Consider the following 230,686-nt stretch of genomic DNA (forward strand, 5'->3'; position numbering starts at 1 on the left):
AAGACTCCATTATTGCCTGGACAATAAGAACGTATCATTCAAACCGAGAGCGATACTTAGACGACATGCGCAATCCTGATTATCAACACATCCACTTTATTCGGCTTGGTAGCCCGAAAGAGTGCCAAGCTTTTCTGTCGCAAATCACACAGCCTTCTTGCCCCCAATAGCTGATCAAAAAAGCCCGCGACTGTGTCGCGGGCTTTGTCTTATAAAGCTCAAATTACACTGTAAATCGGTCAACCAATTCGTATAGCTCGTTAGCTCTTTGGTTGAGCTCTTGGCTGCCTGCTCGGTTCTCGTTCGCCAGTTCGGCAGACTGGGCACTTTGGTCTGAAATTACCACAATACGCTGTGAAATCTCCTGACCCACTAGGCTTTGCTCTTCGGTTGCCGTTGCGATCAGGGAGTTCATATCCATGATGGTGCCAATCGACTCTTGAATCTGAATCAATGCTCTAGCGGCAGCATTGGCTTCTTCAACAGTACTCGCGCCACGTTTCTGGCTTGATTCCATGGCTTTTACTGCGTCGTCAGAAGCGGCTTTTAACTGCTCGATCATTTTATGGATCTCACCCGTACTGTCTTGAGTGCGGCTCGCGAGTTTACGAACTTCATCGGCAACGACAGCAAAGCCTCGGCCTTGCTCCCCTGCACGCGCTGCCTCGATTGCGGCATTCAGAGCGAGTAGGTTGGTTTGCTCTGCGATATCTTGAATAACCTCTAGGGACGATGAAATGTTTTGTACATCGCCTTCTAAGCGAGAAATAACCCCACTAGCCTGCGAAACTTCCTCTGCTAGCGCTTCCACCGATTGAGCCGCAGAGTTAACAATATTTTGCGCGTCTTTGGCATTATCGTCCGCTTCTTTTGCTGAATCAGCTGCTTGGCTCGCGTTGTTTGAAATCTCGGTGGCCGTGGTGGTCATCTCTGTCATTGCTGTGGCAACTTGCTCTGTTTCTTCACGTTGACCTGATGCGAGCTCATCTACCTTGGCTGCACGTTGAGACATGTTGGTTGTTTCTGACACGACTTGTTGGCCAACATCACTCACGCTACGAATGATGTTTTGCAGGCTGGCAACAAAGGCGTTGAAGTTTTTGCTGAGTTGGGCGAATTCAGGCGCCTTAAAATCTTCCATTCGAGCCGTTAGATCTGCTTCACCACTTGCAAACGAACGGATCGAATCATCAAACATTTCCAACGGTTTAAGGACCGTGCGGTTAACGGTCACAGCGAACATTGCAACACCAACTGCGATGACCAAACAAAAAATAGCGATAGCACTTAAGGTTGATGAAAGGGCACTGTGAGCCGTATCTTCCATTTCTTTTAAGATGACTTCTATATCGTCAGTGTAGAAACCTGTTCCGAGCATCAAGTCCCATTCGGGAATATAAATCGAATAACTGAGCTTAGGAAGGGAAACAGTTTCACCCTGCTTAGGAAAGTAGTAAGTGGTGAACTCACCAGTTTTCGCGTTGCGGATCAGGTCCTGAATGAGATAGTTCCCTTGTGTATCTTGGAGTGTCCAGTAGTTATTACCAATCCCCGGCGCTTTTTGTCCTTGTACCATTCGTGTTCCTTTCGAATCGTACCCGAAAACATAGCCAGTTTTACCATACTCTAGAGTTTTTAATGTTTCATAGGCTTCCTCGAATGAAGCCCCTCTGTCGAGGTAAGGTTGAATCGCTGACTTTGCCATTTGCAGATAGTTTTTCAGCTCAGCTTTTTTCATCGCCATCATGTTTTGGCGAGTAATTTCCACTTGCTGGTCGTTCAGCTCTTTGGTTTTGATATAGGTAAAACTGAGCATGCCCAAAGCAATAACGAGCAGTGGCACAAGCGCTAAAATATAGAGGCGGCTTTTGATTGTAAGACTCATACAAACATCCTGATTCCGTGATGCCTTAACACAGTAATTGTCGTTAAGTGTTGTTAAAGTAGTTGTTGTTATAGATTTAATAGTAGTCAATCTTAAGTTTATCGTGCATAAGATTAGCTAATTTATCGGCAGTCATCTGTGATTCTTGATGATTAATTAGGCATCAGTTATTAGACATTAGTACTAGGTCAGCGGGAACATTGACCGCTGTCACATTTACTCTTTCTTGTCAGCCACTTAGAGACGGTATAGCGGTGGCATTTTTGCTGGTTTACGAGGTGGAGTGGGAAATGACAAAGGGTGCGGTTTCGCACCCACATAAGGTTTATAGGGTAAGAGTTTTTAGGGTCTGTTGATCTTTCGAGCTGATTTTTGCAGCGGTTTGTGGGAAATTTATACAAGGCAGAGGCTTTGAAGTGTAGCTAGCCTACATGAAAAGCCGATAACGCAGTAGAAATGAACCACAAACGCTGCCCGAAGGGTTCGGCTAAAATCGTTTGATGCTTTGTTAAGGGGTATTTACTTAGAATGACTAGGCTACACACCCCTTGCCGCGCCTAAAACGATTTTATCTCGAACAAAATTTAACCGCAAAAGGTCAACAGACCCTAGATAAGAGCCGCTGTTGGTGTTTGGCGTGTAGCGCGAGGAATTGCCATCGGTGTTTTGCTCTCCGGATCTTCAATCACTCTAGCGTCTAAATTAAACACTTCAGAAAGCATCTGCTCTGTGAATACTTTTTTCGGTGAGCCTTGGTCATAAATAGTCTGTTTATGCACGATCACGAGTTGGTCAGCATATCGACATGCCTGATTTAGATCGTGAAGCACGACGATGACGGTTTTTCCATAGCGGTCTACTAAGTCTCTTGCAATGTCTAAAAGTTCATATTGGTGTGACATATCCAAATAGGTAGTGGGTTCATCCAACAAAATGGTTTCAGTGTCTTGTGCGAGCACCATAGCTATCCAAGCGCGTTGTCTTTGGCCCCCGGATAGAGCGGACACCGAGCGATCAGCTAGGTCACTTATATCTGCAAGCATCATCGCTTTGTCGACATGTTCCTTGTCGTCTTCACTGAGTTGACCAAGAAAGTTTAAGTACGGCGCACGTCCGTAGCTGACCAACTGTTTTACCGTTACGCCTTCAGGGGTAATGGGCGTTTGTGGCAGCATAGATATTCTTTTTGCTAACAGTTTGGTGTCTATTTGGTATGTGTTTTGACCATCAGCCAATGTTATCTGGCCAGACTGAGCGCGAATATTGCCATTAATTGTTTTGAGCAGTGTTGATTTTCCACAGCCATTTGCACCAATTAATGCGGTTAGGTGATTGTTTTTAAATGCGCAGCTAACTTGGTCTAACACTAGCTTATCGCTATAACGTACAGTGAGATCTAGGATATTGATTGCGTTCATATCGATTACCAATGTTTGTAGCGGCTTAATAAGAAAATGAAGTATGGACCACCGATCATGGCAGTCATGACGCCAGCAGGCAGCTCGGTAGGGGGCATTAGAATTCGGGCAAACAAATCGGCACTTAACAGTGAGCTGCCGCCTATCAACATGCATACAGGTATCAATGCTATATGCCGGTTCCCCAGAAGAAAACGTGCCGCATGAGGTGCAATTAGGCCAATAAAGCCGATGTTGCCGCAAACGGATACCGCGACACAAGCCAGAGTGATTGCAACGCACAAGGTCAGTAGCCTCACTTTGTCGATGTTCACACCTAACCCCTGTGCTGTTTCATCGCCTAATGCGAACAAATCCAACTTGTAGGCAAGAACAACCGCGATAGGCAGCAATGCTAATAAAAAGCCGATAAGGTAGGGAATGTGCGTCCAGTTACGCCCCCAAACGGACCCCGTTAACCAAATCATTGAAACGTTGATTTCCAAGGGGAAAGCAAGCAAAAGAAAATCGACGCCTGCGCTAAATAGCGCCGCTAGAGCGACCCCGATCAGTGCGAGAGCGGCTGCATGGTTGAGAACGTGCCTGGCGAGGGAAAATAGTACTAACGTTGCGATACCACCGCCCACCATGGCAATGAAGGGAAACAGAGTCGCGGATACATCGGGAAACATCGCATTTACTGCTACGACCGCTAAACTCGCTCCAGTCGTAACGCCAAGAATATCGGGCGATGCGAGAGGGTTTCTGACAATACCTTGTACCAGCAATCCGGATAAAGCTAACGAAGCCCCCACGAGTGTTGCGACTAACATTCGAGGTAGACGGTAGCCCATGACAATGAACTCATTATCATTAGAATTTCCAAGCAGTGTATTGACCACCTCTGTCGCTGATATTTGTACTGCGCCCGCTCCAACATGCCAGATTGCAAATAGAAGCCAGACAACAAAAAGGGACAAGGTTACTTTGATCGCGTTAGGCATATTGCTTTTTAACCTGATTTTTGGCCAGTAGGAGGAAGAAACTCGCGCCAATAAAGTTAGTGAGAATGCCGACTGGACTCTCTGAACCTCGGGCTAGTAGTTGAGTAATTGCGTCTGCGTAGACCAATAAATTGGCACCAAGTAGAGCGCAGACTGGCACGAGTAGGCGAAGATCATGCCCGACTAAGCTGCGCGAAAGATGGGGAATGACCAGACCAATGAAAGCGATGGGCCCCGCTACAGACACAGACGCTGCGATTAGTAAAATGAGCGTTAAACTCGTACCTATGCGTACGAGGGCAAGCTTCCCACCCAAGTTTTTCATCATGGATTCACCCAAGGCAAGCAGGTTAAGTTGGTAGCTTAGGTACAGTGCAGCGGCAAGACCTACAAGCAAACTCCAATAGAGCACCTGCACGTGGCTCCAATCTACATTCGCTATCGTACCTGTTATCCAATGCATAACCCCATAAGCGCTTTCGTCGGCAAGAATAACGGCGGCACGAGTAAGAGATAAGAAAAGGAAGTTCAGAGCAACGCCCGCGAGAACAACGCGCACTGGATTGACTTGATGTTGGTGCAAGCCTGCAAGGAAAAAGACCGCAAGCCCTGCGATCGTTGCGCCGATAAAGGTGACGACCAATATCGGTAGAGCGGAAAACCAGCCGATAAGTCCGGTAGAGGCAAAAGCAAACGCAAAGGAAGCGCCTGCACTCACACCAAAAACAGAGGGGGAAGCGATGGGGTTTCTTGTCAATGCCTGCATCAATAAACCCGCGACAGCCAGACTGGCTCCCACACCAACAGCGCACAACACTCTCGGCAAGCGCACTTCCTTGATGATGTGCTGATGGATTTCGTTACCCGTTGCACCGATTAACCAATGCCAAACGTCAATCCACCCCATTTCGAAATCGGAGCCAACAAACAAAGACCAGCCAAAGCCGAGCACGAGTAGCCCTAAAACGACAGGGATGAAAACAGAAAAACGCCAGCGAGACGCTGGCGCGGAGAGGGCTAATTGAGACATTACTGAACCAGATTTACTACTTGCTCTGCCATGATTTCAGCCGCGATCATCCCACGGTTGAGAGACCATAGACGTGGATCGGTTTCAACATATTTGTCATTTTTGACCGCTGTCATCACCTTCCAAAGACCGTTTTTCTTAAACTCGTCAATCGCTGTTTCATCGCCATACTCACCGACTAAAAAGTAGTCAGGGTTAGCTTTTAATAGGCGTTCCATGGTGATACGTACATAAGCCTTTTCCGTTTCTTCCGGCACTGGGGAATTTAGACCCAATCGATTAATGACGCCACCTGCGTAGGCTTTAGGTGTATGCATAGTGACACCGCGTGAACTTGATACGGCAAAAAGGACTGAGGCATCAGAGTTGATTTTTGTGGCGTATTCATCCATGCGAGCGCTGTGCTCGGCAACCAGCCGTTTCATCTCATCTTCACGATCAAATGCGGCTGCGACTTTCACGACAGCCTTGAGGTTATCCTCGTAAGTCTCCCCGCGGCTTTTGAGGATTAGAGTCGGTGCAATTCGTTTGAGGTCTTCGTAAATAGCTTCATGACGTTCGCGGTCAGCAATGATGAGATCCGGTTTTAGTGATGCAATCACTTCTAAGCTCGGCTGAGAACGTTTGCCAAGTGATGTCCAATCGTCACCAATTCGGGTTCGAATCGGCTCTATTACTCGTGTTTTATCACCATCATCGGCGACGCCAATGGGTTTAACGTCTAAGTTAGCTAGGGCATCAACAAAAGAAAACTCTAGGGCAACAACTCTTTTGGGTACCGATTCTAGAACCAGTTCACCAAGTTCATCTTGAACCGTTATTTTGGCATTAGCGCTAAACGCTAAACATAAAGTGGCTAGCAATGCGATTGATTTATTAAACATAGTATTCCATCCGTTTTGTATACGTGTGGATTATCACAAGAAAACAAACTCATAAAAATACAAATGATAATAAATATCAGTTGTATTTGAATTTAAGTGATGGCAATCACGATAATATGAAACTGTGTGAAATGGAATGGCGAACGTAGGAAGCGAAAATGGGTAAGAGCTAAAGCTACCCTCCTTTAACAATGGTTTGGAGTCGTTGGATGAGAGCCAAAGTTTAAAAGTAGCCGTCGAAGAAAGGCATGCACATCGTCTGGAAATGCATGAGACTTTCTACGACGATTTTAATCTATTCTTTTGAATCCGCCTGCTTTAAGTAGTGGTGCCAGTTCTGGCTAATAGTTTGATATTGATAGATGCAAAAGTCTTTGCGCTCCGTTAGGTAATCTTTTTCGACTACATCTAAAAGTTGTTTGTGCTTTTCTGGATCGCTGCCATACACCAGACACAAAGTAGAGAAGTAACGCTGCAAGTCAAAACTGTGCTCATCAATGTATTCGCCAAATTCGTAATAGTCGGGTTTGTCTCCCGATTCAAAAGCAAATATGTCGGCGGCACTGATCGCAGCGTCATCGCCATTCTCAACATAATCAATCATCAGCAGAGCGGCCAAGTTGTCTACAGCATCTTCTTCTTTTCCGAGAATGGGAATGTTTTGATCCGCGATATAGGCGTGCCCAGCTTCGTGAATGAGGGTATGCAGTATGGTGTCGATTGCACCAAGTTCGGCAGACTTACCATACTTTTCATCGTATTTGTTCTTTTTGAAGTAGCTCCATGCTTCTTGATAGAAGGTGTAAGGCATTTGAACGACATGCTTTTGCGGATCATAGAGTGGACCATCATCACTGCCATACTCAATAACAAGCGGCTTGTTGAACGGCATCAAGCGTTCGGATAAGGCGACCATTGTGTCGTTGACGCCGCTTTGCTGAATCTCTTTGAGTGCCTGTGCTTCTTTTGCATCAAGTGGCTCAAGGTAACGAATGGTGATATTGTCGCTGGCTACGACCGCCTGTGCGCTAAGCAATGTGCCAACAAGCAGCAGAGAACGAGAAAGCATAAAAAGTCCTTATTATTCTAATCAATCGATAGCTTTACTTTATACTGACATAAAAATGGGCTTTTCGCTTACTCCGATACTCAACATTGATACGGTTGGTGAATTGAATGGTCCTCGGGCGATTAAGGCAAGTCGCTTAGATAATTGTTAGGGTGGTGGGGCAGCTTGTGCTACACTCGCCGCCCTTTTCTGTCACAGTGAGATATATACCATGAGCCTAAAGAAAGAACTGCAAAACCTTCATAACCGTCTAGACGCGTGTCAACGTAAGCTGGATGCAGCGAAAGGTCGTGGTGATCAGGAAATGATTTCTAAGTTTACTGATGAGATTGAAAAGCTGACCAAGAAAGCGAGCTCAGTTAAACACAAGCAGCAATATGATATGAACAAGGAGCGTAAGAGCTTGTTGGACATGCCATTTTCGCGCGAAATCACTAAAGTAGAGCAGGCAGATATGGGTAAACTCAAAAAGTCAGTAAAAGGGTTGGTTGTGGTTCACCCAATGACAAAATTAGGCAAAGAGCTTCACCTGAAAGTGATGACAGGTTACGCGCCTAAACCATTTTAATCAGATTCATAAAAAAAGCGCCTTCACGGCGCTTTTTGCTTATTGGATGTCCAGTTTATTCAGTAAGGAAGGATAGCCCCAGCCGTTCTCGTTTACGACCACCTCTTCTCCCGTTAGGTACTGATACAGTGTTGGCGTCAGCGAACCATTCGCCTCACTCTGCAATGGCGTAACGTTTTTGCCAATGGGCTCGCCCCAAAAACCGATAAATGCGTCTTTCTCTAAATAGCTTTCACCTGCATGTCGCCCGGGCACCTTGGTGTTGTAACCGACGCCTTCTGCTGGGAACAAGTTAATGGTGCCTGCTCTATCTTCTGCATATAACTGAGCCAGCTCGACGACAGAGTCTGGGCGAGGTGTGAAGCGAGTCAGTGACTTCCATTCTTCGGCGTTGCACCAAGAGTTCGGGTTGCTGACCTCGGCTTGGTAGAGGCATTTGTCGACCAACTGACCAAATCGTGACAAGGCGGCATCTGTCGGTGCTGGTAGGTATGGGTTCAATATTTGGGTTTGCAATAATCGAGGTTTGTCGTTGAGCCCACGATAGAAGAACCGGTCTCCTTTGCGGATGATTTCCTCATCAACGCGTTGACCCTCTCGAGTTGATACCAAACGAATGTGGCAAGACAGTTCACTGCACTGAGACTCTCGCACTACGAGGTAGTCTAAACTTGTGCCCAAGTAATCCAGTGAGCGTTGAATAATATCAACGGTTTCACCTTGTGGCGCATTGACAGGCGCCCACTGTGTCAACTCATGGTAGACGGGTTGTACATGCCAACCTTGCTGCGAGTTAAACATATCCATCATGAAATTACCGCCAGCTGTCGAGGCGACAACCACATCGATGTTCTTGTTACTTGGATAGCTAAGCGCATTGGTGATCTTAGGACCTTCGCCTTCGTCCGATGAAATTTTGCGGATGATTAGCGGGTAGCCGAGCTGTTTCTCCAGCGGTGGGAAAATGGCTTTTTCAGGGTTAAGCGCATGATAGACCGGCGCTAAACCATGATCGCCTGCCATGCCGAATAAAGTGTTGTGATACACCCCAGCGCGCTTATAGGCTTGCTCAACTGAGGTAATCCAGTAATCGAGTCTATTTAGCTCACCGCTTGGCATGATGATTTCATCACTAAACGGGCCAACAAAATGGGCAAAGTGATCCGGCCAAGGGTTATAGATTAAGGTGAAATCGGGCATCCCTTTGCCATCAAGTTTGGTGTAGTCTTCCAAATCTTGTTCAATTTTCCATTTGCGCGTTAAGCGGGTGTAGAAGTCCCACACTGGGATGTCTTGATAGCCTCGGATGTTATCGATCAGAGATTGACGTTTTTTGGTTAACTCAGCCTCAACCACAGAGCGTTCGTCTAGCTCTCTTAGGCAGCGTTTTTCGCCAAAGTCCCTCAACGCTTCGCCTGCACCCAAGTTGACTAATCCATCATAGCTAGTGTGTGCGTTCCAGTCGTACTGCGCGTTACAGTTAAGAGTTTTCAAGTGCACAAGACGATCAAACATGGTTTGAACCTTGTTGACTTGCATCAGCCTATCGAGTTGCAGTGCATCGTTGCCAAAAAAGTAGTAGGCGCGGTCTTGTTCTCGATCGACAAAATGGAAGTTGGGAATACCAGTCCCTTCTTTTCCAGAGACCTTTGCACCAGTTTTAATGATGGGTAGGTTGCGCACACTGATGGTCGGCGTTGAAGAGATGCCCACCTGAGCGATGGAATCCGAATGGTCTCGGTAAAGGCGTTTGAAGAACGGCAGGTAATGCGGATCTTTGTAGGTTTGCTCAGATAAAATCTCTAAGAATCGAACACTTTGGACATGATCTGGCGTGGCTTGAGCAAAAGCAGGTTGCTTGGCGGTGAGTGTAAGATGCTGTTGATACGCGTGCTTAATGAAGGGCTTTTCAGGGTCGACTAAGCCTTCCATCAAACCTTGCTGTAACCCGTCGACGGTAATCTGAACGGCAAAGCGTCGATTCTGCTGCGATTCTAAGAAAGCAATCACCGACTCTGGGTTGTCATCAAAGTTGGTTTGTAGCCAGTCGTTCAGCTTATGCTGCCTTTCGTCTTGAAACACAAACTGTCGATACGCTTTAAGCACATTGAGTCGCACAAAGTCGATCAAACTAATGGTAATCGCTTGAGCTTTGTTGTTGGTTTTGTCGACGTACTGTGGCAAGCCATCTTGAGCGATGGCCAAAATGGCGTTCTTCATGTCGCCCTCATCCATGCCCTGACCAACTTGATTCAAGATACCGACGACAATGGGTTGAATTTTGGCAACCAGCGCTAAGTCTTCTGGGCGGTTGGATAAATAGGTATAGGTGTCTGGTAGGCGGTCGAGGTCTTGCCATTCGCCAACCTGAACCAACGCATCATAGACCGTCACCATTGACGCCATAAAGTGGCGATCGACTTTTAAGCCTTCTCGGTGTGCTTGGTCTTTATGGTGCTCTTTTTCCGGCTGGGCGCTTTGCTCACTAAGCGTAAACAGTGAGTGCTCAAATCCGGTCAGTACCTCATCGTCGTAGACGGTTTTCAAATATTGCTTAAACGTATCTTCGTTGCCGATGCCGGTATAACGGTCATAAAACTGATAGAGAAAATAACCCAAAGGAATGGCGTAGTTTGGATTGGCAAGCTGAGCCATCACTTTGGCTTTGGTTTTGGCGTCAAGTGGCAGAGTGAGCAGGTAGGCTTCGAGAGTTAATCCGCCCACAGTGAACAGAGTCATGTCTCGGGCAAAGCGCGTCGAATAAGAGAGTGAGTCAGCGATCTGGTTTTTCAGTACCTCGGACGAGTTAAACAACCCTCCGATTAGAGGGGTTTGACCCACTTCGGCATGACCTGTTGTCGGGAGAACCAGTGCTGCACAAACAGCGAGATTGAGCTTATTAGAGCGAAACCAACCCATTGAATTTAATCCTATTACACCGTGACCAATGTGCATTTTGGCAGCTTTGAGAGAGAGTGCAACATGAGGGGCGAATTTGGTGATATGCAGTGAAATGCCAATTAGCGGGAGTTGGTCGTTATTTTCAGTGAACGTTGTGAAAATTATTGTCAACGGACATCAAAGTTTAGATGTGCGCCGCAATTCATATCTGTTCTTGATGGGTTCTTGTTCCCCTTATCATGAAATTCGATATCGGTATTACTTCGACCTAGGTTGAGTTGCTATGTTTGCGACATATTCGCGCTTGTAATGTAACTGAATGATTATATTAAGCATTGGTTATATGTCTCTGCGCTATAAGAATTAGTTCACTCAACGGAGAAATGATATGAACACACAACGTACCGTATTAGCGATGGCTGTGGCAATCGGCTTAACTGCTTGTGGCGGCGGAGGTGGAAGCTCGGATCCGGACCCGACCGCACCGGCAACATCTTCTTTTACCGCAAGGGCGGCAGATGGTTATCTAGAGGGCGCGATAGCGTGTCTGGATCTGAATGCGAACAAGGCATGTGATGCGGATGAGCCATCAGCGGTGACCGATGAAAATGGCGAGTTCACTCTAACAAATCTGACCGCTCAGCAGCGCCAAAACGGCGTGGTTGTGATTGAAGTGGTGCCAGGTCAAACCATCGACCAAGACAACCCCGGCACGCCCCTCACTAAAGCCTATACACTTACCGCGCCTCCGGGCTCAGAATTCGTTAGCCCGTTGACGACACTGGTTCAAAATGAAGTGGAAAAGGGCAAGAGCTTAGAAGATGCAAAAGCGGTCGTGAAAGGGCAACTTGGTAGCTTAGGTGGCAAAGTCGATCTCGAACAAGACTATGTTGCGGCAAAGGCTTCGAGCACCATGACTCAAGAGGAACGCGAAGCGTATATGTCTCTTCACAAGGTTGCACAAGTTGCGGCATCGGTGATGGCCAACGCGACCGACTCTTTGGATGCTTCAAAAGCCGGCATTGAAGACGACGAACTTAAGGAGCTGATCATCGAGCAAGTGATGCAGGTGGTCGATGACGTGTTGTCTCATATCGGGAATGCAGAAGATGACATCGACATTGACGAGATTCTTAAGGAACTTCCGTTAGAACTGGCTCAAGAAAACTTGAAAGACAAACTTGATGAGCTTGATGCGGTTAAAAACAGTGAAGATGTGGACCTGCTTAAGGTTCTAAAATCGGACGGTTTAGTTTGGTTTGACAGCTACGCAGAGGACTACGCTCCACCTGAGTTGGAGTTTGGCGCCATCCGCGTGAACAAAGAGTCTGAAGTGGAAGAGCTTCAATTCTTCTACGACTACCAAACCGGTGACTTCGAGCAACATCACCAAGAGCCGGGCTCTGATGATGGTCAAATGCTCCTAAGCGCAGAAGGTTGGGTTGCAGCGGATGATACGGTTGTTGAAGTGGTGAGTCGTGAAGACGGCAGCGTACTTGTCAAAACAGCGCTGTCTGAACTGGATCAGGAAATCTCCGCGGATCGTGTCAATATCAGCAACTTGAATGTGCGTGAAATCCTAGAAGATGCGGATGACTCTGAATATTGGCTTGACCACATTGATAGCGATCTCGTTTTCCCAGTCAATAGTGTGGCCTATAAAGTTGAATCAAGCATGGTTGAAGAGGGGTACTACGGTTTCAACAAAGGAGATTGGTGTGAGAAGTCCGATCCGGATCGTTACCAAGCGCTAGGAAACATGTGTAACGGTATTAGTGCTGGCGGCGTATGGTTGAAGACCCTTGCATCAACGATTGCGGTGAATGACTCTGACCGCAGCGGAACACATGATACCGCCGACTTGATCCCATTGGCTGGAACGAGTCACGGTATTTTATACGCGCAGCTAACAACGGTGGGTGACGTTGTTTATTACGCCTATCAAGGTGAGGAAGCTTTGACCAAATTTGCGGTGCAAGGAAGTTGGCAAGATATCGAACATAAAGGCCAGACCTTGCGTGAAATCACGCTCCCTGAAGCATTTGAAGATGACCTAACTTGGAGCGATTTCAACAGAGAGGATAACAAGCTTTACCTCGCTGTTTATAACGATTTCGTACGCGTGACTTGGTATGTTGATGGTGATGAGGCAGAAGGGGATGAGTATCTATTTGGTTCAACCGCTGCTGAATTTATTGTCTCGAGTTACCAACCTTTCACTCTTCAAGCTTGTCTAGACTCATTGTCTGATGCCGACTATGAAAAACAAGTAGGCGATACTTGGGTTCAAAATGTAACGCGTAATATGTCTTGGGTGGGTCATACTCAGCATTGGACGTATCACTTAGAGCATATGGGAGATAACTTCTCTTGGCTTGCAGATTCCAATGTCACTGATTTACCTGCGCAGTATGCGTCTGGAGCGCTAACTCAAACACGAGTGAAAGGCTATGATGAAGCCAATAGCGTGGTGTTTGTGGAAGCGCAGTATGAAGACCAAGATCATTACTACGGTCAAATTGGTCGTGATGAAAGTGGCAACAGCTGGGGTAATGTCAAAGTGGTTCTACCAACCCCTGTCGCGAAGTCTGAACTGCTGTTGGGCAAAACGGTTGAGCATGAAGATGCAGCAGTCGCGAGCTTAACTCAAGTGACTGAGGCAGCGGAAGGTACCTTGGTTGAGCAGCTTCAATCGGAATACTTTACCTATACTCAGCAGTTCTTAGGCAAACGCTCGATTGAAGTGGCGGCGGGTGAGTTTGATGTTTGTCATATGGTCAGTTACACCCACTGGGGAGCTGGCGCTGCTAACCCTGTAACAGACAAGAACGTTGTTTGGCTAAACAATCGTGGTGTTGTGAAGCAAGAGCGTGATGACCCATCATGGGGTGCACAGTTAGACATTGAAGTGGCGAGTTTGCCAGAGATCGATGATTAACTTCTACTTTTATGGGTGAGAAAAGCGCAGCGGTATCGCTGCGCTTTTTGTTTCTATTTGAGCTAGTAGCCCATCAATTGAAGCAAGTTTTCAGCGGTTTTGATGGCTTCTTTGCGGTTGGCGATATTGAGTTTTTGGTACAAGTTACGAATGTGAGTTTTAATGGTTGTCCCTGCAACATCCAACTCTTGGGCGATTTGTTCATTGCTAAACCCTGAGTAAATCAGACCCAGCACTTGCCACTCTCGTTGTGTGAGTGGGCTAGTACGAACAAGTTCTGGGATGTTTGGGTGATTAACCAACTTCTCGACGAACTCTCCATCGAAATGTACCGAGCGGCTACGCTGAGTGGTGGAAATGTCCTTCAGCAGTTGCTGAGCTCTGTGACGTTCCAAATCCCCTAGTTCATTCTTGTTATTGAGTTTCTCCAGAATATGGCCAATCTTCGCGCCATCAACCAAGAAGTTGCCCAACATACCCGTCTGATTGGTCAGCGCCAACGCCTGCTTAAGTCTATCTCGGGCTTTCTCTTCGTCCTTGAGAGAAATAGCCAGAACCGCTTCCACAATCAAGTTGCGGTTGGTGTCGGTCAGCAATTCGTTATTGTTTGCTTGTTCCTGTAAGAACGCTAAGGTTTGCTCCGCTTGCTCGAACTCTTCCAGTGCAATCTGCGCGCGGGCAATGTTACGCCATTGCAGTTGAGTAAAGTGGTTACACGCTTGCTCTGGCTTGACGGTGGTGTCCAACCATTGACGAATGGCCTCCAGATCGCCGCGCGCTTGCCAGAATAAAATCAATGACAGTGAGGCGTTCGCTGTCCAATCGACGTGGTAGGTTGACTGTTTCTGCAGATGCACAATTTGGTCGATGAACTTACCCGCTTTGTCGAGTTCCCCTCGGCCAATGGCAATACGCGCCAACATTGAGTAGCTATGTAAGTGCTTACTTGGACTGTGATTCCCTAGGATATCAAGCCCTTTGTATGCGCACTCTTCTGCTTCATCTAATCGGTTCCAGCACCAGAGGATTTGCGCTCGAACACGAAGCAAAAACTCATGCAGGGGAACTTGTTGTAACTGCTGCTCTTCTATCAGTTTGAAGGCATTGTCTTGCACTTCGTACGCGGCTTGAACGTAACCTTGAGCGATCAAGATTTCGCTTTGTTGCAGCATGGCCCATAAGGCTTGGTGGTAGACTTGGTATTGTCTTGCCAGCTTTTCGGTTTGTTGCATCATTGGCAGTGCACGGCTTAAGTGGCCTAATACGTGGTTAACTTCGCCCACAACAGAGGTCGCAACGATACGACTACGATAGACGGTACTGTCGAGTTGGCTCAGTGACAATTCCGCTAGCTCAAGGGCTTTTTCAGGCTCATTCTGGTTAATTGCAACTTGGGCACGTAGTGCGTTGAACTCGCCTTGCTCTTTGGGGCTTAAAACCACGTTAAAGGCTTTCATTTGCGCATCGGCTTTAGAGAGCAAATCGCCAACATCATTGTATCTGTGCTGGCTTTGCGCTAGCCAAGCCTGAAGCATGCACAGTTTCGGTTCGCTGTAGAGTTGCTCAGGGCTGAGCGTCTCAATGGCCTTTTCGACACTTTGCAGCTCGCCGCCATTGAACATTTTCCACCCATATTGCAGCAAGATGTCGGCAATTAACTGGCTATTTTTTGCTTTTTGCGCATGGTAAAGCGCTTGATGAGGAGAAGAGAGCTTCAGCCACGCTTTCGCTGCGGTTTGGTGTAGCTCGGTTTCCTGCTGGGGAATACGCGCAGAGCGTTCGTGCGTTAAGAACTCCGCAAACAGATTGTGGAAGCGATACCAGTTTTGTTCGCCTTCCAGCGGGTGAATGAACAGACCAAAGCGGTTTAACGATTCAATCATGCTCAGCGCATCATCACGCTGGGTGAGGGCAGACACCAACTCATCATTGAAGTGATCAAGGATAGAACACTGGAGTAGGAATAAGCGAGTTTCTGCATCCAGTAAATCAAACACCTCTTCGACAAGGTAATCCCATAGATGAGCATGGTTAAATTCAGAAAATGACTCGGCGGACTGGGCTAAGGTTTTATGCTGATGCTGCGCTTGCAACGCGATAAGTTGCAATGCGGAAGGCCACCCCTCAACGTACGCTCGTAGGTTGTTTGCGGTAATGTCATCAATGCCATCAGCCACACGCTGATTAAAGAATCTTGTGGTCTCTTCGGTATCAAACGCCAACAGCTCGTTGCCAATTTCAATCATCAAGTCACGAACGCGTAAGTTTGCGGTGCCCAATGGAGGCGCGGCGCGACTCGTGACGACAAGCGTTAGGTTGTCTGGCATGTGCTTGAGGAAGAAACGCATGGCTTCGTGGATTTCTTCATCACTGATCAGGTGATAATCATCGAGCACGAGGTAGCACTCTTGATGGAACGCCGACATTTCAGAGAAGACTTCGCCAAACAGAGAATGAAGAGAGGAGAACTGGCGTTTCTCGGCGAGTTTTTGCGCGTTAGGGCAAGCGTTGTTGGTTGCTTTGTTCAATGCTTGTAATAGGTAGTTCATAAAACGGAAAGAGTCGTTGTCACTTTCGTCTATGCTGTACCAACCGACGTTAACTTTGTCCGATAGCCATTGAGCCGCCATCGTGGTTTTGCCATACCCCGCCGGAGAGCGGAAAAGGACCAGTTTGTAGCAAGGGGCTTGTTGCAACAAATCTAAAACTCGCGGACGAACGATAGCATTATGTAATCGACCCGGTCGGGTTAACTTAGAAGGAATCCACATCTTCTTTTCCCTGCTCAATACCCCTAATTGTTGTTATTCACTCTGCTAGGGGTGGTGAATAAATAGCCAATAGGCCTTGTTGACAGCGATGTTACTTGAGAACGAACCCCACAGTTATTGATCAACCACGAGATTTTTGTGTAATTCACACTTTGTTGTTATCTACGCCCCTAAATTGTGACTCTTGTCACCTTTATTGCGAGTTGTGAGTGCGACTTCTATCCTTTGTTGCACCGAAAATGATGAAAACTGAGTAACAGATGAAAACTTAATGTGATCAAGTATACATATCCATCAATTGGTTGTTTTTCTGAACCAACAAGTTTCATAAACAGGATGTAGGGTTAATTCGTTGATGGTGTGATCTCAATCACCAGGGTCTGCGCTCAGGAATAGTGAACTGAGAGTCAGATCACTCTGCTTTGAGGTGTCCTCCCTCTACGCCCTGAGCCCTCCTCCTAATAAGCCGTTTTGGAGGAGGATGTTTTGCTAGCCGTGCCCATGCACGATATGCCTCAGATGAATTAGAACCAATAAGTGAGATTTCTCTAATGAAACCTACGCAACAGACAAGCTTTGATAAAGCGACTTTCCAACATGACGTGAAAATGCACCTTTCAGCAACGTATGCAAAGACCGAAGAGACAGCAACGGCACGTGAATGGTACCTAGCAATGGGTAAGGCGTTAGCAGAGATAACGACACTCGATCTGCTAAAAACGGAACAAGATCCTAAAATCCAAAACGCAAAAAGCGTTAACTACCTATCACTTGAATTCCTCATTGGCCGCTTGACGGGTAACAACCTCATCAGCATGGGCCTTTACGAGCAAATCACTGAAGCGATGGCTGAGCTAGGCCAAAACCTGACGGACCTACTTGAAGAAGAGCGTGACCCTTCGCTAGGTAATGGTGGTTTAGGTCGTCTTGCGGCGTGTTTCATGGATTCATGTGCGGCTCAAGAATTCCCAACTGTGGGCTACGGTTTGCACTACGAGTACGGTTTGTTTAAGCAATCTTTCGAAGAAGGCCGTCAAAAAGAAGCGCCAGACGCATGGCGTGGTGTTGAAGGCTACCCTTGGGAAGTGGCTCGTCCAGAACTGGCACAAGAGATTGGCTTCTACGGTCACGTTGACGTTGAATATGTGAATGGCAAAGAAGTCCGTAAATGGGTACCAGGCATGACGGTAAAAGCGATGCCTTGGGACTTACCAATCGTGGGTTACGAATCAGACACGGTGTACCCACTGCGTCTTTGGGAATGTCAGGCGATTGCTCCATTCTCACTTGCGAGCTTTAACAACGGTGATTACTTTGAAGCGCAGCACTCACTTATCGATGCAGGCAACATCACCAAAGTTCTGTACCCGAACGACAACCACGAGAAAGGCAAAACTCTGCGTCTAATGCAGCAGTACTTCCACTCAGCAGCATCAGTACGCGACATTCTACGTCGTCATGAAGCGGCAGGTTTTGCACTCGCGGATCTTCCAAAGCAAGAAACGATTCAGCTAAACGATACGCACCCAACGATTGCGATTCCTGAATTGATGCGCATCCTTGTCGATGAGAAAGGTCTGTCTTGGGATAAAGCGTGGGAAATCAGCGCGAATACTTTTGCGTACACCAACCACACGCTACTACCAGAAGCATTAGAGACATGGCCAGAGTCGTTGATTCAACGTCTACTTCCACGTCATATGGAAATCATCTTTGAAATCAACCACCGCTTCCTACAAGAAGTTCGATCGATGTGGCCTGGTGATGGTGAGAAGCAAGCGAAGCTTTCTATCATCCAAGAAGGTTTCAACCGTATGGTTCGCATGGCAAACCTATGTGTGATTGGCTCGTACAAAGTGAATGGCGTTGCAGCGCTGCACTCACAACTGGTTAAAAAAGACCTGTTCCCTGAGTTCAATGAGATCTTCCCAGGTAAACTGACAAACGTAACCAATGGTATTACACCACGTCGTTGGTTGAAGTTCTGTAACCCAGGTTTGTCTAACCTCATCTCAGAGAAAATCGGCACAGAATGGCCTGCAAAACTAGAGCTACTTGAAGGCATTGCTCAATACGCGACGGATGCGAAATTCCAAAAAGCATTTATGGCCGTTAAGAAGCAAAACAAACAGCGTTTGGCGGATTGGGTTCAAGAAAACATGGGCATCGAGCTTGATACTAACGCGATCTTCGACGTTCAAATTAAACGTCTGCACGAGTACAAGCGTCAACACCTAGACTTGCTACACATCTTGTCGCTTTACCACCGCATCATTAATGATCCTAGCTTTGAATGTACGCCACGCGTGTGTTTCTTCGCTGCGAAAGCTGCCCCGGGTTACCACCTAGCGAAAGAGATCATTTTTGCGGTCAACAAGGTTGCTGAGAAGATCAACAACGACCCACGTATTGGCAACAAGCTAAAAGTGGTCTTCATTCCTGACTACCGCGTGAGCATGGCAGAGATCATCATCCCAGCGGCAGATGTTTCTCAACAAATCTCGCTAGCGGGTAAAGAAGCATCAGGTACCGGTAACATGAAGATGGCGCTAAACGGTGCGCTAACGATTGGTACGATGGATGGTGCAAACGTAGAGATTCGTGAAGAAGTTGGCGATGAAAACATCTACATCTTCGGTCTAGACGTTGAGGGTGTACAAGCGCTGAAAGCACAAGGTTACAACCCTTACGACTACTACCACGCGGATCCACTGCTGAAAGCGTCGCTTGATTTGCTAACGGGTGATGAGTTCACTCCAGGTCAACCTGGCTTGCTACGAGCAACATTCGATAGCCTGCTTGATGGTGGAGACCCATACCTATGTTTGGCTGACTTCGCATCGTACGTTCAAGCGCACGAAGAGATGGGCAAACAATACCAAGACCAAGCAGGTTGGGCGAAGAAAGCCATTCTCAACACCGCCTTGGTTGGCAAGTTCACATCAGACCGCTCAATTCGAGACTATGTGAACAACATTTGGAAATTAGAGTCAGTAAAACGCTAATTTACTCATAAAGCCAAGACCTTCGGGTCTTGGCTCACTCTTTTAATCTATTAAATACCCTACATTTTGAAGGTATACGCAGTCCTTCGGAGAGAGCGATGAAAGAACAAAACGCATTAAAACAAGTCGCTGAAATGGCAAGAATTGCCGACAGCTACGTAAGCGCGTGGGGAGATGAAGCAAAAGTTGAGGACGAAACGATCCGTCACTTACTTGCGTCTTTAGGCTACGACGTAACCAATGATGAAACTCTTCTACAATCGGCAGAGAAAAAGCATAAGAAAGATGTGCTTGAACCAGTATTAGTAATTCGTGATGGCGAGCCTGTAGAGGTGGCATTGAACTTGGGTGCAAGTGCCCGAGAAAGCGAGTTTAGCTGGCAGCTGGCGACTGAGCAAGGAGAGGTACTTGAAGGCTATCTTCAGTCTCAGATCGTGCGTGATGAGCGCAAAGAGGGTGGCCCTTTAGTGTTTGCACTACCAAGTGATTTGCCTTGGGGTTACCACAAATTGACCGTGACACGTAAGCGTCGCAAGTCGCCATATGAGATGACGCTGATCGTGACGCCAAAAGCGTGTTTCAAGCAAGCAGACATCGAAAACGGCAAAAAAATGTGGGGCCCAAGTGTCCAACTTTATACACTTCGCACTCAGCACAACTGGGGGATGGGGGACTTTGGCGACCTAAAACAGCTGGTTGCGGATATCGCCTCTCGCGGTGGTGATTTTGTTGGCTTAAACCCAATTCACTCACTCTTTCCTGCCAACCCAGAAGGGGCGAGCCCATATAGCCCGTCTTCTCGTCGTTGGTTAAACATCCTATACATCGACGTGAGCTCAGTGCCTGAGTTTTCATTGAGCATTGAAGCGCAGCAAATGGTGGGCAGTGCGGAGTTCCAGCAACGCCTACAAAAAGCGCGTGACTCTCACTGGGTCAACTACACCGAAGTGTCAGAACTGAAAATGAGTGTGCTGCCACTGCTGTTCAATGAGTTTAAGAAACGTCACCTCGACAAAAACAGCGAGCGCGCTCAAGCATTCTTGGCCTTTGTTGAACAAGGTGGCGACAGCCTAGTCCACCAAGCGGCATTTGATGCGCTGCACGCGACGTTGCATGCTGAAGATAACAACGTTTGGGGTTGGCCTGTATTCCCTGAAGAACTGCGTCAATTTGATAATGCCGCAGTGCAGAAGTTTATCACTCAGAACCAAGATAAAGTGCATCTTTACATGTACTTGCAGTGGGTTGCAGACTCTCAAATCAAAGAAGCGCAAGCACTGGCTGAAGAGAAAGGCATGTCTGTGGGGCTGTATCGTGACCTAGCGGTTGGCGTGGCGGACTCTGGCGCGGAAACGTGGGCGGATAATGGCAACTTGATCCTTGATGCCAGCATCGGCGCGCCACCAGATATCTTAGGTCCATTGGGTCAAAACTGGGGCTTACCACCACTTAATCCTCAAGTCTTGAAAGCGACAAGCTACGATGCGTACATCCAGCTTCTGCGTGCCAACATGAAACACTGTGGTGCACTTCGCATTGACCACGTACTTGGTTTGCTGCGTCTATGGTGGATTCCAAAAGGTGAAAACGCGACCAAAGGCGCGTACATCTACTACCCAGTTGAAGACATGCTGGCAATCTTGGCGCTTGAATCGCACCGTCACCAATGTAGTGTGATTGGTGAAGATTTAGGAACCGTGCCGGATGAAATCGTTGAAATTCTTCGTGATGCGGGTGTTCACTCCTACAAGGTGTTTTTCTTCGAAACGTCGGAAGATGACGGTGGTTTTATCTCTCCGGCGCATTACGCTGAGCAATCTATGTCTGCGCTATGTACTCACGATATGCCGACATTGAGAGGCTTCTGGCACTGCGATGACCTTAAAATGGGTCAAGAGCTTGGCTTGTATCCAGACGAAGAACAGCTCAAAGGCTTGTTTGAAGGCCGCTTAGAATGTAAGCAAGGCATTCTAGATTCTGTAGCATGGCACGGTTACCTACCAGAAGGCGTGGGCCGTGACGCTCAGTACGTTCCGATGGATTCATATTTAGCCGAAGCGTTGCAGCTGCATGTGGCTGCGGGCGCTTCAACCTTGCTGAGTGTTCAGTTAGAAGATTGGTTGGAAATGGATCAACCTGTTAACATTCCAGGTACGGTCGACGAGTATCCAAACTGGCGTCGTAAGTTGTCGATGAACCTAGATGAAGTGTTTGCGCAGGAAGGCGTGAACCGTATTGCTCACAAGCTGACAGAAGTTCGTGCTAAGGTAAGCAAATAGTCGCTGCTTTCACCTTTTACATAGAAAAATATCGACTTAGTCACTCTATGTAAAAGCGTAATTCAGTACACTTTCAGAACGCTATTTTAAGCCCGCAATCATATGGCGGGCTTTTTTATAAATTAGAACAATAATATCAACTTAGCCTATGTGATGGTTTCTTTTTGCTTGCTAATACCGTGCCCCAACGGTGAGGGATAGGGACAGAATTCACCCATTCACAGTGCCAAGTCGATACATGAAAGTTCGGTTAGGGAGAGATACATTTGAAAACGGCTATTCTGGACAAAAAAACGCAAGCGTATAACCAGCTTTCTCATGCAACGTTTGTTGACCCATTTTCATTCCTTGGTCCATACCTTGATGCTGACGACGGCGCTATCCGAGTATGGATGCCCGGCGCAGACTCGGTCTCGTTGTTGATTGATGGCGAAGACCCGATTGAATTGACGCGCGAAGATGCGTCAGGCTTTATTCTTGCGGACAAACGTGACTTACATTTCACCCACTACCAACTTGCAGTGCAGTGGGGAGAGACAGAGCAAATCGTCGACGACCCTTATCAGTATCACAATATTTATGCGGAATACGATGACCTGCATACGCCAAAAGAGATGTACAAGCACATGGGCGCGCAGTTCATTACCCTTGAACGTGACGGTAAACAGATCAGCGGTACGCGTTTCTTGGTTTATGCTCCTCATGCAAGCGCATGTAGCTTAGTTGGGGATTTCAACCAGTGGGATGGACGCCGCACACCAATGCAGCGTTTAGATTACGGTATTTGGGGTTTGTTTGTGCCTAACCTGCCGGAAGGGACCCAATACAAGTTTGAGTTGAAAGGACCTAATGGTGAGGGTCTACCGCACAAAGCCGATCCGTGGGGCGCACACTCTGAGCAATTCCCATCGTTTGCATCGTTAACCTATGACCACTCTCGTTACGCATGGCAAGACGAAAAGTGGCAAACCCGCCCTGTCACAGAGAAACGCAAAGAAGCCCTCTCGTTTTATGAATTGCATGTCGGTTCATGGAAAAGGGACGACAACGGCGATTTTCTCAATTATCGCGAGCTGGCCGATGAGTTGATTCCTTACTTGGTGGATATGGGCTACACCCATGTTGAGCTTATGCCAGTTTCCGAGCACCCGTTTTACGGCTCTTGGGGCTACCAACCTGTAGGCTTGTTCGCGCCGACCAGCCGTTATGGTTCACCAGATGATTTTAAGTACTTTGTCGACCAGTGCCACCAAGCGGGATTGGGTGTTGTACTTGACTGGGTGCCAGCACACTTCCCGTCCGATGACCACGGCTTAGCGAATTTTGACGGCACGCCGTTGTTCCATGATCCAGACCCACGACGTGGTTGGCATCAAGATTGGAACTCATACATTTACGATTTAGGTCGTGAGCATGTTCGTCGTTTCCTTGTCTCCAACGCGCTCTATTGGTTCGAACAGTTCCATATTGACGGTATTCGCGTGGATGCCGTGGCCTCTATGCTGTACTTGGATTACTCGCGCAGCCATGACCAATGGATTCCCAATGTCGACGGCGGCAACGAGAACTACGATGCCATTGCGACCTTGAAGTGGATGAACGAAGAAGTTTATAAGTATTTCCCAAATGCGATGACGATTGCAGAAGAATCGACCGCTTTCCCTGGCGTTTCTGCGCCAACCTTTATGGGCGGACTTGGTTTTGGGTTCAAGTGGAACATGGGTTGGATGCACGACTCGCTGTCATACATTCAAGAAGATCCAGTTCACCGCAAGTACCATCACAACACGATTACCTTCCCATTGGTTTACGCGCACAGCGAAAACTACGTGCTTTCGCTCTCCCATGATGAAGTGGTGTATGGCAAAGGTTCCATTCACAACAAGATGCCGGGTGATGAGTGGCAGCAAACAGCAAACTTACGTGCTTACTTAGGTTACATGTACGCGCAGCCGGGTAAGAAGCTGAACTTTATGGGCGCGGAGATTGGCCAAACGGCAGAATGGAATCATGATGATCAACTGCAATGGTTCTTGCTTGAGTTTGAACGCCATCAAGGTGTTCAAGCTCTGACTCGAGATCTCAATAAGCTCTATCGTGATGAGAAAGCGATGCATGAGCTTGATTGCGAGCCATCAGGCTTTGAATGGCGCCTGCAAGATGCCGCTGATGCATCGATTCTGGCCCATGAGCGAATCAGTGAGAGCGGCGAACGCATTCTCGTGATCACGAACTTTACCCCGGTACCACACGAATCATTCAGAGTTGGTGTACCAAATGCGGGGCGTTACGAGCTTCTGCTTAATACCGATTCTTCGGAGTATTGCGGAAGTGGTTTTGAGGTATTGGCAGCGGTCGAATCCGATGAAACTGAAAGTGAGGGCTTGGCTCAATCACTAACGCTTCGTCTACCACCGTTAGCGACTGTGTTTTACAAGTTAACTTAACCTTCTCTAGTAATGCACAATTGTTTAAAGGCCTGACAAAATGTCAGGCCTTTCTGTATAAAGCGGGCAATATTCCACTGGATTGATATCAATATCACCAACTAGCCTTTTATCGTCATAACAGTTCACAGTCTTTGTCGAATTATTCGTCTATATTCCTTTTTGAATCTGCGTCTTACTCTATTTTTGTCTTATATTTGAGAATGCTCTTCGCCCAGTTTGAGTTGGGTTGATATCACAGTTTTGAGCTTTAGAATGGCAAAAAAACAGCGTTCATTGGATCGCCTGTTTAGGGAGCTTTGTTATATCCGACATTTCGATCGGTAAGCGGACACGGATTGTTTTGTCTATTTAAGGTACAAACAATGAAAAAGCTATTATTGCTAGGGCTGTGTACGACACCGGTTCTGGCTTCGGAGTTACAGGTTTCCGTCGATCTTCTTGAAGGAACCTATGTTGGTGAATCTAAGTATTATTACGATACAGAGTACAGTGATTTACCGGGTTTCTATCATGAGCAGAACAGTGTTGAATGGGGAATTGGTTTAAAATACATTCACGATTTTGAAGATTGGGATGTGTTCGCTAAGTTCTCTATGGGCGATTCGGAACTGCGCCATTCACACACATGGGAAACGGGTGCACGTTACCGTCTAAATGAGAGTCATTGGTTTAGTGCTTATTGGAAAGGGACCTTTGCCAAAGAAGAGTACCAAATTGAGGATCGTGTGATTGACCCAGAGCACCAGAACTCTATCACTAATGGTGAATGGGCAATGTGGGCGATTGGACGTTATCAGTACAACCTACAATCACAGTTTGATTTACCTTTATACGTGGGTTTTGAGGCTGCAACGGACTTGAACGATCCAGCGCTGATGCAAGACACGTTAGCGGGTTTTGTCGGCGTTCGTTACGATCAATATTTTGCTGAAGTTAGAGCGGGTGAAGACTTGATCTTTGCGACGTTCGGCTTAAGTTTCGATATGTTTAAAGAGCAAGAATAGTCCGGTTTAGCGGTTCACTTTCGAAATGACAAAAAGCTTCCAAGATGGAAGCTTTTTTTGTCTCTTTGCTGCTGGTTAACAGACACCTATGTTTCTCACCGCTATGATAACCAGACTTAGACAAGGAGAATCAGATGGAACCGAGAATCAGCATCATCACATTGGGCGTGGAAGATTTAGAGCGTTCGTATCAGTTTTACCGCCAACTTGGCTTCCCTTCCTCGAGAACGCCAGAAGATGGCATCATTTTTTTCAAAACTGGTGGGGTCTGCCTTGCCTTATACCCGCTCGCGGCACTCGCAGAAGATGTGTCTGCTGATAAGGCGGTTACGCGAAAAGGTTTCAGTGGCGTGACTCTTGCGCATAACACGCGTTCGAGGGAGGAAGTCGATCAAGTCCTCGCGCTTGCTGTTCAAGCGGGCGCAACCTTGGAAAAAGAGGCGCAAGATGTGTTTTGGGGTGGGTACAGTGGTTATTTCTCTGATCCAGATGGTTATCTGTGGGAGGTCGCGTACGGTGATTGCTGGGAGTTCAATGCCGATGGGTCATTAGTGATTGAGTAGGAGCGATACATGACATTACTCGCGATCCACCACGCGGCAATAATTTGCTCTGACTATCCGCTATCCAAGCAGTTTTACACACAAACTCTGAAACTGAGAGTGGTGGCAGAAAATTATCGAGCTGAGCGAGACTCCTACAAGCTGGATCTCGCGCTTCCAGATGGCAGCCAAATTGAGTTGTTTTCTTTTCCCAACCCACCAGTTCGCCCTTCACGACCCGAAGCGCAAGGGCTTAGGCACTTAGCCTTTACTGTAGAATCGGTGCAAGAGTACGCCGAGTACTTGCGTGAGGCTGGTGTGGAGGTAGAACCCATCAGAATCGATGAGTTTACGGGTAAGCCGTTTACCTTTTTTAAAGACCCAGACGGCTTACCCTTGGAACTCTACCAAGCCTAGTCGAGCAGTTGTTCCTTGATGATCGTGAATACGCCTGCCTCTGCATTGCTCGGTGCAGAAAAGCGAGCCGTTTCTTTCACCACGGGGTGGGCGTTTTCCATGGCGTAGGAGTGATAACTGACTTTTAGCATCTCTAGATCGTTGAGGTAATCACCAAAACTCATGGTTTGCTCGTAAGTAAACCCAAGTGATTGCTGTAAATGCTCAATGGCAGCCCCTTTGGACGCCTTGGCATTCATCACATCAAGCCAAATCTTGGCGCTGACCACCACTTGGTGCGTCTTACCAAAGGCTTGATGAAACGCTGGGTAAACCAGCTCTTCTGAGCCGCCAAAATGACAGATGGCCACCTTGATGAAGTCGTCTTCGACGCTAAGCAGATCGGTAACATACTTACAGCGATGGTAGTATTTGGCGAACTCTTCGATTGCTGCTGAGTCCTTTGTTTCGATATACGCAGACTTTTTGCCGCACAACACGATATGAGCGCCTTCAATGCTACGAGCTAACTGGATGATGCTTTTTATCGAAGGTTTGTCGATTTCGCAGCTGTAGAGCTCTTGCCCTTGGTGCATGACTAAGGTGCCATTTTCGGCGACAAACAGCATGTTATCTTTTACTGGCGCAAAGGTGTCGATCAGGCTGTAGTATTGGCGACCCGAAGCGGCTGCGAATAGGATCCCTTTGTTCTCAAGTTGTTGGTAAATATCGAAGAAATCAGGATTGAGTTGGCTGTTTTCATCGAGCAGGGTGCCATCCATATCGGCGGCGACAAATTTAATATCGAGTTGTGACATAGTATAGAGAGTCAGAGGACACTGTTGATTGGACTTCAGACAGTAAGTTACCTGACTTTATGGAATGCTCAAATGATTTAGTTCAATCAAAGTAAAAATGCCTTATCGAAAGTGACAAGGCATGGAAAGGGGTTTTAAATCAGTTAGCACTATTTTCGTGTCATATCGATCTGTGAGTAATCCACCTGGTAACCAATATCGTCCAACACCGCTAGGGTGATTGGTCGTATATCATTACCGTTTGCCATCACTTCCTGAGTCATAGGTGGAACATGGTTCCCTCTAGGTTCATCCTCAGATTGAATGTCATCGTATAAGTGCCCATTGGTCGAGAAGGGTAAACACGTAAACTGGGTGTTGTAGAGTCGGTTGTAGGTGGCCAGTGCTACGCTGTTGTCTTTACAAAAGCCAGAGCCATTGATCTCATCGATGTGATCCACGATAAATGGGTCTGTGGTGGAGCCAATCCCCAAAATGTGGCCAATCTCATGCAAGATGGTGCCTTTGTAACTCGCGACCTCAAAACTGGGCTGATGGGTATTGATGTGCATCCAAATAACGCCGTATGTTGGAATTTCTAGACCGCTGATCGGCACTGACTCTTCTACTAGGGCTAGGCCATCGGATTCGATCGTATCTGTCACCACAACATCAATGTCTAATGTGTGATGCTCTCTTCCCTCAACGGACTTAACGACCTCAAGCCACTCTTTGGCCGCATCAACATATCGTTGTTTATCTAAACCTTGAAACTCATTGAAGCGAAGGTTAATCGTGATCGATTCATTTTGAACCGAGATGGTGTCCGCGATAGCAGAAAATGAAATAAGACTGGCAAAGAAAATTGTTTTCATCATTAGTAACGAAGTGCTCCGCCTACATAGTAGTTAACGTTGTCATCGATTCCAGAATCATTCTTTTTAACCCCCGTACGAATTTCGAAAAAATTAAATTGATGAGACAGCTCTATGCCATAGACAGGGCTGTATCTATCGTTGCTAAATTTATGATAACCCGCTATCGGAGTGACAAAGAAGTTGTTTACCAGTGGGAAGGACGGTTTCACGTTCAATCCGTAAGAATATTCTGACTCATACTTGGTATACACCAACTCATAACCGAAGCGATCACCGTTAGAGTTTGCAAACTGAAATCCATATTGAACAGAGCCCTTTGAGCCGCTTAACAGGCTATCAACGCCTAAGTAAAGGTTAGTTTGTGCTGCGGCGGGCATTGACAGAAATAGGAGTAAAGCGAGTTTTTTCATTGTTACATCAACGGTTTCTAAAATTTCATCAATAATAAGAGCCGATTTCTCTAACCGCTTCTTTTACTTACAAATCTTACCTCTAGCTTGCAAATCTTACGTATTATTCGACGTTGGTGAGGAAGCAAAAAAGCCCTCTTTGGGGCTTTCTTGCTTAGTGACAGAAGTGGGGTGATTAAAGACAGGCGCGGGTTATGGTTTGTACCATCCGTCTAAGCCCGTTTGCAATCGACTGGTCGCATCTTGAGGAGACAAGGTGCCGTTAATTACGCCGACACTGGTTTCCCAAATTTCCAGCTCTAAACTAGGCGTTCCTCGATTAAGGATTTGATAAGAGTTACGAATTGTCGAGTCACAAGTATCACGCCATGCAAGCATTTCTTTTGCTGTTGGATCTTCCACTTCAATGAAGTGGTTTGATAGCGAGAAGAAGCCTGGCAGCGCGTTTGTAAATAGCTCCGCAAACTCTTCACTGGCCATCCACTGAATCAAGGTTTTCGCATCTTCTGGGTTTGAACTCTTGGCATTGATGCCAATACCAATATCGGTATGGTCACTGATGAAACAATCATCGCCTTTATTGGCAACGGTGGGGCGGAAGACACCTAAATCAATCTTGTCTTTGAAGGCTAAAATATCCCAAGACCCAGCAGGATAAACTGCCGCGTTACCACCACCAAACATAGCGATTGCATCGTTATAGGTTCGGGTCTGATAACCGTCACCCATGTATTGTCCCCACATGGCGAGTTGGTTGAAAACATCAACATATTCAGAGTTGGTCAGTTTGCCATCCCCTGACAGCAGCGCGAAACGCCCATCTTCCCCTTGCCAGTAGTTTGGACCAATGTTTTGAAAGCCCATGGTTGCAGCTTCCCACTTATCGTTGGTTCCCATTGCGAGCGGGGTATATTTGCCACTTGCTTTCACTTTGCCCAGAGCGGCATAAAATTCCTCATTGGTGGTCGGCGGTGTGATTCCTAACTCTTTAAAAATCGATTTGTTGTAGAAGAAGCCGTGGATAACGGAGGCCAGTGGCAGACAGAAGGTGACAGAGCCGTCGTCGGTTTGCCAAGCTGACTGAGCGAATGATGGAAAGTTTTCCATGCCATCAATATCGGTGAGGTCGACAAGGTTGTTCTCTTGATAGAGCTTTAAAGAATCATCGAAGGGGCGACAAGTGATAATATCGCCAGCATTGCCCGCTGCAAGTCTTTCATTTAGCGCGGTATTGTAGTCGGTGGCGGGCGTGTGTTTGTAGGTCACGGTAATGCCGGGATGTTTGGCGTTGAACGCTGGGATAATGGTTTCATTCCAGATTTTTCCGTCTTCTCGCCAGCTCTCGATCACGAGATTTCCAGCGCTGACTAAGCTAGGGAAGCAGCACGTAGCTACCAGTAAGGCTATCGGTTTTGCTCTCATATGAAGTTCCTTTATTTTACCGCGAGTTAGACTTTGAATCGCTTCACTAGGGTTCGTTGGTTCTGCGCTAATTGCGCCAGAGCGTCACTGACCGATGCAGCACCCTGTGCTTCGACCTCAGTTTTCGACGCAATCTCTGAAATTTCGTTGATACTTTGAGCAATTTCTTGGCTCACTTTTATTTGTTCTTCAGACGCGTGAGCGACTTGAATGCTCATCTCTTTGATGGTTCCCATTCGTTCGACAACGGTTTGGAGCGTTTTGTCTGTCACTCTATTTTGCTCAACACACTGCTCGGTTTTTTCTTGGCTGGTGTTCATGACGCTAACCACTTCGTCTGAACTTGATTGCAGCCGCTCTATCATGGCTTGAATCTCAACGGTCGATTGTTGGGTGCGATTGGCCAGCGTTCTGACTTCATCAGCGACAACCGCAAATCCTCTGCCGTGTTCGCCCGCTCGAGCCGCTTCTATGGCGGCATTGAGCGCGAGTAAGTTGGTTTGGTCAGCGATGTCACGAATCACATCCAGTATGCTGCCAATGTTGCCGGAGTATTGATCCAACTTCTTGGTAATGTCGGTTGCGGTGTTGATGGAATCTAACAGCTCCTCGACCAGCGTTAGTCCACTTGCCACTTGCTGGCGACTCATCAGGGTACTCTCGTTTGCCTGTTCGACTTCGTTTTGTGATTGCTCCGTTGACCGATGCACTTCAGTCACACTGGTTTCCATTTGTGAAATTGCTGCGGCGACCATGTCGATTTGTTGAACTTGGGACGAAACTCGGCTCATGGTGGAATCACTGATTTGCGAGGCTTTGGTTGCTTGCGTTGCCAAGTCTTTTGAACCTGTGTTGATTTGGCTAAGTAAGTGCTTCATTTCGCCGACCAGTTTGTCGATAGAGTGGGAGAGTTCGCCGAACTCACAGTTAGACTCATAACGGACTTTGTGGGTCATGTCCCCTTCGCGCATCAAACGCAACACGCGGTTGATAAGAGTGAGTGGTGTGTGAATGGCTTTGGCGGTGAGATAGCCAATAAGCATAGCTACAAGCGCAGAGATTACAGTGAGGATCACAATTAAACGCTCAGCAGAATAGACTGACTGCTCAGTGGCGGTTTTGGCGTTGTCAACCGCGGTCAAAGCATTGTCAGCGAGGCGATCGAACGCTTTCTCTAAGGTGCGTGACTTTTGTTGAACTTGTCGAATAAGCGCTCGAATCTCTTCTTGTTGATTTTTTACCGTGAGCATTAAGGGCAGCATGCCTTTTTCTGACACGCCGGCGATTTTTAGTTTTTCAACCACAGTGTCGAACCGTTTGATTAGTCCTGCGCTGAGTTTGACGTTTTGTATCCCTTCCTTCGCTAGGGTGGTGTTGCGATTGAAGTTATCGATCAGCTTGACCAGATCCATATCGGGGTTGGCGGCTCGCAGTGTTCTAAGGTCTCGCTTTATGCCGCTGGTCAGGCGGTCGACTTTGTTGCTCTGCGAGCGGCTTTTACTGAGCTTTGTGAGCAGCTGTTGGGTGACTCTTTGAAAAGCATCTTCAAATTTCACAAACTCTGCCTGAGCGAGATAGAGATTCTGCTGAGCATAAAGTGATTCATTATGCAGGTTCATGATGCGTTGGGCATCTTTATAAAAGGAGGAGGTGAGTGAGGCAATGTTGCCACTGGATGTCGACTGCTCATCGTTGAGTTGTTTGAAAATCGACTCAAACTCCTTTCGCTCGTTGTCAAACGACGCTTTGATGGCTGGGAGCGCGTCAATATCTTCAAAAGTGAGGTACTCGAGTAGCAATCGTTGACTGTTCAAAATAGAGGTACGAAGCTGTGAACTTTTCACCAACTGGGGGGTTGCGATTTGCGTAATCGAGCCGATATTGGCATCGACTTTGGTGAGGTTAACGTAACTGAAAACGCCTAGCGCGGCTAAGAGGATAAACATACCCAAATAACCAAGAATCGTTCTTTGAACAATGTTGAGCGGTATTTTCATCGGTTCATTTACGCCTAGTAAGGAAACTAATAATAAACCTAGACCAAAAGCAGTAAATCTGCTGTTGGTTATCGTCTTTTCGTTTAATTGATAGAGAGGCTAAAGGGTAGCTTTGAGGGTAATTGCTTGTTTTATATTGGGTTTAAAATATTAGCTTTCACTAAAGTTTGCGTTGATAAAAAAGCGAGCCACCCAGTTCTCCCCCGAATAACTGGATGGCTCGCGAAGCTAACTCGTGACGATTATTGAGTTAGAAGTTGGTGTTTTGGAATACACACCTTTATTTTTTTAATCTGATTATCACGCTCAAACAGATGCTGGCTTATCGATTCGCTCAGCAGTAAGCCCTCGATGTTTTCAACCTTCCCATCTGTGAAGAAGCAGGTGATGGTTGCACGGTCTGATAACTCATAAACAAAAGGCACTTGGCAGTAGGTAAATGCCAACTGATTCTCATCAACTTTGTAGCTGCATCGCTCACCCAACACGTTCAAACAATCAAACTGAGTCGCTTGAGAGAGAAACTCTTGTGGAGATAGCAGTGTTGGGTTGATGCCAATTGCCCCATTTTCCACTTCAATCCCCAGTTCTGTGAATCGAGTGATGACCTCTTCTTTTACCTGACCAGTCATCCCCGGCTGCTGAGCGCCCGCTTGTTTTGGCGTATGGGAGTACGGATCGGTTGGGAAGGCGCCGTAGTTATCTGGCGTTTTATTGAACCCAATACCGGCACGAACTTGATAATAGTAGTGCGCTAATTGAGCGGTTTCTTTACTGCTCGGATCGAGATCGCGCGCGGCGAGATAGTTTTCCTGCACCGCCAGAAGCAGTTTTGACACCATATGCCAGTAGATACAGCCCAGACCTTCATAGCCAAACATGGTGCCAGAGCGCCCAGTAAAGGCTTTATGATTGAAGACTTGTTCATAGAGGTTATGAACCGCCTCTTTCGCTTCTTCCGTCAGTGCTTTGTACTGATTGCTATCGATGCTGTTGAGCGCCGCAGCAAGGAACTCGGCATTTTCAAAAGCGGGGTTGAAGTGGACCGCGCCTGTTGCATCTTGATTCACAATGCGTTGGTCTCCCGCTTTGAGCATGGCAGACAACAGTGGTGATTGGGCAATCTGGTCCGCAGTGATTTGGTTTTTCTCCATGAAGCTTGGCAGATCGCGATCTGGGTAGAGCATAAAGCTGCGTTGATCGTCGCGATACATTTCGCTGGCAAAGAGGTTATCCAGCAAATTGACCGCCTCCTTCGGTGAAAGTACGCCTGAGCTGAGCACCGCGACTTGACCTTCAAGCATCGGGTACAGCTCTTCAATATTAAGAGTTTCGCCGCTGTAGGTGACAATGTTGTAGGCGTTGTACAAACCGTCTTGGCGTAAGTTGCTTTGAATGCTGGAGTCGAGCACATCTAGGCTGGTGGCCAGCATGTCGGAAATTGCGCTCACCTCGACTTGAGTCTTACCCGAGAAACCTTTCATGCGGTAGACGCGGCTGCGGTAGAGCTCAAACGCTTTCTCTAGCTGGGTCAGAATGGCTTTGCGCGTTTGGCGAGTTACGGTTTCTTGGCGAATCTCTTTGCTCGCGTCTTGCAGCACTTTATGAATCGAAAGCATCCAGTCGAACACTTCTTTCGACATGGAGATCGAATTCGGTGCCGATTCCAGCAGCGCTTGGGTAAAGGCGACGTAGCGACGCATGTAGTAGAGCGTGACCATGGATAAGCCGTTACCCACGATGGCATTGTTGGCATCGTTCCATTCCGGACGTTGAGTGTTCAGCCAAATACCGCCATCGAGCACGAGGTTGCTGAGTTTTGACAGCAGCGGAACCAAAATCTTTTCCGTCAAGTTGACCATGTAAACCTCATCGCCACCTTCCACGAGCAAGCGACCATCGCTGCCGAGCGCTTCGACACGTTGTTCAATCTCGTGTTGCAGCTCTTGGTCAAATGAGACCGTATCCTTCGGGTTCGCGAAGAGCTGCTCAACAGAACAGAGCTTGTAAGGGACGTTCGCGTAGCTGTAGATGTCGCTCGACAGTTGTTCAGTCAGCTGCGCACCCTGATACTTTTTCGCCAGCTCAAGGAACTTGAGTAGGTAGATGATCTGGTGATCACCCCAGTAGCCGATGTTGCTCCAAGGATCGTCAGGCTCAAGCAGTTCCCAGTCGATGCCATCTTTCGTAATGCGGTAAGGGTTGTAGCCATCAATGGTTGAGGCATTCACAAATTTAGCGATAAAGGATTGAATGAAACCAGGGTAGCTCAAAGCGATGGCTTCCCAGTTCTGGAAAATATCACGCCAGTTACCTTGATATGAAAGTAAGCGCTCACCATTTTCATCTTTGAGTTTGATTTCGTAGTGGTTCCAAGGACGACTCGGGTCACCGTGGCGACGACCAAACGTCAGCGGCAAGTACTCGTAACTGAGGCGGATAAGCTGTGGGTCTTGGCTGTTTTTCGCAGCAGAGATGAGCTCGGCGTGAGTAAAAGAGTCGGGCAGGTCGGCGAAAAAAGCGCTGTGTTTTGCGACTACTTTTCGATTGGCGTTGCGCAGCGTCTTGAGTACATCTTGCTTATCTAAGTCGTAGTTGTTTTCAATCACACCGCCGCGCATGTTGTTAAACAATACGTTCGCATAGTGGTGAACGCTGGTGTTCTCTTCGTTGGTCAATTGCCAAGCGTCCGCGCCCGACATCAACTTAACTAAGTCATTTTGGTTGTCGGCGATGCTTTGCTCAACGTTTAATCGCAGATCCGCAGGTTTGTCTAACAGGCTAATAAGTTCGCTGACCGCTTGATGATTCTTGTCGATGTCAGCAACGATCAACCAGCCTTGTTTTTCACTTGGAGCAAGAGAAAGTGTTTTGTGGATCAGATAGCTGCCGCGTACGCCTTTTGTTAGTGGCTCACTGTTGATTGATTGGCCTTGGCGAAACGCGTTCACTTGTTCGCTGCTCAGTAACAGCTGGTGGTCTCCCTGATCAAGCGCAAAGACGGTGGTCGCAAGGAGAGATTCGGCAGGCTCTGCGCGATCACTCAGTTTGGCGTACATGGTGTAAAGCGCAAGCGAGGACGCTTCAACTTGTTCGTTCCATTTGTAGGCATCGACCAAAGCGCTACGAGTTTGCAATGCCTGCAAAGGCGCCCCAGACGGCAGCAGGTTTTGTACTCCGTCGAGCACATCCATGTCACAAGTTTGGTCACTCAGGTTGGTGAACTCACACTGACGCACAAACCCGAAACGCTCACTCGAACTCCAGCGGTAGCTGAATTTCAGTTGCAGAGAGTGGTTTATCTCTTCAAATACGATCTTGTCCCCGATGGTATTTTTGTAGAGATTACGCTCCGTTTGGTACAGACCATTGTGGTGTGGGTTAAACGGTTCCCAGAGCATAACGCCGTTGTCTTGTTTGACTCGAACGATGGTTTTTGAGCCAGTGTTATCGGCACTCTCATGAATGTGATCGACCGAGCGGTAAGGGAACAACGCATTTTCCGGGCGAATGCGACCTGCCGAAAGCGCCCCCGTTGATGAGATAAACAGCCAGTGATCGCTGGCAGAAACCACACTGATAAAGAAGGGTTTCATCTGGTCAACGTTGCTGATTTTGTAAAATCGCTCACCGTCTAAGTTAACGAATTGACCGCCAACGGCTAAGTGAGATGGAGTAGCAAAAGTCATAATTTTTTCCTTGATACCTACATTTCGCTGATTTTGAGCAATAAGAACCGTAGCCAAGCTGTGAACCCGGTTCTTTAAGCTTAGAGCGAAATGTCTGTTTAAATCTGTTTATCGTTATAGGTGATGGCAGCGCGCGTAATGGTCAGGCCCGACTTGGGTTGGCTCGGGCACGGACTGGGTACATTGCTCGGTCGCTTTTAGGCAGCGACTGGCAAACGGACAGCCGACACTGCTGGGTTTCCACAGTGGGATGCCACCTTTTTTCGCCATCAACTCGCGTTTTCCTGAGTTGCCCACTTCCGGTACAGCAGAAAGAAGTAACTGCGAGTATGGATGCTGTGGATTTTGCGTCACGCTGTCGCTGTTTCCCCATTCCACCATGTGCCCGACGTACATCACGGCGGTCTTTTCCGCGAAGTAACGCGCGGTAGCGATATCGTGGGTGATGTACATAAATGAAATGCCGTGTTTGTCTTTAAGATCTGACATCAAGTTCAAGATGCCGAGTCGAACCGACACATCGAGCATTGAGATTGGTTCATCGGCAAGGATGACCTCAGGGTCGACCGCAATCGCGCGGGCAATCGCGACACGTTGGCGTTGACCGCCACTTAGCTCATGTGGGTACTTTTCTGCCGTCTCTTTTACTGGTGACAGACCAACCAAGTCGAGTAACTCATACACCAGTTGTGGGATCGCTTCTTTGCTCGCACGATTGTGAATCATCAAAGGGCGAGCGATGTGATGATAGATGGTATGAACAGGGTTTAATGAGCCAAATGGGTCTTGGAAGATCATCTGCACTTGGCGTGCGTATTCAAGCTCACCATGCTCTTTGATGTACTCGCTGAGCTCTTGGCCTTTAAACTCAACATTACCTCCAGTTTTATCATAGATACGAGTTAAGACCCGTGCGCCAGTACTTTTTCCTGAGCCAGATTCACCAACAATGGCCAGTGCTTCGCCTTTACGCAGCTCAAACGATACGTCGTTTACGGCGCGCATTAGATTGCTTTTCACTGACTGACCGAGTGGAAAGTCTTTGACCAAGTTTTTCACCGAGAGAATGATCTCAGGATTGGTTGCGTTTTCCATGTTTTCTCTCCTGTTAAACAAGGTGGCAAGAGACTAAGTTGCCGTTGTTGACACGCGCCAATACAGGTTCTGCCTGTTTGCACTGGGCAAAGCAGTCGTTGCATCGTTCTTGGAAGTTACAGCCTTGCGGAATTTGCAGTAAGTTCACTGGGTTACCCGGGATGCCGTACAAGCGCTCTTTTGGTCCGTGAATGGTTGGGAAGGACGAAATCAGCCCTTTGGTATAAGGATGCTGAGGGTCACCAAAGACGTTCTGGGCATCGCCAAGTTCAATCAGGTTGCCTGCGTACATCACGCCAATTCGGTCTGCAATTTCACCCATCAAGCTCAAGTCATGGCTGATGAACAGAATCGAGAAACCAAATTTGCTCTTAAGCTCATACAGCTCGTTAAGGATTTCGCGCTCGACCACCACATCAAGCGCGGTGGTTGGCTCGTCCATAATGATCAGTTTTGGCTCAAGGGCTAACGCGACGGCGATCACCACGCGTTGACGCATCCCGCCACTTAATTGGTGTGGGAAGCTCGCCATACGGTCACCATGAATACCCACCACGTTCAGTAGCTCTACGGCACGGTCATACGCTTGTTTGTATGGAATCTTACGGTGAGCAAGAATGACGTCGGTTAACTGCTCGCCAATGGTAATCACAGGGTTGAGCGAGTTCATCGCACTTTGAAACACCACCGAGACGTCGTTCCAACGGAATTTACGTAGTTGGCGATCATTCATCTTCAACACATCTTGGCCGTTGTAGATGATCTCACCCTCGGAAATTAGCGCGGGCGCTTTGTGCAAACGAGAGATCGCAAACGCGAGGGTGCTCTTGCCGCAGCCAGATTCGCCTGCAATACCTAAGGTTTCACCTGGTGCAATCGACAGGCTGACGTTGTTTACCGCGCGAGCTACGCCATTTGGAGAGACATAGTCAACGCATAGATTATTGATTTCTAGTAACTTGCTCATCTTAGACCTCGGCGTTTATCGGCTTCTTTTTTCAGTTTGTGCCACAGCTTGATGTGCGGGCCGGTACGAAGTTTCGGGTTGCTCACTTGGTCAATCGACATATTGACGAGCGCAAGCGCACCGCCGGTAATTGCCAATGCCATCGCTGGTACCAGCATTTCCCACCACGCTCCGGTGTACAGCGCTGACGAGGTTTGTGCCCAGTAGAGCATGGATCCCCAGCTCACTTCGGTTGCATCACCCAAACCGAGAATGCCTAGCCCCGCTTCTGAGCCCATTGCGTAGATCACCGTACCTAGGAAACCGCCAAACACAATCGAGACAAGGTTCGGTAGGATCTCAACGAGGATGATGCGGATTTTGGATTCGCCCATCACTTCGGCAGAGATGATGAACTCCTTATTACGAATCGCCATGGTTTGCGAGCGTATGACCCGCGCGCCCCACGGCCAGGAGGTGATCCCGAGGAGGATGGTTATCACCAGAGACCCGACTTGACCTAAGAAAGCGGCCAGAACAATCAACAATGGCAATTGAGGGAAGACCAAAAAAACATTGGTTAGAAAGTTCAAACGGTCATCAATTTTTCCACCAAAGTAGCCTGATGACACGCCAATGATCACCGCAAGGCTCATGGCAATGATGCCCGCAGAGATTGCCACGGTTAACGATTTACGTGCGCCATAGAGCACTTGGCTGTAAACGTCGCGTCCGCTACGAGTGGTGCCAAGCACATGCTCTGCGTTGGGGGCGACATGTGGTCTTGCGACCCGTTTTTCTGGGTTATGCGTGGCCAATACTGGAGCAAAAATAGCGCCAGCCAACACAATAGAGAGTAACAGGCCGCCAATGATGGCTGGTGGGTTGCCATAAAAGAAAGCGTACACTTTGCCGAGCGATTTCTTGATTCGTCGCCACGAAAACTTTGATTCACGTTTTGTCAAAGCGTGGGCGGACGATGAAGTCGTGTTAATGAGTTTGTCCATGATGCACCTTAATTCGAAATACGTGGATCGAGCCAAACGTAGAGTAAATCAGCGATGAAATTCGCAGTCAGAACCGCTGACACCAGAATGAGTAGAATGGCTTGAATAAGTGGGTAATCGCGCGCCACAATGCCTTTTAGCAAGATGTTGCCAAGCCCTTGGTAGTTAAATACCACTTCGGTCATGATCGAGCCTGCAAACGAGAAACCAATCGCCATCGCAATGGCTGTTGCGACAGGAAGGATGGCATTGCGTCCAGCATAGCGAGACATGACGCGGTAGCTGCTTAACCCTTTCGCTTCCGCCATGGTGACGTAATCTTCGCCCAAGACGTTGATCATCGCGTTACGCATGTTAAACACCCATGTTGAGATTCCGACGATCACCATCGAACCAACGGGTAATACGGCGTGTTTCGCGACACTGGAGATAAACTCCCACGTAAAGCCGGGGTCGAGTGCTGGGTCATAGGTGTAGGCGAGGGGAAGCATCTCGAGTTTTAAGCCAAAGAAGTAAAACAGCAGCAGCGCAGTAACGATGTAAGGGAAGTTACTGATGAACGCGAGAACCGGTGGTACTACCTGACCAAAAAAGCCTTCGCGTCGGTAAGAGGCATAAGTACCAATACTGACACCGATGATAAGCGCGACAATCAAAGAGCCCAAGGCTAAGAACATGGTCCAAGGTAGGGCATTGGCGATCACTTCAGAGACACTCACAGGGAACATCAGAACGGAAGGGCCAAGATCGAGGGTAAAAACACTTTTTATGTAAGCGATGTATTGCTCGAAGATGTTGCCATCCACAAAGCCATACATTTCGCGCACCGCGTCCATTTGCGCAGGATCCATTCGACCTTGAGCTGCAGCAAACAAGGCATCCACGGGATCTCCGGGCATTAACCTTGGCAACATAAAGTTGAAGGATATGGCGATAAGAAAAGCGGTGAAATAAAAGCCAAATCGGCGAACTAAAAACGACATAACGAACCTTTTAACCTAGGAGCCTAACAACTTAGGCTCCTTATAATTGCTAGTGAGAGAGATTATTTAAGGTGTAAGTTGTTCAAAATAATCACGCGCTTACCGCCGTCGTACCAAACTGGTTGAACGTATGGGTCTTTTTCGTTCGGCCAACCCACCACTTTCTTGGTGCTGTATTGGAACCATGTCGGGTTTGAGAACAGTGGGATAAATGGCATGTTTTGAGCTGTGTATTCTTGCAACTCAGAGATCACCGCTTCTTGTTCTTGGGCATCACCAATCTTGCCGAAACTGTCGATCAGCTTGTCGATCTCTGGTGAGTTAATGCCGTGACCCGCGTGCCATGTTTTACCAATGCGCGACGTTGAGAAGTACTCTTGGTAAGCTAAGATTGGGTTGGTTGCCACCATCGACCAGTTAATCGACATGGTGTAGTTGCTCTCTTTAAGATTCTTGTCATACACTGCCCAGTCGACCGTCTTCACATTGGCTTTAATGCCCACCTCGTCGAAGTATTCGGTGACCATTTGCACAACTTGAATCCAGTCGGTCCAGCCGTTCACCACTTCAATATCAAAAGAAATATCTGAGCCGTCGGCATTGTCGCGGTAGCCATCGCCGTTTTTATCGACCAGTCCTGCTTCATCAAGCAGTGCTTTTGCTTTGTCTGCGTCGTAGCGCGTAAGGTAGCCGTACTTGTCGTTCACGTTTTTATCAATGTGCGTTTTGTACAGCTCTGCGATGCCACCTGGGTTGTAGTTGGCGGTTGGGTAACCGTACGCGGCGATATCAACAATTGCTTCACGGTCTAGCGCCATTGAAAGCGCCTGACGAACACGAAGATCATCAAATGGCTTTTGCTTGGTGTTTACGTAAAGGTGGATCGCGTCGTTTGCTGGGTACCAGAAGTGGTTGTTCGCTTTATCTTGAGCCACGAAGGTCGACTCAACGTCGGCAATAAAGTTGGAGCCCCAGTCAATTTCGCCTTTGATCAAAGCAGGTTGAATTTGTGAGTTGTCGTTGTATGAGCGGAAGTTGACACAATCTAAGTAAGGACGACCTTCAAGGTAGTAATTTGGATTGCGACACAGTTCCATTTGCTGAGGTTTGAGGTATTTCACCACCGTCATTGGACCGCTACCAACAGGGTTAGGGTTGGTAAACGTGGTGAGGTCATCAACTTTTGACCAGATGTGCTTTGGAACAATGTGGTAACGCTCTAGATTCCAAGCGAATGTTGAATCGGCTTTCGCTAGCTCGAAAACCACCGTGGTTGCATCTGTCGCTGTGATGGTTTGCAAGTTCTTACCCGACCAAATCCCCTTTTGGTCAAAGGCAGGCGCCTCTTTCGTAAGCATGAAGCTGTAGACCACGTCTTGCGCAGTTAACGGCGTACCATCAGACCATTTCAAGCCCTTTTTAAGTTTTAGGGTGATCGTTTTTAGATCATCAGAGTAGGCAAAAGACTCGGCTAGGCGGAAGTCTGTTTCGCCTGTCATATTGTTGAAGACCATAAGTGGCTCAAACATGATGCCGTGGTACAGGTCTTTGGTAGTGTATGGGTTGAAGTTTTCCACAAAGCCTGTGTTGATGATTGGAACCGTCAGTGTTCCACCTTGCTTGATGTCTTCCGCTTGAGCCGCCGTTGAAAGCAGCATGCTGGCAGCAATGGTCGCGAGCAGAGTTTTCTTATGCATCACATTGTCCTTATTTCATTATTGGTTTGATTCATCCCCCGGAAGCGTTTTTTCTTAAAAGAAAGCGCTTTCTTTGGGTTGTTTTAGCTTCATGAAGTCATGAATACAAACTTTTGTGTTCAAAATAGACCTTGGATCACAGATCATTGCTTTGTGCCAAGATAATGAAATTAGAATGAGATTTGATTTATTATTCAATACAATCAGTAATTTAAAATGATACTCTGCGTTTTTACTGTTAGTGTCCTTGAGCGTTTTTATGCTAGCTTGTTACAACAGGCAGGGTGAAATAAACGATATTTTTAGATGTCGATCACTCTTTTCTATGTGTTAAATTTGCGGATCTTCACAAATCTCACCAAAATCAAAGAAACCGCTTTCTTTGTCGAGGCAAAAAGGAAATTCTTAGCACTTCTGTTGTGCACTTAGGGGAATCTCGTGATCACTTTTTGGAACGGAAATAAGTCTGCTGCTAGGCAAGAATATGAGTATCAATTATTCGAGCTGTTGGCCGCAGATAGCAAGGAATTAGAGCCAATACATAACGACCTTACCGACTTTCCCGCTGCGGAAGATGAAGGCGCTGTGTTTGACAATGGCGCGGATGCGCTGGTGACGATTGCCGGAAACAAGAAGTTTGCTGGAAAACCCTTGATTGAAGTGAAGATTCCACTTTGTCGAGGGCTGCTTGGTTGGCGTTTAATGGTGGTTGCTCGTGAGCGTATCGACGAGTTTCGAGAGTTAACATTAGCGCAATTGAAATCTAAACGAGTGGGTGTGCCTGCCACTTGGGTCGATGCTGAGCTTTTTCGTGCCAACGGGTTTGATGTTGTTGAGCGCGGCTCGTTGGACGATATGCTGGGTTGGATCGAGCAGGGTGAGGTCGACTTTATGACGCTCGGAGTCAATGAAATTCATGACATTTTGGCTGACCGTAACCAGCAAACGCGTAATTTAGCCATCGAGCCGACACTGGCACTCTATTATCCATTTCCAGTTGTGTTTTATGTGAACAAAAACGGGGCACAGTTAGCTGAGCGCTTAGGGCAACAGTGGCAGGAAAAACAGCAAATGGTGGCGGAGCATTTCTTCGCTCACTATGGGGAAGCAATCGCAAAAGCAGACTTGGCTCATCGTCAGGTGATGACGTTAACCAATCCTATGCTGCCAGAAGGCTATGAGGCGCTTATTGAAGCGGACCTGTATCGGTTGACTGAGCCTCTGTGAGCCAATATGGGCATGTGAGAAAGCGGAGTGTATCCGCTTTTTCTCGACGATAGTTCTAAGTGGACGACGGCTCTGATTGAATCGGTTATCTACCGCTATGACGACCCGATCATTTCCGGGGGTTATAGCGTGCCGACAGAGTCTCGAACAATGAGCTCTGGTTGAAGCTGCTTTTTCATATTCGCTGGGTTGTCTTGCACAATCGCCAGCACACCTCTGGCCGCTTCCCTGCCCATCTCTTCGACTGGGAAGTTAACGGTTGTCAATCTAGGGCGAATGTGGGCGCTGTGGTAATCATTGTCAAAGCCTACCACCGATAAGTCTTTGCCAATGGTGATGTTGCGTTCAGCGGCAACGTCATACACCGCAAGGGCAATATTATCGTTTTGGCAAAAGACCGCGGTGATGTCTGGGGCGCGATCCAAAAGGCGTCGAGTGCGCTCATGGTTGCCATCATGGTCAAATCGCCCTTCAATCACATAGGACGGATTATAGGTGATCCCCGCTTCTGCAAGGGCTAGACGATAGCCTTGCAGTCGGTCTCGGCTATCCCCTTTACTGAGTTGACCCGTAATACAAGCGATTTTCTGATGGCCTTTGTCGAGTAAATGCTTGGTTGCAAGATAGCCGCCCAACTCGTTGTCGATAAAAATGCAGTTATCAGCAATATCTGGGATAAAGCGATTCAAAATGATGGTCGCAGGGGTCTCTTTGACCACCTCTATGAGTTCGTCGTCAGACAGTTTGTCTGAGTGCAAAATGAAGCCATCTACGCGTTTAGAGCGCAAAAATTCAATCGACTCGCGCTCTTTGGTGTGAGACTCCTGACCGCTAGTCACAATCAAGTGATTGTTGTTACGGCGAATGGTGTCTTCCGTGTGGTGCATTAACGGACCATAAAAGGGACCATCTAACGAGCCCACAAGCATGCCGATGCTGTTAGAACGACTGGATGCTAATGCCTGAGCAAATGCATTGGGCTTGTATCCGAGTTGCTCAATCGCAGCAAACACTTTCTTACGGTTCGCTTCTTTCACAGTCGGGTGATTGTTAATTGCACGAGAGACAGTTGCTTGGGAAACTTTGGCCAACTCTGCGACTTCTTTTATTGTAATCAAGGCATTAACTCTTTTAAAAAGGGTGTCGTTATTCGTTTACGAGTGCATGGTGTTTTACTATTTACTCGCTTTTCTTGGAGGACTCTACATTTATCTCCATTTTACCCCATAAATGTGAGCACAAACCAAAGAAAGCGCTTTCAATATGATTTGGATCTCGTAATGTAGGGGTGTTCTGTTGGCAAAATCGCCATATTCCAATGTTATTTCTAAGTCATTGATCAAATTAAGCGCAGTAGTATTGAGCAAAGACAGTCGAATGACAACGGGATATCATCAGGTGAGTGTTTAACAAAATTTACAAGAAAGCGCTTTCCTGTATCAGATGATGAAATAGTGGAACGATATGGAAATGCACCCTATGCAAAAATTCAAACTTAAAAATAGTGCTCTACTGGTCTGTTTGCCTTTATTACTTGCTGGCTGTAACTCAGAACTGTTGGAGGAATCGAGCTCGACACCTGATAACACTGAGCGAGTGACGCTTGCTGCTCAACCTGCCCCTGTTGCCCCTTATCCTAATATCTATGGTTATGACGCTGCCGCGAGTCGTGCTGCGGGCTCTGATTTTCTGCTAGGCAATCCGGATTTTCAGGCTATCTCTTACGGATCATTTCGCAAAGCTGTCCGTGACAGTGGCGACAATGCGCCGTCTGTTGAGGAGATAAAAGAAGATCTGCTGTTAATGGAAGCGATGGGAATCAAGATGATTCGTACCTATCACACGCAAGATTTCATTGATACCGAGCGAGTCCTTGCTGCGATTGATGCTTTCATGAATCCCGCGTCTCCGGACTATCGTGAAGGGTTCAAAATGTTTGTCATGTTGGGGATCTGGGTCGATGCAGTCAATGCTTGGGGGGGTGGTGACATCGATAGAACCCAAGGCAGTGCAACCAGCGAAGCGGAAATGGACAAGGCGATTGAACTGGTCAACCTCTACCCCGAAATCATCAAAGTGCTCGCTGTAGGGAATGAATCTATGGTCCATTGGGCAAACTATCATGTTTCCCCAACTGTGGTAACAGGCTATGTGAATCAACTTCAGGCTCTCAAAACGGCTGACTTTACTAAGGGCTATGACGACTTGGTTGATGAACTTCCTGCGGACGTTTGGATTACCAGTTCGGACAACTTTGCCGTTTGGGCGGGCCAAGGCGATTATGCTGGCGATGACTATAAAGCACTTATTGAAGCGGTCGATTATGTTTCGGTCCATTCGTACCCATTTCATGATACCCACTGGAATGGCGACTTTTGGGCGGTACCGTTGGATGAACAAGACTTGCCAAAGCAACAGCAGCTTGAGGCCGCCATGGAAAGAGCGCAAGCGCATTTCTTAAGTCAGGTCAAAATGGTTCAAGACAATGTGAATGCCATTGATGCAACGAAACAGATTCATATCGGTGAAACCGGTTGGTCAACCGTGTCGAGTGACGGGTTTGGGGCGACAGGAACTAAGGCATCGGACGAATACAAACAGAAACTGTATTACAACGGGTTGAGAGAGTGGTCAAATGAGTTTGGTGCCTCACTGTTTTTCTTTGAAGCTTTTGATGAGCAGTGGAAAGCGGGTTGGGAACACGCCGATGCCAACCATTCTGAAAAGCACTTTGGCATGATCGATATGAATGGCCAAGCGAAGTACCTGCTTTGGGATTTGGTTGATCAGGGAGCCTTTGATGGCTTGACTCGCGGTCAAGATGGTGATGGAAACCCGATTGCGATCAGCAAAACTTACGCAGGCAACCTTGATGCTCTTATGCTCGATGCTCAGCTACCACCTTACGAAGAAGCGCCAGTGAATAGCGACAGTTATTCAGTGATTGATAGCGCATTAGCTGACGGAATCAATCTCTATTGGTGGGGCGGGAATTCGGGAATCTATCTCAGCGAATCAGGCTCATCAATTATGGTGACAGGGGGCGCAGATAACTTCCCTGGCTGGTGGGGGGCGGGAGTTCAGCCTAGCGTTGAAGCCAACCTGACGGGCTTTGAACAAGGCAGCTTACATTTTGATATCAAAGCGACGCAATCTCTAACGGATGTGACGTTCAAGCTGGGTATGCAAACAGCAGGATCTGGCACCGTTAACCACTTCGTTCAAGTGGGCGGGAATACGGCGTACCCAATCTCTACCGAGACACAAAGCTATTCCATTCCTCTGTCACAACTTGCCAATTATGAGCAAATGGACCTTAGCGCCGTAGTGGCATTGATGTTCTTCCTTGGCGAAGTGGACGGAGCGGGAGAAAACTACATTCCAGATGGCGTAACGGTCGAAGTCAGCAACGTCTACTACTCGAAATAACACCCCATGATGTTTTAGGCGATAGGGCTTGGGTCCTATCGCACGTTAGAAAGGATAATTATGTTGGATAAAACACCGATTACTCAGCTTATGCTGACTGCGATTGCGGGCTCGCTCATTGCGGGATGCGCCAGTACGACAGACACCCCAGATGCGTCATTTATCACGGGTAAAAAGCCAGTGGCGTTGAAGCAAGAGACGATAACGCCGAGCGAAAAATGGCAGCTTGCGTGGCAAGATAACTTTGATGGCGAGCGTATTAACCCTCGCTACTGGTCGTTTGAGCAAAATTGCTGGGGCGGCGGTAACAATGAACAACAGTGCTACACAGACCGAGAGCAAAACGCCTTTGTTAAAGACGGTTTTCTTCATATTGTGGCGCGCAAAGAGTCATTTACCGGACCTGATAACCCTGACGGAGTAAAGGGAGGCGCGACGAAAACCTTGCCCTACACATCGGCAAGGCTGAGAACCAAAGGCAAGCGTGACCAAAAATATGGTCGTTTCGAGATTCGCGCCAAACTGCCATCTGGGCAAGGTACGTGGCCTGCGATTTGGATGCTGCCGACACAAAGCAAATATGGCACTTGGGCCGCCTCGGGAGAGATCGACATTCTTGAAGCGGTCAACCTGAACACTCAATCCGATGCGCCAGGCGCGAAACCGGGTGACGGAGAAAACCGAATTCATGCGACACTGCATTACGGTAAAGCGTGGCCAGATAACGTGCACAGTGGGTTGGGCGTTACCTTACCGAATGGGATTAACCCTGCCGACGATTTCCATACTTACGCTATTGAATGGGAAGAGGGCGAAATTCGTTGGTATGTAGACAACATTCACTATGCAACGCAAACTCATGAAGGTTGGTACGCTCAGTATGAACAAGACGGGCAGTTGGTGAATGCCGACACGCTTGCGCCATTCAATGAGAAGTTTCACTTATTGCTCAATGTCGCTGTTGGTGGTTCTTGGGCGGCCAATGCGAATGAAAAAGGCGTTAATAGTGACATTTTCCCGCAAACCATGTTGGTTGATTATGTCAAAGTGTACCGCTGCTCAGTTGACCGCTGGAAAGGGAAGGGCTGCGCGGCCACTTCAGAAAACGCCACCTTGGTAAAAGGAAATCAGCCACCTGCTATTTTGGTTCAAGATGACAGCTATGCGAATGGACCCGAGTTGATAATATTTGAAGACTCACTCAACACCAGCTTAGCTTATGGCAGTTATGACCCGACCGATATTGTGGAACACGCGGAGGTTGATGAGCCGAGTCGAGGCAAGGTGCTGTCTATCTCGAAACTCAATGGTGGAGGCAACCTCTACTTCCGCTCACCAAAGACCGATTTGTCGTCTTGGTTAGAATCTGGGGTACTGAGCTTTGACGTTAAAGTGGAGAGCATCGGTGTTGGTGTGGAGTTGGTCGTGAAGATGGACAGTGGTTGGCCTGCGACCAGTGATATCACGGTTCCTCTCGATGGGACGAGCGATTGGCAAACCATCTCAATCCCTGTTGCCGATATCATTGCAGGGGGCAACCGCTATGTTTCCGGTAGCGCCGATCCCGCCAACATCAATAACTTGCTGGTATTTGAGCCGACCGGAGAAATGAGCATATTGCTGGATAACATCCGAATGACCAAGTAATCGCTGCTTGGCTCTTCAACCAACCCGTAAAATACCGCGCCTGATGCGCGGTATTTTTGTTCCTGAGCTTCTTATCATCAGATTGGAATTTGTGATCGATCTTAAAAGAAAGCGTTTTCTTTGTGATATGAATAACTTTTTGTAGGGGGTGTGGGTGGGTATTCTGTCCTCAATCCAAACATGAATAGCAACTCTGTCTTCATTTGAGTCTATATCGCTCTATTGAATGCCCTACGCTTTTGAATGCTGCTTATTTTTGGATTTTTATATCAAAACAAAAGAAAGCGCTTTCTTTGGCGCGGAATAACATGGAGTTACTATGAAACTGTCTAAGATTACTCTTGCTTGCCTTATCGCGACGACTGGAGTCACCTCACTACCTGCGTTAGCAGAAAAATCCGAAGGATTCGAATTTCACGGTTATTTCCGTGCGGGTGTCCTTTACAGCAAAAATGATGACTTCAAGCGTGCTAAGTTCCCTGCATCGAAAGAGCGTTTAGGTCGATTAGGCGTAGAATCTGATAGCCACTTTGAATTGGCACTGCAAAAGAACTTTGTCAACGATGCGGGCCAGCAGATCCGAATCAAAACCCGCGCTGCTGCGGATAACGCGCAATACGCGACTAACCAGTTAGGCGCAAACGCCGATGCCACCAACAGCGAAATTGGTATGGCGGAAACTTTTGTTGAGTTTGAAGGTGTCTTCGATACCGGCGTTGTATGGGGCGGTAAACGATTCTACGGCAAAGATAACTACATCTTTATGACCGACTTTTTCTACACCGATATGTCGGGTACGGGTGTGGGCATCGAAGGTGTGGAGCTAGGTGGCAACAAATGGGATTTCGCTTACATCGCGAGTGATGACTCTGGCGATACCGGCTTTTGGGGTGATGGCAACAACATCATGCACGCGTTCCACGCTGGCGTGAACTTGGGTAGCGTCGAGCTGCATGCCATGGCGAAGTTTATGCCAGACAACATGATTGATTTAGGTTTTGGCGCGGGTGAAGAGGCCTTTGCGGAAAAAGGTTACGAGATGACAGCCATCGTTCATACCGACTCGGTATTTGGGTTGTCTGATAAAGGCTTTACCAAGTACATCGCACAAGCGGGTAAAGGGTTGGGCTCGGGTAACCTGCTAGGTGGCACGATTACGACATACAATACTTACAAGCCAGGCAGTGATTATCAAAGCTGGCTAACCACAGGATCGGGCTGTGGCACTTCATGTGTTAAAGCGGTTGATGACAACGATACTTCTTTCCGCGCGCTTGCTTGGGGTGGCTATTTCTTCGATAACGGTGTGAACATCTTCCACTCGCTACAAACTCAATACAATGACTTTGATAATGGCGCGAGTGATGGTTGGGTGTCAGCGATGGTACGTCCTACCTTCCCTGTGTCTGACAACTTCTTTATCGCAACAGAAGCAGGCTACATGTTCAACTACGAAGATCGTAATGGCGAAAAAGCCGATTCTTACGATTACAAGTTAACTATCGCACCAACCATGGTCGTCAGCTCAGGCTTTGGTCCTAATCCAGAAATCCGCTTCCTAGCGTCATACCTTGACGGACAAGACCGTGACGGCAATGGCAAAGATGGCGACTTTATTGTGGGTATCCAAGCGGATATGTGGTGGTAACACACTGACGAGCGCAAATGTTGAAGGCGTCTTGTGGCCAAGAACAGGATGCCTTCCTTTTTCATACTATCCTTTTTCGTGTTGCAACTGTTCAGGCAAACACGTTCTGAAGACTTAGGGACTGCTCCTAACGCTCACTTAGCCGCTCATGGTAGCGGCTTTTTTTATTTCTTCACGCGGGGTGAGATGAAAGCGCTGCTTGTAGCATTTTGAGAAGTAGTTGCTGTCATGAAACCCAGATTGTTCGGCAATCTGTTGCACCGAGGTGAGTTTCTCTTCCGTAATCAGCTTATGGGCGTAGGACATTTGCAGTTGGCGGACGTACTGGTTGGGGGAGCTGTTTAAATACTGTTTGAAAAGCCTCTCCAACTGACGCTGGCTGATGAATGCGGCATGAGCAATATGCTCAGGAGAGACCTCCCCAGACGTATAGTGCTGCTCAATATAAACCATTGCGCGGCTCAACGCGTGTGTCGGTTTCGGCGCTGCCTCTTGCTGATCGGCGTAGATCCTTGCCAAGGTGATAATCAATTGCTGCATTAAGCTGTTGATCATCACTTCAAAGCCAGCTTGCCCTGTTTCGTACTCGACTCGGATCGATTCAAGAAGGTGTTTGATATCCGTCAGCTGAGCTTGGGAGAGGGTCAACTTGGCTTGATAGTCAGTTGTTTGCCGCGCCAAAGGCTCAATGTTGAACAGCGCCTGGTATCCCGAAAGAGCACGCATGGAAGGAAGCTCGAAGAAAGGGGCGTTGGCATCAAACATCAAGTTAATCAGCTTGAGATCCTTGACGTCTTTAAAACCGTGTTCTGTTTCGCCCTTTATAACAAATACATCCCCCGCAGTGAGCGGATATTGGTAGTTTGCCACCAAGTGTTTGCCACTTCCCTCAACCACAAGAAAAAGTTCAGAAAAGTCATGTTGATGCAGGGCGAAATCGGACTGATGGTCGCCATCGACAAAGGCAAAACTTAGGTGTTGGTGCCGTTGGTGTGAGCTAAGTCTATATCGGATTGCCATGTCGTTAATTTCCTTATTTGTGTCGCTTTGTTAGGAGATAAGCGAACGCGGTCAGCATACTATGCTTTGTATAAGAAGCACAGTGAGTCACTCACATTGGGTGACTCACAAGGTATTCATCATTCAATCATGTGGTCCATTATGCGAAACAAACAGATTCAATCCGCGCAACAGAACTTAGTTCCTGTCAGTCGTCAGGCGGCGACAGAGGGAATTGTCTTGCTTAAAAATGAACAGCATGCGTTACCGCTTTCTGACAATGATGTGGTGTCGTTGTTTGGTCGCTGCCAAATCGACACCTATCGAAGCGGCACTGGCTCTGGCGGTGCGGTGAATGTGCCGTACGCAATCAGTGCGCTCGACGGGTTAGAGGCACACCCTGCCATCACCCTTAATGCAGAGTTAGCGGCAACGTATCGACGTTGGGTTGACGCGCATCCTTTTGACGACGGCGGTGGCGGTTGGGCGGCAGAGCCTTGGTTTCAAGAAGAGATGCCCGTCACTTCAACTTTAGTGAGCGAGGCGGCACAAAACTCGACTAAGGCGATTGTGTTTATTGGTCGAACGGCGGGCGAAGATCAAGATAATGACGACCAGCCGGGCAGCTATCGATTGACCTCCCAAGAAACTCAGATGCTCGTCGAAGTGTGTCGACATTTTGATTGCGTGATTGTCGTGATGAACGTGACCAACATTATGGATATGTCTTGGCTGGAGACGCTAGAGGGGTATGAGTCTATCAAAGCGGTGATGTTCAGTTGGGCTGCGGGTATGGAAGCTGGAGATGCGCTGGCTGATGTTTTATCCGGTACCGAATCACCCAGTGGTCGATTGACAGATACCATTGCCTACCAGCTTGAGCACTATCCATCTTCCGCTAATTTTGGCGACAAGCGGCGTAATGTCTATCAAGAAGATATCTATGTTGGGTATCGCTACTTTGAAACTTTTGCGCCGCAACACGTCCAATTCGAATTTGGCTTTGGTCTGTCATACAGCGAATTTGCTAAGCGGGTGCTTGATTTCCGTGTTGAGGGGGAGGGGGCAAAAGCAGCGTTACATGTCGATATTGAAGTCACCAATACAGGTGATCGTTTCTCGGCGAAAGAGGTTGTTCAGCTCTATGTAGAGGCGCCTCAAGGCAAGTTGGGTAAACCTGCGCGCGCTTTGATCGCCTTTGATAAAACACTCAAGCTGGCTCCTCACACGTCGCAAGTGCTCCACCTGGTGGTTCCCATTGATCGACTCGCATCGTATGACGATAGTGGGGTAACGGGTCACAAGAGTTGTTATTTGCTCGAAGAAGGCGAGTATCGTTTCTATCTTGGTGGCAGCGTACGCCAAGCGCAGCCCATTGATGAGACTTGGCGTTTGACCACTTTATTGGTGATTGAGCAATTACAGGAAGTCTGTGCGCCTATAGAGCCTATTGAGCGATTAAAACCGGGTCAAATGAATGAGCACGCGGTCTATGAGACTCGCTATGAAGTGGCGCCAAAGCGAACTGTTTGTATGCGAGAGCGCATAGAAGCCAATCAGCCGCGTGAGATCGCGCAAACGGGAGACGTGGGCTTAAAACTGGGTGACGTTAAATCAGGTAAGGCATCGTTAGAGGCGTTTGTTGGTCAATTATCGGCGGAACAAATGGCAATTCTGGTGCGTGGCGAAGGTATGTGCAGTCCTAAGGTGACCCCAGGCACGGCGGCCGCATTTGGTGGCGTGTGTGACAGTCTGTTCGAATTTGGTATTCCTATTGCCGCGGCTGCCGATGGGCCTTCCGGTATCCGCATGGACAGTGGACACAAAGCAACGCAAGTTCCAATCGGGACATTGCTAGGCTGTACATGGAACCGAGAGCTTAACCAACAACTGTTCAATCTCATTGGTCAAGAGTTGCGTGCCAATCAGATTGATACCTTGCTTGGCCCTGGGATCAATATTCATCGCCACCCATTAAATGGTCGCAACTTTGAGTATTTCTCTGAGGATCCATTTTTGACGGGCATGATGGCATCGGCTCAAACGCTAGGTTTACACCAAGCGGGCGTGTCAGGAACGATTAAGCACTATGCGGCGAACGATCAAGAAACGGCTAGGGTAGACGTGGACAGCGTGATGTCTGAGCGAGCCTTGCGTGAAGTTCACGTCAAACCGTTTGAGATGGCGGTGAAACTGGGTAAAGCGTCGACAATCATGACCTCCTATAACCCAGTCAACGGCCATTGGGCTGCCTCAAACTACGACCTTAATACCACCTTGCTACGCGAAGAGTGGGGATTTAGCGGCATTGTGATGACCGACTGGTGGGCGAAGATGAACAATCCAATCTCGGCGGGAGAGGAGTCAAAAACCTACACTTCCTACATGCTGCGTGCGCAAAACGATCTCTATATGGTGGTTGAGAATGATGGGGCGCAGCGCAATGCCATGGAAGATGACACCCTTGCAGCACTGGAGTCGGGAGCCTTAACCCTTGCAGAGTTGCAACGCAGTGCGATGAACATTTGTCGCTTTATCCTGAACGCGCCGGTGATGGAAAGGCCGCTTACCGCTTATGAGCCCATCAAACGCTTTAAAGCCAAAACACAGACGGAGATAACGACCGCGCATCCAGTCGATGTACCGATGGAGCTCGGCGCCTCACAGAATATCGAGTTGGATATTGTGGTCGAACAGGCGGGTATTTACCAATGCCAAGCGGTGATGAAGTACTCGCGAGATGCGTTGGCTCAGTCCTCATGCAGCCTTTACATTGATGATGAGTTCAGTATGAGTTTGGCAATTAATGGCACAGGTGGGGAGTCAGTGTGTGTTGATGGCCTTCAGATTCAACTGGAAAAAGGCCAGTACCATCTGTCGATAGATTTCGTCAAACCGGGGGCAGAAATTGAAACTCTAACTTTCAAACTGTCTTAGCACTGCTTTTGGATCTGGGTGAAGCCTCTACAAGTCTGTGGGGGCTTTTTGAGCCAACTGTTATTAACTCAATGAGCATCTGAGTGTTTACTCAAACTATGCGTGATTCACTATTTGTACCATCAATCAAAAGGCTCGTTGTTGTTAGGGAGTGGTATGAATAGTAAAAACAAAGCGATTGTTGCGGCGGCTGTGTTTGGGTTCGCGCTGTTGATGATGCAGTTAGAGGTGGGCGGTGTCGTGATGTTCATTATTGCAGTGATGGCATTTTTCACCTGTGCGCTGCAGTCAATCATGCATCTGACGGGGTATAAAAATGGTGATGCGTTTGAGGTTTATCAGGACTCGGAAAACATAGAAGCAAGAGCGCTGGCTAACTTAACCAAAGATAAAAAAGAGTGTCAAAAACCGCGAGACTAACAATAAAAAGGCCTGCAATCGCAGGCCTTGTTGATTCTACTACGCGTAGCTTAATTTGTGATGCTGCATTTCAGTTCGCATCCCCATCACTAAGCTGACACACATGACCAATAAGATCACGGTGAACGGTAAGCCCGTCGAGATAGTACCAGCTTGAAGTGCTTGAATCGCTTCGGTACCGCCAACCCACAGTAGTACTGCGGCAATAGCACCTTCGATGGAAGCCCAGAAGATACGCTGTGGTACAGGGGCATCAACTTTACCACCAGAGGTGATGCTATCAACAACCAGTGATGCAGAGTCTGAAGAAGTGATAAAGAACACCATGATCAACACAATCGAAATCACCGATAAGATCTCACTCATTGGCATCGCTTCATACGCGTAGAAGAGTGAAAGGGTGATGTCACTGAGCCCGTTTTCACCGAGTTCGCCCACTTTGCTGATCACCTGTTCAATGGCAATACCGCCAAACGCCGACATCCAAATTAGCGTAATGCTGGTTGGGATTAAGATTACCGCCGTAATGAACTCACGTACGGTACGACCTTTTGACACGCGAGCGATGAACATACCGACACATGGTGACCAAGAGATCCACCAAGCCCAGTAAAATACGGTCCAACCATGCATCCAAGCTTCGTCTTCACGGCCATGAGGGGTACTCAGGGCAATGACATTCTCCGCATAGCCAATCAAGGTATCTGGAATTGAGCCCAGTGCAGCGGCTAAACCTGCCAAAATTACAAACATCAGTAGGGCAAAAGCGACAATCAAGTTGGTGTTGCTGAGGACTTTTACTCCGCCATCGATACCGCGGACCACAGAGACAACCGCCAGTGACGTGACAAACGCAATTACACCTAATTGCAGGCCAAGGCCAGTTTCAAAGCCAAATACATGACCAATACCGCTCGCTGCTTGTTGAGCGCCAAGACCTAGAGAGGTCGCAAGACCAAATAGAGTCGCGAGTACGGCTAGAATATCGATGATATGGCCAAACCAACCCCAAGTACGGTCACCCAGTAGTGGGTAAAACACCGAGCGGATGGAGAGTGGTAAGCCCTTGTTGAAGGCAAAGAATGCCATGGCTAAGGCAACCACTGCGTAGATTGCCCAAGGGTGTAAGCCCCAGTGGAACATGGTCGCGCCCAATGCCACACGTACTGCTTCTTCAGAATATGGCTCGACATTTAACGGCGTTTCATACCAACCAGTAAAGTACGCAACGGGCTCTGCCACGCCCCAAAACATAAGACCGATACCCATGCCAGCGGCGAACAGCATCGCAATCCACGACAAATTGGAGTGCTCCGGTTTGGCTTCTACACCACCGATACGAATTTTGCCGTAGGGAGATAACGCTAAGCCAATACAGAAAATGAGGAACAAGTTCCCAGACCACATGAAGAGGTTGTCAAAACTTCCGATGATTTGCCATTTGATACCATCAAGAGAGGCTTTCGCTGTTGCAGGATCCACAACCAGCAAGGCAATTAAAAAGAGGATGATTAATCCGGCACTGGCACCAAACACAGGGTTGTGAACGTCAAATCCCCATTTCTGGACGTTGTCCTGACCCACAGTGTAATCAGTGTTTTCGATGCTATACCTATCCTTAGTACTACTCATTTATCCTCGCAAATAGTTAGAGTTCGAAACAAAAAATCGCGACAAGGTTAACAGAAATAGCAATTAAACTAAAGTTTGATCACGAAATTGACTCTAATTCATGCCTGTCGTTGCATTGAGTACTAATAAAAAACGCTGGCGAGACCAGCGTTTTTTATCGGGTGTTATGTTTTAAAAATCGGCCTACGAAGCCTTATGGAGCTTTGGGTCGGGGCGATTTTCTCCTTCCACGTTATCGGCAAATATTTCCGCAACAGCACTGCGTTCCAACTCGCCTTGAAGATTTCCTTCATCGTCCACGACGGGGAGCGAATAATCGCTTGAAATACTTTCCATTAAGACTTCTTCAATCGCTGAGTCTGGCGAAATGGCAGGTACTTCTTCGTATATTTCGTCGCCGATCTCTTCTGTAGAGGTTTGCTTGGCAGCATCGAGTAGTCCCTCTTTGGTCAAAACGCCTTGATAGCCTTCGTCGGTCACATGATAGGCGTAATCTTGTTTGATGCCTTTCATCTGCGCGATGGCTTCTTGAATCGTGTTTGCCGTGATTCGTGACGCTGGAGGATTCATCACCGTTTCAACCGTCAATGCACGCGCGCGGTTCACGTCTTTGACGAAAGCTTCAACGTAATCATCCGCTGGGTTAAGCAAGATTTCATCTGGCGTGCCTTGCTGTACGAGTAAGCCATCTTTCAAAATCGCAATTCGGTCTCCAAGGCGTAGCGCCTCATCGAGATCGTGAGTAATGAACACGATGGTTTTGTGCAGCTTTTCTTGCAGCTCGATCAATTGATCCTGCATTTCACTGCGAATAAGGGGATCCAACGCAGAGAAGGCTTCATCCATCAGTAGGATTTCTGCATCGGTACACAGGGCACGCGCTAGGCCAACCCGTTGCTGCTGTCCGCCAGATAGCTGCGAAGGGTATTGGTTTTCATACCCTTTTAGACCCACGGTATCGAGCCACTGAAATGCTTTGTCTGTTCTCTCTTGTTTCGAGAGTCCTTGAATCTCTAGCCCATAGGCGACGTTGTCAACAACGGTTCTGTGCGGGAGAAGACCAAAGCGCTGAAACACCATCGACATCTTTTTGCGACGAAATTGCTCAAGATCTTTTTGGTTGAGCTGCATGACGTCGGTGCCTTCCACCAGAATTTTGCCTTCGGTTGGGTCGATAAGGCGATTGAAGTGGCGAATGAGCGTCGACTTGCCTGAGCCTGAAAGCCCCATGATGACGAAAATTTCACCTTTGTTGATTTTTAAGTCGATCTCTTTGAGACCTACGGTATGGCCAGTATCAGCCAAAACTTGGTCTTTACTGTCACCGCGTTTCACCCGCTCCATGACCGAAGCGGGTTTTGGACCAAACACCTTGTACAGACCACTGATTTCGATAAGAGGCTTAGTCATGTTTTAGATCTCCTAAGTGAGCCTGAGTTCGTTTGGCGTACGCTTGCGACGCGCGGTCAAATAGGATGGCCAATGCAACAATGGCAAAACCATTAAGAAGGCCAAGAGTAAAGTATTGGTTAGTAATGGATTTTAGAACGGGTTGCCCCAGTCCTTTTACGCCTATCATCGACGCAATCACGACCATGGAAAGTGCCATCATGATGGTTTGGTTGATACCTGCCATTATCGTTGGCATGGCAAGCGGCAGCTGGACACCAAACAGTCTCTGCTTGGCGTTGGCACCAAACGCCGTCGATGCCTCTAATACCTCTTTGTCGACTAGACGAATACCCAGATTGGTGAGTCGAATGACGGGCGGGATGGCGTAAATGACGACCGCGATGAGACCGGGAATTTTACCGATACCTAGTAGCATGACCACGGGGATCAGGTAAACAAACGCCGGCATGGTTTGCATAATGTCGAGCATCGGTGTCACCGTCGATTGGACACGGTTGGATCGTGCCATGGCAATGCCAATGGGGATTCCAAGCACAATGGAGAGCATAGTACAGACAGTAATGATGCTTAGCGTGCGCATTGTGTCATCCCACATGCCGAAATAACCAATGAGCAAGAGAGAAACTAGGCAACCGACACCCAGTTTCCATGAGCGACTCGCAAAGTAAACGAGCGCCGTAAACACCGCGAGTGTAATGACCCAAGGTGTCGAAATAAGCAGTTTTTCGAACCAAACTAGGAACGAGAGCAGAGGATCAAAGAAGGATTCGATCATATCGCCATATTCGCGAGAAAAGTCGCGATATGCACCATCGAGTGTTTTGCGGATAGCCCTCAGATCGGAGCGATCCATTTCTGGAAAGCTACTGAACCAGTTTTCGTTAGACATCTATAAATTCCTTTTCTTCTCCTCACCCTGTTGATGAGTAGGGTGAGGAGTACATCTTTAGTTTAGCGTTGAATGGCTAGCAGGATTAAAGAGCTTGTTTGATTTTGTTTGCGACTTCAGGAGAGACCCAAGCTTGCCAAATTTGCGGATAGTCCTCTAGGAAATGGAACATCGCTTCTTCGCCGTCGGCTTGGTTATCTTCCATCCATGCGAGCAGGCGGTTCATGTCTGCGTTGGTAAAGCCACGTTTACTGAAGTAGTCATAGGCTTGTGGCGCGCGCGTTGCGAACTCTTCAGTGGTAATGGTATGAACCGGTGAAGGTGGGTACATGGTTGGTTTTGGATTTGCACACTCGCTTTGAGTGGTACAGTTAACGAATTCTTCTTCATCGACACCGCTGCCAAAGTCAACTTTCACCATGTCGTATTTGCCCAATACAGCAGTAGGTGCCCAGTAATAACCAAACCATGCTTCTCCGCGCTCATTCGCTTTCGCGATAGCGCCTGAAAGACCCGCGCTCGAACCTGGATCGACAATCGCAAATCCGGCTTTGTCTAACTCCATTGCGTTGAACAGGTTACCCGCACTGATTTGACAGTTCCAACCGGCTGGACAGCTGTAAAAAGCGGATTTATCGGGGTCTTCTGGGTGCTCAAACAATTTTGCGTGTTTTTTCACCCCTTCAATGGTGGCAATCTCAGGGTACTTTTCAACCAGTGCTGCTGGAACCCAAAAACCTTCTTCACCACCATCGACCAGAGATTTACCAGCATAGCGTAAGCGCTTATCTGCTACCCCCTTGTCGAGCGCATCTTTTAGGCTATTACTCCACAATTCTGGGGCCACATCAGGTTGGCCTTTTTCAATCATCGAGGTGCCTGTCGGCATAGTATCGCCAGGAATAAGTTCAGCGTCACAGCCGTACCCATGCTCAAGAATAAAGCGGTCAATGTTGGCAATAACCGTCGCTGAGTTCCAGTTCATGTCCGCGATGGTCACTTTGCCACATTCGCTAGCCTGCGCATTTAGAGCGGTTGCGCTCATTACTAACAATGCAGCCGTTGTTACTCTCATCATAATTTCCCTTTTTAATGAATGCCTTATAAAAATAGAGATCTAATGATTAGAGTTCAAATTAAAATTTGTCGATTTTGGGCTTTGGATTCAATAATTTCATGATCTATTTCACAAATAAGCGGTTGAATTTACTTTTATTGCTTAGTGAAAGCTGGGGTTAGATCGGCATGTCAACTTTGTTAGTTCGAGCTCAAATGATTAATCTGCGGACCAGACATTCTTAATGTCAGGCCAGCCCCAGTTAGTGAGTTCTACGTCCTTGAGCACACCATGAAAGCGCAACGTTTGTCGATGATGAAACAGCGGCGTTAGCCAGTATTGATTGATTAAGGCTGAGGCGATGGGCTCAAGAGCGTCTAAGTAGTCTGGCAGAGGTGTTTGTGCTCGCAAATCGCTTAAAGCCTGAGTTAGCCAAACCTTAGATTCATGACCAATACAGCTTTGTAATACCGGATTGTGATACAAGCTGTTGAAGGCGGACGCGTGCCGATTGTCGTCCAGGTTAATGTTGGTCAGAATAAGCGATTCGTTGAGCTTTCCTTCCATAGCCAACTGATTGATTTCACGAAATGAGTAGGTGTTGACGCTAACGTGCGTTCCTTGTTTCTCCAGTATGGATTGAAGTGCTAATGCACAGTTTTTAAGGGCCGTGTAGTCGTATACTGCAATGGAAATATGCTCTGGAAGCGTCACTTTGGGCGCGTCTGGTCTGACGATTTTGTGCCACATGGGCAAGAGGTTAGAGGCAATTTCACAGCCAAACAGCGTATTGGTTTGCTCGAGCTGCTTTAAGATTATTTCGGGACGGATAAAACTGGATAGATACCGACGTTGTTTATCACTCAGCGTCGATGGAGATTGTTGGTTAAAAAGAACAAACAGACAGCCATCTTCCACTCGCGATTGTTGGCTGGCTACTTGCGCTTTTGGCTCCACAGCGTGAGAGAGATAATAGTTACAGCCTTGGTCGCGCGCTTCTGGCTGATTGGTTTCAATCTGCTTGTTGACCATTTCTTTTTCATCCAACTGCCAAATGGTGACTTGGTCGGTCAACGCTCGGCACGCATAGTAGTGATCAAAGGCTTCCAAGCGCAGACGTTCGCCAGAGTGCTCAACCACCGCAAATGCGCCACTGCCAGTGACGAGCTTTGAATCCGTTTTTTCCAACTGCGCGGGTGGCTGGATGCCATACTTCACCCCAGAGATTAGACCGCCAAATCCCTTGTCTTGTATGGCTAACTTAAATACCACCTTGTTGCTAAGTGGCGCGGTTGCCTCGATAAGGTGCGACATTTCACTTTGGTAATGTTCCAATGTTTTAAGCTGGTTGAACAAGGTTGCAATACTGCTCGCGTCAATCGGAGCACCGTTGTGGAAGGTGAGACCAGGTCGCAGATAGAAGGTCCATTCGCGCCTTGCTTGGTCATAATGCCAATGGTGTGCAAGCTCAGGCTGAAGTTCCCCGTCGGCCCCACTGGATACCAAACAGCAATAGATTTGCCTTAGCAAGTAGCGTTCGCTCGAACGTTGCAGATGGTGAGGAACGAGGCGTTCGAAAGGTCGTTTGTAAGTAAGCTGAATATGCAGCTGTCCTTCGCGTACTGTCGCCCCCGAGGTGCTTTGCAGTAGTCGACCAAAGGCTTGTTGGTCGCCGTCTAATAGACTGAGTGCTTTTTCATACTTCCCTTCTTGGATACGCAAGGTCGCAAGTTGGACTTTGAGATCGCTAAGAGAGTAAGCCAAACAAAGCGTGGAACGTTGGTTTCGACCGACCTTTGGAGACCAAGTTAACCATCCGATTTTTTGCATATCTTGCAACAAGTTACGTGCATGACGCGTGCTGGTAAACATGGCATCTGCCACTTCAGGCAAGGACGTTTTGATCTCTTCGTTTATGCCCAATGGCACCAGACGCGTGTAGTAGCGAAGTAGCGTGAGGTCAGACACAATAATCTCCAGATAGGGTGAAGGCGAAAGCATTTGTTTGTTCCTCATATTAGCGCTTTTAAGCCGAGATTTCGCTATTTGGTGGGCATATAGGGCAAAAATAGGAAGGAATTTGTTTTTATTGCTGAGTTTTAGTTGTCCTGTTTTTTCGGCAAACTGGCTCTGTGGTTTGCCACACCTCGGGCACTGGTTGGCAATATGCTCCTGACACCCCCACGACCATATCAACCAGTGCTCTTTTCAACTTACGATGCGCATAAATGTTAAACAATGAGATAGAGCACTCACTCTAGAGCCAAGCAGGCGAGACTTTCAGGGGATTTGTGACTAAGATTATGCCGAGATTATCTACAAGTATTGGCTAAGTTATGGAAAGAGTGGTTGACCTGAATCGTTGGCAAAAAGAGCACATCAAATCGGAGCATGATCTTAAGCTGCTCTTTCACGAAGTGAGTGCATGCTACAACGCTCAACCTTACCCTGATTATCAATCACGAGTTGAACAGCTCAAGTTGCTAAAAAGTGCGCTGTTGGCGAAGCAGCAAGTTTTGGCGGATGCGCTCAGTGAGGATTACGGTTTTCGCAGCCAGTTTGACAGCGTTATCTGCGACATATTGCCAGCGGTTTCGCACATCAACTATACCATTAAGCACCTTAAAAAGTGGATGAAGCCCAGTCGTCGCTCTGCGGGTTTATTGCTAACGCCATCTTCAGTCAGTGTTGAGTACCAACCTCTGGGCGTAGTGGGCGTGATTGTACCGTGGAACTTTCCGATTGTTTTGAGCATTGCGCCGATTGTCACCGCTATTTCGGCAGGAAACCGAGTGATGGTGAAGCTCAGCGAGCATACTCCTCATACAAACCAAGTGCTGAGCGAAATTTTTGGAGAGTTAGATAAGCAGATTTACTCAGTGGAAGGCGAAGCCGATATTGCCAGTCACTTCTCTCAATTGCCTTTTGATCATCTTCTCTTTACGGGTTCGACTCCTGTTGGCCGCCTTGTTGCTCAGGCCGCGGCAAAAAATCTCACCCCTGTCACGCTAGAGCTTGGTGGAAAGTCCCCGACGATTGTCGACGATAAGATCGAGCTTCGCCGCGCCGTCGACGCTGTCATGTTAGGTAAATCGGTCAATGCTGGCCAGATATGCGTCGCACCCGACTATGTGCTAGTGCCAAAGGGGAAAGAGCTTGCGTTCATTCGCCTCTATTTAGAACGGTATAAGTCGCTTTATATAGACAAAAAAGGCGCGGATTCGGTCACTCAGATCATCAATGATGCGCAGTACCAACGGTTAACTCAGCTGCTAGAGGATGCAAAAACCAAAGGGGCGGGCATCCATACCATTGACGGGGTAGAGGTATCTGGGCGGAGAATGTTGCCGCACTTAATCACCGGAACAACGGAAGAGATGCTGGTGATGAATCAAGAGATTTTTGGTCCGATTTTGCCAGTGATTGGCTATCAACATCTTAATGAGGTGTTTGCCTACATCAACTCGAAGCCAAGACCTCTTGCTCTGTATTTGATGTCCGATGATAAAGTGCTCCAACGTCAAGTTATCGAGCATACGCACAGTGGCGGCGTCGCTATCAATGATACCTTGCTGCATGTTGCCGCCGAAGATGCTCCATTTGGTGGAATTGGAGAGTCTGGTCTTGGTCATTATCACGGTATTGAAGGTTTTATGACGTTTTCTAAAGCCAAAACTGTATTGATGACGCCAAGCTGGTTACCAAGAAGCCGCCTGATACTAAAATATCGAAAGCTCGCTCAGAGCGCGTTGGCTAAGTTGTTTATTCGTTAATCTTCCTTTTGCTGCTCTCGCCGTTAGAGAGCAGCATTGTCCTTCATCCTTTCGTTTTGTCTTTGGAAGTACTCTCTTGCAAAGCTAATAAACAATTTGAGCCGCTTGGGTTGGTAGCGGTCTTTGGGATAAATCATAGAGAATTCAACGCTGGGCACGCGCCAATCTTGGAATACTTCTTTGAGTGCCCCCTGCTTCAACTCTTCTTGGCAATAGATAAGAGGAACACGAATAATGCCATGATCTTTTAATGCCCCCTTAACCAGCACCCTGCCATTTTTGCACTTTAGGTGGCCATTAATATTCACATCCATGACTTGCTTTGTGCTCGGGTGTTCAAAGCTCCAACGCGTGACTGACCCTGTTAAACATTGGTGGTGGCGAAGTTGGTTCGGGTGTTCAGGCGGTGGCGAACTTGCTAAGTAGCTCGGGCTTGCTAATGTGCCCATCTCGACGGTCATCAGTTTGCGTGCCACAAATCCTGCATCTTCAAGTTGCCCCATTCGAAACGCGATATCAAATTCATCTTCAATGAGGTCAACGCGATGGCTGCTAAACTCGAGACTGACCGTCACGTTCGGATGGCTGATCATGAACTCTGAAATCAAATCCGCTACAAGCTCTTCACCTAAGTAACCACCAACCGCATTCACTTTTATCATGCCTTGAAGAGTTTCTGTGTCTTCAGTCGCAGCGCTCAAGGCTTGATCAATCGTGCCCAGCGCGTGAGCGCACTGTTGGTAGAAGAGCCTTCCTGCGTCGGTTAGTTTCAGCGTCCGCGTGGTTCTGATGAGCAGGGTAACCCCCATCTGTTTTTCCAGTTGACTGATCTGGCGTGAGACATGAGAGCGAGAGACGTTCAGCGCCTCGGCCGCTTTGGTAAAGTTTCCTAATTGGGCAATAAGGACGAAAGATCGAATATCGGCAAGATTGATTTGGTTGAGCATCACGGCCCTCCTGTACAGGCGTTTATTGTTGCACCATAGCAACAGTGTTTCAACTGTAGGCGTATATATCAACAAACCGGATTTTTTTACTATATCGCCATCGCAGCCAAACTGAGCTGCAATGTTGAACAGGTGAGAGATAGACAATGAAAAAACTTATCGTAATTACAGGCGCGAGTTCGGGTATTGGTGAAGCTATTGCGCGTCGACTCAGCGAGGCTGGACATCCTCTTCTTCTACTTGCTCGTCGTGTTGAGCGTTTGGTTGAACTCAATCTTCCAAATACATTGTGTGAAAAAGTCGATGTGACAGACAAAACTACGTTTGAAGCAGCGATTGCCAAAGCTGAGCAGCAATTTGGTCCGGTCGATGGACTGGTCAATAATGCGGGCGTGATGCTTCTTGGCCAAATCGATAGCCAAGAGGCCAACGAATGGAAACAGATGTTCGACGTTAACGTGATCGGATTGCTCAATGGTATGCAGGCGGTGTTGGCACCTATGATGGCGCGCAATAGTGGTACCATCATTAACATCAGCTCGATTGCGGGTAAAAAAACCTTCCCAAACCATGCGGCTTATTGCGGTACTAAGTTTGCCGTTCATGCGATTTCAGAAAATGTTCGTGAGGAAGTGGCCGCTTCCAATGTCCGTGTTACAACTATTGCACCAGGCGCGGTAGAAACGGAGTTGCTTTCTCATACCACGTCGCAAGACATCAAAGCGGGCTATGACGATTGGAAACAGGAGATGGGAGGTGTGCTTGCGGCGGATGATATTGCGAGAGCCGTTGAGTTTGCCTACAACCAACCTCAAAACGTGTGTGTGCGTGAAATTGCGCTCGCACCGACTAAGCAGCAGCCATAATTGTGCGATGTCATCTATACTCGAAGTAGTGATCGACTATGTGGTCAACACACTGGGAAGGTGAACTATGGAACTACGTAATGAAAAAGGTGAGGTGACCCAAGTTGCCGATAACCTAACCATAAAAGAAGTCTTGGAAATGGGCTACTCTATCGATTTGTGCGATGAGGCGTTTGATCCGAATGAGCATTGGAGTGCGTCGTCTCCTCATCAGGGCAGTTCTGAAATGCCAGAAAGCTGATGCTGAATGCATTCTTCGAGTAAAAATAAAAAATCCGAGCCATAAGGGCTCGGATTTTTAATTCTGGCGTTCTAAGAATTTAGAAACCTTCGATGTTTTTTGCTTCTAGCTCAGTGAAGTACTTAACTGTTTTCACTTTTAGCTCTTGCGTTGCAGGTTCGTCACATACGATGACTGATTTCGGGTGCAGTTGCAGTGCAGAAACCGTCCATAGGTGGTTTACGCTGCCTTCAACCGCTGCTTCAAGAGCAAGCGCTTTGTTGTGACCTGTTACTAGGATCATGATCTCTTCAGAATCAAGCAGAGTACCTACACCGATAGTCAGTGCGTATTTAGGAACTTGGTTGATGTCGCCATCGAAGAAGCGTGAGTTAGCGATGCGAGTATCTTCAGTCAACGTTTTGATACGAGTACGTGAAGACAGAGAAGACGCTGGCTCATTGAACGCAATGTGACCATCGTTGCCTACACCGCCCATAAATAGGTTGATGCGGCCGTAAGATTTGATTTTATCTTCGTAGCGTTTGCACTCAGCTTCGTTGTCGTCAGCGTTGCCATCAAGAAGGTTGATGTTCTCTTCTTGGATATCAATGTGATTGAAGAAGTTGTTGTACATGAAAGAGCGGTAAGACTCTGGGTGATCAGCAGGGATGCCGATGTACTCATCCATGTTAAATGTTACAACGTGTTTGAAGCTTACTTCACCAGCTTTGTGTAGCTCGATAAGTGCTTTGTAAGTTGCAAGAGGAGTACCACCAGTTGGTAGGCCAAGAACGAAAGGACGTTCTGCAGTTGGTTTGAAGTCGTTAATGCGTTTAACGATGTGCGCTGCTGCCCACTTACCTACTTGTGCTGCTTGGTTTAACGGGATAAGTCTCATTTTTTGCCCCTAAGTATTAGAATTTATGATGCTCTGAAACATTAATTCGCATTATAAAATAAGTTTTTGCGATCTTCTATTGTTTTCGGTCAAATTTTCTTGATTAATTTGATTTGCGATTAAGTTTTGCACGGTTAAACGTTGTCGTTATTGAGTTTAGCAGCTTGATTTCGAGGTAGGAGAGCATTAATTCACACCGTTAATTTTTGATGCTTCAATGATGATAAAGGCAATACGACCGCTAAATGTTCGCCAATAGACTAGCTTTAAGTGATATGCATACAAAATAGGGTATGATGTTAGCGCTCAATTTATTGGGCAGACAGCCGATAACCAAATGTTGAAGAAAAACAAAGAAATCTGAATGAATATTATAGGTATTGCGATAGGTATCACGGGGTTGCTATTACTCTGCATGTTCTTGTGGATGCTGGCATTGTCGGTACGCAAAAAGCGTTTAGAACAAGAACGAAAAGAGCGAGAGATCGCTTATCGCAAAGCTATGGAGAAAAATCGCAAACAGGAGCGCGAAGATCGCATTTATAAGGCGGAAGGTGGTCACATTCCGACGATCTTATTTTTGGCGAAAGAAGCTGAGCGAACCAAACCGAAAGAAGCCTTATATTGGTATACCAAAGCGGCAAAGTTGGACAATGTGACAGGCATGTATGGGATTATTCGCTTAAGTGCCAAAATGCAGCAAGACGTCATTCTCAGAGAGCAATCTAAGTTCTGGAAAGTTTGCATAGCGGCATCTGAAGGGAGCTTACAACATAAGTTCGAAATGGGCGTGGCGCTGTTCCATGGTCGAGGCACAGAGCCGGACCAATACAAGGCGATTCAAGTCATGGAAGCGGCTGCCTCTCATAATCATATTGATGCGTTAATCTTTCTCGGCGACTGGCATGTGTCGGACAACAATGGCAACCCAGATCCTGCAATGTCGATAGAGTATTACCGCCGCGCGGCGAAGCTGCGTAGCAATGAAGGGCGCATGAAGCTCGGACTCAGCTATATCAAGGGGATTGGCGTCGAGCCAGATCACGCCAAAGGCTGTTATTGGCTAGAGCGAGCCGCAGAGAAAGGCTACTTAGAAGCGATGTATGCGGCAGGGGAAGTGTGGATGGATTACAAACCCAATGGTAACGCCATCGCATACATATGGCTCTTCTTAGCGAGTCAACTTGGCTACGAGCGAGCCAAATCACTGCGGGACAGAGTCGCGCTCAATATCGGGGTCGATACCGTGGTTGGGCTCCAAGGGCTAAGTAAGCCGATGATGAAAAAAATTCGCGAGAATAAAGTCGGCAAGCACTCAATCATCAAAGCGCTAAACAAACTGTACAAGCGCAACATTCCGTTGTTAGAGCAAACGCCTACAGAAGCAGAGCAAGCGCCAGAGTTATTAAAGGTTGAAGCGCCAACGGGAGAGTGTGTGGAAGCGGTGATTGAAGATAAACCGGCGAGAGTGGATTTCAGCCAGTCTCCAATGGATAAGAATTAGGCCATGGTAAGAAATAAAAATGGCCTCTTAACTAGAGGCCATTTTTTTGATTTATGATTTTGCTTGTTTCTGTTTCGACTTGCATACCGCAGCGGTGAACACCACATCTGTCGAACTGTTGAGCGCGGTTTCTGCTGAGTCTTGAACAACACCGATAATAAAGCCTACCGCAACCACTTGCATCGCAATCTCATTTGGAATGCCAAACAGGCCACATGCCAGCGGGATTAGCAGCAACGAGCCACCTGCCACACCTGAAGCACCACAAGCGGATACAGCTGCAACCAAGCTCAGCAATAGAGCGGTAAGCAGGTCAATCTCAATACCCATAGTGTGTACTGCAGCAAGCGTTAGCGTTGTAATCGTAATTGCCGCGCCCGCCATGTTGATGGTTGCACCTAGCGGAATAGAAACCGAGTACGTGTCTTCATCCAGCTTTAGCTTTTCACACAGCGCCATGTTGACCGGAATGTTTGCTGCACTTGAACGAGTAAAGAAGGCCGTGACGCCACTTTCACGTAGACATTGCAGCACCAATGGGTATGGGTTTTCGCCGGTTTTTACGAACACGATGATTGGGTTAACCACAAGCGCAATGATCGCCATTGAACCTAACAGAACTGCAAGCAGGTGTGCGTAGCCAGCAAGCGCTTCAAAGCCCGTTGTTGCCAGTGTTGATGCAACAAGGCCAAAGATACCGAATGGCGCTAGGCGAATGATGAAACGAACGATTTGTGAAACGCCGTGGCTAAGATCTTCAAACACCGCTTTAGTGGTTGCTGATGCATGATGCAGTGCCAAACCTAGGCCAACTGCCCAAGCAAGGATACCGATGTAGTTCGCACTCATTAGGGCGTTAACTGGGTTATCCACCAACTTGAACAGCAAAGTATGCATCACTTCCGCAATACCTTGTGGTGGTGTTGTACCTTCGGCACCAGAAACAAGCGTTAACGTAGTCGGGAACAAGAAGCTAAGTACGACAGCAGTCAATGCCGCTGTTAGTGTACCGAAAAGGTAAAGAACCACGATTGGGCGCATGTAGGTGTGTTGGTTTTTCTTCTGGTTGGCAATTGAAGCGGCGACCAGAATAAACACAAGAATAGGTGCGACTGCTTTTAGTGCACCGACAAAGAGGCTTCCAAGTAATCCCGCATCTTTCGCTGACTCTGGAGCAATTGTCGCTAGACCAACACCAAGAATGATACCGGCTAGGATTTGCAAAACCAGATTGCCACGAGCGAAACGGGCAATAAGTGAGTTGTGTTGCATAGTTATCCCTGCAATGAATAAATTTATAGATTTATAGTAATTTCAGTTATCTCAAACTGAGCAGGACATACTAGCGTGTTGAAATATTGTGTCTAGATTTAATTGAAAATTAGCAGGAAAAATTAAGATTAACCAGTAAGTGTGAATTTTGTGTTGTGTTATTGTTTTTATGAGTAACAAAAAAGGAGCGCAATGCTCCTTTTGGCTTGGTCACAAAGAAATCAGTTTAATGATGATGCTTCATACCACTCATCACTTTTTTGATAGGGGCATTGAAGGTCTGTTTTTGACCATTGGCGAAAGTGATTTGAACGTCAATCGCTTCCCCTTCCACTAACGGTTGGGTTAGGTCAAACAACATGATGTGTAAGCTGCCGGGTTTCAACTCAACTTTTCCATTTGCAGGAACGGTGATCGACTCAATTTGGCGCATTTTCATCACATCGCCCTCTTTAATCACATCATGCAGTTCCACCTTGCCCGCTGCTTCGGTGGACGCTGAAACAATGACTCTGTCGTTTTCACTGCGGTTCATTATTTCGGCGAACACTGCGCTGGTGGCGGCATTCGGTGGTGTCGCTCTCGCGTAAGCATGATGAGTCATGATATCCATGTTCGCTTGGGCAAGGGGGCTCAGTGCCAAGGTTGCAAGAAGCAGTGATTTCAACTTCATGGCTATTGTCCTTCTAATGTGATGGATTCAAACGCTTCTACCAATGGTGCCGGTGTTAGCGTATGTGGCACTTTTGTTATGAGTGTGCCATCTGGTTTTAGGAAATAAAAATAGGAACTATGATCAAGGGTGTATTTCAATTCTGAGTTTTCTAGCTCGGTCTTTCTAAAAATCACCCCGTATCGGTGAGCCAGTGGTGTGGTTACGTCAAGCGGCGCGGATAGCCCTTCTATCATAGGGTGGAAATACTGCGCGTATTTGTAAGAGTCTGCGGCGGCATCGCGCTCTGGATCCAGCGAAATGAACATCGGACGAAACTTCTGTTTGGTTGCTTCATCGACTTGATTGAGTGCGCCGGCTAGCATCGCCAAAGAGGTAGGGCACACATCAGGGCAGCGAGTGAAACCAAAATAGACCACACGGATACGTGAGTCGCTGGTATCGAAGATGTTGACTTCTTGGTTATTTTCGCCAAAAAGCACGATTTGGCTTGGTTGAGCGTCCGCGTGTTCTGGTTGATTGTCTAGGTAACTTTTTAGTCCAAATCCCAATACAAACGCGGTGATCAATATTAATGTCCAATTTTTACTCATCGTTCCATCCTAATGGCCGTGTTAATTTGCCTCTTTCCATCTGACAACTGGCCAACCCAGGTCATGGCTTCCAAGGTACAGACGGGGAGAAGGATCTCTCCGGTATAGATGTTGTCCTGCTTTTTGTTCAGTTTGAATAGCGTGATGCCCATCTCCATCTCATAACCTTCGAGCGTTAACAGTAGGGAATCACTGTCAGAAGACGACCATTCGACTTGAATTTGGGTTGGAATCAAAGGCTGGCTGACATCTCGATCCAGCGTCACCGTGATATCGTTTTCGCTACACGGTTTGGTTGAAAGCAGGCAGTAGTCGTCTAAAGATGGACGAGTGGCCTCGCTTTTATACCAATGATAGAGATCACCAGCGAAGAACCCCGCGCAGAGGGCCAAGGCGATCAGGGCGAATTTAATGATTGAAGGCACGTTACGCTTCCTTCGTTTATAAAATCGCAATCCTAGCACTTCAGTAATGTAAATACATGAGATAGCGAAGAATTATGTGCGGGTGGTCAAGCCAATCTACTTAGTTATGCTGCTTCTTAATCCCATAAACGGCGTGGTCGAGAATGCGATCGCCCACTTTTTCAGCATTAGTGATAATACCTTCAAGCGTCATTCCGACTCGTTCTGCGACTGCTCGGCTAGCGAGGTTGTCTTTTGCGGCGGATAGCTCGACTTTCTCTAGCTTGAGTTCATTGAATGCAATATCAATAAGCTTGGTGACCACCCGGGTAATAATGCCTTTGCCTTGATGAGGCTGAGACAGCCAGTACCCGACTTCTGCTCGTTTAGTGTCATGGTTAATGGTGTTGAAGCTACAGTTACCCACGATTTCACCTTGGTAGATGATGGCACAGGTCATGGACTTACCATCGGCATAATCATGCAGCATACGCTGGGCAAACAGCTTAAAGTCTTGTTCTGCATGACAAAATTTTGGCCATGCAAGCCATTGGGATAGGTATTCTTTTTGCTCGGATACTAATTCTACATAGCGAGGAGCGAAGGATTCCTGTATGAGTGCAAGTTGCAACTCATTGTCGATCTGGACGGTAAACATAAGATCTCCTAGAGAGTGTGGTTACAACAAGCTAACAGGAACGCACTGGTAAGACCATAACTACTTCAAATAATTGACTTTTTGTGTGGCACGAAATTATTGGGTTACGTTATATAAATCACATAATTGTAAATAGCCGTTATATTGATGTGGTTTTTGCCTGGCACTTTAGTTTACTCTCTCGGCACTAAAATAATAACAACGAAATTTGTTGGTGCGGAATAATATGGAAGTGTCACTTGATCACGTAAGCGTCGATTTACGTCAGGTGTTGTTTGAAATGGCTTGTGCGCTGGATGCGGTTGGCGTGGATGATATCCATCACGGCCATCGAGTGGCTTATATCGCGTATCGCTGTGCCCAAAGAATGGGTTGGAGTGAAGAAAAGGCTCAAATTGCCTTTTCACTGGGTTTGATTCATGACTGTGGCGTTACCGAAGCAACGGAAAGAAGCGCACTGCTAGAAAGCTTGGTGCCCAAAGACACGATTTCTCATTGCGTGAAAGGGTATGAACTCCTTCGTGCTTGCAAACCTTTGGAGTCTTTAGCCGTCCCAATCCTCTATCACCATACATGGTGGTCTGAGCTAGCGCAGACAGAAGGCATTTCCGAGGAGGATAAGCAGTTCGCCGCGCTGCTGTTTATATCCGATAGAGTTGACTATCTGCATGCCAACTATTGTCCTGATAGCTACGGCAATGTGACTCAATCTAGCCGTGAGGTGATTACGCAAGAGTTGTTAGCCAACGCATGGACTATGTTTGATGCCAATCATGTTCAACACATGGTTGAGCTGATCGACAGTGATGACTTTTGGTTCTCCATGGATTCGCGCTACATCGAGAATTTAGCTTATCGTTTTGACGCCGTTCCATTCTTTTCCACCCACCTGACGTTAGAAGAAACCATTTCGGTTGCCGAACTGTTTGCCCAGATTGTAGATGCAAAAAGCTCATTTACGTTTGAGCACTCGCGGAACGTGGCAAAACTGACGGAGTTTCTTGGGCTGCAACTTGGCTACTCACATCGCGTTCAACGAATGTTGTACTTAGCCGGCCTCGTCCATGACATTGGTAAGCTGAAAACGCCAGTCGCGATTTTGCATAAACCGCAAGCCTTGACCGAAGAGGAGTATGTTTGTATCCGTCGACATGCGACCGACACGCGTCATGCTTTGATAAAAATGTTTCATTGCCAAGAAGTGATCGATTGGGCATCCAACCACCATGAACGACTTGACGGCTCTGGATACCCTATGGGTAAGACAGCCGAACAACTCGATCAACCAAGCCGGATTGTGGCAATCGCGGATGTATTTCAGGCGCTGACGCAATCGAGACCTTATCGAAAAGGGTTAATGCTCTCTAAAGCGATGTGTATCCTTAACGAGCTGGTGGAGAAGGGGCAACTGGATGAAAAGGTCTATGGTTGCTTACGACACCATGCGAGGCGCTGTTATAACATCTCTACCGGTCTCGATGAACTAGCAACGGCGCATCAGTGAGCACGCCGTGCATGATCTGTAATCTATTGAGCTAAAAGAAACTGTTTAAAGCGCTGTTGCGTTTCTTTATCGGCTTCTTGATACCAAAAATGGAGCATCTGCTCTGCGGTGTTTTCACCTTTCAAATCATCCATTGAGACATTGGTTGGTATCGGGATCGACTTGTTCAATGAGGCGATGCCGTCATGTCGATTGTACTCGGCGATTTCAAGCTTGAAATTGCGCCCAATTTGCATACCTTCCTTTGCCAGCTGCTCTTGCTGAACGGCAACTACCTGACCGTTTTGGTTCTTAAATTGCCATTCGGCAGATTTAATCTCTGCTTTTGCTTCGCGCACGTTTCGGTAGCTTGGAAAGTCGAACACAAGCTCACTCTCTTTTGCCGCAAACTTGGCAACGATAGGATCACTTTCAACAATGATTCGATCCTTTCCTTGAGTAAAGTAAGGCTTGTATAAGAACAGAATTTGGTTTTCGCCATCAGGTAGGGTCACTGTCTTTTGAGATGAGAAAAGACCGCCATCCAGTTGCGGCTTTTGTTCATTGACCAAAAGGACTTCAACTGTATCTGGAATGGAAATCGTAACATCTGCCAGTGCATTTGTACTTAAACCCAGCGCGGCAAACGCCAATAATGAGGTTTGGACTTTCATAATTTTCGCCGTTAAAACAGAGTGGACTTAACTCTGCCAACCTGAGTAGGCGAATGCAATCAGAACCCTAACAATGAAGGGAATTTTGACCGCAACATGACGGAGAGTGCCCTATTTTTATAAAATGAGTCGCATTTCACGGAAAGGAGCAAATTAAGCGACTATATTGTTGGTCAGTTTGCCATCAACGATAAGGACAACGCTATGAATTGCATTTGGATGCACGACAGCCGATACGTGTTGTCGTCATGGTATAACTTAGACTACTGCCTCTCGCTACAAAGCAAAGAAACAGACTCACTGTAATTTCCTCTCGCGCATTTCGCGCACATTCAAAAAGTTATTTATTTAGCCAGATACAGATTCCTCTGTAGGGCCAGTTATATCTATAGGAAATTATAATGAAACGTATTCCAGAACCTTTTCGCATCAAAATGGTAGAGCCGATCAAAATGACCACTTATCAAGATCGGGTCGAGGCGCTCAACCAAGCCGGTCTCAATCCTTTCTTACTTCGAAGTGATGATGTGTATATCGATCTGCTCACCGATTCGGGCACAGGTGCCATGAGTGACAATCAGTGGGCTGGCATCATGATGGGGGATGAGTCTTATGCGGGTAGCCGAAACTATTACAACTTGTGCGCAGCTGTCGAGCATTTCTTTGGCTACAAGTTAACGGTTCCAGCCCACCAAGGGCGCGGCGCTGAGCAAATTCTATTTCCAGCACTCATTGAACGTATGCGTACGGTTCGCGGTGGCACCGATCCTGTATTTATCTCGAATTATCACTTTGACACCACTGCCGGACATATTGAGTTAAATGGGGGTAAGGCAATCAATGTGGTTGATGAGCATGCCTTTGATACCACCACGCCGTACGACTGGAAGGGTAACTTTGATCTGCAAAAACTGGAAGCGACGATCGAAGAGCATGGGGCGCGAAACATTTGTGCGATTATCACCACCGTGACGTGCAACAGCTCGGGTGGTCAGCCAGTCTCTATGGCAAACATGCGTGCGGTCTACGAGATTGCAGTGAAGAACGACATCCCCGTAGTTATTGATTCCGCGCGTTACTGTGAAAATGCTTACTTCATTAAGCAACGCGAAGAAGGTTACCAAGACAAGTCGATTCTAGAGATCATTCGAGAAATGTACCAATATGGCGACATGCTGACGATGTCAGCGAAGAAAGATCCGATGGTTAATATTGGCGGAATGTGCTGTATTCGTGATCATAAAGAGCTATTTCAAGCAGTGCAGACACGTTGCGTACCGATGGAAGGTTTCGTGACATACGGTGGTATGGCTGGCCGTGACATGGAAGCATTAGCAAGAGGCTTGTACGAAGGGGCGGATGAAGACTATCTGCATTACCGTATCAGCCAAGTGCAATACCTTGGTGAGCGGCTACGCGAAGCTGGGATCCCTATTCAATATCCTACGGGTGGTCATGCCGTGTTTGTTGATGCAGCGAAAATATTGCCCCACATTCCTGCGCACGAGTTTCCCGCACAAGTGTTATGTAATGCACTCTATTTGGAAGCTGGGGTCCGTGCTGTCGAGATTGGCTCCTTGTTGTTAGGTCGCGATCCGGCAACCGGAGAGCAGAAAGCATCAGAATTAGAATTGATGCGCCTGACAATCCCAAGACGTGTTTACACTAACGACCATATGGACTACATCGCAGACGCCATTATCGCGTTGAAAGAGAGTGCGCACGAGCTAAAGGGGCTGACATTTGAGTACGAGCCACCGGTATTGCGCCACTTTACCGCGCGTTTCAAATCGAAATAGTTCCCTTATTTTGATTTAACCGCAAAAGGTCAACAGACCCGAAACACTGCCTCAGCGATTTTCACTGGGGCAGTGTTCTATTTTAATCCCATGTCTTTAGCTAGTGACAGATTCTGCATTTTATTCATAAGCATACGGTTTCTTCTGCAACTCAATGAGTTTATAAATTCTGACTCAGTATCCAATTACTGATGTAACAAAGTGCTAACACGATTATGAATTTTGACTTTGACTCGTAAAGCACTTTTATTTTTTCCAACTAAAAAAAAGTCTCTTAAATACTGAAGTGGATGTTCTTCGTTAGTTGTAGAGGAACAGCTTTAACTCTGACTTTAGAGTGAACTTCAAGGAATGAGAGAAATAGATATGAATCGTATTACTTTGTGTGCAGCTAGCATCGCGATGGTACTTTCTGGGGCCACGCTTGCAGCACCAGCCGCTCCAAGCGTCGACGTATATGGCTCGAACAACCTACAATTTTCTAAAATAGAACTCGCAATGGAAACCACCTCTGGCTACAACCAGATGGTGAAATACAATGAGCAAGCGAACATCACCGTTAAGTTTAATCAGTGGAGTGGTACTACAGGTGACACTTACAAGATCTTATTTGATGGCGTTGAAGTGGCGACTGGCCCGATTACTGGCAGCCAAACCACAGCAAACTTTACCTATGGCCAAGGTGGTCGTTATCAGATGACGATTGAAGCATGTGATGCCACTGGTTGTAGCGCAAGTGCTCCAGCAGAAATTGTGGTCGCGGATACGGATGGTTCGCACTTAAAACCACTGACAATGAATGTTGACCCGAACAATAAAACCTACAATACCGATCCCAATACCGTTGTGGGTACTTACTTTGTTGAGTGGGGTATCTATGGCCGTAAGTACACCGTGGACAACATTCCAGCCGATAACCTAACTCATATTCTTTATGGCTTCATTCCTGTTTGTGGTCCGAACGAGTCGGTGAAATCTGTTGGAGGCAACAGCTTCAACGCGTTGCAAACTGCGTGTCAGGGCGTTGCAGATTACGAAGTGGTCATCCATGACCCTTGGGCTGCTTATCAAAAGAGCTTTCCGCAAGCCGGTCACGAATACAGCTCGCCTATCAAGGGCAACTACGCAATGTTGATGGCGCTGAAACAGCGTAATCCAGATCTGAAAATCATCCCTTCTATCGGTGGTTGGACACTGTCAGACCCATTCTACGACTTTGTAGACAAAGCAAATCGTGACACTTTCATCGCGTCAGTGAAGCGCTTCCTGAAAACGTGGAAATTCTATGATGGTGTCGACATTGACTGGGAATTCCCTGGTGGCGGCGGTGCTGCGGCGGATAAAGGTGATCCAGTAAACGATGGCCCTGCGTACATCGCCTTAATGCGTGAGCTGCGTGTCATGCTTGATGAACTTGAAGCAGAGACTGGCCGTACTTACGAATTGACGTCTGCAATCGGTGTTGGTCACGATAAGATTGAAGACGTGAACTATGGTGAAGCGATTCAATACATGGATTACATCTTCGCGATGACCTACGACTTCTATGGTGGTTGGAACAACGTAGTGGGTCACCAAACAGCGTTGTACTGTGGTTCATTTATGCGCCCTGGTCAGTGTGATGGAACAGGCCTAGATGAAAATGGCGAACCGTACAAAGGCCCTGCTTACACCTCTGACAACGGTATTCAATTGCTACTCGCGCAAGGTGTTCCAGCCAACAAGCTCGTACTGGGCACTGCTATGTATGGTCGTGGTTGGGAAGGCGTGACGCCAGATACATTGTCTGATCCAACCGACCCAATGACAGGTGTTGCAACAGGTAAGCTGAAAGGGTCTACCGAGCAAGGCGTTTGGGAAGATGGCGTTATTGATTACAAAGGCGTGAAAACCTTCATGCTTGGCGATAACAAGCAGGGCGTTAATGGCTTTGAATATGGCTATGACGAGCAAGCAGAAGCGCCTTGGGTGTGGAACCGTTCTACTGGTGAGTTGATCACGTTTGACGATGATCGCTCAGTGAAAGCAAAAGGCGCGTACGTGCGTTCTCTTGGCCTTGCTGGTCTTTTCTCTTGGGAAATTGATGCTGACAATGGCGATATCCTAAATGCGATGCATGAAGGGTTAGCGGGCGGCACAACAACGCCAGTAAACCGCGCACCAGTTGCCAATGCAGGTGCTGATGTTACGGTTGATGGTCCTGCGACTGTTTCTCTTGACGGCAGCGCTTCAAAAGACTCTGACGGTACTATCGCGAGCTACCAGTGGAGCCAAGTGTCCGGCACGCCAGTGACCTTGGTTGGCGCAAGCAGTGCAGCGGCAAGCTTTGAAGTCAATGAAGTCACACAGACACAAACTCTGAGCTTCAAACTGACGGTCACTGACAACGAAGGTGCAACAGCATCAGATACCGTGACGGTTACTGTCAACGCTAAGGATCTACCACCTGTCAACACACCACCAGTGGCAGCGATTGTTGCACCTGCGAATGTCAATGCGGGTGACGTGGTGGTCGTTGACGCTTCTTCTTCAAGTGACGCAGACAACGATCAGCTGACTTACACTTGGGATGTACCAGCAGGTTTAAATGCAACTGTGGATGGTGCAACAGTAAGCTTTGTCGCTGCTGAGTACACGCAAGACACATCACTTGCTTTCACGGTAACGGTAAGCGATGGCAAAGCGACCGCTTCGGCTTCTTCGACTGTCGTTGTGGCGAAGAAAGTTACAGGTGGCGACCTTTGTAGCGACCTCTGGAGTGCATCTGCGGTATACACTGGCGGCAACCAAGTTTCTTGGGCTGGTAAAGTGTGGGAAGCGAAATGGTGGACTAAAGGTGATGATCCAACGAAGTCTGGTCAATGGGGAGTATGGAAAGAAGTTGGCCCAGCAAGTTGTTCCACTAATTAATCGATATTCGAGCTAAAACAAAAAAGCCATTCAGGGTGACCTGAATGGCTTTTTTAGTTCTCGAAATGGTTAGTTGACCGCTCTTACCTTACCTTGTTTGAGGTTGTTTAGTACCTCATGTTTTGGCCCATCAGCAATCACGCAACCTTTTTCCATCACAATCACTCGGTCGACGACATCGAGCATAGAGGTCTTGTGAGTGATCAAAATCAGCGTCTCACTTTGCTTAAGCTGAGCGAGTTGCTGTTTGATGTGCATTTCTGAACGGTTGTCCATGGCACTGGTTGGTTCATCCATAAGAAGTACAGGTGGACGGCCTAGCAGTGCACGCGCAATGGTCACTGCTTGACGTTGTCCTCCGGACAATAGCATGCCGCCTTCACCTACCTGACGCTCCAAACCAGCAGGGTCTTGTTGGGTGAACACGGTAACACCCGCTCGATTCGCTGCGTCCATTACGTCGCGATCATCGGCCAGAGGTCGCCCTAGGGTGATGTTGTCGCGGATAGAGCCGTAAAACAGCTGGCTATCTTGTGGCACACAGCCGATGTTGCGTCGAACATCAATGTGGTGCAATTGCTGGATATCGGTGTCGTCGATACGAACGTGCCCTTCCGTCGGCTGGTATAAACCCATAATTAGGCGTTCTAGGGTGGTTTTCCCTGAACCAATGCGACCGATAATCGCGACTTTCTCTCCGGGCTGGATAGTTAAGCTCAAGTCTCTAACCGACGCGACCGGAGAGTCAGGGTAGTGGAAAGTCACTTTATCCAGTTCAATTTTACCGTGGACGATAGGTCGATGGATGTAGCGTTTCCCTTCTTCTTGTTCATCCGGCATGCTCATGACTTGCTCAATGATCGACATGGAGGATTTCGCTTGGTTATAGCGTGTCGATAACAGAGACAACTGAACCATAGGACCAATGGCACGGCCACTTAGCATGGTGGCAGCAATTAGCCCACCCATGGTTAATTCGCCTTCTGCAATTAGATAAACCCCAAGGATAATCATGCCAACGTTTGAAGCTTGCTGAACAAAGCCCGCAGTATTTTGGATACCGTCAGTAATCCTTTTGCTTTTGACGTTCCAGTTGGCCATATGAGCAACCGCTTCTTCCCAACGGAACTGGAACTGACTTTGCGCGCCAAACAGCTTTACTGTCTCGAGTCCGGCAAGGCTCTCGATCAGGTTAGCGTATTTTTGCGAGGCCAAGCGCGAACCTTCTTCGATGGTATGACGTAATGGTCCTTGGATTAGCAGTGAGTAAATCACCAAAATCAACACGCCGACGATAGGCACGAGGACTAGGTTGCCAGCCATCAGCCAGATCAGTAGCAAGAAGAGTAATGCAAATGGGAGGTCAATCAAGGACCCAATCGTCGCTGAAGTAAAGAACTCGCGAATGGACTCAAATTCTTGTAAGTGACGGGCAAACGCACCGACTGAGGGTGGCCTTGCTTCCATTCGAATCCCCATCACTTTACTAAACAGCTTAGATGAGATCAGTATGTCGGACTTCTTGCCCGCGACATCAATAAAGTAGCTGCGCATCAACTTCAGGCACAGGTCAAACAAGAAAATGACAAAGATACCGCTCGCTAATACCCAAAGTGTTTCAAAAGCGAGGTTTGGCACCACTTTATCGTAGACTAAGCGCGTAAACATCGGCGCCGCGACCGCGAATAAGTTGATCAGAATCGACGCGATTAGTACGTCACGGTAGATGTGCTTCGACTGCCAAATGGTACTCCAGAACCAGTGACCTTTCTTGGTTTCCAATACTTCGGGAGAGCGTTCGTCATAGCGAAACTGTTTTTTGACTAAGAAGTAGCGACCAATGTATTGCTCTTCGAGGTCGCTCCAACTGATAGATACAGGGACTAAGCCTGAATCTCCGGTAACGATTTCAACTTCACTTTTGTCGTCATTGATGCTGTTTAGAACACAAGCATCGCCACTTTTAAGCAGCAACACGACCGGCAAGACCAGTTGTGATATGTCTTTTAGTGGTGCTCTGTTTTCTTTCGCTACCAAGCCCGCACGCTCAGCAGAGCGCGGGAAAAGAAAAGGAGTGAGCTTTCCGTCGGCCAACGGCAAACCATTGATCAATGCCTCCGGAGAATTCGCTAAGCCATAGTAACGGCTTACGTAGATAAGCGAATTTAATAGCGGATCCTGCATGCTATACCTTTTTCCTATTTATCTACAATGAAGCCTTGGAAGACTTCAATAAAGTGCTCAGACAAGAAGTCGAGCTGAGTTTGAGTTTCAACACGAGAAGCGATGGTCTTGATACCTAGGTTGTGAGCCGTGCGTGAAATAGAGGTCAAGGTGAACTTCTGCTTCTCATCATCTAAGTGATGCGTGTAAAGATAATCCAGTTTCACATACGCAGGACGGAACTCATTGATGTAATCGAGTGATTGGAAATTTCGTCCATAGTTGTCGACACCGAAATCCGCACCCGCTGCACGAACCGCATTACAAAATAGTGCAGTGTGATGTGGGGAGTTGATAAAACAGTTTTCAGGAATCTCAAAATGAAGCAGACCCGCACACGCTTTGTTTTTGTTGAGCAGTTGGGTTACCCATCGAATGAAACTTGGTTGAGAGATACTTGTCTGAGCAATGTTGATCGCGACAGGTTCAGAGACTTCCCCTTCCTTGATGCGTTTAACCATGGACTCGATTACGTATTCATCAAACACATGGCTAGCGTTAAGCTGCTCTAGTGCAAACAAGTATTGGTTGGCGCTATAGCGTTCGCCATCTTTTTCAATTGCCGAGAACACTTCGCGGTGGAATGTTTGTCCCCACGAATTATTGGCTGCTTGGAAGCGGAAGGTGAACCAATCGTTGTTGATCGCTTCTTCCACCAAGGTTTTCCATTGCTGTTTGCCCATAAGGTTGTCGTGATTGGCAGCAGAAATGTAGCCGTAAGAAATCTCAGGGTTAGCTTTTGCAGTTGCCAGTGCGTTATCGAGCATAGTCAACACTTCACTGGTATTAACCGAGGTTTCATTGTGGACTACGCCAAGCGCGATGCTCGATGTTGCCATGCCAGTAGGGTCGGAGTTGATGTCTTGAACGTAGGTAACGATACTGTCAGCGATAAGTTTCAGCTCGGTGTTGTCCATGTTCGGAAGGATGAAACCGAACTCCTCCGTAGAGATACGAGCTAAGGTAACATTTGGTGAAGTTAACGACACTTTCAGGTGGTCAGCTAGTTCACGAACCATACCATCACCAAATTCATACCCTTTGTCGTCGTAGAGCTCGCGAATGAAGCTCGCTTCAAGAATAGCAACGCCACCAAATCCGCCTTCGCTTAGCCAAGAGCTTAATTGGCTCATGTAGAAGGCGCGGTTACCCAATCCTGACACTGGATCAACATAGGCTCTTTCGCGAAGCTGTTGCGCTTCTTTTGCTTGCGCTTTAAAGGACTTTTCAAGCTGAGAAGACATACTGTTGATGCCATCAACAACATAGATAAGGTCTTGCGTAGCAGGGCGGGGAAGTGGGTCGCCAAATTGATTGCGCGCCACTTGCTCCATTTTGTTTACGATAAGATTGAGAGGCTTAAGCGCGCGTTTAAGAATAAATGAAATCGAGAACAGGCCAATCAGCATGATAATACAAAACGCAATCACCAATCGTTCGAATGCTTTCCACAGCTGAGCATAGGCTTCTCCGGGATGGCTAACAATTTCAACTTCGGCCAATTGCATCCAGCCACTGGTGACAACACGACGATCGTGGATTTTGTCAAACAGGTGAAGGTCAGTGAACCATTGAGGCACATTGTTGGGTTTGATTGGGTACGAGCGCAGAATCTCTTCCCCAGTATCGAGAAAGATCAGTCGCACGACCGAATAGCTACTGCCGTCAAACAGTGCGTTGATTACCGATTCAACAGCAACGGTGTCTCGCTTTTCTAGGTAGGGAGCGAGAGCCAAACCGACCGTATTAATGGTGTTGTTCACTTCCGACTGTTGTTGCTGTACTAGGTTATCTCGAGTGGTATCAAACTCGATGATAAACACCGAGATCAGTAGCATCAAGATTACAGCAATCATTCCCGCGACAAGCTGTTTATATAACGTCATATTGCCTACTCATCATAATTGACTATGGGTTTGTTTAGTTTTAGCGATTTCTCGCGAGCACGGAGATCATTCCATAAACTCAATCTGGATGATTTCCCTGCTAACTGTCCTTGTTTCGACTTCATTAACCACAGGTTTTTACCGTTAAAACTGTATATCGGTAGCAGGTCACGTCGCTTCGACGCCCGCTTAATTTTTGGATCAATGTTGTCGAGTAGAATCGGTTCTGCGCTTGGCTTGGAGTAATAAGCGAGAACCATATGAAACTGATTTAACTCTATGGCTTTAACGTACACTAAACGGAGTTTCTTGTCTGAGACTCCTAACTCGAGTAAGGAGAAGTACTTCGCAATGGTAAAATCTTCACAATCGCCGGCGTTACTGCCAAGAAATTCGAGAGGCGTTGCCCAGTAGTCGTTTTTGCCCCACAAGCGGTCATCGTTGACAAAGTTGAGCTGATTGAAAAAGCGATTTACCTCGGTAAGCTGCTGTCGTTCAGAGAGAGAGCGGTAAGCTGCCATTTCTTTACGCCATGTTTCTACTCGGCGAGCGGCGCGATCACCATACGTGTTGCGCACAGCCTCAACCCAACGTTGCTCTTGGGTATTAAGAGCAAACGATGTAGTTGAGGCAATCAAAAGCAGGAGTGCTAAATAGAGATATTTCATTTAAGCACTATTGTCGTTTGATTTGGGCATCTGTATTGGCATGAACATAGAATAATGCATCACTCCTTCAAAGCATTGTTTTTGGCACCAAGGATTGGCTTTAGCAGATACTCCATGACCGTGCGTTTACCAGTGATGATATCTACAGATGCGGTCATGCCTGGAATAATTGGCAAAGTTTCATCTTTGTTTAGGCTTGTCTCTTTGGTTCTTACTCGTACTAAGTAGAAACTGTTGCCTTCTTCATCGGTAGTGGTATCGGCACTGATGTGTTCAAGTGTCCCCTCTAGACCACCATATTTGGTGAAATCGTAGGCGCTGAACTTAACAATAGTGGGCAGTTCGGGGCGTAAGAAGGCGATATCTTGAGGTGCAATCTTTGCCTCAACGAGCAGGGTATCTTCACTCGGTACGATTTCGACAATGTCCATACCCGGTTGAATGACCCCACCAACGGTATTGATGTAGAGAGTTTTTACCGTGCCCGTAACTGGAGAGGTAACGATGGTTCTGTTGACTCTATCTTCCAACCCTACAGCGGACTCTGTCATCGCAGAGAGTTTATCTTGAGCTTGGTTGAGCTTTTCTTGTTGCTCTGAACGGAACTTTTGCGCGATATCGATACGGCTAAGCATGGCTTCACGAATGGCCGATCTTAGCACAGGAACTTTGAGTTCACTGGATGTGAGTTCACGTCGGGTATCATTAACTTGCCTTTGCAGCTTGAGCAGCTCAATTTTTGGTACAACCCCTTCATCGGCTAGGGGCTTGGTAATATCGAGCTCCTTTTTGGCGAAATTGTAGCTGTCTCTTAGGTTACGGACGCGTGCTTGGATCTCGATCAGGTCTTGCTGTTTCTGCTTCACCTGCTGATCGACAACAGAGATCTGATTTCTCAACTTGTCGAGATCTTGTCGATACTCTGCACGCTGACGTGCCACGAGTTCAGGCTTGGTTTCAGATAGTTGTGGTGGGAAAGCGAGTTTGTTGAAGTTAATTAGGACGTTGTTTTGCCAGGTGTTGTTGTCGAAGTCTTCGTTGATCGCCACACTGGTAATCGACGCAGAAAGTTGCATAACGCTGGCCGTTAAGTTGGCGACTTGCTGCTCTCGCTCACGGAAATCTGAGCGGAAACGCGTGTCGTCAATAAGCAGCAGTTGTTGTCCTTTTTCGACTTTTTGCCCCTCTTGGACCAAGATGTTTTTGATCAGCCCCCCCTCAAGGTTTTGAACCACTTGGATTTGTGAAGAGGGAACGACCTTGCCTTGTCCAACGGTGACTTTGTCGATTTGAGCCCAAGATGCCCATACACCGGCAAGTACGAAAAAGAGCACCATAATCCAAAGCATGATTCGAGCGCTGTTAGGCGTATTCAATAGCAGTGCCGCTGTTTTGTCGTCGACATACTCTAGCTCGTCAGGAGTAAGCTTATTGTAACCGCTCTTACTCATTGGTGATCCTTGTAAAATTAGGTTATTTTATTGATTTTATTACTGTCTGATGCAAATGTTAAGAATTTGCTGTCATAATCGCCTTTCAGTATGCAATTTCTCTTTCTTACATTGCATGATTAAGTGTAGTGTTTGTATCGAGCTTCATGCTTGAGTTCTCCTAAATTAGAGCTCACAATCAGGCAAAAAATTTCGTCAGGAGATAAGATGGAACTTGAAGATATTCGCCGCGAATACACCAAAGGCGGTCTTAGAAGAAAAGATCTGCTCGCCGATCCTGTTCAGCAGTTTGATTTATGGTTAAAACAAGCCATTGAGGCCAAGCTGACTGACCCGACGGCCATGACAGTGGCAACCGTGGATGAATCTGGACAACCGTTCCAGCGCATCGTCTTGCTCAAACACGTTGATGAGCAGGGGTTTGTCTTTTACACCAACCTAGGCAGTCGTAAGGCTTCTCAAATAGAGGTAAATGCGAAAGTCAGTCTTCATTTCCCATGGCACCCAATGGAGCGTCAGGTTCACATCACAGGCGTTGCCGAGAAGCTATCCGTGGTAGAAAACATGAAATACTTCTCGTCGCGACCAAAAGATAGCCAGTTGGCGGCAATTGCCAGTAAACAAAGCAGCCGTATCTCTGCACGCGGTGTGCTTGAGGGTAAGTTTCTAGAGCTCAAGCAGAAATTTGAAAAAGGCGAGATTCCTGTACCGAGTTTCTGGGGTGGTTTCCGTATAAAACCGACGTCGATAGAGTTTTGGCAAGGAGGCGAACACCGCTTGCATGATCGATTCCTCTTCTCGAAAGAAGCTGAGACTTGGCACATTGACCGTTTAGCACCTTAGTGCATTGAAAATACGCCGCTTATGCGGCGTATTCTGTATTGAGCGCCACCGAAATCTGTTTTCTCAACAAAGTATGCGGTATTTGAGAGCCGAACCCTCTTTCTAAGGCAAGGTCGATTAATTGCGCTTTGGTATGCGCGCCAAACTTTGCTCTTAACCGCGCGACATGACTTTCCAACGTTTTGATCGAAATGTTCATCACTTTTGCAATGTAGTTTGGCTTTTTCCCGTACAGTAGCAAGAACAGTGCTTCTGATTCTCGAGGAGAAAGTTTAAGAGGCAGCTCTGTTTGCGGGCTCTTTAACGACAGCATTGAGTCGTCTGATAATCCCGTTGCACGACATATCCAGTGCCCGACCTCCAAAATTGCCGTGTCTGACAAATCTTGCCCATAAAATATCGACCCTTGCACTTCACCCAGTTCGTTGTACCAAGGCGTTTTGATAAAAATATGAGCTCGCCACCGCCCATCCGGATAAGGATGGATATCGAGCACCTTTAGACTGGTGCGATGTTCCATTACATAGATGTCTTGGCTACGAAAATCTTCCGCACAGCGTGATGTTGGACTGGGGATCTCATGATCGCTTAGACCGATACACTGATCAGGACTTTCCAAACCGACAAGTTGAGCGTAGGCAAGATTTGCGTAAACAAACACGGAGTTCTGGTCTTTGCATCCCCAGTATCCGGGTAACTGATTAAATAAGGAGACTAAATGCGGACTCACTTCTTATATGCACCTCATAGAGCAACCCTGAGATTCTAGCTTAAGGCCCTGTTGCTAAGGAATAAAAAATGCCAGACACAGAGTGACTGGCAAACACAAGATGACTCTTGTCGACGTGTAGAAGAGGTTCTATTACCAATATTAGCTGGAATAGACGTATCAATAGATACCGAGCGACCTAAAAACCGTTTCTGTAATTGGCGGAATATTTCGCTAGCACAGATTTGGCATTAGATTGACTCTATAGACATTTTACTTAGTACGCGGGAACAAAAAAGGGGGGAAATCCCCCCCTTTACTCAAACACGAGTAAGGGGGGAAATCCCCCCCTTACTCGTGTTTGAGTAAAGTGCGTTAGTTTAATTCACGCACAACTCGGAAGCCGAGGTAGTTAGATGCGGTAAATGTTGAAAGAATCAACTGCTGATCGGCGGCGGCCATTTCAGGTGAGAAGTTCCATGCACCACCTTTGGCTATACCACTTGAGCCGTTGGTCCATTGCCATACGTTGCCCACTGCATCGTACATACCCAGTTTGTTTGGCGCGAATGCACTGACTGGTGCAGTACTCACATTAGACCAAGGAGTTCCACTCCAGCCGGTGTTTGCCTTACCGGTTTCGAATGTGTTGCCCCACCAGTATTTGGTTTGGCTTCCGGCTCGAGCTGCAATTTCCCACTCTTGTGCCGTTGGCAGACGATATTTGGCTCCCGTCTGTTTACTTAGCCACTTGGCATAGGATTTCGCGTCATTCTGGCTAACACATACCACCGGTGAGTTCGGGTACTGTTTAAAGCCAGGATTTTTCCAACTGCTTTTTGACAGTGGCGTTACCTCGCCATCAATCAATGCAGTACAGGTGTTTTTCAGCTCCGCATCCGTTTTATAGTTGGTTTGTTCGACAAAAAACTTAAACTGATTAACAGTAACAGGCGTTGCACCGATACCGAAAGCATGATCAAGGTTAACGCGCTCTGCTGCATTTTGACCGACAAGGTATTGGCCTTTCAATACGGTAATCATCTCTGGAGCTTTGGTGTCATTGGCGAGAGAGTCGGCAAACTTGTCTCCCGATCTCGGTTGATTGGTTCTCTCTTTTAGCTCAGCACGAATTGCGAAATCAGAGCCCACTTCAACACTTTTGCTGAATGGGTAGTAACCTTCTTTCTCAACTAAAATTGTATGTTCGCCAATAGGTAGCATGACCTCTACGGGGGTTGAACCGTAGGATACACCATCAATCAAGACGTTATCATCGTACAAGTTTGAGCGAACTGACACGTTCACCCACGCCACTTCCTGTTGTACTGCCGCGTTATTGCCATTGCTTTGCCCTTTAGATAGGCAGTATTGCTTATCAAGATCAAGTAGGCGGCAAGCGGTACTTTTATCTGGACGAGACTCCATTTCGACGTCCATCAAGCTCCTGTAACGCATTCCATCTTGGAAGCCGCTTTCAAGCGTTTGATGATCGAGAACGTGGATGTTGATAGACGCTTTGTGCAGGTTAGCTTTTACAACATTGGTCTCAGAAAGTTTCTCTAATAGTGACAAGCGAAACTCTTTGACGGCTTTTTGCAGCGCCAGTTCTTTGGTTTGGCTTTCACATTGAGCAAATGTCATCGAGTCAGCACAGCGGTTGGTGAAACTGACGGAAATCTTTTTATGTTGGTTTAGCTCTTGCGCCAAGCGTTCTGCACGAGCGCGATATTTGGCGGTTTCAAGGTTTTCAATCAAACGCTTGATGGTTTTGATTTCTGCTTGCTTAGTGACAAGATCCGCTTCGAGCTCAGTAAGACGATGCTGCGCTGATAGCGTTTGATCTTGATTGTCTTTAACACTTTGCCACGCATTTTGGTAGGCGGCTTGAGAAGCGGCAATATCGATGTTGGGATCATTAATCATGCGCTCGTAGTCGCGCTTGAGTTTAACTTTTGCATCCTCGAATTTTGCCGATAGAGTCGCAGCTTCAGCCTTGAGGCGCTTTATTTCACTCTGTTGCTGATTAACGAGCTCTTGTTGTCCATCCCTGAACTGCTCAAAAGTCACTAACTCCGAATGTTTAGTAAAAATCTGGTCATCGATTTCCATCAATGATGTTGGCGTTTCTTGTGCTTGAGCATACGACGCCATCAAGGTCGGAGATAATGCTAGCAAAAGGGTCGAGAAACCGAATCGCATTGTCTTTCTTCTACATCCAAAAAATTAAGTTAATTGGCTCATTCTAAACGAAAACGCCACTTTGGTCTCAAATTATCATTAGATAACTGAGAATCAAAGTGGCGTTTTTACTCATCTTTGTGAATTGTGTTGGTCTTTTACTCAATATTATCCGTTAGGACGCAGTTTCACCCACACAGTATCGTTCGAGTTGATGGTAATGATCCGATTGTAGGATTGGAAACCGTTCTTCGATACAGTCACTTGGTGCTGACCTTTTGGTAGGACGACTTCAACTGGTGTGCTGCCGTAACTGATGCCGTTGATGGTCACAGAATCGTCGTATTGGTCAGAGCGAACAGTCACGTTTACCCAACTCTTGTCGATTTTCTTATCCTTTTTCTTAGCGTTTTTAAGGCAGTATCGAGTAGAGACGTTAAGTAGCTTACACGCTGTGCTCTTGTCCGGGCGAGCGCGCAGCTGAGCTTGGATTTGGGTAAAGTACTGATTCGTGCCTTCAAAGCTTGAACGGATCACTTGAGACTCTTGCACGATGACATTGAGCTGAACATCTTTAGCGTTTTCTTTCGCTGTGTGGGACTCAGTAACACCATCAAGCAGCTGTGATTTGAAAATCTTTACGGCTTTTTGCTTAGTAAGGTATTGACCTTGGTTTGAACACTCACCCAACGTCATGGTCGCCGAACAGGTTGTTGTGTAACTTGTCTCAAGCACACTGCTGTCACGCAGTTCACGATCTAAACGTTTGACACGCGCGTCTACCTTTTGCTCTTTCAAGTATGAAAATTCAGATTTCAAACGGGCGTGTTTTTGATTGATAGAAGCTACGCGCATTTCGCTCTCGACGATCGCTTGTCTATTCTCAAGCTGTGCTTGCTGGGTCTCTTTTACCGCAGCCCATGATTGGCGGTACTCATTTTGGTACGACGCTAAGTCCAAACCTGGGTCTTCAAGCAATCGGGTATATTGCGTATCCAGAGCGGCTTTTGCGCGGTCTCGTTTCACGATCAGCTCTTGCTCTGCACGCTTCAAGCGATTTTTTTCACTTTGTAGCTGTCTTAACTGTTCTGTTTCCGCACTGACTTCATTGGTCACGGAATCAAGTTCAGATTCTTTTTGCTTTATCTTGATTTCTATTGCGGCAACAGGGTCTGACGGGGCAGATTCTTCCGCAAATGTTGAAGTCGAAACCCAAAAAGGGGTTAGCGCTAGTAGAAGCGCTGGGAGGCGACGTTTGTTCATAAGTCCCTGCAACATATAATGTTTAATACACTAATCTCAAAACTCAGTCTGCTTTATGGGGTGTGAATGTTGAATAGACAACCACAGCCAGCGGACAGATAGATGTTTAAGACAAACAATTGACACTCCTTTGCACGTTTGCCTTTCAGAGATATCGATTCGTCCTTTTTAGCACTCTTGGCTAAACTCAGCCTGCGATTCTAACACAAGTTTCTAGAAAATCAGGAAAGTCGTCGAACCATTCTGTGAGTATTAAAGAAATATTCAAGTGGCAAATTCGAATCTGGAAATCAGTTAATGGATAGAAGGCACATTGACCGTAAATTATGTGCACTTGATCATTCTTCCCGTGAGGAAAATTTTGTTGATTTCTCTTCTAAGCCATCGATTTGCAAAGAAAAGAACGGCAAGGCTTTATGCGCCTGATTTGGTATTCGATGATAGGGATTTCGAATCTTCGCGATTTTGTTATACCATTTGCTTACTGACCGTCCTATTTGTGTGGTGTTCTATGCATCTACCTCCTAAACCCCTCATCACGCTCGATGCTGCCAATAAGTTGTCACCTAAACCGGCAGAATTGGTGACTCTCCCTTCTTACATGGAGTGTCATGACCATAGCTACACGCAGATTGTGATAGGGCTAAAGGGACAAGCGGAATTTGAAGTCAATGGGCAGGGTAACTATGTTGGCCCCGGTCAAGGCTGCGTGGTGACTTCCGGATCAGGGCATGCATTTGGCGGGGTTGTCGGTCAATCCGATATCTTGGTTCTCAATATGCCTATAGCGAGTGATGACGACCCATTAATGCTTCAAAAGCTCAATGAACTCAATGATCGTGACACTTACTTTCAACTCGATGGTCAGATTCAAAAGCTCATCCAGATGCTGGTGCTAGAGATGCAGTCCAGTCCTGAGGATCTGCTGCTAAGCCGTGCTTGCAATGACACGGTAATTGCATTGCTGCATCGCCACATGTCTTCATTTGAAACGTTGCGAAAAGAGTCCCGTTTTGATCTCGATGCGATTGACCGCTACATCGAGCAGCATTTGAGCCAGAAAATCAGCGTCGCTCAGTTAGCGGGCAGTGTCTTCCTCGGTGAAAGTCAGTTTCACAATCTGTTCAAAGAACAAATGGGGATTACGCCACATCAGTATGTGTTAAGCAAACGCATTGATATGGCGAAACAGCTTATTGCGCAAGGTAACCTATCACTTGGGCAAGTGGCAGAGCTTACGGGGTTCTCGGGACAAAGTACCTTCACGCACACTTTTTCTCGTCTTCAAGGCATTTCACCTTCAGCCTATAAGAAAAGAATTGGTTAAAACTGCAAGCACAAACCGAATATAATATTGCTTAATTTGGTGTGATTCTGTTTTTGTTTTGTTAAAAAACAGAGTTTTTAGCAAAAAGCTCGGAGTTTTTGACAAGTATTCCTCTCACGCTCAAAATACACTGCATGCCATTGTAGGAAACCTGATCGATTGTCAGGTGTGAGATTGAGGAAAACGCATGTTTACAGCAACTGATGTGTTGAACACTGAGTTTGTCGAGCAGCCGCTTGAGAAGCTTTGGTCACTGATCTCGCCACTTTATATGGTGGACGAATCACAATGGCTAGAACAACTGTTGCCTTTGGCGATGCCAACTGACGCTGAGAAAGCGCAAATTACCCAAAAAACCACTGAGTTGATTGAAGCGATTCGTGCTGATAAAAAGTCGATTCAAATGATCGACGCACTGCTGCTTGAATACAGCCTTGATACTCAGGAAGGCATTTTGTTGATGTGTCTGGCAGAAGCCTTAATGCGTATTCCGGATGCGGCTACGGCGGATGCGTTGATTCGCGACAAGCTGACAGTGGCGGACTGGAAATCTCACCTGAAGAATTCAGATTCGGTCTTTGTGAATGCCTCGACTTGGGGTTTGATGCTAACCGGTAAAGTGGTTGGTCTTTCTGAGGGGGAAGCTCAAAGCCCGGTAAGTGCGGTTAATCGCCTAGTCAACAAAATGTCTGAGCCCGTGATTCGCAAAGCTATGCATCAAGCCATGAAAGTGATGGGACATCAGTTTGTTCTTGGTCGCAGCATTGCAGAAGCGCAGAAAAATGGACGTTCGAATCGCGACCGAGGTTTTACCTACTCATACGACATGCTCGGTGAAGCGGCATTGACGACCGCTGATGCGAATAAGTACTTCAAAGACTACTTAATGGCCATCGAAGCCGTTGGTCGCGACAAGTACGGCCTTGAAACAAGCCCTGCGCCTTCGGTATCAATTAAGCTCTCTGCGCTGCACCCGCGTTATGAAGTCGCGAATGAAGAGCGTGTTCTCACTGAGTTGTACGATACGTTACAACAACTCCTTAGCCGAGCGGTTGAGCTAGATGTCGCAATCACGATTGACGCAGAAGAAGCGGATCGTTTGGAGTTATCTCTTAAACTGTTCGAGAAAGTGTATCGCAGCGAACTGGTCAAAGGCTGGGGTAAGTTTGGCTTGGTGGTTCAAGCGTACTCAAAACGTGCATTACCGGTGTTAGTCTGGTTAAACGGACTGGCGAAAGAGCAGGGCGATCAAATTCCACTTCGTCTAGTGAAAGGTGCCTACTGGGATAGTGAGATCAAATGGTCACAGCAAGCCGGTTACGCAAACTATCCGGTATACACGCGTAAAGAAGCGACCGACGTGGCGTATTTAGCCTGTGCTAAGTTTCTTTTAAGCGACAATGTACGTGGCAATATTTTCCCACAATTTGCTAGCCACAACGCTCAGACAGTAACGTCTATCGCGGTTATGGCTAAACACAAAGATTTTGAGTTCCAACGTTTACACGGTATGGGCGATTCGCTCTACAACCATGCGATGGAAGCTTATCAGCAGTCAGTTCGTATCTATGCACCTGTGGGCAGCCACAAAGATTTACTGCCTTACTTGGTTCGCCGACTGCTAGAAAACGGTGCCAACAGCTCCTTTGTTCATCGTCTTGTGGATGCAAGATGTCCTGTCGAGTCGTTAACGCAACACCCTGTGGATATGCTAAAAGCATTCGATACCCTGAACAATACGCAAATTCCACTGCCCCCTGCAGTTTTCCCTGAGCGCAAGAACTCAATTGGCGTCAACGTTGATATTGAGAGTGAAGCGAAACCGTTTGAAGCGGAAGTCGAGCGCTTCCTAGATAAGCAATGGCAGGCGGCTCCTGTCATCAATGGTCACGATTATGCCGAAAGCATGATCAAGGAAAACATCAATGTAGAGCTTGTCAAAGCACCTTACGATCGCCGAATTGAAGTTGGTCAGGTTGCCTTTGCAAACCTTGATCATGTTTCCGAAGCGATTGAAGGAGCACAAGCTGCATTTGAAGCTTGGCAAACGACGTCGCCGCAACAGCGTGGTGAAAAATTAGATAAGCTGGCGGATTTGCTTGAGGAACATCTCGCGGAGTTGGTGGCACTTTGTCATCAGGAAGCAGGAAAAACCATCCATGACAGCATCGACGAAGTTCGTGAGGCGGTGGATTTCTGTCGCTACTACGCGAAACAGGTCGACGCGTTGGCGGCATTATCTATTACAGGCTTTGATGGTGAAACTCGCCAAGTTTCACGTCAAGGACGCGGTGTGTTTGTCTGCATCAGCCCTTGGAACTTCCCTCTGGCTATTTTCCTTGGCCAAGTGACGGCCGCGTTAGTCGCGGGTAATACTGTCGTTGCCAAGCCTGCGGAACAAACGAGTCTGATTGCCGCTCGCGCTGTGGCGCTAATGCATGAAGCCGGATTCCCTGCGGTCACTGTTCAGCTATTGACGGGCCGCGGTGCTGAAATTGGCTCTGCACTTACTTCTCACCCTGCGATAGCTGGTGTGGCGTTTACTGGCTCAACGGCAACCGCTCAGCGCATTAACCAAACGTTAGCCCAGCGTGATGCGGCGCCAGTTCCGTTTATTGCTGAAACTGGCGGTCAGAACGCGATGATCGTCGACAGTACGGCGCTGCCTGAGCAGGTAGTCCGTGATGTAATTCGCTCTGCGTTTGCATCGGCAGGTCAACGTTGTAGTGCTCTTCGTGTTCTGTATGTTCAAGAGGACATTGCGGATCGCATTATTGCCCTAATCCAAGGTGCGATGCAGGAACTTTCGGTCGGTAAGCCTTACCTTCACTCTACAGATGTGGGCCCTGTGATCGACGCAACGGCCAAAGCGAAGTTGACTAAGCACATCGAACTGATGCTAGCAACGGAAAAGAAAGTCGCTCAGCTAGCGCTTTCAGAAGAGCATGAGCATGGCGATTTTGTCGCGCCGAGTGCCTTTGAAATCCGTGATATCTCTTGCTTGAAAGAAGAGCAATTTGGTCCTATCTTGCACATCGTTCGCTTTAAAGCGAGTGAGCTGACGCAAGTTGTCGAGCAAATCAATCACACTGGATTTGGCTTGACGATGGGTATCCACAGCCGTAACGAGACGACTTATCGCTGGATTGAGAAGCACGCCCGAGTGGGTAACTGCTACATCAACCGTGACCAAGTTGGCGCTGTTGTTGGTGTTCAACCATTCGGCGGCCAAGGGTTGTCAGGAACGGGGCCAAAAGCGGGTGGTCCGCATTACTTGTTCCGTTTCACGCAAGCAACCTTTTCTTAAGTTCAGGCAGGAGAATAATTATGGTTCATCAAGTCACTCGTTTTTCTGATGCTTTTTCTGCTTGGGAAAACTGGAATCTGACCGATTTTGATTCAAAAAGTGAGTGCCTACTTGCTTTTAAGCAATCGCTGCAGCAAAACCAAGCGTTGCTTGGGGCTGTGGTCTCTTTCCACATCGAGCAAGCGTCTACTTTGCTTGCCGAAACTCATCAACTTATTGGCCCGACTGGGGAAACCAACGAGTTGTACACTGCTGGACGTGGTGTCGCTTTGATCATCCAAGGTGATGCGACGCAACCAGCAAAAAACGCAGCGGTTGCGCAAATGACCGCGGCGCTTATTGCGGGCAACAGTGTCATTTTTTGTAGTGATGATGCCGAGCTTTGCAAAGACCTTGAAGCTGCTTACACGCAGTCTTCTTTACCTACCAACCTAGTACAGTTTGCTTCTTTAGATGCCTATCATCAGCTGCTGGAGTCTGACGTACGTAGTGTCGGTTATGTAGGTGATGTTGAAGTTGAACGTAGTATCAACCGTCAACTTGCGAAACGTGAAGGAGCCATCGTTGGCTTAGTTTCTGAAACGGATCTCGATGCAACTCCCGTTGCCCATGATCCACATCTCTCGTTGCGTTTCATTACCGAGCGCACACGCACAATAAATATAACAGCGGTGGGTGGTAACGCGACCTTGCTAGAACTTGGTAGCGACACTCACTAATCCTTTTCCGTGTATAGCCCCAACGACTATTTTGATAATTACAGGTTGGGGCGTTTAGGGAAGGCGATCGTTTAAAAGAGGACAAATCACATGGAAAATAGCTTTGCTATTACGACCACGTTTATTGCGTATCTAATTTTGATGCTGGCAATAGGCGTTATTGCGTATCAACGAACGAAAAACTCATCGGATTATTTCTTGGGTGGACGCTCACTTGGCCCTTGGCCTGCGGCGCTTTCCGCAGGGGCGTCAGACATGAGTGGTTGGCTGCTATTGGGGCTTCCGGGGTATGCGTACGCAGCGGGTATTGAAGCGTTTTGGCTAGCGGGTGGTCTACTCGTAGGTACATGGCTCAACTGGTTGATTAATGCCAAGCGCCTGCGCACGTACTCGATTACAACCGATGCGTTGACCTTGCCAGAGTTCTTGTCGCGCCGCTTCAACGACAAATCAAAGATGATTCAAGTAATTTCTGCTTTCTTCATTCTTCTGTTCTTCCTTTTCTACACAAGTTCTGGCTTGGTAGCTGGTGGTAAGTTGTTTGAAACTGTATTTGGTTTGGATTACACGACGGCGGTTGTGATTGGCACCGTGTGTGTTGTGTCGTACACCTTGTTTGGTGGCTTCCTTGCGGTATCTTGGACGGACTTGGTGCAAGGCCTTTTGATGGCGGCAGCATTAATGATCGTACCGATCGCGGCCATGGAAGGTGGATTTAGCGATCTTGGTGGTCAGCTAGAAAACATCAACCCAGAGCTATTGACACTATGGAATGACTCAAAAGGTGAGCCACTTTCTGCCATTGCGATCATTTCGCTTGTTGCATGGGGTCTTGGTTACTTTGGTCAGCCACACATTCTAGCGCGTTTCAAAGCCACTCGCTCAAATAAAGATTTAACTACGGCTCGTCGTATTGCCGTTATTTGGACTGCGCTGTCTATGCTTGGTGCGATGCTTGTTGGTATTGTTGGTCTAATCTACGTGAACAACTCCGGTGTAACGGTTGATGATGGTGAGAAGATCTTCATGCTTTTGGTTAACTCGCTGTTCCACCCTGTGATTGCCGGCATTCTTCTGGCGGCAATTCTGGCGGCGGTAATGAGTACAGCCGATTCACAACTATTGGTTTCTTCGTCTGCGCTTGCTGAAGACTTCTACAAGCAAGTGTTCAAGCAAAATGCTTCATCTGAAGAGATCGTGATGGTTGGCCGTATTGCGGTAATTGGTATTTCTATTGTTGCTCTTGTGCTAGCAATGACGCCAGATAGCTCAGTTCTTGGCCTTGTGTCTTATGCATGGGCTGGCTTTGGTGCGGCATTCGGCCCTGCGTTAATTCTAAGCTTGTACTGGGCTCGCATGAACCGCAATGGTGCGTTGGCGGGTATTCTGGTTGGTGGTATTACTATCGTAGTATGGAAGCAGCTGAGTGGCGGTTGGTTTGATGTTTACGAAATTGTACCGGGCATTATTTTCTCGACGATTTCCATTGTGGTAGTGAGCTTGCTGACAGGTGAACCTGAAGAATCAGTGAAAGCGCAGCACGCAAAATTTGAGAAACAGCTAGTCGAATTAGACTAATCGTACTGCTCTGTTAAAAGCCCCTGAAACGGAAAAGTTTCAGGGGCTTTTTTATTTGTTGGTCAGGAATTGAACATGCTTCACAAATTGCACACTAAAGTTTGAGCAAAGGGAACCAAGGCCTTACAACTATGTCCACTATCAATAACCACACCAGATACAGGGAGAGTTCCAATGCCACAGGTTTACTGCCATTGCTGCAACAAAATGACAGCGCATAAAATTGTCATGAAGCGTTGTGAGGAAGAGCATCAATCAATGGTAAAAAGTCTGGCTTGTTTTTTTGCAACCGTATTCCAAGGTGCGCACTACATGAAGATGGAGAAGCAGTGCTTTTGTCGAGTATGCAACACGCAAGCAGATGTGGTGAGCTCAGATGGTTTTTCTGGTGTAAAAGCCGCCTAAACTTTGGGGTGAGTGACCTAATCACCAAAATCACGCTTAGATTCTATTTGTCTCTAGGTGTGTAGAGGGCTATTCGCTTATTATTGGTCAGAATAATAACCAATAATAAGAGTGTTACATGGACCTAGATAGAATTGATCGTGAAATTCTACGTACCTTAAACCTCAAAGGCAGGCTACCTATTGTCGAGTTAGCTAAGCAAGTTAACTTAACCACTTCTCCTTGCTCCGACCGCGTAAAACGTCTCGAAAAAGAAGGCTATATTAAAGGCTACCACGCTGAGTTAAATCCTGAAAAGCTCGGTTTAGACGTGCAAGTGTTCATCCATATCCGCCTTGATCAAACCAGTTTTTCTATCTTTGAAAAGTTTGCAGATGTGGTGTCTGACATTCCTGAAATCGAAGAGTGTTACTCGTTGTCTGGAGATTTCGATACCATGATTAAAGTTCGAGTCAAAGACATGAAGGCGTATCAATACTTTATGTCGAAAAAGCTTGGCACTTTACCTGGCGTTATTCAAACGCGCAGTGAAGTTGTAATAGAAGAGCACAAAACCAGCTTTGGTGTGAATGCGGATTTGATCAGTAAGCTTTGATTCACTAAGAATGAAAAGGGAGGCACCAGCCTCCCTTTGTTTTTCTGTGTAGAGTATTATGCGATGAAGGATGACACGACACCAATCGCACCGCCGAATACACCTCCCCAAACCACTAACCAGCCAAGATGTTCTTTGATCATCTTTTGCACCATTTCTTTGACCAATTTTGGCGTTAGTTCATTTAGGCGTTGGTCGATGATGTTTTCAACGTTACCGCGAATTTCTTCCATCATAGCGGGTGCCTCAAACTGCTCCTTTAGCGCTTCTTTAATCGTCTCGCTCTGGCTCATGTCGACGATGGCCTCTTGCATTTTCTCGACAAAAGGTTGCTTTAGAGGTTGGAGTGCTTCGGCGCCGCCAAACATAGCAATCATGCCACCAAATTGAGAGTTGGCGATCACATCCACAAGGGAGTCGAAGGTTGGGTTGAAGTCAATCTTTTCAATGACAGGCTCAAGATTTAACGACTTACCGCCAGCCATTTCTTTGTTCAGAAACTTATCTATATTCTCTTGGGTAAAGAACTGCTCCATCATCAAGTTTTTGATGGCCGCTTTAAACTCTTCAAAGCGCGCAGGAATCACACCCGAACCATATAATCCCGGTACTTTTTCGAACAGCATGTGAATGGCTAACCAGTTAGTAATGGCACCTGAGAAAGCAAAAAGGCCCGCATAAAAGGCGATTTGATTATCAGTTTGATAGCCTCCAGCAAGTAGGGCTAACGCAATAATGTTGGTGAGTAAGCTCTTATTCATTAAACATCTAGTTATGGAGTGGATTTATGGAGCGCAGTATATCTCAAACCGAGTAGAACGCTAAATATCACAGTTTGAGGTTAATTCCTTTAACGTTGCCTATTTGTTAAATAAATGTGATCCACAATAACTTGATAGACAAGGGATTTTACAACTAAGACGACAGGGCGTAAGTTAAAAAATAGTTAACCAATTGGAGGAACTGTGATGGCAGCACTCGATGGTTTTTCTCAAGCCCATGTTGAACGTCGTACTGAATGGACAAGCTCGTTGTTCAGTTTACGACTCGGTGGTGCTTCTGTTCGATTTCAAGCGGGTCAATACGTAAAGTTGGCACTACTAAACCAAGACGAACAACTGGTAGCACGGCCTTACTCGATTGTTAACGCGCCTTTAAACAGCAGTGACATGATGGAGTTTTTGATTGTTGCAAATCCTGAAGGATCTTTATCCCCTTTACTGCAGCAACTGAGAGAAGGAGACACCATTTACGTAAGTAACAAAGCGTATGGCGATTTGACTCTAAGCTCGATTCCAAAAAACACTCAAAACCTATGGCTGCTTGCTACTGGTACGGGTATCGGTCCCTTTCTTTCGCTGCTAGATGATATTAACGTCAGACCGGGTTGCGAGCACATTGTGCTTGTTCATGCCGTCCGCCAAGAAAAAGATTTGGTTTATCGTTACTTAATAGAAACATTGATTGAGCAATATGATGGCCGCTTGCAGTATGTCCCCGTTGTTTCGCGTGAACAGTTGGACAGCGCTTTGTATGGGCGTATACCGCAGTTGCTCTCCAACCAAACACTGCAAAAGGAAGCGGGTGTTATTCTTAGCGCAGAAGAGAGCTTTGTGATGCTGTGCGGCAACCCAGATATGATTAAAGAGTCTGTCGAGGTGTTGAAAAGTTTTGGCCTCGAGAAACATCGGCGAGCCACAGGTGGGCAGATCATTTATGAGCGCTATTGGTAAAAAAAAATCCCTGTCATGTATGACAGGGATTTTCGTTTATTGTGTGCGGTACTGTTTCAATATTTGCGAAAGTGATATGGCTGTGGCAGTTAAGTTCTCTATCCCGTGAGACGATTGCTCTGCCACAGTGCGTAAGGCATTCGACTGAGTTCGGATGTCGGTCAACTCTGCGGCGATATCATTGGCGACTGCGCTTTGTTCTTCCGCTGAGGTTGAGATTTGAATACTCATTTCTGTCAATGACTGCGCCGACTGTGCGATGGATTGAACATCTTCACCAATCGCGGCGATCAAATCGCTGCTTGTTTGCGCCTGAGAGACAGTTTTAGACGTGATCGTCGCAATGTTTTGGCTTTCAGACTGGAGCTTCTCAATCATGGACTGGATTTCAACGGTGGCAGATTGAGTGCGGCTTGCGAGCGTTCTTACCTCATCCGCGACAACGGCAAAGCCACGACCTTGTTCTCCTGCCCGTGCGGCTTCAATGGCTGCATTCAACGCGAGTAGGTTGGTCTGTTCAGAAATGGAGTTGATCGTCGTGATGACTTCATTAATTTGTGTCGTGTTGTCATTTAGGCTCGTTACTGAGTTCTCTGTTTGAGCGATGTACTGAGAGAGCGTATCAATCTCTTTGATGGCTGACAGAACGCGTTTATGGCTACCTTCAATGTGTTTCGAATCATTTTCGGTCTGTTCGGTGGATTGGCGAGATATGTTGGATACTTCTCTTGCAGACGCTGTCATCTCTTCCATTGCGGTAGCAACCGAGTCCAGTGAAGCGTATTGGCTACGGACTTGTTGTTCGCTTTGCTTCATATCTTGTTCGAAAGAGGCAGAGGTGTCTGTCAGCGTTTGAGTGTTTTGGTTGACGTTGTTGACTAAGTCACTGAGTGTGTCCATAGCTTTGTCGAGTGCACAGCCAATGGTACCGAACTCATCCCTTCCTGGATGAAAGCCTAAGCGAGAGGTTAAGTCGCCTTCTCCGATACGTTGAGTTGTCGTGAACAGCACCCATAGTGCGCCGCCAATAAAGGTAGATACCCAGTAACAGAAAAGAGCAAACGGCAAAGTCCATAAATAGCTAAGTAAAAAGGTGGTAAGGGCTTGCGTTTTTGTTTCTGCAACTGCATTGCTGACTTGGCTAGTCAATACATAGTGATTGCCGTCTCGACTGGTTTGATAAACCGAAATGACGCCATTGCTGATACTCGACTCTTGACGCGACGTTGCACGCGAAATATCGGAAACCGTCGTAAGCTGGTTCTGTTCCAACGTCGAAACGAGAGTATCCAACCGAACTTGGGCAGCTAGTACCTCGCTTGTTTCTGCTTGATTGATCGTATCCAAGTACCGTCCTCCCGCTAGGAATGAAACGGTTACGAGAAACAGGCCAAGTATCACCCAGAACTTATCATTGATTGACATCTTGATGAACAGGCGATCTATGGTCCTAAAATCGACTTCTTTCATTGTGTTTTCCTCTCAATTCAGACTCTAGTGGAGTCGAATTTTTATGAGTCATTAAAGTTATTAAAGTTATCGATAAATTCGACAGATTTATGCGACATTATTCAAATAATAATGCAATGAGATATTTGTGTTGTTTTATAAGTGTGACATTTGTTGGATTTTTGATTCTAGTTACGTCGGCGTATTCGTGGTGAATACAAGATTATTTTCACCGAGTGAGAATTACTGGGAACATTTCACTCGCCTTATCTGCTGTTGCTCTCTAATCTGGAATTAATTACGGGTTGATAGGTGGTGCGTTGAGATGAATCTGGTGGTCAATATTCACAAGAACGTTCGTAAACACGGTTTCGAAATGGCGACTCGGCAGGCTTGGAAGTGCGGTTTTAAGGCTAACCTAGTCAAGCGCGTTGTTGGTGTTGCAAAAGGGCAGATCGTCTGCGTTATCGAAGGGGTTCGTCCAGAGTTCTCAACAGAGATCAACAACAGCCTGCACAGCGAAGAAAAGCAAGGTCGATACGTGTTCGTCGGCGGTATTGTTTGGGAGCCAAATGACTTACTCGCCCCTGGCTTTCCTGATTTTATGTTTATGCATCTACGTAATTTGGGCAGTAAGCATAAATACATGTCGGATGATGAACTGTTCAACAACCTAGCATGACACGCCATGGTCTCTTTATTTTTCAAAAGTTTGCTTGGCGCTGGTGCAGTCGTGTTGATTGCGCTGCTGTCAAAAAGTAAGAACTTTTACATCGCAGGTCTTGTGCCTCTATTTCCAACGTTTGCCTTGATCGCCCATTTTATTGTCGGCTCCGAGCGCAATATGGAAGAGCTGAGGTTAACCGCGCTTTTTGGTCTCTACTCGTTGTTGCCTTACGCGAGCTATCTAATCGCCGTATATTACTTGAGTTACCGATGGTCTCTAATTCCCACATTAGGTGGGGCGACACTCGTATGGCTAGTGGCGGCAGCAACATTGATGCTCGTGTGGACGAAAACCGTAATGGCTCCTGCATAAAGTGAAAGGGCCTGACTGCGGTCAGGCCCTTTTATCAGAGTGGATACCAGAAAAGTTCGGTGTCGGTGATTCGTTTCGCAATGGCTGCGACAACGCTTATCCCAATCACGAGTAACCAAGCGATATCTTGCTTCTGGAGTGGGCGGTAGCTGTACCAAGTCCGTTTGTTGTGGCGGCCAAATCCCCTTAACGTCATGGCGTTTGAAATCTCTTCTGCTCGGTCTAAGCTCGAGAAAATTAACGGCCCCAAAATTTTTGATACGTTTTGCAAGCGCTGAAACAAAGGCGTATTTTTCGAAATATCTAGCCCGCGAGCTTGCTGAGCATGCATGATGTTGACGAAGTCGTTTTTCACTTCTGGCAGGTAGCGTAGTGTCAGGCTGACTGCGTAGGCGATTTTGTAAGGTACGCCAATACGATTAAGGCTAGCGGCAAACTCGGTTGGGTGCGTGGTAAACACAAACACCAACGCAATTGGGAACATACTAAAGTACTTCAGAGTGACCGTGATCAGATAGAACAAGGTTTCTTGCGTTAATGAGTAATGGCCAGGCAGTGTCACCAATGGCGTGGTGCTGCCCAGATATTCGGAGCCCTGATTTGGCGCAAGCAAAAACATAAACAGTGCATTGAGCGACAGCACGCTCGCCGTTCCGATTAATAACGGTTTATACACGGTGAGTGGCACTCGAGTCATTTTTAATAACCCTAGTCCAATCAAAATCATGAGGCCAATCAGCCGGAGATCAAAGGTTGTTAATACAACGGTTACCCAAGCGATAAAGAGTGCAAATTTAGTAATGCCATTAAGCGCATGCAGAGGGGATTTGGTATCGACATAGCTGATACCAAATTTCATTTTAGACGTTTTCATGCGACGTGATTCTCAAGTTGTATGAAGTGCTGCATAAACCCATTCTTGTCATCGATGCCTAACTTGTCCGCCAGATCGTACAAGCTCGTGGTGGTCAAGTTCGCTTTATCGAGTAACTCCGGTTGGCTAAACACTTGCGTCATCGGGGCGTCAGCAATCATCTTGCTATCACAAATCACAATGGATCGCTGCGTGTACTCCAAAACGAGATGCATATCATGAGAGATAATGATCACCGTTATCCCGAGCTCTCTATTGAGTTTGTGGATAAAGTTAAGCATCGCGGTGTAGTTGCGATAATCTTGGCCGGCAGTGGGCTCGTCTAGAATCAGAAGCTCTGGCTCTAACGCCAAAATGGATGCAATAGTGACCCGCTTCTTCTGGCCGTAGCTGAGTGCTTCTATTGGCCAGTTACGGTACTTACTTAAGCCGCAGAGCTCGAGAATTGAGAGCACTTTTTCTTTGATTATCTCTTCGCTTAGCCCCTTATTTCTCAGACCAAAAGCGATCTCATCGAAAATCATATGGTGAGAGATCATATGATTAGGGTTTTGCATGACAACACCAATTTTTTGGCTGCGCTCGAAGATAGAGAGTTCTTGCAGCGCTTCACCATTAAATGTAATGGTTCCGTCATCCGGTGCAATCACGCCCATGATCAATTTGGTGATGGTCGACTTACCCGAGCCATTTTTCCCTAAAATAGAGACAAATTCACCGCGTCGAATAGAAAAACTAACCTCTTCCAGTGCGTTTCGTTCGCCATCGTACGAGTAGGTGAGGTTTGAAATTTCAAGTAGTTTGTCGCTCTTGTTATTCTCTGAAACGACGTTACTGCGCCATTGCAGAAACTGAGATTGGCACTGGTCTATGGGGTAGTGGGTTAGACTCGCGGGCTTATCTGTTGCGTGTATGGTGCACCCCGCGCTTTTTAACGCAGATAAGTAAAGAGGTTCACGAATCCCATGCTCAGCTAGCAATGGTGAAGCAAGCATCTCATCAGGCGTGAGATCGGCAATGATTTCCCCTTGTTCCATCAGAATGATTCGGTCAACGGGGCGATGCAGTACGTCTTCCAGTCTGTGCTCGATAATAATGATGGTCTTGCCGGATTCTTGATGAAGCTGGTCGATGATTTCAATTGTTTTTCGACCTGTCTTTGGATCGAGCGCTGCTAGTGGCTCATCAAATAGCAGTGTGTCGACGTCGTCCACCAAAATGCCCGCTAACGAAACTCGCTGTTTTTGCCCTCCGGAGAGGTCTTGCGGCGAGCGGTCAAGCATCGTTTCCAATTCAACCATTTGGGCGGTTGATTTGACAATTGGATACATATCAACATTAGAAACTTGCTGGTTTTCGAGTGCAAATGCAATATCTTCACCGACACTTAATCCAACAAACTGGCTGTCAGTATCTTGCAGGACGGTACCGACCTGTTCGGTGATTTGGTGCAATTGGAGCTTGGCACATTGCTGACCGTGTAAGGTCAATTGCCCCGTTATTTCCCCTTTGATGGCATGGGGGATGAGCCCATTTAGGCATTGGCCAAGGGTAGATTTTCCGCTACCACTTGGACCGATAATGACGATTTTCTCTCCTTTCTCTATCCTTAGATTGATATGTTTAAGCGTCGGTTTGTCCAGCGACTCATATCTAAAAGAGAAGTCAGAAAATTCAATAGTCATTGATGATTAAGCCTCAGTTAGGTTGCGGCTTTGAGCGTTGCGTTTTGCGACTGATTTGAGAATAAAGTAGCCAACAACCGCAATTAACACTGTGTTACCAGCAGCGATAATGGTCAACTGAGTGAAAACTTTGGTGAATGGTTCAGCGTATAGAATGGTGTCAAGGAATGCCGAGCAGCCGTAGCCGATCACGTTGCCAACCAATGCGAGCAAGACAAACAGCGCGAAGTCTTTGTGGTTGAAGTGGCCGTTTTGTAGACGGTGTTTGGTTAGCGCAGGATAGAAACCCAAAATAAGTCCCACGATGCCAGAACCTAACACCCAAGTGATCCAAACGCCCCAGCCGGCAAACAAATCCGTCACCCAGTGACCGATGAAACCCACTAAGAAGCCAACAATTGGACCAAACAGAACAGAGAAAAGTGCCAATACCGCCATTGCCGGTTTAAGTGTTGTATTGGCAAAAACAGGAATACCGAACATCGGTAAGCCGCCAATTCCATACAGCGCAGCGCCAATTGCAATAACGACAACGGTTTTTGCAGAAAGATTCATAGATAACCCTTAGTGTGATGCCTATTTCAGAACAGCGATAGTCTGTGTCTGCTGTTCAAGGAAACAGTGATAAATTCTTTAAAGAACGTAGCTATAGGTGCTTTATTTGATTGATTTTTGTACACCTATGAGCGCAAGGTGCGAATTATACCTGTTGATAAATGACTTGGAAAGCCAACTATCTAGATGGCTAACCGTTGTTGGTCGCTTCGTAGATGAGGATAGAGGTTGAGACAAAAAAACAGGCCTCGATTGAGGCCTGTTTTATGCGCGTATTAATGATCCAAGTAGAGGTAGTTTTGCCAACTCTTCATTCGAATCAATACTTTCCTCATGATAGAAACGTGGGTGAATTTATCGGAATACACCGCCACTTCGACCGCTGTACCCATCGGAAGATTGTACTCTGTTAAGTCATCAGTGATCTTCAGTGTCACAAATACGCGGCCACTGGTGCGCAGAGCTTCTGTTCCAAGAAGTGAGCCACGAGCCTGGAACTGGCTTTCACCAATCGCTGGAAGAACGTCGATTACCTCACCTTTAAACACCTTACCTGGCAGTGCGCGGAATAAAAACTCGGCTTCATAGCCAGGTTTTAATCGTTGCAGCGAGTTTTGTCTGAAGGCGGCTGTGTAAATTTTATCTTCGGTATGAACGAAGGTCATCACAGGCGCGAGCGGTAAAGGTACGGCCATGACACCAGGGCGTAAAGCAAGCTGGGTAGCAAAGCCATCAGTCGGTGCGCGAACCACGGTTTGCTCCAAGTCAAACTCCGCTTGGCGCAGCTCTGCTAATAGACGAGCGACAGTGGTGTTTTCTCCACCAATCTCAGAGTCCAGTGCGAGTTCTGCTTGTTCAACGCCCGCTTGAGCTGACTCAACGGCAGCTTGTGCGGCTTTGAAGGCTTGGCGGCGTGTATCGAGTTGTTGCTCGGTAAATGCACCTTTATCGTAACCTCGTTGGTAACGATCGAATTCACGCTGCGCCTTATCGCGCTCTGCTATCGCTTTCACTTCTGCCGCTTTGGCTGCTTGAAGCTGCGACTCGAGTCCAAGCGCGCCTTGACTCGCCTCTTTAATTTGAGCCTTCTTCTTGGCTACTTCTGCTTCATAAGGGATTGGGTCAATCTTGAATAGAACGTCCCCTTGCTGGAGTGGTTGGTTTGGCTGAACGGGTACTTCGATTACTTTTCCTCTTACGCCAGAAACGATAGGGGTCGAAGAAAAGACTTGATTACCGGTTTGTGTGAACGGATGGTTGTAGTTCATCAATAAAATGAGTGTACCAATAAGGACAACGCCGCCAAGAACTGCGGTAGGGACTGTCCATTTGTTCAGCGGAATGTTAAAGACTTTGAATATGGTGATACACAGAGCGGCGTACGTCAGAATTAAAAGTAAATCCATTACTGCTTCTCCTCTTGACCATCAGTCTGGTTGGAAGGCGCTGTGGTCTGTTTGGATTCGGTTTTTAGTTCGGCGACTTCTTTTTGTAGTTGGTTGACCTGATCAATCAATGCATCGACGCGATGGTGAATGTCATGCTGCTCCGCTTCCAGTTTTTGGAACCCCCAGCCACGCTCTTTTCGCCATAGCGTTGCCCAAATCCAAAGGAATGGCCAGAGAGCGTGCAGGGTAAATAGGCTAACCCAGCCAGCATAGTGAATCGCATCTTGATGAGGGTGCTCGCGATCTTTTGCTATTTCATACGGAATGTCATGAATAACGATGATGCCGTAAAAGATAACCAACGCGACAAAGACCAGAAGGCCCAATGCGAAGTAATCTAAAAACATAGTTACATCCTTGTTTTTTAAATCATGGAAAGTTAAATCGTACGGTGGTTAAGAGATAAAGTATAGAAATAAAAACAACAAATTAGAGATTTTTTGGTTACACTTCTCAATTAACTGTTTTAACAATTATGTGGGGTGATATGGCATACCAAGGAGAGGTAGCAGCGCTCGCCGCAGCGGTGGTATGGGCGTTAGCAACGTGGATCTACAGCCAGTTTAGTCACCGATTTACCGCTCTGCAATTGAACATCCTAAAGGGAACGATCGCGTCAATAATGATGTTGATTGCGCTACCGATTACCTCAGTTAACATCGTAAAGCCTGACATGTCTCATTTGTTGATACTGGCCATTTCCGGCGTGATAGGTATTGCTATTGGTGATAGCGCTTATTTTGCTTCGTTGAAACGAATTGGTGCGAATAAGACGTTGTTATTGGAATCGCTGGCCCCGCCGTTGTCGGGTGTCTTAGCTTTACTTGTATTGGGGTCTGTCTTAACGTTTCAGAGTTGGCTCGGTGTCATTGTTACAACGGTTGCGGTGACATTTGTCATTTTTCAGCCCGAAGAACAGAGTCAATCAATTAGTATGACAGGGGTCATGTTTGGATTACTAGCCAGCGTATGTCAGGCATCAGGTGTTGTTATTTCGCACTATGCCTTGGTTGCTGGGGATCTTCCACCATTGCTTGGCGCCTTGATTCGGTTATCTGTCGGTGTGTTGGCCGTGGTACTGGTCATTGGATTTATTGAAAAGTCGCCATTTGAAGAGACTAAACGTCATTTACGCTCGTTATCACAGCCCGCATTTATCTGGCTTCTCGCGGCTATTTTCGTGGGCACGTTTTTAGCGTTGTGGTTGCAGCAAATAGCACTAAAATATGCCAATCCGGCAGTGGCTCAAACATTAATCGCAACCAGTCCGCTGTTTATGTTGCTTATCTATCTGTTTAAAGGAAGAAGGGTGACCCGCCAAAGCGTTTTCGGCACTCTGGCGGCGATAATCGGAATCTCGCTGTTTTTTGTTCAGTAGCGGTGTTTACTCGGTGCAGACTTGGTTTCGACCGTTGGCTTTTGCTCGGTAGAGCGCTTTGTCTGCACGGTAGAAGGTACGTTGTGTGTTTTCACCTTCGCGATGCAAAGTGATACCAACACTCACGGTTAGCCCGCGCTCACCGAGAATATCTCCCCAGCCAAAATTGAAAATGCGCTCGCGGTAGGTTTCAGCATGCATTTCGGCTTGTTCTAGTGTGCAGCGCTCAATAATGACCAAAAATTCCTCACCACCAAATCGAACACATGAGGCACCGCGGAACTTGAAGTAAGCCGCTAGCTCGGCTGAAACGTTTACGATCGCTTTGTCGCCCACCAAGTGGCTGAGCTCATCGTTGATCGATTTAAAGTGGTCAATGTCTATCACCATCAAAGCAAACGGGACGTCGTGAAGCAGCAAGTCTTTCAGCTTCACGTCAAGCCAGCGTCGGTTATGCAGCTTGGTTAATGGGTCGGTAAACACGTCTTGTTGCAACTGAGCCACGGTGTGCTTCTGGCTTTCTGTTGTCTCTTTGAGTTCGCGATTTTCAATCTCGGACAAGATGAGCTTGAGCTGCAGTTCGAAACGCGAAAGCCTACGTAATTGGCTAGCGCCGAGTTCACCGATCGGGATTTGCTTCATCAAATCACTTTCGATTCGAAATGCTCGTTTTTGATAATCGAGCGCGCGCACGTAGTCGCCTTGTTGCTCGCAAATCTCACCCAGTGAGTTACAAAGCTGAAGGTTTAATATCGGTGACGCGTGTTGTTTGATTCTCTTATGCGCCGCTTCAAGAATCATGTTGGCCCAATGCGATTTTCCTGCTTCATTCAAACAGTAGGCAAGTTCTAAGCGCGTCATGTTGGATAACCACACCGAATGGATGTTGCCCGATGCGTATTGAACATTGGATAGACACGACATCGCGAGATCGGTTCGCTTCTCTTGGCGATATAACTTTGCTTGATAGAGTAAGATTTGCCCTGCCAGCACTTTATCGCTAACGAGGATACTGAGTTCTTCACACTCTTTAATTAAATCTTGTGCCGCTGTGTAGCGGTTAAGCTCAATGTAACAGGCAAGCATGTAGAGCTTGTATCTAAGGCGAAGTGAGCGGCTACTTATCGCATGGTCTATGCTATCAATCTTTTGGTAATAGCGAAGGGCGCGATTATGGTCGCCGTATGCATCACAGAGATTACCCATTCCCAGTACGGCTAGGGCGTATTCATCGATAAAGCTGTTATCTACAGCGATGGTGGAGGCGGTGATGTATTCATGAAGCGCGCCGCTGTAGTCTCCGCCTTCAACGAGGCGATCCGCTAAGCTGTTTTTTACCTCAAGGATCAATTCCGCATCTTGAGGCAATGTAAGCAGGTTAAGCGCTTCTCTCAACTCTTCGATACTGGTGAGAGGTTGTTTTAATTCACTGCGAAACTCAGCGCTTATGATTAAGCACTGGGCTTTTTCTTGAGGCGTCGAGGCGACATGTTGGCGAACGTGGCTCCAGAAAATTAACGCTTCTTCACCAGCCACCGAAGACGCATCTAAACCAGAGTCGGAAATTTTATTCAGTAGTACTTCCATTTTGCTCTTCCTGTCGCTGGTTTTCTTCTAATTGTTCTAGGGTGAATGGGAAGGTGAGTATGTCTTGGAAGACAACTTTTGGCAGAGGCTTGTCGAGTCCTTTACGATGCCAAGGGTAAATTTCGATCATTTTGGCGAGTACATGGAAAACATTCAGCGCTTCATCGCCTTTGTCTGCCAACAAAAGTCCAAGTCTTTCACTGCTCAAGCGTGAGAGCAAGTCTTGTTTGTTACACAGAGAGTGAGCCAGTTCCGCACATACGTCTAAGTATCCAGAGTCAGAGTGTTGAATCATGATGACGGCATGGTTTGAACGCTTTAGCTCAGTCTTGAACAGAACCAGTTGTTCCCACCAATAAATTTCAGACACCATCTGGCTGAGGTGTTTTTCTGGATCGTATTCATGCTGGCCACGAATTCGGTTGATCAGTTTGCGAGCACGTTGCTCAAGTTGACGTTTGGAAGCGCGCGCTTTGTCGTTGCTTACGCGAGCGGTCTGTTCGCGAAGCATATCGGTTGAGTGTTTACGGTATTTTTTGAACGCTTGCAGGGCGATTTTGTGCTCGCCGCACTCTTCCGCCACTCTCGATTGTTGAAAACAGATCTGAGACAACAGTTCTCCGTTATCAAATGATGTTGCAGATTGCTCCGCATTTTTCAATAACTCTGAGGCTTTTTGTGGGTGTTTACGCAATAGCTCTAGGCGAGCACGACTGATGTAAGAGTGCGCTTTCATCCATACTAAATCGTGCTTCACCGCTAGGGAATGCGCTTTATTGGTCGCTTCCTCAGCGTCTTCCAATCGCTCCAAGCCAAGCAGCGCAAGGCCGCGAAAATCCCAAATTTCCGCTTGCCAGGTATTGTCATGGTGATCTTTTAGCGCTTCAGCGGCGCCATCAAGTACCGACAGCATCTCGACATAGTTATTGAGTAGATAGTGGTCCCAAGCAAGCAAGATACGCGCTTTACCCTCCAACCAGCTTATTCGGGCATTGTTCGCGACAGTAACCGCAAGCTCATGGGTGGTCTTGGCCAACTGGTATTCGTTGGTAATACGCCACACGTTGCCAAGGCCAATCAATGCTTCCAGTTGAATCTCTGTTTCGTCGACCAAAGCTGATTGCTCTAGCGCGTTAATCCAATACTGCTGCGCAGAGTAATACTTGGCTTGTCCCCAATAGTGGAGTGCGTGAATGTGAAGAATTTCAGGCAGGAGATCATCGGTGTCTAGAGAGCTAAGCTTGCTGTGCGCTTCCTTGATGTACCGAATCCCTTTTCGGTAGTCCATGGTATTCCATGCGCAGCGAGACATGATCACTAAGCACTGAATTTCGCCTTCAGGGTAGAGGATTTGTGCAGAACGCGCCGCGCACTGTTCCGCGATAGCTCGAACCTTATCAGGCTCGGCTTCGATGCGCGCCTTAAGCTGATCTATCTCTGTCTCTAGTAGTCGTTGGCTTTTATCCAATGAATCAATCCCTTACCGCTTCTATGCTTAAAACGCCATACTTATTATAAGAATAGCAGTTTACTTTACTCTACTAAAAGTACTAAAACTCGGGCGGTTTACGGGGGCGCGTCACATTAATGACAATTATGAAAGCAACTCTCTTAATGTCAGCGGAGACTGTGTTAGCTCAAGATTTTGCGCCGCCGTGTTACCGCACTTATCTTGGTAGCACAAATTGTGCCATGCTCGGAAAATATCCAACATTGGTAGTAGACCACCAGGTCGAAGTTTGCGGCGAGGCTCATTGATAAAACTTTCGAATAGGGTTTGAAAGCGTTGTTGGTAGAACGCCGTTTTTCGAATTGAAGCCTTTTGCAACCAGTATTCAGGTTCGTTTTGTTGACCCGCAAGGTAACAAATGCCTTTTGAGTTGCTACCAACCGAACTGATTGCCCAGCGATCTCGCCACCATCCCATATGGACAATGTCAATCTTGTCGATTGCACTGCCTGTCTGCCACTGGCTGTCTTCCTCTACGTACATCAAGTCGATATTTTGGCGCTGAATTCTTGGCAAGAATACGCTCAACGCTGCCGAGCGAAGGACGGGATCTTGTGGCAAGTAAATGCTGACTCGGCTCTCTTCTTGACACATATCCAGAACGTGCAAAAAGTGAGCGTACGAGGTGTAAGGAGGTCGAATCAATGCGCCTTTTGACGGGTAATTGAATACCGTCAAGTTGCCCATTGGGTCTTCAACATTGCCACGTGCCAGAATGGTTTGATATTGCTGGTCTATACGTTCCTTCAGCACCGGAGAAGGACTGGGTGCTGGCATGTTTGCTTCTGAGGAGTGATCGCGTGAAACAAAACGTGATGGTGTTGAATACGGATCGTGATCGACGCTTCCACTTGGCTCTTCTTGAGCCGAGTAATTGACGTGTTGGCACAATATATAGCCACTGTTGGCTTCGCCCGTTGCCATCCAAAGGACGCCATTGTTGCTTTTAGGCTGCAACTGTACGTAGTGGGAAGCAAACTCATAGGATTGTGCGTGGTTAACCCATCTCGCATCGAACATCGCCAACTTGCGTCGACAACGACTTGCGATATGGTCCAAGTGGTCATAAAACGTTTTTGGATTGATCTCTAATTTGCGGCAAATCTCGCGGACAGAGTAGCCCATAAAGAGCAAGCCAAGCAGGTTTTCTTGGAAATGTAGTTTTTTATTGGCTCCAGACCATTTATCGACGAAGGTTGTCTGACAGCACTTGCAGCGATAGCGTTGGCGGTCACCGCTGTAACCAAACGCATGATAAAGGTGCTTGTGGGTATGGACTGATAAGCCAAAGTTTTCGCAATCATCGTTGCGGCAGGCTGGGAGCCCATCGCTATGAAGATGACGTAAGCGGTGAAGCTCGTTGAGAACTTCTTGATTGTTAAGTAAGGGGGGGAAAGCACCGCACTCCCGACAAACCATCGCAGGTCGTTTAGGGTTCGCATGTTGCACAACGTAACGATATGCATCACTCAATCCAAAGTTGTCACACGCCAATGTTTTACAAAAGTTGAGCTGTAAACCTTCTGCTTCCTGTGGCAGTTTGCCAGTTGTCACTATCTCCCCCTCGGGATTATTCGGGCCACCAAGCAGACACTTGGTGGCAAAGTAAATCGAATTAGATGTTGATTGCTGTCTCTAGCGCCACTTTCATCATGTCATTGAACGATTTTTGACGTTCTTCTGAGCTAAGTTTTTCGCCACGGATGATGTGGTCAGAAACGGTTAGAATCGTTAGTGCTTTTGCACCTAGGTCTGCAGCAACACCGTAGATGCCAGCAGCTTCCATATCTACACCTAGAATGCCTAGTTTTTCCATCTTCTCGAAGATGTCAGCTTCAGGTGTGTAGAAAAGGTCTGCCGAGAATACGTTACCCACTTTTACTGGCACTTCTTGAGCGCGAGCTTGGTTTACCGCTTCTTCTAGTAGGCCGTAATCAGCGATTGCTGCGAAGTCGTGGTTGTTGAAACGGATACGGTTAACTTTAGAGTCAGTAGATGCACCCATACCGATCACAACGTCCATTAGGTTTACGTCGTCACGCACTGCGCCACAGCTACCGACACGGATTACGTTTTTAACGCCGTATTCAGCGATTAGCTCGTGCACGTAGATACAGCATGATGGGATACCCATACCGTGGCCCATTACTGATACTTTCTTACCTTTATAAGTACCTGTAAAACCAAACATGTTACGTACGTCACATACTTGCTTCACGTCTTCTAGGAACGTTTCTGCAATGTATTTAGCGCGTAGCGGGTCACCCGGCATAAGTACTGTTTCTGCAAAATCACCTGGTTGAGCGTTAATGTGTGGGGTTGCCATAGTTGATACTCCAAAGTTATTGATTATTCAGTTTCCTGATTACCAATTTTGTTGATTCTGTTTTATCTGTTGAGGCAATACTAGCTATATAAGCGCTCGAGCCGTGAGATGTATGTCACAAAAGCACCCAAACTCGAAGTGAAAAAGGCCATTGATAACGTTTTGTGTTGAAAGTGGTAATGCAATCGATTCGGAAAAACGATTGCTTATTTAAAGTGAACTTATTGAGGCAATTTATCGTATCGGTCATCTGTGTGTACAAAAATAATTTTTGTATAACATGAGAAAATTGTGCTAATAATTATACAAACAAAAAATTTGTACACCTTTGAGAGGACAGTATGATGAGTAATGTAATCAATATCGGTATCAGTTCATGTGTGCTAGGCGAAAACGTGCGTTTCGACTCAGGGCATAAGATCAGTAAATTCGTCACCAAAGAGTTGGCGCCCTACTTCAACTTTATGCCTGTTTGCCCAGAAGTCGGTATGGGCATGCCGGTTCCAAGACCCACTATTCGCTTGATGTCGAATGAAGAGCGAATCGAACTTGTTGAAACCAAAAATCCCGACAATAAGCATACTGAAGCCATGATCGATTATTCTGAGAAGAAGGTTGCTGAGCTTGTTGATCAAGAGCTTTGTGGTTACATCGTCTGTGCTAAGTCGCCAACGTGTGGCATGGAGCGTGTGAAGGTTTACAGCAAGAACAGTGCTGCGAAAGAAGGCATTGGCTTGTACACCAAAACTTTGATGGAAAAAATGCCGTGGTTACCAGTAGAAGAAGACGGTCGTCTAAATGATCCTGTATTGAAAGAGAACTTCATTACTCGTATATACACACTGCATGACTACTACCAGTCTGTAGGCCATAACCTAACACGTGGAGCGATTGTGGCCTTCCACTCTCGCTATAAGTTAACGCTCATGGCTCATCACCCAGAATCTTATAAGAAACTTGGCCAGCTGGTCGCCAATATTTCTGACTACGATCTTGAGGAATTCTTCAAGTTGTATCGAGAAGGGTTGATGAAAGCGATGGCTCACAGAGCAAGCCGAAAGAACAATACCAATGTTCTAATGCACTTGCAGGGTTATTTCAAGCGAGACCTAGATAAAGAAAAGAAAGCGGAGCTTTGCCAAGTGATCGATGACTATCGTGTTGGTCTGATACCGTTATTGGCACCACTGACGCTTATTAAACACTATTTAGCGACCCATCCGGACAGTTATTTGCAACAACAAAAATATTTTGACCCATATCCGCAGGAGTTACGTTTACGTTATGGATTGTAATGAAAAACAGTATGCCATTAGAGAGGTCTCAGAGTTGACTGGTGTAAAGCCCGTCACTTTGCGAGCGTGGCAGCGTCGATACAACCTGATTAAACCTATAAGAACTGAAAAGGGCCATCGTTTATATAGAGAAGAAGACATCGCTCGTATTCAGTCTATTCAAGTCTGGTTGGACAAGGGTGTCTCTATTGGCAAGGTAAAAGCGTTGTTAGACGCAGAATCCCTAGTCGAGGATCAAGGGGTAGCCATTGACCAACACCTAGAAGAAGTAGATAAGGTCACCGCTGCTCTTGCCATACTCAATAAAAAGCGGGTCGAATCGACCATTAATACGGTGCTAAAAGAGTATCCATTGCCTGCGGTCATTCAACAGTTCGTGAAGCCGATCTACGAATCGCTCTCTTTAGTAAAGCGTAACCAGCAGGTACTACAAACGGCATTGTTTAATGGTCTGCTAATCGCAAAGTTAGAAGCCATTATTGAAGCAGAAAACAAAGCATCGCATCGAGGCAAGTGCCTGTTCATCAACTTTGATCCAAGTCGAGACATCGAGAGTCGTTTGTGGGCGGCAAAATTATCTGATGATGGATGGAACATGACGCTGCTAGATGGCGTTGATGATGTGTCAGGGCTCGTTCGGGCAGAATTTGATACGCAATTTGATTCGATAGCGCTCTATAGCCCACGTCCGCTCACCGAGCAGCAGATTGGTGGTATTGAGAGTGTGAGAGGCGGGTTTTCTGGTCAGCTTCTCTTGTCCGACGTGCTAGCCGCTTACGAGGAATATAGATGAGAATTGTATGGCTGAGGCGCGATTTGCGCACAATCGACAATACGGCACTGAACGCGGCGATTGAGAGCGGAGAACCGGTAATCGCCGCATTTGTGGCAACGCCTGATAGTTGGCGTGAGCATAAAATGGCGCCCATTCAAGCGGATTTAATCAAAAGGCGGCTTGTCGAACTCAAGAGCGAGCTTTCTGAGTTGAACATTCCCCTGATCTATTCCGAAGCTCCAGATTATTCGAGCAGTGTCGATGTGGTGTTAAGTTGGGTTAAGCAATATGGTGTGACCAACGTCCACGTCAATAAAGAGTACGAGCTGAACGAAGTGAGTCGCGACGATAAGGCTGAGAGTAAGCTCTCTGAACTGGGAGTGCCGCTGCATCGCTATGACGACAAGTGCCACTTTGCGCCAGGCAGTGTCGTAAATAAGCAGGGGCATTATTTTAAAGTCTTTACTCCTTATAAACGTGCTTACTTACAGAAACTTGAGCAATACCCTGTGCAGGTTCAGAAAGTAAAAGGCGCGGTTGAGCTTGGTCGAGAACTGCGACCACAAGACATATTGCAACACGATATGACGTTCAGTTACCCGACGGAGTGTAGTGACGTTTATCCCGTAAAAACGACACAGATCCTTGAGTTGTTACGAGCGTTTGTCAATGAACGCAGTGACGATTATCAAGCAGACCGTGATTTCCCCTCTATTGAGGGTACCAGCCGATTGTCTCTTTACTTAGCGATTGGTGCATTGTCTGTCAGGCAATGTATGGCAAGGCTACTTTATGAGCAAATACTTCCCTTGAGTGAAGGACGTCAAACTTGGTTGAGTGAGCTTATTTGGCGAGAGTTTTATCAGCATCTTATCTATTTTGAGCCAAAGCTGAGTCGCGGAGAGAGTTTCCTTCCTTGGGGTAGACACCTCACATGGCAGAATGATGAGAAGCGAATTCAGGCTTGGAAGGAAGGTATGACGGGTTACCCCATTGTCGATGCGGCAATGCGCCAGTTAAACCAAACGGGGTGGATGCACAATCGATTAAGAATGATCGCCGCCAGTTTTCTTATTAAAGATCTGCAAGTGGATTGGCGGATTGGTGAGGATTACTTTATGAGTAAACTGATCGATGGAGAATACTCAGCCAATAACGGAGGGTGGCAGTGGTGTGCATCAACGGGTTGCGATGGCCAGCCCTATTTCCGAATATTCAATCCAACCACACAAGGGGAGCGGTTCGATCCGAAGGGTGACTTTGTTCGCCACTGGGTCCCTGAGCTTAAGAATGTACCTGATAAGTATATTCATCAACCAAGCAAGTGGGCCAATGCAAAAGGCGTGTCATATCCTTCGCCAATAGTTGATCACAAGGCTCAAAGAGAGATAACCTTAGCTAACTATAAAAATGCTAAGGATTTCATGGATGCTACGTAAACTCGTTGCACTGGGTTGTTGTTTTGCCTCGCAAGTCTTCGCGGCTAGCTACCCGCTACCTCCAGAAGGGAGCAACATTGTCGGGCGAACTCAGTACCACCAAGTTGATGAAGGCGAAACCTTGGCGGAAATTGCCAAGCAATATGACGTTGGCTTTCTCTCATTGATGGCGGCAAATAAAGGCGTTGATCCGTTTCTGCCTAAAGCCGGTTACGTATTGACGATTCCGACGCAAATCATTTTGCCGCAAGTTGAACGTGAAGGTGTCGTCATAAATCTAGCTGAGCTAAGGTTGTATTACTTCGAGCCTGACTCTGGTCTGGTGCATATTTTCCCAGTGGGGATTGGGCGAGTCGGGCGCGACACGCCTGAAATGTCGACCACGATCAGCCAGAAGCGTCCTAATCCAACGTGGACGCCACCTGCGTCTATTCGCAAAGAGTACTTAGCGAAAGGAATAGAGCTCCCTGCTGTGGTTCCCGCAGGTCCTGAAAACCCACTCGGTGAATACGCACTTCGTCTCGCTTATGGCGCGGGTGATTATCTGATTCATGGCACCAACAAAGATTTCGGTATTGGCCTGCGCGTAAGCTCGGGTTGTATTCGGATGGAGCCGAAAGATATCGACTGGTTGTTTCCCAAAGTCTCGCTGGGAGAGAAAGTACGGGTGATCAATGAGCCAATTAAGGTTTCGCTCGAACCCGATCGCAGTGTGTTTATTGAAGCCCACGAGCCTCTGACCAGAAGTGATGGTTCCAAAAAGAGCTTAGAAATGCCGCTTGAGCTAGGCTGGTGGTTGGAAGAGTTTGATCATTCAGACGTAAAGGCTAGGGCCGCAATCTTGGCGCAGAATGGTGTGCCTGTAGAGATTGTTGCTCCGACGTTTGTTAATTAGCTTAGTCTCTTCACAGAAAAAAGAAAGGGTCTGCATTTGCAGACCCTTTCTTTAAGAAGACGTTATTACTTAGTGTAAGACTGAGCAATGTTGTCGATACGCTCGTTAGCGCGTGACGCTTCTTCTTGTGCAGACATTGCAGCGTCGCCAGACTTACGAACTTCAGATTGAAGTGCTTGAACGTCTTGGCTTAGTTGGCTAACTTGGTTGCTTAGCTCATCCATCTTAGCGGTTGTTGCTGCATCTGGACCAGAAGCACAACCAGCTAGTAGAAGTACAGAAGACGCTGCAGCTGCGATCAACATTTTGTTCATAATCGAACTCCTTGAAATATATGTATCAATAAAGTCGTCCTATACCTTCTCTTGCGTATAGTGACGTGAATAGTGTAGTGCTAATTTTACGCTTGCTAAAGCAGAATAAAGTCAAAAAAACCCAAGAATTTAAGCAATTATCCAATAAGTTGAGCTGAGTCTCATTGGTGAGAGCTATAATTACGTCGGTTTTTGAGAACGATTCTTATCCATTTTCGACCATCAAGTGATATTTAATGTGATCACTATCTACTTTGGGTAAATCTAGGTATCATAGCCTGTTTTTACTCATTTTCTGTTCCAACTCACTCTTTTTGAGTGATGGAAAATATTGCTGCACCAATGGAGAATACTTTGCATTTTAAAGATTTAGGCTTAGACAACCGCTTGTTAAAAAACTTAAAACATCTCGATTTTAAGAAAGCAACGGAGATCCAGCAAAAAGCAATACCGGTCGCGATTGCTGGTAAAGACTTGTTGGCTTCGTCAAAAACAGGTTCAGGTAAAACGCTTGCCTTTGTTTTGCCTATGCTGCACAAGTCGTTAAAGAGCAAAGCGTTTTCTGCCAAAGATCCTCGTGCCGTGATACTTGCACCAACGCGTGAGCTTGCAAAACAGGTGTACGGAGAGCTGCGCACAATGTTGGCTGGCTTGTCTTATGACGCCACTTTGATCGTTGGTGGTGAAAACTTTAATGACCAAGTAAAAGCCCTACGAAAGTACCCTAAGTTTATTGTCGCGACCCCAGGTCGTTTGGCGGATCACCTAGAGCATCGTTCGCTTTTCTTAGAAGGGTTAGAAACCTTGGTTCTTGATGAGGCAGACCGTATGCTCGACCTTGGTTTTGCACCAGAGTTACGCCGTATTCACAATGCGGCAAAACACCGTCGTCGCCAGACTTTGATGTTCTCTGCGACATTGGATCATGCGGAAGTGAACGATATCGCTTTTGAAATGTTGAATGCACCAAAGCGTATTGCTGTCGGAGTCTCGAATGAAGAGCACAAGGACATCACTCAGAAGTTTTACCTGTGTGATCACCTTGATCACAAAGAGGCGATATTGGAGCGTGTGCTGCAAGAAGCAGAGTACAAGCAGATTATTATCTTTACGGCAACTCGAGCTGACACCGATCGTTTGACCGAAAAACTCAATGAGAAAAAGCTGAAAGCAATCGCGCTAAGTGGCAATCTAAATCAAACTCAGCGCAACACCATCATGAGCCAGTTTGAGCGAGCGGTGTTTAAGATTTTGGTCACGACAGATGTTGCTTCTCGTGGCCTTGATATTGCGAATGTTACCCACGTAATCAACTTTGATATGCCAAAACACACGGAAGAATACGTTCACCGAGTGGGTCGTACTGGTCGTGCTGGCAATAAAGGGGATGCGATCTCATTGGTTGGTCCGAAAGACTGGGACAGCTTTAAACGCGTCGAAGCCTACTTACAGCAAGACCTTAGCTTTTCAGAGCTTGAAGGTTTAAAAGGGAAATTCAAAGGGTTAAAACCGCGTAAGCCAGATTTCCGCAATAAGGGCAAAGTGACTAAGAGTGCTAAACCTCAAGCGAAGAAAGCAGTTAAGAAACCGGTGAAGCGTGATAAGAGCTTCCACCAAAACGTAGCTGTGGGTGATAGTGTGTTCATCCCGAAAAAGAAAGTTGCTCCGAAAGCGGACGACGAATAAACAGGTCAAACAAAACAGAAAGGGGCTGCCAATTGGCAGCCCCTTTTTTGCTTAAATACCGCGGTTAGACTTTGAAGAAACCCAGTTGTTGCTTTTGGTTTTCCGCTAACGTTGATAACTCTTGGCTTGCGGCAGCAGCTTGGGTAATTCCAGTTACATTTTGGCTTACAAGCTCGTAAATGTTGCTCAGGTTGTTGTTTACATCAGAAGTCACTTGCCCTTGCTCTTCAGATGCAACGGCGACTTGAGCGTTTATAGTCGTCAATTCTGAGATTGAGGCGCTAATGTTACCCAAGGACTCTCTAACCTTGCTGGCTTGGTCTTGATTGTGACTCAGTAGCTCTAAACTCGAGTTCATGCTCTCATTCGCGCTTCCTGATTGTCTTTGCAGCTCTTCGATAATGACTTGGATCTCTTTGGTGGACTCTTGCGTGCGTGCTGCAAGCATACGGACTTCATCTGCGACAACGGCAAAACCGCGACCACTCTCGCCTGCTCGAGCCGCTTCGATCGCAGCATTGAGCGCAAGTAAGTTGGTTTGCTCTGAAATGCTTTCGATAACTTCAATGACTTTACCAATTTGCTCAGATTGCTCTTTCAGTGAGTTTACTACTGTTGCGGCTTCTGAAAGTTGATGAGCCATTTTCTCACTTGAACGCGTGTTCTGTTCAAACACGGTAAGGCTCTCACGTGCAAGTTTGTCAGCACGTGTAGAGGCAGAATCGGCTCGATTAGCGTTTTCGGTGACCTCAGAAGCGGTGCTTTCCATTTGGTTTATGGCAGCTGCCACGTGCTCAACTTCGTTCTTCTCTTGATCGGAGTTTGCACTTGACTGCGTCATTACAGCCGCAAGTTCAGTCGAAGCAGAAGCAACATCAACACTGATTCGTACCAGCGCGTCTACGGTTCCTTGTAGCTGCTTAACCGTCGAGTTGAAGTCTTGTGATAGCGCAGTGATTTCGTTGTTACCCTCAACGCTTACTTCCGTTTTGAGGTTGCCTTGAGCAAGCTCTTTCATCGCTTTTTGCAGTAATTTGATTGGGGTAACGATGATACCTGCCAGTAGCCAGCTAATCACTAGAGCGGTACCAAGCACGGCAAGTAAGCCGAGGATCGCGTTAAACATCACATTCGAGTGACTGGTTTGGTTGGCTGCGACTTCGTGAAGTGCAATTTCGTTGAGTTTAGCGGACAAGTCGTCGATCGCTTTTACCATCGCGTTGCCCTTGGTTCGGTAAACGTTTGATGCTTGTTCGTACTGTTGCTCAAACGCCGCAGACAATGATTCGCTAGCGTGTTTGGTCTTTAGCAAGGGCGTCATTGTATCAATAGAGTAGCTCACGTAATCGTCGATGGCATTGCGCATCGCTTTCACCTCTGCCTCGAGGCCTTTAACTTGAGCTAGGGAGTCCAACAAGCGGAAATTGGTTTGTTTTTTGGATTCCAAAGTCGTTGCAAGTTGCGCTACATCATCGGATCTAAAAAGGCTGTAAATGGCTTTAATGCGCATTCCGTAAGTGTTGTCGATGATTTTGGTGAGTTCATCCTTGTGGGTGACCAAGTTTTCGGTAGAGATGGTTACTTGATTGAATACATTTTTCAGATTTGAAGTGCTGTAACTGATACCTGCAACGAGAAGTAACAAAGTAAAAATAACAGGCACAACCACCTGAAGCTTAATAGACAAGCCACTGAGTAGTTGGCGCATGAAAGGTCCTCTTCATAAAAAAGCAATGTAATAGTAAATAAATTATTATTTTTATTAGTTTCGAGAATGATTCTAATTCCCTGCGAGGATAATTCAATACACAAATTTAGAGTTGTGTGCAATTTTTGATAGGACGTTATGCAACTTAATTTATTTAATTTTCAGTGGCTTATGTAACTAATTGCATCAATTATTATAATCCAGCTGACACAGTTTCTCACAATAATTGATTCATAACTCAATGAGTATTGGAGGAGAAAGAGCAAAACTAAGCTGTCATAGAGGCTTCAACTAAGTGAAACACAACTGTCACATAAGGGTCCTAAAGTGAGCATCGTTCAAGTGAAACACAACGGCAATAAAGCCAATTAAGGATATTGTGATGAAAAAGACAGTTATCGGTGCAATCGCACTTCTAGGCGCAATGGCAGTGACTTCAGTTTCTGCTAAAGAAACGATCTCTGCAGTGGGCTCTAGCAGCGTAACTCCACTGATGGAAGTTTTCTCTGAAACATACATGAAGACAAACTCAGATGTATTTATTGAAGTTCAAGGCCCAGGTTCTTCTGCGGGTGTAAAAGCGGCGAAAAACGGCAGTGCTGACCTAGGTATGTCTTCTCGTAACCTAAAAGATTCCGAAAAAGAGCCTGCTCTTAAAGAGCTTACAGTGGCAATGGACGGTATCGCAGTTGTTGTTAACCCGAAAAACGATCTAAGCGGCCTAACGGCTGAGCAAGTCACAGCAATCTACAAAGGTGAAATCACTAACTGGAAAGATGTTGGTGGCGCAGACAAGCCTATCGTTGCAATCACTCGTGATACAGCTTCAGGTACTCGTGGTGCATTCGAAGACATCATGAAATTGAAAAAGAAAATCTCTGGTAAGAAAGTTTCTGCAATTTCTCAGCGCGCTCAAGTTGCTAACGGTAACGGTGCTCTAAAAACAATGGTGGCATCTAACCCTTACGCAATCGGCTATATTTCCCTAGGTACTGTTGACGCTTCTGTTAATGCATTGTCTATCGATGGCACACCTGCGTCTGTTGATAATGTGAAGAACGGCTCTTACAAAGTGGCACGTCCATTCCTAGTTCTATACAAAGAAGGTAAGCCTTCAGCCCAAACTCAGAAGTTCCTAGAGTGGATGGTATCTGACGATGCACAAGCGCTTGTAGACAAGAAAGGTTACATCTCAGTTAACTAATCCCAGTAAATCGACTTAATTGCTCAGCCTAATTTTGGGCTGAGCCTTTTCTGACTCTGAAACGAATCTTTTCGTTCTCCAGGTAAGAATTTTATGACCATCGCAACCAATAGTGAAAAGCTTATGAATACTGAAGCGACTCAAGTTTCTAAGCCAGCATTACGAAAGCGCAAACGCGTTGACTGGAAAGAGCGCATCTTCCACGGCCTGTTTCTCGCGAGTGCCGTAATCGGTATCGTCTCTCTGGCAATTATTGCTTACTTCATTGTTAAAGAATCTATCCCTGCATTCCAAGAAGCGGGAATGTCGGGCATTGTCCTTGGCCAAGATTGGCTACCACCGGCGCTGTACGGCGTTGCAACCATGATTGTTGCTTCTGTTGTTTCCACATTTGGTGCCGTTATAGTGGGTGTACCCGTAGGCGTATTGACCGCAATTTTCATCGCTGAAATCGCGCCGAAACGTGTCGCCGATGTTATTCGTCCGGCGGTTGAGCTTTTGGCGGGTATTCCATCAGTGGTATATGGCTTTTTTGGCTTGGTTATCATCGTTCCCCTAATTCAAAATATCTTCCAAGTGCCAGCAGGCAACACAATTTTGGCGGGTATTATTGTTTTGGGTGTCATGATTCTACCAACAGTGATAACCGTTTCTGAAACGTCTATTCGCGCAGTTCCTCGCACTTACAAAGAAGGCTCGCTAGCGCTTGGAGCATCTAAGATCTACACCATTTTTAAGCTCCTTGTTCCAGCAGCTCGCAGCGGCATTATGACTGGGGTCATCCTCGGTATCGGTCGTGCACTTGGTGAGACTATGGCCATCATCATGGTAATGGGTAACGCACCCGCGATGCCTGAGGGTATATTGGACTCTGCGCGTACACTAACAGCTAATATTGCGATTGAAATGTCCTACGCAAGTGGTGTTCACGCTAATGCACTTTACGCTACAGGTGTCGTATTGCTTGTCTTCATCATGGTGCTCAATGCTGCTCTTCTTTATCTCAATCGCGAAAAAGCGAAATAAGCGATAGGTGACGATTATGGACCGCGCAAAACTAAAACAATCTCGAGAGTTTAAGGACAAGATCCTAAACGGTTTTATCTGGGCCGCTGCTGCTTTAACGGTAGGCTTCCTGTTCTGGATCATCTGGTACATTTTATCGAATGGTCTAAAGCACGTTGATTGGGCATTCATTACTGATAACTACACGGCGACTGGGGAAGAGAAAGGTATTTTCCCGATGATAGTAGCGACTATCTACATGGTTATCGCTTCGATTGCAGTGGCAGCGCCACTGGGCATTATGACGGCCATCTACTTAACGGAGTATGCCAAAGTTGGCAGCAAGCTGGTCAAAGTTATTCGTTTCTGTACCGAGTCATTGGCGGGTATTCCATCGATTATCTTTGGTCTATTTGGTATGACATTCTTCGTCGCGATTCTCGGTCTGGGGTTCTCGATCCTTTCGGGCGCATTGACTTTGAGTATCCTGATTCTGCCTGTCATTATCCGTACGACGGAAGAAGCGTTGATGGCTGTACCACAAACCTATCGTGAGGGCTCTTACGCGCTAGGCTCTTCGAAAATCTATACTATCTGGCGCTTAATCTTACCCAGTGCGACACCAGGTATCTTAACTTCGGTCATTCTTAGTATTGGTCGTGTCATTGGTGAATCGGCCCCTGTTTTCCTAACAGCTGGCATGGTTGCTAGAGTTCCAGACTCTTTGCTCGATTCCGGACGAACGCTGACCGTTCACCTATACAAGCTGACTACCGAGCTGTTCACTATTGAAGAGTGGAACCAAGCTTACGGTACAGCGACAGTGCTGATTGTCGTGGTCTTATTAATCAACATGACGACAAAGCTTATTGCTAGCCGCTTCAACAAAGCGACGTACTAATCGCACACAAACACGAATTAAAGAGATTAAGAAAATGAACAAGTTTGATATTGAAAATCTAGACCTATTTTACGGTGACAACCAAGCACTGAAAGCGATCAATTTACCGATTCCAACTCGCCAAGTAACGGCACTAATCGGCCCATCAGGCTGCGGAAAATCGACCTTGCTACGCTGCCTAAACCGCATGAATGATCTCATTGAAGGTGTGAAAATCACTGGTAAGCTGGATATGGATGGTACCGATATTTACGGCAATATCGATGTAGCGGACCTTCGTATTAAAGTTGGTATGGTGTTCCAAAAGCCAAATCCGTTTCCAATGAGCATTTATGAGAACGTGGCGTATGGTCTACGTGCTCAAGGTGTGAAAGACAAAAAGCACATTGATGAAGTGGTTGAGCGATCTCTACGCGGCGCGGCACTATGGGGCGAAGTAAAAGATCGTCTTAAGTCTCATGCGTTTGGTCTATCTGGTGGCCAGCAGCAGCGTCTATGTATCGCACGCACCATTGCGATGGAGCCGGATGTGATCCTGATGGATGAGCCTACTTCTGCGTTGGATCCTATTGCGACACACAAAATTGAAGAGTTGATGGAAGAGCTGAAAAAGAACTACACCATCGTCATCGTGACGCATTCCATGCAGCAAGCGCGTCGTATCTCTGACCGGACCGCATTCTTTTTAATGGGGGAGTTAGTGGAACACGATGAAACGCAAAATATCTTTAGTTCACCAAAAGATGATCGCACCAAAGGTTATGTCAACGGTGATTTCGGTTAACTTTAAACGCTATTTACTGGCAATATCACTATAACTATAAGCGATGGTACTTTTGCCCCTCTTTATGAGGGGCTTTTTTTGTTTTTTATCTTTCGAATGTAACAAGATTGAAAATAAAAAATGCATAACACAAAGTACTAGAACAAAAGTTTATTAATTGGTTTATTCATAAGATCAAAAGTGCTAGTTGTTGGTCATGTCTACTAATGGATAATTACTGCCTGCGAAAGCTGTTTTTCACATTTATTCGAGTTAAATCGCGTTGAACCTCTCTTTCTCAAAGATAAGAAAATTTGCACTCTCAATAAAAAGAACTCTAGTAATAAGGTATTAAAGGGTGTTTGTTTTTCGGTGAAAAATATTCAGACTATATACGCTTTAAAAATGAGATTCAGAAATTGAATTTCGACAGACAACAATTATTTTTGCTTAAGTACTTTGGGGGCTAAACCTAAGGGCGGTAGCGTTGAACGACAGAGATAGGCCTAACAACTCATATGGAAACTGGATATCCTATAAAGCAGCATGGAGAAGAATCGGTACTGATGTATCGATTTTTCGATATATTTATCATCAGTTTTGTTCTTATTGTCACAACACTTATCTATGTAGAAGAGTTTTCATCTCTTTACAAGGTAATTCTATCTTTCGTTTTAGTGTCTTATTACTTAGCTGCTGAAGTCTCTGGGGTATACCGCACACACAAGCGTGTTTCGTTAAATCAACTTCTAGTAACAGTTCTTATTTCCTGGCTTATTTGTATTGCAATCTCATTAGCAATAGGTTTCTTCCTTAAGGTTTCAGATTCGTATTCTCGTGTCGTACTTGGTGTATGGTTCCTAGTGACACCCGTATCTTTGATGTTATGGCGATGGGCAGTATTTGCATTACCCGAGCGTTTAAGGCCAGATGATTGTTACCGTAATAAATCTATCATTATTGGTGCGACTCGAGCTGGGTTGCTACTAGGAAAAGAATTAGAGAAAAATAAACACAATGGCGAGAAGTTAGTTGGTTTTTACGATGACAGAACGTTAGAAAGGATTGAAGATAGTTTAGGCTCTGTCCAAACCAATCTAAAAATGTTGGGCAACATTGATGACGCCTTATTACTAGCCAAACATGGAAGTGTAAAGAACGTTTATGTCGCTCTTCCAATGGAAGCTGCAAAGCGTATCAAACAAATTCTGAATGCCTTTGCTGACTCTAACGCACATGTGCATATTGTCCCTGACTTTTTCACTTTTGATTTACTGCACTCTAGGTGGAATAGCATAGGCAACGTCGTGACGCTCAGTGTACATGATACTCCTTTTCGAGGCTTTTCATCGGTGATTAAACGGATTGAAGATGTAGTTTTATCCATTCTTATCATTCTAGCAATAGCACCAATCCTTCTATTTGTTGCCGTCGGTGTAAAACTTTCTTCCCCGGGTCCAATTATTTTCAAACAAGATCGCTATGGGTTAGATGGTCGTTCAATAAAAGTTTGGAAATTCCGTTCAATGCGAGCAACAGATAATGGCCCTGTTGTTAAGCAAGCGACTAAGGGAGACCCGAGAGTCACGAAATTTGGCGCTTTTATAAGGCGGACCTCTTTAGATGAACTGCCGCAATTTTTCAACGTGTTGACCGGACAAATGTCGATTGTTGGTCCAAGACCTCATGCCATTGCGCACAACGAAGAGTATAGAGGACTGATAGATAAGTATATGCTTCGTCATCATGTCAAACCCGGAATAACAGGTTGGGCACAGGTAAACGGCTACCGGGGCGAAACTGACACGCTCGATAAAATGCAGAAAAGAGTCGAGTACGACTTAACCTACATTCAAAACTGGACACTGTGGTTAGATATCAAAATAGTCTATCTAACGATTTTCAAAGGTTTCACTGGTAAAACAGCTTACTAAAGGATTATCCATGAAGATATCGAACAAGATACTGCCTGCTCTTGCCTTATCTATTGTCGGGAGTCATGTCCATGCAGCTCTGGAAGGAAATGGATATGTAACGGAATCTGGAATAAAAGTAATTCCGATTTTTAACAGTGCTTATGAATACAATGACAACATAGGTCGATACTCTAAGCAAGAGAACCCCGAGTCTTCATCTTTAATCGTACTTGAGCCAGGTGTCGCTTTGCAGGCTGAGAGAGGGGAGAGCCTGTATCAACTACTCTATCAAGTGTCTTCTGGTACTTACTTCGACAGTAGTGACGATAACTACATTGATCATCGTTTTGTAAGCGAAAACTTCATTTCGATCAACCGCCGCAACTCGTTGTCTATCGACTATGCATTTTTATACCAACATGAAGAGCGTGGTACTGGTATTCTTGCCGGGGATAATTTGTCGACTATTGCGGAAAGTCCGGTAGAGTTTTCCGTTCATAAAGCGAGTATCACTCATGCTTATGGTTCTGACGAAGCAAAGGGGCGAATTGAGTCATCTCTTCGTTTGGAAGACAAAAACTATCAAAATTATAGAAATATCAAAGAACCTCAATTTACCCCATTAAGTACCAAATACAAAGACTACTTTGAGTTTGGTATCGGAATGGCGTTTTACTATCGAGCTTTACCCGCAACTCAGTTATTAGTGGAAGTAGATGTCAATAATCGGGACTATAAATACGATGGAACAGATACAACTACGTCTCAAGATAGCGTAGATAGGTTTCTACTAACCGGCGCAACTTGGGATATTACCGGGAAAACCAAAGGTAGACTGCGATTAGGTTTCCAAAACAAGTCTTATTCTGAAGCAGACAAAGTGGACTTTAATGGCTTTAGTTGGGATTTAGACCTCGAATGGAAGCCGCTATCCTATTCTACGGTGCTTGTCTCTGCAGCCCAGCGTGCAAAAGATCCTGAGCAAGGTTCTAATTACGTGGATGAAAAGAGTTTTGATTCAAACTGGAAGCACTACTGGCGTTCAAACATATTTACGAACCTGTCTTTTTTATATGTAAAAGATGACTATTCAGAGTCAACACGTACCGAAGATTTATATAGACTCGGCCTTGGACTAGGATATGAACTACGCGATGATATCGAGATTGGTGCGGGATGGCGTTTAGAGAATAATGACTCATCTATAGAACAAAATAAATATAAGCAAAATGTTTACTACGTGTCAGCAAATCTTATTTTCTAACGGATAATGTCTTCAATGATTAAATACATATCAATATTTTTAGTTGTGTTTTCTTTGACATTAAAAGCTAATGCTGAAGCGTTTGATGATACCTATAAGATAGGGGCTGGTGATAAGCTTCAAATCTCAGTTTATGGTGAAGAAGACTTGTCAATTTCAGAGCTTTATATAAGTAATGGCGGACGATTTGAGTATCCTTATTTAGGGCAACTCAACGCTCTTAATAAAACACCGGAGCAATTGCGTAACGAAATCGTGAAAGGTTTGAAAGGCGATTACCTGATCGATCCAAAGGTGCGTGTGAGCGTTATCGGTTTTCGCAGTATTTATGTCAATGGTGAAGTAAAGAAGCCGGGAGGCTATGAATATCAACCGGGTTTAACCGTCGATAAAGCAATCGCATTGGCTGGAGGGTTTACTGACCGTGCTGCAAGAGGAAAAGTCTATATTGCAAAATCTGGTTCAGAAGAATCTAAAAGTAAAGTAAAACTCTCAAATAAAGTGATGCCAGGGGACATTATTGTTATTGAGCAAAGTTTTTTCTAATTACGACCGTTTATCTAAAATAACAAGCTATGGACGTCAGCATGCTTAATAACACCCATACAACACAGTCTAGAAACGAGCAATTGATCGACATCGGTTATTATGTACACCTGATCAAATCACGCTGGTTTTCCATTTCGTTTTTTGCACTATTGTGTACTGCTTTAGCCGTCATGGTGGTTTTATCAATAACGCCAACCTATAAAGCAACGGCAACGCTTCTTATTGAATCGAGCACAGCCAAAGCTGTCTCTATTGAGGAGGTGATTGGCATTGATACTAAAGCACAAGAATACTACCTCACTCAATATGAAATTTTGAAATCAAATCAAGTGGCGCAACGTGTGATTGATAAGCTCCGACTATCTGAACTTGAGGAGTTTAATCCGAGCGTAGAGTCTTCAGAAAAAGGCTTATTAGGAAGTCTTAAACAACAGATACTATCGCATCCAATTGTTGAATCTTATTTCCTTCAAAAAGAAATAACAGAGCTTGATCTCAAAAGTGTTGAAGAGTCCGTTAATCGCAAAGTGTTAACAGCTTTTAAAGGTAAGTTGAGTATTTCGCCTATTAGAAAAACGCAACTAGTTAACATCTCGTTTGAATCTACTGACCCAGAATTGGCTGCAAAAATTGCCAACGAAGTCGGTCTCGCGTTTATTGAGAATAACCTTGAATCAAAACTAGTCGCAACAGAGCAAGCTACTGGCTGGATTAACCAACGTTTGGCAGAACTAAAAAGTCAGCTCGATGAGTCTGAGCAAGCATTATTGAGTTTTCTCAAACAGCAAGAGCTGATTGATGATAGCGGTATTATCGCGCTTACTAGTTCAGAGCTTTCAAATCTAACCGACCGAATTGCAAAGGCTACGGATAGGCGGATTGAAACTCAAGCGTTGTACAATGCTCTTAAGAGCAACTCTGCGAAGGATGTCGCTACTCTTGCTTCTATTTCGCAGATATCTAACCACCCACAGATACGAGATATCCGTTTTGCAGAATCAAATGCAGAGAGAGAAGTCAGTGAGCTCGCAAAGCGATACGGTCCAAAGCATGACAAAATGATTCAAGCCAACGCGCAGCTTAAATCTATTCAACAAAGAGCAGCGAAAGTTGTAAAGAAACTAATCAATGGCATTGAAAAAGAGCTAGCTAGTGCAATCAATCAAGAAGAGCTTTTAAAACGAGAGTTACTAAGTAAGAAAGATGAATTTCAATCTCTGAGTGTAATAAAGCGCGAATATGATGCATTGAAGAGAGAAGTTGATACAAACGCAAAGCTGTATGACTTGTTCTTGACTCGCCAAAAAGAAACAACAGCAACTAGTGACTTTAGTGCTGCCAATGCACGCTTTAGTGACTATGCTCTCACACCTCAATATCCAAACAAACCAAACAAAAAGCTGATTGTTGTTCTAGCATTTGTTGCCAGTCTTGGTTTTGCCACTGTGCTGGTTATCTGCTTAGACGCATTCAATAATACAATAGAGTCTGCTCGTGATTTTGAAAACAAACTTGGCCTCTTACCCATTGGCACGCTGCCGATAGTAAAAGATAAGGAATACAGGAAATCACCTATCGACTCGAGAGTATTTACTAATAACAAGTTTGCGGTATTCCAAGAATCAGTCGACTCTATCCGGACATCTTTGTACTTGAACCTGCAGAATTCAGAGAGAAAGATGTTGGCTATTTCGTCATCTGTTCCGGGTGAGGGTAAAACTACGACGTCTGTTAATCTGGCACTATCATTTTCTAAACTTGAAAAAGTCCTTCTCATAGACTGCGATCTGAGAAAACCATCTATTGCAGCGCGATTTGGCTTGTCGGTCAGTCAACCAGGTTTAACTAATATTTTGTTGATGAATACGCCTTTTGAAGAATGTATAGCGACAATTGGAGATTCGAATCTAGATGTATTAGGTGCTGGTATGTTAGCGCCAAACCCTCAAGAGATGCTAAGCAGTAAAGCATTTGAAAAACTCGTGACATACTTAGCAAGTAAATACGACCGAATTATATTTGATACACCTCCTGTGCTACCGGTTAAAGACGCATTTATAATCGGAAAATTAACCCAAGGCATTCTTCTGGTTATAAAAGCAAATAGTACATCTAAATCGGTGTATAAACACACAATGACTCTGTTTACCAAGCATCAAATAACTATTGATGGTGTAGTACTAAATCAGGTTCCTTCACCGAAAAAGGGCTCACACAATTACTCAGAGTATGCGCAATACGCGCAAAATAGTTAAAGGTAACGGAATACAATGAACTCACCAATTAAAATACTTACTGTCTTTGGTACTCGTCCAGAAGCAATCAAAATGGCTCCGTTGGTAAAAGAGCTTGAAGTGGCTGCTGGTATTGAAGCAAAGGTGTGTGTTACAGCACAACACAGAGAAATGTTAGATCAAGTATTGGATCTTTTTGATATTAAGCCTGATTTCGATCTGAATATTATGAAACCGGGCCAATCTCTAAATGATGTGACGACCAAAATTCTTTTAGGTCTCCGCCCCGTATTGCAGGAATTTAAGCCGGACATGGTTTTGGTGCACGGTGATACAGCGACAACTCTTTCGGCTAGCCTTGCCGCATACTATGAACAAATTGCTGTGGGTCATGTGGAAGCAGGGCTGCGGACGGGTAATATTTACTCGCCTTGGCCAGAAGAAGGGAATAGAAAACTAACTGGTGCTTTGAGCACGTTACATTTTGCGCCAACGCAAGGTTCCGCACGCAATTTATACGCTGAGAACGTTGAACAAACGAGTGTATCAATAACAGGGAACACAGTTATTGATGCATTAATGCTAATAAAACATCGCCTCAGAGAAGACGTCGATTTAATCGAAACATTGGAACATGTTTTCCCAATGTTAGATCCTAGTAAAAAGATGATCTTGGTGACTGGCCATCGAAGAGAGAGCTTTGGCGGGGGATTTGAACGTATCTGTGAATCTTTGGCAGAAATAGCGCAAACCAACCCAAATTCACAAATCATTTATCCTGTGCACCTTAATCCGAATGTCCAAGAGCCAGTGAATCGAATTTTGAAAGGTATAGACAATGTCTACCTTATTGAACCTCAGGACTATTTACCGTTTGTTTATTTAATGGATAGATCGTATCTCATTTTAACTGATTCTGGTGGTATTCAAGAAGAAGCCCCTTCACTTGGAAAACCAGTACTCGTTATGCGCGAAACAACAGAGCGCCCTGAAGCTGTAGCAGCAGGGACAGTTAAATTAGTGGGTACAGATAAAGTGTCCATAATTTCAGAAGTCAATCGCCTAATTAATGATGAAGAAGCCTATACAAAAATGAGTAAGGCACACAACCCGTATGGTGACGGTCAAGCGTGCAGTCGCATCATTAATGCTATTCGCAACCATTTTTCGTAATTTTTAATTTTCTGATAGTAGGAATAAATCATGTCGTTCCAAAAAATCTCTGTTATTGGTCTTGGTTATATCGGGTTGCCTACAGCTGCGGTCATTGCATCTCGAGGTATTGAAGTCGTTGGTGTAGATGTCAACCAAAACGCGGTTGATACTATTAACGAAGGTAACATACATATCGTTGAGCCAGATTTAGACATTGTCGTGCGCGGTGTGGTGAGTACAGGTAATTTAAGAGCTACAACAACACCTGAAAAGGCTGATGCTTTTATGGTTGCTGTTCCTACACCTTTTAAAGGAGATAAAGAGCCTGATCTTTCCTATATCGAAGCGGCTTGTGAAGCCATCGCTCCGATGCTTGAGAAAGGTAACTTAGTCATTCTCGAGTCTACTTCACCGGTCGGCGCGACTGAAAAACTTGCTGGATGGTTGGCGGCGGCTAGACCTGATTTGACGTTCCCTCAACAAAAAGGTGATGCTGCTGATATTAAAGTTGCACACTGCCCTGAACGCGTGCTTCCTGGTTACGTTTTACAAGAGCTCGTTTCAAATGATCGAGTTATCGGTGGGCTTTCGAAAGCATGTAGCGATAGAGCGGCAGAACTCTATTCTACCTTCGTTCGTGGCGAATGTATCGTAACCAATGCACGTACAGCGGAAATGGCGAAACTAACGGAGAACTCATTCCGAGATGTCAATATTGCGTTCGCCAATGAGCTATCTGTTATTTGTGACAAGCTAAAAATCAACGTTTGGGAGTTGATCAAATTAGCCAACCGCCATCCACGTGTAAACGTACTTAGCCCAGGTCCTGGCGTTGGTGGACACTGTATTGCTGTTGACCCTTGGTTCATTGTGGATAGCGCGCCAGAAGAGGCAAAAATCATACGTCAAGCGCGTTTAACGAATGACGCAAAACCACACTATGTTATTAATCAGGTAGAGAAAGCTGCAGATGAGTTTAAACGACCGGTCATTGCGTGTTTAGGTTTAGCGTTTAAGGCAGATATCGACGACTTACGCGAAAGCCCTGCTCTACAAATAGTAGAAGAACTCGCGGCAAAAAATATAGGTCAAGTTTTAGCTGTCGAACCAAATGTACACGCTATTCCTGAAAAACTTGTCAACGCAGGTGTCGAGCAAATGGCGTTAGATGCTGCTCTAGAGAGAGCAAACATTATTGTTATTCTTGTTGATCACAAGCAGTTTAAAGCTGCAGACAAGACACAGTTTGCGACTAAGGTAGTGATTGATACTCGCGGGATAGTGTAAGCATGGATAGCGAGAATAAGACGATATTGATATCAATATGTACTTATAAGAGAGCATTGTTACTTGATGAATTACTACAAAGCGTGTTTAAGGCAGAAAAATACTCAAGCTTCAGAGTTTCTATTTTAGTTATTGACAATGATAGTGAAAAAAGTGCTGAAGCGTTATGTCGTGATGGTTACGGTGGTTTTAACTTAACATATGTAAGTGAGCCAAAAAGAAACATATCAGAGGTGCGGAATGTAGGTTTACAGCGTGCAAAAGATATGGGCTTTGATTACATATTGTTTTTAGATGACGATGAATTTGTGTCCGAGAACTATTTCATCCAACTAGAAAATATTGTTAATGACTTACAGCCTGATGTGGTGATTGGTCCGGTTATTACGTTGTATCATCCCGACACGCCGGACTGGGTAATTAAAAGTAAATCATATGAACGAAGCAGAAAGAAAAGCGGAGAAGTAGTAGATACAGGAAATACTGGAAATGCTTTAGTTAAGGTATCCTCCATAATGGACATAGGCCTGTTTAATCCAGTTTTTGGTCGTACTGGTGGTGAAGATTCGGAATTTTTCTATCGTTGTAAATTGCATGGATTGAATATGGTCTGGTGCGATGAAGCGGAGGTTTACGAATACTTAGAATTGCAGAGATGTACTTTGAAGTATTTGCTAACCCGAGCAATAAGAGGTGGACAAACTTATTCAAGAATAAGGGCATCGGACTACAGTTTAGTAGATAAGCTAAAACTCGTGACTACGTCTATTGTTGTCGGACTGCCTTCTCTCGCGTTATCTAGCTTGATCGTATTGTTGACTGCTAAGAAAAAGGGAACATCGCTCATGAAAATCTCGATAGCGAAAGTGGCTCAGATAGGAGGGCTCTTTGGCAAAGTAGTCGAGATGTATGGCAAGTAGAGTTAAACATATTGTATTGAAGTTTGCTGGCGTCATTGATGTTGCTAGTGTAAGTGCTACAAATTTTATCGTTTCACTCTTTATTTTGAGAGAGCTTTCCGATAGTCAGTATGCGATCTACGTCAACTTGTTTTCTGTGCTTATGCTCTTAAGCACGATTCAAAATGCGTTCATCAATACAGCACTATCAGTCCATTGCTCAAAAATAAGCGATAAGTTTGAGAAAGAGAATCACGCGTTTCACTTATGCGTATTGTCTAACTTGGCTCAGGTACTTTGCTTCCTACCGGTTATGCTGTTTGGCTTAAGTTATCCAATTTGGCTAGTGGTATTTGTCTATTTTGCTCACGCCATGTACCTAAATAGGGAGTTATATAGAACGTATAACTTTGTCTTTGGTAACAAGAGCAGAGTTATTCTGTCTTCTATAGTGTTAGTCGTTTCGCTGTCAACGGCACTGTTGATAGGTGTAACGTTTGATATCCAATCATTGGAGTTCATATATGCAGTTCTGGCTATGTCCGGTTTGCTCTCTACTACGATGCTTGTACTTGGCGTATCGCGTAAACAGTTATCGGTTCGTTCTTTAACTAGTGCAAGAACAACAGTTGCTTCTTTTGCAAAGTGGACCTCTCTTGGATCATTTGCTACATGGGCTCAAAACAATAGTTACACATACTTAGCGACGATCATTATCGGACTCGAAGCTACAGCTGCTTTGGCTGCCGCTCGTTTGATTACCATGCCAATTAATGTTGTGGCGTCGGGTATTTACATGGCAGAGAAGCCTAAGTGGGCTAGCCTATATGCTACTGATAAAAAGCGACTAAAAACTGTCAGTAAAAGAGTCACTGAATTTATGTTTGCCTTTGTCGCCATTTTTTCAATGGTCAGCTTTTTTATGATGGATTCGCTGAGCAATCTCTTAGCAACGGATTTAGATGTCGTATTGCTAATGCTTTGGTTTTTATCAGCTGCGATTCAGTGCTTCAAGTTTTCAAATAGCAACATACTAAATGTTTCTGAAGATTTTAAATATTTAGGACTAATGGGCACCAAAGTAGCCATATTGGGTGTGGCGTTTTCTGCTTCTTTAGGTTTCTTATTTGGTGCAAAAGGCATTCTAATCGGGTTCTGCTTAGGGGAGTTTATGCACTTCATAAACACAAGGAAACGTATAAATACGAGTGGGATATTTAGTGGAAATTAAACTAGGTTCTGTATTTATGATTGTTCTGGCGGTGTTTCTTCTAAACTCTGCCGGATTATTCTCCCCGACATTAAGCATGCGAGGTGAAGATTGGGAATTGGCTCGTAGTGTCTCTTCTAACACGATAAATAGATTGGTCATGCTTTCATCCTTTATTTTTGGCATAGGAGTCATATTTAGAACTGAAGTTTATAGATTGCGTTTGGCTATAGTTAAAAGTTGGCCTGTTTGGCTCCTATTTCTATTCGCATTGCTATCTATATTGTGGTCTGACTTACGCAGCGTTTCAGTTGTGAGATTACTCCAGCAATTATTTCTATTTGTATTTTTACTGGCCATTTCCATCACTCTAGATTCAAAGCGGATATATCATGTTTTAATATTTACCGTGTTGGTTTTAGTTGCTGTGGGTTTTTTCTGTTTGGTTATACCTGGAGCATGGCAAGACATAGGCTATCGAAGCATTCATGGACATAAAAATACAGCTGGATATTTGTATGCACTATCTGCAATAATTTTGTTTTACCATGTTCATAGCAATGACTACCGTAATAGGTTTTTCATATTTGCTCTTTTGGTTTCTATCGTTTTACTTGTTTTGACGCGTTCCAAAACTTCGATGATTCTCTCTCTAGTGTCGATACTATCAATAGTGTCGCTAGCTAAGTTTAGTAGCCAGATTTTATATAGAACTGTATTGTTTGTTTGGCTGTTTTCTTGTGTAGCGTTTATCAGTCTATTAGTTGTACCGATTGATACTCTGCACGAGATCGGTCTTAACTTGACCGGAAGGCTTGTCATTTGGGATTTTGCTATTTCTGAGCTTCAGGGACGTGAGTTGTTTGGTGTTGGTTACCGAGCATTTTGGGGGGTAGGAGAAACTGGAATCAGTGTGTTATATGGAAATGAATATGATGGGTTTATTACCCAGCTAAACCAAGCACACAATTCTTATCTTGATATTTGGGTTATGCTAGGTTGGATTGGGGTGCTGGTGTTTTCAATCTTTGTAGTGAATTCTTTTTCAGTCATTTCAAAATTTAACATTCTTTACTTTTCAATTTTGTTGTTTCTAACGATTCATTCATTTCTGGAAACGGACTTTTTCCGAAGTAACAACTATCTCTGGGTTATGTACACACTAATATATTTTTCTTCAATGCGCTTACATGAGGTCGAAAGTGAAAAATAAGCAGATATTATTTGTCTCGAAAGATGCACACTGGCAACGTTATAGAAATGAAGTTTTAGCAGAGCTAACTCGACTTTATGACTGTGAAGTTACAGTCATAACTTGTTTAGATGTAGAAGAATATATCAAGGAAACCTCAGGCCTAAGGTATATAGTTTCCTCAAATTTACTATCTTTTTCTAGTAAACTTAACCTTATTCCTTACGTGTATTTTTACATATTGAAACGTAAGCCGGACGCAGTCCTGGCTCTCCCTAATGTGTCCAATTTTACAGAGTTGACTCTGTCAGTGTTTTGTAAATTGACTAAATCCAATTTAACTTATTGGACGCATGGCTATGATCATTGTAGACGACCAACAGAAGGCATTCGTGGGCAATTAAATAGATTTAGAGTAAAAATAATTGAGACATGTTTGTCTCTCGCTGACAATATCATCGTTTTTTCTCCTAAAGGAAAGGAATACTTAGAAGAAAAGAAAGTTACAAAAAAAGAAATTATTGTTGCTCCCAATACGCTTAATACCAATAAATTGCTAAAGGGTTACCATGATGTTGATTTGAACGATGTTTCAGAGTTCAAGAAAAAACATGGGTTGGAAGATACCACTATATTTCTTTTCAGTGGTAGGCTCCGCGCGGGTAAGCGGTTGGAAAGGTTTATTGAAGCAGCTGGTAGTGCCAAGAATCTGGATAAAATTTCTCTCGTTGTAGTTGGTGATGGAGAGATGAAAGATGAATGGATGTCTATGTGCGAAGATGTTGGTCTTAAAAGTGTGTTTCTCGGAGAAGTATTTGAAGATAAAAGTCTGTCAATAATCTTTAAAAGTTCAGATTGGTTTGTTATGCCCGGCTACGTTGGTTTAGCGATAGTTCATGCTTTTAGTCATGGCTTACCAATCTTGACAGAGAATATTTCATTCCACAGTCCAGAAATATATTATTTGGAAAATGAGAAAAATGGATTTATTTTTGAAGAAGGTGGAGTTAATGAATGGAAGTACTTTATTGAAAACTCTGCTTGTGATCCTTACTTAAAAAATAAAGTGTCTACAAATGCAATTTCAACAGTTAATGCTAAAGCTAGCATTGGAAAACAACTAGCTTCGATGGCAAAAGCTTTAGGAGTGTCGGCTCGTGTATAGCTCAAAGCTCTACTTAATTTCACCAATCATAGCTCAAACTTTATATATCAACGTAAAATCATTAATATATAAATTTATAAGAGAGAACTTTTTATATAGAAAACGCCTCACCGAGCTGATGAGAAATTGTAGTGCATCTCGGAAAGAGATACTAGAGATTCAGGCGCGATCAACTGAGTCTATATTACGAGAAGCAAGCTTGGGGACACAAGCCTATAGAGACGGCGGGACAGATATTAATCACTATAAAGTGACGACCAAGGATGATGTGGCAAATGGCCTAGAAAAGTATGTCAACAACAGGAAAAAGTTGAGCTTTAGTTTCAAGTCATCGACTGGAGGTACAACGGGTAAGCCTCTCAGTTTGCTGTCTAACCTAACCGCCATCATTGAAGATCACGCCCAATCGCACCGTCAGTTAGTCTGGGCAGGATTTGAACCAGGCGACAGACGTGTTTGGTTAAGAGCGGATATGATAGTTCCTCTCTCTCAAAAAACGGCGCCTTATGGAAGAATTAATCTGGTGGACAACATGCTAATGTTGTCTGCTTATCATATTAATAGCGAAACGGTCAGCGACTATGTTTCTGAGTTGAACGTTTATAACCCTAAGATTATTCAAGCTTACCCTTCGGCGATATACTTATTGGCGAAACTGATCGATGAGTCAGGCGCAGATTTAAAAATTTCACTTAAAAGTATCGTGTTGTCATCTGAGTCATATTCTATTGAACAAAAAGCGCTAATAGAGCGAGTGTTTCGTTGCCCCGTATTTAGTTGGTATGGCCTGAGTGAGAGGGTTTCAACAGTAGGTACATGCCGTGAGGGAAAGCTCCATTTAATCGAAGACTACGGGTTGCACGAATTTGATGAAAATGGAGTATTAATTGCTACTGGCTTTCATAACTCAAAGATGCCCTTGATTAGGTACAACACTGGAGACCGATTCTCCGGCGTCGAGAATGAATTTACCTTATGTGGGTGCGGTTTACCGTTTCGTCGAGTTGATAGAATCGAGGGACGTGTAGGTGAGTACCTCATCTCAGACACGGGTGACCGTGTTAGTATTTTTAATCATATTCCTAAGGGTGTTATTGGACTTATTGAACTGCAATTGGTTCAGAGAAAGCATAAGAAAATCGATGCAATTGTGGTAATTAGCGATGCCTTTAATTCCAATTCTATAAGCAAATTGATTAGTAATGTTCAGCGTTACTTAGGGCCTCAGACCGAAGTAAACGTTGTACTAACTGATGAAATTGCTCGAACTCGCTCCGGTAAATTCAGACAAGCAATCTGCTACATTGAGGAAAATTAAAGTGTTTAGTCGACAGATATATATATATAAAGAACAAGCAAATCAAAAGCGGTTAGCGAATTTTTCTCACGTATGTTTTGGTGAGTTGGATATATACTATCACGATTTAAATGACGTGCATTTTTATGAAGAAGCTAATTTTAAGTGTATTGTTATAGGGAAGATATTTCATCCTGATCAACTTTCTTTTGATTTCTCGGCACTGTTAAATAGTGGTGCTATTAATTCTTTCTGTGATGCCAACAAAGCCCTAGAGCACTGTGTGGGAAGGTTTTATTTTATTTATTCTGGTGTCGATGGTGACTTTCTAAGGGCCGATCCTACATCGCTTGCTCAGATTAACTTTCATTGTAGTGAAAAAATCATAGCTACGGATCTTAATCTAGTAAAAGAAATATCTGGCGAGCTATCATTAAATCAACAAGCTCACGATTTTTACTTGCATACATTTCCTTCGAAAGGTAACGGGAATGCTTGGGTGGGTAATGAATCCATCTATACCGATGTAAATAAGATTTTACCTAATTTTGCTCTAGATTTAGTTGAATTTAAGGAAGTGCGTTATTGGCCGTGGGAGCCTTATTGTGAAAACGAGTTTAGCAAATCTGTAGCGCTATTGGCTAAGGAGTTAAAAAAGACACTTAATGTACTTTCCCATGAATCTCCTTTGTCTATTGCCGTAACAGGTGGTAATGATAGTAGAGTTATGCTTGCGGCCTCTAAAGATATTAGAGATAAATGTTATTACTTTATCGACAAGTTACCATCGATGTCTTTAGATCATACTGACATTTCTATTGGGCGCCAGTTGTGTGATATTTTTGGTGTGAAATATAATATTCACGATAGCCTATTAGATGTGAATGAGATACCTGTTGATTTCAAGAATGAATACCTCAATAGTGTATTCTTCGCAATGGAAAAGCGTTTGCCTGAAGTTTATTACTATAGCTGTGATCTTTCTCACTATATAAATATTTGTGGTGTTGGTGAATTTGGTCGCTCTGTATATGGAACACCTGCGTCAAGTAAGAGTACTGGGTTTCTCTGCAATAAATATCTCTGTGGCAATTCAAACTATGGTATTCTTCAGACCAAGAAATGGCGAGATGATTTTGTTAATTCTGAACTAACTCGTAAATACCCTATGAATACCTTATATTACATTGAGCAAAAGTTGGGTAATTGGGGAGCTGTCGGAAATGCTGAGTCTGATATTGCATTTGAAGAAGTTAATCCATTTGCTAGTCACTTCAATATATCATTAATGATTAAATTGAATAAAAAGTACACTACATATAATAACTGTGAGTTGTATGCTTCTTTGATAGATGAATTGGCACCAGAGCTAAATTCTCTACCTATAAATCCAGCGAAGGATGTTAAATCAAAGTTTGTTAAGAAAATCAAATCCAGTATTTTTATTGCTTTGATTGATGAAATGAGAGCGATATATTCAGTTAGTCTCTCCAAAAAAGGCCACTAATTTAGTTGTGGTGTGTGATTTCTATTTGTCACTGCATCTGCGTTTTTTGTAACCAACTTTGATATGTTTTGAGAATCAATTTTTCTGTATATCCATCAGTCAACATTGGTAGATGGTCGATGAGCACCGGAATTGGCATTACAATCAGGTGCCAATTACATGAGTATATGAGCTAGTTTACATTGGAGTGTGTTGTTCCGAGATCTTGTTATCTATAGTCACACTCGTAAATGTGTTAAATACTTGAAGTTAGTAAAGGAAGTCAGTTAGGAGACAATTTGTGAATATTAGTACAGTCCATTCTGCTATTTATCAGAGCTCTATGCTCAACGACTATTCTGGCTATGACCCCTTCGATGGCTTAAATAGCAAACTGTTCGATGTCTTCCAGTTTTTAAAAGACACAACGTTTGGTCTTGCTTGGATACAATTGTTCAAACGGTCTCATATTAATTTCAGGCCTGTACTCGGTGTCCCTCAAAAGCGCAATCCGAAAGGAATTGGTTTGTTTATTTTGGGAATGATTGAAGACTATCAACGTACAGGCGAAGCGTCTTTCCTCCTTGATGCGGTAGATTTGGGCAATTGGTTGTTAACTCAACAATGTGATAAATCCGAGTGGCAACATGCTTGTTGGGGCTATCATTTTGATTGGAAGGCGCGCGCATTCTACGTACCTAAAGGTAAGCCAAACGTCATCACCACGATTTATGTCGCGCAAGCGCTCTACAAGCTATCTAAAGAGATTCAGTCGTCTCAGCCTGAGCAGGCTAAACGGTTTCGAGATGAAGCGTTAGATGCCGCAAATTTTATCGTTAATACGCTTTATACCGAAGCAGATGATCGAGCATTTTTTGCTTATATCCCTGGAGAAACCACTTTTGTTCACAATGCTAGTCTTTGGGCTGCGGCGTGGGTAGCTGTAGTTTCACAGGAAACCTGCAACCAAGAGTATCGTGACCTTGCTATTCGTGTAGCAAAGCAGTCTGTATCCGAGCAGTCCGAAGATGGCTCATGGGTATATGGCTCAAGGCATCACCATCAGTTTATCGATGGTTTTCATACTGGGTACAATCTTGAGGCCCTACATATTATTCGTCAGGCTCTGTCTACCGATGAGTTTGATCAATCAATCGATAAGGGCTTAAAGTATTATCGTGAAAACCTCATTGATAGTGATGGCACCGCTAAGTATTACAACAACAACCCTTATCCTCTTGATCCCCACTCGGTTTCGCAAGCAATAATTACTCTTCTGAAGTTAGGTGACGGTGCTAGTGATTTGAATTTGGTGAAAAAAGTTATTGAACGTGCTTTTGATACACTCTATTTGCCAGATGAGGCTCAGTTCGTGTACCAAAAAAGCAAATCACATACCAATAAAATCAACTATATGCGCTGGACACAGGCATGGATGTATTACGCACTTTCCTATTATTTGAATGCAACAAGTGAAGAACATGGAACGAATTAATTTTTTAGATAGCCCAATGGATTCTGCGACTATGCAAGATACCGTAGCGCAAATTGAAGGTAGAGTGAGGCAAAACCTGTTTACCCAGCATGTCGTCGTCAATGTTGCCAAATTAGTCAACATGCGCAGTGACGATACTCTTGCTTGTAGTATTAAAGAGTGTGACATCATCAATATTGACGGAATGGGTGTTGTCTGGGGAGCAAGGTTTTTAGGGCACAAAATACCTGAGCGTGTGGCCGGGGTCGACTTGTTTCACAATCTTAACGCTATGGCTGAGTCTCAGCAGTTTCCGGTTTTTTATTTGGGCGCCAAACAAGAAGTTGTTGAAGAAACGGCAAGGCGTATGAAAGAAACACACCCAAACCTAAAAATAGTCGGGGTACACCATGGCTATTTCTGGGATGATGAGGAGGCTGTCGTTAATAAAATTCGAGAGTCTGGCGCTAAGCTATTATTCGTTGCGATTACTTCACCCAAGAAAGAAAACTTTATCAATAAGTGGCAAGATAAACTTGGTGTTAACTTTGTGATGGGAGTCGGTGGAACATTTGATGTGGTTGCCGGCAAAGTTAATCGTGCACCGACGTGGATGCAAAATGCGGGGCTTGAGTGGCTTTATAGGGTAATCCAAGAGCCGCGTAGAATGTGGAAACGATACTTAGTGACCAACTCAAAATTTGCTTGGCTACTTATCAAAGAAAAATTGTCTAAAAGATGATGCGTAAGCTTTACTCTTTATTATTTATTTTGCTTTCGTTTGTTTTGCTTACATCGAGTGTTAGGTACTTATTTAATGCACTCAATGTGGGCGCGGCAGAAAAAAGAGTGAATACCCTTCAAGGTAGCTCAGCTGAGAGCCTGGGACACGTAGAGCTAACTTTGAAGCTACCAGAATCAAACGTGCTTATTACTACTGCCCATTCTCTAAACGCTTTTGCTCACTTATTGCGATGGCAAGGTTACGCAAATAATGATTTAGAGAGCACCTCGTTGGCTAATGAACTGTTCGTTTCAAGTTCGTATCTTCGTCCCACTTGGTCGAACACGCATGTAGAGCTGGCCAAAATTGCTATGTCATACGGCGACGAACTAGAATCTGAGTCGCGAATGCAGAAGTCGAACGAATTTGGTCCTCATTTATATACAACGTTATCGTTAAATGTTGACTATGTATATTCCAACTGGTTGTTAGTAGAAGATGCACAGCGAATCGAGGCTACGACTCAACTGCTCACGCTTGCGAAAAGCTGGAGATATCGGACTGAGTTGAACAAGATGATATTTTATTCACCTGGCAAGCAGAGAATTTGTAACATGTTGGCGTTTAACAAGTTAAAGTTTGATGCTTGCCTTTAAAACAGAGCGTTTATTTTTGCTACATTCCAATTAATGAGAACAAATGTAGTGTGTAAACCAAGTATTATATGTCAGTTGGTGCCAAATAATCGGTTTGGTCTTACAGAGTTAAGATAACCCAAGGAAGACTCATGAAAACTCCTATTACTATTTTCAGCTTAACTGCCTTGCTATGGTCATCAGGTGTATTAGCTGAAACAGCTCAACCATTGAAGACAATTGAAGCTCAACTAGGCGAGACGCCAAGCAGCGAAGTTATGCAGTCTGTTTATCAAGAAAACCCAGATTTTGTGCTCAATATTTTAGCGTTGTTGCTAAATAGCGAAAATGTGGATCCTCAAGTCGCGATTGAAGCCGCTTTTGCTGTGGCTCCAGAGCGTGCAGAAGAAATTGCTCAGTTTGCTCGTGACGCTGGTATTAGTAACGAGATAATTACTACTGCGGCGCTTCTATCTGGTATTGACCCGACTCAGATCGCAGAGGCAACAGCAGCAGGTATTGAGACCGCTGCTACGAATGCAGCTGAGACTATCACAACTATTGCTCCTCCTTCAGCACCTGCTGTTGGTAGTAATGGAGGCGGTGGTGAGGGCGTAGTCTCTCCTAACTAGTATTCCATAAAGCCCGGCGCCCGCTGGGCTTTAATTTTTGTCTCACTATTCTTCTACTGCTTTCCACCATTAGTACGTTTCCGGACCCCTTTTAAATGAATAAACTTGAGAAGTTTACTTTTTATTCTCTTATCGCATTGATTGTTTGGCTACCTATCCCCTTAGGCAGTAATCGCGATTGGGCATGGGCTATTGCTGAAATGTGGCTCGCACTACAATCCTTACTATTAATAGTCTCCTACAAAGGAAATTTGCCATTTGAGCATGTCAAACACTACGGGCTTCTAGTGTTTGGCTTAGTCGCTTTTCAATTCTGGGTCTTCCTTCAAACTGTTCCTTTAGATTGGTCAATTCTTAGTTTAGTTTCGCCCAAAAGTTCTGAGATATACCAATTGGTTGAGGCTCCAACAGGCTTCATTTCGTTAGATTCGAGAATGTCACTCGTCTCTTTGTTTAAAGGCCTTACCTATACATTGTTGGTGTTTAATGCCATTTTTTTGGTTAACTCGAGTCGAAGGTTAAAAGCAATTGTTGTTGCTATAGTGATTAGCGGAACCGTACAAGCGTTTTATGCTGCAATGATGGTTTTGCTTGACGTGGTTGAAAGCCCAGTCTTTGGTTATCGCCAAAATGGAATCGCCACAGGCTCGTTTGTATATAAGAATCATCTAGCAAACTATTTGATGATGTCTCTCTGCCTAGGATTAGGGCTGATCATCTCACAGCTTCATACTACTGAATCCGGTTCAAAGTTTGTCTTTGTTAAGCGTCTTATTGAAGGCTTACTTAGCGATAAAATGCTGCTTCGTTTGTGCCTTGTTATAATGGTTATTGCTTTGGTGATGACACGCTCTCGAATGGGAAATACTGCCTTTTTTGCTGCCACGACAATTGGCGGAATGATTGCTTTGCTGTTCTATAAACATAAACCCAAAGCTCTTGTTGCTTTGGTAGGGAGCGTGATTGCTATCGATACAATCGTCGTTGGTGCTTTGTTTGGTTTAGAGAAAGTGAAGCAACGATTGGTAGAAACTTCACTCGATGCTGAGTCTCGAGATCAGGTCGTCATATGGTCACTGGATATTATCCGAGACTTTCCGTTTACCGGAACAGGCATGGCTAGCTTTTATACGATATTTCCAATGTACTCTAGAGCAGATATTGGCTTTTACGATCATGCCCATAATGATTATGTTCAATTTATGGTAGAAGCGGGGATTCCCGCCACTTTGCTTTTGGGTTCAATTGTGCTGTATTCGTTGTGGCGAACTTTCAATACCATCCGAAACAGGCATAGTAAAACGATGAAGGGGGTGGCCCTCGGTTGTATGATGGCAATTATCGGTATGTTGATTCATATAAGTGTTGATTTCAACTTGCAGCCAATGGCAAATGCAGCGACTTTTATTCTCGTTCTTTTCCTCGCCAATGCTACGGCAGTGTTACCCGCGGTTGGCAGTTTGCCTGTGAAAGTGACAGAATCTTCCAAACACACGAAGAAAGTAAAGGTGTCTCCTGATGTTTAAACGAGTGCTTGTTGTCTGTTCGGGGAATATCTGCCGTTCTCCTTTAGCTCAGGTATTGCTCAGTCGCTTATTACCCAACATAGCCATTGATTCAGCTGGCGTGCTTGTGGATCACCATGATTTGTCCGCTCACCCTGCCGTTAACAACTCTCGAATAGTCGCGAAAGAGAACGGATTGGACCTCTCAAATCATAAGGCAAAACAGCTGACAAGTGAGCTTATTGACGACTGCGACCTGATATTGGTGATGACACATGAGCATTTGGAACAGGTAGCCCAAATAGGTCGTGGCGCTCGAGCTAAGGCTTTGCTGTTGGGCCAATGGATTGGTGTCGGCGAGATAGAAGATCCCATCGGTAAGGACATAGACGCATTCAGAAAAAGTTACGAGCTGTTGGAAAAGGCATGTCTAAGTTGGTCTAAACGGTTGAGTAAATAAGCGTTGGTTTGACTAATCATATCGATCTTACAATGCTTGCTTTTCCTCAAATTTCATCCGATACATCTCGCTGTCTGCGATAGAGATCAATTGGTTGATTTGTATCGCGTCTTGTGGATAGGTTGCGATGCCTATACTTGTTGTTAACAACGCATCATTATCGTGGTCAATGGATATTTTCTGCCCAAAACAGCTGTGTATCCGAGCAAGCACAACATCACTCTTCGTACCACTGAAGTCGAGTAAAGCGAACTCATCCCCTCCAATTCGATAGCAAGGTAATCTGAGCTGTCGTAAACGTCCCGCTACTTCCCTTAATACTTTATCTCCCGCTTGATGACCGTGTTTATCGTTGACTTGTTTGAAGCCATTGAGGTCTAACAGATAAATGGTAAAGCGTTTTTGCTCTAATAAATGTTTGTTGAGGTCATTAAACAGCGCGAGCCTATTTCTTATTTTTGTTAACGAATCTGTAAGAGAAAGCGCGCGATGATGCTTAGCCTCTAAATGGATAATGTAACCTGCAAGAGTGGCGGAGATAATCAGCAATATCAGGAGTGCGACTTGAGCATGGTGCAGCATTTCCGCTTGCTTCATTTGTTCTTGATAAAGTGGACTTTGAATCCGGAAGTTTGTGTTGATGTATTGGATCATCGACATGTACAAATTTGAAATACGTTGACCAACCTTGTCTGCGTAGTATGGGTGATCAATCAATTCTAGCTCTGGCTCAAGCTGTTTAAAGTTAGTAAATAGCGTTTCAAAGAAACTTTTTGCTCCTGGTAGGCGAATAAAGCTATCGGCTTCTTTACTGTTGAGGAGTAAATCGAAGCGACTCCAAGTCAGCTCATATTTCAATAAGGTCTGGTTTTGATACTCTGGGCTTTGTGGTGAAAATGGCGTGATTGCACTCAGTTCAGAAAACTCTTTGGTGAGCTGAAACAAAAACCAGGTTGCTTGATTTTGCCTTGCAGAGTACGAATCTGCCAAATGCCGAGTTGCGGTGAGTAGATAGAGATTGGCAACAATCAAAACAACGGATAGTACGAGCAACAAAAACTTGGCTCGAGAAAGTAGGGGAGATATGTGCGTGCTGCTCGGGTTATTGATCATGAGTTCGTCTATGTATCATGATTTCATCGATTTGCCACACCATCTGCGAATGGAAAGAGGCGTTATCAATTTCTGGATGGCGAGATAGGTTGAAGATCAGCCAGTAAGGGCCTTTATTCCTTACTTTCATTTTCTTGCCGTTCATCTCATAGGCAATGATGGGTTCATATTGCAGAATATCTTCAACTCGAGATGAGGCAGCATAGTCATTCAGGGCGATAAACGACAAAGAAAACACATCGGTGATGCGTAGGTAGTCCAACAGCGAAGTGATCTTGAAGCCCGTAAACGACCTACTACCTTCGAACCACGGGAGTTTAGTCTGGAACGTAACCGGCTCAAAATTAGATTCAATTTGCTGATGAGTAAGAGTGACGGGGCTTTTCTCTGGAACGCGAATAACAAGTTGAGAGCCCATAACTTGAAAGCTAGCAATGAGAAAAAATAAGCCAAACAGCTTCGCCATAGTCCCTCCGGGTGAGATTATCCTTAATTAACCGTTATATCATTAAGTATAAGTCGAGTTAATAGTGGTCGCTTCGCTTTTTCTAGTTTGTAGTACAAATCCAATGTTACCTAGACAGAATGAAAACTGTTTTGATTTTGCTACAAAGAGCCCCTCATAAAGAGGGGCTAATCGAAGGTGATTCGCTCATGTTAGAAAATGAGATGGGCGACGCCCGCGATAACTGGGAGAGTAATCAGCGTGCGGAGAATAAAGATCGCAAACAGTTCGAAAATGTTCACTGGGATCTTACTGCCCAGAAGCAGTGCACCCACTTCAGACATGTAAATTAACTGGGTAACAGACATTGCCGCAATTACGAAGCGTGTCATCTCGTTGTCGATAGAGGCTGCCAAAATAGCAGGGATAAACATATCCGCAAAACCGACTACAATCGTTTCAGACGCAGCTGCGGCTTCCGGGATTTGTAACAGCTCTAAGAACGGAACAAATGGTTGGCCTAAGAAAGCGAATACGGATGTGTATTCGGCAATGACAAGTGCAATAGTACCCAAACCCATCACGACTGGAAGCACGCCAAACACCATGTCAACGGCATTACGCACACCCTCGCCGAAAACACTTTTCACGGATGTTACTTGGCTAGATTTTTTCAGCGCGAGTTCCATGCCCCAAGAAAATGTCGAGTGACCTTCAGGAATCGCATCTGCTTCAGCGTTGGGTTTAGTACCATCAATAAATGTATCTTTCTTGCGGCTCAGTGGCGGCAGCCTTGGGATAATTACAGCTGCAACAAAACCCGCCAAACAAATAGCGCCGTAAAACGGTAAGAATAGGTGTTCCAGTTCTACCTGCGCGATCACAACCAAGCTAAATGTAATTGATACGGCAGAGAAAGTCGTACCCACAACAGCGGCTTCACGTTGTGTGTAAAACTTGCCTTCATATTGCTTACTGGTAAGTAGGATACCCACTGAACCATCGCCCAACCAAGAAGCCATACAGTCAATTGCGCTACGTCCTGGCAAGTTGAAAAGTGGTCGCATTACCTTGCTGAGGAGCGTGCCAAACAGCTCCAGTAGACCGAAGTTGAGTAACAGAGGAAGCAATAGGCCAGCGAAAATAAAGACTGAAAATAACGTTGGAAGGAGACCCTCTAACACCAAGCCACCAGTGTTTTCTTCCCAAATGGCTTTAGGACCAAACTGGAAGTAAGTCATTGCAACTGCTAGGCCACCAATCACTCGAACCGCTAGCCAAAGTGGAGATGGGTTAAACAAGCCGTTTAAAAATGTGTTGTTAGCGATGAATGATGGATTTTTGATGCGGCATAGCAAGGATGCCGTTGCCATGAAGACGATGATGCTTGTGATCATCCCAACAAGGTAGTCTCCAAATAGGGCTTGAATGCTCTTTGCCAATACTGCGACCGGGATAGTGATATCCCCTTGGTAGCTAATAGGCGCCATGAACAGGAACAAGCCAATGATTGAAGGGATGAAAAACATCCAAAAGTTGCCTTTAGGTTTAGGCTGATTAATGGTTTGAGTATTATCTGACATTACATTTCTCGAGTTACTACTAGTCAATAGTATAGCCAGTCAATCTGGCATATATATTCACTAAACATCCATATTCGGTCAATTAGGCGCAAGGTTAGCGCCTTTTTATTTTCCTTGCAATACTATTCATTAATCATCGTTAAATATTCAACTTATAGTTTTGCTATGGAGCATGATAATGGATTTTTGTAATGTTATTGTTAATAAATTTGGTTTTTGATGTTATTTGTGACTTCGATCTTCTTGTGTGCGTTTTAACCACAAGTAACCCCAGTAGCTAAATGCGAGAAGTAGCGCGAAAGCGATCGGGGCCAGTAGCGCCGATATCGCGTATACGGAAAAGAGTTTGGCCCCTACTATTCCCCCGGACAGGAAGCCCGAAAAGATAAACAAAAACAGCTTAGCTTTGCGATAGTCAAAATACTCGCCACGTAAACGTGCGCCGATCATAATGCCGAGGTCGGTAATGATTCCTGTCATGTGTGTGGTACGGACCACAGCACCACTGAAGGTGGTAATCATTGCATTTTGTAATCCACAGGCGGCAGAGGCAAAGTATTGGCCGCTAATGTGACCTTCTTTTAGCATCCAGTAGGCGATGAGTAGAAGCGCGCTTTCTATGCAGAGTGCGACGCCATAGCGACGTCCGAGTTTGAGTGCGGTCGACTCTATGAAAAGTCCGCTAAGCGTCGCGCCAAGTAGAAAGCTAAACAGGACCATAAACAGGTGAAACGTTTGGCTGTCAAACGCCTCGATACTGGTACCGAGTAGTGTTACCGTTCCAGAAATATGGGAGACGGCTTGGTGTTGGAATCCGAGCAATCCTATTGCATTGACAGCACCAGCGAGTAGTGCAAGTAGAAATGCTCCATATTCTACCCATTTTGGTAACTTAGATATCACAGTTCTGCCTCTTGAAACTAGGCGCTGATTATAGATCTACGCGGCAGCCAGCAACAGCAGTATCCATTGATCTTGCACAACATATCGGTTTAAAACCAAACGCTATTGGACGTGTTCCATCTGGCAATCAAATCTTACCCACTGATGTTGTCGTTCCTCATAAACTGAAAAGCTGGGTAAAGGTAAATCCTGCTGATGAAAAACACCGACAGGCACTATCCAATCATCTGGACAAGAGGACAGTGCGAGCAACATGGTGGTACTGCACTTCGGACAGAAGTGGTAGTGAACCTGATTGCCCGAATCGGCGATACGCACATAGCTCGCCATTTCTCCACTGTATTTCAGTTGTCCCTTCTTAAAGCGAGCTTGAACACCGAATACGCTACCTGTTCGCTTTTGGCATTCGAAGCAGTGACAAATGGATGTTCTTTCTGGGTCGCCATTACAGGTGAGAAAAACTTGTCCACAGCTGCATTCTGCGGTTCGAATCACTTTGTCGCTCTTCATGAGTTCTCCAATCCCCGCCAGTTTCTACTACTCATGTCACTATTTTTAGGTTAGTTAGTGAGAATCAGTCAAATGTGAAGGGCGCGTAATGTAACATGACTCACCTTTAAGAGCTGAAAGAGAACAAAATGAAAAAGCGACGTCTCCCCATTCCACTTATCTTATTGATACCTATCGTTATGCTTATCATTGTGGCAGTTGCGGGCATCTATCGCTTTAGTTTGAGCGATGAAGAGATTTTGGCTAAGTTTCCAAGCCAGCAGCAAGCGGCGGATCCGATCCTTAAAGCCATTTTTGACTTGTCTACGCCAAATCCATGGACGGTTGAGGTGCCAAATACCCATGCGTTTAGTTTTATCAACCAGTACGATGAGGCCAGTCAAGTTGCTTCGGGAAATTACGATGCAGGGGCGGAGCGTGGCTCAGTTTCAATCAACATCCAATGGTTAACTCAACTTTCTGCAACCGATTATGTGTCTGCTTTGACGGTTTCGAATCAGGGGAGCGGGGTGTTCACGTATGCCGCGTACTTCTACTACGATAGAGCGCTAAAGCGTATGGTCCTAAAAGATAGTGAACTGTTGGGGGATCGAGTGGTGCTCCAATCCATCACACTGGAGCAAGAAAACATACGTTTTGAGTACTTATCTCACGGTGCCGAACAGTCGATGGCCCAAGTGCCAACAGCATCAAACCATCGAGTTTTTGCCTTATCAAATAAAGGTAAATTTCAGCCAGCGGATTAAATCAAGTTGTAAATATGACCAAGGTTGCTTATTGTTTGAAATAGCCTTTATTTTATTGTTTGTTGTTAAGGGAGTGAAAGATGATCAATAAGCGCTATTTTAAAACCAAGGATGAAGTGGAAGTGACCTTTGAGTTGCCCGCTTCAGAGGTAGGCAAGACGGCATCGATTGTTGCCGATTTTCTCGGCTGGCAACCTGCTGAAATGAAAAAAGTCGTCAAGTCGAAGTCATACAAATTTAAGACTCGGCTACCAAAGGGCAGCGAGTTTGAATTTCGCTATCTCGTTGATAACGAGAAATGGGTGAACGACCCCCATGCTGATCAATATAAGCCCAATGGATTTGGTGAGGATAACGGCTTAATTACCACTTATCAGTAGCCTAAACAGTGAAACAACGTAAAGAGGTGCTTTCGAGCACCTCTTATTGATCTAACTTTGACATTCGATGGGTGACAAGGCACGGATAAATTCGTACTCTTAGCGCTTTCATAGAGTAGCAAAGGGTACAGTTGTGAGTGCGAAAATAATTAATACTCGCCTAAGTGAGCTTTCGAAAAGAAAGAAGTGGTCACTTCTCAGTCTGCCAATTTTGGCTATTGTCGTTGCATCTTCATTCAATGACAGTAACTCACTCACTCGTACAATTGATCTTTCCATTCCAGAGTCGCAAATTGTTTCCGATATTCTTCAAACCGAGCAAGAGATTGTTGACCTTCCTGACTATGAATACACCGTTCAGCCAGGCGACAACTTAAGCACAATTTTTGACCAACTCGGTTTTGGCTACAGCCAGTTGATGAATGTGATGGCGACCGACTTGAACTATCTCGCGTTAGATACTTTAAAGCCTGGCAACGTGTTGCGTTTTTGGAAAGGGGAGCATGATTCCATCCTCGAGAAAATGGAACTAGAGTTTAGCCTAGTGGAGAGCGCCGTTTATACACGCCTTGACGACGGCAGTTACAGTTTTGAAGATGTCAAAATTCCAGGACAGTGGGGCTCATTTGCCCTAGTTGGTGACATTAAAGGCAGTTTCTCCCAGTCTGCCTACGCGCTGGGGTTGAGTAGCAATGAGATCAATCAGGTGGTAAGCCTGCTAAAAGAGAAAATTAATTTCTCAAGAGATCTGCGTGCGGGTGACAAGTTTGAAGTGGTTCAATCAAAACAGTTTGTTGATGGTGTCTTTACTGGCAATCGTGAGCTTCAAGCGGTGAAGATTGTGAATCGAGGCAGAGAGCTGACGGCTTATCTCCACACTGATGGACAGTATTACGACAAAAACGGAGAAAGTTTGCAGCGCGCCTTTCAACGTAAGCCTGTCAATGGCCGATACCGTTTGAGCTCGCATTTCAATCCGCATCGTAAACATCCGGTTACTGGGCGCGTCTCGCCGCACAATGGTACCGACTGGGCTACGCCAACCGGAACACCAATTGTGTCTACGGGGGATGGGGTGGTCATCATGACTCGTAAGCACCCCTACGCGGGTAATTATGTTGTGATTCAACATGGCAGCCGATACAAAACACGTTATCTGCATTTGAGTAAAATTCTTGTTCGCAAAGGGCAGAAAGTGTCTCGAGGTCAACGCATTGGCCTGTCAGGCGCCACAGGACGAGTGACAGGGCCGCATATACACTATGAATTGCTCGATCGCGGGCGAGCAGTTAACGCGATGAAGGCAAACATTCCGATGGCGAGCTCTGTACCTAAGAAAGAAATGGCGGCCTTTAATCAGCGTCGTGATGAGCTAAATGCCATGCTCAAAGAGCAAGAAAGATCGCTTGCCAACGTAAGCGATTCTAACCAAGCGGGTTAATTGAGAGACAGAAAAAAGGCGGCTATGTTAGCCGCCTTTCTACTTTTTAGTGGTCACTACTGGCTGACTTTACCCAGTTTGAGCCACGTGTCGATCACCGTATCTGGATTGAGAGATACTGAGCTGATCCCTTGCGCCATTAACCACTCGGCAAGGTCTTCATGGTCTGATGGCCCTTGACCGCAGATACCCACGTACTTTCCTGCTTTTGTCGCAGCATCAATCGCCATTTTAAGCATCGCTTTTACGGCTGGGTTGCGCTCATCAAAGAGATGGGCAACATCACCAGAGTCGCGATCAAGACCCAGCGTCAGCTGCGTCATGTCATTCGAACCGATTGAGAAACCATCAAAGTACTTCAAGAACTCATCAGCAAGCACCGCGTTAGACGGCAGCTCACACATCATGATGACTTTAAGACCTTGATCGCCACGGCGCAGATCGAATTTTGCCAGAAGGTCGATAACCGATGCCGCTTCGCTTGGTGTGCGCACGAATGGGATCATCACTTCAACGTTCTTCAGCCCCATTTCATTTCGTACGCGTTTGATTGCCTGAGTTTCTAGTTCGAAACAGTCTTCGAACACAGGTGAAATGTAGCGAGAGGCACCACGGAAGCCCAGCATAGGGTTCTCTTCATGTGGTTCGTAACCTTTACCGCCCACCAAGTTGCTGTACTCGTTCGATTTAAAATCAGACATACGCACGATAACACGTTTTGGCCAGAACGCAGACGCGATGGTCGCAATGCCTTCGGTTAGCTTGCTCACGTAGAAATCGATTGGATCTTTGTAGCCACGGATACGCTCAGTGATTTCAGCTTTTAGCTCATCGCTTTGCGCATCGAAGTTCAACAGCGCTTTCGGGTGAATACCAATCATCTTGTTGATGATGAATTCAAGACGCGCAAGACCGACACCTTCGTTTGGAATTTGAGCGAAGTCGAATGCGCGGTCTGGGTTACCCACGTTCATCATCACTTTGGTTGGCAGCAGTGGAAGCTCATCGACCGCAGAACGTTTGATTTCGAAATCCAGCTCGCCTTGGTAAACGTAGCCTGTTTCACCTTCGGAACATGAAACGGTTACGGTTTCACCGTCGGTTAGTTTGCTGGTGGCGTCACCACAACCTACGATTGCAGGAATGCCAAGCTCACGTGCGATGATTGCTGCGTGACAAGTACGCCCGCCACGGTTAGTGACAATGGCAGACGCTTTTTTCATCACTGGCTCCCAGTCAGGGTCAGTCATATCTGTGACTAGCACGTCGCCATCTTGAACCAGTGACATTTGGTCTAAAGAATCCACCAAACGCACTGGACCTTTACCGATGCGTTGACCGATTGCACGACCTTCAACCAATACATCTGCTTTGTTGCTGAGCTCGTAACGCTCAATCACGTTTTGCTCGCTTTGAGAACAGACTGTCTCTGGGCGTGCCTGTACGATGTAGAGGTTACCGTCAATGCCATCTTTAGCCCACTCAATATCCATAGGACGCTGGTAGTGCTTCTCGATGATCATCGCTTGTTTTGCTAGCTCTTTGATCTCTTCATCATTTAGAGAGAAGGCGTTGCGCTCTTCTACCGAAGTGTCGATGATCTCCACTTGTTTGCCGATCTCTTGGCTATTTGAGTAGATCATTTTGATCTGCTTAGAGCCGAAAGTCTTTTTAACAATTGGGTGTTGACCTGCTTCTAGCATTGGCTTGTGAACGTAGAATTCATCAGGGTTAACCGCACCCTGAACCACCATTTCACCTAAGCCCCAAGAAGAGGTGATGAACACCACTTGGTCGAAGCCAGACTCTGTATCGAGTGTGAACATGACGCCCGATGACGCTTTATCTGAACGAACCATACGCTGAATGCCCGCAGACAGTGCGATACCACGGTGGTCAAACCCTTGGTGTACTCGATATGAGATCGCACGGTCGTTGAACAACGACGCATAGACGTGTTTGGTTGCTTCCAAAACAGCATCGATGCCTTTTACGTTGAGGAAGGTTTCTTGTTGACCAGCGAACGACGCGTCTGGAAGGTCTTCGGCGGTCGCTGATGAGCGGACGGCAACAGACACCTCAGGGTGGTTGTCGGTCAGCTCTTGATAGTTGTCACGGATGTCTTGTTCGAGATCCGCAGGGAAGGGGGCTTCTAAAACCCATTGACGAATGGTGGCACCTGTCTTGCGCAGGGCTTCAACATCATCAACGTCCAATTCATCAAGTAATTGATGGATACGCTCATCCAAGCCTTCAAAATCAAGGAATTGATTGAAAGCGAACGATGTGGTTGCAAAGCCGTTGGGTACTGATACACCAGCATTGGAAAGATTAGAGACCATCTCACCAAGTGAAGCGTTCTTACCGCCGACCTTATCAACATCATCCATGGATAGGCTATTGAACCAGAGGGTGTTCTTTTGCATGTCTTTCTCCAGAAACATTGCAGCTTGTAGGGAAGAGGCAAACGATTACGTGTTGGCTTAAAAAATTCTTAACAAATTTTCAAAGCTGTGGGGAACATAATAGTCAGCCGGGTTTTATTATCGATATTATGGTTACCATCCTACTCAAAAGAATTTTAAAGTTTAAATAAAACATGCAAATTGATAGTCAAAGTCGTGATGTGTTCTATGTTTCTGATGGAACGGCCATAACATGTGAAACCTTAGGGCATGTTGTTCTGGGACAATTTCCGTTTAGAGCGAATGAAAAAACCTTTCCATTCGTAGAAAGTGAAGACAAATTGTCGGACTTACTTAAAGAGATCGACATTTCCTACCGTCAAAATGGAGTGAAGCCGTTGGTGTTTTTCTCTATTGTGATTCCTGAGATCCGTCAATCGCTATTGGATGCGCCTGCATACTGTTATGACGTACTCGAAAGCATCGTTCAAAAAGTGCAAGACGACATTCAGCTCAAACCTAAGCCCAAGTTGCAGCGTTCGCGAAGTGTGGATAAAGACTCGGACACCTACTTTGACCGAATTGCCGCCATTGAATACACCTTGGCGCACGATGATGGCATCACGCTCAAAGGCTTGGAGCAAGCCGATATCATTCTGCTTGGGGTGTCGCGCAGTGGCAAAACACCCACCAGTTTGTACATGGCGATGCAGTTTGGTTTGCGTGTCGTAAACTACCCATTTATCGAGGAAGACATAAAGCGCTTACGCTTGCTTCCTGAGTTCGAAATTCATCGCCATAAGCTTTTTGGTTTAACCATCAATCCAGAGCGCCTCACTGAGATCCGGGAGAATCGTTTGGCGGGCAGTGATTATGCGAGCACGGAGCAATGCTTAACTGAGCTGGCGAGTGTCGAAGCGCTGTTTCGCAGAGAAGCGATCCCCTACATCAACACCAGTTCACTTTCGGTGGAGGAGATCTCGACGCGAATCCTTGAAAAAGCAGGACTACGTCGCCGACTGCTGTGATTGAAACTTACTGATATCTGACCATGGCTCGGCTGAGGGCTTCTTGAAGTGCCACCGCATCGGGGAAATGTTTGGATATCAGCATGTAGAACTTATGTTTTTCCATGTCTGGGATGGGCATTGCAACAATGTCGTCCTGAACATAGTTGATGCCCCACACGTTATTCATGCCATCAAGAATTTCGTGCCATGAGATAAACACATCGCAGTTGAGACTGTGGAGTTCGGTAACGGCCTCAAAAATACTGATCGAGAATTGATTCACATTGTCGAGTTTAAAATCAGAGTAGTTGTAACCGTGAATGCCGCACACGATGTATGGCTCTAAGTCATACACTGATGTGATATCCAAGCCATTCGGGAAGCGCTTGGTCGAGTATAGATAGTAAGGCGTGATATCGTAATACCAAGTTGTATAGAGATAGTCTTGTGCCCGTTCCTCACTGTAGGAAGCGCTGACAGCAATTTGATAGTCGCCATCTTTTGTTCCTTTGAGGCAGCGACTCCAAGACGTCATGGTGATATCGAAACCATACCCTAGTTCCGAAAGCAGTTCGTCGAGTATGTCGATATCCCTTCCTTTTACGACGTCACCATCAATGTAGGTGTAAGGTGGCCAGTCAATGGCGTCACCACACACTTGGAGTGTAGGATGCTCGCCATCTAAGTTGGCGTGTGCCTGGAAAGCAAACCCAAGTAACATCACAACCCAGCTTTGCAGCCAACCATTTTTCATACTGAACAACTCCCTTGCTCTGTCTCCTGTTTGAGTATAGACAAGGGCGGTACGGCGTCCACCAACTTTAGATGACCGCGTGTTAATGAGCGGGATAGACCACAGGGAAGTTCAGCGATGGGTGTTTAGCAACTATCGAACGGTATCCGTAGACTTTTTCTATATTTTCTGGAGTCAGCGCTTGCCATGGCGCCGCATCAGTGACTAGTTTTCCTTTGTGAAGCAGAACGATACGGTCGGAGTATTGAGCGGCAAGATTAAGATCATGCAATACCACGACTACCGCAGTCTGCTCTTTATCGGCCAAGTCACGGGCGATCTTCAGGGTGTTGTGTTGATGAGCAAGATCCAAAGCAGACGTCGGCTCATCCAGCATGAGAATCTTCTGATCTTCTGACTTGTCCAATTGAACCAAGACACGCGCAAGGTGCAAACGCTGCTTTTCTCCACCCGACAACGAAGGGTAGAGTCGGTCAGCGAGGTGCGCCACCTCCGTCATTTGCATGTATCTTTGAGCAAGGGCCTTGCATTCCTGATTGGGTACATCCAGTGGAATTGCACCCAGCTCGACAACCTCGTGAGCTAAGAACGGGAAGCTCAAGGTACTGTGTTGAGGCAGCATACCTAAATGACGTGCAAGCTGTTTTGGCTCCCAATCTTGCTTATGCTCACCAAAGTACTCAATGTGGTTTGTAGAAGGAATCTCGCCGCATAACAGCTTCAGCAGCGTACTTTTCCCCGCGCCGTTTGGGCCAAGGAGCGCAGTCACTTCTCCTGCATGAATATCAATATTAATATCGTCAAGCACGGTATGCTGGCCAAATTTCATCGAGATATGACGGCCAGACAAAACGACGTTTTTCATCAAAGGATTCTTCCTTTTTGTTTAAATAGCAGGAACATAAAGAAGGGAGCACCGATGATCGCAGTGACAATGCCGACCGGGAGTTCTGCAGGCGCAACCGCCACACGCGAATACATATCGGCGAGAGTTAACAGCAGAGCGCCCATTAACGCCGAAATCGGCAGTAAAGAGCGATGGTTTGGACCTGATAGCATGCGGCCAAGGTGAGGAATGACAAGGCCAATGAAGCCGATCATACCTGAGACACTCACCGTTACACCGACGCCAATGGCCGTCAAGAGAATCAGTTGGCGCTTTAGTGACTGAACAGGGATGCCCAAATGATTGGCTTCTGCTTCGCCGAGCAACAACGCATTAAGTGCCATCGACTTACGCATGAATATGGTCATCAGGGCGATGAGTGTCACCGCACACAAGAGGATACTGTTCCAGTTTGCACCCGCTAATGAGCCCATTGACCAAAGGCTCAGATCGCGCAGCATCTGATCGCTGGCGATAAAGTTCATGTAGCCAATACCCGCCCCAGAGAGCGCACTGATCGCAACCCCAGCCAGTAACATAATCGTGACCGAGGTGCCCATTTTGCTCGTCCCAAGTTTGTACACCAACAGGGTCGTGATAGATCCGCCAAGAAATGCAAATAACGGAACCGCAGCCAACGTCATAAACTGAGGGTATTGAGAGGCAAGTTCGGCAAACATCACGATTGCGAAGGCCGCACCAAGTGACGCCCCCGCTGAAACCCCAATGATTCCCGGCTCAGCGAGTGGGTTGCGAAACAGCCCTTGCATTACGGTGCCGCAGACCGCGAGAATAGCCCCGACTAACATACAGAGTAGCGTTCTTGGGAAACGAATTTCGTGAATAACTAAGTTGATGTGCGGGGCTAACTCATTGGTTTGGTTGAGTAAACCGCGCATACTGTCCATAAAGCTGATCGACATCGGGCCAACGGAAACGGAGCTAATAGCAGTGATACCGAGCGCAAGCGCAAAAATAAGCAGACTAGCGGAAAGAGGAAGACGACGTAACAACATATCCGATTGACTCTAGTTGAGTAGCTTGCTTAAGCGCTCTGCCTCAGAGAGACTTTTGAGCCCTAGTCCACCGACAAGCGCGTGTCCATCCACTTTGATAATGCGTTTGTTTTTGCCTGCGGGTGTCGCCGCTAAGAGGGGCATCTTGCTAAGAATCTGCTCTGCGCCACCCATTTTGTCGTAGCTACGACCGCTAACTAAAATGACATCAGGCTGCATCTCGACCATGGCTTCCGTCGACATTGGTTTGTATGAGGTAAGCTGCTCTGCGGCTGGATTGATGCCACCTGCGAGCTCAATAATCGCATTGGGCGTCGTATCCTTGCCTGCCACATTTGCCGGACGACCTTCGTGAATCAGCAAGAAGAGAACTTTTTTGCCCACTTCAGGTTGATTCGCCTCGAGTGTCTCAATCTGCTGGTTAACTTGACGCTTCAATTTTTCTGCTTGTTGCTCGGCACCAGTAATGAGTGCGATCTCATCAATGCGTTCCAATAAACCCGCTGGTGTCGCTTTCGTGTTGACCACATCGACTTTTACGCCCGCCGATTTTAGTTGTGCTAGGGTTGTGTCTGGCCCCATTTCATCAGAACCAATCAATCGATTAGCGCCAAGAGCGAGCAGACCCTCAGCCGATAAGCGGCGATGGTAGCCAATTTTCGGCAGTTCAAGATCCTTGGGTAGTGCGCTGGTGACATCTACTGCGACCAACTTGTCTTGCTGCTCTAGAGCAAAAATGATTTCAGTCACCGCACTGCCTGCGCTGATAATGCGTTCACTGGCGTTCGTATAGGTCGCACAAAAGGTAAGGCTCAGAGCCGCGACGGTTTTAAGGATGTTTTTTTTCATAATGAACTCAGTTTTCAGGTTGTTCTGTCAATAACTGTGTGGCTTGAATGCCATTCTCTTGCAGGAAGGCGAGCAATTTGACCAAATGCTGAACATCGGCGGTTTTCTCTGCACCGATTACGATCGGTTTTTTATCTGACTTGTGTTGCTCGAGCAGCGCGAGTTTGAAGTTCTCCCAATCGATGTACTCTTTGCTGTCGATTGCCCAGTAAGGTTCTTCAGCCAGTAAATTGACCGTAATAGATTTGCTATCAACCTCAGACACGGCTTGTGAGTCGGTCGTGGGTAAGTCAACTTCCAATGAATCCAATTTCACTGCGGCCGTCAGCATCAAAAACACCATCACAATGAAAATGATGTCGAGCAACGGGGTCAGATCTGGGGTGAGACCGAAGCGGTTTTCATCCTGTTTGACCTTAATCATGCTTTCGCCTCAGATGGCTGGATCTGTTTAGGCGCACTCTCAATATTGTGAATTGCGCGCTCAGGAGAAACATGTTGCAAACTAATGCCTTCAAGCCAAAGGTTGACGTAATTGAGCGTATGTTCGAGTTTCGCCATCACTTTGTCTGCCCAAAGGCCAAGTAACTGAGCGCCAGCGATTGCAGGTAGAGCAATCAACAAACCTGCGGCAGTGGTGCGCATCGCCAAGCCTAAACCATCGGCTAAATCATTTGGCGTGATGTTCCCAGTGGATGCGGCTACGCCTTTAAACATCTCAATCAAGCCCAATACCGTGCCCAACAGACCGATGAGTGGACTGATCACACCGATCAAGGTCAGCAGACGTAATCCAGAGTTGAGCTGGTGGCGTTTCTCTTGTAACCACATGCCAGCCGCATCTTCACGAAGAGACTTAGAAAACGAATGGTGAGCAAGAAGCATGGCCACGCCTTTGTAGAGCAGAGGTCGTCTTGGCGAGAGTTTTTCTGCGAGCTGTTCTATCTGCTGTCCGTTGGTCGGTGAAATCGTTTTAAGCTCGGAGCGTATCGCTCGTTTGCCTACGCCCAAACTGATGATGACTTGAAAGAGGCGCTCGGTAATGATCATCACAGTGAGTGCTGAGCAAATAATCAGTGGCCATGCCATCAAGCCAAGTTGTTGTTGTATTGTGTGTAATTGTTCCATGGTTAATCCAACTTAAAACGTACTGGGATTTCTACTCGATGTGCCACCGTTTTTCCGCCCACAGTGTGAGGAGAAAATTTCCACTTCTTGATTGCATCGAGTGCTGCTTTATCGAGTATGGTTGCGCCCGATGAAGAAATAAGAACTTGTTTGACTTGGTTGCCATTTTCATCGAGCCAAATCTCGTACTTAGCGACCCCCTCAATGCCGCGCTTTTGAGCAATGCGCGGGTATTTGGGTGCGCGTGGTTTCGTCAAAAATGAAGGGCGCTCTATCAAAACGGGGTTTTCTGTTGCACCAGGTCGAGAAGCCGCGTCACTCTTGACTTCTTTGCTTGCTGGCTTGTTCTCTTCAACCTTCTTCGCCACCTTTTCTTCAACAACCGGTTTCGGCTGTTCTTTTTTTGGTGTGTCTTTTTTCACCGGCGTCGGCTTTTTAGGCGGCGCTTTTTTAACTTCAGGCTTCTTTTTGACCGGTTTAGGTTTTTCTTTTTTAACCGCCTTTTTAGGCTTTTCGATCGGCGCCTTCTCTACCGCTTTCTTTACTGGTGGAGGTTCGGCAGGCGGCGGAGGCTCAACAGCCTTTTCGACAGGAGGCATTTCTTGAGGCTCAGACGGCGCAGCTTGTTCGACTTTAGGGCTAGGCGTCGGCGCAAATTTTAAAGACACAGTGGGTGTATCTGATCCCGTTGGCATCGCAAACGATTTTGATTCATGGGCGACAAACAGGAACGCCGCATGTATTGCTAATGATACGCCTCCTGCTATCGAGTATCGCTTCAGATTCACCTTGCCCTCACATCATGTTGTTCTCATAAAATGGAACAGGATTATTACTTACAACGCAAATAAGATCAATTATCAATTGCATTATCATTATCGCCAATTTAAGATTGCACGCAGTTTTTTACAACATCGACGCGAAGCTAGGGACGACAAGCGTCGAGAGAGTTATTAGATGTTAGATATTGATAAATTTGACGAACCAATCACGGGGGTGAACTCTCCTGATCCTCTCCGTTATGCGTTCCCTCAAAAAACATCGGCACATGCCGGTGGTATGGCGGCGCCAATTCCTCCTGAGCAAAAAGCGCATACTCTAAATCGACTGTTGCAACAACCCGGTTCCAAGCATCAAAAGCGCTGCTTGTACATCCACATTCCTTTTTGTCGAGTGCGTTGTACGTTCTGCAACTTTTTTCAAAATGCGGCCAGTCGAAAACTGGTCGATGACTATTTTGAGGCTCTGATGGTCGAGATTGACCAAAAAGCCGCTCAACCATGGACTCAGACCGGCGTGTTTCATGCTGTCTATATTGGAGGCGGGACACCTACAGATCTTTCTCCTCAGCAGGTTGAGCGTTTAGGCAAAGCGATTCAGCGTTCGTTTCCGTTATCGACCGACTGCGAAATCACGCTAGAAGGGCGTATCAATCGATTTAGCGATGAAATGTTTGAGCGCGCCCTTGAAGGTGGTTTTAACCGCTTCTCTTTTGGTATTCAAAGCTTCAATACGCAAGTCCGTCGAAGTGCCAAACGCCTAGACGACCGGGAAGATGTTATGGAGCGCGTCGCGTCTTTAAGTGCAACGCAGCAAGCGCCGATCATTGTCGATCTGCTGTATGGCTTGCCCTATCAGACGGCGGAAGTTTTCGAGCAAGATCTTATCGACTTTATGGCGACTGGCGCTCATGGGCTTGATTTGTATCAGTTAGTTGTTGGAGGAGACGCGCCGATGATCAACTTGGTCGACAAAGGCAAGATTCCGGCTCCAGCGACCACGATCGAAAAAGCGAGTATGTATGAGTTGGGCAGCCAATTTATGGATCAACACCACCTTCGTCGACTCAGCGTGAATCATTGGGCTCGGGATAACAGAGAGCGAAGCCAATACAACAGTCTCGCGAAAACGTATGCAGAAGTGCTGCCAATTGGCTGTGGTGCTGGAGGCAATATCGGCGGGTACGGGATGATGAACCACCGCACACTCGAAACGTATATGAGTGCCATGAAGTCCGGTGATTCAACCGTTGCCATGATGACCAAGCAGCACGCATTAGAGCCGCTGTTTTCAGCACTGAAGTCCGGGTTTGATCATGGCGTAGTGCGCCGAGATGCTCTGCCTTCATTTATTGGTCAATCAAGTTTTGATCTGCTGTTACCACTTTTTGAGATTTGGCAGCAGCGCGGCCTTGTTACGGTCGATGAACAATACTTGGTATTGACTCTTGCCGGCCGCTTTTGGGCGGTCTCTCTCGCTCAAGCAAGTATTCAAGTATTACAGAAAACTTACCAAGAACAGGCTGCTTTACAACCAGCAGTATCGTTATAAGTGGATATTATGGAAACAATCAAACAACAAGTGGCTCAACTGATTGAGCAAGAGCCAACGCTGCTCCCAGCTGCGATTGCTGAGCGTTTAGCCATCTCTGAATATCAAGCCGTTGAGGCGCTGCCGGACGAAATGGTGGCGTTAGCGCCTGGAGAACAAGCTCAAACCATACTTGAGCAACTGGTCGGTTTTGGACCAGTGACAACAATCGTTCACTCTTTCGGGTCTATTTTTGAAGTCAAAGCGCCATTTCCAAAAGGAAAGGTTGCACGCGGCTATTACAACTTGATGGGGCGTGAAGGTGAGTTGCATGGCCATCTCAAACTGGACAACGTGAAAAACATCGCGCTAGTCAGCAAGCCATTCATGGGGCGAGAAAGTCACTACTTTGGGTTCTTTTGCTCTCAAGGAAACAATATTTTCAAAATTTACCTAGGGCGCAATGAAAAACGCGAACTGATTACTGAGCAAGTTGAGCAGTTTAAGCAGTGGCAACAAGCGCTAAGAAAATAGTCATATTATTATTAAAAACAGCTGAAGTGAGAGTCACCTCTCTCAGTAGAAAGAAGTCAGGAGTCAATAATGGATCAACAAGTAAAACAAGAGCGTCTGCAAGGTCGACTGGGGCCAGAAATTCAGGAGTTTCGCCAAGAGCGTCGTACCCTACAACTAGCGACCGTTGATGAACAGAGTCGACCAAATGTCAGCTATGCCCCTTTTGTTCAAAATCAGGATGGATATTTTGTGCTGATTTCGGAAATTGCCCGTCATGCGCGCAACTTACAAGTTAACCCAAGCGTTTCTATTATGATGATTGAGGATGAAGAGAGCTCAAAGCAACTCTTTGCTCGTAAACGTCTCACATTTGATGCCGTTGCTAGCGTTGTTGAACGAGATTCAGAGCAGTGGCAACAAGTGATCAAACAGATGCAACAACGGTTCGGTGAAATTATTGATGGCTTAAGCCAACTGCAAGATTTTGTTCTGTTCAACATGAAGCCAGAGCAAGGCTTGTTTGTAAAAGGATTTGGTCAAGCGTACCAAGTTTCAGGCGATGATCTCGTGGATTTTGTTCATCTACAAGATGGGCACAAAAAAGTCTCCAACGCCTAAATGTCTATTCATAACGGCTAACTGACACAAAGGGGCGCTTAGCCCCTTTTCTGACTCCCCCGCGGCTTGGCTCTTAACTTAGAGCTTGCGGGTTGGCAATATTTTCGGGAGTGCCTGCCGAGAACTTCACGACGTTTTCAAATGCCCATTGAAAATAAAGCTCGTAGCTATTTCTCTCTACATATCCGAGATGTGGCGTTGCCACCACATTAGGCAGCGTTAGCAGCGGCTCATTGTGTTCATTGGCGGGTTCTTGTTCAAACACATCGATTGCCGCCAGCTTTGTCGGGTGCTTAACCAAGGTTTGATAGAGCGCGTTGGGTGCGATAAGCTCCGCTCGACTGATGTTGACGATCATAGAGTCCGCCCTCATAGCGTCAAGATCAAGCTGAGTGACAATATGCCGAGTCGCCTCATTCAGTCTTAGGTTCAGTGAAATGACATCGCATTGGCTAAAAAACGCCTGCTTGCTTTCTGCGGCGCGATAACCGGATTTAACCGCCTTTTCCCTTGATGCTTCGCTACCCCAAACTACCACATCCATCTCAAACGCGTGGGCGTACTTAGCGAGTCGTTGGCCAATCTTGCCAAATCCCCAAATGCCCATTGTTTTGCCGTGTAAGGTCGTACCTAGCCCAAGTTCGCCAGATTGCTGCCACTGTCCGCGCTTAAAGTTACCTATGTAGTTGGGTAAGCGCCGAGCCGTTGCCAAGATCAGTGCCCATGCGAGTTCAGAAGGCGCAATAGGGGAGCCGACGCCCTCTGCGACCGCAACGCGATGGCGAGTGCAATCGTCTAGATTGAGGTGGTTACTGATTTTCCCGGTTTGACTGATGAGCTTTAGATTGGGCAGACGCGATAGAAGTTCATCCGTGATGACGGTGCGTTCACGAATCAAGATGATGGCATCAAACGCTTCGAGCCTGTCTACGAGTGCGTCGATATCATTTAGCGTATCAGTAAACACCGTAACATCATGCTCCTTAAGCATTGTGAAGTTACTGAGGTGCCTTACTTGGTCTTGGTAATCGTCTAAAATTGCGATTTTCAATGGGCTGTCCTTATTTTCAACTGACGTATTATATTAAAAACTGGAGTTTGGTTGTTTTAAAAATTCTATTTCTTCAGCCGTACTTTCTCTGCCTAAAATAGCATTCCTATGCGGGTAACGACCAAACTTGTCGATGATCACTTTGTGTTTTATTTCAAAGTCATAATTATTCTCCAATCCAACTTGGCTGAACAGTTCGACGGCTTTTTGGTGAATAATCTTTGATTCACTGTGCATAAAAGGCATGTACAAAAATGACTTTTCAGTTGTCGATAGCTCGTCATCAAGCTTTAATCCAATCGCTTCTTGTGCGAGTGCTAAGGCAAGTGGATCTTGAGAGAACGCTTGAGGCGTATTGCGGTAGACGTTGCGTGAAAACTGATCGAGGACGAGGATCTCGGCCAGCCTTCCTGCTGCTGTCACTCTCCACGGATAAAGCTCTGATTGAGCTGCGCTTTTGAGTAAAGGTTCGAATCGATCAGTAATCATCTGGTCAACCTCGTCGTTACTCATAAACCAATCTTTCGGTTCGAGTTCTTCAAACCAGAATTTGAGCACGATCTCTGGGCTTGTTGCTGTGTCCATATTGTCTCCCATACTGAATAACTGTCGGATAATTATTGCTGAGCAAACTTAACGATAAACCATAATGTGACTTAGTTTAAGAACCCGAATAAAAAACTGCGCCCTCGACGCAGTTTCAGTCAACTAACTATTCATTGGATAGGGCTATTTAACAAGAAAATCGTCGTAAATAGATTTAAAAAAGAAAATATATTCAATGGTTAATTGTTTGGATTAATATCCTAGTTTATTCATGCTAAATATTGTCGATAATTATCACGATTTATTTGGTCGTAATTATTTAATCTCTCCTCCGAACAAAATTATTAATTTTCCAATCATTTTTGCCGACTCTGGAGGGTAGGTTTATGCGTATCGTATTAGCGTTAGGGGGCAATGCTCTGCTTGCTCGTGGTCAAGCATTAACAGCAGAAAACCAGCGTGAGAATATTCAAAAAGCAGCGAAAAACATCTCGGATATTGCTGGCGAACACCAAGTTGTTATTGTGCATGGTAACGGCCCTCAAGTGGGGTTATTGATGGAGCAAAACGCGGCTTACCAAGAGTATTCTCCACAGACAACACCTTACCCAATGGACGTTCTTGGCTCTCAGACTTGTGGCATGGTGGGGTACATGCTTCAGCAAGAACTGCGCAACTGTGATACGAGCTTACGTATTGCGACCTTGCTGACACAAACTCAAGTGAGCAAGCAAGACCCAGCATTTGCCAACCCGACTAAGTTTGTTGGCCCTGTCTACAGTGAAGCCAAAGCACAGGAGATCATGGCAGCAAGCGACAAACAGTTTAAAGCAGACGGCGAATATTACCGACGCGTCGTGCCTTCGCCAATGCCACAAGATATTGTTGAAGTCGAACAGATTGAAACCTTACTTAATTCGGGCAACGTTGTGATCGCCTGCGGTGGTGGTGGCGTGCCTGTCTCCATCGAAGAAGGGCATAGCGTTGGTGTAGAGTGCGTCATCGATAAAGATCTAACCGCTGAACTCCTTGCTGAAAAAATCAATGCGGACCTGTTTGTCATCCTCACCGACGGTTCTATTTACCGAAACTACGGCAAAGAAGACCAAGCGGAGATGAAGGTCGCAACGCCAAAAGGCTTGTCTGAGTTTACGTTCCCAGCAGGGTCAATGGGACCAAAAGTCGATGCTGTGTGTAAATTTGTCGAATCAGGTCGCGGCGAAGCAGCGATTGGTTCGTTGTTTGAGCTAGATAAGGTGATCAACAAGCAGGCGGGTACATTAGTCACGCAAGGTGAAGGAATCGAATACTACTAATCTGCACAATCTACTCACAATAGGTATTGGCTTTGGCTGGCCAATACCTATAATGCGCGTTTTTGATTCTCACCAAATGACGTGAAATATGAGCGCGACCACACCAAAGCCTGACCGAATTACCGCGATGCGTTCCATTATTGAACAAGTAAAGTCAACGCTTCCACTCTACGAGCCGGAAACCTTTATTTGTGGATTGAAGGGAAGCTGTCAGGGGTGTCCGAAAAAACTCCTGGAAATGGTCGACTCTGAGCTGACGTATTGGGAATCGGCTATGGCCCGTGGCATCACACCTCATTTTGATGAAATACGGCGGTTTGGAAAAATGTGCGGCAGCGTCAAACGAGCGCTATCAAGAAATGGACTGTTAACAACTTAATCTACTTTGCCCTCTGGTGGTTTCGTGCTGAGTAGTTCTTCAATTCAATAACTCAATTGAGAGATATTCATCACACTTTCTTTTGTACTTGCTTCTTCTGAGCTACGTTTATAACAGGCGTGTTAAAGGAGAATGGGTTATGGTCAATCTGCGAGCTTACCGTCACCTCTTATTCGCGGTGCTATTATGGATACCGATTGCGGCTTGGAGCCAAGAAAAAGACGATCTTAGAAACTTATCGTTTTTTACGGAATCCTACCCGCCTGCTAACTTTCTCGTTAATGACAACATAACCGGTTATGCGGTCGACATTTTACTTGAGGCGAGCCGCCTTGTTGGCGAACCGATCGAGATGAATCAATTGACTTTGCAGCCTTGGGCACGTTCCTATCGGCGAGTGCTTACTCAGGAAAACTCGGTACTGTTTTCGACCACGCGATCCGAACACAGAGAAAACCTGTTCCAGTGGGCTGGCCCAATCGCTGACATCAAGGTAGTTGTTTTAGCGCGCAAAGATTCCGGCATAGAGATAGAAAACCCAATGGACATGGCCAGTTACCGAATTGGCGTGATCCGTGACGATATTGGTGAGCAAAGCCTGTTGGCAATGGGAATTCCTCGTGACTCGATGCAAGAGGCTTCTTACGTGACGGTTTTAGCTGAGCAATTAATGAAAAAGCGCATCGATCTCTTGGTTTACTCGCAAAGAGCAGCATTCTGGTGGTCACGACAGGTAAATGTCGATCCTGAAATGTTTCAGCCAGTTTATATCGTTCGAGAGGGAGAGGTTTACTTCGCGTTTAACAAATCGACGTCTACCGATGTGGTTGAGAAACTGCAACGAGGGCTAGATTTGTTGAAGTCAACGCAAGGCGAATCAGGGATGACTCTTTATGAGGAGATATTGGCAAAATACTAAGAGCAGCACTTGGCTGCTCTGGTTAACTATACTTTCGCCTTCTTGACGAAGTAAGGATTATCGAATTTCTTTGGATTGCCCAATTCAGACATCACCAGTTTGTTCCAGAGCGCTCGGTCAAACTCGCCCTTTTCCAAAGAAGGGTAGAGGGTTTCTTGCTCTTCCAGTGCTAAACGAATGAACTGCTTTTTCTTAATTTGATTGTATTTCTTTGCCACGCGATTGTGTTTGGCAATCCACTCTTGCTTAAAAGCAACTAAGCCAGGTTCAGCAACCTCTATCGGCAGTCTAGATAAATAGATGCGTTTATAAGAGATCTTACGATCGATCATTGTGCGCATGGCCGTTTGGATGTACTTACCGTGGTGAGTAATGGAAATATCATCTTTGTCGAACAGTTTGACGCACCAGCCACTGGGGAAGTAGTCGGGTTTACGAAACTGTTTGTTGCGCACGTCGATAGCTTGGTGCATGACCAAGTCTGAGGTACCGTTGAACGTTTGTTGCCATTTGCCAATTCGAATTTGAATCGCCGTTGGCAATCGATAGATATTCGTGAACTTATCTTGATCCATAAATCAACACACTTATTACTGTCAAAAACAAGATGACGCAGCCAAGCGTTATAGCAGCATGGTAATTATTAGTTTTTAGGGACGAATTGACACTGAGCTCGGCTCATACGGCGTATTTTAGATAAAACGAATAAAAGTAGCTAGAGATAAACGTCAGCATATGGTCAGTTTGTGGGCGGCTTAACGTGACGTTGGTGTGGGGGGGGAGACAGGGCAAACTCACCATGCAAGTTTGCCCGTGTTGTTTAGTCGTAAATTGTCGGGATAGGCTGACGTTTGTGTTGAGTCACTTTGTAGATATGAACCAAGCGCTGCGTCACTTCTTCAGAAACCGGCTTTCCTTCAAGGAAGTCATCGATTTGATCGTAAGTAAGATTTAACGCATCCTCATCCGCTTTTTGAGGGGCTAGCTCTTCAAGGTCAGCGGTTGGCACTTTCTTAACCAGCAACTCAGGCGCGCCCAATGTTGCTGCCACTTCACGTACTTGACGTTTACTTAAGCCAAAAAGCGGGGCCAAATCGCACGCGCCGTCACCAAACTTAGTGTAAAAACCCGTAATGTTTTCCGCTGAGTGGTCCGTGCCCAATACCAGCCCGCCGACGTACCCAGCGATTTCGTATTGCGCGACCATGCGAGCGCGCGCTTTTACATTCCCTTTTACAAAGTCGATTTTGGCAGCATCTTCAGGAACTAGGCCTGTGCCTTCAAGCGCGGTATTGGTTGCTGCGTGAATGCCATCAACGCCTTGTTTGATGTTTACCGAGACGGAATGTGTTGGCTGAATGAAGCCTAACGCCAATTGCGCTTCGTCTTCATCTTTTTGTTCGCCGTATGGGAGACGAACAGCGATGAACTGGTAGCCACCGTCGGTTTCTTCATTGAGTTGGTTGACCGCAAGCTGCGCCAGACGACCACATGTAGTAGAGTCAACGCCACCGCTGATACCAAGGACAAGGGATTTGCATCCTGCTTCCTGCAATTTGCGTTTGATAAAGTCGACACGACGCGTAATTTCAAATTGAGGGTCAATCGATGGCAGTACGCGCATCTCGTCGCGAATCAACTGTTCCATTCTGTTTCCTTCCTGCAAGCAATAAAGTTAAAATTTGTCATCATACTAAGTCATCTTAAGAGATGAACTTTTTGATAAAGTAATCTCGTAAGATGACAGACTGACATGATACCTAAATACAACTAATAGAAAACTGTGATCACAGTTTTCAGCATAAAATAAGGGAAAAAATGAGCAAAATTGCAGTTTTTGGCAGTGCGTTTAATCCACCAAGTTTAGGTCACAAAAGTGTTATCGAGTCATTAACCCACTTCGACAAAGTGCTGTTACTGCCGAGTATTGCCCATGCTTGGGGAAAAGAGATGTTGGATTACGCCATACGCTGTGAGTTGGTGGATACGTTTATTGAGGATTTAGCGCTAGAGAATGTTGAACGCTCCGACATCGAAGAGCAGTTATTCCTACCGGGAAAAAGCGTGACTACCTTTGCAGTTTTAGAGGCACTTGAAAAAAGGTACGAAAATTGCGAGCTAACGTTTGTCATGGGGCCTGACAATCTTTTGAATTTTGCTAAGTTCTACAATGCTGACAAAATACTCAGTCGCTGGACAGTAATGGCATGCCCCGAAAAGGTAAAAGTGCGAAGCACGGACATTCGTGACGGCATTAAGGCGGGAGAGGATATTTCGTCATTGACCACTAAGAGAGTGTGGCAAAAGTTGGCCGAATCTGGGTATTATTAAGGCTGTTATACGATATATTTGAGGTGTGAATGAATGCGGTAAGAGCGATTGGTCTGGTAAGTTTGCTGACTGCTTCTGCACAGGCATGCGAGATGTATGAGACGAAACAGTTCGAGGAGTCGGTGATGTTTCACTCTCCCTCTGGCGTGTGTTTTTCGCTTCTTGAAGGCATTGAGTATACGGCCAATAAGTTCGACGATTTTTTATATATTGTCGATTTCGATGATGATCAAGGCTATGACACCTATTGGGACGATTGGGTGTTAAAAAGCGAAACCAATCCGATTCTCACACGCGCCCTTTCCTCAAACTATGTGGGTGTTGGTGTTTGGGTACCGACTGAACTCGAAAATCGATTGCACGCCATGGATACCGAAGAGTGGATACTGAGCCACGGTCTGCTTCTTAGCGTCGGGTTTGGCAAAAAGAGTGCAGGAGAGCCAAGAATGCGGCTCGATTACCGCTGGCATGACAAATATGATGGCGATGTAATGATGCAAATTGAATTGCCGTTTTAGTCAAAGCGACCTAGCAAAAAATCACCAACAGCTCGACTTCCAATCGTTGAAGTGGTTAGACCTATTGATAATTGGCATACTTAATTTGCTCCTTTATAGTGCAAACATAATGATAATAATCTTATAAATTATGTTGGCTTATGTTTGGTTTGGTTCGCTCTCTATTTTTTCAAATAAGCACGCTGTTAAGTGCGACTTTACTCAGTGCTTCTGCGTTTGCAGATCCTGTTCATTTGAACCTCTACACACAAGAATTCCCTCCTCTACAAGTTAAGGTACAAGGCCGCCCTGAGGGGTACGTGACCAATTTTGTACAAGCCCTCGTCCGTGACGCTTCTCAATCAATCCCAATGCAGATTGCACAAGTCCATTTTATGCCTTGGAAGCGGGCGATTCGTATGACGCAGATGTATGAAAACAATCTCTTTTTCTCAATATCTCGCACTCCGGAGCGTGAGCATGAGTATCAATGGATTGGTGAGGTGTCGCCCTACGAAGTGGCGCTGTATCGCTACAAAGATGGCCCCAGCGTGGCACCTAAGACGCTAAAAGAGCTGCGTAATTTCCGCTTTGGCGTCCAAGCTGAGAGCTCTTTTGAAGAGCTTTTGGATAAGTTCAACATAACCAACACCATCCAAGTTGGACAGGGTAAAGATGTGCTTCGTTTACTTAGGGCGAATAGAGTCGACTTTGCGCCCCTAGTCACCGTGAGTTACCCATACCGAATGGCGCAGTATGGACTCAACCCAGACGACTTTGTTGAGGTCATGAAAGTGCGCCAGTTATGCAAAGAGCTTTGGTTGGTGACGGGCAATAAAACATCACCAGCAGTCGTCAGTGCGCTGAAAAACAGTTACCAAAAGCTAAGAAGCGCTGGGGTAAGAGAAAAGTTGATAGCACAATACCAACCCGACAGTGAAGTAATGGCTCGTTACCAACAGCGCTCCAAATAGCCCATCCTATCCACTCTGTAATCACATAGTGACTTGGTTAAAGTCTATCCAGCCGTTGGCTAACAGCTCCGGTGCGCTAACGGTGTCAGAGATGTTGAGATCTTGCTTAACATGGTAGAGAGGTTGATAAATGCCCCGTGTGATGAGTTTTGTTTCTAAGGCGGCAAAGCCACTCAGTCGCCCGCGGAGCGTAGGTCGAGACATTATCTGCACCACCTGCTTATCGCGCCATGCTTTGTCTTTCTGATTGAGACACGCCTCGTTAGAGTTGGTTGAGAGTATCCAACCCAGCCAAGACATCTCGAAGTCTTCGCCGAATACTTCACCAGTAATAAGAATATCCGCATCAGCGAGCGTTTTTTCACAGTTAAACTCTGGATATTCCAATATCTTTAACTCACACCTGAGACCAAAAGATTTGAACGTTTTTACCACTTGGTTACTTACAGCGATGTGTGTCGCGAGTTGGTAAGTCATGATAATCAGTGGCTTGCTTGGTAGTGGGGTATTCCAATGCTGAACCTTGTCTTCGCGGTGTATCGTTTGTTCACTTGGTTGTGAAAGCATGCCCTGCGCTTGGGCAATTTCTTCGCACTGTTCGTCGTTTGGTGGGCTCATCGTCACAAGAATGGATTGCAACCATTGACGGTGTTGGCGGCGCAACATCCAAGGGTGTCGGTAAGGGTTGAGCATGGCGTGTACACAGCCTCGCTCCCATTGATGGTGCTGAGTAAAACCGTGGCGGCTCTTTTTCAGGTGGCTGCCATGAACGACGTCGCTGTTTAGCTCAAAATCTGTGGCCTTGTCACCGATGTTCCAAATTTCAATCCCATCAATCCAAGGGCGATATCCATGGTAGCGAGGGTTGGCTTTGAGGCTTGTCAGCCATTTTGTTTGCTGCGTGAGGATAAACGGTCCACTTCCGATCAGGCGTCCTTGCTCTTGTTTACAGATACCCATGGCACCTTTGGCAAGCAGCTTAGGTAACAATGAAGGAAGAGAAAGGCTAACAAATCTCAGTGAATATGGACCAGTCACCGAAACACGATCGATGAAGCGATACATCTGTTTCGAGATGGAGTCTGACGCCATCAAACGATCATAGTGGGCTTTGATGTCTTGTGCTAACAAGGGACTGCCATCATGAAAACAGAGCCCTTTACGCAGGGTAATACGTAGGGAATTGCCGTCCAATGTCCACGAATGAGCAAGATCGCCTTGATAGCCGCCTTCAGTGTCGCTGGCTTTAAGTAACGTGGCATAAAGGTGATCGGCGATGTGCTGCTCGGTGCGGCGGTTTATTCCAATGGGATCCAAATCGTGTGTCCCGCGATAAAACGGAATCTTGAGCACATGGTGGTCTGATTGGACGGTTTGATAGCGTTCTAGGTACTCACTCAGAAACTGATTTCGTTTCGCTAGGCTCACCAGCGTCAACGCGTCTTCCACTTTACCTTGCTCAATCAAATGTAATGCGTGACGAGTTAGCCGCTCCTCAAGCATTTTTAGTCGGCGTGAAACAGGTAAGTTACCTCTGCCGATGCCAGGTTTCCATTCAATGATCTCCTCTTTAATCAGTCGTTTAATAAGGAGCTGGGCGTTGCGGCGAGTGCATCCCATTGCTTGACTAAAATGATCGAGCGAAACGGGTTGCCAATCTGTTTGAGACAGGTGTTCCTGACAAAAAGCAAGAGCCTTCCAATAGCGCATAAAGGTGAAATCCTGTTTAGATATTTCTATTTTTCTTCATCTTTTCTCGGCAAATAATAGCGCAGTCAGTTGAAGAAAAAAGGAACGAAACATGGATACGTTAACTGCAGCACGACGTGGGTCTATTTGGCGCAATCGCTCATTTCAAATTCTCTTTGCCAGCACGCTGTTTGTCGCGTTTAGTGCGCAGGTCTACAATCTCGCCATGCCGCTTTTAGTGTATGAGCTTACTCAATCATCTGAAGTGATGGGCTGGATGCGTGCGGTCGAGTTTATGCCAAATCTGGTGTTGGCTCTATTTATTGGCGTTTGGGTGGATAGGGTCAACAAGAAGAAGTGGTCTCAAGTGATGCTGTTTGGTCAAGCCGCGATGGTGTTGACGTCTTACTTGGCGGTGGAATGGATGGCCAATCCTCTTTGGATCCTGTTCCCGTCGGCGTTTTTTATGATGGCGTTTAACTACGGGTACCACAACGCACGTATGTCGATGATGAAAAGAGCGTTGGCCCCAGAAACACAGAATACGGCCATTGCGAGAATGAGCTCACTCAATAGCTTTATGGAGACGGTAGGACCTGTCCTATCTGGCGCTTTAATGTTGATGTCGGCGATCCACAATGTCTTTATTGGTGTCGGGGTGATGCTGCTGCTTGCCTATTGGCAGTTAGAAAGATTGGACTACTCTGCGTCATCTTCAGTCCATCACCAGCCGGTGTTTTCAGCGCTAAAAGAGGGCTGGAAAATCTTAAGAGCAGAGCAAAATATGTGGACCATTACGTTGGCCGTGATGGTGATCAATACCACGGGCGCCGTGTTTTGGATTCAAGCGATTTACTATGCCAAAGCTGAACTTGCACTGAATGCGGTGGAAGTAAGCTATTTGATTGCTGCGTCTGGAATTGGCGGGCTAGTCGGATCATTTAGCGCCGATAAAGTCAGGCAGCGATTGGGATTGGGCTGGTTGTTAATTGCGTCGATAGCGCTAGAAGCAATAGGTTTTGTCATCCCGCTCTTTTTGCCGAATGTGGTGAGCTTGGCAATCTCGTTCTTTTGGATTTCAGCAATTGGTTTGTACAGCAGTATCTGTATATGGAGTTACCGCCAAGAGGCTTTTGATGAGCAATACCTTGGCCGCGTAACGGGGTTAACTGGCTCGCTGTTTAAGCTGTTGATGCCTATTGGATTGGCCAGTTCGGGGTACATTGCATCCGCTGTGGGCGTTGAGTGGTTGTTTGTGGTCTGCTTCGTTGTTCAGTTATTGGTGGCGATGACGCTCATGTTTACTGGCGTCAGAGCCGTTCGTTAGCGAGCTATCAGGCTACTCGGTAGGATTTATTCGGGTTAAGCGAGCGTTAACCCTGACCAGATGTCCCGCTACAAGGAAAACTCGTCTCGCAACCAACGTCTGAGTAGGAGTACGTGTTCATTTTTCAGTTTGTCTGGCGAGCAAGCAAAGTAGAAATCTTGATGCGGGTTGAGTACGGGTTCCGCTACCTCGACAAGCGATCCATGCTCAACATCATCGCGAATGAACTGCCTATGGGTGACGAACACTCCGAGACGCCGAATCGTCGCTTGCACGGCTTGTACTGAGGCAGTGAAGCTCAGATTGTAAGTGCTATCCGGAATAGGCAGCTGGTGATGCTCGCACCAGACTTGCCAGTCATGCTTGCGTCGTTCATTTGCGGCGATGATCGCAGGGTAGTGAGCGAGCAGCGCTTGCGGCGTCGAGGCTTTTTCGAGTAGTTCAGGGCTCGCAACCATAACGAGCTCATCTTCTGCCAACTTCTCACAGTAATAGTCTTGCCATTCATCGGTTTTGCCGTGGATGATCGCCACATCGACCCCTTCATATTCCATGGCAAAGCTGCCCGTTAAGGTAGAAATACGAATGTCGAGCTGAGGCGCAAACTCATTGAGTCGACCTACTCGCGGTATCCACCAATGCATAGCGAGCGAGTTGACCATATTGAGTGTTAAGCGATGGCTTTGTTTGTCGGCGATCATCTCTTGAGTCGCGTTGACGATTTGCTCAAGAGCTGGCGCTACCTGCTTATAATATTTGCGTCCGCTGGCGTTTAGCACCACATTTCTGCCCACCCGTTGAAACAGCAGCTGACCAAGTTGGCTCTCGAGGGATTTGATCGCTTGGCTCACGGCAGAGTGGCTTACGCTAAGAGCTTGGGCGGCTTCGGTCATGCTGCCAGACTCAGCAACAGCGACAAACGAGTAAAGAGATTTGAGTGGAGCGTATTTTTTCATCTGTTAGTTTTTCTTACCGATAATGTAATTATTACGCGATTTTTATTGCTGCTGATCAGACATACACTGAGCGTCAATCGGGAGGAGTTATGTCTAATCAGTTGTACCCAATAATATTTATGTTGTTATCAACGTTCAGTTTGTCATTAACTGGGCTGTTTTCCAAATTTCTTAGTCAGCAGTTAGAGCCAAGTCTGCTTGGTTTCTTGCGATTTTTTCTGCCAATGAGTTTACTTTTAGTGTTTGTCGCGTTGCCCAAAATTCGCATTCCGGAGCGTCGCTTGATGAAGCCATTTTGGCTACGCGCGGTCTGTATTGGTCTTTGTCAGATCTGTTTTATCTACTCACTAAAGCACCTTTCTTTGGTAGAAAGTGTGGTCCTGTTTAGCACCGGCCCCATGTTTATTCCACTGTTAGAAAAATTAATCTTTTCGACTCGAGTGCGCCCCCTTAGCATTTTAGGGTTAGTGATAACGTTTATCGGTGTGCTATTGCTGGCGGGTGATGTATCCAACTTATCGCTGCGAATAGAGTTGTTGGTCGGATTAGCCGCTGGTTTTTTTAATGCTGGATCGCAGTTGGCTTTGTATCGGTCGAGCAAAACCGATCTCAATCCATTTGAAATCAATTTCTGGACCTTCCTTTTTGCCTCGGTCGTGCTGCTGCCGTTTGTCGGAGTGAGTGCGCTGCAGCAACCAGAGTGGATAGTGAGTGAGTCGAGCAGTCTGATGTTGTTGGTTGCGGTATTGCTTGCCTTAGCTGCTCTTATCATCAATACCCAAGTGTTTCGTTCCAAAGCATACAAATTGGCGGAGTCGAACTCTCAGCTCGCGCCGCTCATCTACACCAATTTATTGTTTACTGCGCTTTGGCAGTGGCTGTTTTTTGATGACAGCTATGAGTCGATTCAGTTGCTTGGTCTAGGCTTGATTGTGTTGGCGAATGTGTTGTGCGCCTTCATTCCCAAATGGGTAAAGGCGATTGAGCGACTTAGAATGAATCACAACCTTCGTTAGATTGCCTGTATGGCGTTCACAGGTGTATTCGTGCAACGCCATTCTTGCCATTTTGTTTGATGCTGTACATCGCTTGGTCAGAGGCGACATAGAGCGCTTCAAAGTCGTAAGATTGTGGGGTGAAATGACAAATACCAATGCTGAACCCAACTTTCGCTGAGCCATTATCCAGTTGAATTGGTTGTTGAGATTGGCTTAGCAAGTCGTCAGTAAAGCGGTCGATGCTCTGCGGAGAATCTTCATGGCAAAGTAAGACAAACTCATCACCACCAAGACGAGCAATGAAGGCGTCTTTCGGTGCAAAATCTTTCAACCAAGCGCTGATTTGCATGAGAACCAAATCGCCCGCTTTGTGACCTAAATTGTCATTAACGGTTTTGAAATCATCCAAATCAATAAAAATCAGCGCAGAAGGGCGGTGTGGGTATCGCTTTGCGTAGTCGGCAAAATGCGACGTCAATGCTTGGCGATTGAATAGCCCAGTGAGTGGATCTTCAGAAGCCAACCGAGCCAGTTCTTCTTCGTAACGCTTTTCATTGGTAATGTCGATGTGTGTGCCCATGATCCGAAGTGGGGAGCCGTTGTCATCATATTCAACGATTCGGCCACGATCCGATACCCAACTGTGGGTACCGTCTTTGTGAAGCATGCGGTGCACAACTTGATAAGCGTCCGCCTCACCCCTTAAATGGGCTTCGAAAGCGCCTACGGCAAGATCGTAGTCATCTGGGTGCAGTTTGCTTTTCCATACTTCAACGGTCGCTTCTAGCTCATGTGGCTGGTAACCGAGCATCTTGCCCCATTCCATATTAAAGATGCGCAGTTGCCCCGTCGGAACATGCTGCTCCCAAAGGCACAATCCGGTGCCATCTAAGGCGGCATTGAGCTTCTCTTCTAGGCGGCGGTTGTTTTCTTCAAGCTCAGCAATGCGGTCTTTGAGCTTTGCGATGGTCGTTTCGTGCTCTTCCATGAGTTTCGACTTATCGTTGTGGCTGATACAAGGTTAGTCTGCCATAACTCAGACTACGATGACTAGACTCTAGTTTCGCTCTGATTAACGCGGGCGCACAGGGAGAAGCTGTTTACCAAAGACATTGATCAGCGCGCCCGTTACAATCAATCCACCGCCCATATAGGTCCAAATCGACGGGATTTCGTTAAACAGCGTTACGCCGATCAAGGTTGAAAAGACGATTTGCACATAGGAGTAGGCAGACGCTTGTCCTGCGGCTTGAGTCTGCATCGCTTTGGTTAAACCGTATTGACCAATTTGGGTAAAGACCCCAACCAATACCAGCATCATTGTGATGAACAGGCTTGGCATGACAAAGTCGTTCCACATCAGTGCGATGGAGGTGGGCAGCGCCACCATAGGGAAGTAGAAAATGATGACAGAGCTGTCTTCTGTGTGGCTCAGTTTTCGAACCACCACATAGGCGATCGAGCTTCCCAGCGCACCTAGCAACGCCATCATCACGCTGAACAACGGTAACTCTTGCGTTGCGTTATTGGCCATACTGGGTTGCACCATTAAACCTAATCCTGCTAAGCAGAGCGCAATGCAGATAAGTGTCGCGATTTGAATCCGTTCTTTGAGGAATAAAAGCCCGAGCAGCGCCGTAAATACTGGGTGAACATACTGCAATATGGTTGCTTCTGCTAAGGGTAAGGTAGTTACGGAGTAATAAACGCACATCAACGCCAGCGTGCCCACGGCGCCACGCAAGAACAGCAAAGGCTTATTATTGCCCCAAATGGATAGTCGCTTACGTTTAATATCGATGTAGCTAATGACGAGAGAAACTAATGCCCTTGCCGCAACAATTTCAAACAGAGGAATGCCATGCACGCTAACGTATTTCACGCAGGCTGACATCAGGGCAAAACCCAGTGCAGACAACAGCATGAAGCGAACCCCGACAGGGATAACTGGAGTGAATGTAGTAGGCATTCTTATTCTCAACGTTCTCAATTAAGTTGGCTATGATACGGCAAGCTGAGGTGATGTAAACTATACGCTTGTAGCGGATATCGTGTGGTGTCACTCGCAAGGTTTGTTGATATGTGATGCCAAGTGATAAGCTGAGTAAAGAACAAGGTCCGAACAACTAAGAGGTTGAATCCTGTGCAGAGCCAAACCCCATCCTCTTCCTTGCCAGCAGAGTCCGCTGCTGTTGATGGGAAGTCCAAAAATCTGGCGATCCTCCTCGAATTGGTCACCTTCATCAAACCCTACAAACTCAAAGTGGCGGCGGCGCTTTTGGCGTTGATTTTTACCGCGTCACTCACCTTGTCGGTCGGCTATGGCGTTCGTATCTTGATTGACCAAGGATTTGCCCAGCAGTCAGCGCAGGAGTTAACAGGGGCGATTCAGTTTATCTTGACCATCACAATACTCATCTCGATTGGCACCTTTTTTCGCTTCTACTTGGTCTCATCGGTTGGGGAGCGAGTGAGCGCAGACATTCGCTTGGCTGTGTTCAATCATGTGATTGGTCTTCATCCGAGTTATTTTGAAACCAACGGCAGCGGCGACATTATGTCGCGCTTAACCACGGATACCACCTTGTTACAAAGCATCATTGGATCGTCGTTTTCAATGGCGATGCGCAGCGCTTTGATGTGTATTGGTGCGGTGATCATGTTGTTTGCCACCAACGTCAAGTTGACTTTAATTGTTTTGGCATCCGTTCCTTTCGTGTTGGTCCCGATTCTTTTCTATGGTCGTCGTGTGCGGGCGTTGTCGCGTCAGAGCCAAGATTCCATGTCTGACGTTGGCAGTTACGCCGGTGAAGCCATAGAGCACATTAAGACGGTGCAAAGTTACAGTTATGAGAACCACGAACAGCGGGCGTTTTCCAAAGAAGTAGAGCGTGCTTACGATATTGGCCGACGTCGAGTAAAGCAGCGCGCGATATTGATATCGGGCGTTATTGTCATCGTGTTTAGTGCGATTGCGGGAATGCTCTGGGTTGGCGGTAACGACGTGATTGAAGGAACGATGTCGGCGGGGGATCTGGGTGCATTTGTATTCTATGCCATTATGGTTGCTTCGTCGGTGGCGACGATTTCTGAGGTTCTTGGCGAGCTACAACGCGCCGCGGGAGCGACAGAACGCTTGATCGAAATCTTGCATGTTGAAAGTCATATTGCGCCGCCAAACGGTCAGGTACATGACATCGAAGGCTTATCGAGCCAAGTGGCTTTTGAGAATGTGACGTTTCACTATCCATCAAGACCGCAACACCCAGCGATTGAGCAACTCAACCTTGTTGCCAGTGAGGGCAAAGTGTTGGCCTTGGTTGGACCGTCAGGAGCAGGGAAAACCACCCTATTTGAGTTGTTGCAGCGGTTTTATGACCCGAGCGAGGGCAATGTGACGCTAGGAGGTGTGGATGTGCGCTGTTTTGACCCGAGTGCACTTCGCCAACAGATGGCGTTGGTGCCTCAACAACCTGCCTTGTTTAGCCACGATGTGATGCACAATATACGTTACGGCAACCCAGATGCGACAGACGAGCAGGTGATCGAAGCGGCGAAAAAAGCTCACGCTCATGACTTTATTACCAAGCTACCGGAAGGTTACGCCAGTTTTCTCGGCGAGCGAGGCGTTCGTCTTTCGGGAGGGCAAAAACAGCGGATTGCCATTGCTCGTGCGATCTTAAAGGATCCGGCGATTTTGCTTCTCGATGAGGCAACTAGCGCTCTTGATAGCGAAAGTGAACACCACGTTCAACAAGCGCTTGAGCAGTTAATGAAAGGGCGCACGACCATTATTATTGCTCACCGACTCTCCACCATCCAACACGCCGATCAAATTGCCGTATTGGATCAAGGGCGCCTTGTCGATATTGGCCGTCATAATGATTTGATGCAAAGCTGTGAGCTCTACCAAAGGCTGGTGGAGCTCCAGTTCAAATCTATTCACTAATCGGGAAGGGCTCAGCAAACTGAGCCCGTTTAAAGATGCTTTTCTATGGTTTGAGTGAGAGCAGGGCTCATTGGCAGTGTTGAGCTCGGGAATGTTGCCACGACATCACCTTTTGCATCGATCAAGTATTTGTAGAAGTTCCAACGAGGCTCAACGCCCGCTTGCTCGCTTATCTTGGTAAACACGTGGTTAGCCGATGCCCCTTTTATTGAACTTCTCGCCATCATTGGAAATGTCACACCATAATCGAGGTAACACACTTTGGCGGTATTCTCTTCACTGCCACGGTCTTGTTTGAAATCATTTGACGGAAACCCTATCACCGCAAAGTTGCTGTCTTTATAAGTCTGATGCAGCTGTTCGAGTTGAGCATATTGAGAGGTAAACCCGCATTGGCTTGCGGTGTTGACGACCAGCAAGGTTTTGCCTTTGAACTCCTCACAGAGGTCGATGGTTTGATTCGAGTTGAGCAGCCTTTGCTTTGAATTAAGCAACTCTGGGCAACTGGCAGACTGAGCGGCCAGACTCCATGTTAAAGCCAGAGGTGTAGCCAACAAAATCCATGTCGTTTTCATTGCGGTCATCCTTATTTATCAGTATTTACATTGTTACTGATTTCACCGCGTTACGATCATCAAACTGGGGGATTTTGTCTACAAATGCGCTTACGTAAGCGCCTAACTCGTGGCTAAGCCGCACTAAAGAGCAATGAAAGCGAGAGCCTGTCTCGCTTTCGGCAGGTTATACCAGCTCAACTTCGACATCGCTTTCTATTTGGCTAGAGCAGGCAAGAGTATAGCCGCTGGCGAGATCTTCCTCTGACAAGGTTTCGGTACTGGTGCGCGATACCGTCCCTTTGGTTACCTTGCATTTACAAGAACCACACATGCCACTTCGACAGGCGATGATGATAGGTACGCCGTTTTCCTCCAATACATCGGCTAACGTCGAGCCTTGAGCGACCTCTACCGTGACACCAAATGCGGGAACCTCTACATGTACTGCGGCACACGATGTTTCGTTTTGCTTGGATTCAATTGGTGTAAAGCTCTCTTGGTGGAAATGCCCATCTTCGACCCCTAGAGCGCGGCTGTGCGATTCCATGTCTTGCATAAACTGCGTTGGCCCGCATAAGTAGACAGTGCGCTCGGCAATATCAGGGCACAATGTGTTCAACCATGCTTTGTCTAATCGCCCCTGTGGGTGCCTCGTTCCTGCATTGTCTTTGAGGAGTAGCTTTAGGTGGAAGTTAGAGTGAGCCGCGGCCATCGATTCAAGTTGGTCAAAGTAGATCGTCTGGGCGGCACTTTTTGCCATATGGATAAAGACGATATCAATGTCGGCTTTGTCTCGCAGCCAAGTGGAAGCCATCGACATGACCGGGGTAATACCACAGCCAGCGCTGATCAGCGTGACCTTTTGTTTTGGAGGACAATCAATACTGTTAAATGGTCCCGTTGGCGCAAGCACCGCCACTGTATCCCCACAGTTAAAGTGATCGACAATGTGGCTTGAGACTAAACCGCCGTCAACTCTTTTTACAGTCAGTTTTAGGTGAGCATCGCCGGGCGTAGAAGCAATCGAATACGCTCTGTATTCCATCTTTCCGTTGAGTTCAAACCCAAGCGACACAAACTGACCGGGTTTGAAGTTGCTGAAATGAAGATGGCTCGCGTCGGCTGCAACGAGCGTGATGCTGACAGCATCGTCAGTCTCTTGCCATTTGTCACTGCAACGCATTGTCGCAGCTTGATTATTTTGCCATTCAATAAACATCTGATTTCTCTTAGAAGTGAACCCCAACAGCTCGCGAAACGCTTTCTGCTGGGGTTTAGCAAATGATTAAGCCGCTAAGATGGTTTTTAGGTCGTCTTCAACATTGCCAATGCTGCGCATGTCGAATTTCTCTTGGATGATGGCCAATAGGTTATCGGTTAAGAATGCCGGCGCAGTTGGGCCTGTGTAAATCCCTTTCACGCCAAGCGCGAACAGCGTAAGCAAGATGACAATCGCTTTTTGCTCAAACCAAGATAGAACCAAGGTTAACGGCAGCTCATTGATGTCACAATCGAACTCTTTTGAAAGCGCCAACGCTAGCTGAATAGCAGAGTAGGCATCGTTACATTGACCCACATCGAGTAGGCGAGGAATACCGTTAATGTCACCAAACTGATTCTTGTTAAAACGGAACTTACCACAGGCAAGGGTCAGGATTACGCTGTCTTCAGGTGCCGCAGCCGTAAAGTCGGTGTAGTAACTACGCTCGGACTTGTCACCGTCACAACCGCCGACAAGGAAGAAGTGCTTGATGTTGCCAGCTTTGACTTCTTCAACCACCGCAGGCGCTGCTTGCATTAGGGCGTTGCGACCAAAACCGACCGTAATCATGTGCTCAATTTCATCATGCTGGAAGCCATCTTGTGCCAGAGCGCACTCAATCACTTGGCTAAAATCATCTCCTTCGATGTGAGCCACACCCGGCCAGCCGACAATGCTACGCGTAAAGAGGCGATCGGCGTATTGACCGACGTTCGGGTTAAGCAGGCAGTTTGATGTCATGACAATAGCACCAGGGAAGTTAGCGAACTCCTTCTGCTGGTTTTGCCACGCACTGCCGTAGTTACCCACAAGGTGAGAGTATTTCTTAAGCTCAGGATAGCCGTGCGCTGGAAGCATTTCACCGTTGGTGTAGACGTTGATGCCTTTGTCTTCAGTTTGTTGAAGGATTTTCTCTAGGTCGTGTAGGTCGTGACCCGAAACTAGGATTGCTTTACCTTTGACTGGCTTAACGTTAACGGCAGTAGGCTCTGGATGACCAAAGGTTTTTGTTTCACCGTGATCGAGCATCTCCATCACTTTGTAGTTCATAAGGCCGATTTGCATTGAACATTCAAGAAGCGCATTAAGATCTTCTGGGTCAGTCCCTAACCATGCCATGATTTGGTGGTATTCCGCATAGATGTCATCACTGGTTTGCTCTAGTACGCGCGCATGTTCCATGTACGCAGCCGCGCCTTTTAGACCATATAAGCAAAGCAGGCGAAGGCCAATCACATCTTCACTGATGGTTTGGTAGCCTCGGTTCACCGCCACTTGGGGTGCGAATGCTAAGATCTCTTCTGCGCTTGCTGGGAGCTCAAAATCAGCCACAGCAGGTGCGCTTTCTAGTGCGGTGTCTGCGAGTTTTGCTGCCGCTAGGGTTTGCTCTTTTAAGCGGGCTTTGAATGTTGCAGCTTGCGCTGAGAGCTCAAGAATACGTGCTGGATCGAAGTTGACGTTGGTAAGCGTAGAAAAGAATGCGCGCGGTGCCCATTGATTGACTTCGTTGTCGATGATTGCGAATTTTTTGGCTTGCTCAGCCCAGTATGAGACACCTTGAAGGGTGTAAACCAATACGTCTTGTAGGTCAGAAACTTCTGATGTTTTTCCACACATACCCTGAGCGAAAGAACAGCCTTTCACGGTTGGGGTTTGAATAGTCTGTTCACATTGAATACAAAACATTGCGCGTCTCCAATTGCAATTGTTAGATGTTGGCGGTTCGCCTTGATATGCGTTGTTAGAGCAGGGAGCGTGCCAATGTTTTAATTGTTGATTTTTAAAGTTTTATATTAAATTATTTACGACCTTGATGTCATTAAGACACGAGCGGCGTTGTGTTAATGACAACGAGCCTTTGGTAGGTGATTTAGGTTTTCTCTCGACGTTTGGCGGAAAAAACAACAAATCGAGTTAAAACCGCTTGTTATATCGACAGAACTTCAGGGGATGTAAAAATGACAACAAGAACAGCCATTGCGCCGCAGAGCAACAAAATGAGTGGCGCTCTTTGTATCTATGTTTGGCTGTGTTGTGGTTTAATGAACGCCTGTTTTTATAGGGCGTCCCCGCCCAACGCGAGAATTTACTGCTCATGATGAATCGTGCCGCTGATGCTGGGGAGTCGCCTATGTTTGAGATGTTATAGCGTGGATCAATCAATATTAATTTCGCCATTGGTTCAGCAGGTGTTGCTGGGCGTTCTTTTGCTGGGCGGGTACTTGTTGTTAAGAAAGCTAGGGAACCGAGCGATCAGTTCGATCGCGCGGCGTAAGCAAGTCTCGTTAGAGAGAGAAAAATTTATTAGCAAAGCCTTCGGTTTCGGTACCTTTATCATTTTCGCTTCGGTGTTCACTATTTTGTTGGATCTTGGCTTTGGTGATATCTCTTTGTTCCTCTCTTCTATTTTTGCGGTACTTGGCGTGGCATTGGTAGCGCAATGGTCGATGCTGAGTAATTTGACGGCCAGCGTTTTGATCTTCTTTGTCTTTCCTTACCGAATTGGTGATGAAGTAAAAGTCTCTGACAAAGATGACGATATTAGTGGTGTGATTATTGATATTACTATGTTCCACGTAATGTTGCGTCATGCTAGCGGGAACATCATCACTTACCCAAATAGTCTAATCTTGCAAAAGGGCGTAACCAAGATTGTGGCCAAGAAGACGGAACCCTCAGCGCAAGAAGCTGAGATCAAGGCGGAATAAATGAAGCTCAATTTTAATATCGAAGATGCAGGGCAAATATTCGTGGGGGCGTTTGCACTCGCGGTGCCTATCTCTTTTTCCGAGGAGGCATGGAAGTTGGGGGAAACACTTCCTGCTCTGAACATCTTTATGTTGGTCGTACTCTCCACGGTTTTTCTGACCTTGTTCACCTACGAGAGTGTTTTTCAACGCGATATTAAACAGCGCAAAGCCGTGTTTGTGTTTCGGATTGTGTCTGCCTATTTGATGGCGGCGATGGTGGTTGCCTTGGTACTGCTTTGCATCGACAAACTTCCGCTGTTTAGCGATCCATTACTTTCGTTGAGACGGGTGATCGTTATCACCATGCCTGCCTCTATGGGTGCCATCGTGGTCGACAGTTTCGATAAAGAGTGACCTAGCCCACCACCTTGAGTTTTTTCGCCATTCGGTACAAATTACCGCGGTCCATTTGCAAAAATTCCGCGGTTTTTGACCATGTTTGCTCGGATTTTTCATAAGCATGAACAATCAGATCTCGTTGATACTCTTCCACCAAAGAACGAAGACCAGCGCTTTGTTGTGGGAAATACTTTGATGTGCTTTGGGCGTCAGAAGGGCGTAAATCACTATCGAAATGCCGTGGCTGAATGATTGTTTCGTTCTGTTGAATCGCCCGTAACGCTGAGCGTGTCAGAGTGTGTTCTAACTCACGCACATTACCCGGCCAAGGCTGACGCTCTAGTTGGGCGAGGGCTTTTGGGTGAAGGTGCAGGTTAGGAATGTTGAACTGGTTGCGAACCTTTTCTAACAGATAGCCTGACAGGACAGGAATGTCTCCCTCGCGTTTACGTAGTGGTGGCACCGAAATCGGGAAGACATTGAGGCGGTGGTATAAATCGGCTCGAAACTGACCCGCCGCGACTTCTTGTTCTAGATTTCGGTTGGTTGCCGCGATGATTCGAACGTTGACCAACAAATGCTTATCGCTGCCAACTCGTTGCAGTTCACCTTGCTGAATCACTCGTAATAGCTTGGCTTGTAGCAGCAAAGGTAGCTCGCCTAGCTCATCTAAGAAAATGGTGCCCCCATCAGCCAGTTCAAATTTACCTGCTCGCGAATGGTTTGCTCCAGTAAATGCGCCTTTCACATGACCAAACAGCTCGCTCTCTGCCAAACCTTCTGGTAGTGCTGCGCAGTTAACGTAAATCATCGGCTTATCGCTGCGATGAGATTGGGCATGCACACTGTGAGCCACAAGCTCTTTGCCTACGCCAGTTTCTCCGGTGATCAGCACGGCATAATCCGATTTGGCTACCGTCGCGATGTTGCTGCGTAATTGATTGACCTGAGGGCTTAACCCGACTAGCTCTCCTTCTTTGGAGCGTGCCTGCTGGATTAAGGTTTCTGTGACGTGCTTTTGTTTCTTGTTTTGCGCTTTGAGTGCTTTGATTTGGCCAATATTACGCAGGGTAGCAGCGGCAAGGGCAGCGAAGGTTTCAATGGTAACTGACTCAATGGCATCAAAGGCGCCGACTGTCATTGAATCTAAGGTGAGCAAGCCAACCAGTTGCCCATCAACATGCAAACTACGACCCAAACAGTCATGCACATCAAGCTCGGCTTCTTCGCTCAGTAATACGCCACTAAATGGATCGGGTAGGGGGCAGTTTGCATCAAAACGCACCGGCTGTTTGCTTTGCATAATTGCTTCTAAACGAGGGTGCGCCTTAGGGAAGAAACGACGCCCAAGAACACTGTTCGAGAGTCCTTTTACAGCGACAGGTACTAAGAAACCATCTTGATCAAAGATGAATAATGCGCTCGCATCACAAGGAAAAACCTGATCGATGCCATCGATCAAATGCTGATATTGTGCGTCGCTATTTTGATTCGAAGTAAGGTTGAGGGCGATATCAAGCAGCACTTGGCTCATGTGTTGATGCATTCGCGTGTGATCCGTTTGGTCTTGGGTGCGAGCATGCTATCAAGCGGATGTCATTTTCACATCGCACTAATGGGTATAAACGCTATACGGTTGATTTGCATCAAGTGAAATATTAGCCAGCATTGAATTGTGAGCGATATTGCTGCGGTGAAACGCCGACCAAACGGCGAAAGTGGTGCCGCATGGTTGTGGCATTGTCGAAGCCTGCCAGAATAGCCAATCGCTCCACCGAGGTCGATTCTTGTTCCAATAATGCTTTTGCCCTTTCAATTCGCTGCTGGGTTAACCATTCCTTGGGCGACATATTGAAGCTGCTGCGAAATTTGCGATCAAAGGTTCTGCGCGACATATTGGCTTTACTGGCTAAGGTGTCGATTTGAATCACTTTATCTAAGTTACTTTTCGCCCAATCTAAGGTCTGGGAAAACTGGTTGGGAACTTCAAGCAAAGGCGTTTCGACAAACTGAGCTTGGCCGCCAGAGCGATGCCCCGAAACCACCAACCTTTTTGCCACTTGGTTCGCGACTGAGTAGCCAAAGTCGTGGCGAATGACTGCCAGCCCTAAATCTAACGCAGCTGCACTGCCTGCTGAGCAGCCGAGATTGCCGTCAAACACATACAAAACGTCTGGCTGATAGTCGACGTTTGGAAACTGAGTGCGAAACTTTTGCTCATACATCCAATGTGTGGTCGCGTTTTTCCCGTCAAGAAGTCCAAGTTTCGCCAATAAAAATGCGCCGGAGCAGAGGGTTAAAATACGTTTCCCTTGCTGAGCAAACAGGCTCACTTGCTGCTCAATAATCGTGGGAATGGTGAAATCCCAAGTCGGCCAACCAGGAATAATCAGGGTGTCGTAGCGGGTTAAATCTTCTGAGTGCTGAGCGGTTAAGGCTATGCCGCCCGTGGTATTGATGCTTGTCCCTTCGAGATTAATTACATCAGTCTGGTACCAAGCGTCGAACTCAGGTCGTGGCAAAGCAAATAACTCAATGGCGCAGGACATCTCAAATAAGGTGACATGCGAGTGGGCAAGTATGGCTACACGATTCATTTTCCAATCCTTGGTGAACAAATGGTTTGGCTTAATATTAACGAAGCTTGTCTTATAAGCCAATTTTTGTGGCTAAGTTTTGTTCGCATAATGGTAAGCGTTCAAACAAACAGGGAGAAAGAACATGGCAAGTGCAGTATCGCGCGTCGCAGCGGCAAGCAGTGAAGAGGCATTGGCACATTTTGAAGCACTAATGAAGTTTGAAACCGATTGTTGGGATGTGCACCACGCGCTAACCAATGATTTGCAAGACTTTGTACTGGTTGATGTACGAGGTGAAGCGCTGTATGAAGAGGGGCACATTCACGGCGCAATTAATATTCCTCATCCGCGGCTCAATGAAAAGCGATTAGCTGACTTCCCGCAGGAGACCTTGTTTGTCGTCTATTGCGCAGGCCCCCACTGTAACGGGACAGAGAAAGCAGCCATTCGCTTGGCCAAATTAGGTCGACCCGTAAAGAAAATGATTGGTGGCGTGACAGGTTGGCTCGATGAAGGATTTGAGCTGGAGAAGTCACTGTATGCACAAAATGCATAGTCTCCTTGTTTAAATGTCATTTGAGTCATTGCGCGCGGATCTCTACACTTCGCGCTCTTTTGAAACCCATGCTGAGATTTAGAACTATGTTTTCTCAATCACTTTTTGCTCAGCTAATGAGAATGACTTTACTGCTAGTGCTTTCTCTTGTTGCTGTCCATAACTCTCCCAAACTATTGGCGTTATTGGCTCAGCAAGCGATTAATAGCGGCTGTCACCAGACAACAGGTGAAGGCCATGATCATTCTCACCACCATCATCACTAAGGTTATGCGATGAGCATTTTTCGATTTCCAATCATTGTGTGGCTAGGGATCGCCATCTTAATTACCTGTCTGGGTATCAGACAATCTTTTGGCATTTTTATGATGCCAATATCTGAACACTTTCAAACCGGGCGCGAGTTTTTCAGCTTTGCGATTGCCCTGCAAAACCTGTTGTTCGGTGTGTTTCAGCCCTTTGTTGGTATGGCTGCAGACCGGTTTGGCGCGAAACGGATCATCATTTTGGGTGCTATCGCATATGGTTTAGGTTTGTACCTAACCTCTATTGCGGTAGAGCCAAGCATGCTTTACCTGTCACTGGGGGTATTAGTTGGTCTTGGTTTAAGTGCCACAAGTTATGTGATTGTGTTGGGTGCGGTGGCGAAAGTGGTTCCGGCAGAGCACGCTGCAAAAGCGTTCGGTTTGACGACTGCAGCTGGGTCATTTGGTATGTTCGCGATGATCCCAGGCGCGCAAACTATGTTATCTGAGTTTGGCTGGCAAGGCGCGTTGCAGGGCTTTGCGATTCTTTGTTCTACCATGATTGCCTTTGCGTTATTTATGCGTGCACCTAAGCCGTCAGATAATGCTGTAGCGCAAGCTGCGGAGCAACAACAAACACTTAATCAGGCATTAAAAGAGGCATTTAGCCATAAAGGATACTGGTTAATCCATGCGGGCTTCTTTGTTTGTGGCTTCCACGTTATGTTTATTGCCACCCATTTACCAAGCTACTTAGCGGATAAGAACTTGTCGGCGCAAACCGCGGCAATGGCACTCGCGTATGTCGGTATTTTCAACATCTTTGGCTCTTATTTTTGGGGCGTGATGGGTGATAAGTACAGTAAGCGCCACGTGATGTCAGCGTTGTATTTGGTGCGTACGGCTGTGATTGGTGCTTTTGTTACCTTACCTGTCACGGAGCACACGGCGGCGATTTTTGGCGGTGCGATTGGTTTCTGTTGGCTCGGCACGGTGCCATTAACATCAGGTTTAGTTCGTCAGATCTTCGGTGCCAAGTACCTGTCAACTCTGTATGGTTTGGTGTTTTTCACTCACCAAGTCGGCAGCTTTTTAGGCGCTTGGGCAGGCGGACGTATTTACGATTACTACGGCTCGTACGATCCAATCTGGTGGTCAACTGTGGTTCTGGCGTTTGCCGCAGCTCTAATCCACTTGCCAATTAACGATAGACCAGTACAGCGATTAGCAACCGCATAACTGGGTAAACTAAATGCCTCTGTTCTACGTATCGAATAATCGTGCAACGTAGAGGAGGCATTATTGTGCAAACAACGGTTGGCTTATACTGGTTTATCAACGATTTAAGACGCTTAAACAATTCATTACTCGACCGCGCAATAAACGAGGTTGACGAGTTAGTCGCCGTCTATTGCCTACCTCATGTGACAGAATATCTAGCGGCTTTCTCCGGCGAGCACAACCTCGGAACCCACAGAGAGCGGTTTATACACCAGTCCGTTGAGGACCTTTCAGAGAGCCTCGCGGCGTTGGGCGTCGAACTCAATATCGTTGAGCAAGGCACAACAAAAGCCGTGGCAGAGATAATCGAGCAACGAGGCGTTAGCCACCTTTACGTCAGCGAGGTTGCGGGATTTGATGAGACCGTCATGATCAATGTCATCAAGCAGAAATTTCCGACGCTAGAGGTGATTCAGTCTGACAACACCACGCTTTTTCACTCAGATCAGTTGCCGTTTCCACTTGATGAGCTTCCGGCAACCTTTACTCAGTTTCGCAAACAAGTAGAGCCCATTTTTGAGCTTCTTTATCCTTCTCAAGACGCTTTGTATCGTCTCGGTGAGATTGCTACTCCCACGGGGGTTGTTGGCGGCGAGCGTGCTGCGATCCAACACGTGACTTGGTACTTTTCCCAACCTTTTGCCAGTAGCTACAAAGAGACTCGCAACCATTTAGAGGGAGAATCGAGCTCGACGCACTTTTCTCCTTGGCTCGCTCTCGGGTGCATCTCTCCTGCGCAAATTGTCGCTTTGTTACGCCAATATGAGCAACGCAATGGCGCCAATCAGTCGACCTACTGGATTATATTTGAGCTGTTATGGCGCGAGTACTTCTATTGGTACGGGCGCAAGCATCAGCAAAGGGTGTTCTATTTTTCTGGACTGACATCGAAACAAGCACTTAAGCCTTTTGATGATGAAGCGTTTCAACGCTGGGTTAAGGGTGAGACAGATTTTGCTATCGTCAATTCTTGCATGAATCAGCTCAACGAGACAGGTTTTATGTCTAACCGTGGGCGTCAATTGGTGGCGAGTTGTTTGATTCATGAGTTAGGTTTGGATTGGCGACGTGGAGCGGCTTATTTTGAAACTCAACTCATTGACTATGATGTGACGTCAAACTGGGGAAATTGGCAGTATCTAGCGGGTGTTGGCGCTGATCCCAATCCTTCAAGGCGATTTAATTTGGCCAAGCAAGCTGAGCTTTATGACCCCGATTCATCGTTTACTCGCCGATGGCAAAACACAGCGGAAAAACAGTGAGATTTTAATCATTTAAAACGGTCGCATTTTCATCGCGTTAGATTATTATGAAGTTTCTCACTGACTCGTAGTAAATGATGAATATGTACACTGAATGGATAACGCCAGAGGCTCTGATTGCCGCGTTTTTGATCTTCTTAGGATCGTTTGTGCAAACAGCGATTGGATTTGGGCTGGCGATTGTCGCAGCGCCTTTGCTGATTTTGGTGTCCCCAGATTACGTTCCCGCGCCGATTTGCTTGGTGGCGCTATTCATCTCGATTCTCAATGCCTTAAAACACCGCGCTAGCGTAGAAATCGGTGGCTTAAAAATGGCCTTGATAGGGCGAGTTCCCGGGTCTGTTGCGGGTGGGGTGCTGCTTGTTCTAGTCTCTACCGACTTGCTGGCGCTATGGCTTGGTTTACTGGTGCTGTTTGCGGTTGCAGTCAGCTTACTGCCATTTCGAATCGAGCCCACACCGGCAAGGATGGGCATTGCGGGATTCTTCTCTGGCTTTTTTGGAACCAGTTCAGCCATCGGTGGCCCTCCAATGGCACTGCTTTTACAGCATCAAGAGGCGAATCAACTGCGCGGAAATTTGTCGGCGTTTTTTGTCTTTAGTTCCATTATCTCGCTGATCATTCAAATGCCCGCAGGGTTTCTCACATGGCATCACCTTTGGATTTCAATTCCATTGATTCCTGCTTCTTGGGTCGGTTATAAACTGGCGCAGTTAACCACCCACTCTTTACCCAAAGAGAAGATACGTTTGGGCGCACTCGCTCTGTGTACGGTCAGTGGCGCAACGGCGGTATGGCAGGGGTTAATTCAGTAAAACGGGCGCTGTTCATCTTAGGTTAAGGAAAAAACATGATACTGGAAGTCGCAATATTAGATGTGAAGCCGAATTTGGAATCTGAATTCGAGCAAAACTTTGCCAAAGCGCAAACGATCATAGCGTCCATGAAGGGCTATATTTCACACCAACTGCAACGGTGTGTTGAAAACCCGAGCCGTTATATTTTGTTGGTGAATTGGCAAACAATAGAAGACCACGAGCAAGGATTTAGACAGTCCGCGCAATATCAGGAATGGAAGGCACTTTTACATCATTTTTATGATCCCTTCCCAACCGTAGAACACTTTGAAAAGGTCTACGGCTAAGGTTTTCTACAAAGGAGAAACAAGTGTTAAGAGTACTCGGTAATATTATTTGGTTTTTGTGTGGTGGCGTCATCATGGGACTTGCTTGGTGGCTAGTCGGCTTGTTGTGTTTCATCAGCATTATTGGTATTCCGTGGGGACGAGCGTGTTTCGTGATGGGGAACTTCTCTTTCTTCCCGTTCGGACAAGAGGTGATAGGACGAGATGAGCTCACCAAAGAGATGGACATAGGTACCAGCCCGTTAGGCACAATAGGTAACGTGATCTGGTTCTTGTTGGCAGGTATTTGGTTGGCGATTGGTCATATCATGTCGGCAGTGGCGTGTTTTATTACCATTATCGGTATTCCATTCGCACTTCAGCATTTGAAGCTCGCCTACATTTCACTGGCGCCGATTGGTAAAACCGTAGTGCCTAGAGAGAAAGCGGCAATGGCGCGTTACTCTAAGTAAGGCATTAACAGAAAAAGCCCTCAATACTAGATTATTGAGGGCTTTTTGTTTGCGGCTCGAAGGCTATTTGCTTAGCTCTTCTCCATAAATATCAAATGAGAAGTACTTTGCAGCGATTTTGTCGTACGTGCCGTTATCACGAATGCTCTTGATCGCTTGGTTAAGTTTATGAGCAGCGTGGCGTTAGTAGGCTTTAATCCCAAACTCTCGTAATTTACTTGGCAATCGCTCATCAAGGTGCTCTATGTCATCAGGAGTCACTTCGATAAGGGCAAAACCATGCTCTTGGTATAACGCTATTATTTTATCTCGTTGCTTTGCATCGATTTCACCAGAATCACTTCCCCAATATTGGAGATACACTTTTCCTGCCGGCAAGTAAAAGTCACTCAATACGTCTTGTTCGATAGGTAATTGGCGATCGTAGGCATGAACGATGCCGTTCATATAGAGCCAGTTGTCGATGATGAGCTCACCTTTAGAGCGCACATAGTGGCCATCGAGTGTGCGATGTTTGGCTTCAAACTTTTGCCTAAAGCTGGACAAAGATTTGTCTGTCGCATGTGTTTCGGCGTCTTGTCCGGAAAATTCGACGACCGACTGCTTCAAGCGCTTATTACGAATGATGGTATCGTGCCAAACCACAAATTGTGCACCGGTCTCTTTATCTTCTCGTTGATGGCCACCAACAGTAAGACCTGATTGAGTTACCAGCCAACCCTGTTCAGTGCGACTAAGCCAGCCCAGCTCTTGCAGGAGTTGATTGATTTTCTTCGCTGGCAGAGAAAAGCGCTGGCCCATTTGAGTAGCAGAGAGTGTATTACCACTGGTCGCAGCATGATCGATGAGGAGGTTTTGTGGCCAAACAATAAACTTTCCAAATTTGGCGTGCGTGATGTACTCACCGCCAAACTTAGCCCCAATCTCGGTGAGCACCCAACCTTCGTCACCTCGGTTGATATAGCCAGCATTTTTTAACTCGGTAAAGAGTTCTTTCGCATCTTGTTGACGCAATTTGGCTAGGGCGGTGGTGGATAGTTTATCTGACATAGTGCGCTCCTTGATCTTACAATCATTGTTGAGGGAAAACGCACTAGGGTCAAGTGGCTGATTTTTCGATAGTAAAAGGCGTTTATTGCAACGCCTTGGTTGAGTTAGTAGAGTTTACCATCGACGAGTACCGCTCGAGATTGATATTCATTAGATAGGACAGTTGCAGCAGCTTTAAAACCCGGTCTGAGATAACCAAGCTGCTCACATTTGAGCGCCTGAGCAGGGTAGGTTGAAGCCATTTTTAAAACCTCTGCTTCATCTATACCCCATTGAATCGCATTGGCCACGGATTCATCCATCCCTATGTGGGCTCCAGCGAGTGCACCTTCTTGATTGACGAGCTTGCCATTAACCACCGAGATAACCTCACCATCAAGCTCAAACTGATCATTGGCACTGCCCACCGAGCCCATCGCATCGGTGACTATCAACAACTTGCCTTTCGGTTTTATTCTATGTGCTAGCAAGACACTTTGAGGGTGAACATGGATGCCATCAGTGATGATGGAACACCAAGCATGATCGGTGAGCAGCGCTGTTCCGACAGCCCCGGGAGCTCTCCCTTCGAGTGGTGACATAGCGTTAAACAAATGAGTAAACCCATCAATATGTTTAAGCTTTTCCGCAGGCAGTTGCTCAAAAGTAGCGTTTGAGTGCCCGCACGAAATCATCGCTCCCCTTGCTTCTAGCCAAGACAGGGCGCCAATATCAACGCGTTCAGTGGCACAAGTGATTAAGATCTGTCCTTTGTCTGGCCAGGGTAACTGCTGTAAAGACTCTAGGCTAGGTGAATAGAATAAGGCAGAGTCATGCGCGCCTTTTTTGGCCGGATTTAGCCATGGCCCCTCCAAGTGTATGCCCAGCACTCCTGGTAATCGATCATTGAGTGCCTGCTGGCAAGCCAACAAGGCCTCTGAAATTTTGGTTGGTGTCGCACTTATCAGTGTTGGCAGCAAGTAGGCTGTGCCGTGCTTCCTGTGCGCCTCGGTGATGGTTTGCATGGCCGCTGGCGCAGTGTCGTTGTTGAACATCACCCCTCCGCCGCCATTAACTTGAATATCGATAAATCCGGGGCAGATTATTGAGTCACTAAAGTGTTGAACAGGTATCTCACTCGAAAGCTCTTCGAGTGGGACAATGGCTTCAATATGGTTATCGCGCCATAATAGAGCAGAGTTGCTGTGGTACTGACGTCCATCAAAGATACGCGGAGCGGAAATGGCGTTGAGTATCATAAGATTATTCCTTGAATTGATAGGCTGCGCCCAGTAGACACGCGTCGTAGTCACCTTTGGCTGCCACCACTGAGACCTGAAATGCTCCTGGTCTAGAGGCTATCGCTTTATTGACTCGGTCAAGGTAACCTGTTGCCAAGCCGATGCCTCCGCCTAAGACAATAATGTCGAGGTCTAATGTGGCTTTGAGATTACAACAAAGCGCTGCAATAGCGTTGGCACTTCGAGCAATAATGGCCTCTGCATGCTGACTTTTACTTGCAAGGGAGAACAGGTCAATGTTCGAAATATGCGGGAAGAAATAGTCATCACTGGCCTTTTTAATCGCGGTTCCTGAAGCGATAGCTTCAACACACCCTGTTTGACCACAACCGCATTTGGGACCATCAAGTTCAACAACGGTATGTCCAATGTGGCCTGCTAGACCTGCATTTCCTTGATGCAATTGGCGATTAATGACAACCCCGCCTCCCACGCCCGTTGAGACGGTAATAAACGCCATGTTGTCTATTGTGCTCCCGAGAGCTTTGAATTCATACCATGCAGCTGCTTGGGCATCGTTGAGCATCGCGACTGGCTTATTGGTCAGTGATTCCAGCGCTTGGGCAAGTGGGAAAGGGCTTGGAAAAGCTAAGGTATCTGGGTTGATGGCTGAAATACCGTCTTTGGTGATTAAGCCCGTTGTTGAAACCCCGATTTTGTTTATCTCTGGCAGCCACTTATCGGCGTGCGCGAGAATCACTTGCGCAAACTGCTCTGCATTTTGCGCTTTAGGTGTCGGGAACTGGGTGCGTTCAATTAGTTGACCATTTCTGACTAAGCCTAAGGCTATCTTGGTGCCGCCAATGTCGATGGCTAGTGTGTGCATTGCTTTTCCCCTACCGCTTGTGTCGCTGCATTAAACCAGTTGGTGACCACTTCTAGGCGAGTAATCGCAGAACCGACAGTAACCGCCACTGCGCCTGCTTGTATCGCTTGAGCTGCTAGTTCGGGTGTGTTGTAGCGACCTTCTGCCATTGTAAAGAATCCCGCTTGGGAAAACTGTTTCACCAATTGCAGATCTGGTTCTGTGGGCTCTACATCGCCGACGTAGCCCGATAGTGTTGAGCCAATAATTTCAACTCCCTGTGAGTTGGCCCATTCGCCATCTTCAAAACAAGAGCTGTCTGCCATGGCAAAGCACCCCGAGTTTTTGATCGCTTGAGCAATGTGTTCGCGGCTTTCTGGACGCTTACGATCAGTGGCATCAAAAGCAATGATGGTGGCTCCCGCATTCGCAAGGTTATCAACATCACGGGCAAAAGGTGTGATGCGAACAGGACTGTCCTGCAAGTCACGTTTCACAATTCCAATAATTGGTACACTGACCACTGCAGCCACAGCGGCGACATTTTCGACACCTTCAATACGAAGAGCTTTCGCTCCAGCTTGTTCTGCAGCTAGCGCCATCGCGACGATAAATTCTGTTTTTTCTAATGGACTACCAACGACAGGTTGAATAGAAACCACAGTTTGACCTAGCAAAGATGATTTTAACTCATTGATATTTAGATTTTTTGTTCTCACGACGGGCCTCATAAATTAAGCGTTGCGTTGCGGAGTGATGAGAAGAAAACGATCCATCACAATTCGTCTAATCAGTCTGCCAATTGATAACGTTGGCGAATTTTTGTCCGCGATCACATTTTGCAAAAAGTTGGTTTGAAAATAATCTTCACGGCAATAATAATCCATAACGAAGATTTTTTTCAAACAAAATAAAAGTTTTTTTTGAAATTGGTGAAACAAGGTAAAAATCGAATAAAAGGGAATAATATGAAAGCCATCAACAAACTTACTATCGCTATGCTGGCTCTTGGTTGTGCAGTTTCCGTTAACGCTGAAACCACGCTAAAAATGGGTATGCAAGCTTCTGTTGGTTCTGTCGAATACACGTCGGCGAAGCTTCTAGCGGACACAATTGAAGAGATGAGTAATGGCGAGTTGAAGCTAGCACTGTACCCAAGTGCTCAGCTAGGTGATGACCGAGCGATGCTTCAGCAACTGAGTATGGGTGATTTGGATATCACTTACGCTGAATTTGGTCGAATGGGTCTTTGGATCCCACGTGCCGAAGCGGTAACACTGCCTTATGTTGCCCGCGATTATGATCACTTACGTCGTATGTTTGATTCGGAATTTGGTCAAGGTGTTCGTGAAGAAATGCTGACTAAGTTTAACTGGCGTGCGCTAGATACTTGGTACAATGGTACGCGTGAAACCACTTCTAACCGCCCTCTAAATAACATTGAAGACTTTAAAGGTCTTAAATTACGTGTGCCAAACGCTAAGCCAAATCTGAACTATGCAAAACTGTCAGGTGCATCTCCAACACCGATGGCTTTCTCTGAAGTTTACCTAGCACTGCAAACTAACGCTGTTGATGGCCAAGAGAACCCGTTGCCAACCATCAAGACCATGAAGTTCTATGAAGTTCAAGGTAACTTGGCGATGACTAACCACATCGTTAATGACCAGATGGTGATCATTTCTGAGCCGACGTGGCAAAAGCTTTCAGCGGAAGAAAAAGAGATCGTTAATAAAGCCGTGGCTAAAGCGGGTGCTGCGCACACTGCATCTGTGAAACAGCAAGAAGCAGAACTGATTTCATTCTTTGAAAAACAAGGCGTGAATGTCACTTACCCAGATCTAGCTCCATTCCGTGAAGCAATGCAGCCGTTGTACGCTGAGTTTGAAGAAAAGATCGGCGAGCCTGTGGTTAAGAAACTCGCAGCTATGTAAGGAAATAAACGAGACAGTTTATTTCGATTATTCAGGCTGGCCTCACTTGGCCAGCCATGGAGCTCAAGATGTTTAAGAAGATAATTGAAAATATTGAAGAGATCATAACCGTACCTTTAATGGTGGTGCTTTTGGTGGTTCTGACCTGGCAGATTGGTACCCGTTGGTTACTCAATGATCCTTCTCTTTGGAGTGAAGAACTCGCCCGAGTTCTGTTTATGTATATGTCGTTAATTGGTTGTGCGATTGCGATTAAGCGCAATACACACGTCAACATCACTTTTTTCTCAGATAAATTGCCTGAAAAAGCCCGCTTGGCATTAGTGCTGTCATTAGAAGTTGCGGTGCTGTTTTCTATCATCGCCATCATCTATTTAGGCTACCAACACGTTCAGCGTACTGCGTTCTTCGAGTTGATTACTTTAGGGGTATCAAGCAGTTGGATGAACTATAGCTTGCCTTTAGGTGGACTATTTATGGTGTTCAGACAGCTTGAGAAAATGTTTGGACTTTCAAAGCAACTGTTTGGTTGCACTAAAGATGCTCAGGCATCTAACTCGCAAATGGCACAGAGGTAGGGAATCCTTATGGCAGGTTCAATTTTTGGCTGGCTAGGGCTACTGTTTGCAGGTATGCCGGTAGGCTTTTCGCTGATTTTCGTTGCATTGGTGTTCTTGCTTGTTACCAATAGCACAGGTATTAACTTTGCTGCTCAACAAATGCTGGGTGGTATCGACAACTTCACATTGTTAGCGGTTCCGTTTTTTGTGTTGACTGGCCACTTGATGAATAGCGCAGGCATCACAGAGCGAATCTTTAACTTTGCTAAATCTATGGTTGGCCATATTACGGGCAGTTTGGGTCACGTAAACATCATGGCGAGCTTACTGTTTTCTGGTATGTCAGGTTCGGCTTTGGCTGATGCGGGTGGTTTAGGACAACTCGAAATTAAGTCGATGCGTGATGCAAAATATGACGATGATTTCGCCGGTGGTTTGACTGCAGCCTCTTGTATTATTGGTCCATTGGTTCCCCCTTCCATTCCTTTGGTCATCTATGGTGTGGTCTCTAATACGTCCATCGGTGCTTTATTCTTGGCGGGTGCGATTCCTGGGCTATTGTGTTGTGCCGCTCTGATGACGATGAGCTACTTTATCTGTAAGAAGCGTGGCTATATGACATTGCCGCGTGCATCACGTAAAGCGCAGTTAAAATCTTTTAAAGAAGCTTTCCTATCTTTGCTGACGCCTGTGATCATTATTGGCGGTATCTTCTCAGGTAAGTTCACGCCAACGGAAGCGGCGGTCGTTTCTTCTCTATACGCTTTGTTCTTAGGTACAGTCGTGTACAAGCAACTTACGCTAAGCGGCTTTGTTGAAATTTTAAGAGAAACGGTTAACACCACGGCTGTGGTTGCGTTAATGGTGATGGGTGTAACGGTATTTGGTTGGATTGTTGCGCGTGAACAGCTGCCACAAATGCTTGCTGATTACTTCCTAACCATCAGTGAGAACCCACTCGTTTTACTACTACTTATCAACTTACTGCTACTGTTCTTGGGAACCTTTATTGAATCATTGGCGCTATTGCTGCTGCTGGTTCCTTTCCTAGTACCTGTCGCGGGTGCGGTGGGCATCGACCCAGTTCACTTTGGTGTAATGGCTATCTTGAACCTGATGATCGGTATCTTAACTCCGCCGATGGGCATGGCGTTATACGTCGTATCACGTGTGGGTGACATTCCATTCCACGTGTTGACGCGCGGCGTGATTCCATTGCTTGTGCCGCTATTTATCGTGCTTGCACTCGTTGCCGTTTTCCCTCAATTCACTCTGTTGCTTCCTGAAATCTTCTTGGGCTACGGACAGTAGAAACAAAATTATTAAAGGTATTAAAAATGAATAAGTTAACTGGCCTAATTGCCGCTCCCCACACCCCGTTTGACGCAAACAACAAAGTCAACTTTGCGGCAATCGATCAAATTGCTGAGCTACTGATTGAGCAAGGCGTAAAGGGGGCGTATGTATGTGGTACCACTGGAGAAGGGATTCATTGTTCGGTAGAAGAACGTAAAGCGATAGCCGAGCGCTGGGTGAAAGTGGCAGATGGAAAGCTTGATTTGATTCTGCACACTGGCGCTCTGAGTATTGTTGATACGCTGAACTTAACTGAGCATGCGGAAACCCTCGATATTCTAGCGACGTCAGCAATCGGACCATGTTTCTTTAAGCCAGGTAGCGTTGATGATCTTGTCGAATATTGCGCGCAGGTTGCGGCTGCCGCGCCATCGAAAGGTTTCTACTACTACCACTCTGGCATGTCTGGGGTAAATCTCGATCTAGAACAGTTTTTGATCAAAGGTGAGCAGCGCATTCCAAACCTTTCAGGTGCTAAGTTCAATAACGCTGATCTATATGAGTACCAACGATGTGTGCGTGTCTCTGGTGGCAAGTTTGATATTCCTTTCGGTGTCGATGAGTTTCTACCTGCAGGCCTTGCAGTAGGCGCCGTTGGGGCGGTTGGCAGTACCTATAACTATGCCGCGCCGCTTTATTTGCAGATCATTGAAGCGTTTAATCAAGGTAAGCATGATGAAGTGGCTGCATTAATGGACAAAGTCATCGCGATTATCCGTGTGTTGGTTGAGTATGGCGGTGTTGCCGCAGGTAAAGTGGCGATGCAATTACACGGTATTGATGCTGGTGACCCTCGCCAACCAATCCGTGCACTAAGCGCAAACCAAAAAGCCGATGTGTTGGCGAAACTGCGTGACGCAAACTTTCTCTAATTAAGTCAAAGGGGGAGGTTTGCCTCCCTCATATTGATGCTTCTAATTCTCAGAGGTTTATATGCAGGGCATTTACCTTCCCTTGATGACATAACAACATGATTGAAGCTTTTAGTTTCAATAACTTTATGTGATTATCAAGCCTATGCTGGTGTTCAAAGCAGACTGAGTTTGATACTTTTAGCTCAGCCAAATAAATGTAAAGAGGCCCTAGTGAATTCGCCTAAAAATCTATTAGTTCGATTGCGTTCTAATATTGAGCCGTTGAGCAAAAAACTAAGACTAGTTGCTGACTACGTGCTAGAAAACGCTCATGACGTTCAGTTCCAAACTATCACCGATCTTGCTCGTAATACTCAAACGAGTGAAGCCACGGTGGTGCGTTTATGTCGCGATATGGGCTACAAAGGTTATTCTGATTTCAGAATGGCACTGGCGGTTGATTTAAGTCAGACGGCCTCACAGAACCAAACCCCAGTTGAAGGTGATATTTGCGATATCTCTGCGCAAAGCGCCGTAGATAGCCTGCAAGATACGGCTAAGCTGATTGACCGTAAATCATTGGCACGTATCTGCGAGTTGGTTCATAACGCTCGTTTCATCGGCTGCGTCGGTGTTGGTGCATCAAGTATTGTTGGGCGCTACTTAGCTTACCGTTTAGTGCGTATTGGCAAAAAAGCCATTATGTACGAGGACACACACTTGGCTGCAATGAGTGCAGGCCGCAGTGACAGTGGTGATATGTGGTTTTCTGTGTCGAGCTCAGGTTCGACCAAAGAGGTTATCCACGCGGCGACACAAGCCCATCGACGCGGTGTTCCGGTTGTCTCATTGACGAATATTAGTCACAGCCCACTATCGGCTATTTCCGATGAACTCTTGGTCGCAGCAAGGCCAGAAGGTCCATTGACTGGCGGTGCATTTGCTTCCAAAGTTGGTGCGTTATTATTGGTTGATGCCCTGATCAACACCTTATTAGACAGCTACCCAGAATATACCGAATCAGTAATGGAGACGGCGGAAGTGGTTCTGCCATTAATGAAGTAACTCTATTTTATTGATTTAAAAGCCATTATTAAAAGCTCATCAAAATGATGGGCTTTTATTATATTTAATGGTGAAAATATTTTTTATTGTTAAGTTGATCAAAGAAATATTTTTTCATTGATCAATAATTAGTATAAATTTTGTACAAAGGCGTAATTAAAAATGACTGCGCCAATCCATGACCGAATGAGTGGTAGGGTCACCCAATAAGGAAATAACAATAATGACTATCAAAAACTCAATACTTCATACACCTTTGCTTGCTGCTTCTCTGGTGTTGAGTGTTAACGCACTGGCTGCCAATGAGTGGCCTGATCTTCCTGTAGGCATTAAAAGTGGCGTGAGCGCCCAAGCTGGCAATAAAGTCTTCGTTGGACTTGGTTCGGCGGGACAAGACTTTTACATGCTTGATCTAAATAACCTATCTCAAGGTTGGCAAAAACGAGCTGACTTTAGTGGCCCTGCCCGCAATGGGGCAACGGCATCTGTGATTGACAACGAAATTTATGTCTTTGGTGGCTCGGGCAAAATCAACGCGTCTGATGCCGCGCCAATCTTGTTTGATAGCGTATATCGATATGACGTTGAGTCAGACTCTTGGGAGCAAGCGAATACGACTTCTCCCGTGGGTCTGCTAGGCGCTGCGTCCTACTCGCCGGATGGCAAACAAGTGGTCTTTTTCGGTGGATACAACAAAGCTTACTTTGACCAATACCTTCATGACGTACTGACGACGGACAAAAAATCGGAGCCAGAAGCTTGGCAGAAAATCGTCGATGACTACATGGGAATGAAACCAACAGACTATAAATGGAATCGCCAAGTTTTAAGTTACCAACCTGCTACAGGTAAGTGGAGTGATCTCGGCCAGTCACCTTACCTACCAAATTGTGGTAGTGCGCTAGTCGCTAAGGGTGAACAGGCGCTTTTGATTAGCGGGGAAATAAAGCCGGGTCTAAGAACAGCAGAGGTTAAAACCTATCAATTTGGCCTACAGCAACCGTGGCAAAGCTTACATTCGCTGCCTGCACCTAAGTCTTTAGATGTGCAAGAAGGGGTCGCAGGGGCGTTTGCAGGTGAGAGTAATGGTGTGGTGATTGTTGCTGGTGGAGCCAACTTCCATGGAGCTAGATCTGCATTTGAGAGCGGCAAAATGTTCGCTCATGACGGACTCAGCAAAGCATTCAACCCAGAGATTTATGTGCAAAAAGAAGGCTTGTGGAAACAAGTGAATAACCTGCCAGAGGGCCTTGCTTATGGCGCGTCATTCAATGCGTCGAAAGGGGTATTGATTGCAGGTGGTGAAAAGAGCGACCGCAGTGCAAGCAACAAGGTCTATATGCTGTCGTGGAATGGTTCATCAGTAGACATTAACGATTAAGGAGCTCATACAATGTCGTTGCTCATTGAAGATTTTCCACACTTGCCATTTGGGGTGAAAAACGGGGTAGGAGGTGTTATCGGCAACACACTCTATGCTGGTTTAGGGAGCGCAGGGAAGCGCCTATTTTTCTATGACTTAGATTGCCCTGAACATGGCTGGCAAAGCGCTGCAGAGTTTCCGGGAGTGGCTCGAAATGACGCGGCTTACACAGTGAGTAATGACAGACTGTATGTTTTCTCTGGAGCGGGATGTTTAAGTGCAGAACAGCCGCCAGTCGTGCTTGATGATGGTTATGTCTATGACCAGAAAATCGATAAATGGAACAAACTGACCACCCAAACACCAGTGGGTTTCTTAGGTGCTTCAGTATGCGAGCTAGAGCCAGGTCGGTTGGTGTTTTTCGGAGGCTACTGTAAAGAGACATTTGATACGTTTCTTGCGGCAATTTCACAGATTGATCCGAAGGCTGAACCAGAAAAACATCGCGCTATGCTAACGGAATTTATGTCTCGTCCGATTGAAGCTTACGGGTGGAATCAAGACATCTGGCAGTTTGAAACGACTCTGCAGAAGTGGTCGATCGTCGCGGACAATATTTTTCCAGCTAACTGTGGTGCAGGGATCGTGCGTCAGGGTAGCAGCATTACGCTTATTGAAGGTGAAGTTAAACCCGGGCTTAGAAGCTTAGAGACCAAGCGATTTGAGTTTCAATTACCACATAGCGTTAGCTCGACAAAATTACCTTCAATACAGCAAGCCGCTAACAATCATGAAGGCTTAGCCGGTCACTTCTGCGGCACGGTGAATAACCAGATTATTGCAGCTGGTGGGGCGTTCTTCATCGGCAGTCAACGAAATTTCCTGAAAGGGCAGTGGTACAGCCATCAAGGATTGACCAAACACTACAACAATCAAGTATGGCGATTCGATGGCAACAGGTGGCACCAAGCGACCTCAATACCTGAAGGTGTTGCTTATGGTGTGTCGATATCAAGCAACAATAAAATGTACATATTAGGAGGTGAAGGCAGTAAAGGACAAGCTCTATCAAGTTGTTACGCACTAACTTGGCGATAAGTTACCTCCCCCTATAGATAACGCTCTCGCCACAAAGAATAGTCAAAGACCAAACGATTCTCCTCTGCATCATATTCCAATGGTGTAGAGGCTTTTTACACCCTTTATTTGTCTTTGGCTTGCAGGTCGAACACCAAATAGTAAGAGGACATTCAGTAATGGAACAATTTCAAAAGAAGGGACTTTTGGCGGTAGGACTACTAACGCTTGGGATGGCTATCGCCCCAATGAGTGCCCATGCAGTTGCACCTAATTTGCGAGATGTAGTGGTATTCAAAGGTGGTGAAGGTGGAAGTAGCCACTATCGCATACCATCAATCGTTGTTGCTCAAGATGGGTCTTTAGTTGCTTTTGCTGAGGGCCGAGCTTCAAATAAAGATCCCGGTAGTGGCTATCCGACTAGCATTAAAAGTCGACGTTCCACTGACAATGGCGTGACTTGGAGTGATTATACCGTTATCCATGAAGTGGCTAATGAAGCCTATTCGGATCCTCGCCCATTTGTTGATAAGACGACTGGGAGAATGTTTGTTTTCTACACTAAGTGGGATAACAACTGTGCCCAAAACGGAAATTGTGTTCCGTTTGATGATCCTAAACACAAATTGTTTTATCGAACCAGTGATGACAACGGACAGACATGGTCCGCAGCGATTGATGTGTTAGATCAAGTGAAAGATGTTAACTGGATGGCGAATGGGACCAACAGTATTGATGGACGTGCAACTTGGTCTGCGACACCGTCACAAGCCCAGATCGATCAAGCGAATAGTGATGGTTGGAGTTTGAGTTGGAATTCCCGTGTTGCAGATGGTTCTTGTAACGTGCAGTACTACGGTAATGGCAGTAAACGTTTCTTAGCGGACCTTCAGGTCAATGCTGATAAATCAGTAAAAGCCGTGTTGTACTCTGACGGTGCCAATCTTGAGTTTCCAATGGACTTCGATATCTCCGCCTACCACGATTATAAAATTGTCGGTCAAGGTAGCACGGCTAGTTTCTATGTCGATGGAACTCTCGTAGCGACAAATTGGTCTGGTCAAAGCCATTCTAGTAAAACAGTGACGTGGGGGAATGGATGTTCATCGACCAAAGGTGCCTCTGCTTATCACACGATAGATTTTTCCATTGCAGACAATCAGCAGTTCTATTTTGATGCGAGCTTAATGGAGCGAGTCAACGGAACCATTATTAAACACCCTGCTGAACAAGGCTGGACGAAAACCAGTGCACGAAATGGTCGTGGTGATCCGGGGTGGAAGAGTATTAATGCTGGGCCAGGTCAGGGTATTCAGTTAACTAATGGTAGACTGATCTTCCCTGCCATTATATTAGATGCGTTTACTCAGTTGTCGGTCGTGTCTATTTACAGTGATGATCATGGCGTGACTTGGCACGCTGGGAATCAAACACCAACGTATGCACTTGAGCCAAGTGAAGCAGATATGGTTGAGCTAAATGACGGTAGGCTTTTGATGTCCGCGCGCAATGATGGGGTCACGGGTACTGGCAACTTCAACCGCTATCACTTTGTGAGTTCAGACCGAGGCGTTAACTGGACGATGATTGAAGAGGAACGTTACTCGGCAAATGGCGCTTTGTTTTTCAAATTAGATCAAGTGGATATTGGGTTACTGCGCTATGGAGATAATCGCGTCTTGATGTCAGGACCTCAAGGAAATTCAGCCGTGAGTTCTGACCGAAATGACCTTGCGATTTGGAGTGCGGTAGATGATGGTGCTGGCAACTATAACTTTACTCAGAGAACTCAGTTTAGAGATGGCTATAGTGCCTACTCTGATCTCATTCAGCTTCAAGACAAAGGGGCTTCAGGAAACGAAGATATTGGTGTGATTTATGAAGCGACATCCAGCACTGAGATTCGTTTTATGGTGATTGATATTGACAGTGTGAACTAAACGAAGAAGGGAAGTGCTTAGCCACTTCCCCTTTCTATTACGCACGAAACGTGTTGAGCACTACCTGATTCCGACCAAGTCCTTTCGCTTGATAAAGGGCTTTGTCGGCGCGGCCAATCGTCGTGTGTTGGCTATCTTGCGCTGAGGTAATACCAATGCTTACCGTGTACCTTACCTCAATCTCTTCATAGCTTAACTCGGTTTGTTCTACCACTTGCCTAAACAGCTCGCACTGTTCATAGGCATCGTTTTCATCATTGGCGTAAAACAAGACACAAAACTCTTCGCCGCCATAGCGAGCCAAACTTATTGCCCCGGGTTTAGGGAAACATTTCTTCATCAACTCAGCCGTATGGAGGATGACATGATCACCACATTGATGCCCGTGCACGTCGTTGATACGCTTGAAGTGATCGATATCGAGAATCGCTAGGTAGATGCCTTCTTTATCCAAGTTTGAATCAATTTTTTCACGGATCGTTAGCTTGTTATCTAGGTGAGTCATCACATCTTTACTGCGCAGCTTTTTGTGCAGTAATAGATTAGAAAGCGCCACTTCTGAGTAGTCACGAATCATGCGTAAAATACTTCGGTAAGTGGGGAAGGTTGCCGTCATGTAAATCACCGCAATTAAGCTGCCTTTATCGAACAAGGGGATGGTGTAATGTCGGCCATCGATCTTTAGTTTTTTGGCCAAAGGATCGGCGTAGCGCTTGGCGGTATAGCGTAGTGAGCTGGGTGAAAACCGATTGGCGAGATCTTTGTCTTTCAGAACGATGTGACTGTTTCCATGGTAATCGATAGTGCTGAAGTAACCGTAATCAGAGTCATAAAAACAGAGTTGGATCCCCTTATGATGGCAGAAGCGATCCAAGATAGCGCGCAGATGGTGCTTAAAATCTGGCAGGTCGTGCTTGTTGTTCAGATCGGCCAGAGATTGGTTAAGTTGATAGGTCAGATAGTTAAATGCGACGGCAAGCAACAACAGGGACGCAATCACTATCGCCGTTAGCGAAAACTGATACGAAGAGGACAAAACATCAGACCTATCCGTACCAGAGATAAATACCCATTGGTATGGGTTATCACTGTCGAATACAGAGAGTTTAAATTGACCTTTGTAGTAATACTCGTGCCGACCAAAACGTAAGCCGTTAGTGATCATTTCACTGATGCCCGCATGGTAGCTGACTGAAGGGGTGCCGATTCGTTGCGGATCTGGGTGAAAGACAAGTCTGCCCGTTGAGCTATCAACGACAAAAACATACCCATCGGAAAGTGTTCTTAGGCCACGCAGGCTTTGCGTGGTGTACTTGAGGTCAAACTCAATCCAGATTTCATTGAGGTTGTTTTGTTGATATTTGACGGCAAACACCCATTGCTCTGGCTGCTTTTCATAAACAGAAGAAACGGTAAATCTAGGGTCAACTTTATTCAGCGGACTCCACACCATAGTGGTGTTTTGCTCGGCCAGAGTTGGATTAAGTAACACCGAACGATATTGCCCAGTTTGATGATCGACGGTGATGATATCTAGGTAAGCAGGTGAATGCTCCAAGATGCGTTTTGCGGTTGAATCAAAGTCCTTGAGTGAGTCGGTATCATTGAGGAGATAGAGTTTACTTGTGGCCGCTTCGACTTGAGAAGAGATAAGATGAAATGCGGTTTTTAAGTTGCCAAAAGATTGCTGATAGGCACTCTTTTCGGATTGATTGAGCTGATGATAAGCCGCATAAATCATCCCTAAAACAAGAAGAATGATATACGGTCTCAGCGTTCGAATAAGTATTTTTGGTAACGCCATGTGTGCCAACTGATTGATACGGAATATATAGTAATTATGCCCGGTATACTAAACGGTATTAGCAAGCACATCAATGCATATTAATCCAGTCTATAACTGCATGGCTTTATAGAATTGAGCGATATATCACCATATCGCTCATTTTGTGTCTCTATTTTGAGTGGAAGATCGCTATGGACGCGGGGGCGACCAATACCTGTTTGTGATCTATTGATTGATGAAGATCATGTGAGTCGGTATTACAGATCATGGTCCATTCAGCGCTTTTTCTTTCTGGCAAGGTAAATCTGGCGGGTGCGTTGGTTTGGTTGATGCAGTAAAACAGCTCTGAGCCCTCTTCGCCGATACCCAAGTGGAGAGCCATCGAGCTGAGTCGGTTCCAGTCTTCATGCTCCATAAACGAACCATCGAGTCTGCGCCAGAATATTCGGTTGTCGTTGCGGTTTTCGCCGCTGAACGCACGAATAAAAGGCACCATATAATGCTGGCGAGCTTGGGTCATCTCCGCGAGCCATTGTTTGAAACGCGTTTTACGCTCATCCATCTGCCAGTCTAACCAACTCAGTTCATTGTCTTGGCAATAGGCGTTGTTGTTCCCTCGTTGCGTATGAGAAAGCACATCCGCGGTAAGAATATGTGGAATACCAAACGCAAATAGCAAACTGGCCATGAAGTTGCGTTTTTGTTTTTCACGCTTTTCTACGATGGTGAGGTTTTCCGTTGGGCCTTCTACACCATAGTTGTCAGAGCGGTTGTCGCCGTGACCATCACGGTTGTGCTCCCCATTGGCTTCATTATGTTTGTGCTTGTAAGAGACAAGATCTTGCATGCAGAAACCGTCATGGTAGGTGATGTAGTTGACCGTCAGTTTATAAGGCCAGTTCGCAGCACTGTACAAGTCACGTGAGCCCATAAGGCGTGTCGCAAACTCTTTGAGAAACCCTTGGTCGCCGCGCCAGAAGCTACGGGTGATATCGCGCAGTCGATCGTTACACTCGTTCCAGCCGAATGGGAAGTTGCCGACTTGATAACCGTTAGGGCCAATATCCCAAGGTTCTGCAATCAATTTAATTTGCTGTAATACCGGATCTTGAGCCACAGCCTTGAAGAAACCTGCGTCTGGGCTGAAGTGCTCTCCATGACGGCCCAGTGTGGCCGCGAGATCGAAACGGAACCCATCAATCTGATATTCATTAACCCAGTAACGGAGCGTATCCATCACCAGATTCAAGCTTGGCTGATAAGAAAGATCGACGGTGTTGCCACACCCTGTATAGTTAGCGTAGTGCTCACCGTGTTTCAGGTAGTAACGTTTGTCGAGCGCTTTTAGGTTGAATACCGGGCCATCACTGCCGCCTTCCGCCGTATGGTTGTAAACAACATCTAATATCACCTCAATGCCGTTGCGGTGCAGCTCGCGAATAGCGGTTTTTAGCTCGTTGACGGCATCTTTGTCGGCGTATCTTGGATCAGGCACCATAAACAAGTAGGGGTTGTAGCCCCAATAGTTAACCTTTTCCATCTTTAACAGGTGAGGCTCATGCATGCAGGCAGCCACTGGCAGCAGTTGGAGCGTGTTAATGTTTTGCTCTTTATAGAACTCAAGCATGGCGTCACTAACCAGCCCTAAATAGCGTCCTTGAGACTCAATTGGCAAGTCTGGGTGGAGTTTAGTCAGCCCTTTGACGTGTGTTTCAAACAGCACCATCTCATCACGAGGACGGTTTGGACGCTGAACCCCTTGCCAATCAAATTCGTCGGAGACAACCACACAGCGCGCTAACTCAAAGCTCTTCTCTGAATTAAAAGGCAGCGTGTAATGCAAAGGTTTTGCCAGCGCTTTTGCGTACGGGTCTGAGATTAAATGCGGCTCGCCATTGTGCTCGACAATATAGCCATACTGAGCGCCAGGCAGAATGCCAGGTACAAAGGTGAATTTTATTCCCGCGTATTCGCCATCGAGTTGAAACGTTTTAAAGTCACCGGATTGGTCGAAGATAGCTAATTGAATCGAGTCTGCATCGGGCGCGTAAATAGAAAAATTACACCCGTGTTCATGGGGTGTTGCGCCTAACGGATATGGATGAGAGCACTGCATGATCATTACTTACAAATATTGTGTTCTATATAGCGAAACTTAAGTAAATAGTGTTGTAAGACATTGGTCAAGCGCCTTGGATAAAATTTGTAAATGTAATTTTATTTCAAATTTGTGGCGAATTTAATTCAATTAGTGAGCAAGTTGGCATTTTGTTCTAAGAATAGTTTCTCCTACGAGGTATCCTCCTCCTAGATAGTGTGATTTAGGGCACTAATATATCATACGGTTAGTTTTCTCCTCCTTTCTCATCCCCCCAAAATTAATTTATTTCGGATGAAGTCGACCCTCTACTCCCCCTGTAATCTGGCCACAGTTGAAACAAATGAGGACAAGGTTTCACTTGAAGCTGAGTTCTGTCTTACCTCTATTTTTCGCGACCTGTTGCTGCCTTTCAGGATGTATCGAAATACGAGGCATAAGAATAAGAAACCCTAAACGGAGTTATATAATGAAAAAAGTAAGCGTGTTAGCGGCTGCAGTGGCGACTGCCTTAACATCGGGATTTGTCATGGCTGAAACAGACGTTGCGTTAGACGTAACATCAGGCGATTCAGCGATGGAAGTGGAAGTAGCAAACCCAACAGAAGTGATTTCTGATGGCTGGGAAGTGCATGGTTACATGTCAGCAAACTTCCGCATGAAAGATGGCGAGACGATCGATTCTGAGTTCGGTAAGCCAGATTACCACAGTGCAGGTACTTCAGGTCAAAGCACAAACCAAGTCGAGTTCACAATCAAGAAACACACAGAGCACAACAACGGTGTTTGGTCTGATTTCGTTGTTCGTTCAGAGTTCGGTAACGGTAACTCATTCGCTTACTCCTCAGAGGGTAGCCAAAAAGCGAACGACAAAGCGCAATTTGAGATTAAAGAAGCGTACGTTGAGCTAGGTGGCATCTCTTTCTTGGGTGACGATTCGTCTATCTGGAGTGGCCACAGATACTTCAACCGTTCAGCGGGTCTGCTTTCTGGTGAATTCTGGAACCAATCTTCTGGTCTAGGTGCGGGTTTCCAAACCAAACTTGGCGGTAACACCGCAGGTTTCGCAGTGATTGCTGCAGACACTAATGATGACATCAATAACGGCACTAACAGCGACCGCGAAACAAACGTTGCGTACAACGCTTACTACCACGGCGTTCAAGCGCTTGGCGGCAGCTTCAACTTTGATGTGAAATACATCACTCGTGCGAACAAAACGGATCCTGCAGCAGACAACGGCGTTGGCGCAGCAATTACCTATAACCGCGACTACTACGGCTTTGATGGTTGGAGCCAAACAGGTATTGCTTACGGTTACGGCGCAGCAGCAAACCGCGGTGTGAACTTCGGTGCGTGGAGCGGTGACAACGGCTTTAGCGATGATTCAAACAGCATCTTCCTAACTTCTTACGGTGTTGCGAACCTATCTGACTCTTGGCAGCTAGGTACAGAAGTTACAGCCTTCATCACTAACGAAATGTTCGGTCAAGAAGATTTGACTCGTATCCTTGTAGCAGCGCGTCCTTCTTACAAGATCAACGACAACCTACGTTTTGAAATGACAGGTAGTGTATCTAAAGAAACAATTGCTGATGGCGCAGCATGGGGTCGTCAAGACGACAACATGTACTACATGCTAGAAGCCGCGCTTCCAGTAACGGTTAACGCAGACTACTTCGGTCGTCCACAAATCAAGCCTTACGTGACTTACTACAACACTGAAGAAGAAAGTGCAGGTGGTATCGGTCTAGGTGGCACTGACGGCAAAGAAGTTATTGTCGGTATCCACACAGAAATCTGGTTCTAAGCCAGATAAACTGCAAGGCAGCCAATTGGCTGCCTTTTGTCATTTTAATAAAACAACCTTTAGTGAGAGATAATGATGAACAATAAACACTCTTTTTTAGCCGTTGTGCTAGGTGCTTTGCTAGCGGGTTGTGCGTCGAATACCCCGATTGATAAACAAGTGGCTGCGCCAACCAACGCTGAAGTTTGTTGCAGTGACTACTCTAAGTTCCCATTCGCTCAACTGGGCGACAAAGAATCGCTTTCATTCGAAATTAATCCTTCTTCCCCAGTCGGACAATTTGCTGAAGGCAACAGTTATTTTGAAGCGTTCCGTTTTAGTGAGCGCTCTGGACAAGTGCAGGTAACGGTATCGAGTTTAATGATTGATGACTCGGTATTCTCGCCTCAAGTCCAACTTCTAGACAGCAGTTTCAAGGTCGTAAAAACGTTGACCTTAGATGACTTCCAAGTGTTAGCGTCAAATGCGTTTACCCGCACTCGCTATGTCGCTAAGTTCCGAGCTAACGCCGAGAAAACGCCTTATTTTGTTATTTATACGCCAGCCGACACCTTGGGTAAAAGCGTCAAAATTGACCACCCAGCGAAAGTTCGTGCGCAAGAATTTGGCGAAGTTATGCCGATGGTGACTGACCCTGTCTACACCTACCAATTGGGAGGGGACATTGAGCTAGAGGTAGAAACCCTGAAGCTGCGTCCATTCCGTGCTGCCGCGTCCAGCGCCGCTGTCGTGACCACGGAAAAGGCGGTCACAAAACCGGTGATTCAAGCGCAGCCAGACACGCAAACCTACTACTACAATGCGATTGAGACTGCGGTAGCATCGGGTGATATTCCCAAGGCATTAAGCCTGCTTGATGAAGCGAAAGCACTCAATATCAAAGGCGCTCAGGAAGTGTTCGTCAAAGCGGTGAACGCAAAGTAGGCATCTAAACACTGATAATAAAAAAGAGCTCCTTGTTTGGAGCTCTTTTGCTATTTAGCGTTAGTATTTAGATGGCGTCTCTATCTTGCTGTAGCCCCTCATCTTTTCGCTTGTTGAAGAGATAATCGCGCTCATTCAACGAAGCAAAACTCGCTGAGTTATCCGGAGACGCGAACGCGAGTTTTTCCAGTGCCCAACGGTACTCGTTTTCTACCTGTTTCACGCTGGCGTGTGAAGAGATGTAAGTGCAGTTGCCCGAGAGATCTATGTGCAGTGTCAGCGGCGAAGACAAGTCGCTTGCTACCGCAATCACGTTGTTACCAACGCGGAATTTGAAATCAAGGTGAATATCCGCTTTCAATACCGCAGGGGTCAATTGGAAGCGGTATCCTTGTGCGTCTCGCTGATATTCAAATTGGAGTGCGTTGTTTTCTCCAAATGGCAGCCTTGCTTTAAAGCTCTGCCATTGCGACGGGATTTTGGGCGCAATTTCGATGCTATTGGCGATAAGTTTTGGCTTAAAGCCCAGATAGTCTTGCTGAGCGTTGCGGGCGAACTCGGACACTGACCACGCTTGGGCATAGGTGCCCGTTTCAACCAGTTGCTGCGGATGAGTCTGAAAGGCATCTAAGTTTTCACTCATGGTGCCACGATGACCCTGCTGCAAAATCTGTTTCGCGAGGTTTTTACTCAGTTGATACGCAAAGTCTTGTTGGTGGTAACGGTTTAACGCTGAGACAGTAAACCCTGCATTCCACCCCCAGATGGTGCCATTGTGGTAGGCGGCGTCTTTGTGATACTCGCTGCGATTGTCATGGTAAGGGTGAAAATCGGGATGTTGCTGATTGAGAGAACAAATCCCCCAAGGGAACAGCAGGTTATCGACGCAGTTTTTCACCATATGCTGGCCAATGCTAGGGGCGATAAGACTCTCTTGTTGTGGGATAGTCATCGCCATCAACTGATTCGGTCTGACACTGAAGTCAGGGCGATCATTCTCTTCTAGTCGATCAGCCAATTGCAGATGTTCCTCATCCCAAAACTTATCGATAAAGCTTTGTTTGGCATGTTTGGCGAGCGTATCGACATGCTCGGCAAATGTTTGGTCGTTGTTGAGAAGTGCGACTTGTTTTGCGACGTTTAGGCTTTCAAACCACAGGGCTTGGATGTCGTTGGCTTTTGGCCCTCGTGGCGACCACGGAATTTGGCCGTTGATCTTGGCGTCCATCCACGTATCCGGATGACGATGCTTCATCAAACCATCAGCATCAAGATAATGCGTCTCAACGCCAGAAATGAAACGTTGAATGACAGGGTAAATCCGCTTGGCAAACGCTCTGTCGCCACTGTAGTTGATGTACTCAAGGATCTCTCGCATCATCCAAGGTGTGCCGTCAGTGGTGTTGTAGATGATATTGGTTTTGCTGGTAACTCGGTTTGGGATGCGTCCATAGTTGACAGATTGAGTGTCCAACTGTTGCATTGAGGCAAAGTTTTCGATGATGGATTTCGCTTCCTCAAACTCGCCATTGACTAAGCTTGTGCCAGAGAGCGCGATGAAGGTGTCTCTTCCCCAACAATCTTTAAACCAAGGCAAGCCTGCCCATATGCCTGTGCCAAACTCATGGCTGACGAAGACTCGACTCGATAAACGAGCCCACATCACGGCGCGGTTGTATTCAAGGTCGTCTGTCCAAAGATAGCTGTGGGTGAGAAACTGGTAGATTCTCGTTTTATGCTGTTGAAGCGCATTGTGCTGGGCCGCTTGGCGGCAATATTCAATCGCTTTAGCTTTGCTGTGTTCAAAACAGAGATACGCCGTGAGTTCAACGCTTGGTTGAACACTGGTGATCATGATCTGGCAGTGTGAACCCGACAGGAATAAGTGCTGTTCCAGCTCTGGGAACTGCGTTGATGACACTTCCTCGATGGTTACAGGTTGATTGGCACTGATGGCGATGAATCTTGGGCTACCTTCTGGGCACAGTTCGGCGTTGATCGCTAACACGATCACATCGCCCTCTATTTCCACGCTGACATCATTCACGCCAACATTGAGCTCTGGAAGTACGCTCAACGGTTTTGCTTCGTTTGTGCTGACAGTGAGCGACGCCATTCGCTGCGCTTGGTGAAGGCTGAGTAAGTCTTTAGCGTTGTGGAACTGGTGCTCAACGCCATAAGGAAGCAGGCGTGCTTTGAGCGCGGAAGGTTTGATATTGAGCTCGCCATCGACCCAAGAGGCGAAACCGCCTAAGTACCAACCTTGATGATGACGATAGCGACCCGCAGAGACAAATTGGTGAGTTCGCCCTTCGTAGTAGCCATCGACGTTGTCGCCGAAGACGAACGGAAAACTGTCATCGTTTTCAATCGCAAGCGCATCGAAAAGAGTGGAGGGTTCAAGGGCGCCCTCTGCACAGAGGATATCGGATGCAGGTGCGCTCACACTGTTTAGTCGAGCACAAAGGCGATCGCGTTTAGATAGGGTCTGCTGGTTGTCTCCACCCGTTTGGATGGTCAGACTTGGCGCGTCATCGGATAGGTCAAGCAGAAGGGTAAATCGACCTGTGGCGCTTGGCGTAAACAGCAAGTCATTACCAATGCCGTGAGTTGTGAGAAGCGGTGTCGTTTGGTTTAACTCGACGGTGGTAGGGTCTATCTCATGGCCAGAAAGAGTCCACTGCTCAGTGCCATCCATATCGGTAATTTTGAAGCGATGTTGGTCTGCCGAGAAGACCACGCACGCAGAATATTGTTCAGCTGACAGTTGGGTGAAAGGTGTGTCTAACCCCCAACCGTTGAAAGTCCCTTTTAGATACAAATTGGGTAGGTTGTTCATGTTATTTTCTCAAATTCGCTTGTGTAATGCGCCATAGAATAAGAGCGCGTGTTGTGCTCCAACTTGTTGTGTCATCTCTTTTGGGCACTCGCTTAATGACGTCACAAAATGATTGATGGAATAGGTCTAATTTTAGTTGCGCAGTGGCGGAGATTGAAATTGATTAGCGCGTTAGTGGTATAGGTAAAGGCTATATCAGAGAGCTTGTCGGTGCGCTTTGCGCTGAATTGACTTATTTGGTTGTTGAATAAGATTTTATTTTTGTGAACTTAATCTGTGAGGCTTATGAAATCAGGGAGGCATAGCGCCTCCCTGTATAGTGGTTTATCTTAAGCGTGATTTTCTATATCACGACATCTTCGCTATCGTGATCTCTTTGCTCAAGATGTTAAAGCTCACTCGATAGGAGCCCGTCTCTTTTGGCGTGAAGCTAATATTGCCGTCACCGCCAATTGGCAGGGAGTTTGTTGCAGGGATAACATCGGCAGCGCCATGTTCACACTCTCCCCAACCTCCACAGGTAAACTTAAACTCGACGGTTTCACCGCTTGGCAATTCACTCGTTTCAAACGTGACGGTATTATTGTCACCTGACACCATCATCTGAGCACCATCATGGCCCCAACCACCCGAGATGCTGCCAGGAATGTACCAATTTCTACCTTCGTAACTTTCGACCAATTTAGCATCCAAGACAACTGGCTTCTCAGGGTCGGACGCATCGAGCGTGAGTTCATACATGCCGAGTTCGGTGAAGGTGGCAACGCAGTTGTCTGCCCCCGATGCACCACAGCCCCAAGCCGTATCCCAATTGCCTGCTGTAAATTTGTATTCACTCGATTCAGATAAACCGACTCGCGCTGTATACAGTCCTTGATTAGCGTAGGTCGCTTTGGTGATATGGCTCCAGCCGTTAAATGCGCCCGCCACATGCACCGCTTTAAACGGAGGCAAATCATCGGATTTTTCGCTGACAGGTAAACCCAATCCACGTACGTCACCACGAGGTTGAATGAATACCGCGACTGACCAAGAAGGTACATTAAACTGGCCATCAGCAAAGGTCGCGCCGTTTGCAATCCCAATTGAATCTTGAGCAAGCTCGAAGCCAGCCAGATCAATTTTCTTGCTTTGATGATCGAAGAAGTCCCCAATCGTTTGATTGTCAGGGCTGGCATTGATCACCACAACCACGGCATCGAGTTTTTCATCAAGATCGGTCGATTGCGTTGAGCCATTGTCGATGGTCATGACGATCAATCCCGGTGTTTGATCTTTACCCGTGTTTCGGAAATCAACGCGATTAAGGATCTCTTGTGCGCTTGGAAGCGTCATCAATGGCGTTGATGTTCTGAGTTTGAGCATTGCCTTGTAGTTTTCAAACATGGTGTCGATGTTTGACGGCGTTGCTTGAGAGTGAACATCTGAAGTTGCACGCTCGATCTGCTCGTAGTTACTCAGATCTTTGTCTTTTGTTGGTAGTCCCTTGTCCCAGTTTTGCGCTTGGCGTGTGAAGTCCACGACGTTGTACCAATCACCATAATCATAGGAGTCGCGCTGCATCGATTTAGAACGCAGCAGTTCACCGCCCATGTGATTAAATGGCATCGCTTGACCTAGCAGAACCGTAGCAATGCCCACGGTTTGCATTTTGGTGCGCTCCGCTGAGGCGGCTTCTTGCGGAGCCTTGTACATGTTGATGTCCCAAAACGTTTGGTTGTCATGCTTTGACACGTAGTTTTGGATTTCCCAAGGTTGTTCTGCATACCCAGCCGCTTGACCGTTGTAATCGACATCCTTGCCCAAGATGGTTGTGCCGGTGTGGTCAATCATCTTGAACTGTTTGAGGTTGCCAGCCATACCAAGACGAGTCAGATCGATTTGCTCAAGTGCGCGCGTCATTTCCGCTTCACTCACTGAACCATCAGACTGCTTGTTCATTTCGTTAGGCTGAACGCCTGCACCTGTGGCAAAACCTTGCGTTTTACGCAGTGCGTCACCGCTGTCGAATGGGCTACCGCCGCGTACTGCATCACGTAGACGATCGGAAAATGATCCAATGCCTGTGCCGCCAAGGTTTGGCTGTGTGGCTTGAACAAAACGTTTGTTGTTTTGCACTTCGCCAAAGTTCCAGCCCTCACCATAGAAGTACACTTCTGGGTTTGCTTCACGCGCGGCACTCAAGGTACCTTGAATTTGCGCCAGTGGGTGGTGGCCCATCAGATCCCAGCGGAATGCGTCAATTTTGTACGCCTCTACCCAGGTTTTGACTGAGTCATCGATCAACTTGGCGAACATCGCGTGCTCTGGCGCTGTGTTTTCACAACAGGTTGATGTTTCAACATTGCCTGTATCTGGGCTTAGACGGTGATAGTAGAGCGGAACCACTTTATCAAGAACCGATTTATCGTTTAGTCCTGATGCGTTTGTATGGTTGTACACCACGTCGACCACGACATTCATACCAATGTCTTGCTTAACCGATTGCACCATCTGACGGAATTCGAGAATGCGTTGGCTGCCTTCGGCATCAGTCGCGTATGAACCTTCTGGAACGGTGTAGTGGAACGGGTCGTAGCCCCAGTTGTAACTGTCGACGGAGCGCACATAGTCGTTCAGCCTTTGCACCACTGGGTTTTGTAGTCTGTCATCGGGCAAGATGGTCTCGAACACCTCTGCGATGGTTTGGTCACCCGAGCAGTATTGGCTGAACTCTGCGTCACTTTTCACTGCGGTATTGAGGTCACACAGCTTACTAAATGGCTGATCAATGTTGGCGACTTTATCTGGGTCTTCATTGATGGTGGCAATGTCAAACACTGGCATCAAATGAAGGTGTGTCATGCCCGCTTCACTGAGCTCTTTGAGGTGGTTCACAGGCGCGGTGCCATTTTCAGTGAAGGCCAGATATTTACCGCGGTGATTCGGCTCGGTACTGTTATCAAGAGCTGAAAAATCACGAACATGAGATTCGTAAATCACCATATCGGATAAGCTGCCGTCACTTTCAAGCTGAGAGTGAGGTGCCGATAGGGCGTCCCAACCCGCTGGTTTTAGCGTGTCGTCATCAAGGTCGATCGCTTGGCTGTAAATGGAATTCATCGACAAGCTGACCGAGTATGGGTCAGTCACTTCATATTCCGCGGCTTTTTGTCCTCTTGGCTGGAACACTTTCATCGCATAACGGTAGAATTTGCCATCCACCGTCTCTTTATCGAGTTCTACGCTCCAACTGCCCGATTCGCTATCTTCTTGCAGTTCATGGGTGCCCGCGACCGATTTGTCTGCGTTATACACCACGAGTTTGACTTCTTGAGCGGTTGGTGCCCAAAGACGGAACGTGACGCCGTTGTCGCCATAGATTGGACCATACTCAAGCTCTGTCGCTTCTTCGGCGAAAATAGCATCCAACGCGCCAGCGTATTGCACCGCGGTTGAGGCACGAAGCTCACCAAAGTTCTCACCTTGAACATCATTTGAAGCAATGGCAATAAGGCTTGATTTAAGCAGCTCGTTCAACGCCACGTTAGGCAGCTCAAATGCTGGATAGTCAGCTAAATGTGGGAATTTCGACTTTTGTGCGTCATTCAGTTTGGTGGCTTTGAGTTTAAGTGACGAGCCACTTACAACGCCATCTTGTCCTACGTGATATTGACCATCTTCTGAGAACATCAACTGAACCAAGTCGGCATTGTTTGCTGCTTTCCAAACCAAGGTTTCGTCATCAAGCAAAATGGCGCCAATGGTGTCGATGGTAAACTCGCTAGATGGGCCATCAGTGGTGTAGGCTTCAAGTCGGCTGGCGTAGGCGCGCGTTTTTCCTGGCATATAGGTTGCGCTTGGGTTGTCTGCCTTACCTGAAATATCGACTTTTAAGTCAGCGTTGATCACCTTGTCTTTGTTGCTATTGCGGATGATGACGTTGAAACACTGCGTCGCATCCTCTGTGACAGGAATGTACCAGACTGGGCCAAACTCATCGGCATCATTTGGGGTGATGGTGACATCGTCCCAGCCATCGTTAAATCCATCTGGATCGCCCGCATTACAATCGGCGTTGTTCCAAAGGTGAAGGTTGAATTTACCATAGCCTAACTTATCTGCGCCTTCTTCTTTGTAATCTCCAAGTGGGTCATAAAACTGAATGGCAAAGTGGCCACTTGGTGGATTGGCTAGCTCAGTTGGCGACTCGACTTGTTTCAGTTTTACATCTGTGCCTGATTGATCGAAACCAATTGAGGTAAGGTAAGTGTCGGTGCGAGAGCCTTGGATCACTTCACCTTTTGTTGTTACTCCTAAGCTGCTGCCGCTGGTGGCATCTAAAGTAACGCTCGCCAGTGTTTCTTCCCCTTTGGCAATCGTACACGCGCCAAGAGTGCTGGATTTCGGCAGTACCCAGTATGGGCCAAATTTGTCGCTGCCTTTTGCGCTGTACTCATCGTCGCCGCAGGTAAGCAGCCAGTTTACGCCAAGTGACAGAGAGCGCGCGCTGTTGCTCGTTGTTTCTGCAATGTAACTGACCATGATTTCATCAGCCGCAACGGTAGGTTCTGTTGGCATATCGCTTGGCGAGATCACGACTTTGTTGTCGCGAATTTCGGTTACTGGTTTGGTGTCGGAGCTGTTGTCATTACAGGCCATTAGCACGCTGGCCGACAAGATAGGTATCAGCGCTTTGGCAAGCGGAGATAATTTAAGAGTGTTCATTATTTTTGTTTCCATACGTAGGTTATTGGACGCAGAAAATCATAGAGTTAGCAAAAGTCAGCACGCTGTGAGTTGAATAATTAAAGTTAATTTTGCTCGATAAATAATTGATGGTTTAAATGAAAGTCACGTTGTGTAGGGGAATTTTTGTATGACACAGTGTGCTTGGTCACGTTGAACTAAGCGGTGGATGAGAAGCTGAGGAGGAGCTCGGTCGCGAAAGGATGAGGCTCTCAGCCTAAAATGTGTGACCGAGTAGGTCTAAAATCATGTGGATAATTCTAGCGGTAAAAAATGCATGAGCCGAGGCCACGTTGATGTTGGTTTTGACTAGGATTTGAGCTAAGTGACGAATGAGTAAATAATGAGCATTAGATCCTGTTTTTGCTCTATCAGTCGTTTCATTGCACCGAGATTGAATTAAAATCATGCGCTTATGTAAACGTTCAGGGAAGACATTATGTATTCGGTAAAGCTTGGCGATGAATTGATTCGTCCATCAAAAGTACTCTGTATTGGGCGCAACTATTTAGAGCATATCCATGAGTTAGACAACGCCATTCCCGACGAAATGGTGGTGTTTAATAAGCCCTCAACTTCCATAACATCTGTGTTGAACTCCTATCATCATGAGCGTTTGCACTACGAAGCGGAAATCTGCTTTTTGATCAAAGATGGCAAGTATCAAGCGGTTGGCCTCGGTCTTGATCTCACCAAACGTGCGTTGCAAGGACAGCTCAAGGGTAAGGGCTTACCGTGGGAGCGCGCGAAGGCGTTTGATGGTTCTGCGGTGTTCAGTCGCTTTATACCCGTTGCAGGGCTGGAGATGGACTCGCTTGAGATAGAACTGTTTATCAACTGCGTTCGAGTACAAAAAGGCGACGTATCGCAAATGATCTATTCACCGAGAGTGATTCTCAATGAGCTTAAATCCTATACGACGCTGTGTGATGGCGATGTCGTGATGACAGGAACGCCCAAAGGAGTAGGAGAAGTCCATAGCGGAGATGTCTTTCTTGCCCGCTTGAAGTCGCGCGAATCCACTTTAATAGAGATTGAATGGGTCGCGCAGTAATCAATCGGACATACGGCTTTACATTCACCCAGGGTAAGGGTTTAACCTCTGATTGTAGACAACAATCAGAGGTTTTTTATGGGCTGTTGTAACCAATCGCCACGCGGGGGAACGTCTCAATTGGGCTTGCTGGTTAAGGTGACGTTAATCATTGCCATCGCTCTGCTGCTTATCGCTGCTCTTTTTGGCTAGAGCAGTTTTAACGCTAAGAAAATCACCATACTGACAATGGTCGTCAGCAGAACGTTACCGGTTTTCCAAGCAATGATGGCAGCAATCACGGCACCGATTAAATAAGGGTTACTGTGTGAAAGCCAAAGTTCGTTTTCCGGCATAAATACGATGGGAGCCCAAATTGCGGTCAGCACGGCGGGGCTCGAGTAACTCAGTAGACGCTGCGCTTGTGGGTTTAGTCTGAGAGGCAGTTTCGGCTCCAAAAACAGGTAGCGGCTAACAAAAACCAGTAGCGTCATGGCCAAAATTGAGAGCATTACCATTACTTGCCTCCTTTAAGTGTTTCCGCGACATACCCTGCGAGCATGCCACCAATGCTTGCGATCATGAGTCCTGACTCGACGTTTAAGTAGCTACATAAGACGGACAGCGTCAACGAAACCAATACGGCAATCAGAATAGGGGCGTTTTTAACGTTGGGGATGATGATGGCGATAAAGGTCGCAGCGACGGCAAACTCTAATCCTAACTCGTTCATCGCGGGGATATAACTGCCCGCCACAATGCCGACCAGTGTGGCAAGGTTCCAACATAAATAGAAACTCAATCCTGCCCCTAGCGCATACCATCGATTAAATTGCTTATCAGACTGTTGGCCACAAATTGCAAACAATTCATCGGTAAGCAAAAAACCTAACGCCAATCGCCATTTTAACGGCAGCGGGCTCACTTTTGAGCGCATGGATACGCTGTAAAGTAGATGGCGAGAGGTGATAAAGAAGGTCGCCAATAGCATGGTCGCGAGGGATGCCCCTGCCTTTAGCATACCTGTGGCAACAAGTTGCGCTGAGCCTGCGAACAAAATGGCTGAAAGCGCTTGGCTTTCCCACACGGTAAGTCCCGCTTCAATGGCGAACGAACCCGCCAATAGGCCCCAAGGGATGACGGCAATGCTCAAGGGAACCATTGCAAGTGTGCCTTGCATAAACAGCTTGCCATTGCTGGCTTTATCAATTGAAGTCAAACTTATACTACTCATCATTATTGGCTATCGCTTCTGCTTGTTGGAGTGAGTCATCATTACGTCACAAGCCGCGAGGATAAAATTGTACAAAATTGCGCTTATTTGCCGCTCACGTATTGCTTCGGAGTAACGCCTAGAGCGCGCTTAAAGTGTCGGTGAAGATGGCTTTGATCATGGAAACCACACTCTTGCGCGACATCGGAAATACGTACCCCTTGGCGCAGCAGTCGTTTCGCTACCCGCAGTCGAGATTGAATCTGATAGGCGTGCGGTGGCAAGCCGAACTCTTTTTGAAAGCTGCGCGCGAGATAGTAAGGGCTGAGCCCCGCCAGTTTAGAGAGATCTTCAAGGCTAACATCGGCTTGCGGAAAGTCATCGAGAAACTCTTTGACCAGCAGCAATTGACGTTGGCTTCGCGTTGTGGGCTCCCACATCGCGCGAGTTTTACTGTGTTTCGCGGCCAGTTTCACCAAAGTGCCGTAGACCAAGGTTTCGCGAAGTAGGCGATTGTCTGATTGTGCCAAGGTATCGAACACAAGCCTTAATTGCTGAGCAAGTTCAGGATCGTAGACGACAGGCTCAGGAAAGTAGGGGACAGACGACGCAGGATTGAGCCCGTCTGTCATTTGAGCAAACTGCTCTGGCAGAGGATACATCGCTTTGTATTCCCAGCCGCCCTCGGTGGCGGTTTGACCGTTGTGCACTTCATCAGCGTTGACCAAAATAATACTGTCTTGCGGCGCGATATGATTGCCGCCAGTGCGATAGAAGCGCTGCGCCCCTTTTTCAATGACACCGATGGTATAGCCTTCGTGGCTGTGGCGAGAAAAGTTCTGGTTTGTGTACTTGGCGTCTAGCAGTTCAAGGCCCCCCAGTTCACTGGCGAGCTGAAAATGAGCCGACTCTTTTCCCTTTTGCGCTGTCATTCATCATCCCTATTGATTGTGATGCGGACAGTTTAGCCTATCGATATTTGGAACTTTTGTACAAAATTGCTTTTTGCTTACTAAGATTAATATAACTAAGTGAATTTCATTGTGCTGAAAATGGGTAAATAAGTTATATATTTACTATGGATGGGGAGTTAATGTTGGTATAAAATTCCGCGCTTTGCTGTCTATGTAATACTAAAAAATGATCGATATTTCTGTGCTGCCGGTGTATCTCACGGCTGTTGTTGCACTTTTACTGCTTCCTGGTCCCGATATGCTGTTGATTGCGAGCTCCAGTATGAGCTATGGACGCAAGGTGGGCGTATTTGCCAGCTTGGGCAATGCGACCTCGGGGATTATTCTGACCTTGTTAGCGGCCTTGGGGGTATCAGCATTAATTGCGATGAGTCCTATCGCCCTTAAGGCGCTTCACCTTTTAGGTGGCGCGTACCTACTTAAAATGGGGTGGGACTGTTTGCGTGCAAGCGCCGCAGACGCACCAGAGCTAAATGGCGAACGCACAATGGCGACCACGTTTTATCAACGCGCCTTGGTGAGTAATTTGCTCAACCCGAAGGCTTTGGTGTTCTTTGTTATGTTCCTGCCGCAGTTCGTTTCGAGCAACATCTCAGCCACATCTGGGGAGCAGATGCTTGCGTTAGGGCTGCTGCTTAACGTGCTTGGACTCGCGTTTAATTTGTTATTGGTCGCGTTAGTGGGAACGCTAGGTAAACCTCTGTTAGAAAACGCAAAGTTTCGTACCTATCAACACAAATTTATGGGCGCAATCTTTGTTCTTCTCGCCATTTGGATGTTAAGCTCATTTGCGAGCTAACGATCAGTTATCCCTAACAAAAGGTCGGCAGTTGCCGGCCTTTTTGCTATCTAAAGGAAGGAATCTTATGCACGTGCATTTCATGTTCAACCCACCGAAAAATATCAAAGAACGCATTTATGAAGGTTTGAAAGCGTTTAACCTAAAGCACTTTCCGGATGAGGACATTCAATCGTTGGCGTGCATTGCTGAAGATGAAGAAGGGCGTTTTCTCGGTGGCCTGACGGGGGAGATTTTCACCAATACGCTGTTTGTCGAGTTTTTATGGCTCGATGACCAGCACCGCTCTGTAGGAATGGGACGTAAATTAATGGAAACTCTAGAAGAGCAAGCGAAAGCACACGGCGTGACCCATCTTTATTTAGATACCTATACGTTTCAGGCGCCAGGCTTTTATGCCAAGTTAGGTTTTAAAGAAGTCGGGCGCTACACCGGTTTTCCGACTCCAGGGGTCGACAAGATTTTCCTTCAAAAGCAGATTGCTGTTGCATAGTTGAGAGCGTATAGAGCCAAGTCGATACCATTACAATCGCTTACACTGCAACCAAGGTCGCTATGCTAATCTTCGGTGCCATCAAGGGAGGTGTCATGGGCACTTCCAGTAATTTTGTTTCCGATTGACTGGGTGTAGACCGGTTGAGCCAACAGAGGGTATCGCGATGAAAAAACTGGCACTGTTAGCGACTTTGGTTGTCGTGGGCTGTAATGCAAATAATTACGACAATATTTACTCGTCCAAATGTGACATGTCGCTTGATGGCGATAAAGCGCTCACTTTTTACGTGAAAGGTAACGTCGCCACTCTTTCGGGCGTGGTGTGTAGTGGTTCTCCTGATACTTTTGAAGATATGCTTGAGGGCTCACCTCAAGTGAATACACTCGTCTTTAAAAACATTAATGGTTCAGCAGATGATGAGGCAAACACCGAACTTGGTTATATGGTTCGTGATGCGGGCATGAACAGTGTCATTGGCAAAAACGGACACATCGCCTCTGGCGGAACGGACCTGTTTTTAGCAGGCGTAAAACGTACGGTTGAACCGGGCGCAAAAATTGGTGTTCACTCTTGGGCGTCAACAGATGGCATGGATGGGTCGACGCTACCACGTGATCATCAAGAACATCAACGTTACCTCAAGTATTACGAAACCTTGGGTATTGATACCGACTTCTATTGGTTTACGTTGGACGCAGCGAAGCCTCAAGATATGCATTACATGACCCGTGATGAGTTAGTGAAGTACGGTGTAGAAGCAAAATGAAGCGTGCACTATTAATGATACTGCCTTTGGCTGCCTGTACACAGACAACGGTTAGTGAACAAACGGTGGCGTTGTCATGCTCTGCTCCCTCGAGTATGGCGTTTAATATCAAAGGTCTAAAACCCGACAATGAGACGGAATGCTTTGTTGGCCAGCTTGAGATCAAACCAAGCGATCCGATTGATGTCGTATTCTGTGCTAACGCGAGTAGCCAAGCGCATGACTTTATCGCCGATCTGCAAACACAACCCAAGGTGCTTGATAGGTTGAAGTCGAGCATCGATGAGAACGCAGAAGTTTCGTTTACTGAAACACTCAACTATCTCAGCCATCAGAAATTTGCAGCCAAGTTCAAGGTGAAGTGTACGGACTGAGGTATTACCAAAGTCACGTAAGAGCAAAACCCGATAAACTCAGTTTATCGGGTTTTTAGTTTATAGCGCTTGCTCAGTTAGATGCGTGGCGAGTGTGTCACCATGGTATTCAGACTTAAACCAGCCATTTTGTTGCAGCATTGGAATCAGTGATTCAAAGAAGAGTCGCATCGATTCTTTTGACCCACCCGGAACTGCGATAAATCCGTCAGCAGCGCCTTGTTCCAAGCGTTGGACGATGTCGTCATACGCTTGCTGTACTGTACCAATAATCAACCAGTGAGAAGAGCCGATAACTTCGGGCCTTGCCAGCAGTTGGCGCAGCGTAGGTGATTCGCGCTGGATATAGGTAAGGAGTAAGTCTGTATGGGTTTGGCTATATGGGATAAATCCTTTTGCAAGTGAGTTAACTTCTACTACGTCATCAAGGTTGTGGTTGGAAAAATCGATTCCCAATGCTTTGTGTAAATGTGCGAAATGCTTGGCAGGGTCAAACGCTTTGTGCGTCTCTGTAAACAAGTCGTGCGCTTCTTGCTCTGACTTCGCTAAATAGAGAGCCACTCCCGGAAGTACCTTGAGCGCTGAGGGTGAGCGCCCGATTTGCTGACAACGCGAAGCAAGATCTTGTTTGAGCGCAATGCCTGATTCTATATCGGGCGTGGCTGCAAACATTACGTCGGCGACGTGCGCTGCAAAGTTTCTCCCCGCATCGGAAGCGCCCGCTTGGAAGAATGGCATTCGCCCAGATGGGTGGGTGGGAATGTTCAATGGTCCAAGGACATCAAAGAACTCGCCATGGTGGTGAATTTCTTCAATGTCGTCTACGTTAGCGAACTGCCCACTGGCTCTATCCGCTTTGATTGCTGTGTGCGGGTAGCTTTGCCACAGTCGGTTGACCACCTCAACAAACTCGTGCGCTTTGGCGTAGCGCTGCTGCGAAGAAGGCATGGTCTCTAAGCCGAAGTTTTCGTTCCCGCCTAGCGCGGTCACAATATTCCAACCTGCACGCCCTTTGGTTAACCAGTTCAATGATTGCAACTGACGCGCGGCAATGTAGGGTGGAGTAAAAGTGGTGGATACGGTAGAAACCAGACCGATACGATGGGTATGTGATGCCATGGCCGCGATCAGCGTTGTTGGATCGAAACCCGTAAATCCCGCTTCATGGGCTAGGGCTTCCTTAGCCAGAAACAAGGTGTCGGGCGCGAAAAGGAAATCGAGTTTGGCTTGTTCCGCTTGCTGCGCGAGCGAGACATAGTGTTCTAAATCGAATAAGTGCTCGACATCACTTTCTTCTCGTCGCCATGCTGAGCGGGTCAACCAACTCATTGCGAGCGCCATGCCGATGACAATAGGTTTGCGGTCACTCATGATTTATCCCTTTCGTGGCAAATCAATTAACTGTTTGACTTCTGCAAGCATGCGCTCTGTTGCGACCACGCCGCCCATTGCCAGATACCAAGCGTTCATATCAACGTATAGGATGTTGTCGTTTTTGTGTGACAAGGTGGCTTCAATCAGAGGGTTGCTGAACTCCTCTTTCGTGCGGCTAGAAAACTGGTTTCGTAGTTTATCCGCGTCAAGGATGATGAGATGTTCTGGGTTTACCTTATTGATGAACTCGAACGAAATGGCGTCTCCATGTCGTTTTGTTTTCAGTCCCGGTGCTGCTTGAGTGAAACCAAAATCCATGTATATCGATGAGCCAAAGCGAGAATCCTCGGAAAATGCTGTCACCACACCGCCTGCACTCATCACTGTAAGTGCGCTTGATGGGTGAGTTTGGGTGAACTGGTGAATGGCTTTGAACTCCTTATCCAAACGCTGAATCGTCGTTTCTACACGGTCTGAAATTTCGAAAATAGCCGCTAGGTTACGCCATTGCTGCTGAGTGCTTTTCCAGTAACTGCCCGTATCTGAGGGAGAAATGACGATGGTCGGTGCGATCTTTGATAAATCTTGATAGCCTTTTGCAGCTCGCGGCCCAATGAAGATGACGTCAGGTTTGAGTGTATAAATGCCTTCAAAGTCAGGTTCGAAAATTGTTCCTGCTGAGGTGTAAGGCGCTTGAGTGTACTTCTCGAGGTACTCAGGAAGATAGTCTTGAGAAGTGGCGATAGGGTTAATGCCAAAGGCCGTCAACATATCGAGAGCGCCCACACCAAGAACAACCACTCGTTGCGGGTTTTTCTCTAAGGTGGTTTCGCCAAGCGCGTGTGTGATCGTCACTGATGTCGCCAGTGCAGGCATCGCCCAGCTTAGTGTAAGAGTAAGAAGTGTGGTGAGAAATTTCATTACGACTACCATGTCAAAAAGCGAAGCCACTAGGGCTTCGCATTGAAGTTAGAAGAAGAGTTCAAGGTTTGCGCCAATTGTACGAGGAGCTTGTCTGATTGGCTGGTCAACTGCCGTATGGTGGCTAACTAACGTTCGTTTATCAGAGTCAAACAGGTTCGTGGCGTAAAGACTGGCTCGACCATTTTCAAACAAGTAGGAGAGCTGCATATTGGCTGTCCAATACGGTTTGATCTCTTGGTCGTCACTGTTCTTCAAATCGGAGTAGTATTTGCCTGTGTACTGCGCGTTGCCCGAGATTTCCAAATTGTCGGTAATCGCATACAAGGCGCGCATGTTTGCGGTCAGTGCAGGAGCGCGAGGCAGCTCTTTGTTGTCACCACCTGCGGCCTTGGTTTGTTTATAGCGAGTCTTTAATAAACCTAAGTTGGTAAACAGCTCCAATTGGTAGCTTGGCGACCAACGTGCTCCGAGCTCAGCACCGTAGGTGGAGGCTGAATCTAGGTTTTGAATTGCAACATAGCCGTCAGCAAGGTTTTGTTGAATCTGCATGTCTTCGTAGTCGTTGTAGAATACGTTAGACGTCAGCTCGATTTTTCCATCGTTTAAGCCGTGGCGAGTGTAGAGCTCATAGTTCCAGACACTTTCCGTTTCAAAGGCGTAAGGTTTCATTGGTCCTTGACGTTCAGAGTGGAAACTGACGCCAGCACCGCCATTGTTATAACCTTTGGCAACGTTGAAACCATAGGTTTGACGGGAATCCGGTCTAAAGGCGATATCAAACTTTGGCAAGAACACGGTTTCGGTTTCATCATAATCCAGCTTGAGCATGTCAACTTCACGTTGCTTGTTCTCGCGCTCAAATCGACCTGCAAGTGTCACTTCGACTTCGGGAATAATCGCATAGGTTGCTTCCGCAAAAGCAGATTTGGTCTCGGATTTGCCGTCCATAGGGCTTTCTCCGCGCACATTGGTGAACAGATCATCTTGCTTTGAGCGATAGTAACGCGCACCAAATAGCGCGGTGAGTCGATTGTCTGCGGCGTGGTAACGCAGCAAAGGCTCGATGTGCATTTCTGTGCCTTCGGTGATGAAGTCAGCACGCCACCCCTCAGGATCAGTGATGCGCTCCGCTTTCGATTGACTGTAGACGACGCTGTTTTCAAACGTCCAAGCATCGGCGAACTGCCAGTCGATATCCCAAATGACATTGCGTGATTCTGTTTCATACACCGGACGTTTTGCCGGGAAAGAAGCGCCGATTTCATTCTCAGATTGTGGGGCATGGGTGTCGCTAGAATCAAAAGTCAGCATGGTTTTAAAATCGGCGATGGCACTTGGTTCTAATAACAGTTTTGCTCGCGCGGTAGTGGTACGAAACTCGCGACTGTCTCCGGCAGGGTTGTAGCTTTCTAGATCCAAGTGGCTATTGCGACTTTGATGATCAACGCTGAGGCGAAATGCCAGTTGGTCGCTGATTATCGGCGCATTGATCATTGCTGAGGTTTGCGTGTAGTCATGCTGACCGTACCCCGCGCGTGCTTTGACCTCAAAATCGTGGCTTGGGTCCATGGTTTTGATCACAATCGCACCCGCAGAGGCATTCTGGCCTTGAATGTAACTTTGCGGGCCAAGGTGGACCTCGACTTGGTCTACATCCCAAAGCGATCGCGGGCCAAAGGCGATTTCAGAGTAGGTGAGTGAGCGCCCGTCAATGGATAGATTCAATCGAGTTGATGTGCCAGCAAAGCTCGCCAATGCGCCCACTGAAGGGCCGGAGCCATCAATACCACGTACAGAAGGCATACTGTTTCCGACACCAGAGTCAACAACGTTCGGCGCGAGCGTGATCAGGTCAGCGACTTCGGTGGCCCCCGGTGTCGATTCGATGGTCGACTCGTCGAATACTTTTACGCTGGAGGCGGTCTCATAAATGCTGCGCTCTGTTTTCTCACCGATCACCACGATGGTATCGAGTGTGGTGACTGAGTCGGAAGCTTGGTCATGTTGTCCGGTGTTCGCGCTTAGCCAAGGGCTGACTAAGGCTGCAGCGATACAAGTGGCAAGTTTTGTGGTTTGGGGCTTAGATTGCAAAATGGCAGTTACATGGTTGCGTATGAAGGCCACACCCTATCTCCTTATAGATTAACGAACGGCAAAAAACGTGATGTTACGATGAGCACGTTGTTCACCGCTTAACTTCGACGGGGATTTAATCGTTGAATTAGAAAAGATGCAAATGAGAATTGTTATTATTTAATCTTAATCGCTTATGAAAAACAGGCACCATGACGGCTTATGGAGAAAAGCGCCTTTGGTTTCGCGGGTTGGCAAGGGATTTACCGTTATATACAGGATGGCATGCATTTTTTGGTTTAAGAAATGTTAATAGAATCTTACAAACGAAGCGGGTGGATCTTGAGGACATCACTAGCGCTTATCGATGTAACTCTATGATAATGGGGCCAA

The 230,686-nt window shown here is 46.4% G+C and carries 193 protein-coding genes and 1 pseudogene (1 of these 194 running past the window's edge); 99 read left to right on the plus strand and 95 right to left on the minus strand.

All coding sequences use genetic code 11. The features are described from left to right. Positions 1–170, plus strand: partial view of a P-loop NTPase family protein gene (locus U9J37_RS18275; protein ID WP_043886422.1) — the 3' portion only. 379 nt of this gene lie to the left of the window's left edge; the window shows 170 of its 549 coding nt (coding positions 380–549); its start codon lies off the left edge, out of view; its stop codon occupies positions 168–170. Between the two features lie 53 nt (positions 171–223). On the opposite strand, the gene U9J37_RS18280 is transcribed toward U9J37_RS18275, so the two are convergent. From U9J37_RS18280 to U9J37_RS18305, 6 genes are all read right to left on the minus strand, one after another. Continuing rightward, the gene (locus U9J37_RS18280; RefSeq protein WP_005469112.1) at positions 224–1,885 is read right to left on the minus strand and encodes a methyl-accepting chemotaxis protein; all 1,662 of its coding nucleotides are present in this window, start codon (positions 1,883–1,885) and stop codon (positions 224–226) included. Between the two features lie 608 nt (positions 1,886–2,493). Beyond that, on the minus strand, positions 2,494–3,303 hold the full coding sequence (locus tag U9J37_RS18285) for an ABC transporter ATP-binding protein (protein WP_005469416.1): 810 nt from the start codon (positions 3,301–3,303) through the stop codon (positions 2,494–2,496). A 5-nt stretch (positions 3,304–3,308) separates the two neighbouring features. Further along, the gene (locus tag U9J37_RS18290) at positions 3,309–4,286 is read right to left on the minus strand and encodes a FecCD family ABC transporter permease (RefSeq protein WP_005469423.1); all 978 of its coding nucleotides are present in this window, start codon (positions 4,284–4,286) and stop codon (positions 3,309–3,311) included. After that, entirely contained in the window at positions 4,279–5,316 is a 1,038-nt protein-coding gene (locus U9J37_RS18295; RefSeq protein WP_005469080.1) for a FecCD family ABC transporter permease, read from the minus strand. Before U9J37_RS18295 ends, U9J37_RS18290 begins: the two co-directional genes overlap by 8 nt. Continuing rightward, on the minus strand, positions 5,316–6,200 hold the full coding sequence (locus U9J37_RS18300; RefSeq protein ID WP_005469289.1) for a Fe(3+) dicitrate ABC transporter substrate-binding protein: 885 nt from the start codon (positions 6,198–6,200) through the stop codon (positions 5,316–5,318). The genes U9J37_RS18295 and U9J37_RS18300 overlap by 1 nt, the downstream gene beginning before the upstream one ends. Before the next feature lie 295 nt (positions 6,201–6,495). Continuing rightward, positions 6,496–7,269, minus strand: a complete 774-nt coding sequence (locus U9J37_RS18305) for a DUF4344 domain-containing metallopeptidase (RefSeq protein ID WP_005469270.1) — start codon at positions 7,267–7,269, stop codon at positions 6,496–6,498. Positions 7,270–7,480: 211 nt separating this feature from the next. Here U9J37_RS18305 and U9J37_RS18310 point away from each other — a divergent pair, with 211 nt between their 5' ends. Continuing rightward, positions 7,481–7,837, plus strand: coding sequence for a YibL family ribosome-associated protein (locus U9J37_RS18310; RefSeq protein WP_005469367.1), 357 nt, complete (start codon positions 7,481–7,483; stop codon positions 7,835–7,837). A 39-nt stretch (positions 7,838–7,876) separates the two neighbouring features. Here U9J37_RS18310 and U9J37_RS18315 read toward each other — a convergent pair whose 3' ends face one another. Beyond that, positions 7,877–10,756, minus strand: a complete 2,880-nt coding sequence (locus tag U9J37_RS18315; RefSeq protein WP_043886423.1) for an alkaline phosphatase family protein — start codon at positions 10,754–10,756, stop codon at positions 7,877–7,879. 370 nt (positions 10,757–11,126) lie between these two features. Here U9J37_RS18315 and U9J37_RS18320 point away from each other — a divergent pair, with 370 nt between their 5' ends. Next, on the plus strand, positions 11,127–13,676 hold the full coding sequence (locus U9J37_RS18320; protein WP_005469138.1) for a hypothetical protein: 2,550 nt from the start codon (positions 11,127–11,129) through the stop codon (positions 13,674–13,676). Positions 13,677–13,738: 62 nt separating this feature from the next. On the opposite strand, the gene malT is transcribed toward U9J37_RS18320, so the two are convergent. Continuing rightward, a complete protein-coding gene (gene malT, locus U9J37_RS18325) occupies positions 13,739–16,447 on the minus strand; it encodes an HTH-type transcriptional regulator MalT (RefSeq protein ID WP_043886425.1) in 2,709 nt (902 codons plus the stop codon). Between the two features lie 551 nt (positions 16,448–16,998). Here malT and U9J37_RS18330 point away from each other — a divergent pair. From U9J37_RS18330 to U9J37_RS18355, 6 genes are all read left to right on the plus strand, one after another. Then, complete coding sequence (locus U9J37_RS18330) at positions 16,999–19,452, plus strand: glycogen/starch/alpha-glucan phosphorylase (protein ID WP_005469337.1); 2,454 nt, start codon at positions 16,999–17,001, stop codon at positions 19,450–19,452. A 98-nt stretch (positions 19,453–19,550) separates the two neighbouring features. Continuing rightward, on the plus strand, positions 19,551–21,731 hold the full coding sequence (gene malQ, locus U9J37_RS18335; RefSeq protein WP_005469296.1) for a 4-alpha-glucanotransferase: 2,181 nt from the start codon (positions 19,551–19,553) through the stop codon (positions 21,729–21,731). Positions 21,732–21,997: 266 nt separating this feature from the next. Continuing rightward, positions 21,998–24,178: a 1,4-alpha-glucan branching protein GlgB gene (gene glgB / locus U9J37_RS18340; RefSeq protein WP_005469354.1), complete on the plus strand. Its 2,181-nt coding sequence runs from the start codon at positions 21,998–22,000 to the stop codon at positions 24,176–24,178. Positions 24,179–24,543: 365 nt separating this feature from the next. Next, a complete protein-coding gene (locus U9J37_RS18345; protein WP_005469366.1) occupies positions 24,544–25,185 on the plus strand; it encodes a hypothetical protein in 642 nt (213 codons plus the stop codon). Positions 25,186–25,319: 134 nt separating this feature from the next. Further along, complete coding sequence (locus U9J37_RS18350) at positions 25,320–25,748, plus strand: VOC family protein (protein ID WP_005469272.1); 429 nt, start codon at positions 25,320–25,322, stop codon at positions 25,746–25,748. A gap of 9 nt (positions 25,749–25,757) precedes the next feature. Beyond that, entirely contained in the window at positions 25,758–26,144 is a 387-nt protein-coding gene (locus tag U9J37_RS18355; RefSeq protein WP_005469196.1) for an SMU1112c/YaeR family gloxylase I-like metalloprotein, read from the plus strand. Here U9J37_RS18355 and U9J37_RS18360 read toward each other — a convergent pair. The 11 genes from U9J37_RS18360 to U9J37_RS18410 all read right to left on the minus strand — a co-directional run bounded on the left by U9J37_RS18360 (position 26,141) and on the right by U9J37_RS18410 (position 41,044). Beyond that, complete coding sequence (locus U9J37_RS18360) at positions 26,141–26,941, minus strand: Cof-type HAD-IIB family hydrolase (protein ID WP_005469307.1); 801 nt, start codon at positions 26,939–26,941, stop codon at positions 26,141–26,143. The genes U9J37_RS18355 and U9J37_RS18360 overlap by 4 nt on opposite strands. Before the next feature lie 149 nt (positions 26,942–27,090). Then, entirely contained in the window at positions 27,091–27,798 is a 708-nt protein-coding gene (locus tag U9J37_RS18365; protein WP_005469235.1) for a zinc metalloprotease, read from the minus strand. After that, complete coding sequence (locus U9J37_RS18370; protein WP_156145087.1) at positions 27,798–28,208, minus strand: hypothetical protein; 411 nt, start codon at positions 28,206–28,208, stop codon at positions 27,798–27,800. The genes U9J37_RS18365 and U9J37_RS18370 overlap by 1 nt, the downstream gene beginning before the upstream one ends. A gap of 192 nt (positions 28,209–28,400) precedes the next feature. After that, the gene (locus tag U9J37_RS18375) at positions 28,401–29,630 is read right to left on the minus strand and encodes an ABC transporter substrate-binding protein (protein WP_043886428.1); all 1,230 of its coding nucleotides are present in this window, start codon (positions 29,628–29,630) and stop codon (positions 28,401–28,403) included. A gap of 26 nt (positions 29,631–29,656) precedes the next feature. Further along, on the minus strand, positions 29,657–31,627 hold the full coding sequence (locus tag U9J37_RS18380) for a HAMP domain-containing methyl-accepting chemotaxis protein (RefSeq protein ID WP_005469350.1): 1,971 nt from the start codon (positions 31,625–31,627) through the stop codon (positions 29,657–29,659). A 242-nt stretch (positions 31,628–31,869) separates the two neighbouring features. After that, entirely contained in the window at positions 31,870–35,316 is a 3,447-nt protein-coding gene (locus U9J37_RS18385; RefSeq protein WP_043886430.1) for a 1,3-beta-D-glucan phosphorylase, GH149 family, read from the minus strand. 114 nt (positions 35,317–35,430) lie between these two features. Beyond that, positions 35,431–36,411 (minus strand): ABC transporter ATP-binding protein, encoded by a 981-nt coding sequence (locus U9J37_RS18390; protein ID WP_005469059.1) that lies wholly within the window; start codon positions 36,409–36,411, stop codon positions 35,431–35,433. A 13-nt stretch (positions 36,412–36,424) separates the two neighbouring features. Then, entirely contained in the window at positions 36,425–37,378 is a 954-nt protein-coding gene (locus U9J37_RS18395) for an ABC transporter ATP-binding protein (protein WP_005469434.1), read from the minus strand. Further along, a complete protein-coding gene (locus U9J37_RS18400; protein WP_005469426.1) occupies positions 37,375–38,364 on the minus strand; it encodes an ABC transporter permease in 990 nt (329 codons plus the stop codon). The genes U9J37_RS18395 and U9J37_RS18400 overlap by 4 nt, the downstream gene beginning before the upstream one ends. A gap of 8 nt (positions 38,365–38,372) precedes the next feature. Next, positions 38,373–39,347, minus strand: coding sequence for an ABC transporter permease (locus tag U9J37_RS18405; protein WP_005469054.1), 975 nt, complete (start codon positions 39,345–39,347; stop codon positions 38,373–38,375). A gap of 62 nt (positions 39,348–39,409) precedes the next feature. Then, positions 39,410–41,044 (minus strand): ABC transporter substrate-binding protein, encoded by a 1,635-nt coding sequence (locus U9J37_RS18410; RefSeq protein WP_005469375.1) that lies wholly within the window; start codon positions 41,042–41,044, stop codon positions 39,410–39,412. Between the two features lie 438 nt (positions 41,045–41,482). Here U9J37_RS18410 and U9J37_RS18415 point away from each other — a divergent pair, with 438 nt between their 5' ends. Then, positions 41,483–42,271, plus strand: coding sequence for a transporter substrate-binding domain-containing protein (locus U9J37_RS18415; protein ID WP_043886432.1), 789 nt, complete (start codon positions 41,483–41,485; stop codon positions 42,269–42,271). A gap of 122 nt (positions 42,272–42,393) precedes the next feature. Here U9J37_RS18415 and U9J37_RS18420 read toward each other — a convergent pair whose 3' ends face one another. Further along, positions 42,394–43,389 carry a LacI family DNA-binding transcriptional regulator gene (locus U9J37_RS18420; protein WP_005469176.1) on the minus strand — a complete coding sequence of 332 codons (996 nt, stop codon included), beginning with the start codon at positions 43,387–43,389 and terminating at the stop codon, positions 42,394–42,396. A 361-nt stretch (positions 43,390–43,750) separates the two neighbouring features. On the opposite strand from U9J37_RS18420, the gene U9J37_RS18425 reads away from it, so the two are divergent. The 3 genes from U9J37_RS18425 (at position 43,751) to U9J37_RS18435 (ending at position 48,995) form a co-directional block, all read left to right on the plus strand. Then, positions 43,751–45,700 (plus strand): glycoside hydrolase family 17 protein, encoded by a 1,950-nt coding sequence (locus U9J37_RS18425; protein WP_052297949.1) that lies wholly within the window; start codon positions 43,751–43,753, stop codon positions 45,698–45,700. A 60-nt stretch (positions 45,701–45,760) separates the two neighbouring features. Continuing rightward, positions 45,761–47,347, plus strand: a complete 1,587-nt coding sequence (locus U9J37_RS18430) for a glycoside hydrolase family 16 protein (protein ID WP_005469030.1) — start codon at positions 45,761–45,763, stop codon at positions 47,345–47,347. Between the two features lie 319 nt (positions 47,348–47,666). Continuing rightward, a complete protein-coding gene (locus U9J37_RS18435; RefSeq protein ID WP_005469304.1) occupies positions 47,667–48,995 on the plus strand; it encodes a carbohydrate porin in 1,329 nt (442 codons plus the stop codon). A 138-nt stretch (positions 48,996–49,133) separates the two neighbouring features. Here U9J37_RS18435 and U9J37_RS18440 read toward each other — a convergent pair whose 3' ends face one another. Continuing rightward, entirely contained in the window at positions 49,134–50,015 is an 882-nt protein-coding gene (locus U9J37_RS18440; protein ID WP_038212120.1) for a helix-turn-helix domain-containing protein, read from the minus strand. Positions 50,016–50,156: 141 nt separating this feature from the next. On the opposite strand from U9J37_RS18440, the gene U9J37_RS18445 reads away from it, so the two are divergent. After that, positions 50,157–52,931: a glycoside hydrolase family 3 protein gene (locus U9J37_RS18445; RefSeq protein ID WP_043886466.1), complete on the plus strand. Its 2,775-nt coding sequence runs from the start codon at positions 50,157–50,159 to the stop codon at positions 52,929–52,931. A 156-nt stretch (positions 52,932–53,087) separates the two neighbouring features. Then, positions 53,088–53,351 (plus strand): hypothetical protein, encoded by a 264-nt coding sequence (locus U9J37_RS18450; protein WP_043886434.1) that lies wholly within the window; start codon positions 53,088–53,090, stop codon positions 53,349–53,351. A 39-nt stretch (positions 53,352–53,390) separates the two neighbouring features. Here the strand turns inward: U9J37_RS18450 and U9J37_RS18455 are convergent, their stop codons facing one another. From U9J37_RS18455 to U9J37_RS18475, 5 genes are all read right to left on the minus strand, one after another. After that, positions 53,391–54,983: a BCCT family transporter gene (locus U9J37_RS18455; protein WP_043886435.1), complete on the minus strand. Its 1,593-nt coding sequence runs from the start codon at positions 54,981–54,983 to the stop codon at positions 53,391–53,393. 183 nt (positions 54,984–55,166) lie between these two features. Beyond that, complete coding sequence (locus U9J37_RS18460; protein WP_005469405.1) at positions 55,167–56,393, minus strand: quaternary amine ABC transporter ATP-binding protein; 1,227 nt, start codon at positions 56,391–56,393, stop codon at positions 55,167–55,169. After that, entirely contained in the window at positions 56,386–57,285 is a 900-nt protein-coding gene (locus U9J37_RS18465; RefSeq protein ID WP_005469046.1) for an ABC transporter permease, read from the minus strand. Before U9J37_RS18465 ends, U9J37_RS18460 begins: the two co-directional genes overlap by 8 nt. Positions 57,286–57,370: 85 nt before the next feature. Continuing rightward, positions 57,371–58,360, minus strand: coding sequence for an ABC transporter substrate-binding protein (locus U9J37_RS18470; protein ID WP_038188156.1), 990 nt, complete (start codon positions 58,358–58,360; stop codon positions 57,371–57,373). Positions 58,361–58,561: 201 nt separating this feature from the next. Then, positions 58,562–60,310, minus strand: coding sequence for an SgrR family transcriptional regulator (locus tag U9J37_RS18475; RefSeq protein ID WP_005469449.1), 1,749 nt, complete (start codon positions 60,308–60,310; stop codon positions 58,562–58,564). 368 nt (positions 60,311–60,678) lie between these two features. Here U9J37_RS18475 and U9J37_RS18480 point away from each other — a divergent pair, with 368 nt between their 5' ends. Further along, complete coding sequence (locus U9J37_RS18480) at positions 60,679–62,115, plus strand: coniferyl aldehyde dehydrogenase (protein WP_005469410.1); 1,437 nt, start codon at positions 60,679–60,681, stop codon at positions 62,113–62,115. 23 nt (positions 62,116–62,138) lie between these two features. Here U9J37_RS18480 and U9J37_RS18485 read toward each other — a convergent pair whose 3' ends face one another. After that, on the minus strand, positions 62,139–63,062 hold the full coding sequence (locus U9J37_RS18485; RefSeq protein WP_005469276.1) for a LysR family transcriptional regulator: 924 nt from the start codon (positions 63,060–63,062) through the stop codon (positions 62,139–62,141). 146 nt (positions 63,063–63,208) lie between these two features. On the opposite strand from U9J37_RS18485, the gene U9J37_RS18490 reads away from it, so the two are divergent. Together U9J37_RS18490 and U9J37_RS18495 are read left to right on the plus strand one after the other, a co-directional pair. Continuing rightward, positions 63,209–63,928 carry an SDR family oxidoreductase gene (locus U9J37_RS18490; RefSeq protein ID WP_005469316.1) on the plus strand — a complete coding sequence of 240 codons (720 nt, stop codon included), beginning with the start codon at positions 63,209–63,211 and terminating at the stop codon, positions 63,926–63,928. A gap of 67 nt (positions 63,929–63,995) precedes the next feature. Next, positions 63,996–64,169 carry a hypothetical protein gene (locus tag U9J37_RS18495; protein ID WP_005469303.1) on the plus strand — a complete coding sequence of 58 codons (174 nt, stop codon included), beginning with the start codon at positions 63,996–63,998 and terminating at the stop codon, positions 64,167–64,169. A 79-nt stretch (positions 64,170–64,248) separates the two neighbouring features. Here the strand turns inward: U9J37_RS18495 and nagB are convergent, their stop codons facing one another. After that, on the minus strand, positions 64,249–65,049 hold the full coding sequence (gene nagB / locus U9J37_RS18500; RefSeq protein WP_005469082.1) for a glucosamine-6-phosphate deaminase: 801 nt from the start codon (positions 65,047–65,049) through the stop codon (positions 64,249–64,251). A gap of 364 nt (positions 65,050–65,413) precedes the next feature. Here nagB and U9J37_RS18505 point away from each other — a divergent pair, with 364 nt between their 5' ends. After that, entirely contained in the window at positions 65,414–66,553 is a 1,140-nt protein-coding gene (locus U9J37_RS18505; RefSeq protein WP_005469066.1) for a tetratricopeptide repeat protein, read from the plus strand. Positions 66,554–66,604: 51 nt separating this feature from the next. On the opposite strand, the gene sstT is transcribed toward U9J37_RS18505, so the two are convergent. From sstT to U9J37_RS18530, 5 genes are all read right to left on the minus strand, one after another. Then, on the minus strand, positions 66,605–67,825 hold the full coding sequence (gene sstT / locus U9J37_RS18510) for a serine/threonine transporter SstT (protein WP_005469142.1): 1,221 nt from the start codon (positions 67,823–67,825) through the stop codon (positions 66,605–66,607). Positions 67,826–68,051: 226 nt separating this feature from the next. Further along, positions 68,052–68,498: a copper chaperone PCu(A)C gene (locus U9J37_RS18515; RefSeq protein ID WP_005469116.1), complete on the minus strand. Its 447-nt coding sequence runs from the start codon at positions 68,496–68,498 to the stop codon at positions 68,052–68,054. A gap of 2 nt (positions 68,499–68,500) precedes the next feature. Further along, positions 68,501–69,091 carry an SCO family protein gene (locus tag U9J37_RS18520; RefSeq protein WP_005469445.1) on the minus strand — a complete coding sequence of 197 codons (591 nt, stop codon included), beginning with the start codon at positions 69,089–69,091 and terminating at the stop codon, positions 68,501–68,503. Continuing rightward, positions 69,088–69,516 (minus strand): hypothetical protein, encoded by a 429-nt coding sequence (locus U9J37_RS18525; RefSeq protein WP_043886438.1) that lies wholly within the window; start codon positions 69,514–69,516, stop codon positions 69,088–69,090. Before U9J37_RS18525 ends, U9J37_RS18520 begins: the two co-directional genes overlap by 4 nt. Positions 69,517–69,616: 100 nt before the next feature. Further along, positions 69,617–70,153 carry a GNAT family N-acetyltransferase gene (locus U9J37_RS18530; protein ID WP_005469039.1) on the minus strand — a complete coding sequence of 179 codons (537 nt, stop codon included), beginning with the start codon at positions 70,151–70,153 and terminating at the stop codon, positions 69,617–69,619. Between the two features lie 226 nt (positions 70,154–70,379). Between U9J37_RS18530 and U9J37_RS18535 the strand changes: the two genes are divergently transcribed. Continuing rightward, a complete protein-coding gene (locus U9J37_RS18535; protein ID WP_005469186.1) occupies positions 70,380–71,657 on the plus strand; it encodes an HD-GYP domain-containing protein in 1,278 nt (425 codons plus the stop codon). A 23-nt stretch (positions 71,658–71,680) separates the two neighbouring features. On the opposite strand, the gene U9J37_RS18540 is transcribed toward U9J37_RS18535, so the two are convergent. Beyond that, positions 71,681–72,310, minus strand: coding sequence for a DUF2057 family protein (locus U9J37_RS18540; protein WP_005469371.1), 630 nt, complete (start codon positions 72,308–72,310; stop codon positions 71,681–71,683). Positions 72,311–72,711: 401 nt separating this feature from the next. Between U9J37_RS18540 and U9J37_RS18545 the strand changes: the two genes are divergently transcribed. Continuing rightward, positions 72,712–74,109, plus strand: a complete 1,398-nt coding sequence (locus U9J37_RS18545; protein ID WP_005469170.1) for a tryptophanase — start codon at positions 72,712–72,714, stop codon at positions 74,107–74,109. Between the two features lie 366 nt (positions 74,110–74,475). After that, positions 74,476–77,019, plus strand: a complete 2,544-nt coding sequence (locus U9J37_RS18550; protein WP_043886440.1) for a glycosyl hydrolase family 18 protein — start codon at positions 74,476–74,478, stop codon at positions 77,017–77,019. A 69-nt stretch (positions 77,020–77,088) separates the two neighbouring features. Here the strand turns inward: U9J37_RS18550 and U9J37_RS18555 are convergent, their stop codons facing one another. The 4 genes from U9J37_RS18555 to U9J37_RS18570 are packed head-to-tail and all read right to left on the minus strand — an operon-like array spanning position 77,089 to position 83,247. After that, positions 77,089–79,203, minus strand: coding sequence for a type I secretion system permease/ATPase (locus U9J37_RS18555; RefSeq protein ID WP_005469201.1), 2,115 nt, complete (start codon positions 79,201–79,203; stop codon positions 77,089–77,091). A 14-nt stretch (positions 79,204–79,217) separates the two neighbouring features. After that, the gene (locus U9J37_RS18560; protein WP_005469161.1) at positions 79,218–81,128 is read right to left on the minus strand and encodes a bifunctional diguanylate cyclase/phosphodiesterase; all 1,911 of its coding nucleotides are present in this window, start codon (positions 81,126–81,128) and stop codon (positions 79,218–79,220) included. A 5-nt stretch (positions 81,129–81,133) separates the two neighbouring features. Next, positions 81,134–81,796 (minus strand): transglutaminase-like cysteine peptidase, encoded by a 663-nt coding sequence (locus tag U9J37_RS18565; RefSeq protein ID WP_005469088.1) that lies wholly within the window; start codon positions 81,794–81,796, stop codon positions 81,134–81,136. Positions 81,797–81,855: 59 nt separating this feature from the next. Then, on the minus strand, positions 81,856–83,247 hold the full coding sequence (locus U9J37_RS18570; protein ID WP_005469136.1) for an HlyD family type I secretion periplasmic adaptor subunit: 1,392 nt from the start codon (positions 83,245–83,247) through the stop codon (positions 81,856–81,858). Between the two features lie 207 nt (positions 83,248–83,454). Between U9J37_RS18570 and pdxH the strand changes: the two genes are divergently transcribed. Beyond that, a complete protein-coding gene (gene pdxH, locus U9J37_RS18575) occupies positions 83,455–84,090 on the plus strand; it encodes a pyridoxamine 5'-phosphate oxidase (protein WP_005469111.1) in 636 nt (211 codons plus the stop codon). 19 nt (positions 84,091–84,109) lie between these two features. Here the strand turns inward: pdxH and U9J37_RS18580 are convergent, their stop codons facing one another. From U9J37_RS18580 to U9J37_RS18590, 3 genes are all read right to left on the minus strand, one after another. Further along, positions 84,110–84,820, minus strand: coding sequence for a helix-turn-helix transcriptional regulator (locus U9J37_RS18580; RefSeq protein ID WP_038188190.1), 711 nt, complete (start codon positions 84,818–84,820; stop codon positions 84,110–84,112). Positions 84,821–85,174: 354 nt separating this feature from the next. Continuing rightward, positions 85,175–87,001 carry a formylglycine-generating enzyme family protein gene (locus tag U9J37_RS18585; RefSeq protein ID WP_038188193.1) on the minus strand — a complete coding sequence of 609 codons (1,827 nt, stop codon included), beginning with the start codon at positions 86,999–87,001 and terminating at the stop codon, positions 85,175–85,177. A 147-nt stretch (positions 87,002–87,148) separates the two neighbouring features. Next, positions 87,149–88,243: a PEGA domain-containing protein gene (locus U9J37_RS18590; RefSeq protein WP_005470192.1), complete on the minus strand. Its 1,095-nt coding sequence runs from the start codon at positions 88,241–88,243 to the stop codon at positions 87,149–87,151. A 511-nt stretch (positions 88,244–88,754) separates the two neighbouring features. On the opposite strand from U9J37_RS18590, the gene U9J37_RS18595 reads away from it, so the two are divergent. The 6 genes from U9J37_RS18595 (at position 88,755) to U9J37_RS18620 (ending at position 96,174) form a co-directional block, all read left to right on the plus strand. Continuing rightward, positions 88,755–89,570, plus strand: a complete 816-nt coding sequence (locus U9J37_RS18595; RefSeq protein WP_005470053.1) for an AraC family transcriptional regulator — start codon at positions 88,755–88,757, stop codon at positions 89,568–89,570. Between the two features lie 187 nt (positions 89,571–89,757). Further along, the gene (putA, locus tag U9J37_RS18600) at positions 89,758–92,877 is read left to right on the plus strand and encodes a bifunctional proline dehydrogenase/L-glutamate gamma-semialdehyde dehydrogenase PutA (protein ID WP_005469916.1); all 3,120 of its coding nucleotides are present in this window, start codon (positions 89,758–89,760) and stop codon (positions 92,875–92,877) included. 20 nt (positions 92,878–92,897) lie between these two features. Next, complete coding sequence (locus U9J37_RS18605) at positions 92,898–93,596, plus strand: 1-pyrroline-5-carboxylate dehydrogenase (RefSeq protein ID WP_005469952.1); 699 nt, start codon at positions 92,898–92,900, stop codon at positions 93,594–93,596. Positions 93,597–93,686: 90 nt separating this feature from the next. Continuing rightward, the gene (putP, locus tag U9J37_RS18610; protein WP_005470010.1) at positions 93,687–95,174 is read left to right on the plus strand and encodes a sodium/proline symporter PutP; all 1,488 of its coding nucleotides are present in this window, start codon (positions 93,687–93,689) and stop codon (positions 95,172–95,174) included. 174 nt (positions 95,175–95,348) lie between these two features. Further along, the gene (locus U9J37_RS18615; RefSeq protein ID WP_038135274.1) at positions 95,349–95,579 is read left to right on the plus strand and encodes a hypothetical protein; all 231 of its coding nucleotides are present in this window, start codon (positions 95,349–95,351) and stop codon (positions 95,577–95,579) included. A 118-nt stretch (positions 95,580–95,697) separates the two neighbouring features. Then, the gene (locus U9J37_RS18620; RefSeq protein ID WP_005470058.1) at positions 95,698–96,174 is read left to right on the plus strand and encodes an Lrp/AsnC family transcriptional regulator; all 477 of its coding nucleotides are present in this window, start codon (positions 95,698–95,700) and stop codon (positions 96,172–96,174) included. Between the two features lie 56 nt (positions 96,175–96,230). Here the strand turns inward: U9J37_RS18620 and U9J37_RS18625 are convergent, their stop codons facing one another. Next, positions 96,231–96,935 (minus strand): DUF445 domain-containing protein, encoded by a 705-nt coding sequence (locus U9J37_RS18625; RefSeq protein ID WP_005470207.1) that lies wholly within the window; start codon positions 96,933–96,935, stop codon positions 96,231–96,233. Positions 96,936–97,142: 207 nt separating this feature from the next. Here U9J37_RS18625 and U9J37_RS18630 point away from each other — a divergent pair, with 207 nt between their 5' ends. Further along, the gene (locus U9J37_RS18630) at positions 97,143–97,907 is read left to right on the plus strand and encodes a ferredoxin--NADP reductase (RefSeq protein ID WP_005470107.1); all 765 of its coding nucleotides are present in this window, start codon (positions 97,143–97,145) and stop codon (positions 97,905–97,907) included. A gap of 36 nt (positions 97,908–97,943) precedes the next feature. On the opposite strand, the gene U9J37_RS18635 is transcribed toward U9J37_RS18630, so the two are convergent. Next, positions 97,944–99,377 carry a methyl-accepting chemotaxis protein gene (locus tag U9J37_RS18635; protein ID WP_043886602.1) on the minus strand — a complete coding sequence of 478 codons (1,434 nt, stop codon included), beginning with the start codon at positions 99,375–99,377 and terminating at the stop codon, positions 97,944–97,946. A gap of 304 nt (positions 99,378–99,681) precedes the next feature. On the opposite strand from U9J37_RS18635, the gene U9J37_RS18640 reads away from it, so the two are divergent. Together U9J37_RS18640 and U9J37_RS18645 are read left to right on the plus strand one after the other, a co-directional pair. Next, positions 99,682–100,038 carry a hypothetical protein gene (locus U9J37_RS18640; protein ID WP_005470273.1) on the plus strand — a complete coding sequence of 119 codons (357 nt, stop codon included), beginning with the start codon at positions 99,682–99,684 and terminating at the stop codon, positions 100,036–100,038. Positions 100,039–100,044: 6 nt separating this feature from the next. Continuing rightward, positions 100,045–100,395 (plus strand): GlpM family protein, encoded by a 351-nt coding sequence (locus U9J37_RS18645; protein WP_005470296.1) that lies wholly within the window; start codon positions 100,045–100,047, stop codon positions 100,393–100,395. Positions 100,396–100,429: 34 nt separating this feature from the next. On the opposite strand, the gene U9J37_RS18650 is transcribed toward U9J37_RS18645, so the two are convergent. From U9J37_RS18650 to U9J37_RS18670, 5 genes are all read right to left on the minus strand, one after another. Beyond that, entirely contained in the window at positions 100,430–101,269 is an 840-nt protein-coding gene (locus U9J37_RS18650) for an energy-coupling factor transporter transmembrane component T family protein (protein WP_005470016.1), read from the minus strand. Continuing rightward, positions 101,266–102,954, minus strand: a complete 1,689-nt coding sequence (locus U9J37_RS18655) for an ABC transporter ATP-binding protein (RefSeq protein ID WP_005469936.1) — start codon at positions 102,952–102,954, stop codon at positions 101,266–101,268. Before U9J37_RS18655 ends, U9J37_RS18650 begins: the two co-directional genes overlap by 4 nt. A 6-nt stretch (positions 102,955–102,960) precedes the next feature. Next, entirely contained in the window at positions 102,961–103,509 is a 549-nt protein-coding gene (locus U9J37_RS18660) for an ECF-type riboflavin transporter substrate-binding protein (RefSeq protein ID WP_005470168.1), read from the minus strand. Between the two features lie 275 nt (positions 103,510–103,784). After that, on the minus strand, positions 103,785–104,915 hold the full coding sequence (locus U9J37_RS18665) for an HlyD family secretion protein (protein WP_005470154.1): 1,131 nt from the start codon (positions 104,913–104,915) through the stop codon (positions 103,785–103,787). Next, positions 104,915–105,304 carry a DUF3302 domain-containing protein gene (locus tag U9J37_RS18670; RefSeq protein WP_005470026.1) on the minus strand — a complete coding sequence of 130 codons (390 nt, stop codon included), beginning with the start codon at positions 105,302–105,304 and terminating at the stop codon, positions 104,915–104,917. Before U9J37_RS18670 ends, U9J37_RS18665 begins: the two co-directional genes overlap by 1 nt. A 140-nt stretch (positions 105,305–105,444) precedes the next feature. Here U9J37_RS18670 and U9J37_RS18675 point away from each other — a divergent pair, with 140 nt between their 5' ends. After that, positions 105,445–106,335, plus strand: a complete 891-nt coding sequence (locus tag U9J37_RS18675) for a DMT family transporter (protein WP_043886600.1) — start codon at positions 105,445–105,447, stop codon at positions 106,333–106,335. Positions 106,336–106,341: 6 nt separating this feature from the next. On the opposite strand, the gene U9J37_RS18680 is transcribed toward U9J37_RS18675, so the two are convergent. The 4 genes from U9J37_RS18680 to deoD all read right to left on the minus strand — a co-directional run bounded on the left by U9J37_RS18680 (position 106,342) and on the right by deoD (position 111,758). After that, complete coding sequence (locus tag U9J37_RS18680; protein WP_005470044.1) at positions 106,342–107,922, minus strand: diguanylate cyclase domain-containing protein; 1,581 nt, start codon at positions 107,920–107,922, stop codon at positions 106,342–106,344. Continuing rightward, positions 107,903–109,390 (minus strand): hypothetical protein, encoded by a 1,488-nt coding sequence (locus tag U9J37_RS18685; protein WP_005470182.1) that lies wholly within the window; start codon positions 109,388–109,390, stop codon positions 107,903–107,905. Before U9J37_RS18685 ends, U9J37_RS18680 begins: the two co-directional genes overlap by 20 nt. Before the next feature lie 126 nt (positions 109,391–109,516). Then, a complete protein-coding gene (locus tag U9J37_RS18690) occupies positions 109,517–110,986 on the minus strand; it encodes a transposase (RefSeq protein WP_005469913.1) in 1,470 nt (489 codons plus the stop codon). Between the two features lie 61 nt (positions 110,987–111,047). Continuing rightward, positions 111,048–111,758, minus strand: coding sequence for a purine-nucleoside phosphorylase (gene deoD / locus U9J37_RS18695; protein ID WP_005470284.1), 711 nt, complete (start codon positions 111,756–111,758; stop codon positions 111,048–111,050). 344 nt (positions 111,759–112,102) lie between these two features. On the opposite strand from deoD, the gene U9J37_RS18700 reads away from it, so the two are divergent. From U9J37_RS18700 to U9J37_RS18715, 4 genes are read left to right on the plus strand one after another with little or no spacing between them, the layout of a single operon-like run. Next, positions 112,103–113,053, plus strand: coding sequence for a YbgA family protein (locus U9J37_RS18700; RefSeq protein WP_005469911.1), 951 nt, complete (start codon positions 112,103–112,105; stop codon positions 113,051–113,053). Then, positions 113,043–113,846, plus strand: coding sequence for a MerR family transcriptional regulator (locus tag U9J37_RS18705; RefSeq protein ID WP_005470011.1), 804 nt, complete (start codon positions 113,043–113,045; stop codon positions 113,844–113,846). Before U9J37_RS18700 ends, U9J37_RS18705 begins: the two co-directional genes overlap by 11 nt. Continuing rightward, on the plus strand, positions 113,843–115,267 hold the full coding sequence (gene phrB / locus U9J37_RS18710) for a deoxyribodipyrimidine photo-lyase (RefSeq protein WP_043886597.1): 1,425 nt from the start codon (positions 113,843–113,845) through the stop codon (positions 115,265–115,267). Before U9J37_RS18705 ends, phrB begins: the two co-directional genes overlap by 4 nt. Further along, positions 115,257–116,162: a L,D-transpeptidase family protein gene (locus tag U9J37_RS18715; RefSeq protein WP_005470287.1), complete on the plus strand. Its 906-nt coding sequence runs from the start codon at positions 115,257–115,259 to the stop codon at positions 116,160–116,162. Before phrB ends, U9J37_RS18715 begins: the two co-directional genes overlap by 11 nt. 65 nt (positions 116,163–116,227) lie before the next feature. Here U9J37_RS18715 and U9J37_RS18720 read toward each other — a convergent pair whose 3' ends face one another. After that, entirely contained in the window at positions 116,228–116,476 is a 249-nt protein-coding gene (locus U9J37_RS18720; RefSeq protein ID WP_005470243.1) for an Lpp/OprI family alanine-zipper lipoprotein, read from the minus strand. A gap of 342 nt (positions 116,477–116,818) precedes the next feature. On the opposite strand from U9J37_RS18720, the gene U9J37_RS18725 reads away from it, so the two are divergent. Then, the gene (locus tag U9J37_RS18725; RefSeq protein WP_038136097.1) at positions 116,819–118,162 is read left to right on the plus strand and encodes a DEAD/DEAH box helicase; all 1,344 of its coding nucleotides are present in this window, start codon (positions 116,819–116,821) and stop codon (positions 118,160–118,162) included. 64 nt (positions 118,163–118,226) lie between these two features. On the opposite strand, the gene U9J37_RS18730 is transcribed toward U9J37_RS18725, so the two are convergent. Further along, positions 118,227–119,870, minus strand: coding sequence for a methyl-accepting chemotaxis protein (locus tag U9J37_RS18730; RefSeq protein ID WP_005469939.1), 1,644 nt, complete (start codon positions 119,868–119,870; stop codon positions 118,227–118,229). 382 nt (positions 119,871–120,252) lie between these two features. Between U9J37_RS18730 and U9J37_RS18735 the strand changes: the two genes are divergently transcribed. The 21 genes from U9J37_RS18735 (at position 120,253) to U9J37_RS18835 (ending at position 144,827) form a co-directional block, all read left to right on the plus strand. Then, on the plus strand, positions 120,253–121,074 hold the full coding sequence (locus U9J37_RS18735) for a phosphate ABC transporter substrate-binding protein (protein ID WP_005470267.1): 822 nt from the start codon (positions 120,253–120,255) through the stop codon (positions 121,072–121,074). A 93-nt stretch (positions 121,075–121,167) separates the two neighbouring features. Beyond that, complete coding sequence (gene pstC, locus U9J37_RS18740) at positions 121,168–122,100, plus strand: phosphate ABC transporter permease subunit PstC (protein ID WP_005470020.1); 933 nt, start codon at positions 121,168–121,170, stop codon at positions 122,098–122,100. A 16-nt stretch (positions 122,101–122,116) separates the two neighbouring features. Further along, positions 122,117–122,980, plus strand: coding sequence for a phosphate ABC transporter permease PstA (gene pstA / locus U9J37_RS18745; RefSeq protein WP_005470214.1), 864 nt, complete (start codon positions 122,117–122,119; stop codon positions 122,978–122,980). Positions 122,981–123,014: 34 nt separating this feature from the next. Next, the gene (gene pstB / locus U9J37_RS18750) at positions 123,015–123,764 is read left to right on the plus strand and encodes a phosphate ABC transporter ATP-binding protein PstB (protein ID WP_005469997.1); all 750 of its coding nucleotides are present in this window, start codon (positions 123,015–123,017) and stop codon (positions 123,762–123,764) included. Positions 123,765–124,261: 497 nt separating this feature from the next. Next, the gene (locus U9J37_RS18755; RefSeq protein WP_322414052.1) at positions 124,262–125,677 is read left to right on the plus strand and encodes an undecaprenyl-phosphate glucose phosphotransferase; all 1,416 of its coding nucleotides are present in this window, start codon (positions 124,262–124,264) and stop codon (positions 125,675–125,677) included. 10 nt (positions 125,678–125,687) lie between these two features. Next, the gene (locus U9J37_RS18760) at positions 125,688–126,923 is read left to right on the plus strand and encodes an outer membrane beta-barrel protein (protein WP_005470205.1); all 1,236 of its coding nucleotides are present in this window, start codon (positions 125,688–125,690) and stop codon (positions 126,921–126,923) included. Between the two features lie 15 nt (positions 126,924–126,938). Further along, positions 126,939–127,469, plus strand: coding sequence for a polysaccharide biosynthesis/export family protein (locus U9J37_RS18765; protein WP_038188259.1), 531 nt, complete (start codon positions 126,939–126,941; stop codon positions 127,467–127,469). 41 nt (positions 127,470–127,510) lie between these two features. Continuing rightward, entirely contained in the window at positions 127,511–129,727 is a 2,217-nt protein-coding gene (locus U9J37_RS18770; RefSeq protein ID WP_043886591.1) for a GumC family protein, read from the plus strand. Positions 129,728–129,742: 15 nt separating this feature from the next. Further along, positions 129,743–130,879, plus strand: coding sequence for a non-hydrolyzing UDP-N-acetylglucosamine 2-epimerase (gene wecB, locus U9J37_RS18775; protein WP_005470099.1), 1,137 nt, complete (start codon positions 129,743–129,745; stop codon positions 130,877–130,879). 30 nt (positions 130,880–130,909) lie between these two features. Beyond that, on the plus strand, positions 130,910–132,148 hold the full coding sequence (gene wecC, locus U9J37_RS18780) for a UDP-N-acetyl-D-mannosamine dehydrogenase (RefSeq protein ID WP_005470068.1): 1,239 nt from the start codon (positions 130,910–130,912) through the stop codon (positions 132,146–132,148). A 2-nt stretch (positions 132,149–132,150) separates the two neighbouring features. Then, entirely contained in the window at positions 132,151–133,068 is a 918-nt protein-coding gene (locus U9J37_RS18785) for a glycosyltransferase family 2 protein (RefSeq protein WP_005470161.1), read from the plus strand. Then, the gene (locus tag U9J37_RS18790; protein ID WP_005470035.1) at positions 133,058–134,278 is read left to right on the plus strand and encodes a polysaccharide biosynthesis protein; all 1,221 of its coding nucleotides are present in this window, start codon (positions 133,058–133,060) and stop codon (positions 134,276–134,278) included. Before U9J37_RS18785 ends, U9J37_RS18790 begins: the two co-directional genes overlap by 11 nt. Further along, entirely contained in the window at positions 134,268–135,470 is a 1,203-nt protein-coding gene (locus tag U9J37_RS18795) for an O-antigen ligase family protein (RefSeq protein WP_052297952.1), read from the plus strand. The genes U9J37_RS18790 and U9J37_RS18795 overlap by 11 nt, the downstream gene beginning before the upstream one ends. Next, on the plus strand, positions 135,460–136,614 hold the full coding sequence (locus tag U9J37_RS18800; RefSeq protein ID WP_232280796.1) for a glycosyltransferase family 4 protein: 1,155 nt from the start codon (positions 135,460–135,462) through the stop codon (positions 136,612–136,614). The genes U9J37_RS18795 and U9J37_RS18800 overlap by 11 nt, the downstream gene beginning before the upstream one ends. Then, positions 136,607–137,932, plus strand: coding sequence for a phenylacetate--CoA ligase family protein (locus tag U9J37_RS18805; RefSeq protein ID WP_005469937.1), 1,326 nt, complete (start codon positions 136,607–136,609; stop codon positions 137,930–137,932). The genes U9J37_RS18800 and U9J37_RS18805 overlap by 8 nt, the downstream gene beginning before the upstream one ends. Further along, positions 137,868–139,418, plus strand: coding sequence for a hypothetical protein (locus tag U9J37_RS18810; protein ID WP_198135477.1), 1,551 nt, complete (start codon positions 137,868–137,870; stop codon positions 139,416–139,418). The genes U9J37_RS18805 and U9J37_RS18810 overlap by 65 nt, the downstream gene beginning before the upstream one ends. Before the next feature lie 322 nt (positions 139,419–139,740). Next, a complete protein-coding gene (locus U9J37_RS18815; RefSeq protein WP_005469957.1) occupies positions 139,741–140,892 on the plus strand; it encodes a hypothetical protein in 1,152 nt (383 codons plus the stop codon). Continuing rightward, the gene (locus tag U9J37_RS18820) at positions 140,879–141,613 is read left to right on the plus strand and encodes a WecB/TagA/CpsF family glycosyltransferase (RefSeq protein ID WP_005470297.1); all 735 of its coding nucleotides are present in this window, start codon (positions 140,879–140,881) and stop codon (positions 141,611–141,613) included. Before U9J37_RS18815 ends, U9J37_RS18820 begins: the two co-directional genes overlap by 14 nt. Positions 141,614–142,382: 769 nt before the next feature. Next, positions 142,383–142,862, plus strand: a complete 480-nt coding sequence (locus tag U9J37_RS18825) for a hypothetical protein (protein WP_005470081.1) — start codon at positions 142,383–142,385, stop codon at positions 142,860–142,862. Positions 142,863–142,957: 95 nt separating this feature from the next. Beyond that, entirely contained in the window at positions 142,958–144,388 is a 1,431-nt protein-coding gene (locus tag U9J37_RS18830; protein ID WP_005470298.1) for an O-antigen ligase family protein, read from the plus strand. Continuing rightward, entirely contained in the window at positions 144,381–144,827 is a 447-nt protein-coding gene (locus U9J37_RS18835) for a low molecular weight protein-tyrosine-phosphatase (protein ID WP_005469918.1), read from the plus strand. The genes U9J37_RS18830 and U9J37_RS18835 overlap by 8 nt, the downstream gene beginning before the upstream one ends. Positions 144,828–144,854: 27 nt before the next feature. Here U9J37_RS18835 and U9J37_RS18840 read toward each other — a convergent pair whose 3' ends face one another. The 5 genes from U9J37_RS18840 to U9J37_RS18860 all read right to left on the minus strand — a co-directional run bounded on the left by U9J37_RS18840 (position 144,855) and on the right by U9J37_RS18860 (position 149,381). Beyond that, on the minus strand, positions 144,855–145,940 hold the full coding sequence (locus tag U9J37_RS18840) for a GGDEF domain-containing protein (protein ID WP_005470102.1): 1,086 nt from the start codon (positions 145,938–145,940) through the stop codon (positions 144,855–144,857). Beyond that, positions 145,930–146,406 (minus strand): putative pterin-binding protein, encoded by a 477-nt coding sequence (locus tag U9J37_RS18845; RefSeq protein WP_005470183.1) that lies wholly within the window; start codon positions 146,404–146,406, stop codon positions 145,930–145,932. The genes U9J37_RS18840 and U9J37_RS18845 overlap by 11 nt, the downstream gene beginning before the upstream one ends. Positions 146,407–146,597: 191 nt before the next feature. Further along, a complete protein-coding gene (locus tag U9J37_RS18850; RefSeq protein ID WP_005469926.1) occupies positions 146,598–147,968 on the minus strand; it encodes a YjiH family protein in 1,371 nt (456 codons plus the stop codon). 222 nt (positions 147,969–148,190) lie between these two features. After that, entirely contained in the window at positions 148,191–148,871 is a 681-nt protein-coding gene (locus tag U9J37_RS18855) for a YoaK family protein (RefSeq protein WP_005470286.1), read from the minus strand. 102 nt (positions 148,872–148,973) lie between these two features. Next, positions 148,974–149,381: a GFA family protein gene (locus U9J37_RS18860; protein WP_005470008.1), complete on the minus strand. Its 408-nt coding sequence runs from the start codon at positions 149,379–149,381 to the stop codon at positions 148,974–148,976. Positions 149,382–149,509: 128 nt separating this feature from the next. On the opposite strand from U9J37_RS18860, the gene U9J37_RS18865 reads away from it, so the two are divergent. The 3 genes from U9J37_RS18865 to U9J37_RS18875 all read left to right on the plus strand — a co-directional run bounded on the left by U9J37_RS18865 (position 149,510) and on the right by U9J37_RS18875 (position 151,948). Next, a complete protein-coding gene (locus U9J37_RS18865) occupies positions 149,510–150,127 on the plus strand; it encodes a hypothetical protein (RefSeq protein WP_043886586.1) in 618 nt (205 codons plus the stop codon). 80 nt (positions 150,128–150,207) lie between these two features. Beyond that, positions 150,208–150,507 carry an isoamylase early set domain-containing protein gene (locus U9J37_RS18870; protein WP_005470189.1) on the plus strand — a complete coding sequence of 100 codons (300 nt, stop codon included), beginning with the start codon at positions 150,208–150,210 and terminating at the stop codon, positions 150,505–150,507. A gap of 133 nt (positions 150,508–150,640) precedes the next feature. Further along, positions 150,641–151,948 (plus strand): peptidoglycan DD-endopeptidase ShyA, encoded by a 1,308-nt coding sequence (locus tag U9J37_RS18875; protein ID WP_083794636.1) that lies wholly within the window; start codon positions 150,641–150,643, stop codon positions 151,946–151,948. 56 nt (positions 151,949–152,004) lie between these two features. On the opposite strand, the gene ppsA is transcribed toward U9J37_RS18875, so the two are convergent. Continuing rightward, positions 152,005–154,374, minus strand: coding sequence for a phosphoenolpyruvate synthase (ppsA, locus tag U9J37_RS18880; RefSeq protein ID WP_043886585.1), 2,370 nt, complete (start codon positions 154,372–154,374; stop codon positions 152,005–152,007). 173 nt (positions 154,375–154,547) lie between these two features. Between ppsA and U9J37_RS18885 the strand changes: the two genes are divergently transcribed. Then, complete coding sequence (locus tag U9J37_RS18885; RefSeq protein WP_005469955.1) at positions 154,548–155,381, plus strand: posphoenolpyruvate synthetase regulatory kinase/phosphorylase PpsR; 834 nt, start codon at positions 154,548–154,550, stop codon at positions 155,379–155,381. Positions 155,382–155,388: 7 nt separating this feature from the next. Here U9J37_RS18885 and U9J37_RS18890 read toward each other — a convergent pair whose 3' ends face one another. The 7 genes from U9J37_RS18890 to U9J37_RS18920 form a co-directional block, all read right to left on the minus strand. After that, positions 155,389–156,117: a substrate-binding periplasmic protein gene (locus U9J37_RS18890; protein ID WP_005470127.1), complete on the minus strand. Its 729-nt coding sequence runs from the start codon at positions 156,115–156,117 to the stop codon at positions 155,389–155,391. An 82-nt stretch (positions 156,118–156,199) separates the two neighbouring features. Next, the gene (locus U9J37_RS18895; protein ID WP_005470180.1) at positions 156,200–156,982 is read right to left on the minus strand and encodes a heme ABC transporter ATP-binding protein; all 783 of its coding nucleotides are present in this window, start codon (positions 156,980–156,982) and stop codon (positions 156,200–156,202) included. Next, positions 156,982–158,019 (minus strand): FecCD family ABC transporter permease, encoded by a 1,038-nt coding sequence (locus U9J37_RS18900; RefSeq protein WP_005470017.1) that lies wholly within the window; start codon positions 158,017–158,019, stop codon positions 156,982–156,984. The genes U9J37_RS18895 and U9J37_RS18900 overlap by 1 nt, the downstream gene beginning before the upstream one ends. 12 nt (positions 158,020–158,031) lie before the next feature. Beyond that, entirely contained in the window at positions 158,032–158,868 is an 837-nt protein-coding gene (locus U9J37_RS18905) for a heme/hemin ABC transporter substrate-binding protein (RefSeq protein ID WP_005469940.1), read from the minus strand. Between the two features lie 7 nt (positions 158,869–158,875). Continuing rightward, positions 158,876–159,292 carry an ExbD/TolR family protein gene (locus U9J37_RS18910; RefSeq protein ID WP_005470062.1) on the minus strand — a complete coding sequence of 139 codons (417 nt, stop codon included), beginning with the start codon at positions 159,290–159,292 and terminating at the stop codon, positions 158,876–158,878. Beyond that, positions 159,289–159,996, minus strand: a complete 708-nt coding sequence (locus tag U9J37_RS18915) for a MotA/TolQ/ExbB proton channel family protein (RefSeq protein ID WP_005469941.1) — start codon at positions 159,994–159,996, stop codon at positions 159,289–159,291. The genes U9J37_RS18910 and U9J37_RS18915 overlap by 4 nt, the downstream gene beginning before the upstream one ends. A 2-nt stretch (positions 159,997–159,998) precedes the next feature. Then, a complete protein-coding gene (locus U9J37_RS18920) occupies positions 159,999–160,784 on the minus strand; it encodes an energy transducer TonB (RefSeq protein WP_043886584.1) in 786 nt (261 codons plus the stop codon). Between the two features lie 169 nt (positions 160,785–160,953). Between U9J37_RS18920 and hutW the strand changes: the two genes are divergently transcribed. The 3 genes from hutW to hutZ all read left to right on the plus strand — a co-directional run bounded on the left by hutW (position 160,954) and on the right by hutZ (position 163,440). Continuing rightward, positions 160,954–162,327 carry a heme anaerobic degradation radical SAM methyltransferase ChuW/HutW gene (gene hutW, locus U9J37_RS18925; RefSeq protein ID WP_005469917.1) on the plus strand — a complete coding sequence of 458 codons (1,374 nt, stop codon included), beginning with the start codon at positions 160,954–160,956 and terminating at the stop codon, positions 162,325–162,327. Positions 162,328–162,336: 9 nt separating this feature from the next. Next, positions 162,337–162,840 carry a heme utilization cystosolic carrier protein HutX gene (gene hutX / locus U9J37_RS18930; protein WP_005470156.1) on the plus strand — a complete coding sequence of 168 codons (504 nt, stop codon included), beginning with the start codon at positions 162,337–162,339 and terminating at the stop codon, positions 162,838–162,840. Between the two features lie 69 nt (positions 162,841–162,909). Then, positions 162,910–163,440: a heme utilization protein HutZ gene (hutZ, locus tag U9J37_RS18935; RefSeq protein WP_005470114.1), complete on the plus strand. Its 531-nt coding sequence runs from the start codon at positions 162,910–162,912 to the stop codon at positions 163,438–163,440. 73 nt (positions 163,441–163,513) lie between these two features. Here the strand turns inward: hutZ and U9J37_RS18940 are convergent, their stop codons facing one another. Further along, complete coding sequence (locus U9J37_RS18940) at positions 163,514–164,491, minus strand: D-2-hydroxyacid dehydrogenase family protein (protein ID WP_043886583.1); 978 nt, start codon at positions 164,489–164,491, stop codon at positions 163,514–163,516. A gap of 33 nt (positions 164,492–164,524) precedes the next feature. Next, positions 164,525–165,076, minus strand: coding sequence for a DUF924 family protein (locus U9J37_RS18945; protein WP_043886582.1), 552 nt, complete (start codon positions 165,074–165,076; stop codon positions 164,525–164,527). 347 nt (positions 165,077–165,423) lie between these two features. Here U9J37_RS18945 and U9J37_RS18950 point away from each other — a divergent pair, with 347 nt between their 5' ends. The 3 genes from U9J37_RS18950 (at position 165,424) to U9J37_RS18960 (ending at position 167,651) form a co-directional block, all read left to right on the plus strand. Beyond that, the gene (locus U9J37_RS18950; RefSeq protein ID WP_039481285.1) at positions 165,424–166,353 is read left to right on the plus strand and encodes a carbamate kinase; all 930 of its coding nucleotides are present in this window, start codon (positions 165,424–165,426) and stop codon (positions 166,351–166,353) included. A gap of 88 nt (positions 166,354–166,441) precedes the next feature. Next, on the plus strand, positions 166,442–166,732 hold the full coding sequence (locus U9J37_RS18955; RefSeq protein WP_005470157.1) for a hypothetical protein: 291 nt from the start codon (positions 166,442–166,444) through the stop codon (positions 166,730–166,732). A 139-nt stretch (positions 166,733–166,871) separates the two neighbouring features. Continuing rightward, on the plus strand, positions 166,872–167,651 hold the full coding sequence (locus U9J37_RS18960; RefSeq protein WP_005470215.1) for a substrate-binding periplasmic protein: 780 nt from the start codon (positions 166,872–166,874) through the stop codon (positions 167,649–167,651). 26 nt (positions 167,652–167,677) lie between these two features. Here the strand turns inward: U9J37_RS18960 and U9J37_RS18965 are convergent, their stop codons facing one another. Continuing rightward, on the minus strand, positions 167,678–168,226 hold the full coding sequence (locus U9J37_RS18965; protein WP_005470094.1) for an MSHA operon transcriptional regulator: 549 nt from the start codon (positions 168,224–168,226) through the stop codon (positions 167,678–167,680). A gap of 245 nt (positions 168,227–168,471) precedes the next feature. Continuing rightward, positions 168,472–169,299 carry an NAD(+) synthase gene (nadE, locus tag U9J37_RS18970; RefSeq protein WP_005470232.1) on the minus strand — a complete coding sequence of 276 codons (828 nt, stop codon included), beginning with the start codon at positions 169,297–169,299 and terminating at the stop codon, positions 168,472–168,474. A gap of 170 nt (positions 169,300–169,469) precedes the next feature. Here nadE and U9J37_RS18975 point away from each other — a divergent pair, with 170 nt between their 5' ends. The 3 genes from U9J37_RS18975 to U9J37_RS18985 all read left to right on the plus strand — a co-directional run bounded on the left by U9J37_RS18975 (position 169,470) and on the right by U9J37_RS18985 (position 171,453). Then, entirely contained in the window at positions 169,470–169,982 is a 513-nt protein-coding gene (locus U9J37_RS18975; protein WP_005470140.1) for a nicotinate-nicotinamide nucleotide adenylyltransferase, read from the plus strand. Positions 169,983–170,011: 29 nt separating this feature from the next. After that, positions 170,012–170,500 (plus strand): hypothetical protein, encoded by a 489-nt coding sequence (locus tag U9J37_RS18980; protein ID WP_005469979.1) that lies wholly within the window; start codon positions 170,012–170,014, stop codon positions 170,498–170,500. Between the two features lie 140 nt (positions 170,501–170,640). After that, positions 170,641–171,453, plus strand: coding sequence for a substrate-binding periplasmic protein (locus U9J37_RS18985; protein WP_005469924.1), 813 nt, complete (start codon positions 170,641–170,643; stop codon positions 171,451–171,453). A 21-nt stretch (positions 171,454–171,474) separates the two neighbouring features. On the opposite strand, the gene U9J37_RS18990 is transcribed toward U9J37_RS18985, so the two are convergent. After that, positions 171,475–173,163, minus strand: a complete 1,689-nt coding sequence (locus tag U9J37_RS18990) for an ABC transporter substrate-binding protein (RefSeq protein WP_005470049.1) — start codon at positions 173,161–173,163, stop codon at positions 171,475–171,477. A gap of 91 nt (positions 173,164–173,254) precedes the next feature. On the opposite strand from U9J37_RS18990, the gene U9J37_RS18995 reads away from it, so the two are divergent. Next, a complete protein-coding gene (locus tag U9J37_RS18995; protein ID WP_005470073.1) occupies positions 173,255–174,469 on the plus strand; it encodes an MFS transporter in 1,215 nt (404 codons plus the stop codon). Between the two features lie 68 nt (positions 174,470–174,537). Here the strand turns inward: U9J37_RS18995 and U9J37_RS19000 are convergent, their stop codons facing one another. Next, positions 174,538–175,425 carry a LysR substrate-binding domain-containing protein gene (locus U9J37_RS19000; protein WP_005470203.1) on the minus strand — a complete coding sequence of 296 codons (888 nt, stop codon included), beginning with the start codon at positions 175,423–175,425 and terminating at the stop codon, positions 174,538–174,540. Between the two features lie 89 nt (positions 175,426–175,514). On the opposite strand from U9J37_RS19000, the gene U9J37_RS19005 reads away from it, so the two are divergent. After that, positions 175,515–176,441, plus strand: a complete 927-nt coding sequence (locus U9J37_RS19005) for a DMT family transporter (protein ID WP_043886581.1) — start codon at positions 175,515–175,517, stop codon at positions 176,439–176,441. Positions 176,442–176,457: 16 nt separating this feature from the next. Here U9J37_RS19005 and U9J37_RS19010 read toward each other — a convergent pair whose 3' ends face one another. Beyond that, positions 176,458–177,411, minus strand: a complete 954-nt coding sequence (locus U9J37_RS19010; protein ID WP_005470088.1) for a GGDEF domain-containing protein — start codon at positions 177,409–177,411, stop codon at positions 176,458–176,460. A gap of 84 nt (positions 177,412–177,495) precedes the next feature. Further along, complete coding sequence (locus U9J37_RS19015; protein WP_005470090.1) at positions 177,496–178,392, minus strand: DMT family transporter; 897 nt, start codon at positions 178,390–178,392, stop codon at positions 177,496–177,498. A 201-nt stretch (positions 178,393–178,593) separates the two neighbouring features. Here U9J37_RS19015 and U9J37_RS19020 point away from each other — a divergent pair, with 201 nt between their 5' ends. Beyond that, positions 178,594–180,372 carry an ABC transporter ATP-binding protein/permease gene (locus U9J37_RS19020; protein WP_043886612.1) on the plus strand — a complete coding sequence of 593 codons (1,779 nt, stop codon included), beginning with the start codon at positions 178,594–178,596 and terminating at the stop codon, positions 180,370–180,372. 29 nt (positions 180,373–180,401) lie between these two features. On the opposite strand, the gene U9J37_RS19025 is transcribed toward U9J37_RS19020, so the two are convergent. The 3 genes from U9J37_RS19025 to hcp form a co-directional block, all read right to left on the minus strand. Beyond that, entirely contained in the window at positions 180,402–180,947 is a 546-nt protein-coding gene (locus tag U9J37_RS19025) for a glutathione peroxidase (RefSeq protein WP_039477509.1), read from the minus strand. A gap of 166 nt (positions 180,948–181,113) precedes the next feature. Further along, complete coding sequence (locus U9J37_RS19030) at positions 181,114–182,148, minus strand: FAD-binding oxidoreductase (protein WP_005469915.1); 1,035 nt, start codon at positions 182,146–182,148, stop codon at positions 181,114–181,116. 66 nt (positions 182,149–182,214) lie between these two features. Continuing rightward, complete coding sequence (gene hcp, locus U9J37_RS19035; protein WP_005470123.1) at positions 182,215–183,876, minus strand: hydroxylamine reductase; 1,662 nt, start codon at positions 183,874–183,876, stop codon at positions 182,215–182,217. Positions 183,877–184,340: 464 nt separating this feature from the next. On the opposite strand from hcp, the gene U9J37_RS19040 reads away from it, so the two are divergent. Further along, positions 184,341–184,898, plus strand: a complete 558-nt coding sequence (locus U9J37_RS19040; RefSeq protein WP_005470265.1) for a mechanosensitive ion channel domain-containing protein — start codon at positions 184,341–184,343, stop codon at positions 184,896–184,898. Further along, a complete protein-coding gene (locus tag U9J37_RS19045) occupies positions 184,899–185,294 on the plus strand; it encodes a DUF2391 family protein (RefSeq protein ID WP_039477498.1) in 396 nt (131 codons plus the stop codon). Between the two features lies 1 nt (position 185,295). Here the strand turns inward: U9J37_RS19045 and norR are convergent, their stop codons facing one another. Both norR and U9J37_RS19055 read right to left on the minus strand, forming a co-directional pair. Beyond that, entirely contained in the window at positions 185,296–186,825 is a 1,530-nt protein-coding gene (gene norR / locus U9J37_RS19050) for a nitric oxide reductase transcriptional regulator NorR (RefSeq protein ID WP_005470087.1), read from the minus strand. 112 nt (positions 186,826–186,937) lie between these two features. Further along, entirely contained in the window at positions 186,938–187,876 is a 939-nt protein-coding gene (locus tag U9J37_RS19055; protein WP_043886580.1) for a helix-turn-helix domain-containing protein, read from the minus strand. A gap of 124 nt (positions 187,877–188,000) precedes the next feature. On the opposite strand from U9J37_RS19055, the gene U9J37_RS19060 reads away from it, so the two are divergent. From U9J37_RS19060 to U9J37_RS19090, 7 genes are all read left to right on the plus strand, one after another. Further along, positions 188,001–188,414 carry a rhodanese-like domain-containing protein gene (locus tag U9J37_RS19060; RefSeq protein ID WP_005470237.1) on the plus strand — a complete coding sequence of 138 codons (414 nt, stop codon included), beginning with the start codon at positions 188,001–188,003 and terminating at the stop codon, positions 188,412–188,414. Between the two features lie 86 nt (positions 188,415–188,500). Then, on the plus strand, positions 188,501–188,680 hold the full coding sequence (locus U9J37_RS19065; protein WP_005470166.1) for a hypothetical protein: 180 nt from the start codon (positions 188,501–188,503) through the stop codon (positions 188,678–188,680). A gap of 9 nt (positions 188,681–188,689) precedes the next feature. Further along, the gene (locus U9J37_RS19070) at positions 188,690–189,898 is read left to right on the plus strand and encodes an MFS transporter (RefSeq protein ID WP_005470070.1); all 1,209 of its coding nucleotides are present in this window, start codon (positions 188,690–188,692) and stop codon (positions 189,896–189,898) included. A gap of 41 nt (positions 189,899–189,939) precedes the next feature. Next, positions 189,940–191,202 carry a DASH family cryptochrome gene (locus U9J37_RS19075; protein WP_322414053.1) on the plus strand — a complete coding sequence of 421 codons (1,263 nt, stop codon included), beginning with the start codon at positions 189,940–189,942 and terminating at the stop codon, positions 191,200–191,202. 83 nt (positions 191,203–191,285) lie between these two features. Beyond that, positions 191,286–192,017 (plus strand): sulfite exporter TauE/SafE family protein, encoded by a 732-nt coding sequence (locus U9J37_RS19080; RefSeq protein ID WP_043886579.1) that lies wholly within the window; start codon positions 191,286–191,288, stop codon positions 192,015–192,017. Between the two features lie 35 nt (positions 192,018–192,052). After that, positions 192,053–192,346 (plus strand): antibiotic biosynthesis monooxygenase family protein, encoded by a 294-nt coding sequence (locus U9J37_RS19085; RefSeq protein WP_005470239.1) that lies wholly within the window; start codon positions 192,053–192,055, stop codon positions 192,344–192,346. Between the two features lie 23 nt (positions 192,347–192,369). After that, positions 192,370–192,798: a YccF domain-containing protein gene (locus U9J37_RS19090; RefSeq protein ID WP_005470055.1), complete on the plus strand. Its 429-nt coding sequence runs from the start codon at positions 192,370–192,372 to the stop codon at positions 192,796–192,798. Positions 192,799–192,861: 63 nt separating this feature from the next. Here U9J37_RS19090 and U9J37_RS19095 read toward each other — a convergent pair. The 5 genes and pseudogenes from U9J37_RS19095 to U9J37_RS19115 form a co-directional block, all read right to left on the minus strand. Next, positions 192,862–192,972: pseudogene (locus U9J37_RS19095) on the minus strand (ABC transporter substrate-binding protein); the annotation flags it as partial. 9 nt (positions 192,973–192,981) lie between these two features. Beyond that, positions 192,982–193,848: a hypothetical protein gene (locus U9J37_RS19100; protein WP_005470295.1), complete on the minus strand. Its 867-nt coding sequence runs from the start codon at positions 193,846–193,848 to the stop codon at positions 192,982–192,984. Between the two features lie 104 nt (positions 193,849–193,952). Continuing rightward, complete coding sequence (gene nagA / locus U9J37_RS19105) at positions 193,953–195,086, minus strand: N-acetylglucosamine-6-phosphate deacetylase (RefSeq protein ID WP_005470299.1); 1,134 nt, start codon at positions 195,084–195,086, stop codon at positions 193,953–193,955. Positions 195,087–195,090: 4 nt separating this feature from the next. Then, positions 195,091–195,954, minus strand: coding sequence for an N-acetylmannosamine kinase (locus U9J37_RS19110; protein ID WP_005470152.1), 864 nt, complete (start codon positions 195,952–195,954; stop codon positions 195,091–195,093). Then, positions 195,942–196,664 (minus strand): putative N-acetylmannosamine-6-phosphate 2-epimerase, encoded by a 723-nt coding sequence (locus U9J37_RS19115; RefSeq protein WP_086028683.1) that lies wholly within the window; start codon positions 196,662–196,664, stop codon positions 195,942–195,944. The genes U9J37_RS19110 and U9J37_RS19115 overlap by 13 nt, the downstream gene beginning before the upstream one ends. A 237-nt stretch (positions 196,665–196,901) precedes the next feature. On the opposite strand from U9J37_RS19115, the gene U9J37_RS19120 reads away from it, so the two are divergent. The 8 genes from U9J37_RS19120 (at position 196,902) to U9J37_RS19155 (ending at position 206,082) form a co-directional block, all read left to right on the plus strand. Continuing rightward, positions 196,902–197,867: a sialic acid TRAP transporter substrate-binding protein SiaP gene (locus U9J37_RS19120; RefSeq protein WP_005470064.1), complete on the plus strand. Its 966-nt coding sequence runs from the start codon at positions 196,902–196,904 to the stop codon at positions 197,865–197,867. Between the two features lie 68 nt (positions 197,868–197,935). Then, a complete protein-coding gene (locus U9J37_RS19125; protein WP_038135089.1) occupies positions 197,936–198,445 on the plus strand; it encodes a TRAP transporter small permease in 510 nt (169 codons plus the stop codon). A 9-nt stretch (positions 198,446–198,454) separates the two neighbouring features. Then, complete coding sequence (gene siaM, locus U9J37_RS19130; protein ID WP_005470240.1) at positions 198,455–199,738, plus strand: sialic acid TRAP transporter large permease SiaM; 1,284 nt, start codon at positions 198,455–198,457, stop codon at positions 199,736–199,738. Positions 199,739–199,764: 26 nt separating this feature from the next. Next, positions 199,765–200,655: a dihydrodipicolinate synthase family protein gene (locus U9J37_RS19135; protein WP_005470285.1), complete on the plus strand. Its 891-nt coding sequence runs from the start codon at positions 199,765–199,767 to the stop codon at positions 200,653–200,655. 213 nt (positions 200,656–200,868) lie between these two features. After that, positions 200,869–201,702 (plus strand): MurR/RpiR family transcriptional regulator, encoded by an 834-nt coding sequence (locus U9J37_RS19140; protein ID WP_039477473.1) that lies wholly within the window; start codon positions 200,869–200,871, stop codon positions 201,700–201,702. Positions 201,703–201,925: 223 nt separating this feature from the next. Continuing rightward, entirely contained in the window at positions 201,926–203,083 is a 1,158-nt protein-coding gene (locus U9J37_RS19145; protein WP_005470278.1) for an N-acetylneuraminate epimerase, read from the plus strand. Positions 203,084–203,095: 12 nt separating this feature from the next. After that, complete coding sequence (locus tag U9J37_RS19150; RefSeq protein WP_005470006.1) at positions 203,096–204,163, plus strand: YjhT family mutarotase; 1,068 nt, start codon at positions 203,096–203,098, stop codon at positions 204,161–204,163. A 158-nt stretch (positions 204,164–204,321) separates the two neighbouring features. After that, positions 204,322–206,082, plus strand: a complete 1,761-nt coding sequence (locus tag U9J37_RS19155) for an exo-alpha-sialidase (RefSeq protein WP_198135476.1) — start codon at positions 204,322–204,324, stop codon at positions 206,080–206,082. 37 nt (positions 206,083–206,119) lie between these two features. On the opposite strand, the gene U9J37_RS19160 is transcribed toward U9J37_RS19155, so the two are convergent. Together U9J37_RS19160 and glgX are read right to left on the minus strand one after the other, a co-directional pair. Continuing rightward, positions 206,120–207,886 carry a sensor domain-containing diguanylate cyclase gene (locus U9J37_RS19160; protein WP_005470025.1) on the minus strand — a complete coding sequence of 589 codons (1,767 nt, stop codon included), beginning with the start codon at positions 207,884–207,886 and terminating at the stop codon, positions 206,120–206,122. A 151-nt stretch (positions 207,887–208,037) separates the two neighbouring features. Next, on the minus strand, positions 208,038–209,984 hold the full coding sequence (glgX, locus tag U9J37_RS19165; protein ID WP_043886610.1) for a glycogen debranching protein GlgX: 1,947 nt from the start codon (positions 209,982–209,984) through the stop codon (positions 208,038–208,040). A gap of 451 nt (positions 209,985–210,435) precedes the next feature. Here glgX and U9J37_RS19170 point away from each other — a divergent pair, with 451 nt between their 5' ends. Together U9J37_RS19170 and U9J37_RS19175 are read left to right on the plus strand one after the other, a co-directional pair. Beyond that, on the plus strand, positions 210,436–211,776 hold the full coding sequence (locus U9J37_RS19170; protein ID WP_005469992.1) for a carbohydrate porin: 1,341 nt from the start codon (positions 210,436–210,438) through the stop codon (positions 211,774–211,776). 75 nt (positions 211,777–211,851) lie between these two features. Then, positions 211,852–212,700 carry a MalM family protein gene (locus U9J37_RS19175; RefSeq protein WP_043886609.1) on the plus strand — a complete coding sequence of 283 codons (849 nt, stop codon included), beginning with the start codon at positions 211,852–211,854 and terminating at the stop codon, positions 212,698–212,700. 67 nt (positions 212,701–212,767) lie between these two features. Here U9J37_RS19175 and U9J37_RS19180 read toward each other — a convergent pair whose 3' ends face one another. Together U9J37_RS19180 and pulA are read right to left on the minus strand one after the other, a co-directional pair. Further along, positions 212,768–215,539: an amylo-alpha-1,6-glucosidase gene (locus U9J37_RS19180; protein WP_005470012.1), complete on the minus strand. Its 2,772-nt coding sequence runs from the start codon at positions 215,537–215,539 to the stop codon at positions 212,768–212,770. 348 nt (positions 215,540–215,887) lie between these two features. Further along, positions 215,888–220,246, minus strand: a complete 4,359-nt coding sequence (gene pulA / locus U9J37_RS19185; RefSeq protein ID WP_157607796.1) for a pullulanase-type alpha-1,6-glucosidase — start codon at positions 220,244–220,246, stop codon at positions 215,888–215,890. Between the two features lie 460 nt (positions 220,247–220,706). Between pulA and U9J37_RS19190 the strand changes: the two genes are divergently transcribed. Further along, on the plus strand, positions 220,707–221,321 hold the full coding sequence (locus U9J37_RS19190) for a fumarylacetoacetate hydrolase family protein (RefSeq protein WP_005469969.1): 615 nt from the start codon (positions 220,707–220,709) through the stop codon (positions 221,319–221,321). Between the two features lie 188 nt (positions 221,322–221,509). Here the strand turns inward: U9J37_RS19190 and U9J37_RS19195 are convergent, their stop codons facing one another. The 3 genes from U9J37_RS19195 to U9J37_RS19205 all read right to left on the minus strand — a co-directional run bounded on the left by U9J37_RS19195 (position 221,510) and on the right by U9J37_RS19205 (position 223,445). Beyond that, positions 221,510–221,818, minus strand: coding sequence for an AzlD domain-containing protein (locus tag U9J37_RS19195; protein WP_005469949.1), 309 nt, complete (start codon positions 221,816–221,818; stop codon positions 221,510–221,512). Next, a complete protein-coding gene (locus U9J37_RS19200; RefSeq protein WP_043886608.1) occupies positions 221,818–222,534 on the minus strand; it encodes an AzlC family ABC transporter permease in 717 nt (238 codons plus the stop codon). Before U9J37_RS19200 ends, U9J37_RS19195 begins: the two co-directional genes overlap by 1 nt. Positions 222,535–222,617: 83 nt before the next feature. After that, positions 222,618–223,445, minus strand: coding sequence for an AraC family transcriptional regulator (locus tag U9J37_RS19205; protein ID WP_005470079.1), 828 nt, complete (start codon positions 223,443–223,445; stop codon positions 222,618–222,620). A 208-nt stretch (positions 223,446–223,653) separates the two neighbouring features. Between U9J37_RS19205 and U9J37_RS19210 the strand changes: the two genes are divergently transcribed. From U9J37_RS19210 to U9J37_RS19225, 4 genes are all read left to right on the plus strand, one after another. Next, the gene (locus U9J37_RS19210) at positions 223,654–224,286 is read left to right on the plus strand and encodes a LysE family translocator (protein ID WP_005470191.1); all 633 of its coding nucleotides are present in this window, start codon (positions 223,654–223,656) and stop codon (positions 224,284–224,286) included. 67 nt (positions 224,287–224,353) lie between these two features. Further along, entirely contained in the window at positions 224,354–224,779 is a 426-nt protein-coding gene (locus tag U9J37_RS19215) for a GNAT family N-acetyltransferase (RefSeq protein ID WP_043886578.1), read from the plus strand. Positions 224,780–224,945: 166 nt separating this feature from the next. Beyond that, complete coding sequence (locus U9J37_RS19220) at positions 224,946–225,548, plus strand: COG3904 family protein (protein WP_005469908.1); 603 nt, start codon at positions 224,946–224,948, stop codon at positions 225,546–225,548. Next, the gene (locus tag U9J37_RS19225; RefSeq protein WP_043886576.1) at positions 225,545–225,922 is read left to right on the plus strand and encodes a hypothetical protein; all 378 of its coding nucleotides are present in this window, start codon (positions 225,545–225,547) and stop codon (positions 225,920–225,922) included. Before U9J37_RS19220 ends, U9J37_RS19225 begins: the two co-directional genes overlap by 4 nt. A 60-nt stretch (positions 225,923–225,982) precedes the next feature. Here the strand turns inward: U9J37_RS19225 and U9J37_RS19230 are convergent, their stop codons facing one another. The 3 genes from U9J37_RS19230 to U9J37_RS19240 are packed head-to-tail and all read right to left on the minus strand — an operon-like array spanning position 225,983 to position 230,344. Next, entirely contained in the window at positions 225,983–227,293 is a 1,311-nt protein-coding gene (locus U9J37_RS19230) for an NtaA/DmoA family FMN-dependent monooxygenase (RefSeq protein ID WP_005470275.1), read from the minus strand. Positions 227,294–227,296: 3 nt separating this feature from the next. Then, positions 227,297–228,217 (minus strand): siderophore ABC transporter substrate-binding protein, encoded by a 921-nt coding sequence (locus U9J37_RS19235; RefSeq protein WP_043886574.1) that lies wholly within the window; start codon positions 228,215–228,217, stop codon positions 227,297–227,299. Between the two features lie 48 nt (positions 228,218–228,265). Beyond that, on the minus strand, positions 228,266–230,344 hold the full coding sequence (locus U9J37_RS19240) for a TonB-dependent receptor (protein ID WP_232280795.1): 2,079 nt from the start codon (positions 230,342–230,344) through the stop codon (positions 228,266–228,268). Positions 230,345–230,686: the final 342 nt, after the last annotated feature.

The organism is Vibrio sp. 16 (genome assembly GCF_963681195.1).
GTDB classification, from domain to species: domain Bacteria; phylum Pseudomonadota; class Gammaproteobacteria; order Enterobacterales; family Vibrionaceae; genus Vibrio; species Vibrio sinaloensis_D.

Excerpts from the sequence above, each read along its gene's own strand:
- U9J37_RS19210 (WP_005470191.1), top strand. The coding sequence starts at position 223,654 with ATGATCGATATTTCTGTGCTGCCGGTGTATCTCACGGCTGTTGTTGCA.
- wecC (WP_005470068.1), top strand. The coding sequence starts at position 130,910 with ATGTCGTTCCAAAAAATCTCTGTTATTGGTCTTGGTTATATCGGGTTG.
- U9J37_RS19045 (WP_039477498.1), top strand. The coding sequence starts at position 184,899 with ATGAAGCTCAATTTTAATATCGAAGATGCAGGGCAAATATTCGTGGGG.
- U9J37_RS18360 (WP_005469307.1), bottom strand. The coding sequence starts at position 26,941 with ATGTCACAACTCGATATTAAATTTGTCGCCGCCGATATGGATGGCACC.
- U9J37_RS19195 (WP_005469949.1), bottom strand. The coding sequence starts at position 221,818 with ATGGTAATGCTCTCAATTTTGGCCATGACGCTACTGGTTTTTGTTAGC.
- U9J37_RS18715 (WP_005470287.1), top strand. The coding sequence starts at position 115,257 with ATGCTACGTAAACTCGTTGCACTGGGTTGTTGTTTTGCCTCGCAAGTC.
- U9J37_RS19080 (WP_043886579.1), top strand. The coding sequence starts at position 191,286 with ATGTACACTGAATGGATAACGCCAGAGGCTCTGATTGCCGCGTTTTTG.
- U9J37_RS18495 (WP_005469303.1), top strand. The coding sequence starts at position 63,996 with ATGGAACTACGTAATGAAAAAGGTGAGGTGACCCAAGTTGCCGATAAC.
- U9J37_RS18490 (WP_005469316.1), top strand. The coding sequence starts at position 63,209 with ATGAAAAAACTTATCGTAATTACAGGCGCGAGTTCGGGTATTGGTGAA.
- U9J37_RS18790 (WP_005470035.1), top strand. The coding sequence starts at position 133,058 with ATGGCAAGTAGAGTTAAACATATTGTATTGAAGTTTGCTGGCGTCATT.
- U9J37_RS19180 (WP_005470012.1), bottom strand. The coding sequence starts at position 215,539 with ATGAACAACCTACCCAATTTGTATCTAAAAGGGACTTTCAACGGTTGG.
- U9J37_RS18665 (WP_005470154.1), bottom strand. The coding sequence starts at position 104,915 with ATGGATTTACTTTTAATTCTGACGTACGCCGCTCTGTGTATCACCATA.
- U9J37_RS18345 (WP_005469366.1), top strand. The coding sequence starts at position 24,544 with ATGAAAAAGCTATTATTGCTAGGGCTGTGTACGACACCGGTTCTGGCT.
- U9J37_RS18375 (WP_043886428.1), bottom strand. The coding sequence starts at position 29,630 with ATGAGAGCAAAACCGATAGCCTTACTGGTAGCTACGTGCTGCTTCCCT.
- U9J37_RS18990 (WP_005470049.1), bottom strand. The coding sequence starts at position 173,163 with ATGCGCTATTGGAAGGCTCTTGCTTTTTGTCAGGAACACCTGTCTCAA.
- nagB (WP_005469082.1), bottom strand. The coding sequence starts at position 65,049 with ATGAGACTTATCCCGTTAAACCAAGCAGCACAAGTAGGTAAGTGGGCA.
- U9J37_RS18350 (WP_005469272.1), top strand. The coding sequence starts at position 25,320 with ATGGAACCGAGAATCAGCATCATCACATTGGGCGTGGAAGATTTAGAG.
- norR (WP_005470087.1), bottom strand. The coding sequence starts at position 186,825 with ATGCATCAACACATGAGCCAAGTGCTGCTTGATATCGCCCTCAACCTT.
- U9J37_RS18405 (WP_005469054.1), bottom strand. The coding sequence starts at position 39,347 with ATGTCGTTTTTAGTTCGCCGATTTGGCTTTTATTTCACCGCTTTTCTT.
- nagA (WP_005470299.1), bottom strand. The coding sequence starts at position 195,086 with ATGATACTCAACGCCATTTCCGCTCCGCGTATCTTTGATGGACGTCAG.
- U9J37_RS18785 (WP_005470161.1), top strand. The coding sequence starts at position 132,151 with ATGGATAGCGAGAATAAGACGATATTGATATCAATATGTACTTATAAG.
- U9J37_RS18680 (WP_005470044.1), bottom strand. The coding sequence starts at position 107,922 with ATGGAAGTACTACTGAATAAAATTTCCGACTCTGGTTTAGATGCGTCT.
- U9J37_RS19170 (WP_005469992.1), top strand. The coding sequence starts at position 210,436 with ATGAAAAAAGTAAGCGTGTTAGCGGCTGCAGTGGCGACTGCCTTAACA.
- U9J37_RS18530 (WP_005469039.1), bottom strand. The coding sequence starts at position 70,153 with ATGTTTACCGTCCAGATCGACAATGAGTTGCAACTTGCACTCATACAG.
- U9J37_RS18385 (WP_043886430.1), bottom strand. The coding sequence starts at position 35,316 with ATGACTTTTGCTACTCCATCTCACTTAGCCGTTGGCGGTCAATTCGTT.
- U9J37_RS18310 (WP_005469367.1), top strand. The coding sequence starts at position 7,481 with ATGAGCCTAAAGAAAGAACTGCAAAACCTTCATAACCGTCTAGACGCG.
- U9J37_RS18550 (WP_043886440.1), top strand. The coding sequence starts at position 74,476 with ATGAATCGTATTACTTTGTGTGCAGCTAGCATCGCGATGGTACTTTCT.
- U9J37_RS18295 (WP_005469080.1), bottom strand. The coding sequence starts at position 5,316 with ATGTCTCAATTAGCCCTCTCCGCGCCAGCGTCTCGCTGGCGTTTTTCT.
- U9J37_RS18825 (WP_005470081.1), top strand. The coding sequence starts at position 142,383 with ATGAAAACTCCTATTACTATTTTCAGCTTAACTGCCTTGCTATGGTCA.
- ppsA (WP_043886585.1), bottom strand. The coding sequence starts at position 154,374 with ATGCAAAAGAACACCCTCTGGTTCAATAGCCTATCCATGGATGATGTT.
- U9J37_RS18655 (WP_005469936.1), bottom strand. The coding sequence starts at position 102,954 with ATGACTATTGAATTTTCTGACTTCTCTTTTAGATATGAGTCGCTGGAC.
- U9J37_RS18845 (WP_005470183.1), bottom strand. The coding sequence starts at position 146,406 with ATGGCGAAGCTGTTTGGCTTATTTTTTCTCATTGCTAGCTTTCAAGTT.
- U9J37_RS19120 (WP_005470064.1), top strand. The coding sequence starts at position 196,902 with ATGAAAGCCATCAACAAACTTACTATCGCTATGCTGGCTCTTGGTTGT.
- U9J37_RS19055 (WP_043886580.1), bottom strand. The coding sequence starts at position 187,876 with ATGAATCGTGTAGCCATACTTGCCCACTCGCATGTCACCTTATTTGAG.
- U9J37_RS18365 (WP_005469235.1), bottom strand. The coding sequence starts at position 27,798 with ATGATGAAAACAATTTTCTTTGCCAGTCTTATTTCATTTTCTGCTATC.
- U9J37_RS19155 (WP_198135476.1), top strand. The coding sequence starts at position 204,322 with ATGGAACAATTTCAAAAGAAGGGACTTTTGGCGGTAGGACTACTAACG.
- U9J37_RS18995 (WP_005470073.1), top strand. The coding sequence starts at position 173,255 with ATGGATACGTTAACTGCAGCACGACGTGGGTCTATTTGGCGCAATCGC.
- U9J37_RS18485 (WP_005469276.1), bottom strand. The coding sequence starts at position 63,062 with ATGCTCAACCAAATCAATCTTGCCGATATTCGATCTTTCGTCCTTATT.
- U9J37_RS19200 (WP_043886608.1), bottom strand. The coding sequence starts at position 222,534 with ATGAGTAGTATAAGTTTGACTTCAATTGATAAAGCCAGCAATGGCAAG.
- malT (WP_043886425.1), bottom strand. The coding sequence starts at position 16,447 with ATGTGGATTCCTTCTAAGTTAACCCGACCGGGTCGATTACATAATGCT.
- U9J37_RS18730 (WP_005469939.1), bottom strand. The coding sequence starts at position 119,870 with ATGCGCCAACTACTCAGTGGCTTGTCTATTAAGCTTCAGGTGGTTGTG.
- U9J37_RS18315 (WP_043886423.1), bottom strand. The coding sequence starts at position 10,756 with ATGGGTTGGTTTCGCTCTAATAAGCTCAATCTCGCTGTTTGTGCAGCA.
- U9J37_RS19220 (WP_005469908.1), top strand. The coding sequence starts at position 224,946 with ATGAAAAAACTGGCACTGTTAGCGACTTTGGTTGTCGTGGGCTGTAAT.
- U9J37_RS18810 (WP_198135477.1), top strand. The coding sequence starts at position 137,868 with ATGAAATTGCTCGAACTCGCTCCGGTAAATTCAGACAAGCAATCTGCT.
- U9J37_RS18755 (WP_322414052.1), top strand. The coding sequence starts at position 124,262 with ATGGAAACTGGATATCCTATAAAGCAGCATGGAGAAGAATCGGTACTG.
- U9J37_RS18430 (WP_005469030.1), top strand. The coding sequence starts at position 45,761 with ATGTTGGATAAAACACCGATTACTCAGCTTATGCTGACTGCGATTGCG.
- U9J37_RS19015 (WP_005470090.1), bottom strand. The coding sequence starts at position 178,392 with ATGCCTACTACATTCACTCCAGTTATCCCTGTCGGGGTTCGCTTCATG.
- U9J37_RS18975 (WP_005470140.1), top strand. The coding sequence starts at position 169,470 with ATGAGCAAAATTGCAGTTTTTGGCAGTGCGTTTAATCCACCAAGTTTA.
- U9J37_RS18725 (WP_038136097.1), top strand. The coding sequence starts at position 116,819 with ATGGAGAATACTTTGCATTTTAAAGATTTAGGCTTAGACAACCGCTTG.
- U9J37_RS19225 (WP_043886576.1), top strand. The coding sequence starts at position 225,545 with ATGAAGCGTGCACTATTAATGATACTGCCTTTGGCTGCCTGTACACAG.
- U9J37_RS19110 (WP_005470152.1), bottom strand. The coding sequence starts at position 195,954 with ATGCACACACTAGCCATCGACATTGGCGGCACCAAGATAGCCTTAGGC.
- U9J37_RS19025 (WP_039477509.1), bottom strand. The coding sequence starts at position 180,947 with ATGAAAACGACATGGATTTTGTTGGCTACACCTCTGGCTTTAACATGG.
- U9J37_RS18960 (WP_005470215.1), top strand. The coding sequence starts at position 166,872 with ATGGTCAATCTGCGAGCTTACCGTCACCTCTTATTCGCGGTGCTATTA.
- U9J37_RS18370 (WP_156145087.1), bottom strand. The coding sequence starts at position 28,208 with ATGAAAAAACTCGCTTTACTCCTATTTCTGTCAATGCCCGCCGCAGCA.
- U9J37_RS18280 (WP_005469112.1), bottom strand. The coding sequence starts at position 1,885 with ATGAGTCTTACAATCAAAAGCCGCCTCTATATTTTAGCGCTTGTGCCA.
- sstT (WP_005469142.1), bottom strand. The coding sequence starts at position 67,825 with ATGCAACACAACTCACTTATTGCCCGTTTCGCTCGTGGCAATCTGGTT.
- U9J37_RS19065 (WP_005470166.1), top strand. The coding sequence starts at position 188,501 with ATGTTTTCTCAATCACTTTTTGCTCAGCTAATGAGAATGACTTTACTG.
- malQ (WP_005469296.1), top strand. The coding sequence starts at position 19,551 with ATGAAAGAACAAAACGCATTAAAACAAGTCGCTGAAATGGCAAGAATT.
- U9J37_RS18570 (WP_005469136.1), bottom strand. The coding sequence starts at position 83,247 with ATGAGTAAGAGCGGTTACAATAAGCTTACTCCTGACGAGCTAGAGTAT.
- U9J37_RS18820 (WP_005470297.1), top strand. The coding sequence starts at position 140,879 with ATGGAACGAATTAATTTTTTAGATAGCCCAATGGATTCTGCGACTATG.
- U9J37_RS18760 (WP_005470205.1), top strand. The coding sequence starts at position 125,688 with ATGAAGATATCGAACAAGATACTGCCTGCTCTTGCCTTATCTATTGTC.
- putP (WP_005470010.1), top strand. The coding sequence starts at position 93,687 with ATGGAAAATAGCTTTGCTATTACGACCACGTTTATTGCGTATCTAATT.
- U9J37_RS19125 (WP_038135089.1), top strand. The coding sequence starts at position 197,936 with ATGTTTAAGAAGATAATTGAAAATATTGAAGAGATCATAACCGTACCT.
- pdxH (WP_005469111.1), top strand. The coding sequence starts at position 83,455 with ATGGAACTTGAAGATATTCGCCGCGAATACACCAAAGGCGGTCTTAGA.
- U9J37_RS18435 (WP_005469304.1), top strand. The coding sequence starts at position 47,667 with ATGAAACTGTCTAAGATTACTCTTGCTTGCCTTATCGCGACGACTGGA.
- U9J37_RS18305 (WP_005469270.1), bottom strand. The coding sequence starts at position 7,269 with ATGCTTTCTCGTTCTCTGCTGCTTGTTGGCACATTGCTTAGCGCACAG.
- U9J37_RS19085 (WP_005470239.1), top strand. The coding sequence starts at position 192,053 with ATGATACTGGAAGTCGCAATATTAGATGTGAAGCCGAATTTGGAATCT.
- U9J37_RS18645 (WP_005470296.1), top strand. The coding sequence starts at position 100,045 with ATGGTCTCTTTATTTTTCAAAAGTTTGCTTGGCGCTGGTGCAGTCGTG.
- U9J37_RS18770 (WP_043886591.1), top strand. The coding sequence starts at position 127,511 with ATGCTTAATAACACCCATACAACACAGTCTAGAAACGAGCAATTGATC.
- U9J37_RS18895 (WP_005470180.1), bottom strand. The coding sequence starts at position 156,982 with ATGAAAAACGTCGTTTTGTCTGGCCGTCATATCTCGATGAAATTTGGC.
- U9J37_RS18545 (WP_005469170.1), top strand. The coding sequence starts at position 72,712 with ATGAAACGTATTCCAGAACCTTTTCGCATCAAAATGGTAGAGCCGATC.
- U9J37_RS18660 (WP_005470168.1), bottom strand. The coding sequence starts at position 103,509 with ATGAATCTTTCTGCAAAAACCGTTGTCGTTATTGCAATTGGCGCTGCG.
- U9J37_RS18595 (WP_005470053.1), top strand. The coding sequence starts at position 88,755 with ATGCATCTACCTCCTAAACCCCTCATCACGCTCGATGCTGCCAATAAG.
- U9J37_RS18505 (WP_005469066.1), top strand. The coding sequence starts at position 65,414 with ATGAATATTATAGGTATTGCGATAGGTATCACGGGGTTGCTATTACTC.
- U9J37_RS18330 (WP_005469337.1), top strand. The coding sequence starts at position 16,999 with ATGAAACCTACGCAACAGACAAGCTTTGATAAAGCGACTTTCCAACAT.
- U9J37_RS18400 (WP_005469426.1), bottom strand. The coding sequence starts at position 38,364 with ATGGACAAACTCATTAACACGACTTCATCGTCCGCCCACGCTTTGACA.
- U9J37_RS19060 (WP_005470237.1), top strand. The coding sequence starts at position 188,001 with ATGGCAAGTGCAGTATCGCGCGTCGCAGCGGCAAGCAGTGAAGAGGCA.
- U9J37_RS18520 (WP_005469445.1), bottom strand. The coding sequence starts at position 69,091 with ATGAGTAAAAATTGGACATTAATATTGATCACCGCGTTTGTATTGGGA.
- U9J37_RS18565 (WP_005469088.1), bottom strand. The coding sequence starts at position 81,796 with ATGAAATATCTCTATTTAGCACTCCTGCTTTTGATTGCCTCAACTACA.
- U9J37_RS19070 (WP_005470070.1), top strand. The coding sequence starts at position 188,690 with ATGAGCATTTTTCGATTTCCAATCATTGTGTGGCTAGGGATCGCCATC.
- U9J37_RS18900 (WP_005470017.1), bottom strand. The coding sequence starts at position 158,019 with ATGTTGTTACGTCGTCTTCCTCTTTCCGCTAGTCTGCTTATTTTTGCG.
- U9J37_RS19235 (WP_043886574.1), bottom strand. The coding sequence starts at position 228,217 with ATGAAATTTCTCACCACACTTCTTACTCTTACACTAAGCTGGGCGATG.
- U9J37_RS18480 (WP_005469410.1), top strand. The coding sequence starts at position 60,679 with ATGGAAAGAGTGGTTGACCTGAATCGTTGGCAAAAAGAGCACATCAAA.
- siaM (WP_005470240.1), top strand. The coding sequence starts at position 198,455 with ATGGCAGGTTCAATTTTTGGCTGGCTAGGGCTACTGTTTGCAGGTATG.
- U9J37_RS19135 (WP_005470285.1), top strand. The coding sequence starts at position 199,765 with ATGAATAAGTTAACTGGCCTAATTGCCGCTCCCCACACCCCGTTTGAC.
- pstA (WP_005470214.1), top strand. The coding sequence starts at position 122,117 with ATGGACCGCGCAAAACTAAAACAATCTCGAGAGTTTAAGGACAAGATC.
- U9J37_RS18815 (WP_005469957.1), top strand. The coding sequence starts at position 139,741 with ATGCTCAACGACTATTCTGGCTATGACCCCTTCGATGGCTTAAATAGC.
- U9J37_RS18390 (WP_005469059.1), bottom strand. The coding sequence starts at position 36,411 with ATGGAAAACGCAACCAATCCTGAGATCATTCTCTCGGTGAAAAACTTG.
- U9J37_RS18890 (WP_005470127.1), bottom strand. The coding sequence starts at position 156,117 with ATGAAAAATGGTTGGCTGCAAAGCTGGGTTGTGATGTTACTTGGGTTT.
- U9J37_RS18830 (WP_005470298.1), top strand. The coding sequence starts at position 142,958 with ATGAATAAACTTGAGAAGTTTACTTTTTATTCTCTTATCGCATTGATT.
- U9J37_RS18720 (WP_005470243.1), bottom strand. The coding sequence starts at position 116,476 with ATGAACAAAATGTTGATCGCAGCTGCAGCGTCTTCTGTACTTCTACTA.
- hutW (WP_005469917.1), top strand. The coding sequence starts at position 160,954 with ATGTTAGATATTGATAAATTTGACGAACCAATCACGGGGGTGAACTCT.
- U9J37_RS18945 (WP_043886582.1), bottom strand. The coding sequence starts at position 165,076 with ATGGACACAGCAACAAGCCCAGAGATCGTGCTCAAATTCTGGTTTGAA.
- glgX (WP_043886610.1), bottom strand. The coding sequence starts at position 209,984 with ATGCAGTGCTCTCATCCATATCCGTTAGGCGCAACACCCCATGAACAC.
- U9J37_RS18915 (WP_005469941.1), bottom strand. The coding sequence starts at position 159,996 with ATGGAACAATTACACACAATACAACAACAACTTGGCTTGATGGCATGG.
- U9J37_RS19190 (WP_005469969.1), top strand. The coding sequence starts at position 220,707 with ATGTATTCGGTAAAGCTTGGCGATGAATTGATTCGTCCATCAAAAGTA.
- hutZ (WP_005470114.1), top strand. The coding sequence starts at position 162,910 with ATGGATCAACAAGTAAAACAAGAGCGTCTGCAAGGTCGACTGGGGCCA.
- U9J37_RS18735 (WP_005470267.1), top strand. The coding sequence starts at position 120,253 with ATGAAAAAGACAGTTATCGGTGCAATCGCACTTCTAGGCGCAATGGCA.
- U9J37_RS19230 (WP_005470275.1), bottom strand. The coding sequence starts at position 227,293 with ATGAGTGACCGCAAACCTATTGTCATCGGCATGGCGCTCGCAATGAGT.
- U9J37_RS18765 (WP_038188259.1), top strand. The coding sequence starts at position 126,939 with ATGATTAAATACATATCAATATTTTTAGTTGTGTTTTCTTTGACATTA.
- U9J37_RS18670 (WP_005470026.1), bottom strand. The coding sequence starts at position 105,304 with ATGTTTTTAGATTACTTCGCATTGGGCCTTCTGGTCTTTGTCGCGTTG.
- U9J37_RS18955 (WP_005470157.1), top strand. The coding sequence starts at position 166,442 with ATGAGCGCGACCACACCAAAGCCTGACCGAATTACCGCGATGCGTTCC.
- U9J37_RS18950 (WP_039481285.1), top strand. The coding sequence starts at position 165,424 with ATGCGTATCGTATTAGCGTTAGGGGGCAATGCTCTGCTTGCTCGTGGT.
- U9J37_RS19160 (WP_005470025.1), bottom strand. The coding sequence starts at position 207,886 with ATGGCGTTACCAAAAATACTTATTCGAACGCTGAGACCGTATATCATT.
- putA (WP_005469916.1), top strand. The coding sequence starts at position 89,758 with ATGTTTACAGCAACTGATGTGTTGAACACTGAGTTTGTCGAGCAGCCG.
- U9J37_RS18620 (WP_005470058.1), top strand. The coding sequence starts at position 95,698 with ATGGACCTAGATAGAATTGATCGTGAAATTCTACGTACCTTAAACCTC.
- U9J37_RS18605 (WP_005469952.1), top strand. The coding sequence starts at position 92,898 with ATGGTTCATCAAGTCACTCGTTTTTCTGATGCTTTTTCTGCTTGGGAA.
- U9J37_RS19100 (WP_005470295.1), bottom strand. The coding sequence starts at position 193,848 with ATGTCAGATAAACTATCCACCACCGCCCTAGCCAAATTGCGTCAACAA.
- pstB (WP_005469997.1), top strand. The coding sequence starts at position 123,015 with ATGAACAAGTTTGATATTGAAAATCTAGACCTATTTTACGGTGACAAC.
- U9J37_RS18455 (WP_043886435.1), bottom strand. The coding sequence starts at position 54,983 with ATGAGTAGTACTAAGGATAGGTATAGCATCGAAAACACTGATTACACT.
- U9J37_RS18445 (WP_043886466.1), top strand. The coding sequence starts at position 50,157 with ATGCGAAACAAACAGATTCAATCCGCGCAACAGAACTTAGTTCCTGTC.
- U9J37_RS18625 (WP_005470207.1), bottom strand. The coding sequence starts at position 96,935 with ATGAATAAGAGCTTACTCACCAACATTATTGCGTTAGCCCTACTTGCT.
- U9J37_RS18985 (WP_005469924.1), top strand. The coding sequence starts at position 170,641 with ATGTTTGGTTTGGTTCGCTCTCTATTTTTTCAAATAAGCACGCTGTTA.
- U9J37_RS18965 (WP_005470094.1), bottom strand. The coding sequence starts at position 168,226 with ATGGATCAAGATAAGTTCACGAATATCTATCGATTGCCAACGGCGATT.
- U9J37_RS18840 (WP_005470102.1), bottom strand. The coding sequence starts at position 145,940 with ATGATCAATAACCCGAGCAGCACGCACATATCTCCCCTACTTTCTCGA.
- U9J37_RS18465 (WP_005469046.1), bottom strand. The coding sequence starts at position 57,285 with ATGTCTAACGAAAACTGGTTCAGTAGCTTTCCAGAAATGGATCGCTCC.
- U9J37_RS18675 (WP_043886600.1), top strand. The coding sequence starts at position 105,445 with ATGGCATACCAAGGAGAGGTAGCAGCGCTCGCCGCAGCGGTGGTATGG.
- U9J37_RS18705 (WP_005470011.1), top strand. The coding sequence starts at position 113,043 with ATGGATTGTAATGAAAAACAGTATGCCATTAGAGAGGTCTCAGAGTTG.
- pulA (WP_157607796.1), bottom strand. The coding sequence starts at position 220,246 with ATGAACACTCTTAAATTATCTCCGCTTGCCAAAGCGCTGATACCTATC.
- U9J37_RS18300 (WP_005469289.1), bottom strand. The coding sequence starts at position 6,200 with ATGTTTAATAAATCAATCGCATTGCTAGCCACTTTATGTTTAGCGTTT.
- U9J37_RS19005 (WP_043886581.1), top strand. The coding sequence starts at position 175,515 with ATGTCTAATCAGTTGTACCCAATAATATTTATGTTGTTATCAACGTTC.
- U9J37_RS18540 (WP_005469371.1), bottom strand. The coding sequence starts at position 72,310 with ATGAAAGTCCAAACCTCATTATTGGCGTTTGCCGCGCTGGGTTTAAGT.
- pstC (WP_005470020.1), top strand. The coding sequence starts at position 121,168 with ATGACCATCGCAACCAATAGTGAAAAGCTTATGAATACTGAAGCGACT.
- U9J37_RS18640 (WP_005470273.1), top strand. The coding sequence starts at position 99,682 with ATGAATCTGGTGGTCAATATTCACAAGAACGTTCGTAAACACGGTTTC.
- U9J37_RS19145 (WP_005470278.1), top strand. The coding sequence starts at position 201,926 with ATGACTATCAAAAACTCAATACTTCATACACCTTTGCTTGCTGCTTCT.
- U9J37_RS18320 (WP_005469138.1), top strand. The coding sequence starts at position 11,127 with ATGAACACACAACGTACCGTATTAGCGATGGCTGTGGCAATCGGCTTA.
- U9J37_RS18590 (WP_005470192.1), bottom strand. The coding sequence starts at position 88,243 with ATGAACAAACGTCGCCTCCCAGCGCTTCTACTAGCGCTAACCCCTTTT.
- U9J37_RS19150 (WP_005470006.1), top strand. The coding sequence starts at position 203,096 with ATGTCGTTGCTCATTGAAGATTTTCCACACTTGCCATTTGGGGTGAAA.
- U9J37_RS18425 (WP_052297949.1), top strand. The coding sequence starts at position 43,751 with ATGCAAAAATTCAAACTTAAAAATAGTGCTCTACTGGTCTGTTTGCCT.
- U9J37_RS19205 (WP_005470079.1), bottom strand. The coding sequence starts at position 223,445 with ATGACAGCGCAAAAGGGAAAAGAGTCGGCTCATTTTCAGCTCGCCAGT.
- U9J37_RS18980 (WP_005469979.1), top strand. The coding sequence starts at position 170,012 with ATGAATGCGGTAAGAGCGATTGGTCTGGTAAGTTTGCTGACTGCTTCT.
- U9J37_RS19030 (WP_005469915.1), bottom strand. The coding sequence starts at position 182,148 with ATGTTTATTGAATGGCAAAATAATCAAGCTGCGACAATGCGTTGCAGT.
- deoD (WP_005470284.1), bottom strand. The coding sequence starts at position 111,758 with ATGGCAACCCCACACATTAACGCTCAACCAGGTGATTTTGCAGAAACA.
- hutX (WP_005470156.1), top strand. The coding sequence starts at position 162,337 with ATGGAAACAATCAAACAACAAGTGGCTCAACTGATTGAGCAAGAGCCA.
- U9J37_RS18410 (WP_005469375.1), bottom strand. The coding sequence starts at position 41,044 with ATGCATAAGAAAACTCTGCTCGCGACCATTGCTGCCAGCATGCTGCTT.
- U9J37_RS18380 (WP_005469350.1), bottom strand. The coding sequence starts at position 31,627 with ATGAAAATACCGCTCAACATTGTTCAAAGAACGATTCTTGGTTATTTG.
- U9J37_RS18860 (WP_005470008.1), bottom strand. The coding sequence starts at position 149,381 with ATGAAGAGCGACAAAGTGATTCGAACCGCAGAATGCAGCTGTGGACAA.
- U9J37_RS18615 (WP_038135274.1), top strand. The coding sequence starts at position 95,349 with ATGCCACAGGTTTACTGCCATTGCTGCAACAAAATGACAGCGCATAAA.
- U9J37_RS19010 (WP_005470088.1), bottom strand. The coding sequence starts at position 177,411 with ATGGAAGAGCACGAAACGACCATCGCAAAGCTCAAAGACCGCATTGCT.
- U9J37_RS18870 (WP_005470189.1), top strand. The coding sequence starts at position 150,208 with ATGATCAATAAGCGCTATTTTAAAACCAAGGATGAAGTGGAAGTGACC.
- wecB (WP_005470099.1), top strand. The coding sequence starts at position 129,743 with ATGAACTCACCAATTAAAATACTTACTGTCTTTGGTACTCGTCCAGAA.
- U9J37_RS18290 (WP_005469423.1), bottom strand. The coding sequence starts at position 4,286 with ATGCCTAACGCGATCAAAGTAACCTTGTCCCTTTTTGTTGTCTGGCTT.
- U9J37_RS19175 (WP_043886609.1), top strand. The coding sequence starts at position 211,852 with ATGAACAATAAACACTCTTTTTTAGCCGTTGTGCTAGGTGCTTTGCTA.
- U9J37_RS18835 (WP_005469918.1), top strand. The coding sequence starts at position 144,381 with ATGTTTAAACGAGTGCTTGTTGTCTGTTCGGGGAATATCTGCCGTTCT.
- U9J37_RS18535 (WP_005469186.1), top strand. The coding sequence starts at position 70,380 with ATGGAAGTGTCACTTGATCACGTAAGCGTCGATTTACGTCAGGTGTTG.
- U9J37_RS18395 (WP_005469434.1), bottom strand. The coding sequence starts at position 37,378 with ATGAGCAAGTTACTAGAAATCAATAATCTATGCGTTGACTATGTCTCT.
- U9J37_RS18355 (WP_005469196.1), top strand. The coding sequence starts at position 25,758 with ATGACATTACTCGCGATCCACCACGCGGCAATAATTTGCTCTGACTAT.
- U9J37_RS18865 (WP_043886586.1), top strand. The coding sequence starts at position 149,510 with ATGAAAAAGCGACGTCTCCCCATTCCACTTATCTTATTGATACCTATC.
- U9J37_RS18585 (WP_038188193.1), bottom strand. The coding sequence starts at position 87,001 with ATGCGATTCGGTTTCTCGACCCTTTTGCTAGCATTATCTCCGACCTTG.
- U9J37_RS18285 (WP_005469416.1), bottom strand. The coding sequence starts at position 3,303 with ATGAACGCAATCAATATCCTAGATCTCACTGTACGTTATAGCGATAAG.
- U9J37_RS18885 (WP_005469955.1), top strand. The coding sequence starts at position 154,548 with ATGCAAATTGATAGTCAAAGTCGTGATGTGTTCTATGTTTCTGATGGA.
- U9J37_RS18910 (WP_005470062.1), bottom strand. The coding sequence starts at position 159,292 with ATGATTAAGGTCAAACAGGATGAAAACCGCTTCGGTCTCACCCCAGAT.
- U9J37_RS18905 (WP_005469940.1), bottom strand. The coding sequence starts at position 158,868 with ATGAAAAAAAACATCCTTAAAACCGTCGCGGCTCTGAGCCTTACCTTT.
- U9J37_RS18630 (WP_005470107.1), top strand. The coding sequence starts at position 97,143 with ATGGCAGCACTCGATGGTTTTTCTCAAGCCCATGTTGAACGTCGTACT.
- U9J37_RS18460 (WP_005469405.1), bottom strand. The coding sequence starts at position 56,393 with ATGACTAAGCCTCTTATCGAAATCAGTGGTCTGTACAAGGTGTTTGGT.
- U9J37_RS18515 (WP_005469116.1), bottom strand. The coding sequence starts at position 68,498 with ATGAAGTTGAAATCACTGCTTCTTGCAACCTTGGCACTGAGCCCCCTT.
- U9J37_RS18635 (WP_043886602.1), bottom strand. The coding sequence starts at position 99,377 with ATGAAAGAAGTCGATTTTAGGACCATAGATCGCCTGTTCATCAAGATG.
- U9J37_RS18450 (WP_043886434.1), top strand. The coding sequence starts at position 53,088 with ATGAATAGTAAAAACAAAGCGATTGTTGCGGCGGCTGTGTTTGGGTTC.
- phrB (WP_043886597.1), top strand. The coding sequence starts at position 113,843 with ATGAGAATTGTATGGCTGAGGCGCGATTTGCGCACAATCGACAATACG.
- U9J37_RS18560 (WP_005469161.1), bottom strand. The coding sequence starts at position 81,128 with ATGACGTTATATAAACAGCTTGTCGCGGGAATGATTGCTGTAATCTTG.
- U9J37_RS18700 (WP_005469911.1), top strand. The coding sequence starts at position 112,103 with ATGAGTAATGTAATCAATATCGGTATCAGTTCATGTGTGCTAGGCGAA.
- U9J37_RS18470 (WP_038188156.1), bottom strand. The coding sequence starts at position 58,360 with ATGAGAGTAACAACGGCTGCATTGTTAGTAATGAGCGCAACCGCTCTA.
- U9J37_RS19115 (WP_086028683.1), bottom strand. The coding sequence starts at position 196,664 with ATGAGGCCCGTCGTGAGAACAAAAAATCTAAATATCAATGAGTTAAAA.
- U9J37_RS19000 (WP_005470203.1), bottom strand. The coding sequence starts at position 175,425 with ATGAAAAAATACGCTCCACTCAAATCTCTTTACTCGTTTGTCGCTGTT.
- U9J37_RS18555 (WP_005469201.1), bottom strand. The coding sequence starts at position 79,203 with ATGCAGGATCCGCTATTAAATTCGCTTATCTACGTAAGCCGTTACTAT.
- U9J37_RS18850 (WP_005469926.1), bottom strand. The coding sequence starts at position 147,968 with ATGTCAGATAATACTCAAACCATTAATCAGCCTAAACCTAAAGGCAAC.
- nadE (WP_005470232.1), bottom strand. The coding sequence starts at position 169,299 with ATGGAACAGTTGATTCGCGACGAGATGCGCGTACTGCCATCGATTGAC.
- U9J37_RS18650 (WP_005470016.1), bottom strand. The coding sequence starts at position 101,269 with ATGAAAACGTCTAAAATGAAATTTGGTATCAGCTATGTCGATACCAAA.
- U9J37_RS18440 (WP_038212120.1), bottom strand. The coding sequence starts at position 50,015 with ATGGCAATCCGATATAGACTTAGCTCACACCAACGGCACCAACACCTA.
- U9J37_RS19215 (WP_043886578.1), top strand. The coding sequence starts at position 224,354 with ATGCACGTGCATTTCATGTTCAACCCACCGAAAAATATCAAAGAACGC.
- hcp (WP_005470123.1), bottom strand. The coding sequence starts at position 183,876 with ATGTTTTGTATTCAATGTGAACAGACTATTCAAACCCCAACCGTGAAA.